Source organism: Paenibacillus agricola (genome assembly GCF_011440305.1).
In the GTDB taxonomy this organism is placed as follows: domain Bacteria; phylum Bacillota; class Bacilli; order Paenibacillales; family NBRC-103111; genus Paenibacillus_S; species Paenibacillus_S agricola.
Window position 1 is genome coordinate 470,770 of the sequence record NZ_JAAOIW010000002.1, and the last position, 230,686, is coordinate 701,455.

215 protein-coding genes, 4 pseudogenes and 2 riboswitches (2 of these 221 running past the window's edge) are annotated in these 230,686 nt (G+C 44.6%); of the genes and pseudogenes, 46 read left to right on the forward strand and 173 right to left on the reverse strand.

Translation table 11 applies throughout. The annotated features are described in order from the left end of the window. The 9 genes from G9U52_RS06605 to G9U52_RS06645 form a co-directional block, all read right to left on the reverse strand. Positions 1–404 carry the 5' portion of a GntR family transcriptional regulator gene (locus G9U52_RS06605; RefSeq protein ID WP_243767173.1) on the reverse strand. Its footprint begins 310 nt before the window's first position, so 404 of the gene's 714 nt are visible here — the first part of the coding sequence; it begins with the start codon at positions 402–404; its stop codon lies beyond the left edge, outside the window. A 163-nt stretch (positions 405–567) separates the two neighbouring features. Next, positions 568–873, reverse strand: coding sequence for a hypothetical protein (locus tag G9U52_RS06610; RefSeq protein WP_166147517.1), 306 nt, complete (start codon positions 871–873; stop codon positions 568–570). A 42-nt stretch (positions 874–915) separates the two neighbouring features. After that, the gene (locus tag G9U52_RS06615; protein ID WP_166147518.1) at positions 916–1,389 is read right to left on the reverse strand and encodes a RidA family protein; all 474 of its coding nucleotides are present in this window, start codon (positions 1,387–1,389) and stop codon (positions 916–918) included. A 38-nt stretch (positions 1,390–1,427) separates the two neighbouring features. Beyond that, the gene (locus G9U52_RS06620; protein WP_166147519.1) at positions 1,428–1,712 is read right to left on the reverse strand and encodes a 2Fe-2S iron-sulfur cluster-binding protein; all 285 of its coding nucleotides are present in this window, start codon (positions 1,710–1,712) and stop codon (positions 1,428–1,430) included. 112 nt (positions 1,713–1,824) lie between these two features. Further along, positions 1,825–2,298 (reverse strand): GlcG/HbpS family heme-binding protein, encoded by a 474-nt coding sequence (locus G9U52_RS06625; protein ID WP_166147520.1) that lies wholly within the window; start codon positions 2,296–2,298, stop codon positions 1,825–1,827. A 34-nt stretch (positions 2,299–2,332) separates the two neighbouring features. Beyond that, positions 2,333–3,811 carry an aldehyde dehydrogenase family protein gene (locus G9U52_RS06630; protein WP_166147522.1) on the reverse strand — a complete coding sequence of 493 codons (1,479 nt, stop codon included), beginning with the start codon at positions 3,809–3,811 and terminating at the stop codon, positions 2,333–2,335. 1 nt (position 3,812) lies between these two features. Then, on the reverse strand, positions 3,813–4,523 hold the full coding sequence (locus G9U52_RS06635) for an iron-containing redox enzyme family protein (protein WP_166147525.1): 711 nt from the start codon (positions 4,521–4,523) through the stop codon (positions 3,813–3,815). A 100-nt stretch (positions 4,524–4,623) separates the two neighbouring features. Further along, a complete protein-coding gene (locus G9U52_RS06640) occupies positions 4,624–6,027 on the reverse strand; it encodes a hypothetical protein (protein WP_166147526.1) in 1,404 nt (467 codons plus the stop codon). Positions 6,028–6,030: 3 nt separating this feature from the next. Beyond that, a complete protein-coding gene (locus tag G9U52_RS06645) occupies positions 6,031–6,777 on the reverse strand; it encodes a creatininase family protein (RefSeq protein ID WP_166147527.1) in 747 nt (248 codons plus the stop codon). A 149-nt stretch (positions 6,778–6,926) separates the two neighbouring features. Here G9U52_RS06645 and yyaC point away from each other — a divergent pair, with 149 nt between their 5' ends. After that, on the forward strand, positions 6,927–7,514 hold the full coding sequence (gene yyaC, locus G9U52_RS06650) for a spore protease YyaC (protein WP_166147528.1): 588 nt from the start codon (positions 6,927–6,929) through the stop codon (positions 7,512–7,514). Between the two features lie 14 nt (positions 7,515–7,528). Here the strand turns inward: yyaC and G9U52_RS06655 are convergent, their stop codons facing one another. From G9U52_RS06655 to G9U52_RS06680, 6 genes are all read right to left on the reverse strand, one after another. Beyond that, entirely contained in the window at positions 7,529–8,989 is a 1,461-nt protein-coding gene (locus tag G9U52_RS06655; RefSeq protein ID WP_166147529.1) for a hypothetical protein, read from the reverse strand. A 451-nt stretch (positions 8,990–9,440) separates the two neighbouring features. Next, entirely contained in the window at positions 9,441–10,322 is an 882-nt protein-coding gene (locus G9U52_RS06660) for an ABC transporter permease (RefSeq protein WP_166147530.1), read from the reverse strand. Continuing rightward, positions 10,303–11,082: an ABC transporter ATP-binding protein gene (locus tag G9U52_RS06665; protein WP_166147531.1), complete on the reverse strand. Its 780-nt coding sequence runs from the start codon at positions 11,080–11,082 to the stop codon at positions 10,303–10,305. Before G9U52_RS06665 ends, G9U52_RS06660 begins: the two co-directional genes overlap by 20 nt. Positions 11,083–11,085: 3 nt before the next feature. Beyond that, on the reverse strand, positions 11,086–12,162 hold the full coding sequence (locus G9U52_RS06670; RefSeq protein ID WP_166147533.1) for an ABC transporter substrate-binding protein: 1,077 nt from the start codon (positions 12,160–12,162) through the stop codon (positions 11,086–11,088). A 25-nt stretch (positions 12,163–12,187) separates the two neighbouring features. Further along, positions 12,188–13,258 (reverse strand): Nif3-like dinuclear metal center hexameric protein, encoded by a 1,071-nt coding sequence (locus tag G9U52_RS06675; RefSeq protein ID WP_166147535.1) that lies wholly within the window; start codon positions 13,256–13,258, stop codon positions 12,188–12,190. 539 nt (positions 13,259–13,797) lie between these two features. Beyond that, the gene (locus tag G9U52_RS06680) at positions 13,798–17,049 is read right to left on the reverse strand and encodes a bifunctional diguanylate cyclase/phosphodiesterase (RefSeq protein ID WP_166147537.1); all 3,252 of its coding nucleotides are present in this window, start codon (positions 17,047–17,049) and stop codon (positions 13,798–13,800) included. Positions 17,050–17,208: 159 nt separating this feature from the next. Here G9U52_RS06680 and G9U52_RS06685 point away from each other — a divergent pair, with 159 nt between their 5' ends. After that, positions 17,209–17,862, forward strand: a complete 654-nt coding sequence (locus G9U52_RS06685; protein WP_166147540.1) for a response regulator — start codon at positions 17,209–17,211, stop codon at positions 17,860–17,862. Here the strand turns inward: G9U52_RS06685 and G9U52_RS06690 are convergent. The 5 genes from G9U52_RS06690 to G9U52_RS06710 all read right to left on the reverse strand — a co-directional run bounded on the left by G9U52_RS06690 (position 17,848) and on the right by G9U52_RS06710 (position 22,350). Beyond that, positions 17,848–18,009 carry an aspartyl-phosphate phosphatase Spo0E family protein gene (locus G9U52_RS06690; RefSeq protein ID WP_166147542.1) on the reverse strand — a complete coding sequence of 54 codons (162 nt, stop codon included), beginning with the start codon at positions 18,007–18,009 and terminating at the stop codon, positions 17,848–17,850. The genes G9U52_RS06685 and G9U52_RS06690 overlap by 15 nt on opposite strands. Beyond that, complete coding sequence (locus G9U52_RS06695) at positions 18,002–19,927, reverse strand: sensor histidine kinase (protein WP_166147545.1); 1,926 nt, start codon at positions 19,925–19,927, stop codon at positions 18,002–18,004. The genes G9U52_RS06690 and G9U52_RS06695 overlap by 8 nt, the downstream gene beginning before the upstream one ends. Before the next feature lie 250 nt (positions 19,928–20,177). Then, the gene (locus G9U52_RS06700) at positions 20,178–20,531 is read right to left on the reverse strand and encodes a Na-translocating system protein MpsC family protein (protein ID WP_166147547.1); all 354 of its coding nucleotides are present in this window, start codon (positions 20,529–20,531) and stop codon (positions 20,178–20,180) included. 25 nt (positions 20,532–20,556) lie between these two features. Next, a complete protein-coding gene (locus tag G9U52_RS06705; protein WP_166147549.1) occupies positions 20,557–20,823 on the reverse strand; it encodes a hypothetical protein in 267 nt (88 codons plus the stop codon). A gap of 183 nt (positions 20,824–21,006) precedes the next feature. Beyond that, entirely contained in the window at positions 21,007–22,350 is a 1,344-nt protein-coding gene (locus G9U52_RS06710) for a hypothetical protein (protein ID WP_166147551.1), read from the reverse strand. 133 nt (positions 22,351–22,483) lie between these two features. Between G9U52_RS06710 and G9U52_RS06715 the strand changes: the two genes are divergently transcribed. Both G9U52_RS06715 and G9U52_RS06720 read left to right on the forward strand, forming a co-directional pair. Then, positions 22,484–22,720, forward strand: coding sequence for a DUF6953 family protein (locus G9U52_RS06715; RefSeq protein WP_166147554.1), 237 nt, complete (start codon positions 22,484–22,486; stop codon positions 22,718–22,720). A 112-nt stretch (positions 22,721–22,832) separates the two neighbouring features. After that, positions 22,833–23,444 (forward strand): TVP38/TMEM64 family protein, encoded by a 612-nt coding sequence (locus G9U52_RS06720; RefSeq protein WP_166147556.1) that lies wholly within the window; start codon positions 22,833–22,835, stop codon positions 23,442–23,444. Positions 23,445–23,481: 37 nt separating this feature from the next. Here G9U52_RS06720 and G9U52_RS06725 read toward each other — a convergent pair whose 3' ends face one another. The 7 genes from G9U52_RS06725 to G9U52_RS06750 form a co-directional block, all read right to left on the reverse strand. Next, on the reverse strand, positions 23,482–24,903 hold the full coding sequence (locus G9U52_RS06725; RefSeq protein WP_207952823.1) for a tetratricopeptide repeat-containing glycosyltransferase family 2 protein: 1,422 nt from the start codon (positions 24,901–24,903) through the stop codon (positions 23,482–23,484). A 33-nt stretch (positions 24,904–24,936) separates the two neighbouring features. Then, complete coding sequence (locus G9U52_RS06730) at positions 24,937–27,504, reverse strand: Ig-like domain-containing protein (RefSeq protein WP_166147560.1); 2,568 nt, start codon at positions 27,502–27,504, stop codon at positions 24,937–24,939. A gap of 353 nt (positions 27,505–27,857) precedes the next feature. After that, positions 27,858–28,058 (reverse strand): hypothetical protein, encoded by a 201-nt coding sequence (locus G9U52_RS06735; RefSeq protein ID WP_166147562.1) that lies wholly within the window; start codon positions 28,056–28,058, stop codon positions 27,858–27,860. Positions 28,059–28,108: 50 nt separating this feature from the next. After that, positions 28,109–28,231, reverse strand: coding sequence for a hypothetical protein (locus G9U52_RS41590; RefSeq protein ID WP_375790231.1), 123 nt, complete (start codon positions 28,229–28,231; stop codon positions 28,109–28,111). A gap of 54 nt (positions 28,232–28,285) precedes the next feature. Continuing rightward, complete coding sequence (locus tag G9U52_RS41595) at positions 28,286–28,375, reverse strand: cellulose binding domain-containing protein (protein WP_166147564.1); 90 nt, start codon at positions 28,373–28,375, stop codon at positions 28,286–28,288. Between the two features lie 265 nt (positions 28,376–28,640). Continuing rightward, positions 28,641–29,693: an AI-2E family transporter gene (locus G9U52_RS06745; protein ID WP_166147566.1), complete on the reverse strand. Its 1,053-nt coding sequence runs from the start codon at positions 29,691–29,693 to the stop codon at positions 28,641–28,643. Positions 29,694–29,779: 86 nt separating this feature from the next. After that, the gene (locus tag G9U52_RS06750) at positions 29,780–30,235 is read right to left on the reverse strand and encodes a hypothetical protein (RefSeq protein WP_166147568.1); all 456 of its coding nucleotides are present in this window, start codon (positions 30,233–30,235) and stop codon (positions 29,780–29,782) included. A gap of 99 nt (positions 30,236–30,334) precedes the next feature. Here G9U52_RS06750 and G9U52_RS06755 point away from each other — a divergent pair, with 99 nt between their 5' ends. Continuing rightward, a complete protein-coding gene (locus tag G9U52_RS06755; RefSeq protein ID WP_166147570.1) occupies positions 30,335–31,297 on the forward strand; it encodes a hypothetical protein in 963 nt (320 codons plus the stop codon). Between the two features lie 8 nt (positions 31,298–31,305). Here G9U52_RS06755 and G9U52_RS06760 read toward each other — a convergent pair whose 3' ends face one another. From G9U52_RS06760 to G9U52_RS06770, 3 genes are all read right to left on the reverse strand, one after another. Beyond that, positions 31,306–32,256 carry a hypothetical protein gene (locus G9U52_RS06760; RefSeq protein WP_166147572.1) on the reverse strand — a complete coding sequence of 317 codons (951 nt, stop codon included), beginning with the start codon at positions 32,254–32,256 and terminating at the stop codon, positions 31,306–31,308. 125 nt (positions 32,257–32,381) lie between these two features. Next, positions 32,382–34,172 carry an ATP-binding protein gene (locus G9U52_RS06765; protein ID WP_166147574.1) on the reverse strand — a complete coding sequence of 597 codons (1,791 nt, stop codon included), beginning with the start codon at positions 34,170–34,172 and terminating at the stop codon, positions 32,382–32,384. 129 nt (positions 34,173–34,301) lie between these two features. Beyond that, entirely contained in the window at positions 34,302–34,448 is a 147-nt protein-coding gene (locus G9U52_RS06770) for a cupin domain-containing protein (protein ID WP_166147577.1), read from the reverse strand. Positions 34,449–34,589: 141 nt separating this feature from the next. Between G9U52_RS06770 and G9U52_RS06775 the strand changes: the two genes are divergently transcribed. Beyond that, positions 34,590–34,964, forward strand: coding sequence for a hypothetical protein (locus G9U52_RS06775; RefSeq protein ID WP_166147579.1), 375 nt, complete (start codon positions 34,590–34,592; stop codon positions 34,962–34,964). Positions 34,965–35,027: 63 nt separating this feature from the next. Here the strand turns inward: G9U52_RS06775 and G9U52_RS06780 are convergent, their stop codons facing one another. The 9 genes from G9U52_RS06780 to G9U52_RS06820 form a co-directional block, all read right to left on the reverse strand. After that, positions 35,028–35,996: an aldo/keto reductase gene (locus G9U52_RS06780; protein WP_166147581.1), complete on the reverse strand. Its 969-nt coding sequence runs from the start codon at positions 35,994–35,996 to the stop codon at positions 35,028–35,030. A gap of 23 nt (positions 35,997–36,019) precedes the next feature. Further along, the gene (gene dhaL / locus G9U52_RS06785; protein WP_166147583.1) at positions 36,020–36,688 is read right to left on the reverse strand and encodes a dihydroxyacetone kinase subunit DhaL; all 669 of its coding nucleotides are present in this window, start codon (positions 36,686–36,688) and stop codon (positions 36,020–36,022) included. A gap of 13 nt (positions 36,689–36,701) precedes the next feature. Further along, positions 36,702–37,697 (reverse strand): dihydroxyacetone kinase subunit DhaK, encoded by a 996-nt coding sequence (locus G9U52_RS06790; protein ID WP_166147585.1) that lies wholly within the window; start codon positions 37,695–37,697, stop codon positions 36,702–36,704. Positions 37,698–37,952: 255 nt separating this feature from the next. Further along, a complete protein-coding gene (locus G9U52_RS06795; RefSeq protein WP_166147588.1) occupies positions 37,953–40,277 on the reverse strand; it encodes a helix-turn-helix domain-containing protein in 2,325 nt (774 codons plus the stop codon). A gap of 145 nt (positions 40,278–40,422) precedes the next feature. Continuing rightward, on the reverse strand, positions 40,423–42,000 hold the full coding sequence (locus G9U52_RS06800) for a type 2 periplasmic-binding domain-containing protein (RefSeq protein WP_243767175.1): 1,578 nt from the start codon (positions 41,998–42,000) through the stop codon (positions 40,423–40,425). Between the two features lie 65 nt (positions 42,001–42,065). Further along, entirely contained in the window at positions 42,066–42,947 is an 882-nt protein-coding gene (locus tag G9U52_RS06805) for a carbohydrate ABC transporter permease (RefSeq protein ID WP_166147590.1), read from the reverse strand. 15 nt (positions 42,948–42,962) lie between these two features. Next, positions 42,963–43,916 carry an ABC transporter permease gene (locus tag G9U52_RS06810; protein WP_166147593.1) on the reverse strand — a complete coding sequence of 318 codons (954 nt, stop codon included), beginning with the start codon at positions 43,914–43,916 and terminating at the stop codon, positions 42,963–42,965. Between the two features lie 34 nt (positions 43,917–43,950). Continuing rightward, the gene (locus tag G9U52_RS06815) at positions 43,951–44,448 is read right to left on the reverse strand and encodes a heme-degrading domain-containing protein (RefSeq protein ID WP_311764820.1); all 498 of its coding nucleotides are present in this window, start codon (positions 44,446–44,448) and stop codon (positions 43,951–43,953) included. A gap of 137 nt (positions 44,449–44,585) precedes the next feature. Then, positions 44,586–45,437 carry a phytanoyl-CoA dioxygenase family protein gene (locus tag G9U52_RS06820; RefSeq protein WP_166147597.1) on the reverse strand — a complete coding sequence of 284 codons (852 nt, stop codon included), beginning with the start codon at positions 45,435–45,437 and terminating at the stop codon, positions 44,586–44,588. 647 nt (positions 45,438–46,084) lie between these two features. On the opposite strand from G9U52_RS06820, the gene G9U52_RS06825 reads away from it, so the two are divergent. Then, a complete protein-coding gene (locus G9U52_RS06825; RefSeq protein WP_166147599.1) occupies positions 46,085–46,243 on the forward strand; it encodes a helix-turn-helix domain-containing protein in 159 nt (52 codons plus the stop codon). A 240-nt stretch (positions 46,244–46,483) separates the two neighbouring features. Here the strand turns inward: G9U52_RS06825 and G9U52_RS06830 are convergent, their stop codons facing one another. Next, complete coding sequence (locus G9U52_RS06830) at positions 46,484–47,440, reverse strand: serine hydrolase domain-containing protein (RefSeq protein WP_207952851.1); 957 nt, start codon at positions 47,438–47,440, stop codon at positions 46,484–46,486. Continuing rightward, positions 47,409–47,957, reverse strand: coding sequence for a GNAT family N-acetyltransferase (locus G9U52_RS06835; protein ID WP_311764812.1), 549 nt, complete (start codon positions 47,955–47,957; stop codon positions 47,409–47,411). The genes G9U52_RS06830 and G9U52_RS06835 overlap by 32 nt, the downstream gene beginning before the upstream one ends. 198 nt (positions 47,958–48,155) lie before the next feature. On the opposite strand from G9U52_RS06835, the gene G9U52_RS06840 reads away from it, so the two are divergent. Together G9U52_RS06840 and G9U52_RS06845 are read left to right on the forward strand one after the other, a co-directional pair. Then, positions 48,156–48,539 carry a MerR family transcriptional regulator gene (locus G9U52_RS06840; protein WP_166148197.1) on the forward strand — a complete coding sequence of 128 codons (384 nt, stop codon included), beginning with the start codon at positions 48,156–48,158 and terminating at the stop codon, positions 48,537–48,539. Continuing rightward, positions 48,520–48,846 carry a thioredoxin family protein gene (locus G9U52_RS06845; RefSeq protein WP_166147605.1) on the forward strand — a complete coding sequence of 109 codons (327 nt, stop codon included), beginning with the start codon at positions 48,520–48,522 and terminating at the stop codon, positions 48,844–48,846. The genes G9U52_RS06840 and G9U52_RS06845 overlap by 20 nt, the downstream gene beginning before the upstream one ends. Here G9U52_RS06845 and G9U52_RS06850 read toward each other — a convergent pair. From G9U52_RS06850 to G9U52_RS06915, 14 genes and pseudogenes are all read right to left on the reverse strand, one after another. Next, positions 48,836–50,254, reverse strand: coding sequence for an MFS transporter (locus tag G9U52_RS06850; RefSeq protein WP_166147607.1), 1,419 nt, complete (start codon positions 50,252–50,254; stop codon positions 48,836–48,838). The two genes, G9U52_RS06845 and G9U52_RS06850, sit on opposite strands and share 11 nt — an antisense overlap. Positions 50,255–50,455: 201 nt before the next feature. Then, positions 50,456–52,483: a PAS domain S-box protein gene (locus tag G9U52_RS06855; protein WP_166147610.1), complete on the reverse strand. Its 2,028-nt coding sequence runs from the start codon at positions 52,481–52,483 to the stop codon at positions 50,456–50,458. 61 nt (positions 52,484–52,544) lie between these two features. After that, positions 52,545–53,174, reverse strand: coding sequence for a rhomboid family intramembrane serine protease (locus G9U52_RS06860; protein ID WP_166147612.1), 630 nt, complete (start codon positions 53,172–53,174; stop codon positions 52,545–52,547). Positions 53,175–53,213: 39 nt separating this feature from the next. Continuing rightward, complete coding sequence (locus tag G9U52_RS06865) at positions 53,214–54,092, reverse strand: radical SAM/SPASM domain-containing protein (RefSeq protein WP_166147614.1); 879 nt, start codon at positions 54,090–54,092, stop codon at positions 53,214–53,216. A gap of 163 nt (positions 54,093–54,255) precedes the next feature. Next, positions 54,256–56,112, reverse strand: a complete 1,857-nt coding sequence (locus tag G9U52_RS06870) for a SpoIIE family protein phosphatase (protein ID WP_166147616.1) — start codon at positions 56,110–56,112, stop codon at positions 54,256–54,258. Positions 56,113–56,462: 350 nt separating this feature from the next. Then, entirely contained in the window at positions 56,463–57,404 is a 942-nt protein-coding gene (locus G9U52_RS06875; protein ID WP_166147618.1) for an aldo/keto reductase, read from the reverse strand. Positions 57,405–57,442: 38 nt separating this feature from the next. Further along, the gene (gene ybaK / locus G9U52_RS06880) at positions 57,443–57,919 is read right to left on the reverse strand and encodes a Cys-tRNA(Pro) deacylase (RefSeq protein WP_166147620.1); all 477 of its coding nucleotides are present in this window, start codon (positions 57,917–57,919) and stop codon (positions 57,443–57,445) included. Continuing rightward, positions 57,886–58,086: a hypothetical protein gene (locus G9U52_RS06885; protein WP_166147622.1), complete on the reverse strand. Its 201-nt coding sequence runs from the start codon at positions 58,084–58,086 to the stop codon at positions 57,886–57,888. Before G9U52_RS06885 ends, ybaK begins: the two co-directional genes overlap by 34 nt. Positions 58,087–58,102: 16 nt before the next feature. Continuing rightward, entirely contained in the window at positions 58,103–63,037 is a 4,935-nt protein-coding gene (locus G9U52_RS06890; protein WP_166147625.1) for a DUF4132 domain-containing protein, read from the reverse strand. Between the two features lie 102 nt (positions 63,038–63,139). Continuing rightward, positions 63,140–63,553: a hypothetical protein gene (locus G9U52_RS06895; RefSeq protein WP_311764821.1), complete on the reverse strand. Its 414-nt coding sequence runs from the start codon at positions 63,551–63,553 to the stop codon at positions 63,140–63,142. A 385-nt stretch (positions 63,554–63,938) separates the two neighbouring features. Beyond that, positions 63,939–64,096: pseudogene (locus G9U52_RS41600) on the reverse strand (YHYH domain-containing protein); the annotation flags it as partial. A gap of 134 nt (positions 64,097–64,230) precedes the next feature. Then, positions 64,231–65,646, reverse strand: a complete 1,416-nt coding sequence (gene thrC / locus G9U52_RS06905; RefSeq protein WP_166147630.1) for a threonine synthase — start codon at positions 65,644–65,646, stop codon at positions 64,231–64,233. A gap of 174 nt (positions 65,647–65,820) precedes the next feature. Beyond that, positions 65,821–66,750: a type III secretion system chaperone family protein gene (locus G9U52_RS06910; RefSeq protein ID WP_166147632.1), complete on the reverse strand. Its 930-nt coding sequence runs from the start codon at positions 66,748–66,750 to the stop codon at positions 65,821–65,823. A 58-nt stretch (positions 66,751–66,808) separates the two neighbouring features. Continuing rightward, complete coding sequence (locus G9U52_RS06915; protein WP_166147634.1) at positions 66,809–70,003, reverse strand: hypothetical protein; 3,195 nt, start codon at positions 70,001–70,003, stop codon at positions 66,809–66,811. A 198-nt stretch (positions 70,004–70,201) separates the two neighbouring features. Here G9U52_RS06915 and G9U52_RS06920 point away from each other — a divergent pair, with 198 nt between their 5' ends. Both G9U52_RS06920 and G9U52_RS06925 read left to right on the forward strand, forming a co-directional pair. Continuing rightward, complete coding sequence (locus G9U52_RS06920) at positions 70,202–70,630, forward strand: very short patch repair endonuclease (RefSeq protein ID WP_166147636.1); 429 nt, start codon at positions 70,202–70,204, stop codon at positions 70,628–70,630. Between the two features lie 178 nt (positions 70,631–70,808). Further along, positions 70,809–70,955: riboswitch (cyclic di-AMP (ydaO/yuaA leader) on the forward strand. 128 nt (positions 70,956–71,083) lie between these two features. After that, positions 71,084–71,239, forward strand: a complete 156-nt coding sequence (locus G9U52_RS06925) for a hypothetical protein (protein WP_166147639.1) — start codon at positions 71,084–71,086, stop codon at positions 71,237–71,239. Between the two features lie 157 nt (positions 71,240–71,396). On the opposite strand, the gene G9U52_RS06930 is transcribed toward G9U52_RS06925, so the two are convergent. Next, the gene (locus G9U52_RS06930) at positions 71,397–71,612 is read right to left on the reverse strand and encodes a DUF3934 family protein (protein WP_166147641.1); all 216 of its coding nucleotides are present in this window, start codon (positions 71,610–71,612) and stop codon (positions 71,397–71,399) included. A 304-nt stretch (positions 71,613–71,916) separates the two neighbouring features. Here G9U52_RS06930 and G9U52_RS40810 point away from each other — a divergent pair, with 304 nt between their 5' ends. Beyond that, positions 71,917–72,051: a hypothetical protein gene (locus tag G9U52_RS40810; protein WP_279538558.1), complete on the forward strand. Its 135-nt coding sequence runs from the start codon at positions 71,917–71,919 to the stop codon at positions 72,049–72,051. A 56-nt stretch (positions 72,052–72,107) separates the two neighbouring features. After that, entirely contained in the window at positions 72,108–72,293 is a 186-nt protein-coding gene (locus G9U52_RS06935; RefSeq protein WP_166147643.1) for a YjzC family protein, read from the forward strand. 79 nt (positions 72,294–72,372) lie between these two features. Here the strand turns inward: G9U52_RS06935 and G9U52_RS06940 are convergent, their stop codons facing one another. Together G9U52_RS06940 and G9U52_RS06945 are read right to left on the reverse strand one after the other, a co-directional pair. Next, entirely contained in the window at positions 72,373–72,558 is a 186-nt protein-coding gene (locus G9U52_RS06940) for a hypothetical protein (protein ID WP_166147645.1), read from the reverse strand. 28 nt (positions 72,559–72,586) lie between these two features. Beyond that, positions 72,587–72,850 carry a hypothetical protein gene (locus G9U52_RS06945; RefSeq protein ID WP_166147647.1) on the reverse strand — a complete coding sequence of 88 codons (264 nt, stop codon included), beginning with the start codon at positions 72,848–72,850 and terminating at the stop codon, positions 72,587–72,589. 353 nt (positions 72,851–73,203) lie between these two features. Between G9U52_RS06945 and G9U52_RS06950 the strand changes: the two genes are divergently transcribed. Continuing rightward, on the forward strand, positions 73,204–73,503 hold the full coding sequence (locus G9U52_RS06950; protein WP_166147650.1) for a DUF5658 family protein: 300 nt from the start codon (positions 73,204–73,206) through the stop codon (positions 73,501–73,503). On the opposite strand, the gene G9U52_RS06955 is transcribed toward G9U52_RS06950, so the two are convergent. The 15 genes from G9U52_RS06955 to G9U52_RS07025 form a co-directional block, all read right to left on the reverse strand. Continuing rightward, a complete protein-coding gene (locus tag G9U52_RS06955; RefSeq protein ID WP_166147652.1) occupies positions 73,490–74,221 on the reverse strand; it encodes a prepilin peptidase in 732 nt (243 codons plus the stop codon). The two genes, G9U52_RS06950 and G9U52_RS06955, sit on opposite strands and share 14 nt — an antisense overlap. Positions 74,222–74,242: 21 nt before the next feature. After that, positions 74,243–76,132 (reverse strand): hypothetical protein, encoded by a 1,890-nt coding sequence (locus tag G9U52_RS06960; protein ID WP_166147654.1) that lies wholly within the window; start codon positions 76,130–76,132, stop codon positions 74,243–74,245. 38 nt (positions 76,133–76,170) lie between these two features. Next, the gene (locus G9U52_RS06965) at positions 76,171–76,884 is read right to left on the reverse strand and encodes a hypothetical protein (RefSeq protein WP_166147656.1); all 714 of its coding nucleotides are present in this window, start codon (positions 76,882–76,884) and stop codon (positions 76,171–76,173) included. A gap of 6 nt (positions 76,885–76,890) precedes the next feature. After that, positions 76,891–77,430, reverse strand: coding sequence for a type IV pilus modification PilV family protein (locus G9U52_RS06970; RefSeq protein WP_166147658.1), 540 nt, complete (start codon positions 77,428–77,430; stop codon positions 76,891–76,893). A gap of 20 nt (positions 77,431–77,450) precedes the next feature. Beyond that, positions 77,451–80,186 carry a vWA domain-containing protein gene (locus G9U52_RS06975; protein ID WP_166147660.1) on the reverse strand — a complete coding sequence of 912 codons (2,736 nt, stop codon included), beginning with the start codon at positions 80,184–80,186 and terminating at the stop codon, positions 77,451–77,453. A 10-nt stretch (positions 80,187–80,196) separates the two neighbouring features. Then, positions 80,197–81,543 (reverse strand): S-layer homology domain-containing protein, encoded by a 1,347-nt coding sequence (locus G9U52_RS06980; protein ID WP_166147663.1) that lies wholly within the window; start codon positions 81,541–81,543, stop codon positions 80,197–80,199. Next, positions 81,543–82,616: a type IV pilus twitching motility protein PilT gene (locus G9U52_RS06985; RefSeq protein ID WP_279538559.1), complete on the reverse strand. Its 1,074-nt coding sequence runs from the start codon at positions 82,614–82,616 to the stop codon at positions 81,543–81,545. Before G9U52_RS06985 ends, G9U52_RS06980 begins: the two co-directional genes overlap by 1 nt. A gap of 52 nt (positions 82,617–82,668) precedes the next feature. Beyond that, the gene (locus G9U52_RS06990) at positions 82,669–83,373 is read right to left on the reverse strand and encodes a hypothetical protein (RefSeq protein ID WP_166147665.1); all 705 of its coding nucleotides are present in this window, start codon (positions 83,371–83,373) and stop codon (positions 82,669–82,671) included. Between the two features lie 5 nt (positions 83,374–83,378). After that, positions 83,379–84,164 (reverse strand): PilN family protein, encoded by a 786-nt coding sequence (locus G9U52_RS06995; RefSeq protein WP_166147667.1) that lies wholly within the window; start codon positions 84,162–84,164, stop codon positions 83,379–83,381. Between the two features lie 4 nt (positions 84,165–84,168). Continuing rightward, entirely contained in the window at positions 84,169–85,128 is a 960-nt protein-coding gene (pilM, locus tag G9U52_RS07000) for a type IV pilus biogenesis protein PilM (RefSeq protein ID WP_166147670.1), read from the reverse strand. Positions 85,129–85,277: 149 nt separating this feature from the next. Beyond that, entirely contained in the window at positions 85,278–85,766 is a 489-nt protein-coding gene (locus G9U52_RS07005; RefSeq protein WP_243767177.1) for a prepilin-type N-terminal cleavage/methylation domain-containing protein, read from the reverse strand. Positions 85,767–85,825: 59 nt separating this feature from the next. After that, on the reverse strand, positions 85,826–87,037 hold the full coding sequence (locus tag G9U52_RS07010) for a type II secretion system F family protein (RefSeq protein WP_166147673.1): 1,212 nt from the start codon (positions 87,035–87,037) through the stop codon (positions 85,826–85,828). A 30-nt stretch (positions 87,038–87,067) separates the two neighbouring features. Further along, positions 87,068–88,735, reverse strand: a complete 1,668-nt coding sequence (locus tag G9U52_RS07015; protein ID WP_311764813.1) for a GspE/PulE family protein — start codon at positions 88,733–88,735, stop codon at positions 87,068–87,070. Positions 88,736–88,752: 17 nt separating this feature from the next. Then, entirely contained in the window at positions 88,753–89,691 is a 939-nt protein-coding gene (locus G9U52_RS07020) for a VanW family protein (protein ID WP_166147675.1), read from the reverse strand. 224 nt (positions 89,692–89,915) lie between these two features. Continuing rightward, positions 89,916–90,137, reverse strand: coding sequence for a helix-turn-helix transcriptional regulator (locus tag G9U52_RS07025; protein WP_311764822.1), 222 nt, complete (start codon positions 90,135–90,137; stop codon positions 89,916–89,918). 287 nt (positions 90,138–90,424) lie between these two features. Here G9U52_RS07025 and G9U52_RS07030 point away from each other — a divergent pair, with 287 nt between their 5' ends. After that, positions 90,425–91,213 carry a class I SAM-dependent methyltransferase gene (locus G9U52_RS07030; RefSeq protein WP_166147679.1) on the forward strand — a complete coding sequence of 263 codons (789 nt, stop codon included), beginning with the start codon at positions 90,425–90,427 and terminating at the stop codon, positions 91,211–91,213. 119 nt (positions 91,214–91,332) lie between these two features. Here the strand turns inward: G9U52_RS07030 and G9U52_RS07035 are convergent, their stop codons facing one another. Next, positions 91,333–92,379, reverse strand: a complete 1,047-nt coding sequence (locus tag G9U52_RS07035) for a rod shape-determining protein (protein WP_166147681.1) — start codon at positions 92,377–92,379, stop codon at positions 91,333–91,335. Positions 92,380–92,653: 274 nt separating this feature from the next. Between G9U52_RS07035 and G9U52_RS07040 the strand changes: the two genes are divergently transcribed. Beyond that, positions 92,654–94,600, forward strand: a complete 1,947-nt coding sequence (locus G9U52_RS07040; RefSeq protein ID WP_243767179.1) for a right-handed parallel beta-helix repeat-containing protein — start codon at positions 92,654–92,656, stop codon at positions 94,598–94,600. Positions 94,601–94,699: 99 nt separating this feature from the next. On the opposite strand, the gene G9U52_RS07045 is transcribed toward G9U52_RS07040, so the two are convergent. Both G9U52_RS07045 and G9U52_RS07050 read right to left on the reverse strand, forming a co-directional pair. Further along, a complete protein-coding gene (locus G9U52_RS07045; protein WP_166147685.1) occupies positions 94,700–95,008 on the reverse strand; it encodes a hypothetical protein in 309 nt (102 codons plus the stop codon). 43 nt (positions 95,009–95,051) lie between these two features. Then, positions 95,052–95,342 (reverse strand): hypothetical protein, encoded by a 291-nt coding sequence (locus G9U52_RS07050; protein ID WP_166147688.1) that lies wholly within the window; start codon positions 95,340–95,342, stop codon positions 95,052–95,054. Positions 95,343–95,660: 318 nt separating this feature from the next. Here G9U52_RS07050 and G9U52_RS07055 point away from each other — a divergent pair, with 318 nt between their 5' ends. Further along, positions 95,661–96,128, forward strand: coding sequence for a heme-degrading domain-containing protein (locus G9U52_RS07055; protein WP_207952825.1), 468 nt, complete (start codon positions 95,661–95,663; stop codon positions 96,126–96,128). A gap of 42 nt (positions 96,129–96,170) precedes the next feature. On the opposite strand, the gene G9U52_RS07060 is transcribed toward G9U52_RS07055, so the two are convergent. From G9U52_RS07060 to G9U52_RS07120, 13 genes are all read right to left on the reverse strand, one after another. Next, positions 96,171–97,283 (reverse strand): oligogalacturonate lyase family protein, encoded by a 1,113-nt coding sequence (locus G9U52_RS07060; protein ID WP_166147690.1) that lies wholly within the window; start codon positions 97,281–97,283, stop codon positions 96,171–96,173. A gap of 41 nt (positions 97,284–97,324) precedes the next feature. Further along, positions 97,325–99,262 carry a DUF8769 domain-containing protein gene (locus G9U52_RS07065; protein WP_166147692.1) on the reverse strand — a complete coding sequence of 646 codons (1,938 nt, stop codon included), beginning with the start codon at positions 99,260–99,262 and terminating at the stop codon, positions 97,325–97,327. 34 nt (positions 99,263–99,296) lie between these two features. Beyond that, complete coding sequence (locus G9U52_RS07070) at positions 99,297–100,859, reverse strand: extracellular solute-binding protein (RefSeq protein ID WP_166147694.1); 1,563 nt, start codon at positions 100,857–100,859, stop codon at positions 99,297–99,299. A gap of 38 nt (positions 100,860–100,897) precedes the next feature. Continuing rightward, positions 100,898–101,794 (reverse strand): carbohydrate ABC transporter permease, encoded by an 897-nt coding sequence (locus tag G9U52_RS07075; RefSeq protein ID WP_166147696.1) that lies wholly within the window; start codon positions 101,792–101,794, stop codon positions 100,898–100,900. 13 nt (positions 101,795–101,807) lie between these two features. Further along, positions 101,808–102,779 (reverse strand): ABC transporter permease, encoded by a 972-nt coding sequence (locus G9U52_RS07080; RefSeq protein WP_166147698.1) that lies wholly within the window; start codon positions 102,777–102,779, stop codon positions 101,808–101,810. Between the two features lie 95 nt (positions 102,780–102,874). After that, positions 102,875–105,043 carry a helix-turn-helix domain-containing protein gene (locus G9U52_RS07085; RefSeq protein WP_166147700.1) on the reverse strand — a complete coding sequence of 723 codons (2,169 nt, stop codon included), beginning with the start codon at positions 105,041–105,043 and terminating at the stop codon, positions 102,875–102,877. Between the two features lie 488 nt (positions 105,044–105,531). Beyond that, positions 105,532–106,641 carry a sensor histidine kinase gene (locus tag G9U52_RS07090; RefSeq protein ID WP_166147702.1) on the reverse strand — a complete coding sequence of 370 codons (1,110 nt, stop codon included), beginning with the start codon at positions 106,639–106,641 and terminating at the stop codon, positions 105,532–105,534. Continuing rightward, complete coding sequence (locus tag G9U52_RS07095) at positions 106,634–107,329, reverse strand: response regulator transcription factor (RefSeq protein ID WP_166147704.1); 696 nt, start codon at positions 107,327–107,329, stop codon at positions 106,634–106,636. The genes G9U52_RS07090 and G9U52_RS07095 overlap by 8 nt, the downstream gene beginning before the upstream one ends. Positions 107,330–107,349: 20 nt before the next feature. Then, entirely contained in the window at positions 107,350–107,874 is a 525-nt protein-coding gene (locus tag G9U52_RS07100; protein ID WP_243767180.1) for a VanZ family protein, read from the reverse strand. 37 nt (positions 107,875–107,911) lie between these two features. Continuing rightward, positions 107,912–108,772, reverse strand: a complete 861-nt coding sequence (locus G9U52_RS07105; protein ID WP_166147706.1) for a M15 family metallopeptidase — start codon at positions 108,770–108,772, stop codon at positions 107,912–107,914. A gap of 217 nt (positions 108,773–108,989) precedes the next feature. Further along, a complete protein-coding gene (locus G9U52_RS07110; RefSeq protein WP_166147708.1) occupies positions 108,990–110,867 on the reverse strand; it encodes an FAD-dependent oxidoreductase in 1,878 nt (625 codons plus the stop codon). Further along, positions 110,845–111,717 (reverse strand): hypothetical protein, encoded by an 873-nt coding sequence (locus G9U52_RS07115; protein ID WP_166147710.1) that lies wholly within the window; start codon positions 111,715–111,717, stop codon positions 110,845–110,847. Before G9U52_RS07115 ends, G9U52_RS07110 begins: the two co-directional genes overlap by 23 nt. 139 nt (positions 111,718–111,856) lie before the next feature. Then, positions 111,857–112,675 carry an AraC family transcriptional regulator gene (locus G9U52_RS07120; RefSeq protein ID WP_166147712.1) on the reverse strand — a complete coding sequence of 273 codons (819 nt, stop codon included), beginning with the start codon at positions 112,673–112,675 and terminating at the stop codon, positions 111,857–111,859. Between the two features lie 55 nt (positions 112,676–112,730). Between G9U52_RS07120 and G9U52_RS41605 the strand changes: the two are divergent. Next, positions 112,731–112,886, forward strand: a pseudogene (locus tag G9U52_RS41605) (hypothetical protein); the annotation flags it as partial. Here the strand turns inward: G9U52_RS41605 and G9U52_RS41310 are convergent. From G9U52_RS41310 to G9U52_RS07150, 6 genes are all read right to left on the reverse strand, one after another. Next, the gene (locus G9U52_RS41310) at positions 112,883–114,412 is read right to left on the reverse strand and encodes a L,D-transpeptidase (protein ID WP_166147714.1); all 1,530 of its coding nucleotides are present in this window, start codon (positions 114,410–114,412) and stop codon (positions 112,883–112,885) included. The pseudogene G9U52_RS41605 and the gene G9U52_RS41310 overlap by 4 nt on opposite strands. Before the next feature lie 350 nt (positions 114,413–114,762). Continuing rightward, positions 114,763–115,533 (reverse strand): nucleotidyltransferase domain-containing protein, encoded by a 771-nt coding sequence (locus G9U52_RS07130; protein ID WP_166148209.1) that lies wholly within the window; start codon positions 115,531–115,533, stop codon positions 114,763–114,765. Between the two features lie 114 nt (positions 115,534–115,647). Continuing rightward, positions 115,648–115,794, reverse strand: coding sequence for a DUF4177 domain-containing protein (locus G9U52_RS40815; protein WP_311764814.1), 147 nt, complete (start codon positions 115,792–115,794; stop codon positions 115,648–115,650). 99 nt (positions 115,795–115,893) lie between these two features. Continuing rightward, on the reverse strand, positions 115,894–117,177 hold the full coding sequence (locus G9U52_RS07140) for a DEAD/DEAH box helicase (RefSeq protein ID WP_166147718.1): 1,284 nt from the start codon (positions 117,175–117,177) through the stop codon (positions 115,894–115,896). 134 nt (positions 117,178–117,311) lie between these two features. Next, on the reverse strand, positions 117,312–118,043 hold the full coding sequence (locus G9U52_RS07145; protein WP_166147720.1) for an NAD-dependent protein deacylase: 732 nt from the start codon (positions 118,041–118,043) through the stop codon (positions 117,312–117,314). Positions 118,044–118,445: 402 nt separating this feature from the next. Continuing rightward, positions 118,446–119,729: a glycoside hydrolase family 18 protein gene (locus tag G9U52_RS07150; protein ID WP_166147722.1), complete on the reverse strand. Its 1,284-nt coding sequence runs from the start codon at positions 119,727–119,729 to the stop codon at positions 118,446–118,448. Positions 119,730–120,067: 338 nt separating this feature from the next. Between G9U52_RS07150 and G9U52_RS07155 the strand changes: the two genes are divergently transcribed. Continuing rightward, complete coding sequence (locus G9U52_RS07155; protein WP_166147724.1) at positions 120,068–120,424, forward strand: MmcQ/YjbR family DNA-binding protein; 357 nt, start codon at positions 120,068–120,070, stop codon at positions 120,422–120,424. Here G9U52_RS07155 and G9U52_RS41610 read toward each other — a convergent pair. Both G9U52_RS41610 and G9U52_RS07165 read right to left on the reverse strand, forming a co-directional pair. Then, positions 120,378–120,566, reverse strand: coding sequence for a DUF805 domain-containing protein (locus tag G9U52_RS41610; RefSeq protein WP_166147727.1), 189 nt, complete (start codon positions 120,564–120,566; stop codon positions 120,378–120,380). The two genes, G9U52_RS07155 and G9U52_RS41610, sit on opposite strands and share 47 nt — an antisense overlap. A gap of 303 nt (positions 120,567–120,869) precedes the next feature. Continuing rightward, a complete protein-coding gene (locus G9U52_RS07165) occupies positions 120,870–121,211 on the reverse strand; it encodes a winged helix-turn-helix transcriptional regulator (RefSeq protein ID WP_166147729.1) in 342 nt (113 codons plus the stop codon). A gap of 106 nt (positions 121,212–121,317) precedes the next feature. On the opposite strand from G9U52_RS07165, the gene G9U52_RS07170 reads away from it, so the two are divergent. Continuing rightward, positions 121,318–122,217 (forward strand): arginase family protein, encoded by a 900-nt coding sequence (locus tag G9U52_RS07170; protein WP_166147731.1) that lies wholly within the window; start codon positions 121,318–121,320, stop codon positions 122,215–122,217. Positions 122,218–122,476: 259 nt separating this feature from the next. Here G9U52_RS07170 and G9U52_RS07175 read toward each other — a convergent pair whose 3' ends face one another. From G9U52_RS07175 to G9U52_RS07215, 10 genes and pseudogenes are all read right to left on the reverse strand, one after another. Beyond that, complete coding sequence (locus G9U52_RS07175) at positions 122,477–122,905, reverse strand: PH domain-containing protein (protein ID WP_166147734.1); 429 nt, start codon at positions 122,903–122,905, stop codon at positions 122,477–122,479. Positions 122,906–123,099: 194 nt separating this feature from the next. Then, the gene (locus G9U52_RS39810) at positions 123,100–124,275 is read right to left on the reverse strand and encodes a hypothetical protein (protein ID WP_243767181.1); all 1,176 of its coding nucleotides are present in this window, start codon (positions 124,273–124,275) and stop codon (positions 123,100–123,102) included. Continuing rightward, positions 124,206–125,300: a hypothetical protein gene (locus tag G9U52_RS39815; protein WP_243767182.1), complete on the reverse strand. Its 1,095-nt coding sequence runs from the start codon at positions 125,298–125,300 to the stop codon at positions 124,206–124,208. Before G9U52_RS39815 ends, G9U52_RS39810 begins: the two co-directional genes overlap by 70 nt. A 56-nt stretch (positions 125,301–125,356) precedes the next feature. Next, positions 125,357–126,643, reverse strand: coding sequence for an ABC transporter substrate-binding protein (locus G9U52_RS07185; protein ID WP_166147736.1), 1,287 nt, complete (start codon positions 126,641–126,643; stop codon positions 125,357–125,359). Positions 126,644–126,684: 41 nt separating this feature from the next. Further along, a complete protein-coding gene (locus tag G9U52_RS07190; protein ID WP_166147738.1) occupies positions 126,685–127,845 on the reverse strand; it encodes an efflux RND transporter periplasmic adaptor subunit in 1,161 nt (386 codons plus the stop codon). A gap of 108 nt (positions 127,846–127,953) precedes the next feature. Continuing rightward, positions 127,954–128,784: a carbohydrate ABC transporter permease gene (locus tag G9U52_RS07195; protein WP_166148211.1), complete on the reverse strand. Its 831-nt coding sequence runs from the start codon at positions 128,782–128,784 to the stop codon at positions 127,954–127,956. A 59-nt stretch (positions 128,785–128,843) separates the two neighbouring features. Next, the gene (locus G9U52_RS07200) at positions 128,844–129,719 is read right to left on the reverse strand and encodes a carbohydrate ABC transporter permease (protein WP_166148214.1); all 876 of its coding nucleotides are present in this window, start codon (positions 129,717–129,719) and stop codon (positions 128,844–128,846) included. A gap of 245 nt (positions 129,720–129,964) precedes the next feature. Continuing rightward, positions 129,965–130,146, reverse strand: a pseudogene (locus tag G9U52_RS07205) (IS66 family transposase); the annotation flags it as partial. Positions 130,147–130,337: 191 nt separating this feature from the next. Continuing rightward, the gene (locus G9U52_RS07210) at positions 130,338–130,907 is read right to left on the reverse strand and encodes an SF0329 family protein (protein WP_166147740.1); all 570 of its coding nucleotides are present in this window, start codon (positions 130,905–130,907) and stop codon (positions 130,338–130,340) included. Positions 130,908–130,945: 38 nt separating this feature from the next. Next, positions 130,946–131,080, reverse strand: coding sequence for a DDE-type integrase/transposase/recombinase (locus G9U52_RS07215; RefSeq protein ID WP_375790237.1), 135 nt, complete (start codon positions 131,078–131,080; stop codon positions 130,946–130,948). Positions 131,081–131,180: 100 nt separating this feature from the next. Between G9U52_RS07215 and G9U52_RS07220 the strand changes: the two genes are divergently transcribed. Both G9U52_RS07220 and G9U52_RS07225 read left to right on the forward strand, forming a co-directional pair. Beyond that, complete coding sequence (locus G9U52_RS07220; protein WP_207952827.1) at positions 131,181–131,747, forward strand: TetR/AcrR family transcriptional regulator; 567 nt, start codon at positions 131,181–131,183, stop codon at positions 131,745–131,747. A gap of 488 nt (positions 131,748–132,235) precedes the next feature. Then, positions 132,236–133,162 (forward strand): NmrA family NAD(P)-binding protein, encoded by a 927-nt coding sequence (locus tag G9U52_RS07225; RefSeq protein ID WP_166147747.1) that lies wholly within the window; start codon positions 132,236–132,238, stop codon positions 133,160–133,162. A gap of 464 nt (positions 133,163–133,626) precedes the next feature. Here G9U52_RS07225 and G9U52_RS07230 read toward each other — a convergent pair whose 3' ends face one another. From G9U52_RS07230 to G9U52_RS07240, 3 genes are all read right to left on the reverse strand, one after another. Then, positions 133,627–135,480, reverse strand: a complete 1,854-nt coding sequence (locus G9U52_RS07230) for a GTP-binding protein (RefSeq protein ID WP_243767183.1) — start codon at positions 135,478–135,480, stop codon at positions 133,627–133,629. After that, the gene (gene cysD / locus G9U52_RS07235; RefSeq protein WP_166147749.1) at positions 135,368–136,291 is read right to left on the reverse strand and encodes a sulfate adenylyltransferase subunit CysD; all 924 of its coding nucleotides are present in this window, start codon (positions 136,289–136,291) and stop codon (positions 135,368–135,370) included. Before cysD ends, G9U52_RS07230 begins: the two co-directional genes overlap by 113 nt. A 615-nt stretch (positions 136,292–136,906) precedes the next feature. Then, complete coding sequence (locus tag G9U52_RS07240; RefSeq protein ID WP_166147751.1) at positions 136,907–138,223, reverse strand: hypothetical protein; 1,317 nt, start codon at positions 138,221–138,223, stop codon at positions 136,907–136,909. A 448-nt stretch (positions 138,224–138,671) separates the two neighbouring features. Between G9U52_RS07240 and G9U52_RS07245 the strand changes: the two genes are divergently transcribed. Further along, a complete protein-coding gene (locus G9U52_RS07245) occupies positions 138,672–139,529 on the forward strand; it encodes a hypothetical protein (protein ID WP_166147753.1) in 858 nt (285 codons plus the stop codon). Between the two features lie 261 nt (positions 139,530–139,790). Here G9U52_RS07245 and G9U52_RS41315 read toward each other — a convergent pair whose 3' ends face one another. The 4 genes from G9U52_RS41315 to G9U52_RS07265 all read right to left on the reverse strand — a co-directional run bounded on the left by G9U52_RS41315 (position 139,791) and on the right by G9U52_RS07265 (position 144,338). Then, positions 139,791–140,021: a hypothetical protein gene (locus G9U52_RS41315; protein WP_311764816.1), complete on the reverse strand. Its 231-nt coding sequence runs from the start codon at positions 140,019–140,021 to the stop codon at positions 139,791–139,793. Then, a complete protein-coding gene (locus tag G9U52_RS07255; protein ID WP_166147756.1) occupies positions 140,005–140,430 on the reverse strand; it encodes a DUF6508 domain-containing protein in 426 nt (141 codons plus the stop codon). The genes G9U52_RS41315 and G9U52_RS07255 overlap by 17 nt, the downstream gene beginning before the upstream one ends. Positions 140,431–140,464: 34 nt before the next feature. Continuing rightward, on the reverse strand, positions 140,465–141,100 hold the full coding sequence (locus G9U52_RS07260) for a hypothetical protein (protein WP_166147758.1): 636 nt from the start codon (positions 141,098–141,100) through the stop codon (positions 140,465–140,467). A gap of 271 nt (positions 141,101–141,371) precedes the next feature. Then, positions 141,372–144,338, reverse strand: a complete 2,967-nt coding sequence (locus G9U52_RS07265; RefSeq protein WP_166147761.1) for an EAL domain-containing protein — start codon at positions 144,336–144,338, stop codon at positions 141,372–141,374. 99 nt (positions 144,339–144,437) lie between these two features. After that, a riboswitch (cyclic di-GMP riboswitch) is annotated at positions 144,438–144,524 on the reverse strand. A gap of 671 nt (positions 144,525–145,195) precedes the next feature. On the opposite strand from G9U52_RS07265, the gene G9U52_RS07270 reads away from it, so the two are divergent. After that, positions 145,196–145,366, forward strand: a complete 171-nt coding sequence (locus G9U52_RS07270) for a hypothetical protein (protein WP_207952828.1) — start codon at positions 145,196–145,198, stop codon at positions 145,364–145,366. Between the two features lie 38 nt (positions 145,367–145,404). Here G9U52_RS07270 and G9U52_RS07275 read toward each other — a convergent pair whose 3' ends face one another. The 24 genes from G9U52_RS07275 to G9U52_RS07380 form a co-directional block, all read right to left on the reverse strand. Further along, entirely contained in the window at positions 145,405–147,048 is a 1,644-nt protein-coding gene (locus G9U52_RS07275) for a recombinase family protein (protein WP_166147765.1), read from the reverse strand. A gap of 81 nt (positions 147,049–147,129) precedes the next feature. Continuing rightward, complete coding sequence (locus G9U52_RS40820; RefSeq protein WP_279538564.1) at positions 147,130–147,258, reverse strand: SHOCT domain-containing protein; 129 nt, start codon at positions 147,256–147,258, stop codon at positions 147,130–147,132. 69 nt (positions 147,259–147,327) lie between these two features. After that, positions 147,328–148,479 carry an Ig-like domain-containing protein gene (locus G9U52_RS07280; RefSeq protein WP_166147767.1) on the reverse strand — a complete coding sequence of 384 codons (1,152 nt, stop codon included), beginning with the start codon at positions 148,477–148,479 and terminating at the stop codon, positions 147,328–147,330. 289 nt (positions 148,480–148,768) lie between these two features. Then, entirely contained in the window at positions 148,769–149,077 is a 309-nt protein-coding gene (locus tag G9U52_RS07285) for a phage head-tail connector protein (RefSeq protein ID WP_166147770.1), read from the reverse strand. Next, a complete protein-coding gene (locus tag G9U52_RS07290) occupies positions 149,074–149,256 on the reverse strand; it encodes a hypothetical protein (RefSeq protein WP_166147772.1) in 183 nt (60 codons plus the stop codon). The genes G9U52_RS07285 and G9U52_RS07290 overlap by 4 nt, the downstream gene beginning before the upstream one ends. Positions 149,257–149,327: 71 nt before the next feature. Beyond that, a complete protein-coding gene (locus tag G9U52_RS07295) occupies positions 149,328–150,158 on the reverse strand; it encodes a phage major capsid protein (protein WP_166147774.1) in 831 nt (276 codons plus the stop codon). Between the two features lie 20 nt (positions 150,159–150,178). Further along, positions 150,179–150,802, reverse strand: a complete 624-nt coding sequence (locus tag G9U52_RS07300; RefSeq protein ID WP_166147776.1) for a DUF4355 domain-containing protein — start codon at positions 150,800–150,802, stop codon at positions 150,179–150,181. 260 nt (positions 150,803–151,062) lie between these two features. Beyond that, complete coding sequence (locus G9U52_RS42175; RefSeq protein ID WP_512699205.1) at positions 151,063–151,416, reverse strand: cysteine-rich VLP protein; 354 nt, start codon at positions 151,414–151,416, stop codon at positions 151,063–151,065. Further along, positions 151,385–152,692, reverse strand: coding sequence for a phage portal protein (locus G9U52_RS07305; RefSeq protein WP_166147778.1), 1,308 nt, complete (start codon positions 152,690–152,692; stop codon positions 151,385–151,387). Before G9U52_RS07305 ends, G9U52_RS42175 begins: the two co-directional genes overlap by 32 nt. A gap of 67 nt (positions 152,693–152,759) precedes the next feature. Next, positions 152,760–153,866: a GIY-YIG nuclease family protein gene (locus G9U52_RS07310; RefSeq protein WP_166147780.1), complete on the reverse strand. Its 1,107-nt coding sequence runs from the start codon at positions 153,864–153,866 to the stop codon at positions 152,760–152,762. Between the two features lie 101 nt (positions 153,867–153,967). Continuing rightward, on the reverse strand, positions 153,968–155,566 hold the full coding sequence (terL, locus tag G9U52_RS07315) for a phage terminase large subunit (protein WP_243767184.1): 1,599 nt from the start codon (positions 155,564–155,566) through the stop codon (positions 153,968–153,970). 70 nt (positions 155,567–155,636) lie between these two features. Beyond that, a complete protein-coding gene (locus tag G9U52_RS07320) occupies positions 155,637–156,251 on the reverse strand; it encodes a hypothetical protein (protein ID WP_166147782.1) in 615 nt (204 codons plus the stop codon). 127 nt (positions 156,252–156,378) lie between these two features. Continuing rightward, positions 156,379–157,224 carry a tyrosine-type recombinase/integrase gene (locus G9U52_RS07325; RefSeq protein ID WP_166147784.1) on the reverse strand — a complete coding sequence of 282 codons (846 nt, stop codon included), beginning with the start codon at positions 157,222–157,224 and terminating at the stop codon, positions 156,379–156,381. 158 nt (positions 157,225–157,382) lie between these two features. Continuing rightward, the gene (locus tag G9U52_RS07330; RefSeq protein ID WP_166147787.1) at positions 157,383–158,117 is read right to left on the reverse strand and encodes a transposase; all 735 of its coding nucleotides are present in this window, start codon (positions 158,115–158,117) and stop codon (positions 157,383–157,385) included. A 57-nt stretch (positions 158,118–158,174) separates the two neighbouring features. Beyond that, positions 158,175–158,540, reverse strand: a complete 366-nt coding sequence (locus G9U52_RS07335) for a hypothetical protein (protein ID WP_166147789.1) — start codon at positions 158,538–158,540, stop codon at positions 158,175–158,177. 101 nt (positions 158,541–158,641) lie between these two features. Beyond that, complete coding sequence (locus G9U52_RS07340; RefSeq protein ID WP_243767185.1) at positions 158,642–159,910, reverse strand: site-specific DNA-methyltransferase; 1,269 nt, start codon at positions 159,908–159,910, stop codon at positions 158,642–158,644. Positions 159,911–160,718: 808 nt separating this feature from the next. Then, on the reverse strand, positions 160,719–162,521 hold the full coding sequence (locus G9U52_RS07345; RefSeq protein ID WP_166147793.1) for a hypothetical protein: 1,803 nt from the start codon (positions 162,519–162,521) through the stop codon (positions 160,719–160,721). A 15-nt stretch (positions 162,522–162,536) separates the two neighbouring features. Continuing rightward, complete coding sequence (locus G9U52_RS07350; RefSeq protein ID WP_166147795.1) at positions 162,537–162,728, reverse strand: DUF5659 domain-containing protein; 192 nt, start codon at positions 162,726–162,728, stop codon at positions 162,537–162,539. An 86-nt stretch (positions 162,729–162,814) separates the two neighbouring features. Then, the gene (locus tag G9U52_RS07355; protein WP_166147798.1) at positions 162,815–166,339 is read right to left on the reverse strand and encodes a hypothetical protein; all 3,525 of its coding nucleotides are present in this window, start codon (positions 166,337–166,339) and stop codon (positions 162,815–162,817) included. A gap of 759 nt (positions 166,340–167,098) precedes the next feature. Further along, a complete protein-coding gene (locus G9U52_RS07360; protein ID WP_166147800.1) occupies positions 167,099–167,320 on the reverse strand; it encodes a YdbC family protein in 222 nt (73 codons plus the stop codon). 115 nt (positions 167,321–167,435) lie between these two features. Beyond that, positions 167,436–170,486 (reverse strand): type I restriction endonuclease subunit R, encoded by a 3,051-nt coding sequence (locus G9U52_RS07365; RefSeq protein ID WP_243767186.1) that lies wholly within the window; start codon positions 170,484–170,486, stop codon positions 167,436–167,438. Then, positions 170,458–171,717, reverse strand: a complete 1,260-nt coding sequence (locus G9U52_RS07370; RefSeq protein ID WP_166147802.1) for a restriction endonuclease subunit S — start codon at positions 171,715–171,717, stop codon at positions 170,458–170,460. Before G9U52_RS07370 ends, G9U52_RS07365 begins: the two co-directional genes overlap by 29 nt. Then, positions 171,714–173,288 (reverse strand): type I restriction-modification system subunit M, encoded by a 1,575-nt coding sequence (locus G9U52_RS07375; RefSeq protein ID WP_166147805.1) that lies wholly within the window; start codon positions 173,286–173,288, stop codon positions 171,714–171,716. Before G9U52_RS07375 ends, G9U52_RS07370 begins: the two co-directional genes overlap by 4 nt. Positions 173,289–173,604: 316 nt before the next feature. Further along, positions 173,605–174,522, reverse strand: coding sequence for a hypothetical protein (locus tag G9U52_RS07380; RefSeq protein ID WP_166147807.1), 918 nt, complete (start codon positions 174,520–174,522; stop codon positions 173,605–173,607). Between the two features lie 215 nt (positions 174,523–174,737). Here G9U52_RS07380 and G9U52_RS39160 point away from each other — a divergent pair, with 215 nt between their 5' ends. Next, positions 174,738–174,896: a hypothetical protein gene (locus tag G9U52_RS39160; protein ID WP_207952829.1), complete on the forward strand. Its 159-nt coding sequence runs from the start codon at positions 174,738–174,740 to the stop codon at positions 174,894–174,896. Here the strand turns inward: G9U52_RS39160 and G9U52_RS07385 are convergent. The 8 genes from G9U52_RS07385 to G9U52_RS07420 all read right to left on the reverse strand — a co-directional run bounded on the left by G9U52_RS07385 (position 174,878) and on the right by G9U52_RS07420 (position 180,641). Beyond that, positions 174,878–175,600 carry a hypothetical protein gene (locus G9U52_RS07385; RefSeq protein ID WP_166147810.1) on the reverse strand — a complete coding sequence of 241 codons (723 nt, stop codon included), beginning with the start codon at positions 175,598–175,600 and terminating at the stop codon, positions 174,878–174,880. The two genes, G9U52_RS39160 and G9U52_RS07385, sit on opposite strands and share 19 nt — an antisense overlap. Before the next feature lie 285 nt (positions 175,601–175,885). Continuing rightward, positions 175,886–176,140, reverse strand: coding sequence for a hypothetical protein (locus G9U52_RS07390; RefSeq protein WP_166146751.1), 255 nt, complete (start codon positions 176,138–176,140; stop codon positions 175,886–175,888). Beyond that, positions 176,041–176,325, reverse strand: coding sequence for a type II toxin-antitoxin system PemK/MazF family toxin (locus tag G9U52_RS07395; RefSeq protein WP_311764817.1), 285 nt, complete (start codon positions 176,323–176,325; stop codon positions 176,041–176,043). Before G9U52_RS07395 ends, G9U52_RS07390 begins: the two co-directional genes overlap by 100 nt. Positions 176,326–176,338: 13 nt before the next feature. After that, the gene (locus G9U52_RS07400) at positions 176,339–176,497 is read right to left on the reverse strand and encodes a DUF2281 domain-containing protein (protein ID WP_166147814.1); all 159 of its coding nucleotides are present in this window, start codon (positions 176,495–176,497) and stop codon (positions 176,339–176,341) included. A gap of 62 nt (positions 176,498–176,559) precedes the next feature. Continuing rightward, positions 176,560–178,263, reverse strand: a complete 1,704-nt coding sequence (gene rlmD, locus G9U52_RS07405; protein WP_243767214.1) for a 23S rRNA (uracil(1939)-C(5))-methyltransferase RlmD — start codon at positions 178,261–178,263, stop codon at positions 176,560–176,562. A 135-nt stretch (positions 178,264–178,398) separates the two neighbouring features. Next, a complete protein-coding gene (locus G9U52_RS07410; RefSeq protein ID WP_166147816.1) occupies positions 178,399–179,307 on the reverse strand; it encodes a diacylglycerol kinase in 909 nt (302 codons plus the stop codon). 52 nt (positions 179,308–179,359) lie between these two features. Next, positions 179,360–180,127, reverse strand: coding sequence for a sirohydrochlorin chelatase (locus G9U52_RS07415; protein ID WP_166147818.1), 768 nt, complete (start codon positions 180,125–180,127; stop codon positions 179,360–179,362). 223 nt (positions 180,128–180,350) lie between these two features. Beyond that, a complete protein-coding gene (locus G9U52_RS07420; RefSeq protein ID WP_166147820.1) occupies positions 180,351–180,641 on the reverse strand; it encodes a YerC/YecD family TrpR-related protein in 291 nt (96 codons plus the stop codon). Positions 180,642–180,873: 232 nt separating this feature from the next. Between G9U52_RS07420 and G9U52_RS07425 the strand changes: the two genes are divergently transcribed. Then, positions 180,874–181,389, forward strand: a complete 516-nt coding sequence (locus G9U52_RS07425) for an aminotransferase (RefSeq protein WP_166147823.1) — start codon at positions 180,874–180,876, stop codon at positions 181,387–181,389. A 305-nt stretch (positions 181,390–181,694) separates the two neighbouring features. Here G9U52_RS07425 and G9U52_RS07430 read toward each other — a convergent pair whose 3' ends face one another. Beyond that, positions 181,695–182,426 carry a ThuA domain-containing protein gene (locus tag G9U52_RS07430; RefSeq protein ID WP_166147825.1) on the reverse strand — a complete coding sequence of 244 codons (732 nt, stop codon included), beginning with the start codon at positions 182,424–182,426 and terminating at the stop codon, positions 181,695–181,697. Between the two features lie 281 nt (positions 182,427–182,707). On the opposite strand from G9U52_RS07430, the gene G9U52_RS07435 reads away from it, so the two are divergent. Further along, the gene (locus tag G9U52_RS07435; protein ID WP_166147828.1) at positions 182,708–183,619 is read left to right on the forward strand and encodes an AraC family transcriptional regulator; all 912 of its coding nucleotides are present in this window, start codon (positions 182,708–182,710) and stop codon (positions 183,617–183,619) included. Positions 183,620–183,834: 215 nt separating this feature from the next. Continuing rightward, positions 183,835–186,231, forward strand: coding sequence for a transglycosylase domain-containing protein (locus G9U52_RS07440; RefSeq protein WP_243767187.1), 2,397 nt, complete (start codon positions 183,835–183,837; stop codon positions 186,229–186,231). 144 nt (positions 186,232–186,375) lie between these two features. Here the strand turns inward: G9U52_RS07440 and G9U52_RS07445 are convergent, their stop codons facing one another. From G9U52_RS07445 to G9U52_RS07470, 6 genes are all read right to left on the reverse strand, one after another. Continuing rightward, on the reverse strand, positions 186,376–186,822 hold the full coding sequence (locus G9U52_RS07445; RefSeq protein ID WP_243767188.1) for a MarR family winged helix-turn-helix transcriptional regulator: 447 nt from the start codon (positions 186,820–186,822) through the stop codon (positions 186,376–186,378). Between the two features lie 168 nt (positions 186,823–186,990). Next, positions 186,991–188,721, reverse strand: coding sequence for a hypothetical protein (locus G9U52_RS07450; RefSeq protein ID WP_166147830.1), 1,731 nt, complete (start codon positions 188,719–188,721; stop codon positions 186,991–186,993). 64 nt (positions 188,722–188,785) lie between these two features. After that, complete coding sequence (locus G9U52_RS07455; RefSeq protein WP_166147832.1) at positions 188,786–190,507, reverse strand: DHA2 family efflux MFS transporter permease subunit; 1,722 nt, start codon at positions 190,505–190,507, stop codon at positions 188,786–188,788. 12 nt (positions 190,508–190,519) lie between these two features. Further along, complete coding sequence (locus G9U52_RS07460; protein ID WP_166147834.1) at positions 190,520–191,845, reverse strand: efflux RND transporter periplasmic adaptor subunit; 1,326 nt, start codon at positions 191,843–191,845, stop codon at positions 190,520–190,522. Positions 191,846–191,870: 25 nt separating this feature from the next. Then, complete coding sequence (locus G9U52_RS07465) at positions 191,871–192,530, reverse strand: HlyD family secretion protein (protein WP_166147836.1); 660 nt, start codon at positions 192,528–192,530, stop codon at positions 191,871–191,873. A gap of 81 nt (positions 192,531–192,611) precedes the next feature. Further along, the gene (locus tag G9U52_RS07470) at positions 192,612–193,043 is read right to left on the reverse strand and encodes a MarR family winged helix-turn-helix transcriptional regulator (RefSeq protein WP_243767215.1); all 432 of its coding nucleotides are present in this window, start codon (positions 193,041–193,043) and stop codon (positions 192,612–192,614) included. Between the two features lie 363 nt (positions 193,044–193,406). Here G9U52_RS07470 and G9U52_RS07475 point away from each other — a divergent pair, with 363 nt between their 5' ends. Together G9U52_RS07475 and G9U52_RS07480 are read left to right on the forward strand one after the other, a co-directional pair. Next, positions 193,407–194,447, forward strand: a complete 1,041-nt coding sequence (locus G9U52_RS07475) for a hypothetical protein (protein ID WP_166147841.1) — start codon at positions 193,407–193,409, stop codon at positions 194,445–194,447. Positions 194,448–194,689: 242 nt separating this feature from the next. After that, complete coding sequence (locus G9U52_RS07480) at positions 194,690–195,268, forward strand: DoxX family membrane protein (RefSeq protein WP_166147843.1); 579 nt, start codon at positions 194,690–194,692, stop codon at positions 195,266–195,268. 116 nt (positions 195,269–195,384) lie between these two features. On the opposite strand, the gene G9U52_RS07485 is transcribed toward G9U52_RS07480, so the two are convergent. Next, positions 195,385–196,248 (reverse strand): sugar phosphate isomerase/epimerase family protein, encoded by an 864-nt coding sequence (locus G9U52_RS07485; protein WP_166147846.1) that lies wholly within the window; start codon positions 196,246–196,248, stop codon positions 195,385–195,387. A gap of 284 nt (positions 196,249–196,532) precedes the next feature. On the opposite strand from G9U52_RS07485, the gene G9U52_RS07490 reads away from it, so the two are divergent. Next, complete coding sequence (locus G9U52_RS07490; protein WP_166147848.1) at positions 196,533–199,016, forward strand: PBP1A family penicillin-binding protein; 2,484 nt, start codon at positions 196,533–196,535, stop codon at positions 199,014–199,016. Between the two features lie 125 nt (positions 199,017–199,141). On the opposite strand, the gene G9U52_RS07495 is transcribed toward G9U52_RS07490, so the two are convergent. The 7 genes from G9U52_RS07495 to G9U52_RS07525 form a co-directional block, all read right to left on the reverse strand. Then, on the reverse strand, positions 199,142–200,188 hold the full coding sequence (locus tag G9U52_RS07495; protein ID WP_166147851.1) for a siderophore ABC transporter substrate-binding protein: 1,047 nt from the start codon (positions 200,186–200,188) through the stop codon (positions 199,142–199,144). A gap of 18 nt (positions 200,189–200,206) precedes the next feature. Continuing rightward, positions 200,207–200,965 carry an iron ABC transporter ATP-binding protein gene (locus tag G9U52_RS07500; protein WP_166147853.1) on the reverse strand — a complete coding sequence of 253 codons (759 nt, stop codon included), beginning with the start codon at positions 200,963–200,965 and terminating at the stop codon, positions 200,207–200,209. Beyond that, positions 200,959–201,909, reverse strand: coding sequence for an iron chelate uptake ABC transporter family permease subunit (locus tag G9U52_RS07505; protein ID WP_166147855.1), 951 nt, complete (start codon positions 201,907–201,909; stop codon positions 200,959–200,961). The genes G9U52_RS07500 and G9U52_RS07505 overlap by 7 nt, the downstream gene beginning before the upstream one ends. Then, positions 201,902–202,852 (reverse strand): ABC transporter permease, encoded by a 951-nt coding sequence (locus tag G9U52_RS07510; RefSeq protein WP_166147858.1) that lies wholly within the window; start codon positions 202,850–202,852, stop codon positions 201,902–201,904. Before G9U52_RS07510 ends, G9U52_RS07505 begins: the two co-directional genes overlap by 8 nt. Next, positions 202,849–203,415 (reverse strand): nitroreductase family protein, encoded by a 567-nt coding sequence (locus G9U52_RS07515; protein WP_166147860.1) that lies wholly within the window; start codon positions 203,413–203,415, stop codon positions 202,849–202,851. Before G9U52_RS07515 ends, G9U52_RS07510 begins: the two co-directional genes overlap by 4 nt. A gap of 172 nt (positions 203,416–203,587) precedes the next feature. Next, the gene (locus tag G9U52_RS07520; RefSeq protein ID WP_166147862.1) at positions 203,588–205,156 is read right to left on the reverse strand and encodes an AraC family transcriptional regulator; all 1,569 of its coding nucleotides are present in this window, start codon (positions 205,154–205,156) and stop codon (positions 203,588–203,590) included. Positions 205,157–205,392: 236 nt separating this feature from the next. Beyond that, on the reverse strand, positions 205,393–206,202 hold the full coding sequence (locus tag G9U52_RS07525) for a phytanoyl-CoA dioxygenase family protein (RefSeq protein ID WP_166147865.1): 810 nt from the start codon (positions 206,200–206,202) through the stop codon (positions 205,393–205,395). 247 nt (positions 206,203–206,449) lie between these two features. Here G9U52_RS07525 and G9U52_RS07530 point away from each other — a divergent pair, with 247 nt between their 5' ends. After that, a complete protein-coding gene (locus G9U52_RS07530; protein WP_166147867.1) occupies positions 206,450–207,271 on the forward strand; it encodes a helix-turn-helix domain-containing protein in 822 nt (273 codons plus the stop codon). A 125-nt stretch (positions 207,272–207,396) separates the two neighbouring features. Here G9U52_RS07530 and G9U52_RS07535 read toward each other — a convergent pair whose 3' ends face one another. After that, positions 207,397–209,550, reverse strand: a complete 2,154-nt coding sequence (locus tag G9U52_RS07535; protein WP_166147869.1) for a hypothetical protein — start codon at positions 209,548–209,550, stop codon at positions 207,397–207,399. Positions 209,551–210,013: 463 nt separating this feature from the next. Here G9U52_RS07535 and G9U52_RS07540 point away from each other — a divergent pair, with 463 nt between their 5' ends. Further along, a complete protein-coding gene (locus tag G9U52_RS07540) occupies positions 210,014–211,180 on the forward strand; it encodes an epoxide hydrolase family protein (protein ID WP_166147872.1) in 1,167 nt (388 codons plus the stop codon). A 114-nt stretch (positions 211,181–211,294) separates the two neighbouring features. Here G9U52_RS07540 and G9U52_RS41320 read toward each other — a convergent pair whose 3' ends face one another. Beyond that, on the reverse strand, positions 211,295–211,522 hold the full coding sequence (locus tag G9U52_RS41320) for a hypothetical protein (RefSeq protein WP_311764825.1): 228 nt from the start codon (positions 211,520–211,522) through the stop codon (positions 211,295–211,297). On the opposite strand from G9U52_RS41320, the gene G9U52_RS07545 reads away from it, so the two are divergent. Both G9U52_RS07545 and G9U52_RS07550 read left to right on the forward strand, forming a co-directional pair. Then, positions 211,424–212,377, forward strand: coding sequence for a winged helix DNA-binding domain-containing protein (locus G9U52_RS07545; RefSeq protein ID WP_311764824.1), 954 nt, complete (start codon positions 211,424–211,426; stop codon positions 212,375–212,377). The two genes, G9U52_RS41320 and G9U52_RS07545, sit on opposite strands and share 99 nt — an antisense overlap. A 131-nt stretch (positions 212,378–212,508) precedes the next feature. Continuing rightward, complete coding sequence (locus tag G9U52_RS07550) at positions 212,509–213,471, forward strand: helix-turn-helix transcriptional regulator (RefSeq protein ID WP_166147875.1); 963 nt, start codon at positions 212,509–212,511, stop codon at positions 213,469–213,471. Here G9U52_RS07550 and G9U52_RS07555 read toward each other — a convergent pair. After that, positions 213,463–213,636: an ATP-binding protein gene (locus G9U52_RS07555; protein WP_166148234.1), complete on the reverse strand. Its 174-nt coding sequence runs from the start codon at positions 213,634–213,636 to the stop codon at positions 213,463–213,465. The two genes, G9U52_RS07550 and G9U52_RS07555, sit on opposite strands and share 9 nt — an antisense overlap. A gap of 21 nt (positions 213,637–213,657) precedes the next feature. Between G9U52_RS07555 and G9U52_RS41615 the strand changes: the two are divergent. Beyond that, positions 213,658–213,762: pseudogene (locus G9U52_RS41615) on the forward strand (GNAT family N-acetyltransferase); the annotation flags it as partial. 230 nt (positions 213,763–213,992) lie between these two features. Here the strand turns inward: G9U52_RS41615 and G9U52_RS07560 are convergent. After that, on the reverse strand, positions 213,993–214,292 hold the full coding sequence (locus G9U52_RS07560) for a putative quinol monooxygenase (RefSeq protein WP_166147877.1): 300 nt from the start codon (positions 214,290–214,292) through the stop codon (positions 213,993–213,995). Between the two features lie 97 nt (positions 214,293–214,389). Then, positions 214,390–215,400 carry an NADP-dependent oxidoreductase gene (locus tag G9U52_RS07565; protein ID WP_166147879.1) on the reverse strand — a complete coding sequence of 337 codons (1,011 nt, stop codon included), beginning with the start codon at positions 215,398–215,400 and terminating at the stop codon, positions 214,390–214,392. 119 nt (positions 215,401–215,519) lie between these two features. Here G9U52_RS07565 and G9U52_RS07570 point away from each other — a divergent pair, with 119 nt between their 5' ends. Continuing rightward, positions 215,520–216,089: a TetR/AcrR family transcriptional regulator gene (locus G9U52_RS07570; RefSeq protein ID WP_166147881.1), complete on the forward strand. Its 570-nt coding sequence runs from the start codon at positions 215,520–215,522 to the stop codon at positions 216,087–216,089. Between the two features lie 408 nt (positions 216,090–216,497). Here the strand turns inward: G9U52_RS07570 and G9U52_RS07575 are convergent, their stop codons facing one another. Continuing rightward, entirely contained in the window at positions 216,498–216,896 is a 399-nt protein-coding gene (locus G9U52_RS07575) for a GNAT family N-acetyltransferase (protein ID WP_166147883.1), read from the reverse strand. Between the two features lie 108 nt (positions 216,897–217,004). Further along, the gene (locus G9U52_RS07580; RefSeq protein WP_311764818.1) at positions 217,005–217,496 is read right to left on the reverse strand and encodes an NUDIX hydrolase; all 492 of its coding nucleotides are present in this window, start codon (positions 217,494–217,496) and stop codon (positions 217,005–217,007) included. A 450-nt stretch (positions 217,497–217,946) separates the two neighbouring features. On the opposite strand from G9U52_RS07580, the gene G9U52_RS07585 reads away from it, so the two are divergent. The 4 genes from G9U52_RS07585 to G9U52_RS07600 are packed head-to-tail and all read left to right on the forward strand — an operon-like array spanning position 217,947 to position 222,052. Continuing rightward, entirely contained in the window at positions 217,947–219,551 is a 1,605-nt protein-coding gene (locus G9U52_RS07585) for a spore germination protein (protein ID WP_166147885.1), read from the forward strand. After that, the gene (locus G9U52_RS07590; RefSeq protein ID WP_166147888.1) at positions 219,548–220,723 is read left to right on the forward strand and encodes a Ger(x)C family spore germination protein; all 1,176 of its coding nucleotides are present in this window, start codon (positions 219,548–219,550) and stop codon (positions 220,721–220,723) included. The genes G9U52_RS07585 and G9U52_RS07590 overlap by 4 nt, the downstream gene beginning before the upstream one ends. Next, positions 220,723–220,947, forward strand: a complete 225-nt coding sequence (locus G9U52_RS07595; RefSeq protein WP_166147890.1) for a hypothetical protein — start codon at positions 220,723–220,725, stop codon at positions 220,945–220,947. The genes G9U52_RS07590 and G9U52_RS07595 overlap by 1 nt, the downstream gene beginning before the upstream one ends. 16 nt (positions 220,948–220,963) lie before the next feature. Continuing rightward, positions 220,964–222,052: a GerAB/ArcD/ProY family transporter gene (locus G9U52_RS07600; RefSeq protein WP_166147893.1), complete on the forward strand. Its 1,089-nt coding sequence runs from the start codon at positions 220,964–220,966 to the stop codon at positions 222,050–222,052. A gap of 30 nt (positions 222,053–222,082) precedes the next feature. On the opposite strand, the gene G9U52_RS07605 is transcribed toward G9U52_RS07600, so the two are convergent. Further along, entirely contained in the window at positions 222,083–222,460 is a 378-nt protein-coding gene (locus tag G9U52_RS07605; protein ID WP_166147895.1) for a MerR family transcriptional regulator, read from the reverse strand. A gap of 197 nt (positions 222,461–222,657) precedes the next feature. On the opposite strand from G9U52_RS07605, the gene G9U52_RS07610 reads away from it, so the two are divergent. The 3 genes from G9U52_RS07610 to G9U52_RS39165 all read left to right on the forward strand — a co-directional run bounded on the left by G9U52_RS07610 (position 222,658) and on the right by G9U52_RS39165 (position 224,763). Next, on the forward strand, positions 222,658–223,497 hold the full coding sequence (locus tag G9U52_RS07610) for an SDR family oxidoreductase (protein ID WP_166147897.1): 840 nt from the start codon (positions 222,658–222,660) through the stop codon (positions 223,495–223,497). Positions 223,498–223,643: 146 nt separating this feature from the next. Next, complete coding sequence (locus G9U52_RS07615; RefSeq protein WP_166147899.1) at positions 223,644–224,588, forward strand: alpha/beta hydrolase; 945 nt, start codon at positions 223,644–223,646, stop codon at positions 224,586–224,588. Continuing rightward, positions 224,572–224,763 (forward strand): hypothetical protein, encoded by a 192-nt coding sequence (locus G9U52_RS39165; protein WP_207952832.1) that lies wholly within the window; start codon positions 224,572–224,574, stop codon positions 224,761–224,763. The genes G9U52_RS07615 and G9U52_RS39165 overlap by 17 nt, the downstream gene beginning before the upstream one ends. A gap of 193 nt (positions 224,764–224,956) precedes the next feature. Here the strand turns inward: G9U52_RS39165 and G9U52_RS07620 are convergent, their stop codons facing one another. From G9U52_RS07620 to G9U52_RS07630, 3 genes are all read right to left on the reverse strand, one after another. Further along, positions 224,957–226,027: a YheC/YheD family endospore coat-associated protein gene (locus tag G9U52_RS07620; RefSeq protein WP_243767217.1), complete on the reverse strand. Its 1,071-nt coding sequence runs from the start codon at positions 226,025–226,027 to the stop codon at positions 224,957–224,959. A gap of 606 nt (positions 226,028–226,633) precedes the next feature. After that, positions 226,634–227,422, reverse strand: coding sequence for a MeeY/MeeF family manganese export membrane protein (locus tag G9U52_RS07625; protein ID WP_166147904.1), 789 nt, complete (start codon positions 227,420–227,422; stop codon positions 226,634–226,636). A gap of 525 nt (positions 227,423–227,947) precedes the next feature. Further along, positions 227,948–228,805: an AraC family transcriptional regulator gene (locus G9U52_RS07630; protein WP_166147906.1), complete on the reverse strand. Its 858-nt coding sequence runs from the start codon at positions 228,803–228,805 to the stop codon at positions 227,948–227,950. 209 nt (positions 228,806–229,014) lie between these two features. Here G9U52_RS07630 and G9U52_RS07635 point away from each other — a divergent pair, with 209 nt between their 5' ends. Both G9U52_RS07635 and G9U52_RS07640 read left to right on the forward strand, forming a co-directional pair. Continuing rightward, positions 229,015–229,305, forward strand: a complete 291-nt coding sequence (locus tag G9U52_RS07635; RefSeq protein WP_166147908.1) for a hypothetical protein — start codon at positions 229,015–229,017, stop codon at positions 229,303–229,305. Further along, positions 229,298–230,086 carry a phytanoyl-CoA dioxygenase family protein gene (locus G9U52_RS07640; RefSeq protein WP_166147911.1) on the forward strand — a complete coding sequence of 263 codons (789 nt, stop codon included), beginning with the start codon at positions 229,298–229,300 and terminating at the stop codon, positions 230,084–230,086. The genes G9U52_RS07635 and G9U52_RS07640 overlap by 8 nt, the downstream gene beginning before the upstream one ends. A gap of 100 nt (positions 230,087–230,186) precedes the next feature. On the opposite strand, the gene G9U52_RS07645 is transcribed toward G9U52_RS07640, so the two are convergent. Beyond that, a protein-coding gene (locus tag G9U52_RS07645) for a squalene/phytoene synthase family protein (protein WP_166147913.1) crosses the window boundary here: on the reverse strand, positions 230,187–230,686 show its 3' portion. Its footprint extends 319 nt past the window's final position; the window shows 500 of its 819 coding nt (coding positions 320–819); its start codon lies off the right edge, out of view; the stop codon is at positions 230,187–230,189.

Here is a 230,686-nt window from a genome sequence, read left to right on the forward strand (position 1 = left end):
ATTTCTTCGACGATCCTTTTTAACTCCTCGCGATGGGAGGGCTCCGCCTTTTGTGCCGCAAGCTTCATCGCCAGGCTTTCCAATGCAGCAAGAATCGTGAATATTTCGATAATCTCCTCAGGCGAGAGCTTGGAGACGACAACACCTTTGCGCGGCAAGGTTTTGACAAAGCCTTGGGATTCCAGCCGGAACAAGGCTTCACGAATCGGTGTGCGGCTTACGTTTAGTTGATCCGCCAGCTCCCGTTCAATAATTCGCTCCCCTGATTTATACATTCCTTGGACAATCGCTTGCTTGACGTATTGATAAACCTTGTCGCGAATAGGGCTTAATTCTTCATCTTTCCATTTGACGGGCATTTCCTGGGTGTCTAGTGCCTGTGGTGTGCCTGGTATGTCTGGCATCTGGTATACCTCCGACTGATGTTTTCCTTAAGTTTAATCGATTTGCAGATTTATTTCCAACATTCCATTTATTTGAGCCCACTTGCAAAGCAGGCACAGTAAAAAAGCAATCCAGGTCAGGACTGTAAAACGCCCATACCTAGATTGCTTTCCATTTCCTTAATCATTGGAATTGAACCTTTACAATTTTACTTTCCTCATCCAAATCCAGCTCATAAATTTCCTTCTCGATCTCGGCAGTCGTCTCAAATTTAGGAAATACCTTAATGGGAATACTATTATCCGTAAATACCTCAGATACACCTTGGATCAGAATTCTGGTCTCAAGACTTTTAATTCGGCATATGGAGAAGGTCGTTTTTTTCTTTCCGAAAAAATAGTATTCATAATCGGCGATCTTCTCCAAATCAGGGTTGTCGGTTACAGTCCGGTAGCGTTCTGTAGTAGATACCAATATATATTCACTCATTGTCATTACCTCCACCTATGAAATTAGCTCGTCGCATTATTGTCATTCATAACGAACGATCAGCTCTATCTCGACGGCTGCACCGCCCGGCAATGAAGCGACACCTATTGCAGACCGCGCATGCACACCTGCTTCACCAAACACCTCGACCAATAAGTCAGAAGCTCCGTTCAACACATAAGGAAGCTCGTAGAAATCGGGGGCCGCGTTAATAAAACCCTCAAGCTTTACAATGCTGACGACATGATCCAAGTTACCCAACGCTGAACGTAGTGTACTCAGTTGATTGATGATACACTGGCGCGCTGCTTGATATCCTTCTTCTTTGGTTAGCTCCGAGCCGATCTTGCCTTTATATTTCAGTACACCCTTTTCCTTAGGTGTGACTCCGCTTAAGTAGATAAGCGGAGAAACCATCGTAAAGGGAACGTAATTACCACTTGGTTTAGGTGGAAGCTCTAATTGAATATTTAATTCAGCAAGCCTGGCTTCAGCTTGTCCTTTATTCTGCGGCAAGTTTCAATCCCTCCAATCTCTTTGAGAAAATGGCTTCATCATTCCTGGCGAAGCTCAATATCCTCCTGGATATACAATTGGCAGCAAAGGCGGAAGCCTTCATCCAGCTTGTCATTCAGTATTTTCTTTTCCTTCCAGTTGGGCTCAGCAAGCCCTCCTCCACCGGATAAAACTTTAACGGTACATTTGGTGCACTTGCCCATTCCGCAGCCGTATTTGAGATAGGGAAATTTTTTGATTCCTGCTAGAACAACTAGATTACTGTTCACAGCTATTTCCTGCTGGTAGAGCTCACCGTTATGATGCAATTTCACAATGGGCATTGGTACACCTCCATCTGCAGCGGGATCCACCCTGATTCCAAGTCCATAGCGATGGCCGCTTATCACGCTTCATCGCTATTCCATACGAAGACGATTGTTTCATAATTACAGCTTACTTCTTAATGTCAGCTACGGTAATAACCTCATATTCGGTGCCTAGGTAAACCTGCAAGGCTTTAAGCGCAGCCACACCAACCGCGGTGTCTTGCTCGCCATTGCCACCACTAACCCCAATTCCGCCGATAACCTCGCCATTGACAACTATTGGGAAGCCGCCTACGAATATAGCAAACTTGCCGGGAAGCATGGCATGTATGCCGAAGGCCTCCCCCGTTGTTGACGCCGGACCGCCAGGCTGGTTGAACAAATGGGTCGAACGTTTGTGGCCGCTGGCCGTAAACGCTTTGGCTATAGCAATTTCAGGACCGGTAATGCGTCCGCCATTCATCCGCTCCAGCGCAATCACATAGCCACCGTCATCAACGATACAGATGGCTTCGAGCGCTTTTGCTTCTACCGCTGCCTGCTTCGCCGCTTCTATCATGACTTTCGCTTCTTCCAATTCCAGCTTCAATACTGATTTCATCTGAGACCTCCCTATCGTTACATCGCCTCTAGCCTTATTCGATGCTTTGAACGCCGTGATAGACTGTTTTTTCCTGTGTGTAAAAATCGACGGCTGTACGGCCTGACTCACGGTAGGTAGCTGTACTGGACATCTTGACCCCACCGAACGGTGCATTATAGGCAACACCTGTCGTTGGACGGTTTACTTTTACGATTCCGGCTTGAATATGCTGAATAAAATATTGGGCACGATTCGGATCAGATGTACAAATTGCCGCCGATAACCCATATTCAATATCATTGGCAATCTCGATTGCCTCTTTGAAGGAGCTGACACGAATAATGGAAATGACCGGTCCGAATATTTCCTCCTGGGCAATTCTCATTTTAGGTGTGACATTCGTGAAGATCGCCGGCCTTACAAAGTATCCATTCGCATACTCGCCATCGGCCAGATGCTCGCCTCCGAATGCTAGAGTAGCTCCTTCCGCTTGGCCAATCGCGACATAATCCAATACATTGCTTAATTGGCTTTGGTTAGCCAAAGGACCAATCTCGATGCCTTTATATAACCCGTTGCCTATAGTGAGTGCCTCAGTTTTAGCTATTAATTGTTGAACAAATAGGTCATGTACTTCATCCATCACAATAACCCTAGAGGTGCCTGTGCATGCCTGGCCGGTCAATTCGAAGCCCGCTTTGATCGCTAACTCGACCGCTAGGTCAATATCCGCATCCTCCAGCACGACTAGCGGATTCTTGCCACCCAGCTCCAGCTGGACACGAGTCGATAAACGAACCGCTTTATTGATGGTCTCGCCTGCACCCGTCGAGCCGGTAAAGGTTACCGCTTTGACTGCGGGATGGGTCACTAGGGGCGTACCCGTTCGGGACGCTGACCCGGTTACAAAATTGATTACACCTGCGGGAAGCCCTGCAAGGTGAAGCACTTCAACCAAGCGCAAAGCAATAAGCGGAGTATCCGATGCGGGCTTGAACACTACGGTATTGCCCGTTACAAGTGCAGGAGCGATCTTCCGTACGGGAATGGAGATAGGGAAGTTCCAAGGTGTAATGACAGTAACTACACCTAAAGGTTCTTTTCTCGTATATACAAAGGTCGTTGGATCATCGGAAGGAAGCGTGCTGCCAGAAACATTCAAGCCTTCGGAAGCGTAATAACGCAACGTTTGGGCGGAACGCTTGACCTCCATCCGGCTACTGGCAAGCGTCTTGCCTTCTTCTCGGGTCAATTCCTCGGCGTACTGCTCAAGCCCCGCCTCCAGCAAATCTGCCGCCTTGTACAAAATCTCAGCGCGTTTGCTCGGAGCCGTGTTGCGCCAGGCTGCGAATGCGCGCTCGGCCGACTCCATCGCTAACAGAACGTCCGCCTCAACCGAGGCTTGAAACCGCCCGACGATATCGGTTACTTGGGCGGGATTCGTGCTATCGAAGGTGTTTCCGCTTGAGGATGCCACCCATTCTCCATTGATTAAGTTATTGAAGGTTTGTACTGCTGTGACGGTCACCATGTTACACCAAACCAAATTCGCGGGATAGGGCAGCGATGTACATCCTGCGCATCTTTGTAGCTTCTTCTACGATTTCAATACAGCGTTGCTGCTCTTCTGCAGTTTTGGCATATTCGAGCACGATTTGGTAGCCACGCTCGCCATGAATTTCATCAGATACGATATGAAGATCGAAGAATTCCACTTCTTCATCGGTAAAGCCATATTTTTCGCGAAGTGTTGGGGTTTGTCGACGGTATATAGCAGGAACCTGTGATTCCAATCCGACCACCAGCGCCGCGGTAGCATATAAGAAATTTTCCTTAAACGCCATCCGGTAGCACCAGGATTGCAAGCCAATCGTTTCTGGCAGAATGTGAGCCATCGACTCAACGCGTTCCCTTGTAGTTCCGCAAGCTTCACCGAAACGGATTAACAAATCCGTGTGGCGATCGCCTCCGAGCTCTTCCTCCCACATGTTTTGCAATAAAAAGTCTCTCGCATCTTGATGTGGGCAGTTAGCAAATATATAAGCCAAATATTCGGCAAAAGGACCTACGTAAGCATAATGTTGTTCAACCCATCCGGCAAAGTGCTCTTTCTTTAACTCGCCATTCGCCCACTTGATGGTGAAAGGAGCCTTAGCAACAGCATTACCTTCGATGGCTTGCTCTAAAGCAAGGCGGAATTCCTCTTTGTTCATTAAGCGGGACTTCGTTACGGTTTGTGTCATAGTAATTCTCCTCTCAATTTGAAAATCATAGTTTTGATATTTTGGTATATTGTATACCAAAAGTATTATGGGTTTATTATCACCCGAGTGGGCTTATCTGTCAACCTACTTTTTTTAAAATAATCAGAAGCGCCATCGCCATTAGCAAATAGGCGCCGGTAAACGGAAGGTTCCAATTCGATACTTTATACGAGCTTTCACCTGTGAGGCTTGCCATCATCCCTGCTGTTGCATTATAAGGCCCCATCAAAAAAGCGGTTGCCGCCCCTGTGAGCATTGCAATTGCTGTCAGCTCCGTTGATATTCCCAAAGCTTGGGGATTCAGTGATTCTGCTGCCAAAGCCAGACCGACCGCTGGATGCAAACCAATAAAAGCAAGGCCCAGCGGGATTAACGGGATGAATAAAAGGAATACATCCGCCCCCACGACATCTTTTATAGCCATGATCCACATATTAATGCTATGCCCTGCCCCTGTCGCTTGAATGGACGCAATCAGGAAGCCTGCACTCAAAAACACGAAAAACTGTTCCTTCATATTCAATAGATGCTTGGACAGCAATGCTGTTCCTTCCTTTATATAGGCTCTGCCTTTGCCTAACAGCAAAGACCACGCATAACCAAATGGAAGTACGGCTAACGTCACTAGCAGCAGGAAGCTAAAGCTCGTATAGGTTTCCAACACAAGTATTAAGCCATTGAATATCAGAATGGCGATAACAATATGCAAGGGATTATGGGCATTCATCTGCCCTTGCTGTGTCAAGCCAGCTTGCACTGCCTGTTCCCTTGCAGCCGCTGTTTCATCAAGAGCCAATTGTCCAATATGCCTCTCCCTGCGGTTTGCAATCCGTTTGCCCATAAACCAATCCAGCACTAGCCCAAGCAAGCTGAAAGGGATCATAATCGGCAAGATGGCACTCCAACGAACACCCGTCATCTCAACAATAATGCCTACTATCGGTGCAACGGGTGTCCAAACAATAGGCATACTGTAGCCATGAGTCACTGCCCGGCTAATAAACCGCTCTTTTTGTTCAATCGGATACCATTCGAGTGAAGGGCGAATCGTATGATACACCATCGGTAGCGTCGCCAGGTTCATAAAGGAGCTCAAGATATACGATAATAAAGAGGTTACCGCATAAAGCAATCCTGAATGCTTAACCTTACTTTGAATTAATCGCTGAACCCTGAGCGCGTAGCGGCCAAGCTCAATAGGTAAGGCAATAAGTGGGATGAGGGCGAAAAGACTCAAAATATTCAGCATATTGCCAAACGCAAGTATATAGCTGCTCCAAGGCGCTCCATGCAGGGCAAAAAGAACGATGCCAATTAGTAAAAATAAAGCACCTAACCCTCGAACAAACCGTTTAACCGAGCTGAAGACAACGATAACAATGAGCAGACTGATTGTAGACAGTACCCATCTCAGGAGATCACTTGGGTATAAGATAGAGGTTAAATAAGCTACAATCGCTATGGCAAACAACAAAGACTTCATGGCTTAGAGCATCTCTTGAACAGCCTTGGTTAAACGTTCCAGAGCCGTTTCAACAATTTCCTCGCCAATCTCCCGGGTGGCTTTAGTTGCATCACCAATACATCCATTACGAGTCATTTCCTCGTAATAGTAGAAGCCTTGCAGCGCTTGGCCGGGACGCAGGCTTTTCCATTTGCCCTCTGTCATGTCCCCCTTTTCCAGCTGGTCGGGGCGAACTAACTGCGGAGCCAGGTAAAGGGCTTCAGAAACCTCGCGGTCACAGCTGTGGCCATAGAGCTTGGATACTAAGCGCTTATCCATAACATCCTTGGCTGAGGCTGTAGTTTTGGCATAATAAATAGCGGTATTCAGCTCCCTTGTCAGCATATCTATCGCAACTCCAAGTGTAGCCTGATTGCCTCCATGAGCATTGAGTATAAGGAATTTCTCGATCCCATGATGCTGCAGCGATTTGATCATATCGCGAAGAATCGCGATAAGTGTTGTCGGCTCCAATGATATGGTCCCCGGGAAATTCATATGGTGTGGCGATACCCCCATATTAATGGTAGGTGTAACCAGCGCCTCTGGATATAATCGTTCGGCAAGTCGATTGCTCATCTCTTCAGCTAGAACCGCATCGCAGCTTTCAACCATATGGGGACCGTGCTGCTCATGGGCGCCAAGTGGTATAATAGCGATTCTGACAGTTTTGAGGGCTTGTTTAACTTCAGACCATGTCATTTGTGTTAGCAGGTAGGCCATAGACATGACTTTAACCTCCATTCATTTTATGTTATATTGTACATTGTATACCAAAATTCCTAAAGCTTCTTTGATCTTTTGTTATTTTTTGCATTATGCTTTATCATTTAGAAGAAGATACTTGTTCGACAATATACGAAAGAAGGGATATTCTTATGCTTCATCACATTCATTATCTGGACAAGAAATCAGCAGCTTTTTTATCTGAAGCACTGGTTAAACACTTTTCTCATCAGCCAGCTTATACGGAAATCGTTGTTGTCTGCATCGGCACCAACCGTTATCCTGGAGATTCACTCGGCCCCATGGTCGGCAGCCGCTTGTTCGAACGGCTCGAAGGAAGCCGTTATGTACATATTTACGGTACACTGGATAAGCCGGTGCATGCGCTAAATATGCAAAGAACCTTGGCCTACATAGCTAACCGGCATCGCCGGGCTTACATCATAGCGGTAGACGCTTGCCTTGGGCAATTTTATAAAATTGGTACACTTCAGCTAGTCGATGAACCGTTACAACCCGGAGCCAGCTTGAGCAAAGAGTTATCCTCTATAGGCCATATTCATATTAAAGGCATTATTAACAATCATGGTCCTTTGAATCATAAGGTGCTTGAGCATACCAGCCTCACCTTTGTTAATGAAATGGCAGCAGTCATCAGCCGCATTATCGTTAAATCCAGCCAAGAAATCATTCCTCGGCTATTATCGATAAAGCACGCCGAGTCCCATGTATCCAGCTAATTACCAAAGGCTAGTTACCAAACCATAATGGCAATGACCGTGGACACAGAAAGTCCAACGATAACAGGCAGGAAGTTTTTCCTGGCGAGGTCAATCGCCGATACACCTGCAAAGCCTGCGACCGCAACCAGCGAAGACCAAGCAATTAACGTTCCTCCACCCGACCATACCGAGCCCATTTGGCCAATTGCTGCTAATACGGAAGCGTCCATGCCAACTGTTGGTGCCAATGCACCCGATAAAGATCCAGTCAACGGCAAACCGGAAAATCCTGATCCTTCCAAGCCCGCAATAATACCAATTGCCAATATACCAAAGGCTGTTATAAAGCTATTTGAAGGAATCGCATATTGAATGGACATGACCAGATCATACAGGAATGCAGGTGGAGCCACGCCTTCGCCCAGTGATAGGATGCTCTTCGAAAAATCGGCATTGCCCAGAAAGAAGAACCCCGCAATTGGAATAACTGGCCCCATCGCTTTAAAGGCAAATACAAAGCCTTCAATAAGATGCTCGCTGATGCTATCCAACGCTTTGACCTTCGAGAACACGGTACAGGCAAGTATTAAAAGAATAACAGCAACTCCGCCGATGAAAGCCGCTCCATCTCCACCCTCGAAGCCTCCCATGCTTGTACCACCAAACTTACTTGCAGCCATTACCACAATAACGCCCAGCATCGACAACGGAACAAGCACAGCGAAAAATTTCGACCATTTATGCACTGTAGGATCAACCGTTTCGATCGCTGCGGCAGCCTCCAAATATTCGACGGTCATCTGCGTTTTTATGGTAGGAGCCTGAGGCTGACTGATATCAGGCGTGTGAACGAATTTATTAATCGCTTTGCGGTGCATCAGATACGCTCCGCTTAACGATACCGCACCCGTGATTAGCGATAGGATCATTGCTTTATCGGCTACTGCTCCTGTCGAGATGCCTGCGCCTTTGGCGCTTAGCATAGGTGCAACCTGCATGACATAGTCTGAGGATAACGCCATGCCTTGTCCAGCTAGAGCAATGGCCATTGCCGCTCCCATCGCTGGAAGCCCTACACGGATTGCCGCTGGAATCAAAAGCGCTCCAATTAAAGGCACAGCAGGGGTTGGCCAGAAAAATAACGAGATTACATAAGTAACGAACGCAAGCACAAAAAACGCAATGTGGCCGTTCACCATGAGCTTCTGAATCGGTTGGACCATTCGTCTATCCGCACCGATATCACGTAAAGATGCCAATAAGGCAACCATAAACGTAATAATCAGGAAAATAGTGAAGAGCTCCTTCGCTGCCGTCAGGTTTGCATTGTAAACGGCTTGGAACCCGCTGACCACACTTCCTTTGTAGATCCATCCGATAAGGAAGGTTCCAATTAAGGTCGGAATGATTACTCCTCGTTTAAATAACATTACCAATATTACACCAACTGTTACTAAAGCATACAAGACATGCGAGATTGTAATCATTGACATCCCTCAATTCATCTATTATTTGCCTTCGAAATGAATTGTAGCACATATTATTCAAATACAATAGTGCTTTTTGGCATTTGGTATACAATTATTTTCTGATTAATCAAAAAATACTGCATAACCTCGCTTTTCACATGAATTATACGTTATATAATATAACATATAGGTACATAAATAAGCCTTTACGAAGGAAATACAGGTATTTCCAATTGCCTGTTCCGGTCACAGTTACTTATACATGTAGCTTTCTTCCTAACATTCTATTGTAAGCGATTCCAAAACTATAATAACACATTTCTACATAAATTATAAGGTTTATTGTATACAATAATAAACAATATTTTATTACTATCTTTATTATCGAAGCTTTTCATAAAACAAGACCACCATCCCTCCTTCTCTTAGGAATAGCAGTCTTGTTCTAGTTTGATTATCCTGCATTTTAAACATACTAATTGTCCATATGATATTTCCGCATCGCGAAGCGCCCAATTACGTTTACCAACCCATACAGAATGACCGATAAGATCGCCAACATAGCGATACTGACCATTACCATATTCATTTGGAATACTTGACCGCCATAGATGATCAAATAACCAAGACCAGCCTTCGAGGAAAGAAACTCACCCATAATAACACCCACAAGCGTCAAACCTACATTAACTTTTAGCGTAGCGATTATGTTCGGTATACTTGCAGGCAGCAGCACCATACGCAGCATCTGCCAATGGGTCGCACCGAAGGACTCCATCAGCTTAAGCTTGGTTTTGCTGATTTCCTTAAATCCGCTCTCTATCATAATGATCGTCACGATGATCGAGATAGCAATCGCCATCCCGTAAACGGAATAGGTATCCCCGAGCCAAATATAAAATATCGGACCTAGCGCAACCTTGGGTAGTGCATTCAATACTACAATATACGGCTCCAGCACCTTGGAGGCAAAGGTAGACCACCAGAAAACAATCGCGATCGCAATCCCCAATACCATCGAAACGACAATGCCAATCACCGTTTCAAGGCTGGTTGTCCAAGTATGCTTAAACAAATTCCCTTTCCAAGCCAGCTCTTGAAAGGAGGTAATTAATTGGGACGGTCTGCTGGTCAGCATAGAATCTACCCATTTCCATTGTGCCGCCAGCTCCCAAAGCGTAATAAAAGCAGCAAACACCAGCAGCTGTGCCAAACGCACCGTCCACAGCTTGCGCTTCTGGGTTTTCAGGTATTGCTTATATAACGGCGACTTTTGGCTATTCAAGTCCATTGAGGGAGCTTGTTCGATCCCAGATTCGTTAACAGCAGATGGCTTACTAACCGGTAACGACGACATGTCCCTCCAGCTCCTTCCATATCACATTAAAGTATTCCTTATATCGGGCGGCTTCCCGTTTTTTCCAAGGGGTGTTATCAGGACCCTCGCCTAGCTGGATCGAATAAACGGTCGATATTGTACTGGGCCGCTTAGACATCACCATAACCCGGTCTGCCATACTGATTGCCTCCGAAATATCGTGGGTGACCAGAATGGCCGTCTTGCCTTGGTCTTTAATAATGCCATATATCTCATCAGCCAGGGTTAAGCGGGTCTGATAATCAAGTGCCGAGAAGGGCTCGTCTAGCAATAAAATGTCCGGCTCGGTCACAAGTGTGCGAATTAACGCCACCCTTTGGCGCATGCCACCGGAAAGCTGCGAGGGGCTATGGTGGGCAAAGCCCGCCAGCCCGTATCGCTCCATCAAGTCCAATGCTTTGCGTCCAGCCTGCTTCAGGTCCATCTTGCGAATTTCCGCACCAACCAGCAGGTTACTCAGGATATTTCGCCATTCGAACAAATGGTCATGCTGCAGCATATACCCCACCTTGGGGGAGGTACCGGATACCTCCAGCCCATCAATCAGTACCTTCCCCTTGGTTGGCTTTACCATGCCGGAAACCAGGGAGAGCAGCGTGCTTTTACCACAGCCGCTCGGCCCCACGATCGAAATAAATTCGCCTTGCTCAATGGAGGCATCAATGCCTCTTAAAGCTTCTGTCTCCTGTTTAAGGGTGAAATAGCTTAAGCCAATGCCGTTTAGCTCAATTTGCGCCATCGCTTATTTCCCCTTTCCGATATTTTTGACGAAGCTCATATCTACAACAGCTCCCATATCGGGCAGCTTCTGCTCCGGCTTCAGCACAGCATTCTCAATGAGCATTTTTTGCAGGATCTCGAATTGCTCAGCGGTTATTTCAGGAACAGCCGGCCATGTGTCCTGCTTCTTATAACGGTCAATGGATTGAATGATGATATCCTTCGGCGTTCCTTCGAAGAAAGGAGTCAGCGCTTCTGCTATTTCGTCTGGAGAGGCCGTGTTCAGCCATTTGGTCCCTTTGGCAACAGCGTTAACGAATTTTTGGATCGTCTCAGGATTACTTTTAATATAATCAGCTGTCGCCACGTAGGAGGTTTCAGGAAACGTGCCAAAGGCCTGTCCCAATGCCGCAACATAATAAGCTTTTCCTTCCTTTTCCAAAGAAGAAGCGATCGGCTCGAAAACCTGGATAAAGTCGCCTTTGCCGCTTGTGAATGCGCCCGCCATTGCCGGGGAGGCAATATTCGTAACCACATCAGCCTTCACCTTTTCCCGTTGCAGCATGGAGCTCATCACCATTTGCGGAGCACTGCCCGGCCGCCAGCCCACAATCGATTTTCCCTCTAGGTCACTCCATTTAAAATTGTCCAGCTTTGTACGAGACAGCAGGAATGAACCATCCTTCACCGTCAGCTGATGAAATATTTTTAACGTTTTGTCGCCTTTTTGATTATAAATATAAATAGCTGTTTCCGGTCCAACCAACGAAATATCAGCAACCCCTGCAATCAACGCGGCCGCTCCTTTATCCGAGCCCTGTGCCGTATTCATATCTACGTTAAGCCCTTCTTCTTTAAAAAAGCCTTTGTGCATCGCCACATAATGCGGAGCATAAAAAATCGAACGAATAACCTCGGAAAATTTAACCGTTTTTAGTTCCTCTGGTTTCTTCACCTCTGTTTTTACTTCTACCTTCGTTCCCGCAGCTTCGCTTGGCTTGGCAGCCGTTTCAGTTACAGGTGCAGTACCACAGGCTGCAGTAATCGTCATCAACACAGCGGTAAGCAGCAAACTCGCCCATCTTGTCCTCTTCACCATCTTTTCTTCCTCCCTTTTATACAACCTAGTGTATTTGAACGGCTCGGGGCTGCCCAGGAACTAAATGCGTTTCAGCCATTTCTCTGCCGTATTCAACCATTTTGTGGTGTCCCACATCCTTAAGCGATACTGCGGTTATCCGTTCTCTGAGCAGAAAAATCTCAATACCTGGAAGCAAGAGCTCCAATGCATAGGCAAGCGGGAGGCCATTTTCCAATATCTCTACAGAATGCGGATTGCCTACAATAAAATTAAGCCCTTTCTCTCTAGCATACAGAACGAAGGGGTGGTCCTCTCTTACTCTGCTAATACTGACAATAATCGTGTCCGTTTCGGGATACATCTGCAAAGCCAGCTTTAGGTGCTCCAGCGAAAATCCGGTATGCGGAAAAAAATGAAGAATATGCTTAACCGGACTATCCGGTGTTCCGCTGAATAGCTTAGCCGGGTTAGCCCATGTTGCCTCCTCCAGCGTAGCTTCGCCACGAATCGCCCGTTCTGCCTCCAGCATGTTGTAGTCGATATCCCGCCCCATCAACCCTTCTAATCTAGCCAAAATATCTCCTGCCGTTTTCACCTCCTCCAACGCAATTCCTTGATGGAGCACATTGCCAGGAATTCCGCAAAAAGCTATATTTGTATTCAGTTTATGATGGCCATGCAAAAGTGTGAGACCAGGATGCAAGCCATGAAAAGCCTCATGCATTTCAATAAGCGCCAGCCCATACAAGGGTAGATAATCGGCAAAAGGAACCCCTCCCGAGCTGGCTGCATCCGCTACTGGATGGTGGACAATAAGCAGGTCAAGCTTCATTGCAGAGGCCAGCTCTATGACCGATTCGGTTAAAGTCATCCCTACACCGATCCGTGCTACCCGCTTATGCTTGTCCCCAAAAATCAGCCCCGGAATTTCCATTACGCTTTTGCCGGGAATATTCGAGGTTTTCATCACGACATAAGGATTCGTTCCGGCCGTGACCTCGTTCCAATCCATCACCATTCTACCTTTGGAAATCTTATTAAGCGCTTCGACTACATCGCCTGCTTCTACATGCTTTACTTCTTGTCCCGTTCCTCTAGCTTTAGCTGCTTTCATATGAATCTTCCTCCCTCTTTTACCCACCCCACCCTCCCTAATAGGAGGGCTACAAAGGGCTTTGCCCTCTGCACTCCCCAAGAGCTTATGCGGACTGCTGTGTGTTCGGGGCGCTTACGTCCCTTCGGGACACGCTTGGGTTGGGCTCCAGCTCCGATAAATAGTGCCAAGCCTTAACCAGATCCAAAATTAAATATAAAAAACCGCTATTATGAGCATATTGGGACTGGGATCCCGGATATGTCACAATAGCGGCTGTAAAGCTCTCCGTGGGGAGTTCCTTATGACCTGCTATATGTATGGTTGTTGTTTGAACGTTACAATGGAATCTAATCTCTTCTTGTGCAAAAGGATTGGACACCTTAATAGGCTCAAAACATCATATTAGATACATGTGTGATAGAAAGGATTCTACAAACACATCATCCTTGTTAGGTAATATAACACAATAAAATGGATAAAGCAATAAAAAAATGGAAAATCTTAAGCGCTTCGTGATTTTAAGTTAGGTATATGTCATATTAAATGACTAAACAGGCTCAGGCCATCCTGCAAAATAGCTTTACCACTTCTTCCTCCGGCAATGGCTTGCTGTAAAGAAAACCTTGAATTTCTTCGCATTTATGCATTCTTAAATATTCCAATTGCCCTTCATTCTCAACACCCTCTGCGATCACATTTAAATGTAATGCGTGGCTAAGCGTTATAATAGTTTGTACGATAGCTTGATCATCAATGTCCTCTAGAATGTCTCTAACAAAAGATTGGTCGATTTTTATCGTATCAATCGGCAATTTCTTAATATAGTTTAACGAAGAATATCCGACGCCAAAATCATCTAGCGAAATACGGATCCCCATAGATCGGAGTTGATTAAGAATGTGCATTGCGGTCTCTGGATTATCCATAACCGTGCTCTCCGTCAGTTCGAGATTCAAATATTTCGGCGGCAAGGAGGTCTCCCATAGTACTCGCGAAATGAAATGAAGCAGGTTGGGTTGCCGGAATTGAAGCATGGAGAGATTGATAGAAACCCGCATTGGAGCAAACCCTTGATCGAACCACGACTTCGCCTGTTCACAAGCCCGTCTGAGTACCCATTGATCCAATAAAGTGATAAGTCCTGATTCCTCTGCCAAAGGGATAAATTGGGATGGTGGGATATTTCCCCATTCCGGGTGGTTCCAGCGCGCCAAGGCCTCCACCCCTATCAGCTCCCCCTTGACGGCATTATATTGTGGCTGATAATGAACGGTCAATTCCTCATTGTGGATCGCTCTCCTTAAACTGGTTTCTAGCGAGAAGGAATGCAACGCAACTGACTGCTTCTCCTGTTCGCGAACATAGACTTGGTAATTATCCTTTCCCTTTTCTTTCGCTTTGTATAAGGCCTGATCAGCATAACGAATCAACAGCTCTCCACTATCCCCATCTGTTGGATAATGGCTTATGCCGATGCTAACTGTGATATACAGCTCGTGCATCTCTATGAAAAAAGGAGAGGTTAATGCAAGAATGATTTTTTCTGCGACCCGTGTACTTTCCCTTGGACTGCTCAGGTCGGGGATCAATACTATAAATTCATCTCCTCCAAGCCTAGCGATTGTATCACGGGATCTTAAGCAATTCTTTAGCCGCTGCGCGACACTTTTAAGAAGCATATCTCCAACTGAATGCCCAAACGTGTCATTCACTCTCTTGAACCGATCGAGATCTAGAAATAAAATACCAACCGTGTTATGGTTTTGGACGGCGCTCTTGATTGTTTGTTCTATACGCTCATTCAGAAGAAGGCGGTTAGGCAGGCCAGTAACCGTATCGTGATGCGCTTGGTGTTGAATGCGCGCCTCTAGTTCCTTCTGTATAGTGACATCCTTAAACAACGCAATATAAATAGGTGGACTATCCCCTGTCTCCTTCACCTCCGAAATGGTGATTGATTCCAGAAATACCTCTTCATCCTTTCTTTTATTCCAGATTTCACCCTGCCATCTCCCCTTGTTCCTGATAACCGTCCACATCTTGTTATAAAATTCTGCATCATGACGCCCGGAGCTTAACAGCCTCGGTGTCGCACCAATGATGTCTTGCTCTCTATAACCCGTAATAGCAGTAAAGGCAGGGTTAACATATTGGATTACCTGCTTGCTGTCAGTAACCATGATACCCTCGGTAATATTTTCGAATACTTTAGAGGCCAACCTATCTTTATTCTCCACCATCTTTATATCATGAAGACTACGGGCAATCATCGAGAAATACAGAACCTCGTTATTCTCATCCCTATGGGCAACAATGACCTGGTGGACGGGGACCTCTTCACCTGAAGCACCGATCCATGCAGTTTCGCCGCTCCACAAGCCATTGAGCGCAGCTATCTGCATACCTTCCTTCAGAACGGCCGATTGTGCCCCTGAAGCGTATATCCTTTCAATATTGTCTTTGTAAACTCCATTAATTCCAGATACGCCCAAAAATTCTCTAGCTGTTTTATTGAAGTATGAAGCTTCACCTGCAACTGTAGAAGTCGCTACAAAATCAGAGGTTGCCTCTAATATTGAGATCAGCTGCTCTTGGGAACGTTCGAATTCTTTTCGATCCGACACGTCTCTGAAAACAAGGACTGTTCCCACCACAGCACCAGAATCTTCAATGATTGGAGCAATACTGTAATCAACTGGGATAGCAGCACTCTTTGAGCCACTGCTTGCCCGGATGACTTCCCCCAATAAAATTCCGCTGGATCGTTTGAAAAGAATACAGCTATATACCGGATGAACCTGATGATTGATCACAAACACATCTTCGATCGGTTGAAATATAGCCCCTTCATCCGAACATTGAAAAAATCGGATCGCAGTCGGATTCATATATGAAATACGACCGCTTTCATCCGTTATAATGATCGCATCATATATGCTATCTAGCGTCGTATATAAGCGATCTCGAATATTGCGAGTCTCCCGTTCGGAGTTCTCTAGCAGCTTATAAGGAAGATGAACTTGATCCCAAAAAATGGCCCTAAAAATGAAACCATAAGCGGTCAGTTTACACAAACTCCCGAAAATAAGCTGGACATCTGTTAAGGCTTGATTCATGGACATGGTCACTTCACCCATCATACATATGGCTAAAGCCCAAAAAAACAGGAAGGTCCGATAATGAATGTTACCGATATGACGAATCAGTGCTGTTATCGCACTGATTCCGTACAACCCGATAATGAGGCATTCAGCGGATATCTTAAACGTCGTGAAGCCTTGTATTTCTTTGAAGGTAATTGGCAGCCAAGATTCACTCCCCAGAATCACCCAATACGTAATAGTGGTAAAAGCTAATCCCGCTACAAGCGCGGCATATCGATTCCATCGATAGGTACGGTTACTAGGCTTCCGCGCGATCATCGTAATGCTTAAGAATGAGGCAGCTCCGACAAGACGAGCAGCAATCCAGAACAAGTTTGATTGATACGGATCATTAATGGAAAGGAAGGCAGGCATCCCTTCGTATGATAGCATATGTCCTAAATCCAGCATCCCGATGCTTAAAAATAAGGAAGAAAATACAATAACGTTTTTTTCCTTCCCTCTCGTATATGAAAACCAGCCAATGGCAAAAATCATCCACGAGAAGAGAATAGACAATAGCTCCAATACTAAATGAAAGGTTAGATTAAGCTCTTTCGTTATTTGCTTGTCCGGAAGCAGGAAGGGAAGTAATAGCAATACAATTAATCCCATGATATGTAGAATAAAATTACGACGTGATATGGGCAGATGTAATGGTGGCATAGGTTCCCTCTAATCCGTAGTAGAATTGATAATCCACAATTAATAAGAAATTAATGATAGGGAGAATCCCTATTTATCATAATCATGTCATTTCTTGTTACTTTATATATAATAATTACGTATAATATAAATAAATATCATACAGGAAGGAGGAATAGGATGTCGATCAAGGTACTATTGGTGGATGATCATGCCGTGCTTTTATCGGGGCTAACCATGTTAATAAACTCGCAGGCGGACATGATGGTAATAGGAACTGCTTCCAATGCAATAGAGGCCTATGAAGCCGTTATGAGATTACAACCCGATGTTGTTATGATGGATATCAGTATGGCCGGAGAAAACGGGTTGTCTGCCACATATCGAATCAAGCAAGCTCTTCCCCAAGTAGAAATCCTCATTCTGACCATGTTCGACGACCATGATCTGCTCTTTAACGCATTGAAGGCAGGGGCAACAGGGTATATGCTAAAGACTGCCCAGGAATTGGATGTCACGAACGCTATTCGCACGGTATATCGCGGTGAAGTGTATTTATATCAGAATGCAGCCAAAGAACTTATCGCTGAATTTCTGGATAAAGTTAATAAAGGAACGCACCTCTTTGAGGTTTCTTCACTTACTCCAAGAGAAAACGATATCATTTCCCGGATTGCCAAAGGATACTCCAACAAAGAAATCGGTGAGACACTTTATTTGTCTGTGAAAACCGTGGAAGCGCATAAATCCAAAATTATGGAAAAACTGCAGCTCCGGACAAGGCAGAAATTGGTTAGCTACGCATTTAAGCACGGACTGCTACATTTTGATTAATTGATACCTGATGATATAAATATCTAATTCACTACTGATCTGCACGACCTTTTGATCCAGTAAATTATAACCCGCTTTTTCAACTGCATAGATAAGTTCAGTTTTCTTGATTCGAATTTCCTCCATAAGGAACTCTTCCTCATTCATCGTTGCTCATCCTTCTTTCTTCTATTCTTATGTCTAGTGAATTCGGATGTATAGGCACATCAGCCACTAACTCAGTTCCCCTGTTCTGGCTGGTATTAACATGGAAATGCCCGCCCAAAGTATTCACCCTCTCTTCCATATGACGCAATCCCATTCCCGCTCCGATTTGCTCTTTATGTATCCCCTTTCCGTTATCCCGAATTCTGAGCTGAATATCACTCTCTTCCCGAATCAGGGTAACTTCAATCTCGCTTGCCTCTGCATGCTTAATAGCATTATTCAAGCCTTCCTGAACGATTCGGTAAAGATGGATGTCAATATTCGAATCGTTCCCTTTTACCACAGGTTGGTTGTTAAAAGTGATACTTATTTGGGGATAGGCGATTTGATATGAATGCACCAAGCTCTTGATGGTTGCAGACAATCCGAGATGATCCAGCAATTGAGGTCTTAGGCGAAGAGAATATGTCCGAATTTCTTTAATGGCATGATCCAACTGTTCTAGCATGCTTTGAATTAATTTCATATAATGCTCATCGGCGATTGTACCGCTTAATGTATGAAGGCTAATCGATACATAATACAAAGATTGACCCACTCCATCGTGAAGCTCCTGAGCCAAAGCCGTTCTTTCTTTTTCTTGAGCCTCTAGAGTCTTTTGGATGATTACTTTGGATAACCTAGCCTCTTCCTCCATCCTAATAACAGATAAATCCTTCGCAACTAACGAATAAAACTGTACATGACCCGATGTGTCCTTATGGGCAAGAATCGTTTGGAAAACAGACAGAGACTTCCCATTCCTCAGTTTAAAAGCAGTTCCGCCTTTCCAACACCCCTGTTTGGAGGCTATATAGAACGCTTCGTGCCGGATCAACTTGCCCTCCCATTGTGGATAAAGATCGGTTACAGATATTTGAACCCAATCCTGTTCTTCATCATAACCCATCATTACTTTCATGGAATGGTTAAGGTATATCATCTTTCCGTCAACATCCGTTATAACGATTAAATCTTCCGTCTCTTCCAATATCGAGATTAAACGTTTATTCATCTCCATAGTCTGTTTGTTGGCCGTGATGTCTTTAGCAATAATCATCTTAGCAGGTTTATCGTGATAGCTCACAGTTATGTGATGTAACTCCATATCCATATTCCTGCCCTTACGGCTTACCATAACCATTTCCATATAGGCGCTTTGACCTTTAGCGGCTAAAATTTCTTCCTTGTATTGTGGATGAATGAACTCATCAATTGAGCTGGCAACCACGTCTATCCCTTCTTCCAAGTCCAGCATCCCATGTGCAGCATTGTTCAAATAAACAATTCTCTTGTCTTGATGCACAATGACCATGTTAGGAGAGTAATCCAATAAAAGCTTATAGTTCTCCGTACTATTTTTCAAACCCTGTTCAAGCCTTTTTTCCTTTGAGATATCAAAAGCGATACCAAGATGTCCGGTAATTTCTCGCCGTACGTTACGGATAGGAGTTACAATAAGAGTGACTGGGAAATGGCTGCCGTTCTTTCGAATATATGTCCATTCTTTTTTCTCGGCTTTGCCTTTCTTGGATGATTCGACGAACACATCAAAACCTTCTACCATCTTGCCTAATTCGGCAGTTAACTCCTTACTGCGTTTAATCACTTCGACAGGGTCATGAAAGATGAATGGAGTTTCCTTAGCGATGACTTCTTCCGCTTTGTAACCCAGTAAATATTCCGCACCACTATTAAAAAACGTAATCGTTCCTTTAAGATCCGTCGCAATAATCGACAATTCAGAGGTAGCATGAAGAAGGGCTTTCAAACGATTTTCAAATGGAAGCGATTTCTTCAATAAAATATAGAGAAGTGCTGCGGCCCAGCCGGTCACGATTACAAGGGCAGCTGTTAGAACATATACAAGAAATTGCAATATAAACCCCATCCCTTATTTAAAATTTCTAAGAAGGTGGTCGAACAGACTATTCATCTACTTTCCTATTATTATCGAAATAAACAAAGATTGGAATCGGGGATTTCCCTATAATTTCGAATGATACTCTCCGTGCAGACAAATTACAGTGACTTCCATCACATCGGACCATAAGCATGCATAAAAAAAGGATCTCCACTAACTAGATCCATTTATGCTAGCAAATTCCATTTATACTAGGAATATCTAATTACTCTATTGCATCCTCGAAAACGATCACTGTACCCGAATACTCGGTTTGGGGATCATAATCTTTTAATACCAGCTTCACTTTCAAGCCCAGCGTTTCCTCCAGCTGTTCCTTCAGCATCCTTTTGTTGGCCTCCATTAGTAGTGCATCCACGCTTGCAGTCAGGCTTCGATTATTTTCATCAAGAATTTTTAGGGCAGGTATTCGTTTGTGAGTCGCAAAAATAAATACTTTATCTCCAGATATTTCGATCTTTTGCGACCTAATCCCCATTCCAAAAATCTCCTGGTTGATCGTATTATAAATCTTTATAACCTCCTGCTTCAAAACTCCAAGCGGAACTTGCTTTTTCATAGAGGCCTCACTCCTTCGGGACAGTTCAGTGATCACTTTCACTTTCATCTCTAGCATTTTCGTTGTTGACTCTAACAGGCCTCGAAACCCAATTGTCACGATTCATTCTGCCAATCCGGTCTACCCGGCTATCCACAACCTCGCCGACGTTTTCAGTTGGACTTTGCTCCTCCTGGTGGGGCAGTTGCTTATTTGTTGAGCGAGTGACTTCTCTAGGATTGATCGTTCCCTTAAGAGGTCCCCCCTTACCACCATTATGTTTGCCTTTATTCCATACTCTTCCCTTGCTCATTTCATCACTCCATCAGTATCAATATTTGAATAGTTGTCCTATCGGTCCGTTAAGTATAACATGGTTACTTCCATTTTGGATTGCCGCCTACAATAAAACAAGCCCAATCCCTCCAAGAGGGCCAACTTATTTTATCCATCCGTATAGCAGTTATGTATTCACCAAATTGTAGGAGCATAAATGTTAATGGATAATGGTAATAATCACAATGCCAAGGGTAGCAACCACCAGAAGATGCAAGCCATTCGTGCGCAGCCCAACCTGCAAGCCGGATAGCCCGGTAAGGCGACTGACCATTAAATTTAATGGATTGACGGGGCTTAGCACGGATGAAATCGACCAAGAGAGCATAAGCAGCATCGCCAGAATCTGATTGGAGGTGCCCAAATCTTCAGCATTCATTTGTGTGACCAACGCCGTAACGATCACCATCGGGTGGATGCCTATAAAAGTAATCGCGACGATCGTAACTACCACCGACACAGCAAACAGCAAAAAGGATTGCTGTGCCAAGGAGTTGAGCATCCATTGGATGCCGTCACCAAAGCTAGTCCCCTGCATGGCGCTTCCTAACAATCCTGCGCTAGAATACAGCACAATTTCGTTGTTCATAAAGGGCACCGAGTGGTTGCGAAAATCGTCCCAATGCGGCAGGAGCCGACTCCAGCTGTTCGTTAGCAGCCCCCACAGCAGTGGAAATGCAAGAGCAACCAAGCTCACGATCACAAGCATGGACCAATGAGTCCATGCTTCCAGCAGGAAGGTGCTGCTCATAAGGGCTACAATAATCAAGCCTAGCTGGAACAGCTTTTTGCGGTTCGCCTGTAGGGCTTCAGCCGAAAACGAGGTGTTCAAATCCCCTCCCATGTCCAAGGGATGACGGCGGGAGGAAATCGCAAACATCACATTGCCTACCAGCACAAAAAGCAAAGCCAATCCAATGCCATAAGCCATATAGGTATTTACGGGAATTTGCAAGTAATAGAGCACCAGCCCAACCGCCGCATAATAAGGTGACCATAACATCGTTGTCGAGAAGCCTACCAGGTAGCATTTGGCCAGCAGCACCGGGGGAAGCTTAAGGTCCTTGAGGAGCTCGTCCACAATACGCACCGCGCCCAGGTTCAGGATCGGGCCCAGTATAAATAAAACGCTGGTAATGCCTGTAAACAGCTTACGGGGATGGTGCCTATAGCTTTGCAATAATATATGAATGGCGCTAAAATATCCCCCCAGCTTCAACGGCAGGGCTAGCAATGGTACTAGAATGACGAGCGTCAACAGCGGCAAATTCATCGAAATTCCCTTGCTGATCCCTTGCAGCCCTGCACCTTTTCCGAATTCCAGAGCAATTCCTATAAGGAGCATACTAACACCAAACCAACGTGCTGTCGGATTAGCTTTAGACGCGCTTCCGGCAAAAGCGATCAAGGTCATGACGACTACAATAGGCCCAAGCCATTCCACCTGCACAAAATATTGGATAAGAAATAACCCGCACATCCCCAAGATGAAATAACTTCGCACCAGCCAATTCTCCTTTAGTCCAAGTTAATAAAGAATAGAATAGCATAGCACTAGGTATAAGTCATGGTAATTATGTTATATTGGTAAAGTAATATTGATAAGCAATCAACTTACCAACTAAGGAGAGATACAGATGGAATTTACAGCAGAAGATGTTGCAGAGTGGATGATCAAGGAAGTTCGATTTGCCGGAATTTTATATCAAGCTGACGCCGTGGCGCATATTAAAACCAGCTTTGGCGAATCTTTTATTTATATCAATGAAAATGGTAATCCTTCGATATCTAAAGAGGTCAAAAAAATATTCAAAAAACTGCACAAGGGCAGAGTTGCCTGGGACAGGGACGGCTTTTTCTGGGGTTGGACATAAGCAATTCCAGGTTCACTAAAAACACGTACGGCCATGCAGCGGAAGCTGTTTTGTGCAACCCTACGGGGAGCGCCAGCGAGGAAAGGCCTAGGGTTGGCTTAAGGAGAAATTTATGAACAAATGGCAGACAGGCATTCTCTATGTAGCCTTCATCATCATTTTTTATGTATATAAAGACCAGATTCTGTATGGGATCCAGCAAGGCAACACTCCACTCTATCTTATATTTCTGATAGCCATGGGTTTTATCCTGGTTCCTGTTATCCCTTATAAGGTTGTCATTGGTTTATTAGGATTCATATATGGGCCACTCCTGGGTGCTCTGATTAGCTGGTCTGCTGCTTCGGTAGCATCCATTATCATTTTCTTGCTGGCAAGGTATTTGTTCCAAAAGCAGGCCAGAGTCTTTTTGATGAAATTTGACCGGTTGGAGCGGCTGCACGAGAAGCTGGAACGCCACCCCTTTATGACGATTTTATTCGCACGGCTGATGCCTTTGATTCCGCAAGCTATCGTCAATATATACCCTGCCATCCTCTCCATACGGCTGCTCCCTTTTGCCACGGCATCAGCAATCGGGAAAATCCCCGCAATGCTTTTGTTTGCCTTCATTGGAAGTAGCTTAACATCGGATACGCAAAGCCTATACATCTCAATTGCGGTATACGCCGTTTTTTTGTTAATCACCTATCTGGTTTACCGCGTGTGGAATGCAAAAAAATGACAGTAGGCTAACCGCCAGCTGTCATTTTTTTGGGCTGCTAGTATTCCAATTGCTGCAATCTTCGGCGTACAAAATCCAGGTTCGGAAACCGCTCCAATACCTGCCGGAAGATCGCTTTAGCCTCCGCCTTTTTCCCGGAAATCAGCGCTAGGTCAGCTAAGGCTATATCCGTTTTCCATAATGGGATTTGCGTATCTGCTGGCGTTGAGCTGCGGTAGCTTTGGAAATGCCCTTTCACACTGCGCAAGCCTGCTTCTGCGCTTTGAAGTAAATCAACAGCTTGCCTCATCTGGATTTGTGCCAGATAGTAGATCGCATCCGGGAAATCAGGAGCTATAGCTAGCGCCCTCCTGCAAGCTTGCTCGCCCTGAACCCATTCTTTGCGTGTCATATATATTTTCACTAGATACATCTGAATATCCATCGTACGGCCAAACCTCGGAATATCCGCGGCTTTTTTCTCCGCCAGCAGCAAAGCTTCAACTGCCTCATCCAAATTCCCAAGCACCATACTCTCCCTGCCGTAATAAAGCAGCCAGCCGGGATTGTCCGGCTCATCCTCAACCATGCGGGCAAGCAGCTTTATATTGCGCTCCAGCTTGTTTTCATTCTTTACGATGGTAGGCTCGTAGCCATCATGCAGCAGCCGGATCCGCACCGATTGGCGATACGAATCGCCTTCAAATAACCCTTGGCCCTCCTGCACAATCTGCTCATGGATACGACCTTGATAGCTTAGGCCACGCTTCGTTGGAAACATCCTGGTTTGTGTAAACTCATCCGAGATGGTTCCGCTCATCTCATTGACCTGCCAGATCAATAGCACAGGAGGTACAGGCAGGTCATCGAACACGCCTGCTACTTGCCGAACCGCTTGTTGATCCTCAGGAAATAAATACTCATCGGCATCGACCCACAGCACCCAGTCGCTCTCGATATGCTCAAGTCCGTAATTGCGTTTTTCGGCAAAATCCTCATGCCACTCTACATCAACAAGCTTCACCTGCGGAAATTTCCTCGTGATTTGCACAGTCCGATCCGTCGATTGGGAGTCGATGACCACAATCTCATCAACCGCACCGATCAATGCAGCCAAACAACGCTCCAGCGACCGCTCGTTATTGTACACGAGGACCGCCGCCGCGACAGTTACCTTTTTAACGGCAAGCAAATCGTTAATGGAGGCCCTCTCCGGTCCATCCGGCACCTCGCGCACAGCTTGATGCACGGCATGCACCCAGCCTGATTGTGGATCCAGCAGCCAAGCCCGGTCAAACACTCTTCGCGCAGCTTTGCCGAAGCCTTGGTGCATTAGAGCCTCGCCCAGATACACCCATACCTGGGCGATTAGCCGATTGCGCTGCAGGATGGCAACCGACAGCGTTTCTGCTTCTTTATAGCGCTGAGTCTTTAAGGCCTCTATGATGAGTTCAAGCTCATTCGTTTGCAAGGGTTTCACCTATTTCGCAGGGATCATTGATCATCGAGTTAGTCAGGGAGTGCTTATCATCAACTCAAAGGTAGTCTGTGCACTGCCGCCATAGCTGTCTGTAGCTGTAATCGTCACGGTAGCTATTCCATATCCGTTCGGAGTAATCGAAAGGATATTTCCGCTTACATTAACATCTGCCAGATCGCTGTTACTGAAGCTTGAAGTATAAGTAATGACATCGTCGCTATCGGCATCCGTAAAGCTGCCCGCCAAGCTAATCTCAGCAGTCCCAACACTCTGACTTATAGTTGTCATCGGCAATGAACCCGTTACATATACGGGAAGATTGTTAGACACAATGATATCAAAAGGCTTACTTGTTACACTAGCACCAAAGGTATCCGTAACTGTTAATGTAACTACATTCGTCCCTCTTGGAAGACCAGCAATATATGCCGTGCCCCCGCTGGACAAAGATGTCCTAACTGTTAAAGCACCTACTAAATCCGTGGTTGCCGAATAAGTAAGTGAATCACTCTCTTCATCCTTAAAATAGGATACCGACATTGAAGCTTCCTGGTTATGCATAATATTCATTGAAGAGATAGTACCAATAATAGTCGGTGGTTTATTATAAGTGAGATCGAAGCTTTTGGTCGCAGAGCCACCATGACCATCCTCTGCTTTTACAGTAACGACAGTTTTACCATACACATCCCCATTAGGAGTAATAGTCAACGAATTTCCCGAGACGGTCGTAGCTGCCAAGGATTCATTACTGCTTGCTGCAGTGAATGTAAGAGTATCACTATCCGCATCCGAAAAGGCTGTTGCCAAGTTGTCAATCATAATCGCAGGATACGGAGGCCCGCTGACACCTGTATGATCAATCGTTATCGCATCCAGCCCCGAGGTGTATTGGGGCTGAGCATTGCTTACCACTACATCGAAGCTCATATTCGTTTGTGCACCAACCGAATCCGTAGCTGTTATGGTGATCGTCGACGTTCCCTTTGACTGTTGAGTCACTTTCAGGAGCTGTCCACTAATCACTACTACTGTAGCCACACTAGCCATACTGCTAGAAGCCCCCGTATAGGTTATAGAATCATTATCCGGGTCGATGAAATAAGGGTTCACAGATGATGCAAGATCAAACGTTAGTGCCGGCTGGCCCATGCTCGTAGCTTGATTCGCTATAGTCGCAGCCACGACAGGCGCACTATTAGCCACCTCAACATTAAAGCTCATTTCTGCGTAAGCATTGCTGGAATCGGTAGCCTTTATGGTAACTGTAGCTGTGCCTTTGGATAAGGGAGAAATCACCAAATTGCCACTTGGCATAGATAAGGTCACGATACCAGGCGAGCTTAACGAAGCCATGTAGCTTAAGCTTGGATCTTCCACATCTATGAAATAAGATTTAATATTCGATATAGTGACGGCTCCGTTAGTAAGGCTAGTGCTTTTGTCCGTGATTGTTGAGACGACGGTTGGCGCATGGTTACCATAGGTAGCAGCGGACACTGTTACATTAAAGCTGCCTATCACACTCCCGCCATAGCTATCATTAGCTGTAGCAGATACCGTAGCTGTTCCAACAGCCGCTCCAAAAATTTTCAAATGGTCACTCGTTTGTTGGACATCAATTAGATTTCCTGCTTGTGTTACCTGTACTTGATTAAATTGAAGCGCATCCCCATCAGGGTCAGAAAATATACTTTTCAAATCTAGCAATTGGCCATCGTTAAAGTAGGTATTTTGGGTGACTGCTAGGTTGGAGCCCGTAAATATAGGAGAGCGATTCCCGACAATCACATCAAAACGATTGCTCGCCTTACCACCACGCCCATCTTTAACCGACATATCCATAGTTAAAGCGCCATGCTCAAGCCCATTAAAGGTAAGTTGGTTGTTGGCTAGGCTTGCTGTTGCATAAGCGGCAGCACTCAAACTAAATGTATCAATCGTAAGGGGATCATCATCACCGAATAATTCACTGGGGCTTAATGTTAAGGGACTATTCTTGTAAATGGTTACCGTGGTGTCTTTGGATTGAGGCGCGCTATTAGGAGCAGTCATCTTCTGAGGTGCAATAAAATTGAGGGTATCATTCAACATTTCCTTGGTAAATGGACGGCTGCCTATAAAGGTAACAATTTCGCTGATATCAATATTACCGTTGTTATCCTTGTCCAAGCTATCTGGGATAACTAGGACATCAAAAGCATCCACCACGGTTCCCCCATTGGCTGCTGTTCCCGTAACCGTAACCGTTGCTGTTCCTAGCCTGTCATTGGTAAAGGTAAGCATATTTTGGTTAATAGTTGTCGCATATCCTGTAGAGCCTACATTCAGTGGGTTGCTGACTGTAGCTGAATAACTGCCAATTCCGTCAAAATATGCATTCAAATCTACTGTTAATGGTGTTCCAACAACGGTGCGGTAATCAGGCAGTGGTTGGCTAACGAGTGGAGCTTTATAAGAAACGGTCGTAACCGCTTGGACGTAGGCATGATCGAAAGAAGCCATATACAATGCTGGGCTTAGAACTAGCGATGCAGCCAGCACTTTGGCCATTTGCCCCGTGGATGCCCTCTGCGACCTCATTTTCCTTTTTGTTCTCAATGTAACTACCCCTCCTTATTTATACAATTTCCGAGAGTACTCCAGTTCTTTAAATTTATCACAGCTTTTGCCAAAAATATATGTTAGATTTCATAAATTCACCAATATCCAGCTAATTTAGCTAATTTTCAGCAATTTTTTATCTCAACAGAATTGAGGCGTTTTTTATGGAAACCGATATGTCGGGATCATGCAAGACGAGATCGACCATTCACTGGATGCGTTTAGTTATAAACAAAAAGGAGCTGCGATCGCAGCCCCTTTCATTCCGAAGGTATGATTAGTCTAGTAGTTCACCACTCGAACGGCACAGGTTCTTCATAATAGTGGTGCATGGAAAGCTGTGATCTAATTCATGGCTTATACTCGTTAATACCTACTACTTTGCACATGTAAGTGTTTTTGGCCATTTTCTTAACGATCTGCCAGAAAATATCCTTTTGTCCTTCAGCTTGTCCCTTGGCTTTGAAAATATCTCCATTCGCCATTTCTCTGGTCGTTTTTAATTTGTGTGTAACTACATCACCCATATCATAGGCTTGCTCCATGTCCATGTTCTATCTCTCCTCAAGTGAAACTTGCTGCTCCTGACCAAATTGGCCGATCAAGGCTCTAAACCCCAGATAAGCTGTCCGCTCTGTTCTCCAGCCAAAATCTGTGCTGCCTTACTGCCGAACGAAAGCTCCGCGTAATGGTCAGCACCACTTGCCGGTATATCCATCTTCACCAGCTTCGCCTATATGTTGCCGCAATCGACCTGAGCCCGATCACAATAGCAGGTTTACGGTTGGCTTCCATCAGCCGTGTAATAAAATCGGATCGTGAGCTTGCTCATATTAACGGGAGCCTCACCTTTATTCTTGATATTCATGAGCCCAGTACAATAGGTGCCGGCACAGTGGGCACCGACACAAACAGAGGCACGACCGGCTGCGGGTCTGGCGCGGTATTGGAAGGCGCGGTCGGCCAGCCTCCACTTGGCTGACAGCAGTGTCTCCGCCGAGCATCGCAGGCCTTCACGTTGGCTTCATTGTAACAGGCGCAGCACCGCTAAAGTGCGATAACCGTAAAGTTAAGGCTGGCTAGCAAGACACAATCGTCTGGGTTATAATAGCAACCACCTTCGTGCATCTAGGTTAATCCTTTAACTCCTCAATATGCTCCTTCTCAGCTAATCGTCTCTGTCCAGCAGTCATATAGTCCACATCAAGAATATCCAACATAAACACAAAAACCGGAACCCCAATGATTAATCCCCAAATCCCGAAATAATGCTCGGAAAAGATTAGAATGACAAATGTATAAAACATCGGAAGCTTCGTTTTCGAGGACATCAGCCTCGGGTTAAGGAAATAGCTCTCAAATGCATGAATAATCATAATCATAATAAATAAGTACACAAGCATAATAAAGCCGCCATGCTGCAAAGCGAGAATGCCGAGCGGAATCAACGAGATAATAACACCAGCAACAGGGATTAGGCTTAGCAGGAACACTACAATGGATAGAGCCACCAAATAGTGAAAGCCTAGAATCCACAGCCCGATTGTCGTTAAAATCGTATTAAATATCGCGATAAGGATTTGGGCTTCAATCACTTTACCGAAGGATACAATAAATTTCCGGCTAAAATATTCAACTTCCGTATAAAGCCACGCGATTTTGCTATCCCGGAACTTGTCCGTAAAGCTTTTAATGCGTTTCTTTTCAAGCAAGAAAAATAAGCTTAGGAGCACGGAAAGAAAGAAGGTTTTGCCCCAATCTCCAACTTTGAATACATATCCCAGCCCTTGCTTTGAATACGATTGCAAATCGAGACCGACCAAGGTGTTCATCAGGTACTCGGAAATCCAATCATCAGCAGGCTTGTTATAGCGATGAATCAGCATATCTGATATGGCTTTAGACTGGGCTATGATTTTGGGCAGTACATTAGAAACCCCAGCAACCAATAGCACAATGAGCACAACATAGATAGCCACAACGACCACTTTATCGTTAATTCGAATGAAACGGCTTAGCTTGAAAGAAATATATACCTGTAGGCTGTTAATGATATAAGCCAATAAAAAAGTCAGTAATATTAAATTCAGCATGCCCCCCAGACTAATTAATAATAGAGATATCAATATGAGAATCGCGAATCTTTTGACGGTTACATTCATAAAAAGGTTTTTGAGAAACTCCATTGCCAGAAACACTCTCCTCGAACGATTCATAGATGATAAACCATGACTTTCGTATCATAAAAGTCTACCATGTTTACGACGCTAACTCAATGTTCTTCACCCGATTTCGGGGGGATCGTAGTTAAATCTATAAAATTGTAAGCATATAGGATATTCAGCTTCTCCATATCATGGGTGCTTAAGTTATTCGCGCGAAGCTTGTCGTCAAGTGTCGACTCATTATCTCCGAATAAATAGGCTAAATCGCTGAGAATAAATTGGCTCTGCTGCTTAGTGAGCTGAGCTTTTATGGGAAAAATGGACTGGATATACTGATGCCTTGCTACAACAATTTTGTTTATATACAGGCGGTTAATCGCCAATAAGGTGAATGAGGAAACCAGCATAATAATGGCTGCAAGGATCAAAGAGAGCCAGAAGGTAAGCAAAAGACAGCCTGCTGTAATAAACAGCATAGATGTGATTACGGCGAATAGTGTCGAATGTTTCATAAATCGGAGACGTTTTTCCCGAATCGCTTTTAAAGTGATATGCTCAGGCATTATGCATTCCTCCTATCGCTTAACCATCCGCTAGGATACAGTTTGGGGCGTGCTTCCAAGTTCTGCTATACTGTAAGAATTATAGGGGGGATTATGCAGATGGGCTTGCCGATTACAAAAGTAAACCTATTCCTGCTAGCAGGGGTGGCGACTGCGCCATTATTTATGGAAAATGTCCGGCTGGCGCTGGTAGCCCGGCTGGAGCAAGCTGGCTGCAAGGTAAACTCCGAGCTGCTATTTCCTTATGGCGACTGGAGCCGCAAGCTGCTCCCGCAGCTGCTTGAGCTGCGCCATGACCTTGGCGCAGCACGCACCCGCCCGCTCCGCTCGATCGGCGGCACGAGGGTAGCCGCTGCCGTAGCGGCGCGTGTAGCGGCAGGCGTGAGTGAAACGACGGGCGCGGGCTGTTCGGCGTGTGTAGCTGCGGGCGAGAGTGAAACGACGAGCACGGGCGGCGCGAAGCACGGCGGTAAAAGCGCGGTGTCGGGCAGGAGCAGCGGCGAGGCAGCGTACAGGGCGGAGGGCGGCGATAGCGTGGACGGCGCGACGCTGAGCGGCAGCTGCTCCCGAGCAGGCGAGCCAGCCAACGACGCGGCGAGCGGAGCCCGCAGCCTGACGCTGCTGCTCGGGCACAGCGGCGGCGGCGTGGCGGCCGTCCACGCTGCCGGCATCCTCGCAGCGGAGCCGGCTTTGCCGTGCGGCGCGGCGCGGCCACTGCGCGTGGTGCAAATTGGCTCGCCCAAGTGCCCCATTCCCGCTTGGCTGCAAGACTCACTGCTATATGCCTCAGCCATTAATGCCCAAGGGCGACCTAGCGATCCTGTGACCTTGCTGGGAAGCTGGCGTGTCTGGCAGCGTAGCCGAGTAGGCCTGCCTATGTGGCGCTCCTTGGCTCCCACCTCTCCCTTGACCAATATCCGCCTGCGGCTCTTGGGCGGCCATCCTGACTATTTCAGGGAGAGCAGTCCTTTTATTAACCAGCAGGGCCTGTCTAACCTCGAAATCACGGTTCAATCTGTGATGGACTGGCTCAATTCAACATTTGAACAAAAGAAATTGTAAGATCCGATTTATAGCAGCCGATCCAAGCCTATCGCACTAATCATCATTCTTTGTTTGCGGTTACCCAACAATTTTTGTGGCCAATCTACAAAACCTCCGTCACCAATGTACAGCTCCTGCCCGTTAATATGTACGACAATGGTAAACTGCAGGCCTTTATAATAGAGATTATCGGTTTTCGAAAAATTCTCAGTAATGCTAATGTCGGGAAACCTTTTCTCAAGGTCGTCAAGGATTCTTTCAAAAAAGCCCGTACCATCTGGATATCCGCCGCGCCGGCTTAATTGCACATCAATATCTGCATGAAATACAGCTTTGAAAATCATTTGGTAAAGCGCTATATGCTCTTGCAAGACAGCTTTTTCGAATAAATAAGAGCCTTGATCCTTACCAGAGGCTACCAGGCAAAACACGTGAAAATGCGGCAGCAGCCCAGGTTTATTCAATGGTTGTGTCCTGACATGCCTGTGGGTGGTGCTGAATCTCACAAAATCCAGATCATTCGTCGTCTTGTTCGATTTCAATAAATCACAAATATAAAGCGCCAGCAGATTGGTCGCATCGGCCACGACCTCAGTTCCACGCAATGCGGAAATAATTTTGTTCTGGTCAGCCGTTGCGACAATCGAACAAGAGCCCAGAGGTGCAATTGGGGATAATAAAATAGGTTGATAAGCTGCGGATTGCGCAATTTGCAATACCGCTATTTCCAGCTGCTTAAGTGCAATTGGATCGACCTTGGCAGGATGCACAAAGCGATTTTCCACATATTTTCGCAGCAGGTCCGCATAAGAAGCTTCCTTCGTCTGAAGCCTGAATAGCTCAAGCAGGAAGGTGTTGATATCCGATACGGATAGCTCTTTATTCCATATTTCCAATAAATCAGGATTGCCTGATTGCTCCAAAACCCTTTGTATGGCCTTGTTTTGATTGGGGTTGTGGTTCTGATTATGACCCATCGGAAAGCTCCTTTCTACTTATCATTCATTAGTATAGGCAAAAAAAGTCTGTGTTCCCACATAAAGCGGGCGGAACAGACTTGCTTTGCTCATACATTGTATAGATATGCGTTAGCTATTTTATCTTAGTCATCAATACGCAAATCGGCTCTGTTTGAGCTAAGAGGCAGCATGACATTGAACGTTGTACCTTGTCCATATATCGAATCAAATGTGACTCTGCCGCCATGCGCCTCCACAATTTTTTTGACAATTGTCAGCCCTAAACCGGAGCCGCCAATCTTGCGCCTGTCCGAATTATCCACTCGATAAAAGGGCTGGAAAATATTAGATTTGGCTTCATCGGGAATACCAAGCCCGTAATCGATAAACTTGACACACACATTCTCTTCAGTGCGTGATACCTCTACAACAACCCTGTCTGCTCCAGGCGAATATTTGACAGCGTTGCTGAGCAAATTCAAGTAGACTTGCTTCAGCTTATCCTTGTCTGCCAGCACAGGCAATGCGTCAGCGGGTACTTGCAAATGCAAACGATGCAGATGCTCATCCTGCTGCCATTCCTGAATAATCTCCTCAGTAACGGATCGAAGCTCCAGCAGTTCAAAATGGTATTCCTGCCTGCCCGCTTCCATACGCTGAATATCGAGAAAATCATCAATAAGATGGCTTAACCGCAAGGATTCGTTATAAACCGTTTGCAAATATTTTTTCTGCTTCTCCTCTGGAAGATGGCGATGCAGCAGAATTTCAATAAAGCCTTGGACCGATGAAAGCGGCGTCCGAAGCTCGTGCGAAACTACAGAAATAAATTCGTTTTTGATCTCGTCTGCCTTTTCTTCTTCACTCCTGTTGCGGAATACTAGCAAGAACTCGTTATGCGCTTGCCCGGTAGATATCGTGTCCAAACGCATCTCAATAAACTGCTTGCCATGCTCAAGCGGAATGGAGAACCGTGTCCGGTATGAGGACTGCCTCCCAGCAAGCACTTCTTCGGCATGCTCACGCAGCCTCAAATTAGCTGGCTGTATAAGCCGCTGCCAAGAATTCAGCCAGACCGTAATATTATCCCAATGTGCGCAGCCAAGTCCAAGCTGCTTCACCTGCTCGTTGGAGTAACGGATATGCCCTTTGTTATCGCAAAGTATGACGCCGTCTGAACTGAATTGTAAAATCCTCTCGATCATGCCGTGCTGCGATTCGATCTTGGCCAGCATTACCTCCAACTCGTCCTGCTGGGCAATTATCTCTTCGTTCTGCACTTCAAGCTGCTCGTTTTGCATCCTCATTTGCTGGATGTATTGTTCATTTTCTCTAATTAGCACGGCAGAACGCTGCAGTATCTGTAAAAGATAGCAAACACTTACACCACCGATCACACTAATCAAGGAGTAGGAAACCACACTGCTCCAAAATATCGGATTGCCCCTAAAAGCAGCACACACTAGGAGTGATGTACAAATAATGTTCCATACTGTCGAAACCATCCAGACCCGCCATATCCCGCCAAGCCGTGTTATGGCCGCTGTTCCCAGCGTAAAAATCACAATACTGCTAGCGGCAATAAACGCCGCTTCATTCATGCCATGCAGCAGAAAACGTGCCAATGCGATCAAGACGCCAGCCATTAAAGCCGGGAGCGGACCGCTGAATACAGCAATCATAATGATCGGCAAATTCCGCAGATCCAGCCGTGCATTCGATGTAATATCCACGGAGAAATACATCAGAATGACACCAAGAAATGCAGCACTCAAAGAAGCCTTAAGCTGCTCTTTCCGGCTAAGATCCATTCTGAAAGGCCCTTTTACAAGTAAACTGACTATAAAAAAATAGGATACCATAATGGCGGCATTTATTATCAAGTCTTTTATAATGAGAATCCCAACCTTCGTCGCGACAATGGATGAAATCATTATATAACGTTATCTCCATGTTGAATACAGTCGAAGATGAGAATATTTGGAATTAATTTGTTAATTGGGTACTTGTTAGGAATAAGTTCTAGGAGCCGATCAAGCAATGGGACAGCTGGCTTCTTATCCTTAATCCAACCATTCATCATGCGGATCAAACGCCGGGATCGGGATATTCAGGATTTTCATTTTGCCTACAGCCCTATGACGGCAGCCAGGCTTAATTAACACAGAAGCTCCCACCTCCACCGGGTGCAGCCTGCCGTCAAGCTCCATGAACGCCTCCCCTCAGGATGCCAAGACTAATATCGATTAATCCACTGGCCAAAATCGGTCTATTTCAAGACAATTTCAAATATATTCAAAAGTAGCGCCACATACAGTCACAACTAATGGGGGAATGGAGGTAGTGCGCAGATGCCTTACAAATTCGACAAAAACGATAAGTCCTTTAGTAAATATTCGCTGCTGCCGATTGGTGGCTTGCTCTTGCCGATTACCCTGCACAGTATACATCTAATGCTGCCCCTTCTTATGGCCGGCAGCGCTAGCCTTAGCAGCAGCCATAGCCATATGGGCCATCAGGATCCTAATATGACGCTGGCCGTAACACCTTTAGCAGCGGCTCCATGGCTGCAGCCTGCCATCAACCTAATCACGGTCATCTCTGCTATCTTTACTCTCTGGTACTTAATTCATTTATGGACACATAAAGCTGGCAGCCGGAGGTGGGCATGGATCTATAGTGGCCTATCCATCGTTTGCTTTGGGGCGATGCTGTTGTTGCTTTAATCATAGGTAAAGACAAACAAAAAGCACCCTCCAGATGGAAGGTGCTCTTCAACTCGGTGCATCCTATACTTCCTCGCTCCGGTCCGTTGCTGGTGGAGGTGTGATTGACATTGCGGAAATTTCTTGGCGCCGCTGCGGGTTCATGTCAACATCAAGTGCCGCTAACAGCGGCTGCAGCTGCTCCATGTTACGCGCTCCAATAATCGGAGCTGTCACCGCAGGGTTAGCCATAACCCAAGCTACAGCCAACGATGCCGGATGCTCGCCCTGCTCGGCAGCATAGTGGATGAAGCGCTCAGCTGCGTCCGAATAAAGCTGCTCCGCATAGCGATCTTGCGTGCCTTGGTGGTCAATGAAGCGGCCTACGGTCGGTTTGACGCTTTTATGGTATTTACCCGACAGCAAACCGGCTGCCAGCGGGCTGTAGGTGATCACGCCGATTTGTTCGGACTGTGCCAAAGGCAGAATCTCCACTTCGGATTGGCGCTTAACCAGGTTGTACATCGGCTGGATACATTCAAAGCGTGCCAGCGATTCCTTGCTGGAGATGCCCAGTGCTTTGGCAATTTGCCACGCCGCCCAGTTGCTTACAGCAGGATAAAGGATTTTCCCTTGCTTTTGCAAATCATCTAGGCCACGCAAGGTTTCTTCAATGGCCGTCGTCGAATCAAAATGATGCACGAAATAGACATCGATGCGGTCGGTGTTCAGCCGCTTCAAGCTGCCTTCCACGGAAAGCATCATATGTCGGCGCGACATCCCTCTGGAATTCACACCTTTGCCCGTTGGCAAACAAAATTTGGAGGTGATCACAACGTCATTGCGGCAATCGGCGATACATTTTCCCAAAATTTCTTCCGAGCGTCCCCCTGCATACACATCCGCTGAATCAAAAAAATTGATCCCTACCTCACGAGCTTGGTTAAACATAGCAAGAGAGGTTTCCTCGTCAGCAATGCTGCCGAACGGCATAGCCCCAAAGCAAAGGCTGGATACCTGTATCCCTGTTTTCCCTAAAGTCCGATATTCCATGTTATTTCCCCCATCATCCACATTTATTTGGTATTAGCATTCATAGCAGCTACAGTCGATCCATTTTTCAAAAATTCATAGCTGGCAGACAAAATAATAAAAGCAGACGTAGCTCCCGGATCCTGATGGCCTAAAGCGCGGTCGCCCAATTTACTTGAGCGTCCTTTTTTAGACATCAGATTTTTGGTCGATTCCATCCCTTGTTCAGCCGCTTGTACGGCTTCGCCCAAGCAAGCAATCAGCTCCTGATCCTCTTGGTAAGCCTTCTGCAAGCTTTCGATGGCAGGAATCCAGGTGTCCAGCATTGTTTTGTCGCCAAGCTGTGCTTTGCCCCGCTCTTGAATGCCTTTGACCATAGCCGCCCAAAATTCGACCATAGCCTGCTTGCTTATGACCGATTTGCCTTGCAGCACAGTCGCTCCCCGCAGGAATGCCGTGGCATACAACGGCCCCACGGATGAGCCCACCGCATTGAGGAAGCACATCGCTACCTCTTTGCACAACAGCCCACAGTCCTCCGCTTCAAAAGCATTCACTTTATCGGCAATCGCCTCCCAGCCAAGCGACATCGTAACACCATGATCCCCATCGCCTAATGCCCGATCCAGCTCGGACAAGTAATCCTTTTGCTCCTCGATGCGGCTTTGCACATGTAACAGCATATTTTTAAAATCCTGAATAGATACCTCCATGTCTTTTCCCTCCTTACATTTGGACAAACATCGCGCAGTCGGCTGGAGCATCGATCAGCTCAGCTAGCTCATCGTCGAGCTTCATAATAGAAACCGAGCAGCCACCCATTTCCAATGAAGTCACATATTCGCCAACAAAAGATCTATGGACGATGACTCCTTTTTGCGCAAGCATATGGGCAATGCTTCTGTACATGATAAATAGCTGCATTTGTGGCGTTGAGCCTAGTCCATTCACCAGCACAGCAACACGTTCGCCCGCTTGCAAAGGCATGTCTTCGACAATGCGGTCGAACAGGATTTGTGCGACTTCATCGGCAGTCCCAATCGGACCGCGCATAACACCAGGCTCGCCGTGGATGCCCAGCCCGATTTCCATTTCATCGTCACCCAGCGTGAAGCTTGGCTCGCCGGTTTGCGGCAAGTAACAAGGCGATAGGCCTACGCCCATCGTTCGCACGTTGTCATTCGCTTTTGCCGTCAGCCTGACTACCTCGTCAAGATCCAGCCCTTTATTTGCAGCTGCTCCTGCCGCCTTATACACCATGAAGCATCCGGCGATACCCCGGCGCTCCTCTGCAAGCTCAGCCGAAGCTACATCATCTGTAACCCGGATGGTTTCCACACGAATGTTCTCAAAGCCGGCTAGCTCCATAGCCATATCAAAGTTCATACAGTCGCCTGCATAGTTGCCATATACATAAATAACGCCTGCTCCACCGTCTACAGCCTTCGTGACTTCCAGGATCGGATCGGGTGGCGGCGACGCGAATACGTTGCCTACAGCAACGCCATCAGCGAAGCCGGTTCCAAGCAGACCGAGCGAAGCTGGCTCATGGCCAGACCCGCCGCCAATTACGACCCCCACTTTACCTGGACGAGCCGAGGCTACACTCACGATTGAGCGTTTATTTTGCGGTAAAATTTTCACATATTGCGGATATGCCGCAGCGTATCCTTCCATCATTTCATCTACAACTGAATTAGGTGCATTGATTAGCTTCTTCATGTATAAATCGTAGCCTCCCGTTGATTTCTTTAAGATCTCTACCGTTTTATTATAGAGTCACTGGTTTACAGCATAAAACTGACAATTCATATGAATGGGATCAGGACAATATCTGTCAAACAAGCTGTGGTGCAAAAGCCAACGCCAGCGCGGTGCAGTGGCTTTAAGCCTGATGATTAAAGCCGTAAAAACATTTATTGTCCATTCGGAAACTTGGAGATTTGGCAATTCAGGAATTCGAAGGTTCGGTAACCTTCAACGATTCGAGAGCCGGTATTGCTTCGGCGACATTCCCACATAACGCTGGAACGCACGGTTGAGGTTACGCTCCGAATAACCAACCACCTCGGCTATCTCCATCACACTGAGGTCGGTATCCTGCAGCGATTGCTTCGCTTTCTCGACCTTGTATTCGGTCAAATATTCGATAAAAGCGACCCCAACCTCCTTCTTGAACATCCGGCTCAAATAAGATGGGCTCATCCCGATCATATCTGCGGACTCAATCAAGGAATGGCTCGCGCCCGGATTCTCACGGATATGTTTGCATACCTTCTGGATCGCAATTTTCACGCTTTGCTTGCGGAAGTCCTCGGTAATTTGCTGGTATAAAGGGAATATGATTTCAATATACCATTCATAGATTTCACGGGCGGTTTGCCGCGCTTTAAGCTGGTCGAACCAATTGCCCTCCAACGAATCAATAACGCCTGGCCCCTGCTCCTCCAACGATTGAATAATTGAGGACAGAAGCACATGGTAGCATTGATAGATCGTGTTGTAGGAGCCGGAGTCCCGCAAGGTTTTGGCGAATTGGTTCAACCCCTTCTCGGCATAAAGCAGCTCGCCTCTGGAAAGCGCATCGACAATAACTTTCTCCTGCTCCCGCGGGTAGAAGAATAAGGATTGCTTCTCCGAAGGCTCCAGCTCATCGAAAAGTAACGTAGCTTGCGTATCATTAAGCATCCGGTATTGCAACGCCGCTTCAGCTTCCCGATAGCAGTCAGGCAGCCGCTTGATTTCTTTGTAAATGCCGCCAATTCCATTAGATACGGAGAATGACAAATATTTTTTGAGTGCGTCCTTGATCTCTTCAGCAAAGCTACGGGTCAGCTCAAGAATCTGTTCCCGCGGCACCTGTTCCGTAAAATGCAAAATGGTAATGCTTTCCCGTTCATTATTTTCGATCACATAGCCATCCAGAGCCGATTTTGCCAGCAGCTCCTTAATCACATTCATAATAGCGAATAACACAATCGCCCCTTCATTGGGCAGAAATCGTTTTTCTTTAAACAGGTTTTCGACAATCGTGATCAGCACAATAAAAGAGCCCGTCATCGGCAGCTCATATTCGGCACACTCATTCCTAAGCGATTCGCCGCTCCCTGCGAAGCCCTTCAGCAGCTTTTTCAAGAGCTGATCCCGTAAATTGGGCTGCGTCTTTTGCATATAGGTTTCCAAAGCAAGCGCTTGCTGGTTTAAATGCCCGAGACAGGACTTCAGAAATTCAATCTCATTGCCCTGCTGTTTAATTGAGCGGCCGCCTTGCAAATTTTCACCGTATTTGATCAGATTTTCGATCGGGTTGTACATCATTTTGGAAGCAAAAAACGTCAGCAGCAGGCTAACCAGCAAAAATACAGCGACCGAAAATACAGTCAGCCAACCGATCCAGCTAACCTGCTGGAGCAGATCCTTCTCAGGCAGCAAAGAAATATACGTCCGGCCCAGCAGGGAGCGCTGGAACACAGCCATATAGGTGTCCCCATTCGCAGCCTTAATTTCGAATTGCCCGGTGCTTTCCTCACTACTCAGAATAGCGGACAAGCCCGTCGTATCCCCCGCCAAGGGTCCCCAATTCGCGTTGCCTGAGGAATTCAAAATGATTTTATTATTCGAATCCAATATGAGGATCGATTGGTTTTTCGAATAGGTTGAAAACGTAACCAGATTTCTGCGGAGCACCTCTTCTTTAACTTGGACAAGAAGGACGCCTTGAGCCTGCTCTGAAGGCATGACGGGAAGCCTCCTGATATAAGAAATATATCCATTCGCAGCGGAATCGGTTAAATAGACCCATGCTGCGGGAACCTTCAAATTTAGGGCGGTTTCCACATCCTTACGGTTCATGCTCGTTCCAAAAACGACATAGCCATAATTGTGGGAAACCATAACATCCGATAGCTTTTCATAAAAAATAAGATCGTCGATAAGATTATTGGAATTTTTGTAGGTCTGAAGGATATCCTGGATAAGCATATGCTGCAAAAAATCGGTTTTAAACCCGGGCCTGCCGATATTTTCCTTCATTAAGGTGTGATTCGATACATTCAAGGAGCCCATTTCAATATTGGCCAGCACATTTTCCATCCGGTCCTTGGCTACGGTCAACGAAATCTTATTATCCTCACTAAACTGGTCGGCCAGCTTTGTAATCGAAAAGTGATAGTAAGCGCTTCCAGCAAGGATGATTGGAATGGAAACCGTCAAGCAGCCAAACCAAATCAACCGTTTCAAGTAATTCGTTCGCGGCAATAGCGAGAAAAACGTTCTTCGAATGTATTCCAGACCTCTTCTCATTAGTGCTTCCACTCCCGACCATAGTAGTCATTTTCTCTTAAGTATATCAAAGCTGGGTCGATTAAGACATGACACACTACAAACAGCAATATTGTGGCCGCCGGAAGTCATCCTTCCGGCAACCACAATAGAGGGTCTTGCTTTATTATTTGCCCGTAAATACTTTGTAGGCATCTGCGAATTCCTTGAACGCCTTTTTCATTTCCGGCAATTCTCTAAGCTTAGCTGTGTATGCTTTAAATTCCTCCATCGAAATTTGCCCAACAATCGCTTTGGCTTCCATCGTTTTCCATTCGCTCTCATATTTCGGCCAGGTAAGCAGCCACGTAGCAGAAATGATGCCTTTGAACGGATCAACCTTACCGACTTCGTCAAACTTTTCTACTTCTTTAATCTTGGCATCATTGAATGCTTTCGAGCCCGATGCGCTAATGACCTTGCCCCATTGGGAATAAGCCAGGACACCTGCTCCTTTACTCGTTACATTGACTTCCTTGACGCCTTGCTCTGTCAACGATTTCGTTCCGTCAACCACCTTGTAATGTACGCCCTCGATGCCATAATAAGCAAAGTCGGTCATCTCTTGGGAAGCGGTTTTCTCCAAATAAGCTAGCAACTGCTTTACACGTGCTTCCGGCACTTTTTTGGAAATATAATAACCGCCTGAAACGCCTGTTTGCAGCTCCAGTGCGTAGTCACCCTTTGGCCCCTTCAACATAAGGTTAAGGATTTTGGCGTCAGGCTGTGTTTTCCTGTTCTCTTTCTCCCACTCATCATCCCACCAGATGCTGTTCGTGTAAGAAGCCGCTCTACCGGTTCTGAACAATTCCTCATTCTGGGTCCGCTTCATAACTGAGAATTCCTTAGGCAATCCACCATCCGCATACATTTGGCGGAAATAAGCAATCATGTCATCCCATTGCGGCGTTAGACGGGTTTCGATCATACCTCCCTCTTCATTTAGGGTAGGGTTAAAGGCACCAAAGCCGGCTGCAAACAATGCCGTACCATCATCTACAACCACACCTTGTCCAATAATGCCTAATGTATCCTTCTTGCCGTTGCCGTCAAGGTCGGCATCGGTAATTTTCTTCAATGCAGCCGCGTATTCATCTAAGGTTGTTGGAACCGGAATATTCAGCTTATCCAGCCAATCCTTACGGATTTTGAGTCCCAAATCAACACGGGAGCGAGAGCGCGGAAGCGCATACACTTTACCGTCAACGGATAAATATTTGAGCGCATCCTTGGCTAAATTGTTTTTAATATTCGGGAAGTCTTTATAGTCGCCCAGGAAAGGACCGAGATCCCAGAATGCACCGTTCTTGGCTGCGTTGATCAAAGATGGCCTGTTGGCATTGGGTGAAGAGAGAATTTCGGGAAGGTCGCCCGAAGCCAGCACCAAATCCATTTTTGTATCGATATCGCCTGACGGCACCCATTCCATTTCCAGCTTGGAATTGGTCCTCTTTTGCCATTCCGTCCAGTATGCATTGTTCATGTCTGGCGCATCATTATAGAGCCCGGCGAATATTTTAACCGTTAGCGGCTTTTCCGCCTCTGCCTTTGGTGCTGCTGCCTTAGGATCTGCTGTAGCGCCCGCCTTCGGGTCTGCTGCAGGTGTTTTCGCCCCAGTGCTAGTGTCTGTACAAGCGGCAAGCATGGATACGGCAAGCAAACATGAAAGGCTTACTGACATCCGTTTCATTCGTAAAGGTTTCATTTGTTTATCCTCCTCTTTCATCTCGGTATTACGTAATTATAGTGGCCTAGCCGGTCAGAAGGAAATTAACCTTTAACCGAGCCCAGCATGACACCCTTGGCAAAATGCTTTTGTAAAAATGGGTAAACGAGAAGGATCGGGGCCATAGCCAGCATAATGGAGGCCATACGAATGGTTTCCTGTGGTACTGCGCGAGAATCGCCGCCCGCTCCTGACTGCCCAACCCCATTGGAATCGGAGTCAATAACCAAGGTTTTGATCAGGACCTGCAAGGTCCATTTCTTCGAGTCCGATAAATAAATCAACGCGTTGAAATACGTGTTCCAATAAGATACGGCGAAAAATAAGGTGAAGGCTGCAATCGCCGGCATGGATAAAGGGATAACAATCCTTAGAAACACACCAATATCGGAGCACCCATCAATCTTCGCGGAATCCTCCAGCTCCGATGGTAGCGATTCAAAAAAGCTTTTGATTACGATTAAGCTCCAAGCGTTGGTAAGGCTCGGCCAGATTAGGCTCCAAAGCGAGTTAATTAGGCCCAATTCCTTGATCAGAATATAGCCAGGGACAATCCCTGCATTAAATACGAGTGTGAAAATAACGGCACTCAGCATGATATTCCGACCTGGCATTAATTTCTTTGTAAGCGTATACGCGAGGGTAAAAGAAACGAGAATATTCAACAGTGTGCCAATAAGTGTAATGAATACCGTATTTTTCAAAGAATTGAGGAAGCTATTGGTCGACAATAAGTATTTATAAGCAGCCAACGACCATTGATCCGGGAAAAAATAAAATTTAAGCGGTACATAAATCTCGGGATCGGTGAAGGAAACACTAAATACGTAGATAAATGGAAATATACAAACGATGGATATTAACGCCAGCAAAGAGTAGTTAACCCAATCAAAGCCGGTCATTTTCTTGGTTGCTACAAAACTCATAAGTCCGTCTCCTTTCTAATAAATCCCTTCCTGACCCATTTTCTTGACCGTATAGTTAGATGTCAATACGAGGATCAGACCTACAACACCTTTGAACATCCCGACCGTAACCCCTACACTAACTTGGCCTTTAAGAATACCATGCGTGTATGCATACGTGTCAAACACCTCGGCAACCGATATAACCAGTGGGTTCATCATCAGCAAAACCTGCTCGAAACCAACGTCAGCCATATGGCCCAGCCTCAAAATAAGTAGAATGACAATAGTCGGACGAATCGCTGGTAATGTAATATGCCAGATTTGCCGAAACCGGCTTGCTCCATCCACAACAGCTGCTTCATAGCGCTGCGGGTCCACGCCAGCCATGGCTGCCAGGAAAATAATCGTGCCCCAGCCTGCTTCTTTCCACATATTTTGCAGGGTAATTAGACCCCAGAAATAATTAGGCTCGGATAAAAAGGTCATTTGCTCAAGACCTGCGTCACTAAGCAGCTTATTGACGATTCCAACATCTGAGGAGAGGATAAAGAAGGTCATACTGACGACAACGACCCAGGATAGAAAGTGGGGTAAATAAACGATGGATTGATTCAGCTTTTTAAATACTTCATGCCTGACTTCATTTAACATTAAGGAGAGAAAAATAGGGACTGGAAACATCAGGACGAGCCCAAACAGATTAATGGCAAACGTATTTCTGAGCATAATGTAGAAATTGCGGTCGCCGAACAATTCTTTGAAATGCTTCAGCCCCACCCATTGGCTGCCGGCGAACCCGGTATACGGGTTATATTCCAGGAATGCGAGGATTAAGCCCCACATCGGAACAAATTTAAATAGCAAGAAAAACAGGATGCCTGGGATGGCTAGGACGTACATGTACCGGTATTGCACAATATTGTTCCACAGCCGGGAACGTTTTACAGCTTTGTTGTTCGGCTTGGTCAATACGTTCGATCGCTGCATAAGTTCACCTCTATTTTGCTGTATTCATGGAATGCTAGACAGTATTTGCATAAGGGACTTTTACGAATTCCTTAAGCACCGATACCACCAATCCATGGTCTTCCTCTTGCGGCAAGCCGGAAACCGTGACTGTGCCTACGACACCAACGCCTTGGATACTAATAGGGAAAGATCCGCCAACTGCCGAGTACTCATTGGGGTCCAAATTCCCCCATTCCAGCATCGTAGTCTTCTTGGATTTCAATAAAAGGCTCATATAATAAGAGCTGCGGCCAAATTGGTTAACTACTCTGCTCTTGCGTTTGACCCATTGCGCGTTATTCAATGTTTTGCCTTCCATAGCTGCATGGAATAATGTCTGCCCGTTTCGCTGGATTTCAACCAAAATCGATTTATCCTCCGAGGCGGCTTTGTTCACGATTCTACAGCCGATTTCAAATGCCATTTGATTCGTAAAGGTCGTGAATTGCAGATCTTTCTCTTCCTGTAATAGCTGATCCATCAAGGAGCTGTAATCCTTCAACATGAACACATCCAATCGATGATTTGAAGCAAACGGCCGTGCCGCCTTTAACCCGCTTAGCTAAACTCTTCCAACCTGGCCAAAGACGGCTGCCTATTTGCGTGAAGCTGATCCTGCCCGTATTCTACGAAAGTTAGACCAATCTTCTACGAGTCTATAGTAGCGGCACCCTTAGATTGTTCTGGAGCATGCTCCCTTAGCCATACACGAAGCGGTACATCGGCATCTGTAGGGGTGTAGTAGCCATTCGCGTTAACGCAATCGCCAAGAAGCTGGCGTTGGATCGGCGTGCATTGATCCCACAGGTCTTGCACCGTCATATCATCCTTGGTCTTGATCCAGCGGTAGCCATAGCCGTAGAAAAGTACTTTACGTGTAACTTCCGACCAGTTCGTGCTGGCCGCATGCCACAACCTACGGTCAAAGAATACCGCTGTACCTGGCTTCACGCATACTGGAATGGCTCCTGGAATTTGGCCCACGGTCGGGATATCGATATCATCCGTCAAGTGGCTGTTAGGCACGATGTAAAAGTTACCCCGGTCCGGCTCGGAGATATCCGAGAGGAAGTAAGCCACTTTCAAGGAAAGGCGTGGACGCGGGCTGGATTCGATTTCTTGGTTAACCCGGCCGCTATCTTGGTGCCATGGGAACGGTTTGTCAATATTTTTGGGCTGCCCCGTTGGCGGTGTTACGATCAAATGGCAATGATATAAGTAAATGTTCCATCCGAGGATTCCCCATACTTTAGGTAGAACCTTTTCGTAATCAACCAGCTTTAAAAATTCAGGGTGGTCAGGTATAAAATTCGGATGGAACAGCGCCTTCGTTGGGTCATGGCCTTTACTTACACCATCTTCATAAATGCCATCAACGATTTCAGTAAGCCTGGCAACATGTTCTTCCGAAAGGACGTTCTCCAAAATCAAGTAACCTGTTTCGTCAAAAGTGCGGCGTTCTTCGTCTGTAAGTCCGTATTGCAAGACTGATTTGTCCATGAATCGTAGCCTCCATAATATGGTTTAGATTGCTGCCCCTCAGCATCAACCGTCCATGCTTGGTTAAGCGGTGCTTGCTGGGCTAACACGATTATAGGGCCAGTTCTTTACAGCATGATACTGACAATCGATATTAAAAGGCCGGGGACAATTTCTGTCTGAATGATTGATGGAGGTCAAATGGTTGTGAAGTGGCGCTGCAAGCGGGTTTATGCGAAGGGAAAAGTAGCCAATAACAATTATTGTCTAATGCAGGACAGATTTTGTTCATGAGAAAATGTGTTTTGAGGGGGGTATTGGGAGAAAGCAAAGAGCCCCGGATGGAATTGTGAGGCTCTTTGTAAGTGGGTTTGAGGTAGAGAAGTCAGACAATCAAGGAATCCTCCTTTGGGATACATATTTCTAGACCTCACGATGCGAGGGATACCACCCCTCAATATAGGGACAGTAATCCTCTGATTTCCGCAAATATGCGAAAGTCTACTCCAAAAGGCCCCACGGTAGCTGATATTTCAGGCCTATCATAGGAAGAAGTAGCCAACTTAAAGCGGACACATTAATAATGTGAAGAAGGCTGTACGAGAGATTTTCTCTTGTACAGCCTTTTTAACTGATGCTGCTTGCGATATCAATCTAAGGTGGTTATTTTGAGCAATTTACGAAAATTAATCGGAGAACGAATCCGGATAACAAGAAAACAAAGAGGACTCACCCAAGAGGAGCTCGGAGAACGGGCGCAGTTGAAGTATTCCTACATTGGGGCAGCTGAAAGAGGGACTCGCAATTTCTTGAGAACCGAACGATAGATGAAATCAAGCTTATACATAAAATTACACGGGATATTTTTCTTGCCAAATTGTAAACCCCTGCCTTCCCGAAATCCCTTTCACACACCAAAAAAACAGCCCCATGCGATCCTTCCGCATAGAGGCTGTTTTGCATAACCAACTTTCATAAAACAAACAAAGCTAAAGTGCAGCTACAGATTAATCGCGAGCACGGAATATCTCCGCGGTCGCTTCTTTCCAATCACCCTAATACTGCCTTTACCCCATACCAACCAACAAATGCTCCCAAACCAAATCCAGAACACCCTGCATATTATTCACTGTAGCCGTAATCACAACAACCGCCCCTTGCTCCGGCAAAACCATACAAAACTGCCCAAAGGCTCCCCTTGCCGTATAGGCACCGAAGCGACACAGGTAAAACTGGTAGCCATAGCCCTGCTGCTTGTCGATCCCGCTCTCCTGCGCGGTTGAAATATGGGAGCGGGTTGCTTCCTTTACCCATTCTCGGGAAAGAAGCTGCTTCTCGTTCCATTCCCCTTGCTGCAAATACAGCTGGCCGAACTTCGCCAGGTCCTCGGTGCGTAAACTTAAACCCCACCCGCCAGCGCTTCTGCCTTGCGGGCAAGCCTCCCACACAGCGCCGACTATGCCCAAAGGCTCGAAAAGCCGGGGCTGCAAATAATCCAGCAGCGATTGCCCTGTTACTTGGTGCAGGATCGCAGACAGCATATAGCTGGCTCCGCTATTATAGAGAAAGCGTGTACCGGGCGGCTCCACAATGGGGGTTTCCAAGAAGCCGCGAACCCAATTGCTTTCTGCTTGTACTCTCTTTATCCCTGATGGATCTTCGGCATGCCCGGTAGCCATCGTCAGCAGATGCTTCACTTTGAGAGCGCCCATATTTTGCTCAATCTGCGGTGTCACTTCATTAGGGAAGAAGGGGAGCACCCGATCCTCGATCGACAAAAGTCCTTCGGCTACAGCTAAACCAATGGCTGTCGAAGTAAAGCTTTTACTTATGGAGTATAAAGCATGCTGGCTCTCCGGTCCATAAGAGGGCCACCATTGCTCTGACAGCAGATGACCATTCCTTAGCAGCATAAAGCTATGCAGCTCCAACTGCTGTTCCTCTACAGCTTTCACAAAGCTCGCTATACTCGAAGAGGAAACGCCCTGATCCTCAGGCTTGCATCGAGGTAACGCTTGTTCCATTGCCACTATAATCACTCCATTCCGAAGCTAAAATTCCCATAAAATAAGTATCATAATACCGTCCGTCACTATAAGCATGATCTCTTAATTGCCCTTCTATGATAAATCCAAGCTTTTGGTATAATCGAATGGCTTGCTGGTTGATCCCTCTTGTTGTCAAATATATTTTATGGAGACGAAGCTGCTGGAAACCGATATCGATCATCTTCCGCATAGCTATACTCCCATAGCCGCGTCCACGGCTTTCGGGGGCAAGCAGAATACCTATGCTGGCTCTACCATGCTCAAATTCTATATTTTGCAGAAAGATCCAGCCTACCAACTGATGGTCTTCATTTTCAATGCCTAAAACCAAGTCTTTATTTTTCTGTTTCTTCTCGACATGCTGCACTGTTTGCTCGTAAGTCACCGGCGTCCTGCCTACCAGTGCTATGGAATCAGCATCGTTCAACCAGCCGTGGAGCGCTTTCACATCCTCTGTTTCAAATGCACGGAGTTTGACATTACTACTATCCACTCTCATCCCCCTTTTAATGAACCCCATCTCTACATACGAGGCCATACTTGTACTTTCGCGATCCCTCTACGGAATCCTGCTAACGCTTGAGCCTAACAGGGCAGTAAGCCACAGGGCAGAAGACAGCTATTGACCTTGACATTAGTGTCATGGTTTATAATAGGGATATCCCAAGTGGAAGGAGGTTGACCGGATGAAATTGGCGAGCTTTCGAGCCGAACCGGGGTAAGTACACGCTCACTTCGCTATTATGAGCAGCAAGGCATGCTTACACCGATGCGCCTAGAGAACGGATATCGGGAATATTCGTCATTTACGGAAGATCAGGTGAGGACGATCCAGTTGTATTTGAATCTCGGACTATCGACGGAGCAGATCGCTGGCTTTTTGCATTGTGTTTTAAAAAACAAAGAAGCGTTTTGTGAAGAGGTTTTACCGGTTTACCAGCAGAAGCTCGCGGAGATAGATACACAAATCCATTTGCTTCAAACAATCAGGCAAAATTTGACGGATCGAATTGAATCGATTTTAAGCGAACAATCATCGGATGGAGGAAATCATAATGAGCGTACTGACAGTTAACGAAAGCACCTTTCTTTCGGAGGTCGGCAAAAAACGCGTGACCCTTGTTGAATTTGGTGCATCCTGGTGTCCACCTTGCAAAGTATTGCTGCCCATTCTGGACGAATTGGGGGATCAATATCCAGACACTGTGGGCATTCTAACGGTGGACTGCGACAAATCACCGGACATTGCAGCCCAATACGGGATCATGTCCATGCCCACCGTTATTTTATTTCATAACGCGGAACCGGTTGAAAAGCTTATCGGCCTTCGCTCCAAGACAGTGTATGAAGCCCTAATTGCCAAACACATCGTTAAATTTTGACTGCTGAACGCAGCAATGCTGCTTCTTGTCGGCCGATTTTCAAATACACCCAGCCGATATTCAGTACAGCAAGCACAGCCAGAGAAAAATAGACCGTTCCGAAGGTCGTAGGCACACTAACGGCGGTGAAATTAACGGAGCCCCAGTTAAACTCGACCACCTTACTCATCACCGCGCCGCTGATGGCTCCAGACATAAAGATAATGAGATTATAAATGCCCATCCCGATACCCGTCTGCTCCTTGGGCAATGCCGAGGAGACCTCTTTGGCCAGGGACGATTGCATGAAGGTGAGCGCACTGTTCAGGAAAATAAGCGATAAGCCGATGACCCAGGGCAGTAGCCCTGACACGGCTGACAAACATAATAAGCCGATAGTAAGCATCGAAAAAGCAACATACAAGGTGAAACGAGTGCCGCGCCGATCTACCAGCTTACCGCCCAGCCGGCCCATGAACACAGCTATGATCGCTGCCGGGAACATGACGAAGCCAATCGATTGTGCATTCATATGATGAATACTACTCAGCAGCATAGGTACGGTAAGGAAAATCCCAAATACCGTAAACATACCAACAAATGCCACAATGAGGCCATTCGTAAATCCGGAAATACGGAACAGGGATAAACGAATAAAGGGATTCGACACACTATTAACACGTACAACAAACAGCACTAGCATGATGATCCCCGTCAGCAGCCACCAAACATTGGATTGGGTAACCGAAAGCATAAAAGCTGTTACACTTATACCCAATGCGCCTGCACCGATCAAATCGATTTTTTCACCTTGTCTGAGAACCTCATGAGGAAGTGATTTGCGGATAAAAGGAAGGGCGATCGGGGCAGCCACCGAAAGCAGGAACAGGCCTGTCCAGTGAAAATGACCCGCAATAAACCCTCCGACAATCGGTCCGATACCTGATGAGAATGCGATCGTTGAGGCGATGACCCCCATAACAGCTCCACGCTTTTCAGGTGGATAGAATCGAATCGGAATGAGCATGACCAAAGCCGGAACACAGGAAGCGCCTGCTGCCTGAATAAAGCGGGCCATCAGGACAACCGGATAGCTCGTGGAGAAAAAGCCGAGAACTGATCCAGCAGCAAAAAGCAGGAGCCCGATCGTGATCAATCTTTTCATGGGATACTTATCGGCCAGCTTGCCAAACAATAAGGAGCCTAACGCGTACAAAACGGAATAACCCGTCACAATCCAGCTCACAGAGGACGGCTTGAGTTGGTAATCCGCTGCGATATTCGGAAGCGCCACATTAAACATCGTCGCATTCATAACGGAGAAAAATAGCACAAAGCAAAGCGCTTGAATTAATCTTGAGCTGGGAAGAGCGGCAGGTTGGCTTGCTCCTTTCGCCGGGTTACTGCTAATGGGATCCTTTGCTTGCATGGTTCCTACACCTTCCAATTCTGTATATGTATATTGTAACGCACTTAAAAAATAGAACTAACAAAGATGCCAGTTACTACTTACTTCAGTATAGCTAATAAATATATGTTTGTACACCAAAAGCTTCCAGTTTCCACTTGAGTAGTGGTTCTGAAAGCTTCAGCCTTACTATGCGGTTAAGAGCCTCGAGCCGTTGGCGATTCATTGGTTATCCACTATGCTCGTTTGCAAGGTAAAGTGAAAGGCAGAGCCCTTACCTTCGGTGCTCTCCACCCCAATGCTTCCATCCATCAGCTCGACCAGCTTTTTGCAAATAGCCAGCCCTAGACCTGTTCCCCCATATTTGCGGTTGATCGCCGGATGCAGCTGAGAGAATGATTGGAAAAGCAGATTTTGTTTATCTGCGGCGATGCCAATGCCCGTATCCTTCACGATGAATTGCAGGGTGTGCTTGGAAGCATCATCGCCCGGAACGACCTCTACCGATACGGTAATACGGCCCCACTCGGTAAACTTCACGGCGTTGCCGACCAGGTTCACCAGCACCTGCCGCAGCCTCACCGAATCTCCTATAATAATCGGAGGAACGTCTGGCTCCATTAGACAGATGAGCTCGATTTTTTTCTCGCGTGCCCTTGCCATAAATAAATCCCTTACGCCCTCCAATACTTCTTTTATGTCGATAGGCTCCTGGTTCAGCACCATTTTGCCAGCCTCGATTTTACTGAAATCGAGAATTTCGTTAAGGATATATAACAGCGCATCACTGCTCTTGAGGATGATGTCGATATATCCCTGCTGCTCATCATCCAGCTCTGTGTCTGCGAGCAGACCGGTCATCCCCATGATGCCATTCATCGGTGTACGTAACTCATGGCTCATAATCGACAGAAACTCGGATTTGGCACGGTCTGCCCGTTCCGCAGATTCCTTGGCCTCGATGATCTCTTTCTCGCTCGTCATATCACTGAAAACAACGACGACCCCTTTAGGCTCCCCATTATCAAATAACGGGGTCACCTGGTACTCGACAAGAAAGCTTGAGCCGTCCTTCCTCCAGAACACCGCCTCGGTCTCACGATGCGACTGGTTATTGCTAATGGCCTGGAAAATCGGGGAGCCCTCCGACACATACGGGCTGCCATCCGATTCCGTCTGCTGGATCGTGCTCAGGTAAGAGAGATCAACTTTCTCGCCTGGACTTAAACCGAACATGGCCAAGCCCGCCGGATTAATAAAGGTAAGGTTTCCTTGAGGGTCCAAGCCAAAAATACCCTCGGATACCGAATTTAGGATCAACGCATGCTCGTAGCTAAGCTTTTCAATTTGCTCGGTTCGGCGCTTGCGATCGGTAATATCGCTAGAGATGCCAAACACGCCTACGACTTGATCATTAACAATAATCGGAATATTGCTTACACTAATCTCGACCGTGTGCCCGTCTCTATGGAGAATCGCAATTTCATAATTTTGCGGCTTGCCTTGGGTAGCTAGCGTGAAGTGGTGCAACGTCTTGGCGAGATCCTTCTCTTGTACAATCGGTCCAAAATACATGCCAATCAGCTCTTCGAGCGTATAACCCGACAAGGCCTCCAGATTGGCGTTAGCTGTTAAATAATCGCCTGCCAGATTCATCGAGTATACGGCGGCTGGATTATATTCGAACAGCGATTTATAGCGCTGCTCACTTTCTTGGAGCCTAAGTTCCGCTTGGTTCCGGGCTGTAATATCAGAATAAAAGACCCCCGCTGTTGAGCTATATGTAACCAAGTCCTGTGTTTTCAAGCCCTTCAGCATGCGCATATCCTGTTCGGTAGGCACGGCTTCCCCTATGATCGGCGACCGAGCAGGAGCAGTTGCCTGAGCAATCAAAAGCCGCGGCTTCCCGACCTGCACTTCATCAAAAACGCAGGAGACAACCAAAGAAATCAAAACGGTTTGGCCGTTCCTATGGATACAGCTGGTTTCCAGCTGCTGGCTGCCGGAGGGAGATTGGAGCAGGGCGTCCGCCACTTCTTTATATCTGGATAAGCCGCTTGCTCCTGACAAGCCTCCATTCGCATCGGAGCGTGCCAGCCATTCGCTTTCCGAATATCCAAGCAGCTGGCAGAAGGCTGGATTTGCCTTTAGCAGACTGCCATTTTCCGCCGAGAAAATCGCGATTCCCGTTGTACTGATTTTATAAATATGTTCGAAGAGCTGGCCGTTGTCTGATGTGAGGTTATGCAAGCTACAATCCTCCTTCGAATCTCTTGATTAACTTTTAGTGTACCCTGCACATGAGGAAATCCTAAGCTTCATCGATAGGTCTGCGATGCCTTCTTTTAATGGATAGGACAATCAGAGCCAGAACTACGAACCCACCAATAAATCCGCCCAAATGCGCGTAAATATCAATATTCGGAACGATTAAGGAATTGGCAAACCCTACTGCGATCAGGATCACCACCATCTTTTTCGTTTGGCTGTCAATAATATCCTTGCGAAATAGTGCCAAATATAAAAAAGCGGCATAAATCCCGTAGATCGCACCTGAGGCGCCCACCGAAATAAAGTAATCCATGTGCAGCCACATACTGCATATATTGCCCGCAATGCCACTCGCGATATAAGTCAGCAGGTATCTCCATTTGCCTAACATTCGTTCAAGCGGAGGTGCAAATACATACAGAGCAAAACAGTTAAATAAGAGATGGGCAAACCCGTTATGCAAAAATATCGCAGTGACATAACGCCACGGCTCTGCGGTCAGCCCAGGCAAATCAAATAAGGCCCCAAATAGATAAAAGGTTTCGTCCTTGGAATGGGATAATTCATACCACTCCATCAGGCCCCACAGTAGTAAATTGATGCAGATGATTACAGCAGTAACTGGATACCAGCTAAAATATTGCTTTAAGCTTTCTCTACGGGAAAACATGTAGTTCCCTCCTTGTCAAATGGGCTTGCCTTTTTAAATTTATACGCTGAATCGTTGCCGATAGCCGCATTTTCTGCATAGCTCCTCAACGACCTCCCGCCTGGAGAATCCATCGAACAGCTTGTTGGCACGTTCACCTTCTACGATATCGGAGAAAGGAGTCTTATGAATATTACCCAGATTGATGACGCCTTCCCCATCCAAGCAACAGGGAACTACGGTACCGTCCACGAGAATCGCCGCCTGGTTCCTGAGCGCGTGGCAAAAGCCCTTGCCTTCATCTTCGGCTTCCTTCAAATCCGGCCATTGAAATTCATGGTCCTGGTTCAAATAAACCCGGTTGGCAATCTTCAGCCCACTGCCTCGGACGAATTTCTCTTCAATTTTATAATCGAGCTGGAACTCCCGTTCAATGATTTCCAGCACCTCACGGTTCCGGCTTCTTTCGATATTTGTCGTGTTGTCCGTATCCAAATTCCATAAGCGCAATGAAAAAAGCATAGGCGTCGTCGCAACGGCTTCCTTCACAAAATCAAGGATATTGGTGATATAGGCTTCCTTATTCGTGGATCCTTCATGCCCATCAAAGCTGTGTAAGGAAAAATTCATTTGGCGTAGAGCCGGCTTATTTATAATTTTATGCTTGTTTTTCACGATTAAGGTTCCGTTGGTTGTAATATTGACCTTAAAGCCTCTTTCATGGCTTAAATCCAGCAATTCATCAATCTTGGGATGGAGCAAGGGCTCGCCCTTTACATGGAAATAAATATAATTGGAATGCGGCTTAATTTCGTCCAAGGTTTTGGTGAAATCATCTATTTTAATAAAATTCGATTGGCGCTTTGTTTGCGGGCAAAAGGTACAGGCCAGGTTACATACACTTGTAATTTCAATATAGGTTTTTTTGAACGTTTTCAATCATTGTCCACTCCATTTCTATAAGCAGGCTTTCGATGCACATCAACCTTTTCATCTCTTCCAAGGCATGCAAAAAGCCTGCAATGAGTCATAAGTATGCTCATGCAGACTTTAAATCGTTACTATAAATATAGCATAGTATCCGGTCAGAATATAGCCGAGTTTAGGTAGCGCGAAACGATAACACAGTGATATCATCGCGTTGCCGCTCATCACCCATATAGGCTTCCAGCTCTCGCAGGAACGAAGCCTTCTGCTCCGCCATAGATAAATCGCCATAACGGACAATCATTTCTGCAAACCGTTTTTTGCCGAATGAGTAATCGCGCTCTCCGCCGTTCTGGTCGAAGAATCCGTCTGTAGTCATGTAATAACGCGCCTCGCCAATAGGCATTGTATGGTTCGTATAACCATAACCAGACGGTGTATTACGGTAACCAACGCTTTTACGGTCTCCCTTCCAGGTTTGGAGGCCGTCATCATCTACTCTATGCAGGGAGCAGGAGGCACCGGCAAAAATAACATGGTCCGTTTCTATCGAGCATATGCCGATATCCAAGCCATCATCCGTTGTTCCTTCACTCTCGTCTTCCTGGCCTAGGGTTTCCTTCAGGATGCTGTTCAAGCGTCCGAGAATCGCTGCCGGATCCTCCAGCTCGCCGCTATCGGCTATCCGGTTTAAAGCGGATACAGCCAGCAAGGTCATAAAGGCACCTGGCACACCATGACCGGTACAGTCACCAACAGCAACCAGCGTTTTATCTCCGAGCTGCTTCGACCAGTAAAAGTCGCCGCCCACTACATCCCTTGGCCGCCAAATGACGAAATACTCGTTGAATAACACTTCGAGCTGATGCGTCTTGGGCAGCACGGATTCCTGCAAAAGCTTGGCGTAATTGATGCTATCCAGCATCTCCTGATTGCGCTCGAACAGCTCCTTCGTCCGCTCCTGAACCTGCTTGTCCAATTCTTGGTTCAATATAATAGCACGTTTGTAGGGGTTAGCCAGCTTGCGTGAAATGTAGTAGAAAAAGAAAACAATCGAGACCATGGACACGGCTACGGCCAGTACCGTATTCCATTTAATCGTGCGGAGGAAAGCTACCGTTTCCTTGCGCTCAACCTCGACTAGCAAATGTAAATCCGTGGATTTGAGCGGATAGCTGATTAAATCCATTCGCTCTCCCGATTCATCCTCATATTCAAAAATATGCGTACTTTTATCGAACTGCTTTAATACGTCCAGCCGTGTGGAATCCGTCATCACATCACTTATATTTTTACCATTATGTCCATAGGAGTCTGACAAATAAATGGTGCCCTTGCTATCGATCAGCCATAGATTAATGCCCTTGCCATCTTTGTAGGAAGCGAAATTATCCGATAACTCATGCAGGTTAATACCTACACCGACTACAGCAAGGGGCCTGTCCACTGGACCTGCCAACACATTTACGAAGGCAAAGGTATCCTTCAGCTCATTATTGTAATCGAAATTGACCGCCGCTTCCTTTCTGGAGGCAATCGAATCAAAAAACCAGCTGTCGTCTTGGTCCTTCTCACTCAAGGTATCGATAATTTTACCGGTTTCATCCCAATACCGCCGCGTTTTGGAGCTTGCTATAAAGGTCGTGCTGTAGCCAAGCTTTTGGTGCAGATAGGCGGTTTTCTGGTGGATCAAAGCTTCAAACGCCAGATCAGTCTCTCCACCTTCGAGCCACTTCAACAGTGTGGAGTCATTAGCTAACACCAAGGAGGTTTCGATTTCTTTGTCAATCCGTGCATCCACTTTGGCCGAGATCGATTCGGCAATCGTCACCAAGTCGCGACCCTTCAATTTTTTGACGACCTCATTTTCCGTAAAAAAGTAAACAAAGGTTCCAATCAATACAATGGAAAACACGATTAAAACACTGGCAAAAATCATAACCTTCGTAACACCGGAATCAAATGTAGGCTTGCTTTTCAAGTCTGAGGCGCTTGGTTGGGGGTTGGTGGAGGAAGCAGGCTTAATAGACATGATTAACACTCCTATACAAAAGCTTTCGACAAGTATTCGACATATTAATCTTTCATACCTGCCAGCCTCTGAAAAAAGCACGATGCCAAAGAAGCCAAAACCATATGGCAGCGTTTTGGTTCCCATTGTGACCAGGCCGGCTTCCCCAGCGACTCCAATTTTCAAAAAAATAGATCGGGTCATCTGATGACTATATACATAAGAGGAGCACCCGAGTAATTGGCGGCAATCCTACTTGCACCTATAGCCCCTCCCAAGCAGTCGGTGAGGAGCTGTAGGCGCCAAATGCATTACAGAGCTTTCCATCGGCTCTAGCTCTAGCTGCGGCCATTATGCTGTAGCTGCGGTCATTAATTGCCCGTCACACTATCAATGCCTGCGAAGATCGCTTTCAATCGCTGGATATCCGCCTCCGGCAGGGGCGGCCTGTTAGCCGACTCGATGTTATCGGCAAGATGCTGTAAATTACCGGTTCCCATTAGCACGGAGTGGACGCCGGGCTCGTACCTGCAGAAACGGTAAGCGGCATCCATAATGCTTTTCGCCCCATGCTCGTGAACCAAAAAGTCCAGGCCGTTCTCCCTGTCTATTTTATTCTCATCCAAAAGCCCTTTGGCGAAAAGGTCGGCAACAAGCTCGGCTAAAGCATCCGGGCGCGATAAAGCCCGCCTCACAGCAAACATATCAAGAATGCCGATGTCCTTCGCTAGGGTAGTGGTAAATATTTTGTCCCGTGCACTCTGGTTTAACAGGTTAAAGCCGATCATCATAACATCCCAGCAATCATCCAGCACCGCTTGTTCCGCCATCAAATGGCTGGGATCGGTGCCAAAAGCCTCGGTAATGCCTAAAAAGCGGATCTTGCCCTTTTCCCGCATTTTGATCATTTCGGGAACCAAATACTCGGCGGCATAAGCATAATCCTTGAGATGCACACCATGTAAATGATAAATATCGATATAGTCCGTTTGGAGATTGGCCAAGCTGGCGTCTACACTTTTTTCGAAATCCTCCGGTTTTTTGAGTAGTTTATCCTTTTGCAACGAATACTTCGTGGAAATGATAACCTCTTTCCTATTCAAGCCTTGCAGGCCGGCGCCCACTATGTTTTCCGTACCGTACGCTTCCGCAGTATCAATCAGGTTAATGCCCAGCTCTACGGCTTTTCCGACGATTTCCGAAGCCTGTTCTTCGCTTTTTACCGTTTGCATCCCAAGCCTGCTACTCCCGCCAGCACCCAGACTGATTACGCTTACATTTAACCCTGTTCTGCCTAATTTTACATAATCCATTAGAAACACTCCTCCTCTTATTTTCTTCAATTGTATTTTTATTTGCTCGTTATGTCCACAACATTTGCCTCGGACGCGGTAATTAGATGCTCGCCCTCTAAAAATATTTGCAAGCCACGCTTTCCCGCACTGATGCTAACAGGAGCAGCATCCGTTACGGTTTGATCCAAGAAAAAAGGATATTTCTTCTTCATCCCAAGTGGTGAAACGCCGCCACGAATATAACCAGTTAAGCCCTGGATGTCTTTTACCGCTACCATCTCCACCTTCTTGTTACCGCTCAGCGAGGCCAGACTTTTCAAATTCAGCTCCTGGTCACCCGGGATACAAGCGACAACAACGCCGGATTTATCTCCTTTTAATACAAGCGTTTTAAAAATTTGATTGGGCTGAAGCCCAACCTTCTCGGCAACGGTATAGGCATCCAGCTGGCTTTCCTCCCATTCGTATTCATGCAAAGTGTAGGGTATGTGAAGTATATCTAATAGGCGGCAAGCATTCGTTTTGGCAGCCATCGTTCTTGCGTCTCCCCTCTATAAAGTCCATCAGCAAGTCTATCCAGCTCAAGTGTAACAAAAAAGGCAGCGGCAAGCACGTTCCTGCTTGCCACTGCCCTGCTGCCAGTAATACCTCCGATGGGCTTCGGAGGCTTGTCGTCGGAGGCTTGCCGTACTTCATGCATCCGCCTAAAGCTAAGTCTAAGCCTTCAGCTGTGATAAAATTTGCGGATCTTTAATTTTTGTATCCTGGGCCAGCAGTACAATCTTGGACAAAATCTCTGCGCTTTTGGGATCCTCATCCATAAACGGCAGGAACAGCTTGCCCCTATGCTGCGAATGCACCGGGATAATCGCCAGTGCGCCTTTGGCCTGCTTATGCACGATGCCGCTGCCGAGATGGACGCTGTATTCACCCAGCGTGCCAGTAATCCGCGCATGGTTGCCTTCCAGTACCACATTGTCGACCTTCAGCAAGCGCAGCGACTCACGCACGATGACGGAGCGGATGCCAATCGTGGTCAAGCTCGCCTCAGGATCGACGCCGCCCACATGCGCCACACTGACGACCAGATCAACATCCCGCATCACCTCCGAGAAAATCATCGGCGGTACCTGGTCGAAGCTTAAGCTCTTGTACGTTTTTCTATCGAAGAAACGAACCGTTTCCAGGGTTGGACTCTCCACATCGGAGGGGGAGAACCAGTCGGCCAAGGCGTAGATGCTGGCGATCACATTTTCTTTGTAATACACCTTCTGTAGGCCTTCCTCATAGCTCACGGTCCACATCCGGCTCTTAAGCAGCGCAACGGTTTTGCGTGGCTGTACCTGATGCCCCGCATAGCGACGGGATAACGTGCCACTTGCCAGCTCATCCTCATTAGGCATATACAATTCCCGGTAAATTTGCTTAAATGGCTGCTTTAGCTGGCGGTCGAATACATCCTTTTGATACAGGCTCCACAAGCCGCTTTCGAAAAAATGCAGCGGATGCGCAATGATTAATGAATCATCGCCATTAATCGGATATTTCTCGCCATCAACCCCTACCAGCTCATTATCCTTAAAGTAACCTAAATGCCCATCCACTTTGAATACAAGCGCACCTACCAGAGGAGAAATGACCGGATTGTCCATCAACAGACTGATTTCATGTAAGGCGAAAATGCTTCCCGCCTCCATCGAACGCTCCAGCTCTGCCTTCGCTCTCTTGTACTGCTCCGTGAGCTCCGATTTCGTCTCCTTAAGCGCCGTGATATAGTCATGCTTCTTGTAGCTGGCTGGTATTGTTTTTAGCTCCTTGCCTTTGCGCGTCAAACGGATGTCCGACTTTCCATTATCTGCAATGATCAGCTGCGCGGTCAGGTCTTCGAGCTCCTTCGGCTCAAAATAATGCAGCAGGTCATCCAGCTTCCTGCCCTCCATATCCCAAGTCATCCGAATCACATCGGCATAGCCGCCATTTCGTGCAAGATTGTCCAAAGCAATACTCGCCGCTTGGGCTTCACTGACCCTTCTCTGCGCACCGAATGCTTTGCTTTCCTTCAAAAATTGATGAATATATTCATAACGCTCCCGAAGGTCGCGGTCACGGTTTTTGCCCAGAGGAATTAAGCTATAGCTAAGCAGATTGTCCTTGTTCCGCTTATCCTCGACGGCTTGCTTCACCTCTTTGAGGTTCAGCTTGCCCAGCACGGCATCTGCGAAAATTTGCGAGCGCCTATGGTTCGACCCGCCCGATATATATTTGGCGCACTGGTACAGCATTTGGAATCTCTGCTCGCCCAGCTCTTGATAAGCCTCCTGGAACCAGTCGATATCGAAGGCACCATCCGTGAAATCCCTAGGGGAAATCGGCGAATAATGCGCCACGATCGTTTCCTTCTCCGCTGAGAAGGATTCATTGATGTGCGCGTGGAAATACCAAGCAGCACTCCGCAGGCCGCTCCAGCCCAAATAATCGGATATAATCTCGACCCACTGCGGCGCATACATCGCGGCTTCCAGCAGCCTTTGCTCGGAAATTTTCCTATTCTCTAGCAGCTGCTTCAGCAGCTCCTTATCTTCCCCTGCCTTCGGCTGGCAAACTTTCAGCAGATGGCTGAAGGTTTCCTTCTTGCCCGTCCCATATATATATCCACGCACAAAGGTTTCCTTATCGAGCCTGGATAAAACCTCTACAAAATAGTCCATACCCTCGATAACCCTAATACTGTTGGCAAGCTCTGTCACCTCTGTAGGCAAATCGCCCCGGCCCAGCTCAATTTCCAAAATACGCTCGACCACCTGCTTATGAAAAGGCACCATGGAGGGATGCTTCTCCAGAAACTTATATCTGGTTTCGGTGAGGCTTCGAATATGATAGTCACTCCGCTGCCTGATTAGCAGCTCTTTGAAGAGTGTATCGTCATCGATGAGCGATAGGTCGTACGCACGGGCAAATTCCTCCAGGGCCAACCGGTTATAGTCATAGTTGTGGATGTGGTACAGGTAATAATGCCAGCGAAAAAAAGCGAGAAAGGACTCATCATTATGGATGTAATTATGCTGCCAACCGCGCCAAATGGATACGTAAAAATTAAGCAGATTTACTTCCTCTTCTTCCTTCAAGCGATCCGCTGGAAAAGCTCCCACAATCAGGCTCACTACGCGATCGGCAATCGCGAACTTTTCGGGAATCGGCTGGTCTGCCAGAAAAGCCGTTATTAGCTTCTTGGACTGTTCCGCATAAGGGTTAATTTTCAAGTAAGAAGTCATGTCCTTGAGCGTTTCCATCGGATAGAGCTGCTCCAGAAACTCCTTCCTCCAGCCCTCGGCAGGTCCATAATGCTTGGCTTTGTATTCGCTCAGGCTGCCCGAATAATAGAAGTAGATATCCTCCGCTTTGCGGTAAAATTCAAGCTGCAGCAGCTCCGCTGTCCCAAATCCGCTTGCTTGTAAATAGCCCTTCCAAACATCGGAAAGCGGGAATCGGTCGATTTGTTTGGATGGATCATCCTCAGGGTATCTCCACTTCAATGTGCTCAAATTGCCACCCAGCAGCACCGTTTGCTTCGCAAGCGCATAATCCTCAAACTCATACTCCACATTGCGATGCTCATGGATCAAGTCACTCAAGCCTTTAAAGAAATCATTGATTTGCTGCTGGGATAGGCTGAACAGCCCTTTCACTTCAGCTAAAGCCGAGAGGGGAAGCTGCTCTACCATAGTCAATGCCTCTATTGTGCTGGTAGGGTCAAACAATCCGAAGCCATTGGCTGCTGTATAGGAATCGGCTTGCTCCAGCTTATTCAACAAGAGCCGTTCCTTATCCGTTGGTGCTTTGATTAGGGCAGCCTTCTCCTTCAAGCGGTTGAATAGCTCCGCACGTTCGGGCTGTGCCTTGAGCTCCGTCAGCATCTCAAGTGCAGCTAGCCGCTGCAGCTCATCGCGGCTCTGTATCAGCAGCTCTACCACGTTCTCCAGCTTAGCCGCTGGCTGCTTCAGCAGGATTTCGATCGCGCTCTGTCGAAGCGCCCCTGTCTTGAGCTTCAGCACGCCTGACATCGTCTCGATTTCATCTCTGTTTAAATCGAGCTTGGCGGCTTGCTTGAGCGCGGTTTGGCGATTGCTCATGCTTTTATCAGCCAGGCTTGCCATAATGAAGGTCCGCTGCGCGAGATTAGTGGGCTCGCTCATGAATTTATCCAGCAGCTCCCCTCTAAGATCAGGGGTAATTTTATCCTTAAAGCCAATTAATTCCTCAATCCATTCCGGGTCCATATCATAAGCGGTCAAATAGATCATCTTGTTGACAATCGAATCGACGGTAAGCGTGACGGCCATCCACTCGAACACTCTGGAGTTCAATGTGAGTTCTTTCTGGGGCATGGCATGGAACATCGCCGCAAACTGCTCGAACTGCTGCCTTCTGATTGCTTTATCCTCCAATAGCGGGATACGATCCACACGAATCTTGCGGACGTTACCGCCTTCTTCGGATACCCAAGTGTAGTCATGCTGATAAGAATAGTTGTAGACAACCCAGTATTGCAGCTCATGGTCCCCTACCCCCAGCCATTCGCGGGCAATATCAAACTTCAACGGTTTATTCTGGCTCTGCGCCAATACATATTGGGCAACCACCTTTCGGTAGGTTTCCTTATCGTTCATCAGATAACGGATCTTACCCTCCAGGTCCATTTCCTCAATGACGGCAGTAGCCCAAAGACTCATATAAATTTCATTCACATTGTTGCTTTGCAGCCAATCCTCGCGCAGCTGCTTGTCGCCCAAACTAAGCCTCGCGTATTCGATACATTGCTTCGCCACACGGGCATCGGCCGCCTCAATTCCTAGTCCCGTCCATACATCCAGCGCTCGAACGACAGAGCTGTAGCGGATCAATTTATGCTCATTGATCACATTAAGCATATAAAGCATCGCTGCCAAGGTGCCTTCATCCATTTTCTCGACGATACTTTGCCTTAAGCCCTCTTGCAGCCTCGCAGCAACCAATAGCTCGCCTATCATCTTGTAAACCTCTTCATTATGGCTTAAAAATGCACCCGAGATCATAGGAGCAGACAATAGCGCCGTATTATTATCGCCGTAAATAATAGTCTTCAGGGCCTGGAGCACGGCTTCATTATTGTGGTCGATTTCATAAGCAATAACATCGCTGATGGCCATATCCTGAATCCAGTACATATCCTCCGAGAAATAACCCGGAGTGGTCAAATAATCAATCGCCCTAAAGTCGAAGCTTTGCAAATGCAGCATGGACGTACATTTTACAATGACACGTTCCACATGCGCCTTTAAATCCTGGGTGCGAAATGGTTTTCTGGCGTAGCCGCGGCTGTAAGGATATTCGGTTATATGCTCGATTAAATAGGCGAATATGGGAGCCAAGTAAGGCTCCAGCAGCTTCTCCATAACGACCTGAAGCGGATCGAACAGCTGATGACCTGCATTTTGGGATAATAACGTATGTAAAATTCCGCCTATCTCTTTAACGACCTCATTGTTGGTATAGCTCATTTTAGCATTCTTAAGTACCAACGCCGCCAATTGACGATGCGCTTCACTGATATCGTACTCTTTTGCTTGCTCCTCCAGAGTTGTAAAATACGCTTGCTGCTCGTCCCTTTTCATCCATTCATCTCCCTATTACTTTATCTTTCCGGCCATCCCCATGGATCCACTACCTGAATGCTTCGCCTAGCTTAAACTCCCTGACTACCCTGATCCCCCTTTCTACCATAATCTCCCGGCCAGCATTGTGAACCGGATCAAAGCAATGTCATCTCTTTCTTGCACAACCAACGGCGCATCCAGCTGCTCAATTTCCACATCATTAATAAACACCTTGTACAACCCATCCTCAAAGGCAACAATTGCTGCATCCAACGCCTCCTCCAAATCAGCTTTTTGTTCATTATAGATAGCTCCAAAGCCAACCTTACCCGTACTGCCCTGAACATCGATTTCACCTTGGGTCAAAAAAGAAACAAACGTCACACCGGTTTCGCGCGCATTATATTGTGATACATGGTTCGTGACCACATCGATCAGTAAAGAACGCAAGCTCTTGGGGGCTTTACTTAACTGCCATTCTTTCTTGTTCAGCACTTTATTTTTTTGGCTCAAGCTTTTTACCGTTATGTACACAATCAATCCTAACTACCTCCTATATCGGCTTTTTCACAGCTTTTTGCACGACAAATAGGCGCAGCGCTACTGCTGCGAGCCTCTACAATCGCAGACTGGTCACCTCTTATCCCAATGACACTTAGCTTACGATACTTCAAAATAGGATACTTAAACTTTAAAAATGAAGCTTTAAAATTGCCGCACTCCTTTATGTCATTAACCATTTTTCCTCATTTAGAAACATTTACCAACCAGAGCTCATCGAAAAAAAAGTAATATCCTTGTATTCAATCACCGGATATTTCGACGTCGAATTGGCTACCTGCTGTCCGTTTACGTATATGGCAGGCGGAAGATTCCCCTTGACTGTACCAGCAGGAATTGTTTCTTTGTGCGGTGTGTAGGCTGGAGCTGGAGGTTTGGCCGCCTTGGTGCTAGTACCGTCGCTGGAGCTGGAGGAGCCTCCTCCACCATTATTTGATAGTGGTACTCACCATATTTTAGCCCCCACTTTTCACAGTTCGTTCTACAAGTGTGGCCCCCACTGGCATCCGTTCGTCCGGCATTTTCTAAAGGCTTGCTTGGATGGAAAGCGGATTACTATGAAAAAGCAAAAAAGGCGAGCCAAGCGAAACGGTTGAAAGACCCTTCTGCTTGGCTCGCCTTATATACGCAACTCTCTTGACACCAATCTATTAATTCTCGACAACATCAGTAGCACGGCTATAGAAAGCTTCCAGCTGCTTGACGATCTCTTCCTTGCTGTTGTCCACAATTGTCTGGTACTGCGGCATCACCAGCAGCTGCTGAATCTCGGCAGGCAGCACCTGCTCGATATTACATAGCTTGATCGCTTCGTCGAATTTCGCAGGATGTGCCGTCGCAAAGGATACACAAACCTCGTTATCGCCACTATAGGTTTCGTAAGCAGCAATGCCGCATGCTGTATGGGGATCAAGCAAATATTCATGGTTTGCCTTATATTTGCTGATCACCTGCAAGCATTCAGCGTTTTTGACTCCATAAGCGGCAAACTCTGCATGTACCTGCTGCATAGCCTCCGCACCGATGACGATTTGCCCTTCGTCTTGGAACTTTTTCATATAGGCAGAAACTTTCTCCGCATCCTCGCCGACCAAATAGTACAAATACCGTTCGAAATTGCTGGCAATTTGAATATCCATAGAAGGGCTGTAGGTGCTTAAGAAATCACCTGGTTTGTATTCACCGGTTTGGATAAAACGTTCCAGAATATTGTTTTCATTCGTTGCAATAATAAGCTTGTTTACGGGAAGCCCCATTCTTTTCGCCAGGTAGCCCGAGAATACATTGCCAAAATTGCCTGATGGAATACTGAAATTGATTGATGCATCTTTATTCGTTTTCACCACTTGCAGGTAAGCGTAGAAATAATAAACGGTTTGCGCCAAAATACGCACAAAATTGATCGAATTGATCGCACGCAGATGGTGCTCGCCTTTAAAGCCAAGGTCACCAAACAGCTCCTTAATGATGCGCTGGCAATCGTCAAAGTTTCCTTTGACCGACAAATTCAACACATTGGCATCATTAACCGTAGTCATTTGCAGCTCCTGCACCTTGCTGACCTTCTGATGGGGATGCAGCACACAAATGCGGATGCCTTCCTTCCCACGAACGCCTTGAATCGCCGCGGCTCCCGTATCACCGGAGGTAGCCCCTAGAATATGAATAATCTCGCCTTGCTTCTTCGATATATAGGAATATAGCTCGCCCATAAATTGAAGGGCAACGTCTTTGAAAGCAAAGGTTGGACCGTGAAATAGCTCCAGCACATAAAGCTTGTCTGTAATGGGCTTCACTGGCGTTATGGCCGGATCGCGGAAAGTCGAGTAGCTCTTGGCTACCATTTCCTTCAGATCCTCCAGAGGGATTTCATCGTTCACATAATACAAAAAAATTTCCAGGAACAGCTCCTGATAGCTAAGGTTCTCCCACTCTACCAAGGTAGCAGGCGAAATAACCGGTATTTCAGCAGGAATCATTAGCCCGCCATCATCAGCAAGACCCATTAGCACAGTTTCAATAAATCCTCTTGGTTCCACATTGCCTCTTGTGCTTATATACTTCATGTTCATATCCTCCATTAATTCCTTAATTCATCACCTCTATTCTACCTCTATTCGCAGTGATAACCAAGTCATAAATTGAAATTTGTGCTCTACCATCTGTTCTGACAGAAAAAGCCTCTATCCCTTAAGACAGGACAGAGGCTCATACGCTAGTTGTAGTACCACGACCACAGCCTATTGCATGCCATCTGCGATAGCGTCAAAGTACTGGTCCATAATCACCACATTCGTTGTGAACAGCTGCCCGAACAGATCCGTTGTCAGCCGGTCATTCTCAACATCAATGCTTGTACGGTAACGCAGCTCCCCATCAGCCGTGTCCATCTCGAAGCTGCCAACCGCCAAATCGTAGTTTTCCTCGATCAGGAATACAGCCATCTTCGTCCGCTGCTCTTCAGGTACCATCTCTGGATAGATCGAATACACGATGCATAATTGCTTCTCTTCATCAGTACGAACCAGGACTATCCAGCTCCCTCGCTCTCCGGTAAATGATAAACGCAGGATCGTTTCCTCGATCCACTCATATTTCATTTCCATCCTGTTTAGATGTGCTTCCACAATCCCGTTCATTGTGGAGCTGGATTCAGCGGCTTTCGATTGCGAAGTAATTGGCTTCGCCCATATCGTGCGGTATCCTCTTTTCAATGAACCACCATCAAGCGCTTCAGGCAATACCACTTGCTGTTTCACTTCTGTAACGAGCCAGCTTTCACTTAACCGAAGGGCATTCCCTTCTGCCGAGTCCTGCAGTATGGCCTGCAAAACTTGCTCAACCTCAGTGCCATTGTGTAAGGCAGCTTTCAAGAGGCTATGCCTTAACACGGCTCGAAGCTCGATAGATCGGTCTTCCTCGAAAATCATATCGGCATCGCTACTTCTTGCTGCAGCGAGCAAACCCATCCATTCATCTGATATCATTTGTTGATATACGTTCCGTTGCACCTCGAGGGTGAGCATGCATATCGTGGTCTCATCTGCCACAGTCAGGCTAAGCCGTTTGGCAGTGGCCTTAAGCGTGTCACCTGTTAATGTAATGAGCACTAGTTCGTGGTCCATATCCAGCTGTGACTGAGCGTCAGCGCCTTTCTCCTTATCTGTCATGGGTTACCCTCCTTTATCTGCAGATCTTCAAGAATGGACACAGCTTCACTATTTATCATTATGGAGTTACTGGAACTACAGGAGTTACTGACGCTGTCAAACCCACAGGAGCCGATGTACTCGCTGGAGCTACTTGGGCTCCTGTACTCCCTGGAGCTACTTGAGCTCCTGTACTCCCTGGAGCTACTTGAGGTCCTGTACTCGCTGGAGCTACTTGAGGTCCTGTACTCGCTGGAGCTACTTGAGTAGTACTTGCTGGAGCAGAAACCGGACTATCTGCTCCTCCTCCTTCAAAACCAAATCCCTCATATTTTAGATCCTTCTTCTTAGACAATTCTATTTTGCCAAGTCGCTTGGATTTCTCTACTGCTACTTTAACAATCTCTGCATCTACTTCCAGAGACTTCACTTGGCTAGCTTGTATTCCTATTTGCCAATCACTTAGCGTTCCAGACTCATCGTATTCTCGTTTGAAACTCACAGCCAGCTTCAGTGCATTTGCCAGAGCAATTTTGTTAGCTTGTTCAATGGCAGATGCACCCTCCTCTTCTCCGGGAAGCCAGCTTCGCATGGTATCATTAATGGTATCGTCGCCCTGAATTTTCTCTGCAAAGCTAGTTCCAATACTATCGAAGTAATTACCTGTGAAAAGTGCATCAGTACCCGTATCCAGCACAGCTCCGCCTGCTCGTGCTCCTCTGTCTGGCTCCGTAGCTATAGCCTTCTTGATCAGTCCGGCAATATTCTTGCCCCCGCCTACAGCGGCAGTTACGATCTTGGCCGCCCATGTGGTGAAATCTCCGGTTTCCTCTCCGAATTGTGACGGGATGCTTGCCGAGAGATCCAAGGAAAGTTCCCTAAGTTTACTAGGTACACGAGGTGTAGTAGGTGTTGCGGGTATAGCAGCAGTTCGAGTCACAGAGCCTTCCACGCCAAAGGCAACCTTGTCTTTACCAAATCCGATTTCAACCTCTGTCTCTGCTTCAATCGTATTGAGAACTTCGCCTTTGCCAATACTGGCAGCTCGAGCGGCTGCCGAAAGCAAATTTCCTGCACTGTCCTTGCCCTTCGTATCGATAAGCTTTTTAGAGTACTTGCTGAGTCGTTTATATGCAAGCTCGCCAGAAAAACTCGCTACGCCTACGTTGGCTTCCATGGCAAGCTTAGTCAGCAAGCCAACATTAACCTCGGCATCATCATCCATACTCTGCTCCTCGATCATCATTGCCCATTTCTCAGCTTCGTTCAGCTTCTTTTCTGTTCCCTCTCCTGCTTCGTCAGTTTTCCCGCCTTGACCCCAGAAGTGGCCAGCCGCTCTTTCAGATACGTTGTTCCGCATTTCTCTATAAAGACCATAGGATAGTAAATTCATCACACTGCTCGTATCCTTACCCTTCGCTTCGAGAAAAATGCCGAACCGAAAGTTAGCATCGAAGCCAAAGGTTGTGAACCCGCCTCCAAACGTAAGCTGCGTGTTGACAGTTAAATCCTCCGCTTCTCTCTCCGCCTCGCCTCCAAAGCCAAATAGGAAATAACCCGTGCCCCCACCTACAGCAGATGCCACTGGAATTTTCAATTCAATATCCATTGAGGTTGAATCACCCGCATTGGGTGTAGAAATATCAATTAACTTGCCCACACTAGTTAATCCGGTGGTCAAATCGCCCGCTACGATGGATTTCTGTATCACGGTCTTAGCAACAGCTTTTGTTTTTTCATCATCTGTGATAGCCGCGGTGACCTCTCCCGCTCTAATCGGAGCACTAGCAGCAGCAGTCGCCGTTTGCTTCGTACCCTTGGTAAGCTTTCTCGCATCAAGCACGGCTAGATCTTTGTTATTTTTAAGCAATATTTCAGCATGCGTCGTGGCTGCCGCCATACCCGCGGCTCGAATTTTGTCAGCCGCATTTCTGTCCTTCCTCGCAACATCATAAGCTGAGCTTTTTCCCACTCTTTTCAATTCTTTTATCGTATCATCCTTAGGAATAATACCCTCAAGAATTAAATCAGCCTCAGCCTTCATTACATCGTCCACCAGAATCTTGGATTCCTTATGGGCTATGGTTTTAGCTACCATTTTCGTATACTCGGCCTTCATTGGTTTACTAGCAGCATCAGGAAGCGGTGTTCCGGAAACCTCGGCATCAATCTGCGAGTTCACCTTAGTTCGCGCGCTTTTCTTAAGTCCCTCGCGATAAACGTTTAGCTCCTTCGATCTTCTAAAGGCTCTTCGACCTACGCCTAATTTAGATAAAACAGCCTTTTTCATAGGATCAAACAATACGTTTTTATAGATCGCTCCCATATCATAAAGATCCGTAGTAACTGCAGCAGTACCAATACCAACGGTTTCGGTACCGACAACTTTTTGGTCAACAAGTATACCCTCTAAGGCATTCCGTTTTGCCAATTCATCCGTTCCGACTGTCCCTACGTCTATCCGATCGAAACCACCGGCTGCTCCAGCAGTAGAAGTAAATTTCGTGACAATAGCTGTTTTAGAATCTTTGATAGCCTCTGCAATCAATGCCTTTGAAAGAGCATTCAGCTTTTTCTGCGCTTCCGAAGCAGCTTTTTTCTTCTGTTTATCGAATGCATCATCATTTAGGCTAGGTGTGACCACATCGTAGGCTTTATTCGCCTCTGCTGTCATCCCATTAGTATCGCCAAATTGGGCAAGAGCGACTTCTTCGGCATACGATTTTAATTTGGTAATCATAATCGCATCTGCACCCTGCACAGCATATTTCTTGGCATCTTCTTGCTGTGGCGTTACAGGCGTAGAACCAATAATCCCTAAACTTACAGTAATTTCCTCGATCACCTTTGCTTTAACATTCGCACGAATGTCAGCAGCCTTCGAATCCGACGTTAAGTATGTATCAAGGTTATTCTTCACTTTGCCTCTCATATCGGTAACAGAAGCAGTTATCATAGGTACTACCTTCGCATCGCGCTCTGTATTCATATCCGTTCTACGTTGCTCCGCAGGTGTTGGTGCAGGTGCTGAACCAGCGGAGGCAGATGCAGTTGCACCTCCGGCTCTCTGCACGACGGAATTTCCATTATCCATCCTTTGTACCATACCTTGAACAGCCCTATTCCCAAGGGTACGTTGTAGTTGCATCATTCTTGCAGGGGTTAACTGGCGGGCATCCATAACAGTTGTTGATTCCGTTTCAGCTGTATTTGATCTCGATTGAGTGGAAGTTTGGTTATTCGTCGACCGATGTTCCGATGCATGTTCGCTCACAAGGAAGCCCCCTTATACCTGCTATGTCACGAGTTGTACACTTTCCAATAACTTTATTGTAACACCTCAATAACCTCATCGTATACAAATAGTAATCGTTATAAAAGAGAAATTCGCACCTTTTCAAGGATCCATGCGAGTTCATGATAAGGGTAAAGAAAGAAAGGGTATAATAAATACAAGGGGAGGGTGACAGCGATGGCAGACAACGTTTCCAAAGAAAAGCGCAGCAAAATTATGAAGTCCATACGCTCCCAAACCCAGTTGGAAAACAGCGTAAGCAAGGAGCTTTGGAGGCGCGGGCTGCGTTTTCGCAAAAACGTAAAAAACCTGATGGGCACACCGGATATAGCGATCAGCAAATACAAGGTTGTCATCTTTATTGATTCTTGCTTCTGGCATTATTGTCCCAGACACGGGCATTTCCCCAAAAGCAATGAAGATTACTGGGCGCAAAAAATATACCGTAATTCCAAAAGGGATTATTTTGTCACCAGCACTTATATCTCCCACGGCTGGCATATCTTGCGGATCTGGGAGCACCAGCTTAAAGAGGATTTTGAGAAATGCATCCATTATATTCTGCAATTCGTCGAGCTCGCCAAACAGGCTAATAATAAAAAATAGAACACCGTTCGCCTGAGAGGCTTTCTTGAAAGCATCACGACACAATACTGTCATTACTAAAGTCTTTTTTTTGTATAATGACTACTATCGTTCACGTTTATGTAAATTATTTACATTGCATGAAATTTACATAAGGAGTAGAATTAAGTTATTAGAACGCTTGACCAACTTCATAATTTGATCATCATCGCTGAATTTTCTTTTTGAAAACCGGGGGAACCAAGTTACTTGGGGTGAATCGATGTGTATGTAGATGCACATTGTAGGGCTACTTCTCACAGTCCGAATCCGTCAGCTAACCTCGTAAGCGACAGTGGGAAGGATAGCTGTGTTGATAAAACACAAGGTCTAGCCTTGTGTTTTTTTGTTTTCTAAATTAGAAAACTATCTTCATCACATATGCCGAAGGTTTTTCCCACACCACAACTAATACCAGAGCAGGAGGCGTTAATTATGGTTCAGAAAGAAAAACTATTTTGCTTATTTGAAGGGTTAAACGAACGTGACCAAAAGGCTGCTTATGAATTCATTCAATCGCTGGCACATCATTCCGCTGAAGGTCAAAAAATCGAGCTTTATGGCAAAAATTATTTTGTCGTTCACGATTGATCAAGCCATCATTTCTATTATTGAGGAATTAAAAGTTACTCAGGGATGGGGTTGTGTCCCCAAACAATCGATCCCAAATAATATGCAAAAGAACCTTCTTACCCACTATTAATGTGGGGCGAAGGTTCTTTTATTTGCATGCCACCCGTATCAGTCTTTACGTGATATCTTTACTTTTGGCTCGTGTAGATACAATCGCAGCTGTTTTAGCTGTGCTAAAAGGCTTGTTGTTATTGTTAGTTTCCAGCCCTTTGCTGGCCGCCAGGTTTTTACCGAAGGTTTTTTTGGCAGCCTTCTTTTTCTCACTGCTTTTCCACCTTGTCCAGCCCTTACTATCCGTTCCCCTACCTGTTCCACCCTTACCCTTAGCCATGTTATCACTCCGATAGTATCGTATATGGTGTTGCCTATATTGCAGCTCCGCTATAAGTTTTGCACACTTACTTAGCAACTTCCCATTCATTATATCACATTGAGCCCGATTTAGATGTTCCATATTGCCGCTTCGCAGGATTCTAATATTTTATAAAAACATACCATAATATCCAAATTTAAGCAAACATATGTTCTCGTTCATGAGAGGCTTATCAAATGTCTGTTCCAACATAATTGCATACCTTTTGCGATTTTGGAGAAACTATCCTAGTAAATATTACAACCCACGAGGAGTGACCCAGATGAACAATGATATGGACAAGAAGAATGAAAGCTTCAAGAAGCAAAGCGAAGATGCCGAGATAAGCAAAAGCAGCAGTAGCACTAACGATAAAACAGATAAAAGGCTGCATCAGCCAAACCGTCCTTCGACCTAAACTCAGACAAATTCAGGAAACCAATTCTATGTTAAAAGGAGTGGAGCCTAACGATTATGGGAGAAAAAACGGAATTCCGACCTGGTGAGGAAGCACCCAATACAGCCTACTATATCGAAATTGGCGAAAATGACTATATTATGGGCATCAATAACCCCCAAAAAATTAGCTTAAAAGAAGGAGAACTTTTTCCAAATACGTCCAACCACAATCGCAAATGGACGAAAATGGAGAGCAATTAGCAGAGGCATTTAACAAAATCATAAAAGATGCAAAAAAGCACCCCGTCCCACTTTAATTAGTGGTTCCGGAGGTGCTTTTTTAATGGACGTGTACATTCATATTCATTTTAATCGCTGCGATTTTCCGCTTCTGCTCTTGAATGGTTTTTCCATATTGGTGCAGCTGTGCAAAATAACGTTCATATTCAGCTTCAGCCTCTATAAGCGCAGCTTCGGCCTCGGCTAACCTTAAGCCTAATTCTTCCCGTGCTTCGTCATCCTCCAATACCTTACCTCCAAAGGAAAAGCGTCTTCTAATATTCCTTGATAACTCTGCCTTGTTCATCCACAACGAACTTGGCTCTTCTGTGGGTGGTTTCTTTAGACATTTGCACCGCTCTTATTAAAGGATCGGATTTATCAATTTCTGTTTGCCAGCCCTCCGTATTGACCAATTGAAAAATTTCATCCAAATCCATGTCCTTATATTTATGAAACCCACTTAGACCTGCCCATTTTTTCAACAATACCTTAACTCGTTCATCGAGCTTTGCGATTACTTCGTCATTCTTGCTCATTTAAGTTTATCTCTCCTGTACATTCAGTTTTTGCGACAAAATCGTTGCTTACTGTTATTATCATACCAATATCAGCCACATTAGTATATCAAGGAGTTTAAGCGTCTATGTGCTTACCGCTTCATGAGTCGTTGTAGAGTCACAGTCGTCAAGCACTGGTTTCGGCATAGAGCCGGAAAAACTACCGTAAATTGTGCTGAAACTCCACCAAAATCGACTCCTTTTCAGGTTTAAAGAATTAGCAGGAGTTTTTCTATTAACTTTTAATTTTGAAAATAATAGGCATATTTATAATCCGGCACGCATATATCATATAATAGGACAACCATTGGTAAAATCGAGGTGAAGCAGTTATGCAGCTATTTTGTGTGCTATTCATTGTAGTCGTCAATAGTTTAGACGCTTTTCTAACCGCATATGGGACGCATTATGGAATCATCGGTGAAGCTAACCCGCTGATGAATTGGCTGTTGCAGCAAAGTGAGACCGCTTTCCTCCTTTTTAAGCTGTCGCTTCCGCTTGTGCTGCTGTTTCTTCTGCCATGGCTTGTTTCCAAGGCTATCCAACGTTTGTTGGTTGTGACCTGTGCGATTTATTGCTGCGTTTTATCGTTGCATGGAATTTGGCTTTTCGAGCATTTTAAATGGATATAAAAGAAAATAAACCCCAATACCAAACCAATATTTGATTTCCAAATAATAAAACAACAAAACCGGCGATTGCAATAAAAGGACCAAAAGGAATAAATGTCTTTTTATTAATGATGCCTAAACCTACGAGAATTAATCCGAAAATGCAGCCTAATAGCGCAGAAAATGCCAATGCGAGTACAACCAACTTCAAGCCCAGCACCAATCCGAGCAAGGCCATTAGCTTAATATCCCCGCCCCCCATTGCCGGCTTGCCCATACACAAGCTTATATAAGAAACGGCAAATAGGATACCACCACCGACTAGAAAGCCTGCCGCGTATTCCCAGTAGGGAAGGTCATGAATCCATAGCCGCAGCGGTACATAGAGCGCGATCGCCGGAAAAATGATTTTGTTAGGCAGCAGCCGATATTTCAGATCACTCACGGATAAAATGACGAGAATAGCAATCAGGGGATAAGCGATCCACAGCTCGCGAAGATCAGCGGTCCAGTATGTAGCGGCTGCAAAGCTACTACCCGTAGCTAATTGCCCTCCTATATAAAAAGGAGAAATCTGCGTTTTGCAATACTGGCAATAGCTCCCTACTGGAAGTGCCAGCGATTGCTTAAGTGGCAACCGAATGCCAATCATATGTAACCATGGCCCCAGAGAGCAGCCAACTATAAACATCATCAGAGCAGCAGCAATCGTGAAGTACTCCGTCGTCCATCCGTTCAATAGTACCGCCTCCCTATCCTTTTATGGCTTTTTGCCATAGGTAATGCTTTTCACATATACATCCAGCTTATCCATTGTCGGAATGCGGATCGGGGGGGCTGTGTCCAAGTCGCTGTAGGATTGTAAAATATCCTCATACAACGTTTCGTTATATAGCACCTTCAGCAAAGACTTATCGGCGCTAAGGCTGGTTTGATCCGGGGTAAACTTAAACGTATCCCCATTCGCGTAGGCAACGTCCTGAACATTCCCCTCTACTCGACCCACTGCATTTAACGTGATGTTATGGCCATGAATCCCCCCATAAATTTTGATCCGGGAAAGTACGCCGTACACATTCATATCTTTTTGGGAATATAAAAAGGCATGAACCTCCTGCTCCTCGGTATTCAGGTTATTATTAGAGAAGTCAATGTTGCCTGAGGCTACGACGATTAGCGGCTTTTTCAAATCGGCATTAATGGAGCTCATCCCTTTCAAATCGACTTTTCCATTGACGTAGATCGTGCCATCGACATTGATGTCACCCAATATTTGAAGATCCCCGTTTACATACATACTACCCGTGCCTTTCATCGCAAAACCGCTGTTCAAGGCCACATTGCCTTCGACAGATATTTGCTGTCCCGCGTCGATATTCATCGTTCCTGACAAGTCAGCCGCCACCAGACCAGGATTAGTGTAGCTTTCCAACGCGAGCGGATCCTGAGCACGCGTTGTTACATATAGGGAGCCGCCCTTCAGGGTTACCGTCGTAGCCGACCTGACTGCCAGTACTCCGCCGATAACCGCCAAATCTCCAACCGTCTCCAAATCGCCGGAAATGGTCGCCCATTGGTCCGTTATTTTACTGGGCCCGGCGAGCTTCCCACCGTTAAGCGTTCCTATGCCCAGCTCGGGACCTACCAGACCTGCCGAAGAAATTGTCGTATAGTGGCTGTTACCAGCTATCAAGCTCATTCGTTCTGATTGCTTTATGAAATAGGAGGCGATATTGATATTTTCCACATTGGCCATGCCGGTATCCATGCCTTTATCCTCGAATGGAAAGTACGACTTAAAAAAATATTCTGGCTTCCAATCTGGGCTGTGGCTGGAGGTAAGCCGATTCGTATAGCCCCCGCCCGCTTTAATAAAGCCTTTGATCGCTGGCAAATTTGTCTCCTTGGGATGGGGATCTTTGGCGCCAGGTCTGCCAACAAACTGTGCCTCATTGGAATAGATGAATTCACCTTTTGCCAGCACATCCCCCACAATATAAGGAAAACCATTCAAGACTACGTTGCCCTCAGCTGAAACCGGATAACGAAAAACCGGATGGATCGTGCTGACATACAGCTCCATCTGCTTCTTAACCACATGGTAGGGGCTCTTACCGGGAATTGTCCCGGTCGACGTAATGACGATTTTCTCAATATAGGGATGCTCTGGATTGGTCGGGGGCAGCTTGGCTAAGGCAGCAGCGTTATCGCTCCATTCCTCCACCGAAATCGTATAGCTCCCTTTAAGCGCAGGAATATTTTTTGTATAGGCGCTTTCGCTTAAGCGATCCTTTAAATTGGCCAATGCATGGTTGGCGGCATCTATCTTGTCACGCGTGCTGGATGCCCCCGATTCGCCTAATAAGCCGGATAAGCTCGATGAACCGGAAAATATCGAGTCTTCATTAGCCTGGTCCACAGCCGCTTGGATAAGGACGCGTACTTCATCCAAGCCTTTCTGGGCGAGCAGCTCTGCCTGGATGGATGCCTCACTGGCAGCTACCTGCCGATTGGAATTAAGCAGGACATTCATAATGACCAGCCCAAGGAGGGTCATCACCACAACGGTAGCCATCGCCAGAATGAGCGCTGCTCCTTGCTCAGACTGGAGCCTGTCTTTTGCTTTTATAGCTATAGGCTTGGCTGACAAGCATGTATCCCCCTTTCCCTTTAACCATGTGAGTGCCGCTAATAGGAGCGAAATAACGGAATTTTCGTATGGATCTCGTAGCCTGGGTTGTGTAATAGACTTGCTGTTTGCGCCGAATTATTCATAGGGCTATCCACTAAGCTCTCCATAGGACCTACTAGTTTTTTGTAAACCAGACGCACCTCAACCCACTGATGATGGTGAGGATCTACGGTAAATGCTTGCGTCGTGTCGGAGTAAGTTGCATCAAACGTAAACGGATTGACCAAGTCCAAGCGCTTCATTAGCTTTTCTTCACCATCCAACAGCTCATACACGCCAATGCCATAACGATTCGTGGCAGCAATTGGCTCCATTCGCATTCGGTAGCTGTTTATATACGCCTCGTTATCGAAACCGCCGCTTGCGGTTAACGCCCTTTTCACAAAAGTGATTTCATTCGTCGTAGCCCCTTTTGACACATAGACAGCATCCTTCAGCTCGGAAATCACCTGGCTAATAATTGCGTCTCCTTGGCTGCGTATTTGGCTTTCCGCCATAATTCGCTTATACATCGAAAGCCCCATAAATAGAAACGAGTAGAGGATGGTGGTCACCATCGTAAAAATAACCAATGCCGTCAAAACCTCGACTACCGCCATACCTTTTTCGTCAAGCACCCTACCTTTTCCGCTTAAAGCTGCACTGTTTTCGTTGCTAATTACGCTTAGATGCTTCGATTCCATGAATCCATCCTTCAATTGATTGTCCATTGTGGGTCACCTCGATCTAACTAAATAAGTATCAACCGTCGTTGATTTTGTTGGATGCGGGGTGGAGTCCGCGCTATTGTCCCAATACACTGTAATGGACATGTCTAGCAAATAATTATCCGGTGATGATGAGTTCATCAGTGTTGCAAGCTGCTCGCTCCTTACGCCCGGATCCTTGCGTATCGCAAGAATAAAGCGATATTTGCTTCCATTAATAGAATCCTCTTCGAGCAATTCCCCCATATCTGACAGCTTCGAATCTTGATTAAATGTGTTAAGGCCAGGCTCCAGGGCCTTGATAAAATGCTTGTAAGCCTCCTCGGGCTTCAGCTTCTCTTTGATTTCCGCGGCCTTCAAGCGGGCCAGGTTAGCAGCAATCACCCGTCGGCTCTCATCGGCCGATTTATTCAAGCCCGCGATAAAGTAACCCATCATCGTTACACTAATAATCGAAATTATCGTTACGGCTGCCAAAATTTCGATCAATGAAATACCTTGCTGATCCTCTAGCCAAGCCCGTAAGCGCAGCTTTTGCCTATAGCCCATGGCGCTTAACCCCCAGCCCTTCAATAGCGTTTCTGCCTGTAGTCGATATTCACATTTACTTGGGGAATTACCGATTTATTCATTAGGTTATCGACACCTAAGCTATCCACTAACCGTAGGAAGATTCGGTTCTGCCCCTCTTTGTCCACCCTGAATGTGAGGGAGCCCAATGGTTTAAAATCTATGGCTGCGGGACGTCCCGGACCCATAGGCAAGATCGCGTAGCCCATGCTTTTCACGATCACGGCATGACCCGTAAAGATCTCGCCGTTCAGCCTCGTAAAACGTGCTTCCGGTACCACAATTGGACTAATGTCTGCTGCTGTGACGGCAACGGGCACATTTGAAAACATGGTGGAATAGTCACCATCTGATGTCAGCCAGCCTCCTGTTGGCCCCGGGTTAACTAGAACAAATTGCTCTGCTTGCTGAACTAGCCCTTTGACATTGGTTGATGTAATGATCATCTGGTGCCATCCTGCCCGCTCCTCCTCCTTGGTAATAATATCGCTAAGCTTAAACTCATAGATAACCGTATGATCATCCGTCTGCTCATCCGTCTGCTTGGGTTGCGGCTTGAATTGCTTGTTGCCGATTTTGATAATCGTTTCAAAGACATAGCTTTCGGGATCACTAACCGTAATTGTAAAGCTCCGCTCGTTGTCAGCTTCAAATTCCTTCCACGTATTGTCGCCCTCATCGATCACAGGCCGCGTCGTATCCTCCGGCAGCTCTGTGACGAGCTTCACGGTCTCGAAGCGTACATGATCTTTTACTTCAATAGCATATTTGCCAGCAACAATATCGGTTTCAGTAGCAGTGAATGTAGGTCGATCCATTACTTTGCCATTAATTGAGCTGCCTTCCTTCAAAAGCTTCGCTGTTTCTACACGGCTATGCTCATCATATATGTGGTCTACAGTGTATTGATACGTCTGTAATTCCCTCGTAAACTCGGCTGTCACGGTTGGCAGCTCAGGCGGCAATACATCCAGAGCCACCGTAGTCGAAGACGAGGGGCCGCCCAGCAGATCGTTCGCGTTGCTGGTAATCGCTGCCGTTGCCGCTCGAGCCTCTATTTTCAAGTCGAGTCCAGACTCCGTAATTACGGTGGCAGGTGTAATAGGCGTCCAATCTTGCAGTAACGTATTTTCCTTACTCGTAACCTGAAGCTGATAAGTAAGATAGTCCGTGGTGAAATCCGTATTTTTATATATTGTGGAGGGGGGCAGCTGCGCTTTGGAGCCTGTTGCGGTTACCTTCGCAGGGCCTTGATGCCAATCCGTATCCGTAATGGGATTGCCATGGGCATCAAATACTATAGAACCATTGGTTACCGAAAATGCGGTAGGTGCCGTCGGGAGCAAATTCCAATCGGACGCCCCCTTCTGGCCGGACTTGGCTGTGTAGTCAACATGCACCCGTGTATGCGCATCATCGCTAAGTGTTATTTCTGATACACGATATTCCGGGTTGCTCCACATGCCAGGAACCGTCCATTGGGGATCCTCTTCGTTGCCGAGTCGGAAGCGGGTTACATTACCATGCCGGTCTCCTTGATACGTATTTCCGTACATATCCGTAGCCCTTGCTTTATCGAGTACATGAATAGTCATATTGAGCGGAATGGGACTAATCATGGTATCCGTGCTGCACGGAATTTTATAATGAAGAGCAGATGGCACCATATTGTATAAGCCAGGTTGGTCTTGTTTAATGTTGACTGTAACCGTCCTATTGGCAATCGTATAAGGATATTGGATGTCGGACGTTGGAATAACGAGGGTATTGATTCCATTTACTTGCTCCATGTAAGCTCCGGGGGTCGAATTGTCTGCAAGCACAAATCCGTTAGGAAGCGGTTGGCGGATAGCTATGGTTTTGATCGTTCCTTGCTTACTGATTTCTTGCTTAATATTGGCAAAAACCTGGTTCAATTCGGTTGTATTGCTCGCCTTATAATCTTTGGCACCTGTTTTGCTGGCGATGCTTGCCAATAATTGGTGGTCGACGTCGCTCCCGCCAATAGCACCGAGCGCAACCGTATATACAGGCACCTTCATAGCCGCTAATTCATTGGCAACCGTTAATGCCATACTCCTTGCTTTTTGCTCATTTTTTATACTTCCTGACCTGCTATCTTCGTAATAATGCGTTGTATAACCATCGGTTACCAATACGATATAGGGATGGTTTACTCCTGTGAGCATAGGGATTGCCTTTCTTAATGCATGCTCGATATTGGTACCTCCGCTAGGAGATAATGAATTGATTTGTGCCTTAAGTGCATTGTAATTATTGGTTCTATCGGCAAGCACGGAGGCCACATCATTGAATTGGACGATGCCGATTTTATCATTTAATTGGGTCCCGCTAATCTGGTCGACCAGGTCTTTTGATGCGGTTTTCTCAATAGTAATCCGCGACTGCTTATTACTTCCATCCGTGTTGTTCATACTGCTCGATTTGTCCAAAAGCATCACCATATTAATCGGGTCTCGTGCTGTCGATTCCGTATAGCTGCCGCTTGGGGTCAGTACATACTTGAGCTGGATCGATTCACCCACATCTACCTCCAACGGGTCAGACGGGCTAGAAGGCATAGACGAGCCGGACGAGCCAACTGCCGATACAGCCAGACAGCTCGCGCCCGATGCTCCAGCCGCTTGAACTCCGGCAACCTCAGTAAACCCTGTAACTCCAGCAAGTGAAAAAGCTAACGTTCCCGCAAGCAGCAAGCCCCACAATTTTCCCATGTTGATCCTCCTATTTCAATCTAAGAAATAATGAAAGCACCTTACTGGCTTCAGCTCGGGTGAGCGAATCATCAGGGCGGAATTTACCTTCAGCGTCGCCATTAAAAATGCCTTCAGCGGCCAATAGCGCAACCCTCTCTGTATCCGCTTGGCTGATGTTTTGCAGGTCAGGCCAAGTATTCGCCAGCGGAGCTGCTTGTTTATATGCCACTTTCATGGTTTGCAGGGCACTGGCAAGTAAACGTGCTGTTTCAAGCCTTGAGATCGGGGCATCGAGAGCAATTGGGGAATCGGGCATGATCAGCTCTGACTCCACCGCAATATCTACCTCATGCTGCGCCCAATGCCTTGGTTGGCCCGTATCCCCTGTCGCCGCTCCAGTGACATGGATTAAGTCCAAATCTAATGCCCGCACAAGCATCGTGGTAAACTCTGCTTGCGTCAGTATCCCGTTCGGACGAATCGTCTGGTCCTCGTAGCCCTCAATAATCGATTTCTTCATTAAATCGATGATGAACGCCTGGGCCCAATGTGAGGCTATATCCGTAGGAAGATCTGGCTCCAGCTCAAGATCAGGTGAGGATTGCCACCACGTGGGCTGTTTATCCAGAACCTGTGCGGGAATGTCGAGCAAGGGCTTGACCTTATCCGCGACATTCGATATGGCGATTGAGCCCTCCCTCGGGAGAATCCCATAAACATCGATCGAACCATCCTTTGGGATCGGTGACACACGAGCCGCTTTGGCTTCGCTGTCTGTCGGCAGATTTGCCCACGGGTAACGTTGCACATCGTCAATGCTTCGAAGCTCGCTCTGCGATTGCGCTTTAAAATAGCCTTGAAGCGCACGTTCGTAGCCTTCTGTGACACGGATGACTTTGCCTTCGGCATTCAATTCCAAGAGATCCCACTCGGTGAGCAGGTCATCCTCCACTCTTGCAGCCACACCTCGCCATACCTGCAGCTGATAGGCGATATCCCCATCAAAGCTTTCCGGGTTGACGCCTACAACGACCGTGTAGGGCTTTTTATTAATAACCTTTCCCGCTATCCAGCCCTCAGTTAGAAAGCTCATATTCAAATAAACCGGCTTTCTTTCGTCATCTGCCAGCCTGATGATCTGCGCGAAGCTTTGCTGGGACTCAGTAAACTCAGCAATTTCAGCAGATTCAGCAAATACGCGATGGGTTGACCAACCTGTTGCCGAAAATACAAGCACGAGTATAAGCAAAAGTCCCATTATAAAAGCAGCCATGCGAAAAACACGGAAAGCACGCACCACATGCAAATCCTGTGAAATTTGTAAATATTGAAAGTCGCTGTATGGTTGAAAATCACGTGAGTTTTGTGAACTCATTATACATCCTCCCCAACGCTCATCTCGTACATCTTTAACGCATCCTTGTGAACCCGGCCGGAGGCAATTAATTGCTTAATGCTGGCGACCATCGATTGCATTCCCTGCTGCCGGTTCATTTGCATGATGGACTTGATCTGGTAAATCTTTTCCTGGCGGATTAAATTGGCTACAGCCGCATTATTAATAAGTACCTCCAAAGCCACTGCTCTTCCCGCTCCATCTATTGTGGGGATTAGCCGTTGTGCCAATACGCCGATTAACACCGATGCCAATTGCACGCGAATTTGTGCCTGCTGGTCCGTCGGAAATACATCAATAATCCGGTCAATCGTTTGTGGTGCATCAGGCGTATGCAAGGTACCTAATACAAGATGCCCTGTCTCCGCAGCTGTAATCGCTGTGCGAATCGTCTCGAGATCCCTCATCTCCCCAACAAGGATGACATCGGGATCCTGGCGAAGCGCTGCACGCAGGCCGCTAGTAAAGGACTCGGTATCCGTGCCGATTTCACGCTGAACGACAAGGCTTTGCTTGCAGGGATGAATATATTCGATCGGGTCCTCAAGTGTAATAATATGCCGTCGCTGCTGTTCGTTAATATCGTTAATAATCGCGGCCAAGGTGGTCGACTTCCCGCTTCCTGTCGCGCCTGTCACGAGGACAAGCCCACGTTGTTTAGTGGCAAAATCCCGGACAACCTCGGGTAGCTTTAAGCCTTCTAATGAGGGAATCTTCGTCATTAGTAGCCGAAACACCATATTAATGACCCGACGCTGCCTAAATACATTTACTCTAAAGCGGCATAATTGAGCAATTTCATATGACAAATCGACTTCTCCGTCTTCTGCGAGCTTATGAAGCTGCGCTTCGGACAATATCGATTGCGCCATACGCTCCGTATCGTCCATTGTTAGGATGGGGGTGTTAAGCTTCTGCAGCGTCCCGTGGAGGCGTAGAAGCGGCTCTGTTCCAACGTTGATATGCAAATCGGAGGCATTCGCCTCATAGGCAGCGCGGAGCAAATCGTCGATCGATATAGGCTGATTCCTTACCGTTTCCATGGTGGTCATTATAAGCATCTCCTTTATGGTCTAACATAAGTAATCGCCCATCTGCGCTGAGTTAATTAAAAGGATTGGTCCGTCCGCTCGAATTTGTATAGTCTATGTCATTCGGCTTTTTCAGCAGGGCTTGCAGTGCTGGAGAATAATAGGCAGCCAGAGTGAGATTGCAAATGATCAATTGTCCGGGTGCATTTATTTGAACAAGTGGACCTTGCTTGAGATGAAAAGACATTTTATCCACCTGGATTAATCGATCCAAGGATTCCATTTCGGCAAATAATTGGTAAATTTGATTGTAGGTGCCAATAAAGCTCGTCTCTATCTGAATGGGAGTCACGTTCAAATGGGGCTTTTCGTTGGTTTTGTCCTCTGCGGACTTGTCTTTTACTGCTGCTTTTGTTTTCTGTATGCTTGTATCAACAAGACCTGTAGTACCGACCTCGATATTATATTGCTTGAGCTGTGTACCGCTCACGACCTCCAGCCTTCGTAAATCACGAACAATCGTCTCCATGAATGGCTGCTCAGGAATCTGGCGGCGAACTACCTCTAGTTTGACTCGATCCGAGTCGGGAGTTTCAGCAACCTTGCCCATTTGGGATTGCAAGGCAGCAGCTAGTTTCTGTTTATTGGCCAAACTCCGCTCTGTTTCCAACGTTCGAAGGCCTATCGGCTGTATCAGGTATGCATACCCAGCCACAAGCAGCAGCACAAAAACTACAATCACATAACAAAGCATTTTTTTATGTCGAATAACTCCCATCCTACTCAACCCCTTTTGCCGTCACTGGTATACTTCAATTCAAAAGTCGTTTGATAAATAGGAAGCTTACGGCTTTGCCCACCCTCTTGCGTAGAATTCTGCTGTATAGGCTGACCTTCTACGGGCTGGATCTCCGGATGCTGCTCTTGCGTAGGCTGGCCTTCCGGCAACTGCTCTTGTGCGAATGAACCTTGCAATTGCTGCTCCTGTGGCTGTAATACATGGCCGATGCTTGTTCCATTTGCATTAGCTACATCTGCACTAGCTACAGCTGTATTCCCCAGTGTATTGGTTACATTATTGATCGCGCCCATTCGGATCAGCTTAAAATGCTCTGCGGCCTGAACGGATTGCGAGAAGCTGACCACATCCTCCGACGTCGCAAAATTAAGCGTCAGCTTCAGCAGCTCCTGCCCGTTCATCTCCAATTGAATAACGTTTGCGTGCAGCGGAAGCAATTTATTCAATTGCTGCAGCAGCGCTGTTGCGACTGGCTTCTGCTGCTTTAACAGCTTTGGCTGGCTTAGCAGATCACCCAGCTGCCCGCCAGAGTTATTTTCCTGGAGCTTCTTTTCCAGGGCTGATACCAGCTGCGTAACCTCCGCCAATTGCTTCTGGGCACTTGCCAGCTTGCTTTGCTCCTCATACCATAACCACCCAAAAGCACCCGTTGCCCCCATTGCTGCCAGAATGAGCAGAATCGGCACAATAACCGAGCTGTAGCCCGGCTCACGCTTTTGCATTAAATTAATATCTAATGAAATCCAGTTTATATTGTACTCCAGCTTCACCTCGCTAAGCCCCCTTCAATGCTAATCCTATCGGTATCGCGTAAGCTTGGACGGCATCGATTTGTTCTTGGAGTAATCCTTCAAGCGAAATCGTATGAACCTGTCCATCAAAAACCTCCCGAAGCCGTCTAGGCAGCTCTGCCAGCTGGTCTTCAGCTCCTAACAAATAAAGCGCCTGAATGTCCTCCTGCTTGGTGGATATGGAGTAGCTAAAGTAGTACATAATCCGGCTTAGCTCGGTTGTCACGGTTTTGGCGTAGGAGGCTCCAGCACCTACATCTGCCACGGAATGCAGAAACACCGGGATTCCTTCAACAAAAATACTAAATTCCAGCCTTGCCGACTCCGCATTAATCATAATGAAGCATTCGGGCAGCTGCGTTTTGCTGCGTTCCGAATATTGAAGCAGCAGGCGGAAGGAGGCCAGCGATTCCAGCTCAACGGACAACGGCTTAAGCCCCGCTTCCCTTACAACACGTACATAGCTTTCTACCACTTGGGCTGGACTGACGAAAATCAATACCTCCTCCTGCTTTGGCTTGGTTTTACGGCCCACCTTCTCCTCAGGATTGGCAATCGCTGCGCTGCCTAAGCGCACATAATCGAACACGGGATCTTTAAAAGGCATCTGGCTTCCACTATTCAGCTCCACATCAATCATATTGCGCAGCTCCTTATCGTTCATGACGGGAAATATCGATTTGCGCAGGATCGTGCTTGAGGTAGGAACGGAAAGGTAAATACCCGCTCCACGAATCCCTAGCATTTGGGCTATATGGCGGATTGCCTCGGAAACTGCCTCTTCGTTTACAATTTTCCCATTCTGGATCACGCCAGGAGCGAGCGGCTCCGAGTGGCATCGCTTCATGGATAGGCTTCTGGAGCCAGGATGGATCACAACGATGCGGATTTCATCACTTAGAATTTGCAGACCGCAGCTTATCTTTTGGCGTAGACCTAACATATGGATGCACCTCTTTCCTTTGAGTTGGCTATGGCTGGGGTCGTGGCATAGGGACCAAAAGCGGAATGCCCAACCATCGCCTGAAATTACCTACAGAAACCATGGGTATGATGCCTGATGGTTCATTTGTAATGTGTGAACGATGCGTATTAAGGTGTTTCCGGTTCAGCATCTTCCGTTCCTTGAGTCAAGTGCTCTTCACTTTTATCTTTAAAATATAAAAGAGCTCCCGTACCACTTGGTGCCAAAGTAGCCGAATAGCTATAATTCCCCGTAATTCCTATAAGCTTAACGGTAACATATGAGGTTTCATCGCCATATGTACTGCCTTTAACATCCGGGTCGGATGGAATTTTCTCCAAGTACCCTTCAGTTACTAAGTCTTTCAGCTTGTACACTTTTTCCACCGTTGGGCTGTCATTGATTGCCTTAAACCGCGCAGCATTTATGGCAGTAATCCCATTGGCGTTATGCGCCTTTTTCTTAGTGCCGCTTATAACGCTGCCGATGGCCGGTATAGCAATTGCCGAAATGATCGCAAGGATCACAATAACCGCCAAAAGCTCAATTAAGGTGAGGCCTTTTTCATTTCCTGTTATTTTTCCTAATAGGTTGATTCTCTTTTTCATAAGCTCCATGGTTGACAGCACTCCTGTTTCATATTTTTTTGATCAGCTTGCAGGTCTTCACTTTTTTCTTACTTTAAATAATTCTGGTACATCGCAAACATCGGCGATATGACCGCAGCGACGATACCCCCAACAACGATGGAGATAAGCAGCAGCAGCACCGGCTCGACAACCGCCTTAAGCCGATCCACACTATGATTAACATCCGCTTCGAAAAAATCCGCCACCTTCGCCAGCATTTTATCCAGCTGCCCCGTTTCCTCACCCACCATAATCATTTGGATCACCATCGCCGGGAACAGCTTACTGGCCGCAAATGGGGTAGATAGCAGCTCCCCCTGCTGCAAGCTATGGCGTGATTCCTGCAGCACCTTCGCCAGCACGCGGTTGCCGACGACTCGCCCTGTAATATCTAGGGACTGGACAATCGCTACACCACTCACATAAAGCGATGACATGGTGCGGGCCATTCTTGCAATTGCTGCTTTTTTGAATACCACACCGAATATAGGTAATTTAAATTTGAGCAAATCCCCATAATATTTGCCTTGTTCAGTACTTAGCGCCACCTTTCCCATTAGTAGGAAGCCGGCCATTGCAATGCCGATCATCCACCAGCTATTCACCACAAAATCACTAGCGCCTAGAATTAGCCTTGTTATCCAAGGCAGCTGTTCGCCCTGATCATTAAACAAGCTTACAAAGGTCGGGACAATCTGGATCAAAAGGAAAATAACGACGCCGATGGCAACAATAATCAACAGGATCGGGTACGTCATTGCAGACCTTACCTTCTGCACGGTTTCATTCTCCTTCTCATAGCTTTCCGCCATACGGTCAAGCACATCATCGAGATGCCCTCCTGTTTCTCCCGATGCCACCATATTAATAAACATCTCGGGAAAAACTCGCGGATGCTCACCCATTGCCTTTGACAACGGATTACCTGCAAGGACTTGCTCCAGCACCTGAACCAGGCTGAGCTTCAGCTTCTTCGCTTTCGTTTGCTCAACCATAATCTCAAGTGATCGGTCAATCTGGATACCGGCTCGTATCAGCGTGGCAAGCTGCCGGCAAAAAATCACAAAATGCTCCAGCTTGACTGCTTTGCCAAGCTCCAGCTCAGTGCTCCAGATAGAGCCTGCTTTTTCCTGTATGCTGCGTATGGCATAGCCTTTGGCCTTGAGATCATGGATTGCCGCTTGCTTGCTTAAGGAGCGATGGAATCCACACATGCGTTTACCGCTGTCAGTTACAGCCTCGTAGTAATAATTGGGCACAGCTACACCCCCCTTTCTAATTTGCCGCCTTTATTCATCCGAGACAGCCTTGATGACCTCCTCCACTGTCGTTAGCCCTTGCTGCGCCTTACGCAGGCCGTCAACCAGCAGGGTTTCGTAGCCGGTCTCCCGCAAATGCTGCTCCATCTCCTCCAATGGGCGGTGCTGGATAATAAGCCTGCGCAGCTGCTCGTCAACTACAAGTACCTCCTGAATCGCGATCCGCCCGCTGTAGCCGGTATGGTTGCAGGCACCGCAGCCCTTGCCTTTGGTGACGAACAGCGGTCCCTCCGAGGAATCGAGCAGCCCGTTTTCTTCGAATAGCCGAAACTCGTCCTCTCTCGCCGGCAAGAACTGCGCGCAGGATGCGCATACTTTGCGGACAAGCCGCTGGGCCACTACGCAGGATAAAGCTGGGGCAATCAAATACCGGTCGATGCCCATATCATTCAGACGATGAATGGCGCTAAGCGCATTGTTCGTATGTATCGTGCTGAGCACCAGATGGCCGGTTAAGGAGGCGCGGACGACGATTTCAGCGGTCTCGGTGTCCCGCACCTCGCCTACCATGACGATATTGGGATCCTGGCGAAGGATGGAACGAAGCCCCACCGCAAACGTCAAGCCAATTTGCGGATTCACATGGACCTGTGTAATCCCTTGCAGATTGTATTCCACCGGATCCTCGATCGTTACAATCTTCACGTCCGGGCGATTAAGCTGCCCTAGTGCGGAGTAAAGCGTCGAGGTTTTGCCGCTTCCCGTCGGTCCGCTGATCAGGAGCAGGCCATACGGCTTTTGGATCATCCGTTCAAAATTGCGGTCATTGCTTTCACTGAAATGAAGCTCATTAATTTTTTTTATGCCTGCTGACTGGTCGAGTATCCGCAATACGATGCTTTCGCCAAAAACCGTTGGCAAGGTCGATACGCGAATATCGATGGTAGCCTTCTCGATTTTCATATGGATGCGTCCATCCTGAGGCAGCCGTTTCTCGGCTATATTCAGCTTGGCCATAATTTTCAATCGAGCCGTAAGCACGTTCTGCATCGACTTCGGCATCTGCTTCTCCGTCTGCAGCATACCGTCCAAGCGGTATCGCACAAGCACCTGCTTCTCCTGTGGATCGATATGGATATCACTAGCCTTTTGCAGCACGGCAGATTGAATAATTTGATGGACCATGCGAATAATCGGTGCCGATTGCTCGTCCTGCTCCTCATCGAGGTTGCTTTCTGGCGAGAAATCGGCTTCCTCCAGCAGCCCACCCATCGAATCCTCAAGGCGGTAATGCTGGCGAATCGCTTCCTCTATTTCCGATTTGGCGGCAATCAGCGGTTGGATCATCGACCCCGTCAGCAACCGTACCTCCTCGATCGCTTCGTAATTAAGCGGGTCGGCGATTGCCACTTTGATTTTGCCGCCTTGGCGCTGAATCGGAATGAGGCAATACTTCCGTGCGACCGCCTCAGTGATGCTCAGCACAACGCTGCGGTCAATCTCGGTTTCATACAATTGAACGGAAGGCAGCCCTAGCTGCACCTCCAGAATCTCCACCATCTGCCGTTCCGTAATCGCGCCAATTTCCACCAGTGTCTCGTTTATGCTTTTTTTCGTCAGCTGTTGCCTTTTGACCGCTTCATCCAGCTGCTGCTGTGTAACCTTCCCGCTTCTCATATAAAGTTCAGCATTTCGCACGATAAAGTTTCTCCTTTTCAATCCATTTTGAGTCTCGCAGGGTAAGCAGCCGCCAGCTCATCCGGCATTGCCCCATGCCCAATAATAGTAGGTGAGGGCAAATAAAAATCTTTAGTTAACAGCTTCTCTCCCACCACCACCTCGATAAGCTGCCCGGCTTGCCCTGCCTGTTGGGTGACCTCGCCCGCAAGCGCCAGCGAACGATCCAAAATATGCACGCTCTCAGGCTTGTAATAAGTTTGCTTTACCGAGATTTGCACAGCCTTCCATCCTGCTGAAGATAAAGCAAAAAGAGTAATATGGGGCACATCATCCGTATACGTAACCGTAACCTTGGCACTGATTGGCTTCGGGTTATATAAGGACAAATCATTACGTCCAGGACGGACGAACACATCAAACCCGGGCGAGGCATATTCCGGTAGCTGCTGGTGCAGGTGGCGCGCCCCAGCTTGCAAGCCAGACTTGATGGCAGCCTCGTATAGAAGCGAAGCCAGATAGGAATAAGTCGCTTCTGTCGGCTTCTCGCTTAGCTGTGGTTCAACAGCCGCAAACCACTCACTATATACAAATTGCTTTTGCGGCTTTAGCTCTAGCTGGTTCAGCTTGTTAAAAAAAGCCTTCTGCCCCTCATCCACCTTTACAGCACCTGCCACCTCGACAATAGGGAGCGAATCATCCACTTTTTCACTAGTTACATTTTGTATCACAAAACTCATCAAAGTTTCAAGTTTGCTGGCTGCTTCCATCACAGTCGTATTTGCCTCTGCCGAGAGCGTACCCGCTTCCCAAATCCCCCCTTTGCATAAGACAGTTCCCATGCCAGTAATGACCACTATGGCTCCCAGGCATACCATAATTTTTTGTCCCTTTAGCCCCAATTTAATTCCTATTTTTCTTGGCCTGGCTGATTTACCCCATCTTCCCGATCTTGTCGATTTTCGTGATGCCCTCAACTTTTTCACTCACCTCCCAACTCGCCGATACAATTCGTATCTTTGATATCATTAAACCACAAATCTTGTTGCAGGAATATTACCCGCAGGGAGTACAGCCTAAAGATTAATACCTCGGTATTAGAAAGCACCAACACATAAAAAACACTTCATCCCAACAAAACCAAATGGAAGTTTACCTTCCAGGCTTTTGCTAGAATGAAGCGCTACTTACACATTCAACATTACACATTCAAAACCTTCAAAATCAGCGATGCCTTCGAATTCACCTGTAGCTTCAGGTTGATTTTGGCAATATGCACCTTCACCGTATTTCGACTGATACCTAGCAGCAAAGCAATTTGCCTGTGGTCAAAGTCCTTCACCCAATAAAATAAAATCTCTTTTTCCCTCGCGGTTAAATGGTAATTCTCGGTTGTTTCTTTAATCCGGTTTTCCATCATCACATCATTCAACGGACAGCCTACATCCTTTCGCTTTATAGTTACTATGTATTATAAGGGCTTGTCCCTGAGAACTTTGTCATATTCTCGTGTCGTCTGTAATTTTTTCGGTAAGCTATAGCAAATTGCATTTACATTGACTTCTTATGAAGCGTGAGATGAATGATGCGCAAAATTTTAGTCACAATTCATTGAGCTATCTGGAAGTAGAGTTAAAAACGTTGACAAATAACTTATAAATGGTAATATATACCTTCTGCCGATAACAAATGAATCTGGGAGGTATGTGTGTGCAAGAAGAACTGGCAATTGCGAACAAGGTTGCGTGGGAAACGAAAGCGTATCAGGCTTGGGTTCAAGAGTATGGAACACCAGATGAACTTGCGGTAAAACTGAAGCTGGAACACAAGCATCTTCTGCGTTATTGGCTAAAGTACATTGGTGATCCAGCAGGCAAGCGGGTTCTTAATCTCCTTGGCTCGCACGGTCGAAAGGCAATTTCGTTAGCATTGCTAAGTGCTGATGTTACCGTGGTGGACATATCTGAAGAAAATCGGTTGTACGCGATGCAGACTGCAGCTGCCGCAGGTGTGGAACTCGACTACATCTGTTCTGACGCTTTGCATATCCCGAACGAAGAGACACTAGGCGAATTTGACATCGTGTTGATGGAGTTTGGAATTTTGCATTATTTTACAGACCTCAGCTCTATTTTCTCTGTGGTTCATCGCAGACTAGGGAAAAGGGGTCGATTTATCTTGACTGACTTTCATCCTTTCGCACGTGCATGGATGAACACATACCATTTAAAACAGCCAACTGGCAATTACTTTGACGATAGTATTAAGGAAGGAGAAGTGGCTTTTGCTAAGTTGTTACCTGAGGAGGATCGCTCTGATTTGGGTAAGGTGTTAGTGCGAGGTTGGACAGTCGGTGAGATTATTACCGCAGTAGGGACAGCGGGGTTATTTATACGGATATTTGAAGAAATACCAAGCCCCACAGATCCGAGTTTTCCAGAGTTTTACACTCTAATTGCCGATAAAATGGATATGGAATTATCCCCATTATATCCCTGACTCTGGCAGTGCCCATTGCTAAGAGAACGATACGAAAAAACCTCCAATGCCACTAAAAAAGTGGGATCTGGAGGTTTTTGACTTCTGGATAAATCTGGATACAGCTTGCCCAATACTGCTTATTGATTGGCCGCAGCTTCCAGAGCTTCATTGGAGGACGTGTAATTCCCTATGGATTCAGCTTTGAAGCTGAGCATTCTGCCTGCCCCTTGTGCGATACATTCCATAGGAAACTCCGCCAAATGCACAGGAACCCCTATTTCTTGCTGCAGCCTCTGGTCCAGCCCCTGTAGCAGCGCACCGCCTCCGCATAGCAGGATACCCCGCTCCATTAAATCGCCAGCCAGCTCAGGTGGGCATTGCTCCATCGTCTGCCGGATGCTTTCTACAATCGACATCGAAAAATGGTCAAAAATCTCGTAAATCTCCTTTGAAGTAATGGACATCGTTATCGGCAGGCCTGCTACTAAATCATTACCTCTGATGTCCATCCGTATATCCGCTTCCGGCATTACTGCCGAAGCTATAGTTTTTTTGATTTCCTCAGCTGTTCGCTCGCCTATGATGACATTGTATGTTTTTTTCACATATTCGATAATATCCCGGTCAATTGACATGCCGCCAAGCCGTATGTTTTGGCTTACCACGATTCCACCAAGGGAAATTAAAGCCACTTGGCTCGTCCCCCCACCGATGTCAACTACCATATTGCCAATCGGATCACTGATGGGAAGTCCCGCTCCTATAGCCGCAGCTAAAGGCTCCTCAATGGTAACCGACCTCTTCGAGCCTTTATGTACCACCATATTTTCGACAGCACGTTTCTGCACCTCGGTAATTCCACAACGTACGGAAATATACACTTGGGAGCCACGAAACCAGTTATATCTTCCTTGCACTTTGCTTATAAAATGCTTGAGCATCGCAGCGGCCATATCAAAGTTAGCAACAACTCCCTCCTTCAATGGATGGATGACCTCCAAATTAGCGGGGGTTCTTCCGATCATTGCATAAGCTTCTTCACCAAAGGCTTCAATCTGTCCCGTATCCTTGCGGATAGCTACGACAGACGGCTCCCGCAAAACAATTCCATTGCCTTGCTGATAAATTAAGGTATTGCAGGTTCCCAAATCAACGCCAAACATTTGTTCAAACCTTTTAAACATAAGCACACTCCTTCTCGCTGTTCAATAGACTATGTGCCATGATAGCGGTTATATAGCAGCCTTCATACTGTTCGCGCAGAGCCGCTCTACTTTGGGGGTATCCATATAAATGATAGCCATAGCAAAATTTTCCTAGCCCCTTGCAATTGCCGTTTCAAGGTATAAAAGACTGAATGTTTAAATAATGTGCTTTAGATCAGTTCCCAATCTAATAGATTTCCATAACATATATAGTAGTATGATAGGTCACTCATACGTAAAGGAGGAAATAACGATGGAAAGTTCTGATAATTTGGAGACTGATCGGGATCGCCGCCCTCCCGGGCCTACTGGGCCCATGGGACCGAAGGGTGCCACTGGCGCAACGGGACCTCAAGGACCTCAGGGGCTTCAAGGGCTTAAAGGTGCCACTGGCAGCACTGGAACCGCGGGCGCAGCAGGAGTTAAAGGCGACAAGGGCGACCCTGGTCCACAGGGGCCCGCAGGCTCTGGGACGGGCTCTGGCTCACAAGGACCCGCGGGACCTACTGGCGCCAAAGGTGCCACTGGAGCCACTGGAGCTACTGGAGCTACTGGAGCTACTGGAGCCATGGGCATTCAAGGGATTCAAGGGATCAAAGGAACTACCGGCAGTACGGGAAGTACGGGAAGCGCGGGCGCAGCAGGACTTCCAGGAGCTAAGGGAGACAAAGGCGACAAGGGCGACCCTGGTCCACAGGGGCCTCAGGGTGTCCAAGGGTCACAAGGACCCGCAGGCTCTGGGACAGGCTCGGGCTCGCAAGGCCCAGCAGGCCCTACGGGGGCAAGAGGCGCTACCGGTGCAACAGGTTCGCCGGGAGTCAAAGGCGACCCCGGAAGCGCGGGTGCTCCAGGGGCTACCGGCGCTCAGGGACCTGCAGGGCCTGAAGGGTCTCCAGGAACACCAGGCAGCGGAGCCAGCTCCCTTCCTTATCGCAGCCTCAAAGAATGGGCCAAGGGGGATGGCGTTACCAATGATACAGCTGCCTTTGCATCGGCAATGGCCGCCCTGCCGAATGGCGGAACGTTAATTATCCCAATCGGGACGTATAAAGTAACCAATGTGATCATTGCGAAAAGCAACCTGACCATACAAGCAGAAAAAGGCGCTGTTATTACAAGCAACACGGTTCCGGCTACACATGATATTCCAATTCTTAGAATAACAGGAACCAATACAATCGTCCGTGATTTGACCGTCACTTACACAGGACCGGCGACTCTGGCAGCTGGAGGAAAAGCAAGGAATGGTATCGAGGTTCGTGGTACGAATATCCTTGTAGAAAACTGTGAGGTGCAACGTGTCACATGGGCAGGGATTGCAATCGGAGGCGCAGATACGAGCAATGTGATGATTCTTAACTGCTACAGCTATCGTAACGGCCACTCTGGGGTTTGTTGTGGAAATACGGCAGGTGAAACGTCGGGGTCAATATCAGGTTATCCAACTGATGTTACGGTTATAGGTGGAGATTTTAACGATAATGGAAACCCTAGCTTTAACGCTGCTGACGGCTATGGCGTATCGATGGATTGTATCTCAGGCAAGGTTATTGGAGCTACCGCTAATCGTAATTGGGGCAGGGGAATTGATACTCATTATGCGGTTAAGAGTATTCAGTTTTCTGATAACTATTGTGAGAATAATGGAGTGGTTACAGATGGAAGTAAAGACACGGTGGGGATTCAAATCGTTCGTGCTGCCGCCAATACCATTGTAACCGGAAACACCGTAAAAGATATGCCTCGAAATGAATGTATCGGCATTATGGTCGGTGGTACAGCAAGCTATCCTTTGGGCATACAAAACGTTGTTATCAGTAACAATATTGTGGACAACGTGCTTAATGCAGGCATTTTTCTGCGTGGCTATAAAACGGATAACGCTATTATATCTAATAACATCCTAAAAAATACACTGGGATTGTTCGTGCAGCCTTCTCCTCCCATGGATGCAAACAGCCATGTTAAAAACCTGCTTATACAGGGGAATATTGTTGCCAATACTAACAACAATGCTTATATGACAATAACAGACCAAAAGAATGGCGACTTCATTTCGGTTACCGGGAATGCCGCTAACACCTTCCAGCTTACCTTTACAGCCGGCAATACAGGCAAGTATAAGGTGAACGGAAACAGATTTACATCTGCGTTATCTATTACAGCCCCAGGCAGTTCAGGTGACACATCCAACAATTAATGCCAATAGAAGACGGTCACCCTTGCCCGCGGCTAACCGATAACTTCGGTTAGCCGTTTTTCTTTTGCCTCCAAGCCAGCAGACTTTAGGTGCAATAGGCTATTTCAGCATCTCGGTTTTAAAGACGTTATCCAGCTTGCCGTCCAGTCTTTTTTTCAAAGGGATTTTAATATCTCTGCCCAGCTCTTTAAAAAACACATCTACATCACAATTCACATTTTTAAGCGTGACCTTGATTGAGCCCTTTGCAACAATTTCTTGGTTATCTTCTATGGGTACTACAACATCAACCGCGTATTTCTTAGTTAATGTATTAATATATCTAGCAAATATCTCCAACAATTCATCGTTCGTAAAATTTTCAATTGCTACTTTTCCTTTAACCGTAAAATTTAAGCTAACTAGCACTTTTATTTTCCCCTTTTCATTGTACGTATTTTTGGGCTGGCTTCTAATTGATAAACTCAAATACTAAATATAATTGATTCGAATGATAAATGTTAACTTTGCTTTCTCTTTCTTCAAAGCTTGTCACACAATTCTGAAGCATGAATGATAATGTGCCTTCCCCTTTATTTACAACAATGTTTAGACTGTCATACGGCGTCATTTCAAATTCGATGGAACGACAGTCATATTCAATGGTTTCTTCGACATGAGCATAATTAGTAATTCTTAATTTACTCGTGCTTTCTTTATTTGTGTCACAAAATAAAAATAAATTAGCAAGCAGCCTAGACATAGGATCAAGCTCCCATTCAATTTTAAAACACTCATTACTAATATCATACCAATATTCTCTCAAATAGTATATCAGTGTGTCGAAAAGTGTAAAAAAAAGTCTGAGCCTGCAGGCTTTCTTTCAGTAAAACGAAGCTTTTTTTATTCATTCTGCTTAGTATTTCTACTTTTATACCTGTAAGCAACCAAAATAAACCGTAGGGGATTTTTCCTGCCAGCGGTTTGTTTGAGAACCTTTTATTTAAAACGTTTTTCAGCTATGCTAGTGTTAACAAGGTATGATAATAAGATCAATTATATACGAAAGGAAGCGATTCATATGGAGGATTATAGCCAATTATTAAAAATCCTGCTTGAGGAAGAGGAGGAACTACAGTTTACACAATTTACTAATGACATGTCCTTTGATATTGGATGCAAAATCGTAGAAACTGCCAAGCAAAACCATAAATCCATCACAGTAGACATCATAAGAAATGGACACCAGCTCTTCCATGCTGCACTTGCAGGACAATCCGTAGACAATGATGATTGGGTTAACCGGAAAAGCAGAGTGGCCCTGCGTTTTGGGCATAGCTCGCACTATATGGCATGCTTATTGAAATCCAACTCGAAAACGCTCGAGCAAAGATACCTGCTTGACCCAACACAATATGTCGCAACCGGCGGTGCCTTTCCTATTTTCATCAAAAACGTCGGGATCGTCGGAACGATTACCGTGTCCGGCATGACATCAGAGGAGGACCATAATCTGGTGACCTCTACGATTAGGCAATTTCTAAAATAAACAAAGGACGCTTATCGCCGCTAAGGTAAGCGTCCCTATTATTCACAAATCGACTTTATAAATACAAGGAATTCCTTCCATATCCGATGTAAAAATGATAAACGAGCCGTCCGGTGAAAAAGCGGGGTGGGGATGCGCGTCCTGTGTGTTCCCATAGCTTTTCCAGCTCGTATGATGGCAGCATAGCTTTTCTTCCCGCCGATTCTGAACGTCAATCAAATAAATATAAGGCTGTTCGGGCAGCTGCCCGTCGCCCACGATTTGAGAGTTGTCATAATTGGAAATAAAATGGCAAAGCATTGAGCTCTCCATCCATTCCTCCTCTTCCATCGTAACAGGATCCATAAAACGGATGCTTTCATGGGACTTGAAGTCTTGGTGGCGATATACAAATGCAAATTTGGAGCCGTCAGCAAGCCAGTATTCATGCGTAATTAATTCCTCATGTGTCTGCGATTTGGCGCAGCGCAAATTCGTACCATCCGCTTGAATTAACCACAGCCTCGCATCAATCTTATCTCCTGGCCCCTCGTGGCAAAATAAAAGGGTCGATGGATCATGGGGACGAATTTGCGGGTGCCCCAGCCAACAGTTTAACTCCTCATGGACAATTCGGCTAGTTTGCTGCTCCATATCCACATAAACAATTCTGCAATGCGGTTGTTTCGCCCACTGCAAATCAAAGGACGACCAGTCTCCTTTGCTGGCAACAAGGTCACAGTCGTTCATTTCGACCAGAAGCAAATAGCGGCCATCGGAGCTTATTCCGGGGCTCCCCGTTTGGGTCCAGCCCGCTTCGGTTTCGTAAAAAACCTGCTCCCCGAGCGTACCCATATCCATACGGATTAATTGGTGGTTCCGGCAATATATAAGATAACGATCATCGCTGGTAAGGCTGCAGCTAAAGTCGTGGATACCGGGTTCATCTGTTAATTGCAGAGCCGTTCCGTCCCCTAACTCCATGCGGTACAGTTGGCGATGTCCATTTCTTTCGCTCGCGTAGATAAGATAGCGGTGATCATTCGTAATCATTTTATAGTAAAAATACGGATGATGATTAACTTGCTCGGGCGCCGTAAGCCGAGTTAGCGTGCGCCCTGTATAGGCATCCGTAAACACATGAAAATCATTATTTATGATGTCACCTTTCGCCACGATACAACCTCCTAATGGGTATGGTTATGGACCATGCTGTGCTATACGCTGCTACTCCCTGCTCGTAGCATTTCCTGCTTCTTTACAGGCTTTACTGGCAGGCTTAGCCATAGTAACGCTCCATCGGCTGTATGGAGCCTGGCAGTTACTTCAACTCCAGCTACTTCAGCATCAATGCTTCCAGAAGCATCGCCAGCCCTGTCATCAATTTCAGATTCAGGTCCATGGTTTGTATAGCCTGCTGTCGCATCCACCCTTACGTTTGCCCCCTCACCTAAGCGGAAAGCAAACATAAGCAAGGCCTGCTGTATCTGGGTGAAGTCGAACTGCTTCCGCTCCCCAGTATAAATCACATAATCAATTGACAGCTTACCGTCTACACGTACAAGCTCCCATCGCGGCTTCTCCCCATCAAATGCAGCGAATAAGGCCGCCACATTCATCGTCTGCTGCTCAATACGCACAATTATCGATTCTGCCTCCGGCGTGAATGCTTCAACCGCTACCTGCTCCAAGCTTCCGCCAATTTCAAATCGGAGCCGTAAATCGGACGCTTCAATCGTCCCGTTGATGGGATCAAGACCGATGTGGGTATCCCCGCCATCCGTGCAGAAGCCAACCCCGAACAAAACATCGCCCTGTTCCTGCACACTGGAAAACACGGCCGAGGAGTAATCATAACCATCACGCAAAAACCGCAGGTGGATATAGCTAAAGCTATCCCCATTCCTTACAAAACCTAATAGATTACGGCGCTGATTCCACATTACATCCTTGCTGAATGTGCCTACACTTATAGCCTCATTCATGTAAGTGGTAGCCGTATTATAAACTACGCCAGCTTCATCCTTATGGATGTCCTGACGAAGGGTAGCGGCTTCCGTATGCTGAAACGCCGGCAAATAAGCTTGCGGACAATGGATTTCAACCCCATACCAATCCAGATTGTAGCTGATATCCGTATTAGGCTTTAAGGTAAGTGTTCCTCCACTCGCCATTTGCAGGAATGACAGCACCCCGTCGGTCAGGATTGTACTATAGCTTCGGCTATGTGGTCCCGACCATTGACGGCTAGGTGCGTGGAAGTGCTCAGCTACCATCCGCCATGCTACATCAAGCATCTCTGCGCTCAAAAGCTTGGCTTCCTCGTTGGAGGTCGCCGTATGGATGCTCGCTAATTCCTGAATCGCGATGATCGTATAGGTCGGGCTGTTATATTCCTGAAACGTACCCAATTCCTTTGTATAATCACTAAATTTCCTTAACCGCTCCAGCCCGTAGTCCACATATGGCTGATGGCCGTATACCTCTCCGGCAATCAGGGTAACGAACGCTCCCATTATCGCAATATTCGTATAGCCAGGCCCAACATTGCGCTTCATGATCGCCTCGCAAGCGCAGAACACCGCATGCTTGATCTGCTCCCTTAAGGAGGGGCTCAGCAGGTCGGAGTGCCGCTGCTCAGCCAACACCAGCCGCTTCCCGCAGAAGTCAGCCCAATTCCAATCGGGCGGCGCCATCATTTCAAGCGGCTCCTCCAGAAACCACGACCAGATGCCGAATGTAGCATGCTCCGGGTCCTGGTCCTGCAAGCTGATCACCCTGCTTATGATTTCACAGGCACGCTCCACATTGGCGGGCAGCCTGCTATCAAGCAGCCCCAGAGCATAAATAAATGCAGCTAATGTCGAATGTGTATACTCCACATTTTTCAGAGTTGTGTGGTAGCCGGGCGTACTGAACGGCCTGCGCACCATCTGCACTTCAGGATTATAGTCAGCATGCCAAACATCCAATTGCCGCAAGAGCTGCTGTTGCTGCATCTGTCCCTGCTCCTGCTTCCGATTCTGCTCCCTCTGCTCCCTCCCCTGCTCCTGTCCCTGCTCCTGTCCCTGCTCCTGTCCCTGTCCCTGTTCCCCCTGCTGTTGCTGCACCTGTCCTTGCCCTTGCTGCTGCTCCTGTTTAGGCTCCAGCTTCATAGCCCCACACACTCCTTATATGGATTCATATTGCTTACTTCCCTTTTACATTTTTCTCATACCATTGCTGTGCCAGCTTATCGGCATTATCGCCGCCAAGGCGTTTCCATTCCTTGCGCAGCTGCTCAATGCCCCATTGTGCCTGATACTGGTTGCCGCCGGTAATGACTTTTGTTTCAATTTCCTCCGCTAATGGCGTAAAAGCTGTTGCCGTTTCGCTGAGCTCCGGGAATGTAGGGTTGAAAGGAATATCGCGCCTGAACTTGTTTTTCATCGCGACCTTCAGCGATTCTCCCTGCACCTTGGCGTATTCCTGCGAGATCGGATCTTGTGCGGCCATTATAACAAAGTCCTCAGGCTTCGGGCTGTACTGGTCCAATACGGCATATTCGGGAGCGTATTGCAGCTCTTTTTTATTTTTCTCAGCATCAATGGCTTGTGGGACTCCATCAACCAGTTTGTAGTGAACTCCCTCTTGCCCGAATCTGACATCAAACCAGTTTTTATCAACCAGCCAATCCAGCAGCTTGACGGCCGCTTCGGGATCCTTCATATTTTTGTTAAACACGATTAGCCGATTCGCAGGCGGCTCCTGGAACAGCCCGAATTTGCCGTATTTCGTGGACACCGGCTCCAAAGGCACTAGCTTGGCATCTGGCACGTTTTGCTTGAGCTCACGGTACTCCGCACCAATATTCCAGCTTGCAAAATAGACACCTGCTTTTCCTGTAACGAGTAGCTGTCTTTCCTTCTGGAAGTTCTTATCGGTAATGTATTCTTTATCAACCAACGCTTCGTCAAACATAATCTTCAATTGCGCCAAAACATCGGTATAACGATCTGTGAAGTTGCCTTTGACCATCTTGTCATTTTCCAAATACCAGAGGCCGCTGTGCGCAGCGAATAATGCCTGCATAATGCCGGTGTAATTAAAATTGAAGGCCGCGCCAAGCGTATCGTTCTTGCCATTGCCATCCGGGTCCTTATCCTTAAAGGCGCGCATCACCGTCATTAGCTCATCCATCGTCGTAGGTGTTTTTAAACCAAGCTTGTCGAGCCAATCCTGGCGAATCCACATCCCATGGTTAGCAATTGCATCAATCCCACGTGCGCTTGTAGCCATATAGGTTTTCCCATCAAACATCGTGTACGGCTTCAATTCTGGGTGCGCTTTCAAATAGTTTTTATAGGAGGTACTGTATTTCTCAATATAGTCGTCGATTGGCTGAATCGCTCCTTGGTCCTTTAGCGTCGACATATAATCGCGACCAAACTCCCACAGTATATCTGGCGCTTCTCCGGCTGCAATTAAGGTGTTCATCTTTTGCGTGGATTGCGTCCGCACGATTGGCACCCATTGGACCGTAACTCCTGATTTTTCGTTGATATATTTCGTGACGCGGTTGCTTTCGTAGGTTCCTTCATCGCTGGCTACCTGACCTCGATCAAGGATGGTCATGCTGACCTCCAGCTTTTTCTTGGCATCCGCCGTCGTATCCGTCTTATTGCCATCAGCCCCATCCGTGCTGCAGGCAGCGATCGGCAGAACCGCTAAAATCCCTGCGAGCATAAGCGCCATATGTGTGCGTTTAAACATATTTCATTTCGCCTCCATTAATAAATAGTTGAGTAATGCTAGCCTTTAATCGAACCGATCAATACCCCTTTAACAAAATACTTTTGCAAAAACGGATAAATGCACAGTATTGGTGCAACGGAAATGATGATAGCTGCCGCACGGATGCCCTCAGGGGTGACCAAATTTTGCATCGTTGCCCCTTCGCCGCCACTTACCGCATTGGCATTAAGTAGGCTTTGGCTGGTCGTATCAATCATTTGCAGCAGCTTGACCATCAGCGACTGCTTACCAGAGCTCGTAATAAACATCAGCACGTTCATGTACGAATTCCACCAGTTTACTGCATAGAATAACGTCAGTGCTGCAATAATCGGCATCGATAACGGAATAATGATTTTCCAAATAATGAATAAATCATTGGCTCCATCAATGGCGGCCGACTCCTCCAGCTCCGCAGGCAAATTCTCAAAAAACGTTTTCATCACGAAGAAATTATACGTGCTTAACAGTCCCGGCAGCCATAAAGCCCAGTAGGTGTTCATAATTCCTAACGTTTTTATCAAAATATAGTTTGGGATCAGTCCTCCGCCAAACAGCATCGTGAAAGTAATCATCATCAGAATCACATGCCGCCCCTTTAGCCGTTTACGGCTGAGTGGATAAGCGGCAATAATCGTCGCCATAATATTGAACAGTGTGCCTACTATCGTAATGACCACCGTGTTTTGCATCGCTTTGAAAAGCTGCCCATCCGCGATCAAATTAGAAAAAGAGTTAAAGCTGATATCCTTCGGCCATAAAAAAACCTCCCCAGACATCACGGCCCGTGATCCGCTCATCGATGTAGCCAGCACGTGAATAAACGGAAATAACGTCATCACGGCTAACACAGCCATAAGCGTATACAACGCGCCATAAACTACTCTTATTGATAACGACTGTCTGCTCGACATCGTATTTCCCTCCTTACCATAGCCCGTTCTCACCCATGGCTTTAATCAATTTATTGACGCTCACAATCAGAATAAGCCCGATAATCGATTGAAACAGCCCCAAGGCTGTCGTGTAGCTGTACTGCATGCCCACTAATCCCGCATTGTACACGTACGTGCTAATCACGTTGGAAACCTCATATACTGCTTTATTTTGCAAAATAAAAATATGCTCAAACCCGACATCCATCATCTGCCCCACCCGCAGGATCAGCAGGATCGCAATCGTACTTCGGATGCCCGGAATGGTGACATGCCAGATACGCCGTAGCTTGCTGGCTCCATCGATTTTGGCGGCTTCGTATAGCTGCGGGTCAATACCCGCCATGGCGGCAAGGTACAGAATCGTGCCCCAGCCGGCATTTTGCCAAATTCCGGACAGGATGAACATAATCGGCCACCAAAAATTGCTGGCCATAAAGTAAATCGGCTCCATCCCAAACGCCTTAACCAGCACCATATTGACGATACCTGTTGAAGGGGATAGCAGCGCAATCACGATCCCGCCCAGCACAACCCAGGATATAAAATGTGGGATGTACAGCAGGTTCTGGATTGTACGCTTATACCATTCCACACGGACCTCGTTTAAGATAATCGCCAGCACAATGGGAACCGGAAAAGCAAACACAATGCTGTACACATTTAACAACAGCGTGTTTTTTAATACATTAAAAAAATCCGGACTCGTGAACAACCGCTCGAAATGCTTAAGTCCCACCCATTGGCTTCCCCAAATACCATCAGCAAACCGATAATTTTTGAAAGCAATAATCTCACCAAACATAGGTGCGTACTTAAAGGTGAAATAATATGCCAATATCGGGAGCAGCAGCAGGTATAAATATTTATCCCGCTTGAGGTACTTCCATGCCTTGACCCGTCTCGGTTGAGCCGATTGATGTAGACCGGTCTCTGCCGACGCTCCGCCGATTTGTGATTTCATTAATGCACCTCCCTTCTGTCTTATAGGATTACCCCCTCATCCTAACGGCTGTTACAGGATTTGGAAATGTCCATTTTTTATCCTCTGCACCATTTTTATGGTTTCCCCCTGAATTCTCCCGGTGTTTGCCCTGTATACTTCTTGAAAATTCGTATATAGCTGTGTGTGCTGTTATATCCGACGCTTTCTGCGATTGTGTTTATTTTCCGCTTCGGATCCATCAATAGCTCCTTGGATTTTTCCATGCGAATTTGTATCAAGCAATCTATAAAATTCGTCTCCGTCGTTTCCTTAAACAGCTTGCTCAGATAGGGGACGCTTAAGCCAAACTCTGATGCCAACAAATTCAACGACAAATCACTGTCCATGTAATGCAGCTCCAAATATTCCTGCACCTGCTTGATTGTATCGTTACTGCCTTTGATTAAACGCTTCTCCTCTGTGCGGACAATGAGCTGGTTCAGGAAGGCGGAGATATAGCTTTTGATCTCATCCACATTCGCGCAAGCATCAATACGGTTATATATATTTTCCTTCGGGTCAAGAAACTCCTTAATTTCCATGCCTTTATCCGAAATGACCTTGATCGATTTCATAATTAATTGAATACAGATCTGTTTAATGGTTTCCGGAGGAACATTAGTTGACCTGATTTCGTCAAACATTTTTTCCAGCTGCATACCCAGCTTCACCTTATCCGTGTCCTGAATCAAACCGACAACAGCCTCGCTCATCCCTGAAATCCGGTAAAATTTATCATTATGGTTATTGCCAGCAATATCCTCGATCGATACTACGATGTTATCGCCCATAATCAGCTTATATTTTAAAGCATTCAACGATTCCTGATACGAGGCCTGAATCCCCTCCAGCTGCAAATGCGGCCGGCCCATACCGATCGTAACGGTTTGCTTGAAATGCCCGGCGACGTAATTTTTGACCAAATCCGCAACCTGTAATGCTTGAAGCTGGTTCCCCTGGGCATCCTCCGCCTCAAAGCTCATAATGACGGCCACTCTGCCATCCGTTAGTTCAACGGTTACACCTTTGCAAACACCATCCACCAATTCCTCGGCTACATTGCTTATCGCATAGGTAAATAAATACACATCGCGGGGCGTGGCAATATCCTGGATACGATCCAGCTCAATAACCAGCACAACGTATTGAACCGGGTACAAGCTAATTCCAAGCGTGTCAAAATAAGGCTGCATCCGGCTATAGTTCGTCTTGTCGCCCATCAGCAGGCTCATAATCAAGCGCCATTTCAATGCTGGCAAACTCTCATGCATTTGCTTTTGCAGAGATTCATTATCCGAAATAATTTGCTTAAAAAACTTTTCCATATACGTCAGATCGCCGTGATGCCCCAGCTTTTTCTCGGTAAACGAGCGGAAAAACAGTTCCAATGGACGAAACGTATAATTGCTAACAGCAAACACAATAACGATCGCCAATACGAACATCCCTATAGCGACTGTCAGCAGTAAATTGCGGGTAATTTCAAGCGGACGGTTCATCTCCGGATTCGGGATAATGCTCACATATTTCCAACCATTGTACCTCGATGTCAAATAAAAGGTTGTGTAGCTGCCGCTGTTTGTTTGGTGGGCCGCATAGCCGCTGCCGGCCAGTTGGCCCAGCGCCGGGGCTGATTCCATACTGCTTATGTGCTGGAATAGCTGTGCTTTATTTTGCGAGGAAATGATCATGCCCTGCTCGTTGATAACCAACGTATTGCCGACCCTTTGCTTATCCACGTCCTGAATCAGATTGGAAATCGTGCTTTCTTCGATATTGACGATAATCGCGCCTTTGCGGAACTGCTGCATCCCGATCAGCGGATACGAACGGATCAGGGTAATCACATTTTTATCCAGCTGCAGCCCTGAGTTGATCTCTACGATTTTGCGCGTATCCAGCCATTGCTGGTACCCCTTCATCGAAGTAAAAGCATCCTTCCAGCTCATATCGTAAAAATTCGCTTCATCCGAAAAGCTGGTACCTGTCAGCAGACTTTTGCTTTCCAGAGAATACAAATAAAAGGAGGAAATATTATTGTTGGCGAAAATCAACGTCTTGAAGCGATCATTCAATACCCGAAAATGATTAAACCGCAGCTCATCATTCATGTAGCGGCCATTCAGAAAAAAACCAACCTCCGGCTCCTGAATAAAATTAATCGTATTTGTGTCAATTTCGCGCAGCATCATTTCGATTTTTTGCTGGGTCAAATTCAAGAGCGCAATATTCGTATTCCTCAACTGCTCCTCCAGACTGCCTTTGGAGCTCAAATATGATAGCCAAACTGTGGATGATATGATTAATAAGAAAAAAATTCCATAAATCAACTTAAACCTGGAGGAAATACTTCCCTTAAAAAAACGCATAAATTCAACTCTCTTTCCTTTTTGTGTAAATGATAACGCATTCATATAAATCGCGCAATTTGTTAAAAAAAAACCTTGAAAGGCATGAAGCCCGTCAAGGTTAGATTAGGGTATGCAAAATATTGTTATCATCGTCATAATACTAGGTTCCGTCCGTCATGAGTGAAACCATTCCACGATTACATCATTTCTCTAATTTGCCAATAATTGCTGATTCTAAGGCTTCATAGTAGTTCAGACGAGCAATGCTTTCTGAACACGCCAATAGCAAACGGAAACCATTCATACATTTAGAATAGGGGAGACGTTAAAAGAATAAGTAGGGTAAATATAAAATTTTCATAAAATGATCGGCACAGCAGTTAACCTAGTCCTTCGGATGCATTTTTTTGCGGGAAACGGACTTCAAAAATCGTACGAATTAAACTGCTTTCGACCGAAATGGTACCTTGATGCTGTTCTACAATGTTCTTCGCAATGGATAAGCCAAGCCCGGAGCTCCCCTCACGATGGGCGCGCGCTTGATCGCCGGTAAAAAACATATCGAAGATATGCGGTAACTCCTCCGGTGGGATACAATCTCCATAATTAACGACTTGAATCACCACATTTTCTGCATCAAGATGGCAATTAATGTCTATAAGCTGACCCTCTTTTCCGTAGCGAACGGCATTCGTCAGCAGATTTTCAAATACGCGTGCCAGTAGTTCTCCGTCACCCCATATTGTCAAATTCGGAGTCACATTCAATCGAGTGGATAGGTTGTTTTTCTCGAAAATAGGGTATAATTCCTCGTTTAATTGAATGAGAAGCTCGCTTAAATCGATTGGTTTTTTTTCAAAGGTAAGCTTCCCATAGTTCATTCGAGTGATTTCGAATAGTTCGTCAATGAGCTTTTCTAAACGTTGGGATTTGGTATAAGCAATGCTCGTATAATGCCTGACTTGTTCTGCAGTCAGTTGGTCGTCCTGAAGAACAAAATCCAAATAACCTAAAACGGAAGTCAGCGGCGTACGTAAATCATGAGCCAAATTCAAGACCAGTTGTTCCTTGCTGGTTTCTGCAAAGTCCCCTCTCTCCAATGCTTTCTGCAATTTTTCACTTGCCAGATTGATGTCTTTCGCAATATCCCCGAATTCATCTTGGGATGGAATATTTATACGACTGGTGAAGTCGCCATTTGCTAGCTGATTAATTCCGCTGGATATTTCATTAAAATAAGCCGCATATCGTTTGGTGAAGAGAAAGAAAAACAAAATCGAGAGAGGAATGAAAATAAGTAAAAAGAAGTTAATATCCCCAATTTCTCTTATGAAAAAACGAATTTTAGTCAATGGATTTTCCAACCTGGTCGTATGATAGTAGAGTTGGAGAGCCCTATAGAGCATGTAGGTAATGGTGGCGGAAAAAAGCATACTTAAACCAAAGAGCTGGATCATTTTAAATCGAAAGCTTCGGATCATTTTAGCCATTGAATGTATAACCCACCCCCCAAACTGTTTTAATCAGTTTGTTTTTATGAATGTCTTCTCCAAGCTTCTTCCGCAAGGTACGAATATGTACCATGACCGTATTGCTGCCTTCATAGTAGGCATCGCCCCACACCTGCTGAAAGATGTTTTCCGCACTATAGACTTTCTTTGGATAACTGGCTAGCAGATACAAAATATCAAACTCTTTTGGAGTTAGTTCAATAGGCTTGCCGTAAAGGAATACGGTGCGTTCTTCGGGATTGATGACCAGCCCGCCTGCCTCCAAAGCAGGTTTGCCCGCTTGCGTTGATTGATTAAACTGCATGGAACGCCTCAACTGGGCATTCACACGGGCAACCAATTCCATCGGGTTGAACGGTTTGGTCACATAATCATCTGCTCCTCTTATTAGTCCTGCAATCTTATCGAGGTCGGTCGCTTTGGCGCTTAAAAAAATGATAGGAAAGTGATGCTGCTCTCGAATTTGCCTTGTTACTTCATAACCATCCAGCTTAGGCATCATAATATCTAAAATCGCCAAATCAAGGGAATGCGTCAGAACAGCAGAAATAGCTTCCTGCCCATCAAATACTTTTATGCAGCGGTAACCCTCTTTTTCTAAATGCAATTCAATGAGGTCGGCAATCGCTGCCTCATCATCAGCTATCAGAATTGTGATCGACTTCATTCTTTCCACCCCTGCCTGAATCACATAGACCCTTCTCTCGCTTGGATAACACTTGATGTACTAGCCATAAGGTTAGCACATAATCGGCAAGCAATGAAGCCGATCAAGCCCCCAGTGGAATTTAGTATGAGGTCGTCGACGTCAAAACTTCCAATAGAGAATATGGCCTGAGCACTTTCCAAGATCAGACTTAAACCTAAAGAACGTATGAAGGCGCCTATAAATGATATCCTTTTCTTGTTTGACATTAAACCAAGAAAAATACCGAACGGCATGAATATTGCAATATTCCCAATCAGGTTAATTAGATCATGATTCGATAAAACATGAATCGTTCTGTAGATTTCTTTAAAGGGTGTCAGATTACCTTCTTGTAATCGCCTTCTGATATATTCAGGGCTCCCCAAACTCCTCTTAAGCTGCTGCCAGAGAAATGTAATATCGATCGAGCCGAACTTAAATAGAATAATTTTGAATAATGCGTACACATACAAGGCAAACAGTACCTGGATTTTAATATCATGCAACATTCTTTTTGATTTCATTCCCCACCCTCACCTTCTTGAGACTCATGAGACCTGATCAGGAAAATACGGTCACAATGACACCGTCCATATTGTTGCCTGAAATCTCATAGCGACCATTCTCCGGCACAGGGATGGTTGTGTTTTTGGAGACAGGATAGTAAGAAATTTCATAGGTTTGATGATCTATAGTAGTCGTAATGGTCTTCTGTTCTTTCAAGAAATCTAAATATTGCTCCAAGACAAAATTCTTTTCCTGGATAATTGCGCTGTGGGGCAAACCAACATAGCGAAAATGCCAAGGCTCATACTGAATACCTGTGATTGCCGTTTTGTCCTTCGGATAACGTAAAATAAAACCGTATCTCCCTGCGTTTTTTTTCAACCACTTTCCTTCAGGCGCTTGATTCATCTCCGCTTGCGTAGATCCAATATCAAGCGATAAGCCTAAGTTATGTTCGCTATAGCCTGCGGGCAACGCATATTCAGCACCCATTTGTTGATAGAGCTGATTTTGTTGTTTGTCGTCCCGATAACCGCTGCTGATTAAAAATTGGCTAATCCCTTCATTTTCTGCGGCTCCAATCATTGTTGAAAATTTTTGCACCAAGCTTGGCGACAAACGAATCGTGTTATCCAGTAAACCGAATCCCTTCACCAGCTCCTTATGCTGAAACAGATTGGCCGCTTCGGACTCTTTACCTCCTGGTGGTACAGGATGATCCTTATTGACCAACAATAAATTGCCTTTGTAAATCTGATCTTTTGTTACTTTTAGCGTAAGCTCGTTCCTTTGAGGGATCCCCTCTTGAGCTTGATTGTCTACCGGTGGTTTCTCGGTAAAGACTTTCAATGGGTTTTGAGCAACTCCATAGCCAAGCAGTACAAGTATAACAAGCGAAAAAAACCACTTCTTCATCCTTAGTCTCCTCCTAACCCTTCATACACTTTAGGATAAGAAAAACTATTTAAAAAGAAATGAGGTTAAAGATAAAGTTTTTCTTAAACTTTACATCAAAAAAGCCTCCTGTGAGCTCGATTGAACTCACAAAAGGCTTCCCGATTCCACTTTCATTTCATATCCCGCAAAATTTAACCCTTCAGTCGCGCAATCCCACAAGCCATGCCCACAAGGCCTACACGCTAACTGCTGCGCCCCAGCGCTGCAAGGTTTCATCAATCATTTTGCTAATTTTGGCATTCATATCAAATTTGATATCGGTGCTGCCTTTGAAGGTGACAGCAAGCTTCAAGCCGCTGCGCCCCAGCAAATGGCGGTAGCCTTCACTAATCTCCTCGCGGCATTCGGGATGGCTTTCGCCGATCCTTGCCAATGCTATAATCGTGAACGATACATATTGGAAATAAAGCTCGTTGGCATCCGCCAAAAACTCTTTATTTTCGTCCTCATACGTCCATTTTCCTGGCTCTTCCTTCAAAATCGATACCAATTCCGGAATAATTTCCTTATCCCCTAATAAGCCGAGCAGGAAAATCGCGGCATAACCCCGCACCTGGTTGTACTTGCGGCTTGTTTTCGGTACAAACGGATCCTTCTCCCGTACCGTCTCTCTTAGTACCGGAGCCGCCTTGGCGTTACCTAACATCGCAAGCGCAAAAGCGCTGTGCTTCCGTAGATGCTCCTGCTCCGTTTGGAGAGCCCATTGCTCAAGCTGCGGAGCCATGCTGCTTTTTAGACGGAAGGCTGACCATATCGCAAGGCCAGGCTTGATGCCGGACAATCCCGTCTTGATCTCTTCAGGATTCGTCAGCCAGCTTACGATTGGATTCGTTTCGTCAGCATGGGACAAGGTTTCCTTGAACCGAACCTCATCCTTCTCGGATAAGCAGCCGGTTTCCCGCAGCAAGGCGGTCAGCTCGGTATAAGGGACATCCTTGAGTGGCAGCTGCAAATGCACGGAAAGATAGGCGGCATAGGCAGCGGCTTCTCCGCATTTTTGCATGTCGCGCTTCATCCGTACGCAAGCGGCCATATCGTGGTCAACAGCCAAGCAACGCCCTGCTACGAGCAGGCCGTCAAAGCCTACAGGAATTAACGCGCCGAGCGGAACTGGAACTGTAAAGTTGAAGCCCCACATGCTGGAGGCGACAGTCCAGCGCTGCTGGAACTCGCTCTCAAATGCTAGGTCCTTGCTATGGTTATCCGCATTAGAGTAGGCGAAAAAAGCTGGCTCTTTCGAATATTGCTCATTCAGGAAGCCCTCTAATGTTACGTTGTCTTCACCTAATATAAATCGCCCTTCCCTAATCCCAAGCAAAGGGGCAATCCGCAGCATCCGGTTCTGATCCTCATACACCGGCCTTAGATGCGTGCGCAAGGTCGCAGAGGAAACAATCGCTTCAGACACACTAACGGCATCGCGCGGGTCGACATAGCCTGAATCGGTATAGCGGTAGGCTACTCTGCCTTGCTCCAGATGTACATACACATTCGAATACGGCTGTGCCTGCCCGTCAAAATCCCGTCCGCCGCGCAGCTCGCAGCCGGCCATTACGCATACATCCGCATCTCCAGTGCCATCAATGACGATAGCGCTCTCTGCTGTAAATCTGCCTTCCGGCGAAAACCATTCGATGCCGCGCACTTTTTTTCCTTCAAGCAGCACACCGGTTACCGTACTGTCAAAGTGAAGCGTTGCTCCTGCCTTTAAGGCTTCTTGCTCAAACACATATTTTTTTGTATCGCCATTAACGCCCTTGGAGGCTGTATAAATATGCTGCTTCTCCAGCTCCAGCGATTGGTCATCGATCGATTCGCATAATCCGCCCTTGCTGCCGAAATAATAGCCCAAAACCGAACCAACCGTGCCGGTTCCGCCCATGCTGGTCAGGCGCTCGATGCCCAGCACGCGCAAGCCCTTTTGCGCTGCGGCAACAACAGATACAGCACCCGCGGTGCCTAATCCAACCACAATTACATCAAATTGCTGGTCGGCCTGCCCGCTAAACGGCTTACGGACAGCCTGCCCCTTATAGAGTCTTGATATATCCATCTTCGATGACCTCCTTCGACTGTTGAGCCTGGTAGCCTTGGTTAAATGCCTGTAACGGATGGAGGCTGCCCTCGGACGGAAGCCAAGACCAGTTAGCCGCAAGCTCCTGCGGCCCTTGCGGAACATCCAGCCCAAACGCGCTGGAGGTAGCCGCAAGCGTCCATGAAGCAAGGCTGTCCGGGCGTGTACGCCAATATTCCTGCAGGCTATGCCGTGCTGCCGGCCAATCGGCTTCCGCATCGACGGTAAAAGTCAGGACGCGCTCGGATGGAAAACGGCCCTGTACGATTTGAGCCCGGTCGCCTGGCGGCTGAACAATCGGCATCGCCGCCTGCTCAGGCTGGTCTGTAGATAAATGGGCACTTATTCGCTTGGCGCCAATCGGTGAATATAGATGATCCGGCTGCGAAAACCGCCGGCTGGTCGTATCGATAATCCGGTCTACGCGAATCGTTTGAAAACCGGAGACATTGTAAAGCATCACCTCGAAGCCTTCGCCTAATGGGCGCACTTCTACGATCTCGGTTAAAAAAAGCACCTGCAAGCCTACATCTTGAATACGCTTGCATAAAACCGCATGAGCCCCTGGCAAATGAATCGGCCCGCCTCCCTGCTTCATCAAGCTGCGCTGCACAAGCTCTTCATGCAACGATTGTTCAAACGGGCTAAGCTGAATTTCAGCAAGCTTGCTATCAGCAGAGCCTGGATTAAAGGTTTCGATAAACTCTTGGCCTACACCTGCCGACCTTTCCACTACAAGCACCGGCTGCTCAGCAGCAAATGCTGCCCCCAAACCGGCAAAGGTTGCCCCGCAAACGAGCAGCGGATAATGCGTTGTTACAGCTGTCATTACGTCATCCCTCTCTTTTTCACATTCAATTTAACCGCATAAATCATTTAGCATGGATAATTAATCAACTAATATCTTCATTATACGACCATATGAAAAAGAGTAAATGGAGGAATATATGGAATCCATGGATTATTGTTTACGAATTCCGATACTCACTTGGCGACATCCCGATCTCTTGGCTGAACTTGCGGGCGAAATATAGCGGATCGGTATAGCCCACCTCTCGAGCGATTTCTGACACGGGCGCTTTGCTTGCAGTAAGCAGCTGCTTGGCACGGTCTATCCTCAGCTTCGTAATATATTGGACAACCGAATAACCGCTATACCGTTTAAACAAAACCGAATAATAGCTCGACGATACCGCAATCATTTGTGCCAATCCATCGCGCTCCAGCTTCTCATGGAAGTTTTGTTTAATATGCTCCATCGAAGCGGCAATGAGCCTGGCATTCTCATCCTGCTGAATTTGCCCATACCAATCAGACAGCTTCTGAAAAATATTGAGCAGCATGACCCTTGCTTTCCATTCGAAGCCCGCATTTTTATTGGTCCAGCAATGAAGCAGGCTTTCCATAAGGACGGGCAGCTCCTTCTGCTCCTTGCCAATAGACATCATCGGGGCAAACGGCCAGGCAACCGCATTGGCCTCAAGCGGCATTCCCGCCTGCACAGGAACTACATAGGGCTGGTAATGCACAGCAATATAACATAAAGTATCATCCGGATCCGAACGCAAATGAAATTGTTGGCCAACGCAAAAATGGAACACATCATCCCGCTTAAGCGGATAAGTTTGGCCCAGTATCTCCAAGGAGCCTTGCCCTCCAAGTATGTAGCAAAAATTATTCATGCTTGCCGCTTTACGGACAAAATGCTTGCCATTTGACCAAAACCGCTGGTCCCGGCGCAGTACATCTAATATATTCGGGAACAACCGGTCAAAATAGTCGTGCATACCCTCACCCCATCGGAATCCTAATTCGTTGATATATTTATTATATCCTAACTAGGGACTCAGCGCGGATTCATCAGGCTTTGACAGCAGCTCTGCGACGGCGCTGGAGCAAACGATCAAAATGGCCGTTATCGTAGTTACTACCATCCCTGTATTGATGGTTATCAGGATAGAAAAAGCAAAAAGGAGAGCTGCGCCCTCCTTTTGCTAACCTAACCAATGAAATACCTTACCTTTCGCCGATTCATTCGGGGTTACAATTCCCGCAGGCAACATCCCAGCTTGGGGACTCCCATCAGGAAGAACCACCGTTGCCGGCCCATCCCCAGAGGTGTTCTTCAGCTCCGTATGAAGGCTCGCCCGGATCGAAACATTCGTACCCTTAGGAATGTACGGATACAAGTCCTCGATATCTGCATTCGTCAGTCGGATGCAGCCCAAAGATAAATTGCCCCCGATTGAATCAGCATCATGAGTTCCATGTATAGCGATTGCGCCCATGCCGAGGGCAAAGCTGCCATATACATTCGGTTGCTTGCCTTTAGGCTCCTTCACTCTTTCTGCAACAGTAAAGCTCCCCTCCGGTGTGGAATTGTTAGCTCCCAGCCCGACTGTTTTCTCCATCAGCAAGGTTGAGCCGGACAGCAGCTGAAGCGAATGCTCGCTTTTTCCGACCACGATTCGAAAGCGCTCAAAGCCCGCCCTCTGCGAATGAGGCAGCTCTGCGAGATTAGCGTAAAACATATCGCTAATCTGCTTGGCCAATGGATCGAACACCCATCCGCCATCGCCGTTGTAGGCTTTGGTGATTTGGTTGGAGCCCGACCGCATTTCATTGGGGATAAAGCTTAAATAGTTGTTCGGGTAATCCGCTGCCAGCTTATCCAGGGTTTCTGGCGGAACGCCGTTATCGGAGATATAGGCCTCCAGCGCCGTACGCACAAGATTGGCCCCCACCTCCGTTAGCGTGGTTAGCCTTCCATAATCCGCATTAATAAAGCGAATTTTCACGGTTTGGTCATGGGAAGCATTGTATTGCGCCACGACAAATGCCTTCGCTTTTTGCGTTTCGTCCGTCAAAGCAACTGCTTGCTTTTCTGGGTTTTTACCACTATAGGCGACTCCGTAAAGCCATATATTTTGCCCATGGTTGGCTTTAGCCAATTCTAGCGCTTTGTTATACAAATCATGCTCAATTTCCTTTTGGGGCTTGCCATAGTTCATGTACATGATGAAAGGCATATCTACGGTTTCATATGTAATTTCTTTGCCTATCCCCCAAAAGCTAAAGGTGGAAACCGTTGTGGAGATTGCGTCCTTTGCAAAAAACAGCCCCCAAAGAACAACGTTCAGCAGCAGGAGCAGCAGCAAGATATTTTTCCAAAATCGGGGTAAACCACCGCTTTCTTTATAGCTAATAGGTGGCTCATAGGCCGCAACCGGAAGCGAAAGGGGCTCTTCCTTTTCCAGCCTACGAATAGCGTTTCCAGAGGAAAAATAATAAGGGGATGGGTAACTCCTCCTGCATGCGTTGTAATGGAAAACCGCTTTATCAACCGCGCCCTGCTTCTCAAACTTTTGACCCAGCCTATAATGCGCTTCTGGGGAATGCGGATCCAAATACTGGATCACCTTCTCATAATACAGCGGGTCACTGCGGCTTATATATAAATTTTTAGTAAGATGCACCATCTCCCCATCCAAATGATTTTTAAAACGGCTTCGGGTTTGATCCACGCGAAAACCTCCATTTCTGCAAACCAGCTTTTGCAAAAAGAACGCGAGTAATGGTTTCTGGTTACCTTTTGATGGCTAATCCTGGATATACCCATTCAATTTTTGTGATACAATTCGTATCATTATATGCACACTCTTTCTATAGAAACACCTCCCGCTTCATCTAATTCAACCAAACCACATTTTACTTTTGCAAAAAACCTTTCCTATCAGCATTTATGCATGCAAATTTCTAGTTGTATAAAAATATTACGATACATTATGTATCTAGTCAATATGTTTATTGTACATATGAAAAAACCTCCACCCTATGGGAAGAGGTTAGCATAAATGGACAATCTCGCCTGCCATTAGTCCCAAATCCTTAAGTACTTCCTGTACAATTCATCCAAAATTTCCGTGGGGTCGTTCTGTTCCCCTTGAAATGAATTCGCATATTCTGTCATTCGAAACGTCTCTAGCTGAATAAACTCATTGATGACATCAATACGTGGCTCTAAATCCATCTCATCGCCGAACATTTTTTTGTCGAGCAATAGGTCCATCTTTTTTTTAAGCTCAGGCTTACCAGCAAGCAGGTCCTCGACCAATTCCTGAAATAAAATCGGTGGGTTTGTGTTGTACTTTTCAATCCACAAGCATGCTAATATCGGCCGCAGCACGTAGAAATACTTTTTGATGTTCACATGCTCACCTTGCAAATATTTGCGAAAGTTTCCTTTTGCCATACTAAGATAATGGTGCATAGAAGCCTTCGGGGAAAACACCTGCTCCTTGACCGCCCTCATTTCTTCCCTGAAGCCATAGCTTTCCTGATAAATAATGCTGGATTCCAGCCACTCCAATAATGGTGGATTCGATTTTCTGAACAGCTTTAGTGCCTTCCTGATATCCCAGCCGTTCATGTCGAGCAGGTCATTGATCGGCACCTCGACCACATCCCTTTTTTCATCAATCGACAAGTACCAATCACGCTGCCTAATGTAAACGAAGCGCACATCATAATCGCTATCCTTGGACGGAAATCCCCAAGCGCGGCTCCCGGACTCCACAGCAAATAGCACCTTGATTTGATGCCCCTGCTCAATCTCTTTCAATTTTTCCAAAATCGTATCTTGCATCGCTTCATGTATCGTTTCCTTCATAGCCTACATCCTTTTCCCGTCAAATGACCCAATGCCTTTTTTTTCGGCAATCGTAATGGTCGCTTCTACAGTCAGCGATATTTATATATGTTATTTCCTTCTTTTAAATACGCTAATCACTTCCTTGGAGGAGCCTTGCTGCTGGTTCGTATCAAAGCAAGAGACTAATTCCCAGCCTTGGTAGCCCATCGCATTAAGCTCGCTATCAAATTCAGTTAAACCCAGCTTTCCCCCCACACGCCTGGTCTCCCCCAAGCTTTTTTTTGCTGCCTGCCACATCTAAAAATCAAAAAAGCCTCCTTATTGTACAAGGAGGCTTCTGTTATTTCCAACAGGTTATCTGGTTGTTTTATTTCTTTTCTTAAACCACTCGGACTTCGGCTTAAGCATCGGATTTTTTTCCTTCGGCTTGGCGGGCTTGGTGGCTGCCGGTCTGGAAGCCTGTTTCGCTGGTGCTGGTGCCTTTGCAGGCGGAGTTTTTATCAGCATCGGATAAGGATGGTCTTCCACTTGAGGGATCGTCTTCCCGATTAATTTCTCAATATCCTTAAGAAATGGGAGTTCTTCCACTTCGCAAAAGGAGATCGCGATTCCGCTTAAGCCCGCTCTGCCCGTACGACCGATGCGATGCACGTAGGTTTCGGGAATATTAGGCAGGTTAAAGTTGATCACATGGGAAAGCTCATCAATATCAATGCCTCTTGCCGCAATATCCGTCGCTACAAGCACCCGTGTTGTGCCATTTTTGAAATTGCTTAGTGCATTCTGGCGGGCATTTTGCGATTTATTGCCGTGAATCGCTTGTGCTGAAACCTTCACTCTGGTTAGCTCGCGCACAACGCGGTCAGCCCCATGCTTCGTACGGGTAAACACCAGTGCCGAAACGATCGACTTATCTTTTAAAAGATGGTTAAGCTGATTTTGCTTGTTTTCCTTATCCACCAAATAAAGCTCTTGCGTGATCCGATCCACCGTAGATGACACCGGAGTAATCTCTACCTTCACTGGATTGACCAGCAGCTCTTTAACCATTTTGGAAATTTCCGGCGGCATCGTTGCCGAGAAGAAAAGCGTTTGCCTTTTGACAGGCATTTTGGCAATAATTTTCTTAACATCATGAATAAAGCCCATATCGAGCATTCTATCGGCTTCATCAAGCACCAGAATTTTGATATATTGCAAATCGACGTACTTCTGGTTCATCAAATCTAGCAGCCTGCCGGGCGTGGCAATCACAATATCCGCTCCCTGCTGCAACGAACGCTCCTGCGCTTTTTGCGAAACGCCACCCACAATAGCCGAACAACGGATATCGGTGAATTGGCTATAGGCATGAATATTGTCTGCAATCTGCAGCGCAAGCTCCCGGGTTGGTGTCAGGATCAAGGAACGAATACGACGATGCGCCGTAGGCTTACTTGGCGACTCGCTTAATAATTGGATAATCGGCACAGCAAATGCGGCCGTCTTGCCTGTCCCCGTTTGGGCACAGCCTAATAAATCTCTGCCAGCTAATACAGCAGGGATCGCTTGCTCCTGTATAGGAGTTGGTGCTGTATAATTCTCTTTACTTAAAGCTTTCAAAATCGACGGTACAATTTTCAAATCATCAAATGTCATGTTGTCTCCTTAATTATGAACCTTATATGTTATTAATCCTTTAACTTGTTGCATCTCTTGTAGTATCCATACAAAATGTTCATTTATGTCGTAACACATAATGATAACATAGTTGAGGGTAAAAAAGAAGAGCTTCATTCTGTAACTAATGCACCCAGCACTTTGGCAATGCTCTCTGGAATGATATAGTTGGCTAATCCGTCCATTGGCGTAGCGCTTTTATTAATCAAAATAAATTGGCTTCCTTTATATAAACGAATCAATCCAGCGGCTGGCTGTACCGTAAGCGATGTGCCTGCAACGATTAACACCTCTGCTTGTTGGATATAGCTTGCCGCGCGTTCCAGCAGGTCCATATCCAAGCTCTCTTGGTACAAAACCACATCGGGCTTAATGATCTCGCCACACCGCTCACAGAGAGGAACCGGTCCTGGCGCTTCAATGATCGACGCCAACGGATATGCCGCCTGGCAGCCCATGCAACGGTTTCTGTGGACGGAGCCATGTAGCTCAAGTACGTTGGCACTGCCCGCAAGCTGATGGAGTCCATCAATATTTTGCGTAATGATCGCCTGAAGCTGCCCTCGCTGCTCAAGCTTTGTTAAAGCTTCATGCGCCGGGTTGGGCCTTGCGTCTGGATAAACCATTTTCGATTTATAAAAGCTATAAAATGCTTCTGTCCGTTCCATGAAAAAATCACGGCTTAGCATCTGCTCCGGTGTATAGCTCTCGTCAGTTCCTTCATTATATAATCCATCAGCCGAGCGAAAATCAGGAATGCCGCTTTCTGTGGAAGTACCTGCCCCTCCGAAGAAAACGATATTACGGCTTTCGTTCACTATCTGCTTGATTTCATTAAAATTCATGCTCAGACCTTCTTTCCATTCAAAATCTGAAGCGCCCGGCTATATTTATCAATTCTTTCATAATCCTTTACAGTGGGGTTAGGGATTCTGTCCAAGTTCATATTATCGGCGATATCGAGAGTTTTTACTTTTAAGGGAAGGCCCCCTTTATCCGTTTGCCCATCATGCAGCTTTGCCGCTAAAATAATGGCTGTTGTCCGTAAATTCCCTTTTAAATTCCTTCAAATTCTTACCTACCATTATACCATAATGGGTACCTTCCTTGACTTGCTCGGAGTAACAATGCAAAAAACCGCCAGATTGGCGGCTTGCGCGAATGAAACGTGGTTTTCAGTAGCTTATAGATTGAGCTTGCTGTGGGACTCTTGGAGGAAATCACGCCCAACAAGATAACGGGGATTGTTACTTTTTGACGACATTAAAGTTATCCTCGATGAGCAGCCAGTTCTGGGGAAAGCTTAACCCGAGCTTCCAATAGCTGATACCCCGAAGGTTTAATTCCTTTAATAAATCAAACTTTGCTTGAATGGACCTCGCATCCTCAAACCAAACGATGTGGGTTTTGCCGCTATCGTCCCAATATGTGAAATGCGGAGCCTGTGCCACGTAATCGTACTGAATTGCAACCTGTTGCTTTCTAGCTAAATCGATAGCCTGTTGTGGACTTAACGCTTTGGCATAGGTACCCCCAGCCACGTAGGGCAGAGTCCAATCGTATCCATAGAGGTTTTGTCCCATCATAATCTTGGAAGCAGGTATTTCCGTGAGCGCATATTCCAATACTTGCCGAACCGGACCGATGGGGGAAACGGGCATGGCCGGACCACCGCTGTACCCCCATTCGTAAGTCATAATCACCACAAAATCGGCAATTTCTCCATGTGCACGGTAGTCATGAGCCGTGTACCATGCGCCAGTTTGTGCTGCGCTGGTCTTGGGAGCGAGTGCCGTTGACATCAAGAACCCCTCTTGATGAATGACATCTGCTGCTTTACGTAAGAATCGATTATAGGCCTCCCTGTCCTGTGGACGCAAATGCTCGATATCAAAGTGAATATCCTTGAAATCAAGCCGCTTGGCTGTTTGTACGATCTCATTCAATAAGGTATCCTGCAGTTGTTCGTCGTTGAGTAGAGCAGCTCCAAGCTCTGCACTAAATTGTTCTTCCAGATTGGTCACGACCATCATGAGGGTCACGTTATTACTTCCCGCTATCGTCTGGAGGTCACCCAGAGGAGGAGCCTTCAAGGTGCCGTCGCGTTGGATACGGAAGCTAAAAGGAGCAAGATAGGTAAGATGAGGGGCTGCTTCCTGGGCTGCTCGAACCAGTGGGGGCGCAACTGTTTCACCACGGGGCTCGATGTAAGCATTAATCTCGGCATTCCTGGTCGGCCTCGGTGGAATATATAACCTCAGACCTACGCTTACAGGTTGGTTGATAGCTAATCCGTTTACCTCTGCCAGTACCTGTGGAGTCACCTTGAATTTACGGGCAATGGTATACAGGCTATCGCCTTTCTCAACCCAATAATATTGACCAATAATCGGAATCACTAATGCCTGTCCTACGACTAACGAATTTTCCACTGAAAGCTCATTTGCCTCTGTTATGATTTGAATACTTACACCATAAGCTTTTGAAAGCTGATAGAGCGTCTGACCTGGCTGCACAACATGGATCTGCATGGCGGCCCTCCCTTAAACTTTCCTTATTAAACATATATGCTTCATTATCAAATAGATGTTTGTCTATATAAATACTTCGCGGACCAACTGATAAATGGTCACCTCGGACATGATATCCAAAGCGACCTTATTTTACAGAAATCCGCAAATCATGTATGTCTAATCCACGACCAAAATAGGTCATCATGTTGGAGTCTGACTTTACCAACAAAATCCGATAAGGATGGTTAATTTTAAGAACGCCATTGTTGATGGATAGCACTTTCCTCAATAAAATGGTAGAATAGTCCAATCGTTATGAAGGTCAACCCAAGAAAAAAACCAAGGAGACATCGCTTATGGATCTACTTTCATTATGCAAATACTGCCTGAATAAACAAGGAAGCCGGGAGGATTACCCTTTTGGTGACGATGTGCTTGTAATAAAAGTCGCTTCAAAAATGTTCGCATTAATCCCTCAGGATGAGCATCAACTAACCATTAGCCTGAAATGCGACCCTTTTATTGCGGAAAGCTTGCGAGAACAACATGCTTCGATAACGCCGGGATATCATTTAAACAAAAGCCACTGGAATACCATCCTGATCGATGGCTCTATACCAGAACAGGAACTATTCAAAATGATTGACCATTCTTACGAGCTGGTTTTTAAAGGTTTGAAGAAAACAGAAAAAGACGCCATCGTTCAACAATAAAGCGTTGATCCCGGCGTCTTATATATACAAAGTTAAAATTCCCCACGATATAATCCAATAATGTTATTCCAATAATAATTAAAATATGGATAAGAGAAAACAGCCAATATTCCTTACGCCTAGTTCTTCCTCGGAATACCAAATATTTTTTTATTACGTTTACATATGATTCCCTTTAAAATCCCCTCGTAGTTAGTTCGATTATCATACCAATATTCACCAAAGTAGTATATTAGTCGAAATATGCTGCGGTTTCTCTAATCTGAACCACCCAGAAGCTCGCGGTTCTCATTTGATGTAGACGGACGAGAGCATGAGGATTATACATTGCGTTAGAAGTGGTTTAGGCGTTTCAACGGTACCTTGGATGCACAACAATAAATGGATTTCTCCAGCCATCAGCAGTATGGTCTCTCTAATACTGAGAGCAATTAGAAAACTGGATTTAATTATTTTGGTTCTTTAAGCCCCACTCACACAACTCTTCCAAACCCGGTAATAATGTTTCCGCTTTATCTGTGAGACTGTACTCGACTTTAGGGGGAACTTGAGGATACTCTTTACGTTTCACCATACCATCTGCTTCCAATTCTTTAAGTTGTGAGCTCAATGTTTTATAAGTAATAGCTCCTATCTGTCTTTTCAGCTCATTAAAACGAACCGGTTGGTTTTCTGCTAGGAGATAAATAATAACCATTTTCCATTTTCCACCAATAACTGACAATGTATAACCAAAAGGTGTATCTTGAATATTTTTAATTTTACCTTTATATTCAGCCATACTCATATTTACACTATCCTTTCTGGTAGTACCTATCAAATAAGTGCGTACTATTTTTTTATTTGCGTTCATCATATACTAACCTTACTTTGTAAGTAAAGGAGAGAAAAAAATGACTAAAACAACAATACGTCTTTTAATGCCACAATGGCAAGGGGGAAACAACCCTAACTACTCTTTTGGAGCCGAACTGCTTGCTTGGCTAGCACCGGACAATGATCAACCCCTTATTAATGTTCCAGTTCAAGCTTATGATGGAACTCCTCTTGAAAACGAGAACGGTATGAATGGGAGAAAACAGCTACTTGAACAATTAAAGTCTGCCCATCATATCATTGATGCTCATAAGCCAGATCGCATTGTCATGTTTGGTGGTGACTGCTTAGTCGAACAAGCCCCATTTGCCTATTTAAACGAACGATACGGTGGCGAATTAGGCTTAATTTGGATCGATGCTCACGTTGATTTAGTTAGATATGTTGGATATGATAACGGACATACATTACCTCTCGGGAATCTTTTGGGAGAAGGAGATGAGGAGTTCGCAAAACTTGTGAAAACCCCTCTAAAACCTGAAAATGTCTTTATCGCGGGATTAGAAGCTCTTACAGAACAATCAGAAGCGTCTCAAAGACTAGGTATAGCTCCTATAGAATCAGAAACAGAAATGATTCAAAGGCTAGGTATTAGAACTGCTGGAACTAAAGAGTTACTGAACAGTACTGAATCTATAAAAGAGTGGATTAAAGAAAGTGGAATTAAGCACCTAGCAATTCATCTTGATTTAGATGTGCTTGACCCAAAGGCATTTCGTTCTTTATTATTCGCCAACCCTGATGTACCAATAAATTATTCCCCTGAGGGAACCATGCAAATACCTCAACTACTTAATTTGATTAAAGAACTATCTGAAGAAACAGATGTAGTTGGATTAGGTATAACGGAGCATTTGCCATGGGATTCTATTAAATTGAAGAATCTGCTTGGAGAAATACCTATTTTAAATAAGTAAAGTCATAAACGAAATTATCATAAATCATAGAACAATGATCTGCTTAATCATAAAAATACACTCACGTACTTTGTGTTTGCGAGGGTGTATTTTTATGTGGCAGCAAGTGCAAAGTAAGCTGGGGCTGGAGCTTGAAGAAAAAGGCGAGGCGTTTCCCAAGCCATATTCACCTCCCGCCTTTCAATATAAAAAAGCCTATGCAGCAGAGGCATAGACGGGTTATCATTTTACATTTAACTTGAGAGCAGTATTCTAAATGTCAAGCATTTAAACGTTTACGATTTTGGTGTGCGAGCGTAAGCAATGCTACATAAATAGGTTGAAGATTAAATTTTTTCCCAAACTCGAACTTATAAGAAGCTACTTGAATATTTGTGGTCCTATAGTAGGGGGAGGTAATGTACTGAATAGTTAATTCACTGTCATCAAAACCTGTTCCACCCGTCTCCATAGTTATCTCATAGATTGAATCCAAGTGAATAGAAGCAACTCTCGTTTTTTTACCAGTGACACCTTGATGGTCAATGAATATCAACCTCTCATCCGTAACCATAAAAGTATCTCGGATAAGCTTAAACCCCATCTGTATTTTCTCTTCTGGCATGAGATAACTTCCGTATTGATTTGAAAGCTCTTGAACGGATACTTCAGAATAGTTACCAAACAAACCACTTAATAATCCAGCCATCTTTACACCTCCTAATTTTTTCCTAGCCATTATATTCATTCGACATAAAGCCACATATTTCCTCTCTATAAAATAAATGGATCCATTTCATAACTCCCCTTTCTTACATAAAAAAAACGCTTCACGGAAACGATAAAATGGGATTCCTTAAAGGAATCCCAAATCGTAGTATCCACTCTACATTAGTTTTTCATCTATTCGTCCGTTGTTGTAAACCACTCTATATTTTTTGTCGCTAACAGTTTTTTCTGCCCTTGGAAGGAGTCATAGATGCTGAGCTTGTACGTCTTTAAGGTGTCTAAATGGAAAATCAAATCCAGATCACGTTCGGTAATCCGAAATTTTTCTTTTTTGCCGAGTCTTATTTTATCATCGTTTACAGCCGGATCAGAAGACACTGCTCCCGCAGGTGTACCGGATTCAACACTAGTGCTATCAAAATCCTTGAAATCAAATTCCTTCGTAAACGACTTATTACCAAGCTCATCTTCGAATGCGATTACAAGCTTGCGCCCCTCAGTATTGGCTTCCATCCGCAAATTATTGACTAGCTCATAATCAAAAGTCAGCCTTAATTCATTACGATCTAACCATGTATTAATGCTGCCTATGGTTAACATGTAAGGAGCTAGATCGACTTTGACGAAGTCCTCTTTGGCAGTGAAGTTCTCATTAGGCAGCCAGAATGCAGCTGCATTGACATATGCATCCGGTATGGCATCCTTCTCCGTATATTTATCCTCAGTAATAGCCTCGCCAATCATCACATGCATATTCGTTGTCGGAAATGCCTTGGGTAATGTGGCTGAGAGGAATAGCAGTGCGCTTCCGCCTGGACCTACCTTATTCTTGATCTCGGAGATTACCGCAGGATAGACCGAGCCATCTACTGTTTTAAACTGGGCAATAAGCTTGGATACATCCGTGAGGCGTTTCTCAAGATTGGTAGCCTCCATTTGTACAGTAAAAATATCGCCAGTATCACCGGAATAGGTGTTTACATTCAACACTTTGTAGCTGGCGCTGCGTCCGACACTTGTTTTGTTGTAAGCTTCTCCTACATTTAAATAAGGCATGTTCAACAGCTCAGAACGATGGGTAAACTCCAAAAGCTCTTCTTTCTCTGTTTCTCCTGTTTTTTCTTCTAATACAAGCTTGATCGTCGAAAATGGATACGTATAAGGCAGCTTACCGATGAATTGAAAATTAGCTCTTGCTCCTTCGGGAAGTCCGATCATTTGATCCGTCTTAATTAACTTAGCATCCACTTTGACGTTGTCATCAAGCAGGTAATATCCCGTCAGGTCAGGAATGGGAAACCTTTGTTTAGTAAGGTCAGGTTCGCCGTCAAAATATCCTGGTCCTCCCATGGAAGCCTTTGGAATGAATTCAGCTTGGATGTATAGGTACCCGCTTTATTCGAGAAATTGTATTCGGTTCCTGTATCTACACGATCCGGTTCAGATACAACGGGCAGCTGAAAGTAAGCGATTGGAAGATTCAGATTTAAATCAGCTGCGTTCTGGATAATGACAAGCTGCCAGCCTTCTGTGCTAACTGAGATTGGTACGGAGCCCGTCAGCTCGATTTCTTTGTTTGCCTGTGGATTTATCGCCAAATCCTTCAAACTCTTGGCATCTAGGGGGTACATATAGCCTTCCCCTGTTCGCAGCAGAAACTGGTATGTGGGGACAACCGCTGTGCGATTTCCGACGTTTTCCATATTCAATACAACGGTTGGCGAGTAATTTTTCTCATTTTTGGTCATGAATACTTTCTTGATTGAGCTTTTCATCTGTGTTCCTGCCATATGGATTGTATGGGACTCAGTTACAGGGGTTATGATGGAATAATCCTCAGGTACAGCAACCTCTCCAAGCTTGTGTTCAAAATTAGGTTGGCTGAAATCCCATTTGATCACCTCAAATACAAGATCCTTCAGCTCCGTCGTTTCATTAACCGTTGCATAAAAGCTGATATCCTGCACGGACTGCGGCGTAATTCGGTTTTTGTCCTTATCCTGCGGCAGCACCTTCACAGAAATTTGATTGCCTGACTGTGTGCGCATACGAACCCAATAATCAATAAATAACAGGTCGCTGTTCGTTACATTGTGAACGCCCAGAGTAAAAGCTACCGTCTTACCGCTTTGCTCTGTGAGCATGGTGACATTTTTCAATTCGAAAAAACTTCCCTCTTGGATCTCAACCTGCCCTAGCGCTGGGGCAGATCCTGTAGTGAGGGTTCCTGCTGGATTACTTGGTGGAGATGTAGTACCGCTGCTACCGCTACTACTATTGCTGCCGCTCTCTGCAGCAATAGCTGGAAGAGCAGTACCGAAGGTTAAGACTGCTGCCAGCAGCAGGACGACGGTCGATTGTTTGTTTATGCTCATGTTGAGTTTTGTCCTCCTAAGTATATTCGCAGGAAAATGGCTTACCATCATATTTCCTACTCGTTTAAAAAGGTTGTCGCCTTGTTCTGGATCAGCTTGGCTACTTCCTCCGCAGACTTTTGTTCGCTAAAGAATGATCTCGAATCATCTCCTATAATTGAAATCACTTTACTGTCCACCTCCGCATAGTTATCAGCTGTACTAATGAGTTGTTTGAACTGAGTAAATTCTTCGTCCGACACCTTGGGTGCTTTCCCGTCTGGAAGCTTGTACGTTCCATTTTTAACTTGTTCCTGAATGTCGTTCAACTGCTTCTCATTCACAGATTTAAGCAGTGAAAACCCTTGTCTCTCTTGCAGGGATTGCCCTTCTTCGGATAACACGAAGGCAATAAACTTCCAAGCCTCCTCTTTAACCGAAGATTTGGCTTGAATGGCGAACTGGGAAGCGGTGACAATCCTCGTTCCACCTGTTTGTTCTGGTTTTTGCAGCAGCTTCGGATTGGAGAAGAATAGATGCAGACCATTGATAAAGTCTGCCGGCGATTGCAAAACGGTAGAATAGAACATTTGCTTGCCTACATCCGCCGGTTCCGATGTCATGACTTTATTATCGTACATTTTTTTAATTTGTTGCATCATCTCCAAGAATAATGGAGAGTCGAACTTTGCCTTTTTCGCTGTATGATCAACGAACTCTGCGTATTTATCCACAATCATTTCTTGAAGGAGGAGTTCCGGCGGGTCATTCGCTAAAGCGTAGCGGCGTTCCTTGCCGCTCTCACCCAGTTTCTTCGAAATCTCTTCGAACTCCTTCCAGGTCCAATTCTTATCGTCCACATTCGTGTTCTTAAGAATGTCCCCATCGCCTACGAACGCCCGCAGGAAGAACCCGAAAGGCATGGTATACATACCTCCATTCAACTTCAATTCATCCAAAATGTTCATTTGCAAATCGCTTTTATTCAGTGTTTTGTCTTGCTTCATAGACTCATCCATGTTCAGGAGAAGCTTTTTGCTCACATAATCGTCGATAGGCAAGCTGCTTATTTCAAAGATATCCGGACCTTTCCCTGATAGCAGCGCTGTATTCGTCGTTTTTTGGTATTGTTCATAATCTTCTGTGACCTGAATTTGCAGATCGATGTCCGGATACTTTTCTTCAAACTTTTTCGCTATCGTTTGATAAAATGCGTTCGGTCGTTGCATAGACAAAGTAACGACTCTTTGCCCCTCTTTGGTTACCGGTTTCTCCGTACTTGCCAATTCCTCGCTACCTCCAGAATTGCATGCAGTCATCATTGTCATTAAAATACCAATAAATATAAATAGCCACTTTTTCATTGAATAAGTTCCTCCTATAATTTTATCATTTACAAGCTTAACTATTGCAGACGAACACGGTTTCCGTCTTGTAATGGCTCACTGCTCTCCAGAATAATCATGTCGACCTCATAGATACTATCCGTTTGGATCATTGTTTCTTTGCCATTCGCTTCACTGGACTGAATTCGGACTTTACGAGCAACAAAGATATTGCCTAATGCCCCCCTCTGCTCGTCAATTTTATAAACAAACATGCCTTCACGATCCTGATGAATCGCCTCATTGGATATAACTAGTCCCTCTTGGTGTGAGCGTTTCTCGAATTTGATCTCTGCCTTCTCACCCCCTTTCAGCTCGGAATCATTGACACTAACGCGAAGAGCCTTCTGCGGAATCGTTGGGGTAAGCCTTGCTTCCTCTCCAGATACGCTCTCGGTGCGCGGTTCTGCATTCGCCACTTCATCAATCGTGCCATCGATCATACGGGCCTGTTGTTCTTGGACAGTATGTACTTCGACCTCTATCTTCTCTCCGATTGAAATCCCTAAGCTGGACAACAGAGTTGAATCGGCAGAAATATCGAATCGATAACCTAGGCTGCTGTTCGCAATAAGAATATCTGGTTCTCCTGCTGATGTTACCCCTTCAAGGGCATTCAATTTCGTTATAATACCATCGAATGGAGCGATCATTTCCTGTTGGTTTGTCAGACGGTCTCTCAACTCGTTAACCTTACGTTCCTGCATGCCTAGATCAAGTTTTTGCGTTTCTATATCGCGTCTTGCATTCCGAATTTTGAGTTCATCTCCTTCCATGGACGACTGGATGAACTGATCTTGCATATTCTGCAGCCCGATTTTCTGCTTGTCCAAGTTGGTGATTTCATCTTCCATTTCTCGTTCAACAGATTTGCTGTCATAAATGATTAGCTGCTGCCCCTTCTTCACACGATCTCCTTCTTTCACGAGAATCTTTTGGACCTTCAAGCCAGCAGGGTTCGCTAATCTCGCTTCGGCGACCGGTTGCAGCATACCGCTACCTTCGATCGTAAATAAAAGACTTCCATTAGCCGGCTTTTCCGTTCTCACTTTCGGTAATGCCAGCGACTGCAGCGTGTTGCTGAACAACGTAAAAAATAGTAACAATCCCATAAAAACAATGAACACGACTAGAATGGTTCGTTTGCGCCTACGATCAGATGGCTCGTTTTCTAACTCCATATCCCGTCTTTCTCCTCCTAAGAACCTTCCATTGGAAAGTTTACTTCTTAAGCATTGTCTGAGTTTTGTTTAAGCAAATTTGTATCGCAAGCATCAGCTTCGCAAGAACTACCCCTTGATGCCAGACAATTGAATGCCCTCAATGAAATGCGTTTCCGCATACAGAAACAACAGCACCATCGGAGCCATGTAGAGCATGGATGCAGCGAAGGCAATCCCCATTTCACCATTGATCCTGGATAAATAAACGGATAGTGGCTGCTGGAACGGATCGTCCAGAAAAATAAGCGGCTGCTCCACCATGTTCCAATAATCGACGAACAAGAGAATAACAAGTGCAGCCAGGCCCGGTTTGATCATCGGAATCATAATCTTGCAGAAAATTCGCAAATGCCCAGCTCCATCCATCTTGGCCGCTTCGATGTAGGCATATGGAATATCCAGCATGAACTGCCTGAGCATAAACACGCCGAAAGCTGCGAAAATCCCAGGTAATATAATCGCATTCGTACTATTCAGCAGCCCAAGCTTATCCGCCATTATGTAATTCGGCACTAGTGTCACTTGAAATGGCATGAGCATGGTCAAGACATAGACAAGAAACAACGGGTCCCGGCCACGAAATTGCAGCTTGGAGAACGCGTACGCAGCAAGTGCTGCTACGAGGGTTTGTCCTGCGATGACCGGCACTACCATAAACACCGAATTCCAGAACATCGCCAGATATCTGGGGCTGCCCACCAACACCTTGCCATACTGCTCCAAGGTCACTTGATCCGGCAGCAATTTTAAATTCACATAAAGATTGGTTCTCCCAGCAGCCGCTTTGTTCATTTGCCCTATGGGTCCATAATTGATGCCAATTTCTTGTTCGGTCATGAGCGAATTTGTGAAAGTGATCACAATCGGGAATAATAACATGACAGCAATAGCGCCCATGACGACCGTTAACGCACTTTTTCGCAATACTTTGGCAACTAGCACAGCCTTCCGTCCCCCTATTCCATGAACTGCCGATACCGCCGTTCAAGCGCAAACAATCCCATGACGATCAGAAGAATACAGCCCACCATCAAGGTCGCCGCGGCAGTCAGCTTCTGAATATTGAGCGACGTGAACATATTGTTCATATAGTGTTGCATCATGTATATACTGTCATGCGGATAATCGCCTGCGATCAAATACGTTTCCCGAAATACTTTAAACGAATTAATGATCGACATGATGACTACAAAGAACATGGTGGATGTTAGATAGACAATTGTAATACTGCTAAACTGCCGCAAACGCCCTGCTCCTTCAATTTGGGCGGTTTCATAATAATCCCTCGGGATTTGCTGCAGCCCGGCCAAGAATAAAATCACGTTATAGCCGATGTTCTTCCATAAATAAACGACAATGATTACATTTCGGGCCGCATCGGTCTTCATCCAATCCACACGTTCGAATCCGTTGCCGCTCAACCAGGCGTTCAAAGAGCCGTTCCAATCGAACAGCATTTGCCAGATCAGAATAATCGAGGCGACTGGTACGACAAGCGGCAGCACATAGGCAGTTCGCAGCCATTTTCGCAGATATATATTTGTATTCAACAGCATCGCCAAGCCTAAGGACAGCGCAAGTATAAGCGGAACACTAACCACGCTAAAATAAAACGTATTCGATGAAGCCTTTCGGAAGGAACCACTCGCAAGCAGCTCGCGGTAATTATCCAATCCCACGAACTGGCTATCTACCGTACTGTCCATAAAAGAATAGAACACGCCAATGGCAAACGGAATCAGGTAGAACAGCGCAAATCCGACACCGCTCGGTACGAGAAATATCCATGCAGCCGCTGAATCCTTGCGAATCCATTTCTTTAATTTTTTCATGAAACCATGCCAAAAACCCCACTTCTTCATTCCCAGCTTCCTCCTTCCATTCATACATTTAGAATAGGGGAGACTGTTAAAAGAATAAGTAGGATAAATATAAAATTTTCATAAAATGATCGGCACAGCAATTAATCTAGTTCTTTGGATGATTTTTTTTGCGGGAAACGGACTTCAAAAAGCATTCGAATTTAACGTAAGCGTAAAATAGCCCCCACCTTGTGCAATCGCAAAAGGACGGGGACTTAAGTATTTTTCTTATAGAATACACGGCAAGTTAGAGGGAAGGTTTGTTTTTCAAAGAAATAGGTCAAATTGACAAACCGATTCAATCCATTCTCTTTGGTGGTTTCGATCATGCTGTAGATCATGCGCTGGCCTTTGCGCCGTGCGGTGTGTTAGAAAACATCCAGTTCTTTCGACCAATAGGCGTGCGAACAATTCGGGCAGATTCGGGTTGAAGTTTGTGGAGCCTCGATGCTGGCCGGAATTACCCGAACAACAAGGCTGCGAGATCCGCTTCTTTTGCTTTTGCTGCGCCAGTGAAGGTAACAGGCAGCCATTTCGTTGCATCAGCTGAGGGTTTCGTCCATCCGATCTAATTGAAGTTATTTATTTTCATAACGTACTAAGCCGTAGTTCATAAAAATACTGCACAATTGGATGCTTTAACTTCATCTTCTCGGTCATGTTTACAATTCGCTTTTTCCCAACTCGTCTGTCCACCAAAGCTAGAATATTCAATAAGATATCATTGCTCTCTATGCTTTCCTCTATAGAAATGGATAAAAACTTATTAGCTACAACGATAAAATTTGATTTACTTAATGTTGACTGTGCTGACAAAAGCTCCTTTGCATATTCTGATATTTTTCTACTTCTTGCAATTACTTTTAGACGATCCTCCGGAACTATCCCCTTGGCCTCTTTTCTGACCGCTTCAATTTCTTCATTATTGATAGGAATTTGGATATCTGAATCATTCTTAATTTCCAGCTCCGTCTGATACCATCTGATTAAGGTAGTTATATCACTCATATTGAGTATGTTCTTTTTATCTACTGCAATATAACAATGTCCTGCTTTATCAGGTAAATAACGGTAGCTAGTTGCACGGTATTCGACCCTTCCATATAACGCAGGGCAGAGAAAACTCTCCAGTTGTTGCTTCAATTTGCTCCAGGCCATGTAATCCTCCTATGTTCTAGGTTGAGATTTCTTATTTATTAATTTTGTATTGCGGGTGGATAGGCTGGATGTTTATCCAGGGTGATTACACGTAGGATTTGATTATGCAGAGAGGATAAAGCCTTAGTAAAGAAGCGTTTAGCTGCCTGCATATCCCGATTTTCAGATAACATGAAATCAATGATTGCCACGAGTCATTTGTAGGCTTCATCCCATGACTTCATTTAATTGATGTTATCATGAATCAGAGCTTTGCACCACAACCCGACGCAAATGAGCACTAGAGGCACAACAAAAGAAGTTATTTTGTCCACAGCTATAAATTTATTTATGAAACACGGATTCGATCAAGTAACGCTTAATCAGATTTGTAAAGAGATTAATGGGACAAAAACCGCGTTTTACTACTATTTCAAATCCAAGGATGAGTTAATATCTGAATTCTTTTTGGTTGACAATCTGATATCCAATGATGATATTCTGGACATTCTGTCTGACAGTGATTATGCCAATCAGGCCATGAAAGCAATGGAGATTTATGTTAAACACATTGTTCATTCGGGAGTCGAACTGACCAAGGAATTTTACAGGGTCCACTTTCGAAACCAAATTGCGTTCGATAAAGGTAAATCATCGTTGTTGGGCAGCATTATTCCAACTCTGATTCAACGAGCCAAAGACGCGGGTCAAGTGAAAAACCCGGCGAGTGCTGAAGATTTGCATGATTCGATGTGTTATATAGCCAATGGCGTATGTATTCATTGGGCAATCGCTAACGGTGGTTTCGATGTTCTGGAAGAAAGCAGGAAGCGGTTTGAAAATTTGCTAGTAGTGAATTGAGAATCGTTTTCATGGCAATTGGCTAGTATTCTACTCCAGTTGTTTTTGGTGGAGCCCCTTTGCCGCTTCCGTATTATTTCTCCGCATGATAAATAAGCCGTTCCACGACTCCCATCACCGGTTATTTGCAATCTCGCTTCTCTCCCCCTTCTAATCATCCAAAATAAACATCAAGCGATAAATAAACAAAATTTCCGCAAAACCAGAGCACGACCGCTTCAAACCCATCTCAAGAACAAAACCTGTCGCTTTCCCACGCTTTCCCGGTAGCTTGGTGACTTAGGGTTACTCGGCTGCTGTAAGGGTGATTTTCATCCTTGCAGCGCGGATTTGCGGTTATCCTTTGGCACCATTATGAAGTCTAAACCTTTATATTACATAACATTACTTCGGTAATGTTTATTATTACTTATGTATTGACCTTGATTGTCTTAAGTGATATATTTAGCATGCGATCGCAAACAATAAGTCATTCAGGAGGTTTAGATATGTCCATAGAAACCAAAGAGTCCAAAGCGAAACCAATCATCTTGGTTGTCGGAGGAACTGGAACCCAAGGGGGTAACGTTGCACGTGAATTATTGGCGCATGGCCATCGTGTTCGCATTCTTACTCGCCATCCTGATTTGGAAGCCGCACAGCTTTTAGTCAAAGCGGGTGCCGAGGCCGTTTACGGCGATATGAGTATGCCCGAAACTTTGAGTGCCGCTCTAGCCGGCGTCACAGCCATGTTTTCGGTACAATATACAGACCCGAATGACTCGTCGGTGGAACCGCAAAATGCTTATAACCTGTTACAGGCTTCCATTAAAGCGGGAGTACGCCAAGTGGTCCATACCTCTTCCATGGGCTCCGACAGGTTTCCACGCTGGAATAAACATGCATCTATCGTCAGCTATTGGGATCATAAATGGGAGATTGTGGATAATATCCGGAACGCCGGATTCGATTCATGGACCATCCTGCACCCTACCTGGTTTATGGAAAATTTCACCGAAACCTCGGCACAATTTATGAATCCCGAGCTTGAGAAAGGCATCATCTTCAGTGCTTTACAGCCGGATACACGCGTAGATATGATCTGTGGTGCGAATATCGCCTCCTTTGCAAGGGCGGCATTTGAACAACCTGAGCTTTTTCATAAACAAGATATTACTTTTGCGGGGGAATCGCTCACCATGGGAGAGGCAGCCGCGATCCTGACCGAAGTAACGGGCAAAAAAGTTACTTCCGTGTCATTGAGCAATGAAGCTGCCGTAGCAAGGGGACTCCATCTTGGTGTAGTGAATTCTCATGACTGGATGAATGATGTAGGATCTATAGTGGATTATGAGGCTTTAGCGCGGTTCGGGATACCTACGACATCCTTTAAACATTGGGTCGATAAACACAAGGATGAGATCAAGATCGACTAATGTAACCTTAGGGGGAGGGAATGCCCCTCTGTCAAACCAATTAATTTGTTGATCAAATTAACAGCAGAAAGGGCAGGCGAATGATTACATTCAACCTGCCGTTTCCTTATCCTATGTATGACTTCGATTCCCGTCTCTTCTTCGCAAAATAAACGAGAAAACAAAAAATAAAAACCCATTTAATATCGCAGCTATTGCAACTTGGTTTAAATGATATGACGTTTGAATCAGCGCACTGACTAGAACTACGATCTCTTTTTTTTAAAAAGTGAAGAAATTCGGTTATTCCGTACGCTCTAACGATCGCCGCGGACACAAGAAAAGTATCCCTACATCACTATTCACGATGATGTAGGGATACTATTTTTCAAGGACTATTTCGTTGAATCGATTTTTTTAAGCATGTGTACGGGAGACTTTCACTTCTTGCTCGATTGCGCTACCAAACAAGGGTTATGTTGGGATTAGAAATTAAGGAATTGCCCACGACTACTCTCATTGATTAAATATCTGATAATTCGTTTCACTACATAATTTGCAGCTTCTTCGATTGAAAGCTTGCTTGTATCGATTTCGATTTCCGGGTTCCCAGGTGTATCATTTGTACTCGAACTGCCTGCAAGCGGTCCACTTACATAAACTTCAATATATTCTTTGCCAATGATGTCTCGCGCGGTTTCTCGGTCGTTTTCGATCGGGGAATCATTCGATACCAATGCAATAAGTCCCGCATCGTTCATCAATTTTGCAACTTCTGCTAATCGCTGCAAAGATTCTCCCTGGCCATTCCCCAGTAACATGGTATGGTGGCCTGTCGATACCAAACGTTTTTCGACTTCCTTCGCAAGCGTTGATTTATCCGAAACCGTACCGGTGAACCAGAGGGTTAGAGGATTTTGACCTTTTTGCTGAGCACGAACATCTCTGGTGATTTCCGTATCTAGCCCTACCAAACTGTCGGATCCTTGAAGGGCTTCGTCAATGACTCCGCAAGCGGATGTCATATTGGTTACACGATCGATCAGAATAAATCCACCAATGCTTTTATTTTGATCAAAGGAATCAAAAACGATACTGTCCGATAATGAAAATTCACATTTTGCCAATTCATTTTTAACAATGTGATCGGCTGGAACCGTATTTCCAGTATTGATATCGATTTTATTGTTAATTGCCGTCACGGTACCGGGCAGTACTTTCGTTCCTACTTTGACCAAATAATTTTTACCGGGAGTCAGTACGGAATCATCCATCCAAAGAATCGTAGCGCTAAAACTATCAGCTTCTTGGATTTGATCGTCTTTCGTAAATACACAGCCCCGTGAAACGTCGACTTCGCGATCCAATTGAATGGTTACGGGTTGTCCGGCATGTGCTGAATTCCGATCTTGGTCTGTCACTAAGATACGTTTGACTTTCGCTTTTTCACGACTAGGTAGCGTCGTCAGCTCATCGCCGACCGCGATTGTCCCAGCCTCAATCTGGCCTTGGAAACCGCGGAACGTATGGTCCGGTCGAGATACACGCTGAATTGGCATCATAAAATGCTTCGTATCGTTGGCATCAAGAACATCCACATTTTCTAAATATGACAACAAAGGAAGACCCGCATACCAAGGAGTATGTTGTGACTTTTTGGTAATGTTATCCCCTTCTGTGGCAGAAACAGGGATAACCTGTATGCTTTGAAAATGAAATTCAGCGGTCGTTCGGGAGAAATCTTCTTTTAAATCATCAAATATCTTTTGATCAAAATGAACTAAATCCATTTTGTTTACAGCTAATACAAGATGTTTAATCCCCATGAGTGCGCAAATTCGGGTATGGCGTTTGGTTTGGGTAATGACCCCTTTGGTTGCGTCAACAAGAATGATTGCAAGATCCGCAAAGGATGCGCCTACTGCCATGTTACGTGTATATTCTTCATGTCCCGGCGTGTCCGCTACAATGAATGAACGGTGATCCGTCGTAAAATATCGATATGCCACATCAATCGTAATCCCTTGTTCACGTTCGGCCAGTAACCCATCAAGTAGCAAGGAATAGTCAATTTTTCCGCCACGGCTGCCAAGTCGGCTATCCAGCTCTAATGCTCTTTCTTGGTCGGCGAACAAAAGCTTTGCCTCATAAAGCATATGTCCAATTAAGGTGGATTTGCCGTCGTCTACACTTCCGCATGTAATAAATTTAAGCAGACTTTTCATTTTAGAAATAGCCCTCCCGTTTACGTCTTTCCATACTTCCAGCCGCTTCTTGGTCAATAACCCGAGTTGTCCGTTCGGATGAAACCGCACCAAGCGTTTCTTCGATAATGGCATCTAGCGTATCCGCCTCCGACTCGCCACCGCCAGTAAGAGGATAGCAGCCTAATGTGCGAAACCGCATCTTCTTCATTTCAACTTTTTCATGGGGTTCGAGTTTCAACCGATCATCATCCACCATGACCATATGTCCATCGCGATTGACGACGGGTCTTTCTTTTGCAAAATAGAGAGGCACAATATCAATGTTTTCTCTTCGAATGTATTGCCAGATATCTTTTTCTGTCCAATTGGATATTGGGAAGACGCGAATGCTTTCGCCTTTATTAATTCTTGTGTTGAAAAGCTTCCACATTTCCGGCCGTTGGTTTTTCGGATCCCACGCGTGATTCTTATTCCGGAATGAAAAAATCCGCTCTTTCGCACGCGACTTTTCCTCGTCACGTCTTCCACCGCCAAACGCAGCCGTAAATCCGTATTTCTCCAATCCCTGTTTCAATGCTTGGGTTTTCATAATATCCGTATACGCGGCACCATGATCAATCGGGTTGATCCCTTGTTTAATACCTTCTTCATTCGAGTGAACAATCATTTCGATCCCCAATTCATTAGCTTTGCGATCACGGAATTCGATCATTTCTTTAAATTTCCACGTTGTATCAATATGCATGAAAGGAAATGGCGGTTTCTCAGGATAAAAAGCTTTCAGCGCCAAATGCAGCATTACGGAACTATCCTTCCCGATCGAATACAGCATCACGGGATTTTCACATTCCGCCGCTACTTCTCGTATAATATAAATCGCTTCAGCCTCGAGTTGATCCAGATGTGTCATTTCATGTATGGAATCAAGCTTCGGTTTTTGCATGGAAAGGTGCCTCCTTTTAATTCTTACTAAATCTATCGTATTTCTTTATATTCTATCAGATTCTAGCTTTTATGCAAAGTGGTAAAAAGTAAAGTTTTTATATTTAAATTTTCCCACAATAAATATTGGGGACGCAACATTTTGCGTCCCCAATCACTCCACAACCCTTTTTACTCAATCCCCTTATAAATCCATAGAATTTACAAGTTCAATATGCACCCGACAACGATGAACATCTATGGGCATGTTTTATCAAAGGCGGATAAAGAAGCTGCCAATAAGTTCGATCTGATCATTCCATTTAAAAATCGCAAAGAAGCATAAGAACCCGAACGATTGCTGTACCAATCGTTCGGGTTCTTATGCTTAAGGACTATAACAGTTCATTCAAAATGTGCCCTGTTTTATGCTTATTTCTGATGATTTCGGATGAATTATGCCGGTTAGTGTTACATTTTCACACCAACTCTACACCAATGGCTAAAAAATCAATACTATATCACTAATTTAAACCAGCTGTTTCATTGGAAAAACCCTGTATTAATAAGGCTTTTAGGCAAATATTTCATTTCGTACAAGCAACGCAACACACTCCACTTGTGTTGAGACGTAATATTAATCCGTTATTTCCTTATATAAATAGTGATCACTTACTAAATGAAACAATCCTGCGCTACCTTGATTTAATTTGTCGCTTTTTATGAATTTTGATAGTCTATCCAATCCAATTATCTGAACATCCTTACTTTCATGGTTTGGCTTAAAAGTATTTTCCGAAAAACTAGTATCATCTATTCTCAAAATAAAAGAAAGTTCATTTCGAAGACCAACTAAATCAACAACAGTTCCTAAAAATTCGAAAAAGACACCCTTTTCATCCCCTTCTTTATTTATCATTTTTATTAACGATTTAATACTTTTATGATTTAGTATATTTTCAACGGGTACTCCCTTTTCATTATGTTCATACTCTTCTTCACCAAATGCTTCTTCAATAAGTTCTCGAAACAATACTTTCCTAACAGAAAAATTATTTCTTAAGATTTCATCGTCATCACTATTTTCAAAAATTTCAAACCCACCTGAAGGAATGAATTGATAATATCCTGGTTTAGAAGCAACTTTTACAGATCGTTTGATCACTAAAACCTTGTATTGATTATCTTCATGATTACGAAAAACAACAAAAATTTGAACACCTAATAAAGAACTTCTTGTTGTCCCAGTTGTAAGAACATCTTTTTGTGATAAATTATGATGTATAGCCTTTCTTAGTTGCATATGGCCTATTAAGGTATCTGCAGACATTTGATTAATATTATTCAAACCTTTATTATATGTTTGAAATAATTCATATTCAAGTATATGACTTGAATAAACATTTTGCTCATATGTACCCGTTTTTGCTTTAAACCTTAGCATATCACCATTATTGTCTAATTCTATTCTATCCAACATAAATCCTTTGAGGGTAGGCCTCATGATATTATCGCCAACTAAATATTTGTATTCTTTTTGGATAGATGAATTTATTTTATAATCCTCAACATATGTAACCAATTCATTTTGATCATAAATATCATCGAATGGATAAGAAGCTTTATTAGCCGACTTAAAACAAACAACAGGATATTCTGTTTCAAAGGCTTTTGTAAACGGATATTCATTGTAAATTTTCTTCAAAACTATATTCTGCCAATCGATGAATTCCTTACTTTCTAAAGTAGCATAATATTTTTTAATAGTATTAGCTTTATTTTTCTGAATACGTTTTGGTATTATACCTAAAATTGATTTTAATACATTCACTTTTTTCATAGTATATTTATCTATTAACTCATTTACGGCAAAGATAATTACTATTAACGTTACTATTTTGCCTACTATCGGAATATTGAGAATATATTCATTAACATTTTCAAGAATACCCACTAACACACCATCCCACTATCTATATTAGAATCGATCATTGCCAATAATTCAGCTCTTTTTCAGTAGCTGTCCTTCCTTTTTCTAAAATGAAAACCTTCATTATGAAATCATCCACCTATCGAAACTTGTAATATCGCTAACAAAAACCAACCTCCAATCGACTCAGTAATGCAAAAATTTATCTTTTGCCATTTATGAGTCTGCCCTGTCATATTTTGTTGTTCCTTTAGACTTATTCCACAAATCAACTGGAAATTCCTTTTTTCGACAGGTTGTTTCCATCAATATAACCACCAACCCGACACCAGTCTGTCAGCGAGTGTATGTTTGCACAAGAGTTTGTTTAAATATTCCTTTTATGTGTAATATTTGAATAGTATCAGTATTTGGAAACCTTTTTATGATTCATGCGTCTAATACGACACAACACTTGAAGGAGCGGAAAACCTTGAAAATTACTTGCTACTATAGCGATCACTCTGATATGGGCTATATTTTATTGAAGCCAAGATTAGAAGATCAAGTCGATGAGTTTGAGTCGAGTAAGAACGAAATCACCCATCATTTGCAGCCAGAACAGATCACAATCCCCTATGTTACAGATGAAGTTGTATCCCCATACCTTGATCTTATGACCATAGCCGCGAACACATTTGAAGAGGATTATGAAGTAGGCTACGACACTGAATATGGCAATGATATGGACGATGAAGGGTATATTAGTGGTATCGAATTAACACTCTATCATGATCGATTCATTGATCTTGTCAAAAATCAGGTATTCAAGGTAATCCGAACAGAATGGAGAAATAGGGAGTTTCATTTGATTACATTCGATTATGCTGATGAGGTATTTAAACCGGAGAATGTCATTTATAAATTGACAGATGAGGAAGATGCTTTTGTTATTGTTCAGCTTATAGAGCCAAAGACGCTTGGATATCAGTATACGGATGAAAACGATCAGAAACGTGCAGTCGCTTTGTTTAGAGGATTAATTTCAGCAAGAGATGATATTTATCCATTAGAATATTTATTGAAACCACAATTTCTCTTACGCAAAGATGAAGGATACCTCCAAATTGAAAAGAGGCTATGGTGTTCCCCTAGTGACAAACATATATGGAATGCCATATCTTTAGAACACCGCAATAGCTTATTAAATAGCATTAATTGTGATCAATGCTCAGCAAACTTTGATATGCTGGACTGTACATTTGATATGAAATCAACTAATAGTTTTATTGCGAGACTGTATTGCAAAAGATGTAAACATCGTTTTGTAAAAGTCGTTGAATGGGATTAAATTTTTCACAGACAAGCGTATATTTTGATGAATAAGCCTCCCGATTGTGAGAGATTGAAGAAATTGACCAGATACTCTATTCAAGTTAACTAGTGCTTGTCTATATTTTTCGATTCTATTATAATCCTCTTTAGTCGGATTCGGAATTCTATCCAAGTTCATGTTATCCGTAATATCAAGCGTTTTTACTTTCGCTGCAAGTGGATGCATTCTAATCCTATCAATAACTTGTTCGTAGGACTCTTGATTTCTTCGGGTTAATCAGTCAATGGCTTGAATAATATGTTCAGGGAAACCCTCATCTCGCAGCTCATTGAAGGTATGCGATGTGTCCTCAATCAAATCATGCAATACAGCCACAATTCTTTCATCTTCTGTGGTTGCTGCTTGCATGACTCTCATTGGATGGAGAATATAGGGTCGTCCACCCTTGTCGGTTTGTCCATCATGCATTTTTGCAGCTATGATAATGGCCTTATTTAATAAATTCATTCTGAGCTCCTCCTGTTTCCTGAGTATCCACTAGTACCTTTAATCTTTTCAATAATGCTAATATGACTCCCTTATCAATCATTGATGCATACATTCCAGCGTTGAATCGGTCTGCTCGAATAATCGTCGTAAACAGTTTTCTAACTGTATTCAAATCAGCATTGTAAATGAGAGCGGTATTCTGAAAATGTTCCTTAGACTCAGATTGCCATGTCCCCCAATTGAATTTGATGATCATATTCGATTGGTATAATTTCGTTACAAATTCGCTAGCGGCATCATCGTAAGTAAATGGATCTAAGGAAAACTGGCCAGAAGATACCGTATATTTTTTATTGGTCGATTCAAAGTATGGGATATACATAAACAGTACTGCTAGCTGAGAGTCATCATATAGATCTTGATTCATAACGTTCCCTCCATACTTCTTTTAATTTGTTTGATTAATTGCAAAAAGATGTGCCCTCTTGCCAATAAAACACGATCTGTTCATCTAACTTGGTAGGAGTTATTTCAATGCAATCACCTTCTTGTAAAGTAAAAATTTGATATGGCATATTTAAAAGCTTACAAACAATCTTTTGACTATCAGGATTATATCGCTCTACTCTGCACCATACTTCCTCTGTTTGCTTGTTATCTCCAATTAAATACACTTTTACATCATCGGGAAAATCGTCTGCTCGAATCAAGTCAAATTCATCCCTATTCCTAAAATCTAATATAAATTCATCTTGATCATAATAACGATCTGTAATCTCACGAGCTCGTTCGATATCTTGGTTGTTTATATGATGGGATAAGAACGAAAATTCGCAATCACTGATATAACCTGACCGCAATATTAATAAGCTATCGAAATTCTTTAATAAAATAGGTTGAATAATACTATGCTTCATTAGCGCATAACACGTAAATACAAAGCTGAATCCACATTCATGATCGATATAGCCTCTAAGTATGATTGCATCGGATTTGGGTATTTCATAACTCTTCTGAACAAAATCAAACACTTTCTTATCCCAAGTTACAATGAATTGTCTATCCAAATTGCGAAAGGATACTTCAGATATTTTCATATAAACCACATCTCCTCAAGTTCATATTCTATATATTACCATACGCAAGAGGTGTAAGGTTGTCAGGAAACATATGTTTGCATACAAAAAGCGTTGGTGGATGTACATATCCTTCCAACGCCTGTATTTATTGATCTAACTGAGCTTCGTAAACATCCTCCCGATATATCCTTACCACGCACTCCACATGTGTGGAGACGGTAAAAGGGATATAATAATTTGCTGCTGATATTATACTAAGTAAATTAAAACGGCTATCCTGTCATCTTTATTATTTTTGTAATTTCTTTTTCTGCTCTTTAATTACATTTACTGGGTCCCCAATGAATATTTGTGTATGGGATGGAACTCCTTCACGAATTTTGATAGCTAGTAAATTTAAATTTTTGACCAATTCTAACTGTTCATTTTCTTCAATTTGAAATTGAATGCCGTATTCATAAACATCGCCAGCCTCAATTTCGTTAATCCAGGCAATATTCCCGTGAAGCTCATAGGCTTGATTTAATATTTCCGTCTTAAATTTCAAAATAATGTCATCATTAACAGGTAATTTGACTCCCATTAAAAACTTCAATCCACCTGGACCTATATTAGTTATAAACACTTCTGTACTGCCCAGATCAACCTTCCTTCCCTTAAACATGGAAATGGTCATTCCTGCCACCAATGGATTTTTAAGATCAACCCGAAAGTATCCTCTGCGGTTTGCAATCAATTTCTCTTGTTTTGTCTTCAATGATTGAGTTAATAATTGTTTATTCTTCAATAAATGCACAAATTCTTCTGCATCAATAGGACGGCTGAAATAGTACCCTTGAATCTCGTTGCATTTTTGTTCCTTTAAAAAGGTATATTGTTCAGCATTCTCTACACCTTCAGCAACAACGTTCATTTGCAGCGCTTTGGCTAAATTCAGGATACATTCAATAATGCTTTTATTAACCGGATCATTTAGAATCTCCTCAACAAATGATTTATCAATTTTAATCGCATCCAGAGATAAACTTTTAAGTAAGTATAAAGAAGAATAACCAGTACCGAAATCATCAAGTGAAACTTTTATTTTCCGTTTCTTTAACTCAACCAGCAGTTGGGTCACTTCTTTTTCATTACTAATGAAGGAACTCTCTGTAATCTCAATTTCTAACCGATCCGGCGATATTCCTGACTCTTCAACGATTTCATCGATAACTTGTAATATATTTTGTTTCAATAACTGTTGTACTGAAAAATTGACCGAGACTGTGATTGGAGGGAGTCCCATGTCTTGCCACTCTTTATTTTGTCTACAGGCTTCACGCAATACCCATTCGCCGATGGGAACAATGAGTCCTGTTTCCTCTGCAATTGGAATAAACTCTGTTGGAGAAACAAGTCCCCAGTCAGGATGATTCCACCTAATTAAGGCTTCTGCCCCAAGAATTTGTGTAGTTTCGGCATCTACACGAGGCATATATTGTAGGAATAGCTCCTTTTTCTCTAATGCTTTTCGAAGATCGTTGCCTAAAGTAAATTGCTTAAACGATTGAACGTTTAAAGAAGAGGAATAACATTGAGCTTGGTCTCTTCCCTGCGATTTAGAAAAATAAAGAGCTGTATCCGCATTTTTGAGTAAACTCTCTACAGTCAAACCATCGAAAGGTGAAAGGCTGATACCAACACTCGCCGTTATATGTAACTCGTAACCTTCAATAATAAATTGTTCTTTGGTTATTTGTATAATTTTATCCGAAAGAAACATTACTTCACTATGACTCTCCACTTCGGATAGGACAATACAAAATTCGTCACCACCAAGGCGATAAACTATTTGACCATCATCCAAACAGTTCTGCAACTTATTTGCAAATTGCTTTAGCAAAGCATCACCAATAGAATGTCCAAGAGTATCGTTAACTGACTTAAAACGATCCAAGTCAAGTAACAGCACTGCTAGTTTCTTATTATAAAATTGAGCCACTATTAATTGTTTGTCCAGTTGTTCCTCAAACATCCTTCGATTTGGAAGATCGGTTAAATAATCATGGTAGGCTAAGTATTGATTAAGTTCTTCCGTTTTCCTCCGATCTGTAATATCCAAAACAGTACCTACAGTCGCTATTTTTCCCTCATGAAGTACTTTCGTATAATGAACCTCCACTATAATAATAGTACCATCTTGTTTTATCGCCCTGTGACTGAGGTTCTGAATGGATTGTCCTTCAGTTAGAGCTGAAATCCGACTAGCAATGGCGACTCTATCATTGACATCTATTGTCTGCCCTACATCTAGACCTATTAAGGAGTTATAACCTAACATTCTGTCTAATTCCGGATTCGTATATACAAATAGTCCATCTTGGGCAATAAATACGCCGACTATGGACTGTTCTACAATACTACGATATTTAGTTTCCGCTTCTAGAAGAGATCGCTCCATAGCTTTTTTTTCTGTAATATTTTTAGCTATCCCATAAATGCCTACAAGTTCTTTATTTATGATGATAGGAATATTCGTAACAATAAATTCTATAATTTCTCCATTTTTATGAATACCTTTCGTGTCATAATTTTGTGGTAAGAGTGTTCTTACTGTATCCATAAAGTATTTTTGTGTATTTTGCAAAGATTCTGGTTCTACAAGACGCTCGAAATTCACATTTAATAGCTCATCTTTTGAATACCCAAAATTCTCTTCAAGTGCTGAATTACATGATAAAAAATTCCCTCGAAGATCAAAGGAGAAAACAGCATCCGGATTATTATCAAATAATGACTTATAATATTGTTCTTCCTCATTTAAACGTAACCGAAGTTTTTTATTCTCCGTTATATCCTGGATTGTACCTATTGCACCATACCACTCGTTAAACTCATTGGAGAAAAATTCAGTGCTCTCGACAACATATCGTACTTCCCCATTCGGACGGACTATTCGATATTCAATTTCATATGGTGTTTTAGCCTCAGCAGATAACGAAAATGTTTCAAATACTCGTTCTCGATCATCAGGATGCATAAAATCAAAAATTTCTTCCAGCTTTACCGTTAGATCATTATCGAAACCGTATATAATAAACATTTGTTTAGACCATGAAACCTTGTCAAGCAATTGGTCATACTCCCAATACCCCACGTTGGCTATTTTTTGAGCTAACTCAAAGCTCTTACTTTTTCTTTTAAGTATTTCAATTAATTCTTCTTTGTTATTGGTTGTTAAAACTTCGTCTTTTTTTATATTATATTTCTTTTCCATTTTCCATTTTCACTTCCTTTTTCTATGATGCCATTTTACATAAGTTTGTTATTATAGAAAAGCAAAAGACACTACCCTTAGATAGTGTCCGCTCTACTTAAGGGTAACCCGGCTATCATTGCAATTTCTGCAGAAGACCCGTGGCTTTGCGCCCCTATCTTTCGATTAGGTTTGCTATTATCCTATTTTTTTGATTTATTCAATAAAAAAGTGTTATGGTACGATTTGTCAAAATCAAGGTCCTATAGATACATATAACACGAAAATAAGTTCATCATTAAATTGTTCCAGCTAATCCCGCCGCGTATCTTACTTGACGATGTGCTATAACTACTTTTTTCCCTATCAATCCTTGGTTTCTGATTTACCTTAACAGGTATCCCTAAGAGGTCAACCATAAGCATGATATTGGCTAGTGTACTTGTTACAGAATCTACAAGATACTTTAGCACTTAAACCAAATATACTGTTAATGATATACTGAATACTCCTTAGGATTTACAATTTAGTGGAACCACTATTTAATACATCTATTTTTGAATAGCTCAAATTACTTCTAAAGACCCAGCCTATATAAAGAATAGTAATATTGTACCACAGTTATGTAATATTTCGCAGTATATATTGAAAATTAGGGGGAATTGTAGAAAAAATAAATCACTAACCAACTTGCCATCCCCTCCCATCAAAATTAACATACGCACACTCAAACATCGGGAGGGGATGGTACTATGGAAGATTGGCTGAAATGGCTAGTGAAAGGTTTACACAAGAGGTTTGATGAACTATCACTAACTGTCGAGTGACAGGAACATATCGCTCTATTGATCGAGAAATCATCAATAATACTATCGGATTTGAAAAATCAGGTGGAATCGGCTCTTGGTGTTTTATTAGAATGGGAAGGTACTGTTCAATATCAGCATTCGGCTGAAAAGGAATGGCTTTATTTGCGTGGAATCAAGGATGGCATGGGGATGGTCAAGGAAATTAACCGCTATCTAAAAGAAAATCGTCTGGAGTTTTAACGATCAAACAGCATGGACTTCCCATGCCATCTGTCTTATCATCTATTCATGTTACAGGCTGGAGCCAACCCTTTGAGTTCTTCAATCTCCAGCCCGCTTTTCAAGGTAAATAAATAACGCGTTGGTGAGAGAATGGTTATCTTCTCTACCAACGCGTTAAATAGTTCATCGTCAAAATGTTCAAGTAAATCCTGCCGCGCATTCATTACCTGTATAATTTCGTTTACTCGACTCTTGATTTGAGCTTTTTGATCCATATCTTTCTCAAGCAATATTTTCTTCTGCCGGAGCTTATCCAACTCGGAGGTGATTCTGGCGTTTTCCTCATTATATACAGTCTCGTCTATATTATCCCGAAGCTTCAGGTTAACCAATCCCTTGAGATCCGTTTTTAGCTGTTCGATGCTTTGCTCTACTTTTATCAGCGATTCATGCCCTTCTCGCTTGGAAAGTATCGCTTCAATATTAGCATTCAATGTTCGTATAAATCCATCCTTGTTTTCATGCATCCGATTGAATATTCGTACAAAAGCATCCTGCAACACATATTCATCCACTGCTTTTGCATCGCAAGCATCTTTGCCTTCATTGACATAGGTTCGGCATTGCCATACGACTTTCTTGGAAATATTATTGCTGTTCCATGTTCGCCTTTTAAAATTTGCATCACAGCAGCCGCAAAATACTTTACCGCTAAACGCATACTTGCTGGAGTATTTCTTTCGATCACCCATGATATTACCCTTGAGGAGTGCGCGGCGAACTTTTTCCTTCTGTACAGCCTCGAACATTTCCTTGGAAATTATCGGATCATGATTGTCCTCGATCAAGTATTGCTGTTCTTGACCATGGTTCTTGACCCGCTTATGACTTAGAAAATCGACTGTGACTGTCTTTTGCTGGAGTAAGGCTCCATAGTATTTCTCGTTCGTCAGAATAATAGTAATGGAGGAATCCCACCACTTATCGCTTCCAGTTACCGTTTTGATTTTATCTCGCATCAATCCTGTCGCAATCGCCTGATAACTTTTACCCTCCAGATACTCCTCATAAATCCGGCGTACTAATTCAGCTTCCTTTTCGTTAATAATCAGTTCGCCTTCCTTATCCTTATCGTAGCCAAGAAATCGCGTGGTATTACAATGCACCTTTCCGTTTGCAAATCCTTTTTGAATGCCCCATTTGGAGTTCTCCGATATATTCCTGCTTTCATCTTGGGCAATCGAGCTGAAGATGGTTAGAAATACTTCCCCAGAGGATTCCAGCGTGTTAATATTTTCCTTTTCGAATAATACGGCAATCCCAAGACTCTTTAGTTCCCTTACATATTTTAACAAGTCCATCGTGTTCCGAGAAAACCTCGATATCGATTTTGTTAGAATCAAATCGATGTTACCAGCTCTCGCCTCTTCAATCATCCGTTTGAATTGTACTCGATCTTTGGTGTTCGTGCCGGATATACCTTCGTCAGCAAAAATTTCTACCAAATCCCAATTTGAATTGCCTTTAATATGTTGTGTATAGTGCCGGACTTGATTTTCGTAGCTTTCACGTTGTTCCTCAGAATCCGTACTGACCCGACAATAAGCTGCTACTCTTTTCTTTGCTGTTTGTGCGATCCCATCGACTAATTCCAATGATTTAATCGGTACAACAACAACCTTCTTCAATACTTTACCCATACTATTCCCCCTCAGATATATTCCTTTTACTGTCACATGTTACGATTACTTCTGCACATCATCAAGTCATTTCTGCCCATTTTACGGGCTTTTGAAGGACTTTTTATTCAACAAATCAATCTCGGCAAACTCTTCATCGGTGATTAAATTTTGTGATTTCAGTTGCTTTAATAGGCTCACGCTGAGCATGTAATCAATTGATTTCTTCATATGTATAGGCTCCTTTTAATTGAAATAAAAAATGGCCTACCCGAGTGGGCAAGCCGATATGTAAGAATGTTAAAATAGACTTTTGAGCTGAATCGTCTTTTCTAATGTGATCGTAGGATCGCTCGTAAGCACGGCAGTCAATACGATGTATTTGTTGATATATCCACTACTGCTGCCACCCTTCATCGTTGCACTGTTTCCTGTACTGGCTGTGATACTTCCCATAATCGGGGTCGAGTTATCTTGGTTTCGCAAACTCCACTGTACAGACTGATCGAACACTTCAGTTCCATTATCATAAATGTGGCTAGTGTAAGATGTACTTTGTCCAATTTTAATAGTTGGATTGCCTGTTAAGGATATGGTGTATGTATGAGTCATCGTTTCAACAGTTTTAATCTCAATAGCACCCTGAACATTGGGATGATAGGTTAGCTTCGCGGTAATTGTGGCTTCTCCAACTTCAATCCCCATCACCTTACCTTGGTTATCTATGCTAACCATATTTGGATCGCTTGATGAAAATGTAATGGATGGATTTGATATAGGATCACCATCATCCGTAACTGTACAGTTCAATTGTAAAATATCATGAATCATTACATTGGCTGACGATCCATTATCTATAGTCAATGCGTATGTATGAGAGATTTCATATTTCCATCGGTCTGCCATGTTATTTTCCACATCATCATATGGAGTAGAAATACTGCCCAACGAGCAGCTTAGTTTGATGATTCCATTAACGGTTCGATCAATGCCTTCCACTTTAAATGGCTGGTGTGTATTATAGAAACGTTGGCTAAGTGTAATAGCTCTTGTATCCGCGTTGTCTTGGAGATATACATGGATGGTTCCTTCCGGCATCGATATCATTATGCCAGCGTCAACAGAAAAGCTTTTTCCCTCTACAATGGCATCAAACCATTTCACATTGCCATTCCAGTTAACGGCGATGGTGTAATTACACTTTCGAATCCTGCTGCGATACGATTGTCCATTATGGTCAATTTCGCTTGTTATCAAATATCGCGCATTACGGTAATCAATAAAATCGCCAGTTTGTATTGGAGTTGCTGCGCGGATTATCTTTTCATCTGCTGCTGAAATCTTATCGACCGCATCCCGAATGAGAGCAGTCTGCTGCACACCGTTTATATGTATAAGTTCACCTTTCTCCCGAAGGAAGAAGTCCATCATCGGTTCTATACTTCTCGTCATTGTCATCCCCTCCTATACAAATCCGGCTTACAGCGATATAGATATAGTTCCATATGGTCGCTCCATTCTTTCAAATCCAATATGATGTAAACTTGATGATCAATCCGTATATATCGGCATAGTTCCAGCTCGGAGTGTTTATCGCAAAAGGCTCGATGCGTAACTTCCAGCGAAATATCGTCCTCAAATGTATAGTTTTTTATGTATGGCTGAACATCTCCACAAATCGTTTTTATAGTCGTCAAATTTACAGATTCTAAAATCTCCAGTTTCGTATCATTGAACATGACTAATACCCCACCTTAATTTTTGGCAATGGGAGAGCAAATCGAATGCTCTGCGGAATACCCGATTCATAAGTAGCACTTCTTTCTCCTTCACGTTTCTGAGCTATTCCCTCGGAATCTTTATTTTTGTAAAGGTACATGGCATAATCGACAACCACATCATCATATATCGTGGGTAGAATATCTAGGTTACAATAGCCAAGGATAATGTTATTGGCTTTCTTCAAATAGTGAGTGAGGATATCAACCCTGGAAATATCAATCGACTCGATTCCCAATAGTTGCTTCAACAATTCCAATTGCTCGTTCATTTTGCTTGCTCCTTTTCAGGACTTTTCACGTTTTTAGTGATGACTGTTTGAGGCGACTCTATTACTTCAGCTTTTTCTAATACCACTATTTCATAATTAGCGTTCTTCTCTAGTCGTTTAATTAATTCCTCATCTGTTACGTCCCATTGAATTCCAGTTTCTCTGTTCTTGAACCACATATATTCCACCTCCATTAAATTGAGAAAGGGCATCCAGTTAAGGATACCCACTTGTTCTATGTATTTTTTAATTAAGATTTATTGGCAGTCAATACAGCAATGGCTTCTGGCTTGATACACTTAGCTCCGAAAACTTGAAGTCCTTTGATCGCATCAGAAAATTGCTTCTCTGGACGGTAAGCTTCAACCGAATCTACTTGACCAGCAAAAGAGATTGCACTCTTATGTCCAGCAATAATTTTATATTTTACACCTGCTGTATTCGGTACATTGTTCGATTTATACACTGACATATTATCAATACTGCCGACAAATCCTGTACGCATCACATTTGCATCCTTCGTATAACGAGGATCTTTGATAAGTAAGCCATAAAAATAAGCAGGAACAACAACAAAGCGATCCCCTTCCGGCACATCGTTTTCATCCAAAATAACACCCAAATCCACAAGCAAATCATAGGCTGTTGCTGAAGTCGGAACGATAGGCGTTGTATCATTTCCGATTGTATTTCCTGCTTTTACTTCGGTATAAAATCCTGCGATGTACTGATCCACCACATTCGCCAAACCATAAGATGCTTCCACAATACCTCCACTTAGCAAATCCACATTGGCTTGAGCTGCATCGACATCATCCACGGTAAAGTTATAAAATTTTGCTTGGTCGATGGTTAGCGTCTTTTGTGCAGAATCCAACTCCTGCGGATTGCCAATTCCAGTTGCTTTATCATACGTACCAATAGTTACTGCTCCAATCGAATTAATTTTAACCGTTGAGCCTTGACCAGCGATCAAACCTTCGTAATCGGTATTCACAATATTTCCATAGACCAAATTCTTCTTAAAGCTCTCATTTAAACGTGCGCTCCATATTGTTGGAATAAAATTTGTTACTGCCATGATTATTCACCTTGTCCTTTTCATTTTTTATTGTTGTTTTGTAATACTAGTTTGACTTGATCCCAATTCTTGTTGATTTCATCGGAGGACATTCCCTTGATAGCATCAAGTGTGAAAGTTTTACCTGTTGAATCAGCAGGAGGTGTATATCCATCACCTTTAAGCCTTTGTTCAACTTGTTGCTGAACCGCCAATTGAAGTGACTGTTCAAACGCAGTCAGATTAGCTGTCGTTGTCGATTCGTCTGCACCTATAAAAAAATCCACTAATTGTAGTGGAAGTTTCTTTTCAGATGCAGTTTTAATCGCTTGACTGGTTAGTCGTTCACGCTGCTTCTCTAGTTTCATATTCTCCACTTCGGCACGAAGCTTCTCCATCTCGATTTCTTTTTCATCTTTGGCTGGGAAGCGTTTCTTAATCTCAGCATCCAACAATCCTTCAAGTTGATTCGCTTTCCACGTTTCCAGCGACTTGGTTGTTCGTTTATCTACTGTGCTATCGAACCAACTCTTGGCTTCCTTATCGGATTGAATGAATTGCTCGATACCTTCAACGTTGATGGGATTCAAACCCTGAAGATACGCCTTCACTTCATCTGTTGTGCCATTTGCTTCGATAAATTGTTTCACTTGTTCCAAATCCATATTCATCTTCTCCTTTTTTGTTACCCTCTCGACTCCTAGAAACCGAAAACGTAATTCTTTTGATGTAGTAGTTTAGTGTCATGCTCAGGACAATGATGTTGTGCTTTAGAAATCGCAAAAACGAGGAAAAGGTACAAACATACCAACTCCTCATTTTACCTAAATTTTTGCCTTGATTTATATGGTTTTTGGATACCCCTAAAGAACAACATCAAGCTTGTTTTTGTCGTATCTCCCGCATCCATAATTTTGATTTGTCATTACGGATTCTTTTTCTTACATTTCTCACAATAATGCTGCCTATTTGAATTCGCCTCAAATGTAGTCCCACATTTCTTACAATTAACCTTTGGCTTCGCTATCTGTCTATCAACATGCATATTCCGTTCTAACTTATAATCACGTTCCAATTTCTCATCTGTTGGTAGCACTCCATTTTCAAAATATCGACAGCTAGGAATAAGGTTGTCCTGATCAAAAAATGTACATGAACCATCCTTCCAGCAACAATAATTCGAGATCCCATGCCTCTCTCCCAGATAAGAGGCACAGTTATGTTTGACGAGTTGTTTGATCTTGTTTTTATTCTGCATGTGTAGACTCTCCAGTTCCATCAGCTAATCGTTGTTGTTCTGCATGGAATTTGTTTAGCTCAAGCTTCGGATTCTCCACAAAGGGAAGCAGAGTAAGTAACGTTTCCTTCGAGCAGACATCTTGTAACTTTACGATAACATCAGCCAATCCCACCAAATCCGTTGGAAGATTTCTCGTGAATTTAACAGCGATATCTCGATAATCATATTGGATGCCTTCTTTCTTCTGTAGATAGGTAAAAAAGTTTCGAAGCCTGTTCTTAATCACTTTCTCCATCATGGCCTCACGAATGGCTACTCTATTTTCTAGATTAAGCAGCTTATTCCTTAATGCTAACGAAGACGTATTACTTGCCCAATTCTCATTAAAATTCACCTGATCCATCATGTCATAAATTTTATGTTCGAGATTATCCAGTTCATTTTTAACAAACGAATCATTGATCTCCTTTATCAGCCATGTTACTTTACCACCAACAGGAACCTGGATGATGCCCATCTTCTTCATATTCAGTAAATCTTCTTCTTCTAACTTGGCGTTCTCAATAACCAGATAAGAATTACGATGATCAGCGATTTCATTTACCAAATCCGAATTAAGCGCATTATAGGCATCAAACAAAGAAATCACATCTTGGAAGCCGCATTTCCGCTCAGTATTCGCTGGGCAAGAAATGACAGGTACTCTTCCAAAGATGTGATTGTGTTTGCCGATATATTGGAGTTTTGGTGATTTACTCTGCTTACTTAGACTATTTTTCTTATCGCCTATCAATTCATAGTGTAGGATTTCGTTATCCGTATATACATCCAAGTAAACTTTATCATCGAATCGGTGGGTAAACTTGTGAATAGCCAGCAGTACATTACGATCTGCTGTTCCATCCTCCAACACATAAGCGTTAAGTGGAGTTAATACTGTTGAAGCGAACTGTCCATCACTATCCAGATAATTCAGTTCATAACTTTCACCATATATTTCACTCTGCTTCCGAAGATTAATATTGTGTTCCTTTTCCCAATGGCTCATGTTCAGATCGAGCTTATGTACGACTTCATCATTATCTGATTTGGAAACGTAATTCACTGGCTTCCCTAGTATGTACCCCACTTCATTGTCAACGAATTTCCTTGGATAATTGAAAATCAGCTTTCGGTTGCTTCGGCTTTCTTGCATAGCATAGTCTTTTAGAATGGTGTGATCTCCATTGTAATAGTTGGAGTATGTTTGCTTGGTTAAAGCTATTTGATTCAATTCAGATAGACACTGTATAATTAGTGATTCATTTACTTGCATTGCTTCGCTTCCTTTCATAAGTAAAAAACCCACACCAATTTTGTGAAGGCATGTTTGTAAACTGAGATCATTTTAAAGCAATATTCCATTCAGGCTTATATTCCTTTATTAGTTGTACTTCCATATCTGATATAAACAATTCATCTTCATATTCTGCAATCCATAACTCAATGTTATCACTGAATTGGTTAATGATACTATTGATGTGACAATTGGTAGCTTGTCCGTCTAAATAACAATTTTTAGGACTTATATTTCCGTATCCAGTATTAATTCTTTTGTAAAAACTATCTTTGCAGCGACCTATATACATTATCGTTCCATTCACTGTATATGAGTATAATCCCTTTTTATTCAAAACAGATTTATCAGTAATTTTAAACTTGCAGTACTTTTCATCCCCATATTTATTTAGAAGAAGTTTATAAAAGCTATCCCCCTCATTTTTTAAATAAAACAAAAAATCTCCAATACCATATTTCAAGAAATTCGGATATTTATTCATTACATAAGTTGAGAATTTTAAATATCTTGGTTTCTCCAATGTTTCCAGTACTGATTTGTTTTTCAGGGACGAGAATAAATCCTCTTTATTCAAATACTCATATTGAATATGCACTTTTTTAAAGGCAGCATTTATTATGTAATTATCAGCAGTATGAATGATTTGACGAACGGCTGTTTCATGAATTTCATTATTTACTTTTATAGTCCTATGATTGCCAGTAAAAGTGTTCATATTATTCGGGTAATTTTCTTTAACAAAATCTGCTTTTGAATAAAAACTAGTATACCATTCAAATAATTCGCGATATTTAATCTGTTGATCACTTTCATTCAAAGCGTATACAATATCATCCATATTTAACAAGTGCTCCGGATATTCTTTCATAAAAGAAAATTCTCCAACTCTCGTTAATCTTCTAAATTTGTCTCTACAAGCCCTTAAATAATTATATGAACTAGCTGGGTGATCCCCATTGCACCATTGGCTGATTCTCGCTGATTGCACTGACTTTGTACATAGCTTATCTGCTAGTCGTTGGATATCAGATTGTCGCAGCTGAGCTTCTCGATTCTTATTGTTCTTAATGACTACCTCATCGTATGTCATAATTAATGCTGCCAGCCAAACCGCACCATGCACATCACTTACTTTTACAAGTGTATTCACAGAATCACTCCTTCATTAAGGGATTATAGCACAAGTACTCCTCTAGTAAATCAAGACTGTGATTGTTGTGTTATGTTCATATTTGTGATTGGACATTGTGTTTAAAACAACAAGTTCCGATCATAAAACTTAAGACTTTTAACGGATTGGATTAATTGTACGGCACCATATAAGCTGTCTGGAGCATCGTCATATTTACAGTTTCGATTGTAATCCTTCATTTGGTTGTTATAGCGAATATTATCTACATTAAACAAGATATGTCCCTTTTTGACATCAGGCTCTAAACTAATAATCCGCTCATGCTTCTGTCCTCGACTATTCACACTTTCAACAGGAGTAAACTTTTTCGCCTTCCAGAGTTCCTCTTCAAACTTCTGCTTCATGTAACTTTGTGCTTGAATCGTCTCAAATCCAATCTTATCGACAGGAAAGAGGAGCAACTTTTCAACAGCCACTTGGAACAAATCATCTGGCAGCAGTTTATACACGTTACCGTCAATCACATACAACTGTTTAGTCTTACGATGCTGACCTAAAATAGTAATCGCTGAATAATCGTTCTTCTTTCCAGCTTTGATCGCAGGATCAATATACATGGCAATCTCCATCTCTTCAAACTCTGGCAATCGATCCCAATACATGATGTTCTGAAATATGTAATCGTCCGTTGAGCGTGGATCATTCTGAAGCTCCTTCTGAAAACTATTAATTCCCATAGCTTGACGTTTACAAATTAAATAATAGTACTCAAGATACTCCGGCCAAAGTATCTCAGTACCTTCCAACATCTCATATTTATGGGCATTAAAAAAAGACAGGGCTGTGTTAATCCTATCCTCGTCTTGAAGGTTGTTATATTGGATTTCCCATTCTGCCCATAAATCATCTCGATCCGAAAATTGGACAACTGCTGCTTTGCGGATGCTTCTGACTCCTGGTATCTTACCCTTGAGCAAATCAGCCATGATATCTTCTTCATTTAATATTGTGCCGCAGATGAGAATATTAGTGTCTCGCGTTCCGATTGGCAAAACCACATCAGTGAATGTACTTTTAATCTGATCACGTTTGGTTTCCGATTTAGCAGTATCATCCTTGAGCAAGTCATCGAGTAAAACCAAAGTTGGACGATAATGCTTGTAATGGATACCTCGTAAGGAACCGTCTACTCCACGAATCATAATACAGGAATCTAAGCCACTTTTACTCCTTAGCCATATTTCATTATTGTTCCAACGGCTACCTTTGCGGATTCCGAAATCTTCAATCAGCATCGTATTCGTTTCAAGTTCATCTTTGATCATATCCAAGAAGGGGAGGGCAATAATTTCTGTTGCCGATATTATGAGTGTAAACTGCGATTTATCATAGAGAGTCGCATACAGTGGAAATAAAAAAGAACTGATCGTTGACTTTCCGTGTTCCCGTGGGAGTCCGAAAGCCGTTATCAGTCCAGTATTGGAGAGCATATGTTTTAATTCAGCAAATAGTTGACGATGAAATTGGCCGAATTGGCGGTCGAAATATTTCGGGAAGTAGCAGAGAGCAAAATACTCGATATCCATTTCGGCTATAAGTTTTCGTAATTCCGAGAAAGTGAATGCTTCGATTAGTTGCTTCATTTTTTGCGGTTTGAAATGCTTCTCCATGTATTGCTTGAGTAATTCGGTTTGGCGTTGTTGTTCTTGGTTTATCATATTATTAATAATGCATTTACTCCCTTCAACTTTCACCTGAGTTATAGTTAAAAATAAAGTCTACGTTGAATCACCATCCCCCACTATCTTCCATGCCATCATATGTATAATTATAAAATTGTATGTTTCTTTCAACAATAAACCAAATAAGATCAAAATTTCTGTTTTTATAATTTTGCTTAACCTTCTGCAAAATATCAGTTGAATAACTAAGAATCTTTGCACTTAATTGGCTAATGTCATTGTATTGTAATTCCTTATCATCTTCATAGACAATCTTTAAATCTGATAGTGTTCTAAACCCCGATGCAATCCCCTCGATTTTCTTTTGTATTATATTATTCATCGTATTTTCAATTTGTTCCAAGTCTGAAGAGATAATATAATCAGTAATATCCTCTTTTCGAGGGTATCCCGGAACTATGCCAGATGCATATATGTATGCATTTTCAAATCGATCTTTATAAAATCTAGACAATTCATTGTGAATACTGTGATTGCAACCATGTTTAAATTCTTGAAACTGATTTTCAATCCATTCTTTTTCTTCCAAATAACTTGATGAGAAACCATCAATTAGTTCTGTGTTTTTTTCTTTACATTCCTTAAAAAAATCCTTATCATTATCTTTTTCCTTACCTTCACCCTTTATAGTAATTTTCAAACTTGGAAATAAGTTTTCCAATTTCTATTCCTCCTTTAGTATATTTCACTGTAAAATCACTACAAAAATTTGTATATCCCCTACTGGCGGCTTGATTTTCCAATATAGAAGTACCCCTCCCCCATCAAGCACAAAAAGAGCGGTATCTCTACCACTCAATATTCGCCAATGCTTCAGCCATATCCTTTTCAGTTGTCAAAGTGTAGATATTAGTCGTTGAAACATGATCATGCCCAAGTATTTGCTGAATAGTCGTCAACGGTGTATTCTTCACTAGCCTATACCCCAGCGTATGCCTGAGCATATGAGGAGTCACCTTCACATTTACTCGATTACCATACTTTTTTAAGATCAGGTTGACCGCATTTCGCTCAAATGCGCCGCGCTGTCCGATAAAAAGATACTCTGACTCGCTTTCTAGCCTAACCTCTAAGTATCGAGTGAGTGCTTTACGTACATCTTTATTAATAGGAAGCGTTCGTTGGGCATTCCCTTTACCGAGTATCCGTAATAACCCTTTGCGTTCGCTCAATTCTATATCCTTCAGCCGGATACCGACTAATTCGCTTACTCTGATGCCTGTTCCTATCAACAACTCTATCATACAAATATGCATCCTGTTACCATGTCGGTGAATCTCGTTGCGTAGCTTCCACAAATCCGTATCCTCTAGCCCTTTATATTGCCGAACATCCTTATTCCTGACCGCTTCAACATGTATCTCTTCCTTTATATAACCCTGTTTGAGCATCCAGCGGCAGAATACGTTCATACTGGCTATCTTTCGGTTTATAGTCAGTATCGCTTGATCGCTTCGTTGAAGGATTTTCTTGTACTCTACCCCATCCAATTCGATCAGTTTATCCAACCCATACTCCGTCTTACTTCGATACCAAGCCATGAATGCTAACGTGTCTCTCAAGTAGCAGGATATCGTGTTCTCACTCCGATCCTTACTGCGTAAATGTGCCTCAAACCCCTGTAAATACGGCATTATGCCCCCACCTTTCGCTTGTTTGTCACATCATACCGTTGGTGGGGGAGAAAGTAAACTCATTGCATAACATTTCTTATGCACTCAAAATGGGCTATTTTAGGGCAATTATTGGGCTGAAACTGGCGTTTATCTATCGAATTACTGACGACATAACCTTATGCATCCGACTCTTCGAAGCCTTCCTCAGTGTGACTGAATTCTTCGATAGCTTCATACTCGGCATCAATTACATCAGCTTCTATCATATCAAGGAAGAGTTGCTTCCGTTCGAGCTCAGCAGCTTTTGTATCGATGATAACCTCGCGGCGGTCATTCCATTCATTCGGAGCACGGTTCTTCAAATAGAATATCATCGCTGTCGGATTAGGAGGCTGATGGCGTTTCACCTTCTCAATTCGAGTCTTCTTTTTTCCATTTTTATCCTCTTCAACCACTGTCCGAATTTCCTCGTATTCATAACCAGTTGCAGCCTTCAAAAGTGATTTTTCCACCGTAGATATTATAACAGCCTTGCTCCATTTAACTAATTCAGCAAGCATCGGATGCTTATCAATATACTCATACCAAGTAGCAGGAGCTATACCGAGATTTTTAACAATTACACCACTGTCCACACCTTCTTGGAACCACTGTTGAATTTCAGCCAAACGTGGATATACATGCGTTTCCCATTTGGTCGGTCGTTCTAACGCTTCAGCAAATTTCGGATGCTTCCGTCTATAATCCCCAAGTGTCCAAATGTGAATATTAAGTCGTTTGGCAATCTCATCGTCCGTTAATCCTTCACGCACCCATACAGGGATATCTCTGAGCCGAGGGACAACGAATTGATCATATTTGGTTAGTATTTTTGGTTTGTTCTTCTTCGGTTTATCATCGTTCTTACTCATACATTACTTCGCCTCCAAACAAAAAAAGAGCCATAGTTGGCTCATGAACTCATAAACTCATACCCCTTCAATGTAAAAATATACTCTTTCATCTTCATTTGTTATCCTTAACCATTTTCTTTCCTCATTTAAATCAATCACTTGATAATTAATGTGTGCACTATAATGCAATCTTAATTCATTAAATATATCTTGGTCATTTACAAAAGAAATAATTTTCAGTTCACCTTGTTCATGCAAATATGTACTTTTCTCAAATCGTATGTCTTGATTCGCGATACACTTTATTAATTCGCCATTAAAATCAATAAGCACTAAATTTGCTTTCATTTTATTTTCATCTGATATTCCACATAGTTGCATGAAGCTTTTTAATTTTTGTTCATTTAACTTGATCTCTTCATATTCTAATTGGTTTGCCATTTTATCCACCCCTTTTCTTGTATTATTCTACAAAATGGAATACATTTCCTTCCTAGAATTTTAAATGGGTATCTCTTGTCTTCCTCATTCAACCATTTGGTTTAGTCAGCACATATTCCCTCTGACCTTGCCGACTGAACAACGACCTCTTGATAACTATATCGCTTACCATCTCGAATCAAATATACCTTACTGTCACTACCAATACGTTCAATATACCGATTCACAATCACATCTGCATATTTTTCATCCAGCTCCATCGTATAGCAAATTCGATCTGTATCCTCGCAAGCGATTAGCGTACTTCCTGAACCACCAAATGAGTCGAGAACAATATCGCCTAACTTGCTGGAGTTTTTAATTGGATAGGTGATCAGTGGAATTGGTTTCATGGTCGGATGATACTCATTCCTAAATGGCCGATCAAACTCCCATACAGTAGTCTGCTTTCTATCACTATTCCAGTAATGAGCAGCACCTTGTCGCCAGCCATATAATATTGGTTCATGAATCCAGTGATACGAATGCCTAGACATGACTAAAACTTGCTTTTTCCAGATACAACACTGAGATAATTTGAATCCAGCTTCAATAAACGCCTTCCGAAAATTCAAACCTTCACTATCCGCATGAAAAACATATATACTCGCTCCGTCATCAGCGACTTCATACATTCTAGTATATGCAGCCAACAGAAACTCATAAAATTGCTCATCGTCCATCTTATCATTTTGAATTGTTAAAGCATCTTTCGTCTTCCCGACATATGCCACGTTATATGGTGGATCGGTAACAATTAACCTGGCTTTCTTCCCATCCATCAACGTTGCCATATCCTGCTCACTCGTGCTGTCTCCGCATACTAACCTGTGCTTACCCAACAACCATATATCACCTTTCTGAGTAATTGGATTCTCCGGCAACGCCTCATCAACATCGAATTCATCCTCATCCGGCTCATCGTCCTTATGTAACTCATCAAACAACTTCTCAGCTTCAGAGAAATCGAATCCAGTCAGCTCAATATTGTAATCGTCCGTTTTCAACTCCTCCAATAATCCAGCCAATGCATCAAAATCCCATTCACCTGTAATCTTATTGAGCGCAATGTTCAATGCTTTCTCTTTCGTCTTATCAATATCGATTATCACGCAATCTACTTCTTCGTATCCGATAGCCTTCAATACTTTTGCTCTCTGATGACCTCCAACAATTGTATAATCACTATTACATATAATTGGCTCAACATACCCAAACTCGTTGATACTATTCTTAATTTTCTCAAACTCTGGATCGCCAGCCTTCAAATCCTTCCTCGGATTATATTCAGCATGAACCAGTTGATCAATTTTCAATTTTATAAATTCCAATGTATATTCCCCTTTTCTGTATAAAGCAAAAAGAACCCTAACCATTAGCCAGAGTTCCTGTAGTATTGCTATTCTATTTAAAATTTAGGCATTTTGAACCGCCAATTAACTTGCTCATATTGCATCCGAAAAGCCCAATACTTTAAGTCGTTGTACCATTGCATTTATTCTCAACTCCCATAATTATATTGGCTGCTGATTACCCTTTTTCTGAATTACGAAAAAAAGAACCACACGAATATATGGCTCCGATCAATTACAATTATTAATTGGCATCATATAAATAAACAAATTTTATTCATCGCACAATCGCCTATCTACGGGCTGACAAGCCCGATCATATTAACTCATACAATAATGATTATTGCTTTGAATCCGATTTAGACAGGACATCCAGTTTATCAAACATTCGTTCAATTGATTTTTGAACATTATCCAATCTACCCAGATATAAACAACCCGTTGAATATTTTGCATCATAATAGCATCCTTTTATTTACAAATTACAATCCCTATGATATATTTATTTCTGTTGGGAAGCACCCACAAAGAAGAGCCTTAGGAAAGCATCCTGAGGCTCTTTATCGTTTAATATCGATAGTTCACATGGATAATCATAAAAAATCCAAGTGCCTGCTGCAGAAACGAAGATACTGTTTCTTTGCCCGCCCCACCAATCCAAGGAAGGTCACCTTGGAGTTGGCGTATACGGTGTTGTGTTTAAGCTTTCAATCTATTAAATCAATCACCACATGAATTATATCTATATAAGTTATATAGTAATATTTCGTGTGGTATTCAAACTCAATTATGAGATTATCAAAACCCTCTTTCGTTGACCAAAGTTCGTACTATAGGCCACTTCAATATTTCGTTTATTTATTATCTTATCATTTTTAATCTTGTCCCATAGCCTGTAAAAATTTCTATGGTCATATAAACCTTGGCATAATGCTTTTATCTCATATTCACCACAATTCAATCCAGCTATTTTCTCAAGAATTAAGCTCGCAGCAGATTTATTGAGGCGCTTGTCCTTGTTATAACCTTTCTGCTCTCTTTTCTTTCTCTTCTTCTCCCGTACTGACTCAAATTTGCAATCCCCCTCAATGACACCATTAAGCTGCTTTAGAATCATTTTATGCACTCTATCATTATTATTAAAAATATAAACATCTGCTTTTTTATCAGCATTTTGTTTTCCTCTTCCAATTCTCTTTAAACCTTGGTAGATATTACTGACAATATCGGTTATTCGAAGTTTTTCAAGATCTTCATTTTTAGTGAAACCCATTCCCTTATTTATTTTTTGTATGAACAAATCATCATTTGTTAATTGTTCGCTTGTATAAAACATGTACATAAAAGCGTAGTAAGCAAAGCTTATATTGGGTGTATGAACAATGAAGCATTTATTGTAATCCTCCCAATCATTTTTACCTCTCATTGCTTGAAAATTAGACATACTGATATCCAGTTTCCCCAATTCTTTTGGATGGTCTTTTTCAAGTGCATCTATATCTTCATCGCAACCAATGAGAAATATTTTATCTCCCTCAGATGTATTTTCGTTAATCAGCTTCATCACATCTTTATAAAAGTAATCATTACTATGCTTCGCATAACCTGTACTATTTTGCTTAATAAAATTGATTGTCCAGTTAGCATGATCAAATATTCGTTCGGAGTTAACCACTTCAAAAATATTGGAAGTCTCATACATATGATGAAATTTTGCAGATGCATCAAGTAAGATATTATTGTCCAGAAGGAAATAACCAATTTTATCATTGTAAGTGTGCAATGTCTTATTACAGGCGATTACTTTAGGATTATTATAATATCTTTTCAACATCTCCAATTTCCCAATGACGTGTACGTTACCAGTCGTAATCCCGAACCTATTTTTCAAATGTCTTAAATAGTTTTTTGTGAATCTAGCCTCTTTAATTAGCGATATTAACTCGTTAATACGACTCTCTACATCTTTATCTTCAAACAAGAAAAATTTCATCTCATTTTCAATGTATTTATTTTTCTCCACTTCAATATCCGCGATAATATTTTTATACATACTTCCTAAATCCAATTGTGTAACTGTATCAAATATTTTAAATTTTACAGATATTTCATTGAGTATTTTCTCCATCGTATAGATTGAATCAGAGTTCAAAATTTCCATCGAGAGCAAATTTAATTCTTCATCAATAATCAGGTTGGTTCTTCCTTCAGTATACTTCTTCCGTTTTTCACGATCCTTGCATAATTGTATATACTTAGAATGTGTGATAACAACAACGCTATGATCTCGTATTTCATCCTCATTTATTTTCTTATTCTCGGAATGAATAGCCAATGCATCTGTAACACCTTTAGCGATTCTGTTCACTTCAGTAATGAATTTACAAACAACCAGAGATCTGGTAAATGGACGGTGTACTTTCATTGATTCCAGCGTTTGAATTAATGTTACCGTCTTTCCTATATTTGCTTCAAATGGAAACACTTTAATTTTTCGATTTCCCGTTTCCTCGAAGTAGTCTGGTGCAAGTTGTTTGGCAAGGAGAGCCAATTGTAATTTTCTATTTTGCTCATATGTTTCGATCCCCAATTGTTTTGACTCCTCCTAACCGATTACTTTATCTTTAAAATTAGTGTAAGCTTCCATTGCTCGTCTCAACTGTAGAGTGTCCTTGAAGATGAATATTTTACGGTTGGCATCCTTCAAATCCATTTTTTCATCAAGCTTATGAAACCGATTAAACATCAACCACCCAGCCATTCGAGATTGAGTAATTACAATTGTATGATTTTCCATGTGTGACCTCCAATATTAAAAGTTATCAGAATGCGAAATATACAACCCTCCGCATTCCGTTCCACTGCCTGACAAGGCCAATCCAATTAAAATTTAATATCAACTAGACACTTTAATGAAGCTTTACCTGTCTTCAATATTTTCTTAATGGTTATTTCCTTGCCCATATAGTTTTCCAACATGGTGTCGCCTTCTTTTCGCACTATGCTGAGTCCTTCCGCGACTCCTAGCCAACCACGGTCATCAAAAATCGTGTATGTTTGCCCCAGTATGATTTTCGCAACTTCATCGGGATTCCATGGTTTCTTATCACTGCTAAGCAATGTAACTTCGTAATCGATCAGGTTTTTCAATATGGCTTCCGATTTCTTGAGATACTTTTCAGGAATGCTCATATCTTTGCCTTCCGGAAATTCGAGAACATAGGCTTCATGCTTTGTTACACTAGTGTAATATTCTCCTAGCCATTCGAAAGTGTTATTATCAGCAATTTCCGTCAAATGGATATATACTTTATCCCGATCTTCATAGTTCAGTTGGATATTTTGCAATATGCCTTCACTGGCTACAACCCAACAGAAGGAGTAATTCGTATTGTCATTTTTAGCTTTGGAATCCACGTAGGTCATTCTGACGGTAGCAGTAGCGAGTAGAGAAGGACAACTACAGATTCCTTCTGTTTGCTCTTTCGCTTCCTTAAACAACTCTGCGAATTTCTCGTCCATTTCTTTCCTTAATCGCTTATGCCTTTCATCCGAGGAGTATCTATTAAGGCTCAGCTTTTGCTTCGTTAGAATTCTATTCTTTTGCAGGAAAGTAGAGTATGTCTCCTGTAAGGCGGCAATAGTTTGATCGATAATAGTCGTATCCAGGTTGGGATTTTGATAGTACTGATAAATATTTTGGAATTTATGCCTTTGGATCTTACTATCCGTTTTTTCAATCATGACTCTATTTACATACGCCTTGAACTTCTCCATCACAATAGAAAAATCGTCCAGAGCAGAAGTATGTTTCTTATCCTTGTTGTACTCAACACCATCTTTAAATTTCATGAACTGCGGTTTCCATTTTCCAAATTGATACTCAATCACATCAGGGATGACTACTTTATCGAACAGACCAGATTTAGATGCATCAATACAGAGTGCCTGTAAATGCTTCATGATCGCAATCGGCAGTTTATATTTCATTAAATTCCGTTCTGCATTGGCTATATTTTCGATGGTCGTATTCATATCCGTTATTTTGCCTGTTTTATCTTCGGAACGAATAATAAAGTCGATTACGTTTTGCTTCGTCCATTTCTCTGCTTCGGCTGTAGCTTTATCGGCACCATTGACTTGAACAGCAGAGTCAACAATATAATCGTGAAGGGTAACTTTGGATTGAAAGGGAAATCGTCCTTCGAAATGCTTCTGGATATTCATATTCAATTCTTCGAGCAGATTCTTTCCGTGCTTCTCACTTTTTTCGTTATTCAATACAAAATTATATTGTTCAAGATACTCGATTCTGGTATCTGCAAAATTCCTCTCCGTTGAAAGTACAAGCAATTCATCGCCATCTCTATCTGCACCCCCGAGACGATCTGGCTCCGTTCCAAGAGGGAGCTGTACAATATTATCCATATGACGAATGAATTTAGAATCTTTGCCACTGTAATCTATGAAATTAGTTCTAGTAATCTCGCTGAATGACATAATCGGATTTCTAGCGAATAATTTCTCCCCCATATTCTTTCCACCACTGTAACATTGCTTTGAATCAAGAAACCCTTTGCCTTTATAATCCCAAGTACCTTTATCCTCTGCCGCGGCGTAAGATAAGAATGCTAAGATATCCTGAGTTACATACATATATTTGGCTTCCAAGTAAAACTTCCCTAAGCACATTTCATCTATTTTGTGATCAATGACATCCTTAATGGTTTGCATCACCTTGTGTTCAAAGACCATTTTTTTATTGAGGTGAATCGCTTTAATAGCATCACTACAATTTTTCCCGATCCCATTATCCGAATTTTCTTTATAGACCAAGTTCAGAAATGCTTCGAGATACTGGATATCATCCCAATCAATTTCCTCCTTACGATAGATGCTTAACGTTCGGTGGATCATATCACCAAGGGTATTGGACAAACAAAAAACATCACATGGATGTAGATCGAGAGCCAACAATAATTGATACGATGATTTCCGGTATTCTTCATGGATAGGTTTAGCGATATTTGAAATGCCAATAGCATCGTAACCATATTCAATTAGCTTGGATTTGTAGTCGGCAATAGAAGAGAATAACCATTGTTTATCTTCCGAACCATCTGACTTCAGCCCCACAACTTTTAACTTAGCTTTAAAGGTGGACTCCGTGGTTAAAATATCAATCTTGTCCGTATCATGCCATGCTCCAAATATATCTTTAATTCTTCTAATTTTATGCTTACTGAAATAACCTCGAAAATCCACACATGGAAAGAAGCCCTTTATGGCTGGTAATCGTAATTGATATCCAGTTATAGGAAAACCAGTTTGTAAGAATGCTTCCATACTCTGACCAAGTTCTTTGGAAACTAAGCCCATACCATCGAAAACGTTCTCCATAACTGGATAAGCTTTCACTTGAGTAAGCTGTAATCCAGTTGACCATTCGGTAATCGGTATATCTCTTCTCTCATATTGCTCCGTTTGGTCGATAGTCCATACTGGAACATGAGTACCATCTTTCTTGATTATCTCCCAAGTTGGTTCGATGAGTGCTTTTAAAATTACTCGTCTTCCGTCTTTCTCCCAGAGACTGACTGTTTTGTATTTCTCTCTGTCTTCAGGTGCAATCTTAAGCTCAAGCTTTCGTTCTTTGACTTTCTCTAAAATTTTCTGGCGTTCCTTATTAAATTCTTTTTCTGATTGTAGATACTGTTGGAGATCAGCATATACGGATTCTTCATCTGGAGTACGAGTATATGGCTGAATCATCTCCACATCTTCAATGACAGGTATCTCTTTATCAGGAATAAAACAAATCGTTAGTTTCTCCATATCAACAGAAAAGAGGTAAACATCTGTTGTCGTTAGCGCATTACGTGTCAGATTTTTAGATACTGTACATTTTGTTGGCTCCGTGCCAAGGGAAACATGTTGTTTCAATTCATCGTAATATTTATCGAGAACGAATATTTGACGGCATTCTTTGTTTTGGCTTCCTGATAGAACATTATCCAGGAATACAAACTTATGAGTGCTAATGAGTTTCCCTGATTCAGAATAATACTTGGCGTTATAACCTTCTTTCAGCAGCTTTGCTAATTTTCCATTCGTCTCATTGGATCTGCCTCGACCAGTTTCAATCGTCATAATGGGAAGGACGTTCTTCTTTATTTTTATTGAAGCTCCACTTTTCGATTTCGTAAGCGAGCCATCTTCATTTTTCTTATACTCGATGGCTGACTCATATTGACGTTTCATGATTTTCTCGTTCAGAATGTAATACATAAGAGTTTCCGTTGCCAACATTGCAGCTTCTAGATTATATTCTAGTGAAAGTATTCCTTCCTGCTCTTTAAGATCATCGAGATCGTATTGCCATAAGTGATACTGACGTTTAGTGATCAATTTGTTATGACCTCCATTTTTAAATGTAAAAAAAGAATAATTCACTATATAATTTCATTTGTTCATTTAAAGGAAAATATCTGCTCCGTTAACGTCCATCGTTGCAAAAACCTTATAGAACAAGGGTTTTTCGCTAATTCACACTGGCTGTCTACCAATTTTATTAAATAAAAAATATAAAACTTGCTGATTACTGCTTGTGTTTTAACGTGAATCGTGATAAATTTAGAAAGTAAAAAATAATAGATTAGCATATTTTCCTTTAGTGCATGCGATTTTCCGTTTTTCAGTAGGATCATAGTTAAAAATGGGTGCATAAAAATACCTCCTCAAACTGAAATAGAACATAAACTTATACCAATTATTAGGTATATTAATTTAATATTATCACACTGAGACCCTCAAATGATAGAGGTTTTTTTGAGTTTATAGATCATCCGAAAATATACATAGGGAAGAACCGAAGGCGATGTGCTCTCGGTTCTTTCCTCATTCTATTAGGTTTAAAATTATATTTTTTGCTTTTATGATTCTTGGATCGCGGCAGAGGCTGAAACTATTTTCGATTGCTTCAATGAATTTATTGCCTTGCATTTCGGACATTGGTCATTGTTATGTTTATAATTGTATCTTGCGCCATGCTTGATAGCCTCTGCTATCGCCATGAACATTACGTCATACTCTTTAGTTTTATATTCACATTTATCACAGTTGACATATGCCTTCAAACCGATTTCCTCCGATTTACATGTTGCTGCCCTACAACTCCAACCCATTCAACATATCCCTCAACGCAACAATCTCTTCCTTCGATAACGTAACACCTTTGCCCATCTTATCATGCTCAGACGACCATTCGCGGATATCATATTTCGGATCGCGGTCATTCCAGCTGATGAGATTGAGTTCCTTGCTCCAGCCTTTTGCACCTTCGGATAGGATTCCGATATTTTTGGTAATTTCGAATTTAAGTTCTGCCATTGTTTAACCCCTCATTTTACTATTTGTTTCATACTTTGTGCAGTCAGTATTCCCCAAATAACTAGTTCCCTTTAAAGTACTCCCTTAACCCACTTGCCCATCTTCGAATAATTCTTTAAGCATCCATTGGCCATCCCTTATACTTATCTTTCGCCTCATCCACTAAGGCATTCGTCAAAAACTTCAACGTTTCTCCGGTTACTTTTTCACGATTTAATACTCTGATTACAGCAAGTTTGACTTTTGCTAAAATATCAGTTCGATGAGACTCCGTCCATCCTGCCTTGAATTCTTTCTTCATTTCTTTAAGGACTTTATGCACTAAATCAGCTATGAATTTATTTGTAAACGATTGTTCTTCTAAACTGGCAATAATCTCATAGAATGAAATTTCTTCTTCAGATAAACCTAAATCTTTACGCTTTTGCACTTCTTTTAATATTTCATTACGCATCTCAACCATTAATCGAACAACATCAGCAGCCGTAATAACTCGATCATGGTAATCCCTTATTGTTTTCTCTAATAGTTCACTCATTTGTTGTGATTGCTTTTTGTTTTTAGGGAATGTTAACTTTACTTGATTCTCTAAAAGCTGCTTAAACAATTTCAACCTTAAATCCACATGTGGTTTATCCTTAACATCAAGAATAAATTCTTCGTCCAAAATAGAGATGTCAGGTTTTTCGATCCCCGCAATAGAAAAAATATCTATAGTCCCCTTAACTTCTAAACTTGTATCTACTAATTTTGTGAGTTTCCGTTCAAGTTCTTGTTCAGATTCAAAATCTTTCATACCGACTTTACGAATTTGTGTTTTTACGACTTCATAAAGAAGAACTTCATCTACAACAGGTCGTACTTCCATCTGATTTGATACTAACTTATATGCTTTAGAAAGTATTAATTGCGCCTCTAGATAATCTTTTTCGATATCTGAACCTAAAAATAAAGCAACCAAATTTGCAAGTAAATCCTCCTGTTCAACTTTTCCAAGTGAACGCCAACTCTTGCTACGAAACTGCTCCGGTATTAAAGCTCTAATACCTTCAAGCGATTGCAAAAACAAAATCAAAGCTTCACTCACGTCCAACTGAGTGCCTTTAGGGACGGAGCCAAGATTCGTATATTGTTTAGTTGCCTCTTTCAATTGTTCAGCAATACCGATAAAATCAACAATTTGCCCTCCCTCTTTTTCAGGGAAAACACGGTTAACACGTGCAATCGCTTGAATGAGGGTATGCCCTTTCATAGGCTTATCTACATACAAAAAGGTCATTGGGGGAAAGTCTGATCCCGTTAAAAACATATCTACAACAAGACATATCTTTAATGGATCCTCCCCATCTGCTAATCGTTCTTTAAGCAATTTCTTTTCTGCATCATTTTTAATGTGAGAATACTTACTACCTTCCTGTACATCTTTCCATTCAATGGGATCAGTTGTTCTTCCTGTCATGATTATTTCCATCGATGGACAGTTAGGTATTTTTTTCAATTCGTTATATAATGCTACACAAATTTCACGGCTCATCGAAACAATTAGTCCTTTTGCAAAAGGTTGCTCTATTATTGATTCATTAAAATGTGTAACAATTTCTTCTGCAAGTTTATGTAGACGCTTTGGTGTACCGACAACTTTCTTCAATGCGGCATATTCACGCTTATATTTCTCTAACGCATCATCACTTGAACCTTGTTCTACAATTTCAGCAAAATCAGTATCAATATTAACGTTGGTTAAATCCAATGGAATCAACTTGGGATCATACATTAGTTTAACCGTAGCACCATCTTCAACAGACTGTACCATATCATACGTATGAATAATTGGTCCGAATTGCTCTGTAGTATCTCGCCCCATCATAGTAATAGGTGTACCCGTAAACGCAACATGCGAAGCATTGGGAAGTGCATGTCGTAAATTACTGGCAAATCCTTTTGCTCCATACTGGGTACGATGTGCTTCATCTGCTATAACGATAATATTACCACGGTTCGATAATACTGGATGTTCTTCTTCAGTATCTTTTATACGGAACTTTTCGATAGTGGAGAGTATAATTTGCCCACCTTCATTTTGGAGCAAAGTCCGTAAATCATCAGCATTTCCTGCCTGTTCAACATTTCCTATGAACGAGTAGGCTGATGTGAATGTTTTATACAGTTGTTCATCCAAATCTGTTCTATCTACTTGTAAAACGATAGTTGGATTTTCTAAATCCTTTGATTTCCTTAATAGGTTTGCTAAAAATAACATTGTAAATGACTTTCCTGAACCTGTGCTATGAAAAATGGTTCCAATTTTGTGATCTCCATCAATTCCAACTGCACGAAGAGCTTCTTGATAAGCAATATTCGCTCCAAAAAATTGATGATATTTGGCCCCAATTTTTGACGATTTTTCCTTATCCTTCTTAAAGAAAATAAACCGTTGTATGTATTTTAAAAGGCATTCTTTATTCATTAATCCTTCTATAAGTGTTTTCATTGAATGAACGGGATTGTTTTCAATATGATGTCCATCCTTTGATTTCCACTCTGCAAAGTATTCCATTTTTGCAAATGGCATACCATGCATAGTACGAACACCATCCGCAATAACTACAAAGGCGTTGTAATTGAACAATTGAGGAATATCCTTAACATAGTGTTGTAATTGCAAATGTGCGCCGTGCACTGATGGATCCTCTCGATAAGGACTCTTTAATTCAAACACAACAAGTGGTAAACCATTTACAAATATATTGACATCAGGACGACGAGAAAAGTGTCCATCAATCGCAAGCTGGTTCATAACCACGAAATCATTGTTTGTTGGGGTGTCCCAATCAATAGGAAGGACATCGATAAGCTTTGTTTCACCGACTTCATCATAAGAAAACGTCATCCCTTTTACTAACCTATCGTGAAACCGCTCATTTCTTTTCTCTACAGAAAGACCATCGACTGTTGTAAATAAAGAAACTAATCGAGGAAGCTCACTACTTGGAATTGAAGGATATTTATGATGAAGAAACGCCTTTAAGCGTTCCTCCATCACTACATCTCTCAAACTCTCTCGAGCCATCCACTCATACGCTGGTATGTAGGTATAGCCTTGTAACTTCAAACGTTCTATCGTTGTTTCCTCAAAATCAGATTCGTACAATCGATTCTTTGTCAACTGCAAGCACCTCTTTTATCATGTTGGCTGCTTCTTTCACTTCAATTTCACCCGATAGTAGGCGTGGTAAGAGATAATTCCTGGTGTCAATTAATTGATTTATAATTCCCGAGTTTATCTTGTACAATTTATCCCATTTTTTTACTCTTTCCTCAAATAAATCAATAATATTAGGATTAGGTATGGTAACTTTCAGATTCTCTAATTCTAATTTATTTATAGAATTGAAAATTGTACCTGATCCATGAGAATCTTCTGATTTAAATATGTTTTTTAATGTATATAGTAAAAATGAATAATTATTATCTTTTGGCCTAATAGCTGCCAGTCCACGTCCTATAACCATTTCACTTGGAGCAATATTAATTCTTCCCACAGGTGCTCTCACACTCGTTAAAATATCATTTTCGTTTGCTACACGCAATATTTTTGAACTGTACACTGTATGTTGTGGGAACCGTTCTTCAAAACCTGTAACTCCTTGATGGAATGGCAATCCTTCATAATCAACATTATAAAACTCGGATTTGGGTGATTGTCCCATAATAATTAATGCTATATCTTTAAGAGATTGAACTTTCCATCCATTCGGAATATCTCCAAGTTCGCTTTCTTCAAATTCACTATCTTTAAAGGGACCAAAATCAACAAACCAATGTTTATAAAGTGTTTGGGCCATTTGTTCTAAAGTCCGATTAATATTTCTATTCAATTCTATTTTTGCATCTACTTTTTTTAAGATTGATGCAATTGCAATTTGAGTTGTAAAAGCAGGCAAACTAATTTCAAACTCTTCAATCACTCCCTTGGTTAAAGCCTTCCTAGTTCCACCATGAACTAAATTTAATAATCTCTCTTTATTCTTTCTTTCATTAAGTGCATACATTACATATTCAGGGGAGTTTGTGGTATTTACTCTAATAATACAAACATGCTGATTGACTCGAGCAGGGAGTAATTCATTTGGTACAATACAGCACCTTCCCACAGAATCACCGGTAATATTCAATAAAATATCTAGCTGTTCAATAGTTACATTTCTAAGAAGTTGTCCTTCTTTATAATCCAAATAAACTAACCCATCTGTTTCGAATTTATAATCATATATATTTTGACTCCTGATTAAAGTGATACCTTCTTGAATATAAACAGCTTCACCGCCTCTCGGAGTCGATCCACTTCCTATTTTGAGAGTAATATTTTTTAGTTTTTCCATCTTAAAACTTGTCAAACTAATCCCTCCAAGTCTTTTAAAATACCTTTTTGGAGGTGATTACTTTCTTCAAATTGCTGCTTCAATTGCTCTATTAACTCTGCCATCTTGTCCTCAAATGGCACACTATCTTCTTCTTCTAACTCCGTTCCAACATATATACCTGGTGTTACCTTGTAATCTTGATCTTTTACTTGTTCGATTGTTGCAATTTTACAGAACCCTGCAATATCTTCATACATACCTGCTTCATTCCGAAATTGGTGATATTTACTAGCAATTTCACTAATCTCACTTTCAGTTAACGTTTTTTGGCGACGAGAAACCATCCCACCCATCTTACGTGCATCAATAAATAGAATTTCTTGTTTGCGATTGCGGTATGATCCTTTTCCATCTCGATTTTTACTTAAGAAAAACAAGCAACATGGAATCCCTGTTGTGAAAAATAACCTTTCAGGTAACTGAACAATACAATCAACATAACCTTTCTCTATTAAAGCTTGTCGAATTTCCTTTTCACCTGTTGTATTTGTTGTCATAGCACCGTTTGCCATAACAAATCCAGCCGTTCCAGTTTGATTTAGATGGTATAAGAAATGCTGCATCCATGCATAATTCGCATTAGAGTTTGTTACTTTAATACCTTCAACACCTAATTGATTAAAACGCGGATCATTATTAGCAATACGATCAGCCCCCCAATCTTTCATATTGAAAGGTGGATTAGCGATTACGTAATCAGCTTTTAAATCACTGAACTGAGGTTCTAATAATGAATCACCTAGCTTAATATTCGCATTAATACCATGTAATAACACATTCATCTTACCTAATCTAACAGTCGTTTCCTTAATTTCTTGACCATAAAAGGAAAGGTTTCTATTGTGACTGGAATAGTCATCTGATTGAATGAACATACCACCTGATCCACAAGTTGGATCAAAAACTGTACCTACCCTTGGAGCCAACATTGCTACTAATAAACTTACAATAGCAGATGGTGTGAAGAATTCCCCACCGCGAGCACCTTCACTAGATGCAAAGTTACCAATAAAATATTCGTAGACACGCCCAAGTACATCGACACTTGATTCACTATTTACGCTAAATACATCTTTAGAGAAAATGGTAATGAGTGCAGCTATATTTTCAACTGGCAGTGACGTTGCTTGTTGAAAAATTCTTGGAAGTGTACCTTCAAGTTCTTTGTTTGTTTCCTCTATTAACTTCATTGCATTATCAATAAGTTCTTTAATATTCGGTTGGTTGGCGTGTTTCCTAATGTAATCCCAATGAGTTTCTTTTGGAATCATAAATACGTTATCTTCACGATATAACTCTTCCATACTTAAGAACATTTCTTTCATCGTTTCATCTTCAGCAGCATAATACTCACTTTCTGGATCGTTTATCATTTCCGTAATCTTTGCTTTGCGCTTATCATATCGTAATGATAAATAACGCATAAAAATAAGGGGTAATACGTAGTGCTTATAGTCAGCCGGAGCAATTGGTCCCCGTAATTGATTAGCCGCATCAAATAATTCATTTTGAAAATCAATATCCGCCTTTAGTATTTGGCTCATTCCATTGTCTCCTTCTACATTCTTAAATAATTTTGTTATCCCAAAGTTGTTGTTTATAACCTATTCTTGCAGCTATTTCATTTAGCTAAAAGCATTGTACGTTGTGGTTCTTCATTATAACCTATCACTTCTGAAAATAGTCCTTTAGTCTTATTCCACAATCCAACTGGAAATTCCTTTATTCGACAGATTATTCCCAACATTATACACCCGGCAACGACACAAATCATTCAGCGAGTATATGTTCGCATGAAAAAACCTCCCCCAACGGAAGTTGGAGGTTTCGAGAATGAATTTTCAGGAAGGCTACTTGGTTCTAAGTAATATTAAAATTGAGTGAAAGTTGAACATTTTTTTCCTGCTTTATTTCATTTATTCTCTTTACTATTTCTTTCCGAGGCTCTTTGTTACTTTTTAGCATTGATTCAATTATTGCCACTGACTTCAAAACGGTGTCAATACTTATATTGGGTATCTCTTTATTATCTTTAAGATAACCGTTAAGATATTCTGCAGATGGATTTTTTAATCCCCTCCTTTCACAAACTAACCAACATACGCTTTCTGCCTCAAATTCACGCTCGTTTTTATCAAGATGACGTCTATCTCCCCACCATTTAGGATTTGGAGTACCCAGATGACCACAATAAACATGAGCTAATTCGTGTAGAATTGTTGCAAATCTTGTTTCCTGTGGATGAGTTCTATTCACAACCATCTCATATAAAATTTTCACCCATATTTCCTTCTTGCTTCGAAGTATTTTCCCTTCTCTTTGGCTACTGCTGATTTGAATAAAACCTGCACTGGATGTGCCATGATCAACCTCACTATATAAAATTCCATCACTTTTGAGATTATTTATTAGCCGATTAAAAACAACATTTGCAACTTGACCTTTGACTTTAAATGGATTAATTAGCTCTTCAGGGAAAGGGGCTTTACCGAATGTGTCCGATAATTCAAAAACGAATGAAACAGGTCCAAAAAGTCGTAAGATTACAAGTGGTCTTGCACCGGGGTTGATATTTCGATTAAATTTTTTTTCCCATTCAGCTGCCGTTGCAACGTATTGACTGCCAGGTTTTTGAATATGTATCAACATTGCATTATATGGAGCAATATGAGGGAATTTTTTCACAAATTCGAATAACTCTTTTAGTTCATTACTCTTTCGATATGTACCAATTTCTAGAAAAAGCTTATCTAACTCTGGAATACTCTTATTTTTCATTTGGTCACCTTTCCATAAAACATAAGTAGATGGAAATGCAATTTATACAATAAAAGTTTTATTGCTACTTCTTTAATATGGCAGTCGAACACAATTGCAATGTTTCAAAATTAGTCCTTTAAACTTATTCCACAATCCAACTGTAAATTCCTTTATTCGACAGATTATTTCCAATAGGATCATATTGAATAAACACACTTGATACAGCCCCAACTTTGTCCGATGATGGCTGGGAGACCCGTTCACCCCAAGCCGCAGGTATGAACGAGAACTGGAGGCTCGCCGGAGACTTCGGTACAGTCGACAGTATCGTACTTGCCAAAAATGGTGGGCTGGAACTTATGAATTGTGATGATTATTTCAAATTAACATAGCCAAAGTGATATTGGCTGTTATTAATAACTTGTTGCAAATCCATTCCTGATGAAGTAATTTGGAAAAGTTGAGCCTTAAGAGTAGATTCAGGTTGTAAATTTTCAATTTTAATCCAAATACGTGCTGTTTCACCATGCCATGCTGCAGGGTAGTCGTCGTTTGATAAACTCTTAGGCTCTGTGAACGACTTAATTTCCAAAACATTGGCTTTATATGCAATGTCATTGTTACCGCCAGCAGTTCTTCCGATAGCAAAGATAATAGTCACTTTTTCGCCGCGGTTAATTGCTTTGTTATACGCCGCTACACGTTTTGGTGACATACCGTAATAGAGAGCTTGCGTTGAAAACCATGTAAATCCTCTCACGGCTTGGTCTGCGATGTATAGCTGCATGGTTTCGTGACCGTTATATTCGTTGCCTTGATTATCACGCGAGGTTGCGAGTTTCATAAAGATGAAACTCTCATCAGAAAGATTTACTTCGTCTGAATCACGGTCAGATAACATCTGCCTTACGGATTCGATGTTTAAATATTTCCTTTTTAGTTCCATATAGAGTTCCTCGTCTTTGGCAATCATGTACATCTCCAGCATATCATTAAGTGCAACGGTTTTCGTCAGCCCTCGTTGCAAAACAAATTCATCGAACATCTGCTGGACTGTTTCGTGGGCGTTTATGGTCATGTAATTTTTTCGTGGCATAATATTTTCCTCTTTTCATCATAAATTGTACTACCGTTCCGGTAGAACATTTTTATTGTACTACCTTCCCGATAGAATATCAAGAGAGAAAGTAAAAAATGGTGGTTTTTATTCAGACAACAGAAAGATAGAAAATGGATATAGAGTAAATTCATATAAATTTATTGCCATAAACGTTAAAAAAGCCACATCTGATTAGACGTGGCAGTTTACGCTTATTTAATTATAACGAAATGCAGCCTTTTCGCGTATAGGGGGTGCAACCGCAAACAAACGGCTATTAAGTTAGTCATCGTTGTGCAGATACCAGCCGTGTTCACGATGTCTTGTTTCTGCGTTCGGATGCTCCTTTTCGTATTTTTCATTCGACCGTCTAACCATTTCGTCGTTTAATCTTTCCATTTCATAGGTTCTGTCGCCGCCACCATCTTTCAGCAATACTAACCTTCTTGTTTCATACTCATCTGCAAGTTCTTCATCCGACGCTGTGTCAAGCAAGTTTTCGAAACTGCTTTTGAAGAGTTTACCAAATAGTCCCATAATATTCTCCTCCATACAGATTTTTTTGAGGTGATTGTGGCGACAATTAAATCATGATGCGACACGTTATAGCTTGAATTGGACAAGACGAGGATAGGACACTTTTTTGTTGCCGACAAATCGCTGTATGGAAACGGAATGAGCAAAATATCTCCTTGCCTACACATCGTTCCATACCTCGTCATCAACTGGATTATTTCAAAAGTCCATACTCGTCATGCTTGCTTGTTCGAGATTCTTTAATGTTTCGCGTTCGCGTTTCATGTTCAAGTATCCAATGAAGTCAAGCACTTCTAAAGCGTCTTGCGCGGCTATATAGTCGATCATGCGCTTCAGTTCTTCACGGTTCACGCTCATGAATAACACCGCCTTTTCATCATTATTTCCATTATACCACAGGAGAAACAGAATCTTATCATTTAACCCTCCCGATATATCCTTACCACGCACTCCACATGCACCGTATGCGGGAACATATCAACAGGCTGCACCTGGGCCGTACGATATCCGCCATCCTCCAGGACGCGAAGGTCGCGGGCGAGTGTCGACGGGTTGCACGATACGTAGACCACGCGCGCGGGGCGCATCTCCAGGATGGTCGCCAGCAGCGCGGCATCGCAACCTTTGCGCGGCGGGTCCACCACGATGACGTCGGGGGCGATGCCCCGGCGACGCCATTCGGGGATGACCACCTCGGCTGCGCCGGTCGCGAACTGAACGTTGCTGATGCCGTTCAGCAACGCATTGCGCCGAGCATCGTCGATGGCTTCCTCGACGATCTCGACGCCGTACACTTGGCGCGCACGCTGCGCCAAGAAGAGCGAAATCGTGCCGATGCCACAGTAGGCATCGATCACAATCTCTTCGCCGCTAAGCTCGGCGAATTCCAGTGCCTTCCCGTACAGAACCTCAGTTTGTATGGGGTTCACTTGAAAGAACGAGCGCGCTGAAATGGCGAAGCGAATGTCTCCGATCGTATCGTAGATGACATCGTCACCCCAGAGCACTTTCGTTTTATCGCCAAAGATAACATTGGTGCGCTCGGTGTTGATATTTTGGCAGATGCTTTTGATGCCGGGAATAGCAGCGCGCAGTAGGCCTACGAGCTCATCCGAATGCGGAATATCTATTCCATTAGTTATCAAGACCACCATAATATCGCCTGTATTGAAGCCATAACGTGCTACAACATGGCGCAGCAAGCCACGATGGGTTTCCTCATGATAAGCGCGAATGCCCAGCTCGCGGGCGATTTGCTTAACTTTAGACACGACGAGGTCATTGTTTTCCTGCTGGATGAGACAAGCCTCCATATCGATGATCCGGTGGCTGCCTTGTGCGTAAAAACCACCAACCAGACCTCCCTCCATAACTTCGCCATTATCCAAAACCGAATGGACAGACGCTAGTCCGATGGGCACTTGGGCTTTATTGCGATAACGCCATGGGTCACTCATTCCTAGTGTCTCATGGACGATGATGCCCTCGTATCCGCTCTCGCCGCCAGCCTCTGCACTCGCTCGACTAGGACTAAGCTCTTCATCCATGCTTCTCTCGACACTCAGCTTACTGTTCAAGCTGCCCGCTACCTTTAGCTTGCCAATCCGCTCCAGGTTGTCCACTACAAGCTGTCGCTTAAAGCGAAGCTGCGCCTCGTAGCTTAAGTGCTGGAGCTGGCAGCCGCCACACTGCTCGTAGATGGGACAGGGTGCCGCGGTGCGGTCGGGACTCGGCTTAACAATACGCAGCAGCTTGGCGTAGCCGTATTGTTTTTTTAGCTTCATGACCTTTACAAGCGCGCGTTCACCAGGAAGCGCACCCTGAACAAAAAGGGTAAAGCCATTTACGCGGCCTACCCCTTCGCCCTCATGGCCGATTCCGATAATGTCGGCCTCATACTCTTCGTTCCTCACTACTGGCAAAGCCGAAGTATCCAAGCCCTGCACCGAGCTTATTTTTGATCCACGTCCGGCACCTACATGCTTGGTCGAGTTCGAATTTGCTCCATTTGTGCCCGAGCCACGGTTCAGCTCTGCATTCTTCGTTGAGTTCGAAGCTAATCCGTTACCCCTCCCTGCATTTGAGCCCTTACCTTTACCGCCTCTAAAACCGCCACTCTTCATTCCCATATTACGTTCCACTCCAAACTATTTTTCCTAAACTTTTAATATCGTAAAAAGGTTAATCGCTTCATTTATTCATTTTTCATTCAATCATTCATTCAATCATTCAATCATTCATGCTATCGTTCAGCAAGCCTACTTATAAACCGACTGCCCGCTTTGATCTATGAATATTTGCACATGGCAAGGTAAATTTGTAAAGGTGCAAGGCAAGGTACCACCAAATTCGCCATCCAGATTGATCTGGACATAGTCGGGGGAGGTAACGTGGATCGTTTTCGTTTGAAAATAGATAATGTTCGGATCGCCCAGATGCTCGCCGCGCAGTGCCAGTGAGACAACGCGGATGAACTCGGCCAGGTTGCATTTTTTGAGGATCAGCACGTCGAATAATCCATCGTTCAAGGAGGCATCCGGTGCAAGCTTCTCGAAGCCTCCGACCGAGTTACTATTGGAGATTAGAAAAAGCATAACCTCTTCGTGGAACTCCCTGTCATCCGCACGGATGTGGAGCTCGATGGGCCGCAAACGGGGCAGCTTTTCCAAACCCTTCATATAATAGGCCATCTGGCCGATCATGGTTTTGAGCTTGCTGGGCACCTCATAGGTCAGCTCAGTCATAGAGCCACCGCCGGCGATGTTGATGAAGTAGCGCTGGTCCATTTTGCCTACATCTATATAACGGGCGTGCTGCTGCAGGATAACGTCAACCGCACCCTCCCAGCTGCGTGGAATATTAAGTGCCCGTGCAAAATCATTCGTGGTCCCCAGTGGAATAATACCCAGCTGTGGTCGGTAATCTTTCTCGGCGACGCCGTTAATGACCTCGTAGATCGTGCCGTCACCGCCTGCCGCGATAATAATGTCGAAGCCCCGTTCGACGGCTTCTGCTGCAGCCAGAGTAGCATCGCCTTCGCCAATCGTAGCATGCGTCGAAGTTTCAATGCCGCCGCGTTCGAGGTGCTGCAAGATTTCGGGCAGCCGTTTTTTCATTTCCTCCCTGCCGGAGGTTGGATTATAAATCAGTCTTGCACGTTTGGCCATTTCTTAATCACCCGTCCGCTCATTATTACCTAATTAATTGACATGCCGACGATCATACCCGCTCCCAAAAAATAGCCGTTTGCCGTTCTAGCCACCGTGCTACCAGCGGATGAGGAAGCAAGGAGCTCCCGTTATATTTATAAGTATAGCCCTGAAGCCGCTCTGGAATCACTTCATTGGTGAAATAGCCCTCACTAAGAAATACCGGTACGACCAGCACCATGTGGTTCGGTTTTAGCTTAAGCCAGTGGTTCATCTTTCGATCGATCTGGTCGGGCAGCAGCATCGCTACGTCTACCTCGTCAAAGTCTCCATACTCTTTTAACCGCGAAGCCAACCTCTCTAAACCTCTGCGCCACAGAATATGAAAGTTTCGTTCTACGCTCCCATGCCCGACCAACAGCACGATTTCTTCGGCTGGCTTTAAAGATAGCGGCTTCATTTTTTCATACAAAATTTGTGCTATTATAGGATCATCATCGATAGGATTTGTGAAGTGGAGCTTTGCCTGTATCGCAAAAGGTGTCATATCTGTGGGAAGAACCGGTTCGGGCTTCACGCCAAGCGCGTAGCTAATCTCATCAATGTGGGTACTGCCAGAAGATATAAATAAAGGAACGGCGATAATATCCGTAACACCAAGTGACTCTAAATGGGTAATCCCGTCTTGAATAAGCCTGCCTTCTACAATTTCCAGAAAGGAAGCATATACCGGTATTCCGTCAGGGATCTGCATAGCGTTAACAGCCTCGTCCACCAGATGGACCCATTTCTCATTTCGAGAGCCGTGGCTTATGACCAATACACCATATTTGAGCACGTTTATCCCCTCTTCCGAACGAAAAAAGAAGCGCTTCGCTGCCCTTCCTTTTGTTGCTTAACCTGTATCTTCCATTATAACACAAATCCACATTTCCCAAATACTCAATCATGTCTATAATTGGAAACCTTGTTTCCTGCCTTACCTCAACAAAAAAAGGAGTCTGCCTCCGCAGCCCCTTGCATCTGGTAAAACGGTTCCACTCAGGTGATCAGGTAGTTGCTTAACGGCCAATCCGCTCCAGAGCCAGCTTGTATCCGTCATTACCATAATTCAAGCATCGTTTCACACGGGAAATCGTCGCTGTGCTGGCTCCGGTTTCCGCTTCGATCTGGTTATATGTGTTCCCTTTGCGAAGCATTCTAGCTACTTCAAGCCGCTGGGATAAGGAATGGATTTCGTTCACCGTGCATAAATCATCGAAAAAAACATAACATTCTTCAACATCTTTTAATGTGAGAATCGATTCGAATAGCTGATCGATTGCTTTGTCATTTAGCTTTTTCAATTGCATATACGTTCAACCCCTTGATGGTCTGTTAAAAATCCATATACAAAGCTATTCGACACCTTTAGCGGAATTCCTTCCTTTAGGTTAGCAATGCGTTACTATTTTTATGCGGTGATGGGTTAAAATCTTGGAAAACACCAAAAACCGTGACAAGTGACTAGGTCCATCCATTCGCCTACCACATAGACTGAATAAAGATAAATGTCTATATCCCAAAAAAAGGAATGAGTATTCTATGAGCATACAAAGGCCAACGATAGGCAACCGAGGCGGAATGCACACTCGCAGTTACGTCGCGCAAGAGCCTCCCTCCTTTTCCGTAGGAACACAGCTCCCCGGTTCCTATCCTGGAATAGGAAGTAACGCCTATGCACCACCCTATGTAGCCAATTACGCCACACCGGTTGTACAACCCGCGCCTGCGAGCAGCTCAGGTCCCCTCAACAAGCTTGCAGCCTTCTTTAGCGGAGCTTCCGGCAGTGAAGGCGGCAGTACGATTAACATCGCACAAATTAAACAGGCGATCGACCGTATGGGTGGCATAGACGGCATCATGGAAACAATGGGCAAGGTCCAGAAGATGGTGCAAAGCGTGCAGCAGATGGCTCCACTCGTCAAGGTGCTGATGGGCTCCTTCGGCAAAAAGAAAAAAAGCCGCGCCGACGGAGCGGCTCCCCGCCGCAGGCGCCGCAAAAGCTCAAGCGCCAAGGGCATAGGCAAGACTCGCGGTAAACGCCGCGGGGCACGCTAGCTTGGCCGTTGGGCTGGCTTCGCGCTGGAGATAGTGAAACTCTGCTTAAAAAGTATAGTAGTGGAATAGCTCCAGCTAAATCACTTCCTTTTAGAGTTTTGAGCCTAGTAGGCTCATATTAACGGTAGTTTTTCCAGCTCGTTTATCTTTTCGCTCCATATTTTTGCTTTTAGACACCTTTATGCTCATTCATCCGATCAAACTTGTAACTCCATCAAGCGATGCTTTCAGCGTTGGATCTATTGGGCCGCAATACCGTTAATAAACAAAAAAAACGGCATTTCTGCCGTTTTTTTTGTTTCTCTCTATTCCTTAGCCTTAATCGGCTCCAAAGGCTCGCTATTCCCGTACTGCGGATAATCACGGGTTGTCGGCGCAGCCCACTTCACGCCGTTTGCGATAACGCGGCGCACTTGTTCGTTATAATAGGTTGGATACGATTCATGGCCTGGGCGGAAGTAGAAAATTTTGCCCTGTCCACGGTGGAAGGTGCAGCCGCTGCGGAAGACTTCGCCGCCCTCGAACCAGCTGACCAAAACAACCTCATCCGGAGCCGGGATATCGAAGTGCTCGCCGTACATTTCTTCGGACTCCAACTCAATATAAGGGCCGATGCCTTCAACGATAGGATGCCCTGGGGAAACGACCCAGAGGCGTTCCTTCTCGCCTGCTTCCCTCCATTTGAGGTCGCAGGAGGTACCCATTAATTTTTTGAAAATTTTCGAAAAATGCCCCGAATGCAGCACAATAAGCCCCATCCCATGCAAAACGCGATTATGTACACGCTGTACGATTTCATCCTGCACATCGCCATGTGCTTTATGTCCCCACCAGATCAGCACATCCGTGCTATTCAAGCGCTCCTCGGTCAAGCCATGCTCATGCTCATCCAGCGTAGCATAGGAAACCTCAACCTCTGTTCCCAAGCCCTCCCCAATCACTTGATGGATACCATTCGGGTACACAGCCCGGATTCTCTCGCTTTCTTGCTCATGGCGAAATTCATTCCATACCGTTACACGCAGCTTTTGACTCATTAGGATAGCCTCCAATTAGATTCATTTAGATTCATTTGTATGATTTATATTATATAAGATTATACCCATTGAAGGATATGCTCAAAACTGGTTGATCTCTATTCAAAAGCGCCATGCCTGACCAAATCATGCTATACTAATCATTGAATTTGCGCAAAACGACTATACATAAATGTCTTTGCAAAAAATTCCCAAAAGATAGAAGCGTCCAACGCATGCTATTCCAGGCCGTGCGTTGTTTAACGCGGTTCATTTTAACCATTTGGAGGTAGAGCTTTAGTATGTCCACTATGCTTGAACAAGAAGCGTCGATCCACAATGAGCTTGTCGATTACCAGAATGCCTTACTACGGCTAAAAATATGGCAAATTAGCAGAAGCTACCCCCTACCGCAAGAGGGGCATCCCCCTTTATTCCGTTGGCATTACCATAAGGAGGTGGAGTTCGTAGCCATTATGGAAGGCTCGCTCAGCCTGCAAACCAAGCACGGAACGCGTATTCTGCAAAGTGGTGAGGTGTATGTAGTGGGTTCCTCACAGCTCCATCGCACTAAAAAAGAAAGCGCTGAACCGCTCAACTACATCGTCTGCCAATTTGATTTGGCGCAGCATTTTGATGAGAGCACGATGCCTTATTTACATTATTTCAGCGAGGTTCAAAGGCCGCTAGGGCTGCTGAACTCTATGTTCAGCCAATACCCTGAGGTGCAAGCCCAAGCCTATGCGTTAATTATGGACATCTTTGCCGAATCGCAAACGAACCAAAAAGGCTGTGAGCTTGCGATCAGCGCTTCCATCCGCCGATTACTGCTGCTTCTGCTGCGCAATGATACAGAAGGCATCCTGCATGGAGCTGAGCGGGATGAGCTGACGAGACTACAGCCGGTGCTGGATTATGTGGAGCAGCATCTGGAAGAGAAAATCGCAATCGGACAAGCGTGCGCCGTGCTGAATTTAAGCTACCACTATTTTATTAAATATTTCAAAAAAGTGATGGGCATGTCCTTCATCGATTACGTGAATTACAAACGCATCAAAAAAGCCGAGCGGCTGCTGCTTACGCAACCACTTAGCATCGCCGAGGTGGGTGAGGCTGTAGGTATCCCGAATATGGCGCAATTTTATAAGCTATTCAAACGGCATAACCATTGCTCGCCCAAGGAGTTCAAGCTACGCATGAAGATAGAACTGTGAATGTTTGACGTTATATCCTCGGTGGTAAATATGAAATAGAACGAACCATGGAGGACTCACATATGCATCCAATACCAACTAAAACTAACACACCATCTACCGTAAAAGCTTCCCGTATAGGAACTGTTTTAAAAATTACTATGTTATCCTTATTTGCGTTTGCTCTTATCTGGGTGCTTTTGCTTCTCAGCTTTGGCTGGGTCTGGAGCTCTTATATGACCATATATCGCGGAATCGATATTTCTTTGCTGAGCAAGGAGCCTCCGCGTGCTACGGTTTTTTATGATGCCAATGGCGAGGTCATCACAGAGCTAACCAACTCACGGATGGAATATATGCCTTTAGATCGTTTTTCCAAAATCGTACAAGAAGCTGTAGTTTCTGTAGAGGATGCACGTTTTTATGAGCATAAAGGTGTTGATTATCAAGGAATCGCACGTGCTTTTTACCAGAATTGGAAATCCGGTAACACGGTACAAGGCGGTAGTACGATTACGCAGCAGCTTGCCAAAACCTTTTTATTTTCCTCCGAACGAACCTATTCCCGCAAAATCAATGAGGCCATCGCCTCTATTAAAATCGAAAAGGTCTATAGCAAGGATCAAATTATGGAGCTGTATTTAAACCATATTTATTTTGGAGAAGGCTCATGGGGCCTGGAGCGTGCTGCCCAGTCTTATTTTGGCAAGCCTGCACTGGATTTAACCTTATCCGAGGCTGCACTGTTGGCGGGCATTCCCAAATCACCTATCAACTACTCACCTGTCAAAAAGCCTGAGCAAGCCAAGGAACGGCGCAATCTTGTACTAAACCTGATGGCAGAGCAAGGGAAAATCACTGAAGCTGAGCGGGATGCCGCCAAAAATGAGGAGATTCAGCTAGTGGCCCAAGCAGAACCGAAGGTAGCCATGCACCCCTCCTTTATCAACCATGTAATAAGCGAAGCGATCGATAAGTACAAGCTGACCGAGGAGCAAATCCTGTCATCCGGCTACCAGATTTATACGACCATGGCACCCCAAGTGCAAGTAGCGGCGGAGGAGGTTTATAGCGACGATTCGTTTTTTCCTGAGGATGCGGGCGGTCTGCAAAGCGGGATAGTATTAATGGAGCCTCAAAGCGGGGCCTTGCTGGGCATCGTGGGCTCACGTACCCCGCAACAGGAATTCCGAGCATTTAACTATGCGACCCAAAATCAGCGGCAGCCAGGCTCGGCCCTCAAGCCCATCATTGTGTTTGCACCTGCATTAAGTGCCGGCTTCGGGACCAGGGATCAAATCCATGATGTAGAAACCGATTTTGGTGGAGCCTACAAACCCGCGAATTATGGAAACCAGCTTCACGGCTGGGTTACCCTAGAGGAAGCCTTAGTGCAATCCTATAATATTCCGGCAGTCGCTCTGTTAAAGGAAATTGGCATCGACAAAGGAATGGAAATAGCTTCACTGGCAGGATTGCCCTTAGAGGATACAGATCGAACCTTAGGCATTGCCTTGGGCGGCATGACCAAGGGCACTTCCCCACTTGTGATGGCTCAGGCTTATACGATGTTTGCCAATAACGGGAGTGTGGCTAAAGCTTACGCGATCACCAAGATAGTTGACCAGCATGGGCAGCTGGTTGGCGAAGAAGCCCGCCCTGTGTTGGAGCCTGTTTTGGAGCCGAATGTCGCTTATACCATGACCACCATGCTTCGAAAAGTAGTCAATCAAGGCACAGGACAAAGTGCACGGATGGATCGGCCTGTAGCCGGAAAAACCGGAACAACCCAGCTGCCCGACATTCCGGAATTCAAAAATAAATACGGTAAACAAATCGATGGCTCCAAGGATGCCTGGTTTGTTGGCTACACCCCTGAGATCGTGGCCGCCGTATGGCTGGGCTATGAAAAAACGAACAAAGACCACTACCTGACTACTACCGGCGGTAAATATCCCGCAATTTTATTTAATGAAGTGCTGACTCGTGCTTTGCAGGGTGTGCCCGTTGTTGATTTTGCCAGACCCGAGGCGTTTGCTGCTGTTGTGGGTGGCAAAAAGAAGATCAACGAGAATAAAGCCATAACGCTTGCCGAAGCGAAGAAGAAGCTGGCAGAGGAGCAGGAAGCGTTGGCGCTTGAGGAGGCCGCAGCAGCTGAGGCTCTTGCTGCCGCGAGCGCGCAGGTCACTAGTGCTGGTGGCGGCGCTGGCGCGGCAGGTGCTGGGAGCACCGTCGCTGCTGACGCGAATAGCGGCGGCGCAGCCGCGGCCACAGGCGCAAGCGGCGGGACGCCTGGAGCAGCGAACGGAGCCGGGGCGAACGGCGGAACGGCGGCTACCGGGGCTACAGGCGCTGGTGCTCCTGCCCCAGCTGACAAAGGCACAGCCGCTACCGCTCCTGCGGACAAAGGCGCTGGTGCTCCTGCCCCAGCTGACAAGGGCACAGCCGCTACCGCTCCTGCGGACAAAGGCGCTGGTGCTCCTGCCCCAGCTGACAAGGGCACAGCTGCTACCGTTGCACCTGCGGATAAGGGCAATGCGGCACCACCAGAAGGGGTACCCCCAACCGCAAGCAATTTGGTAGGCAGCGCCCCAACAAGCGGAGCTACAAACGGTTCTGGGGGCACTCCGTAATCCAGAGCGCTGTGAACGTAAAAAGAGCACCAGCTTTGGCAGCCCAGTGCTCTCATCCATGTAAGCAAACGTCAAATAGCCCTCCACCTTATGGAAGACCTTGTCAATAAATTGCCTTTCAGAAAAATTTGAACTTTGGGACCGCTAAAACACTTCTACGGAGCCCACTCCCTTCTTTTCCATTTGTGTATTCAACAAATCTAGTGAAGTGATAATACCATCCAATTCCTCAGATCCAAGATCGCTAAGCACGGTTTGAAAAAAATTTTCATGAAAGTAATCGAGTTTATTGCGGATTTCATCTATCTTCCCGGTTTTCTGTATCCATACAATCCGACGATCCGACTCATCCCTGACTCTCTGAATCCAGCCGTCCCGCTCCAAACGGTCAATAATACTGGAGACTGTACTATAGGAAAGCTTCACAGCTTCAGATATATGGCCAATCGTCTTTGGCTCTTTATAAACTTGCGCAATAACCATACCTTGAGGCTTCGTCAGATCCATTTCCTTCATGAAACCTTCGAGTGTAGTATTATATAATCGGGAAAGCTTGTGAATGGTTTTAGAGATATTCATTGCTTGATTCATGGACAATCTCCCCTGTCTTAAGCGATTACATAAAACCAATATTGTCTAAACTATATCATATTAATTGTACAGAGCAAAGAAAGGAAGGCCGTGCCTAACATCTCCTATGTTAGGCACGGCCTTTTTTTTGAAAAACCTTAGATAGAATCTGCTGATGTATTTCCCTTATTATTGCTCAAGAACCGACAGCAAGCGCTTGGCTTCTCCTAGCGGTGTGGTTACCGTCTCGAATATTTTCACCTTCAAGGGCGATTCCATCAAATCACTGACCACATTATCAAAATACATCATTTGGTTACCGTTGATCAAGCGGTTCGGACCTGTTAGCTCGAAGGTCTTGTAGCCGATCCGCTCCCCTGCTGGGTTCTCCAATTCAATAAGCAGCTTCGGATTGGATGCTTCTGTCACCACGTTATCTGTAGTGCTGATATCCATAACCGATTTCATTCGGTACGTATAATTGTTGATTTTAGTGGTTGCATTTTGCGAAAGAACCATCGATAAGCCCCATGAGTTCAATTTCAGCTTATAGGGATAAAAGTCCAGATCGGTCGCATTTGGCGTTGCCTTCTGGATAGCTACAGGCAGCTTGCCTATCGGCGTTTGAAAGCCGGACTCACCTTGCTTCTCTAGCAGCCTGAATGTAAACTGATCAGCAGATTCGGTAAGTGGCATCGTAAAAGCATACGTTGCCGCAACGCCCATACCGGGCAGCACTTCTTTGACCGAGCTTTCAAGCTGACTGCCTGAGTATACGACTCCTGTATGGTTCATCAAGTCGGCTCCAATTGCAGGAATGGGCAGCGGACTATCACTGAAATTCGTAAATTTCACATTAGCGACTACCGTCTTGAAGCTCTGCCCTTCATTCTCGAACCAATCCGCGTTAGAAAGTGAGACGGAAAGCTGTGGATTTATGGCTTTGCTCATCGGATCAATAGCTATTCGAGAACCAAGCTGGTAAGCGGGCAAGCTTAGTTCTGTCACTTCCTGAGCAGGCACCCTAAAGCCAACGCCTCCTACAGAATAGGTCTGGGCAGTAGTCTGGCCCAGCTTCACGAAGCTTTCGGTAGTTAATACATAGAAGGCTTCTGGATTCACTCCAGCATCCATGGGAATGGAATAATAGACATAATGGCTTTCACCCGGAATTACAACCAACGGCGTTTCATCCATTCGTTTGCCAAGAAATGATTGACCATCAGCTTTCCCGCTTAATGAGAATCCAGGTACAGTTTCCGTGTGGCTACCCGGGTTCTCAACCTTTAATTGGACGATATAAGTCGGAGCCTGCCCATCAAATTGTGTGTAAAGGCTGGCAGCTGAGTAGACCAATGAAGAAGAAACGCCTGGCAGCCTGAATGGATCTCCCCAGTTCAACAAGGCAGTATCGGCGATTCTGGAATCATTGCCCTTCCAGACCATCGAGCCAATGCCGATATCCGCAAGCACGGTTTCTTGCTTCGGATACACACTCATATCGAAATCGACCAAGATCAGGTCTGTGAGGTTAATTTCTACAGTCGAATCAACCTCTGCCATATAGCTGAACTCTTCATTCGTATGCGGAGCTATAGACTTAATATTGGCTGCGCTTGGCTGCAGCAAATACAAGGTGCCGTCCGAGCCTTTGGCACGAAGCTCAAAGTCTGGAGTCCGTACTGCAGCCCCCGAACGGTTATTCAACTTAATAACCACTCCCATTTTCCAGCCGTTCTCCGTCTTCTCCAGCAGGACGCTTTTCACCTGCGTCTGGATGGAACCGTTGATCGCATAGGCTGGTGCTTCAACAGCAGTTGGAGCTGTGGTTCCATCAGCAGCGAATGCCGAGGGTATGGAGAATGCAACAGTCGATGTAAGCATGATCGCCAATAGGGTTTGTTTCTTATATAGTTTCATGAATGAATCCTCCTGTAATCGTAAGACCGTATGTTGGTACGTTTTCGGTAATCATCTATTGAACCTAAGCTTTCAATATGCCGGGTATTGCCCCTGCGGATCCTTTGCCAGGCTTCGAGGGCTTTTCCGGTTCTGTTGGGTGCTCTTGCCCCATAGGTTCTTTGGGCTCAACCAGTGTTTGTTCAAGCTCCTTCGGATCTGTTTCATCGGGAGTCGAAGATTTAGGCGCTTCCGCTGGTGCCGAAGCAACTTTTCGCTTGCTTCTTAGAAAGAAGACAACCGGTATACAGAGAAATGCGGGAATCGCAGATATAAAGAAGGTGTCCCCAATTGACCGAACCATAGCTTCCAGCTGCATGATGCCAGCCAGGGTACTAGCCGCTGTCGCGCTTGCTGTGCTCGTGTCCACACCCCACTGATAGATCACTCCGGTCAACCCCGAAACGACGTTGCTCGCTGCCAGTGAATCGACAGTTACGCTTTCTGAAATATGTTGGTAATGGACAATCTGACGATTGCTCATAAGGGCAGCAAAAATAGCGATACTCATCGATCCGGCTACTTGTCGAACTACGTTGGATAACGGAGATGCATTATTGATTTGATGCTGCGGAATAGCGTTCATGCCGGCAGTGGTCAGTGGCATCATACAGAGCCCTATTCCAATGGCTCGAATGGTCAGCAGGACATTCAGCCAATGATGAGGGGTATCCGAAGCCAGCGTATGAAGATCAAATGTAGTAATTCCAATTATAGACAGACCTAAGACTCCAATAGGAACAACGCCAAATTTTTCCGACAGCTTACCACTAATCGGCATCATTAAGGCCATCGCAATCGACTGCGGCATCATAAGAAGCCCAGTCTGCATCGCTGACATGGATTGTACATTTTGCAGGAAGAGCGGTACGAGGAAGGTACCACCCATCATACCCATCATGACAAGGCTGCCGGCAATTACACTCATCGTAAATTTAGCATTTTTAAAAATCCTGAGGTCTAACAAAGGATGCTTACTACCAAGCTCGACCCAAATAAACAGTAGCAGGCTGAAAAACGAGACAAACAGCAAGCTGACGATGAATAACGAGGTCCATCCTTCAGTATTCCCCTTACTTAAAGCGAGCAGCACTGATCCAAAAAACAATATCGAAAGCGCAGCGCCTGCGGTATCAAATTTAATTACTTTATTTTTCACAGAATCCTTTAGAAGAATCCTGCCCATAATGAAAGCGAACAGTCCAATCGGGATATTTATTAAAAATAACCAACGCCAGCTGTAATACTGAATCATATAACCGCCGAAGGTCGGTCCAAGTGCTGGTGCCACCATAGCAGCAACGCCCCATAATCCGATAGCCGTGCCCACTTTTTCACGCGGGAAGGACGTATAAATAATAGCCATGCCGACGGGCATAATAAATCCACCAGCTAACCCTTGAATAATTCGGAACAAGATCAAGGTAACGTCGCTCCATGCCATCCCGCATAAGACCGAACCAATGGTAAACCCTGCAACCGAATAAATAAACACATTTTTATTGCCAAATCTTTCCCCTAAAAAACCACTCATCGGGATTACTACTGCAGAGGCCAGCATATAACCCGTAAGCACCCATTGGATGGTGGCTACATCGGAACCAAACACGGCAACGAATTTCGGCAAGGCAACATTCATTAAGCTGCTGTTCAAGACAGAAACAAATGTGCCGAGCACAATGGCGATCAGCCCTAGCCACATGCCTGCATCGCCCTCGGATTTCGTTTTTAACGTTGCGTCGGCCATTTTCTGCACCACCTATTCCACTTTCAGTTTTGCGCCATCAACGATTTTGTCGTTCGGATTCACGACAATTTGCTGTCCTGCTTGTAGATTTGATCCGGCCTCTACATAAACCCATTCCTGATTTTTATCGGAGGTCTTGACTTCAGCCATACGAGCTGTACCGCTCTCGACCTTGACCACATAATCTTTGCCGTCTTTCTTAATAAGCGCCGATTTCGGCACCTCCAGCCGGCTTTGTTCGGTATCCTTCATATGGACCTCGGCAATCGCACCGGCAAACAACAATCCATCTTTATTGTCGACTGTTACTTTGACCGGGAAGGTATTGCTGTTGGCGTTGGATACCGGACTGACAAAGGTGATCGTTCCAGGAAAGCTTTGATCGGGTACATTCGCCGCCTTCACGTCGACTGCTGTGCCTGCTTTGACCTTGCCAATCTGTGTATCGGTTACGCTGAGCTCTACCTGCACCTGGTTCATATCGACAACCGAGAACAAGGCAACACCCGGCTGTGCCATTTCTCCTGGCTGTATACTGCGTTTAATTACAGTTCCGTTCGATGGGGCTGTGATTGTTGCATTATTGACTGAATTGTTAGCTAGCTCAACCACTGAGTTCAATCGGTCTACATCAGCCTGTAAGGCTGTAATCGTATTGGGTGTGGCACCTGCTTGGGCCAGCTCGAGCTTGGCTCGTGCCGCATCGACCTGTGCAGCAGCAGCCTGGCTTGCAGCTTGCGCCTGTTCATACCCAGTCCTGGCTTTTTCGTACTCCAGCCCGCCACGATCCAGATCTTCCTTAGTCACACTCGATGAACTGTCAAACTGGTTGCGCAGGCGGTTATAAGTGTTGGTTGCAAATTCAAAGCCCGCTTTCCCCTGTTCTACAGTAGCTTCCGTCTGGGCTTGCGCGGCCTCGGCAGCACGCACCGCGCTCTCCGCCGCGCGTATTTCCTGCGATCTAGCACCTGCCTTTGTATCTGCCAGCTTCGCATTTGACGCAATAACGCCGGATTCCGCTTGTTTGAGCTGCTGGATCAAATCGTCGGTCTCCAGTTGGACAAGTACATCTCCTTTATTCACGTGGGCGCCTTCCTCCACATTGACAGCGGAAACCTTGCCTGACATTTTACTGACAATCTTCACTTCTTGGTTAGGATTAATTTTACCGCTCCAGCCGGCATCCGTAACTTGGCCAAGCTTGATAACCTTAACGGGCACATCAGCTGTGGCACTATTGGCCTGATTACCTGCACCTGCATCACTGCACCCTGAGAGCGCTCCGATTAATGCAAGCGATAGAACCACAGAAAACCCCATAGATGGTCTTATTTTCATTGTTTTTGCTCCCCTTATCATTACCTTAGTTGTCTTTGACTTGAATATTGATGGACGTGCTCATTCCCGGCGATAGATCGAACCCTTGTTGGTCATCAATGCTTATTTTTACCGCAATACGCTGTGTGACTTTCGTGAAATTACCGCTTGTATTAGACGCTGGAAGCAGAGAAAAGCTCGATGCTGTTGCCTTGCTGATCTCTTTTACCGTCCCTGTCAGTGTTAATCCAGCAAAGGTATCCACCTTGATCTCCACCTTCTGGCCGATCTTAATACGATGAATTTCGGTTTCCTCAATATTAGCTGAAACATACAAACGGCTTTGGTCCACGATCATGGCAACTGTCTGCCCAAGCGAAGCAACCTCACCAGGTTTGATTAACGTTTTGATCACAGTGCCCTCAATGGGGGATCTCAATGTTGCTTGATCAAGCATGCTGATACTTAAATTATTGCTATCCTGTTGCCCCAATATTTGGTCAGCCATAACGTGGTCTCCTTCATTAATCTGCATCGAGACCACTTTTCCTGTAACTCGAGGTATTACCTTGTAAATATCGCCAGCAAGCCTTGAATCTTCAGTAGATACATATTTTTGGGCATCATTCCAGAACTTCCACCCGATTCCGCTGCCGCTGATGACCATAACCACCAAAATCACAATCAACACTACTTTTCGCTTCATGCTTCTCCCCACTTCTCTTTCCATTTCTGAATTGTCTGAGCTTTATATATTTCGTATGCGAAATATCAAATTAACAAATATTTAACAGCTTTCAACTTCCAAATTCCTTAAAATCCGAGTGTGCAGCTTATCCATTGCTTGTAGTTCCTCATCAGGTACTCCTTGGATCATTTTCTGAAATAGCCCATTCTTCATTGACTTAATCGCTATGACTACCTGCTCACCCTGTTCACTTATTTTCAAGTTCACACTTCGGCGATCTACTTCATCACGGTATCGGAGTATAAGTCCCTTTTCCTCCAGCTTATCGCACAGAAGCGTAAGACCTCCAGCCGTCATATGTAATAGCTCCGCCAAATCGCTAACCCTTTGGCTTTCTCTATGAAGCTTTTGCAGCATGTTGGCCTGTGATAAGGTAAGGTTTAGCGGGCTGACCGCATTCCACTCGGCAATAAATTTTTTATGAATTAGCCGATACAGATGCTCCATTTTCTCCATATCGTAGTAGGTCATCAAGTCCCCTTCCACTCCTTTTAGTCAATAAAAAAATTGTTTTGACGCTAATCATTTCTGCATATAATATTTCGTATACGAATTAATATAACAGATAAGCCTAACCTTGAGAAATCCCGAAAATGGTCAAATTCTAGCATTTTCAAGCCATAATGGGGCTGATCATCCCCTTTTCTCCCCTTTGCTCAACCCCATAAAATAATACCATCTCTCACGCAGGGCTAAGATCTGTGTTCAAAAATTGTACATGTATTGGAGCTTAATCCATATTTACAAGGCATAAAAGACTGTGATATATTTCGTATGCGAAATGTATACTATTAAATATTTTCTATACGAAATAAGAAAAGGTGGAGATTGTTTATGAAAATCAAAAAACCATGGATGGCTGCTATTCTTTCTATGGCATTATTATTTAACGGAGCCGCTGCCTTAACCCCAACAACCTTCGCAGATGATGAGGATTTACCCATCTTTACAAAGGTGAAAGCACCGTTTGACGGACAACGATTTATGACGGATTGGTTAGGAAGGATCATCATACATACAGCTGCGATTGCGGATAAAGATTACATTGACATTCAAGATGCCTTACAGGCAGGGCAAACCTTAACTCAAGCATCGGGTCTTAATGGTGCCTTCTTGGATGGACAGCTACAAGGAATCCTTGCAGCTGATTTAAATTTATATTTACAAAACTATACAGCTACCCCTGAGTATCTTGCTAATTTGAAGGCTGATCTGAATAACGCTATCCAAAAAGCTATTTCCACACCCGGTTATATAACTCCCGGCACAAAGGGACAATTTAACTATAAGGCGCTTATCGATTTTCATATTAATCAATTGAAGATAAACGCTGCTTATCTTTCAGAAGAAGATTACATAGATATCAATGATCGTTTACTTCAAGGTAGTACGCTTGCACAAGCCGCTTCATTAAATGAAAATGAACTATTGGAAGCTTTACTTCGCCCGATTCTACAGGAAATTGACATTGCTGTGAAACAAGGGCAGCTTGCATCAATTGACGGCTCCAAATTTAAAGATCAAGCAAGAGTTACCATCTTCTCTGCTATTTCAACGCCTGGGAGTTTTGACATAACCAAAGCCGTCACCAAGACATTTTTGCAAACACGGTTAAATTCCATCCTCACCGATGCTTATCTCGTTACAAATAATGAAGATTTAGAATTTATGGACATGAAGAGTTCCTATAAAAATGGCGCCAGCCTAACTCAAATTACAGGTATTCCCGCCATGGAATTAACAACAAAGATAATGGAATTATGGAAATATGACTGGAAAGCTGCTACAAGCAGTTGGACAGCGGAAGAGCTGTCAGCCTTTGAGCAACAAGCCTCTCAAGCCATTCAAACAGCTATAACAGCAGCTAGCAAATAGTCAAAGCGAAAGCAATTGTGCCGGTGTGGCCCTATCCTTTCTGGCAGCAAGGCATCATGCGCAAAAAAGAGCACCCGCAATGGGTGCTCTTTTTTGCCTTACCTAATTACCCGAGCATTACAAAGCTTATGAGATGTGATACATATCACAGCATTTTCCATCCAAATGCCTTACAATTATCTTATCTTATACAGGCATTGTAGATTAAGTATGTGCCTATAATAAAAAGGAGGTCCTTGAGTATGCCAAACACATCATCCAAACACGAGATTATTATTCCTGAGAACCCGGTATCCAATTTTTTGTTCAATAATACAAGAGCCGCGACGATTTGGTTAATTATTCGCCTTTATGTGGGTTATGCTTGGATTACATCAGGCTGGAAAAAGATAACAAGCGAGGCGTGGACAGGAGACCAAGCTGGAACTGCGTTGCAGGGCTTTGTGAAAGGAGCCTTGGCAAAAGCCGAAGCAGGTAAGGATGTTACCGGCTGGTATGCCGACTTTTTGGGAAATATAGTGCTTCCCAACGCAAAGGTATTTGGATACATGGTAGCTTTTGGCGAGTTGCTTGTTGGGCTAGGATTGATTTTGGGGCTTTTAACAGGGATTGCTGCCTTTTTTGGGGGGATCATGAACGCCAGCTTTTTATTCGCCGGAACCTTGAGTACCAATCCGATTCTGTTCATTCTCGCAACATGGCTGGTGCTCGCTTGGAAAAATGCAGGCTGGTATGGCTTGGATCGTTGGGCGCTGCCTTTTCTTGGTACACCGTGGGGACGCAAGCCATCAAGCGATAGCTCGAAGACAACCCCTCTCTAAACACAAATCATGTAGTTGGGAACCTGATTCGGACCCCCTACATTATAGCCAACAGAAAGAGCTTCCCTCTATGGTTCAAGGGAAGCTCTTTCTTATTGTCAGCCGCGACCACGGAACTATACCTCGCTCCAGATCCTTAGCGCATTATCCATCCCGGACTTGGCCCCGACCAAGCAATCCTCCATGCCTTCGAATTCTATACTAACATAACCATTATAGCCTGAATGCTTGATCACCCTCAGCACTTCCCACACATCGATATCCCCATGGCCAAATATGGCTCCACGCAAATAGTTTCCTGAAGCGGTACGGAACCAGCCCTCACCCGGATTCCGATAGGAGGGGCGCAAATAAAAATCTTTAAGGTGCACCATCGAGGCGTAAGCGATGCTTTTTTTCACGGCGGCCACGGAGTCTTCATCAGCACACATAAAGTTGCCAATATCAACAGTCGTTTTAAAATTGTCACGATCAACCGCATGAACCAGTGCGAGCACCCGTTCACTGTCCTGAATATGATAACCATGATTTTCTACACTGGTCGTAATCCCATACTGCGTGGCATAATCAGCCACTCTTGTACAAGCCTGGGCTAGCTTGGGCAGATCTGCCTGAAAGCTCCGCACCGTTGCTTCGGGAATCGCACGCTTCCCCACATCATGCCTCACCAGTTTGACACCAAGCTTATGGGCGACATCAATCTCTTGGATCACACGGGCAATCTCCCGCTCATACGACTCTTCACTGTCTGTTATAAAATCAGCGCCAAACGTGTAGCTCGACAGGTCTAGCCCGGTATCGGCCGCTTTTTGGCGGATGGCCTCCACCAGGCTTGGATCTTCATGCAAATCATAACCAATCGGCACGATTTCCACATGCTCTGCCCCCTGGTCGGCCGCCCACTGGATAATATCAATGACCGTCATTTGCTTAGTTTGAAGCTGTTTTGCCAAGCTATACGTACTTAATCCTATTTTCAAAATATTGCCCTCCTCCGTAATGTAGACTATACTTTTAGATTATAGCTGGATTAAAGCCCAACTGTCTGCAGGATGTGTTCGCTTTCATTTTTATGATTAGGTGCATTTTATCATATTCCTGCCAGGAATCAATACCTGTTGCAGCCATTTGTGCATTTTAATTCCGATTATAGCAGCCTGCATCGGCGACACCTTATTCTCCCCATACTCCCTAAGCTTGCCCGATGTTTGGTCTTCTCCCGTTCGTGGTAATGATAATAAGGTATACGCAGGAGGACTGTCTGATGAACCCCATACATATAACCAAACAACAAGCAGATAAGGCTTCGAATAAACTTGTTGTTACAGCACGAATATTTCTGATGTCCTTTGTCAGCATCGCCCTCATTGCCGGCTTAATAGCCCTTAGCATCGGTTTGGTTTGGAATTCGTATCTGAGCATATACCGAGGTGTCGATATCTCATCTTTAGGGAAAGAGCCGCCCCAGTCCACTGTTTTTTACGATAGCCAAGGGGAAATCATAACCGAGCTTACCAATGCACGAATGGAATATATGCCTTTAGCGCAATTTTCTCCGACGGTTCTGGAAGCGATTGTTGCTGTAGAGGATGCCCGATTTTATGAGCATCAGGGTGTCGATTTATACGGGATTGCCCGCGCCTTTTACCATAATTGGAAGTCCGGTGATACCGTGCAGGGTGGCAGTACCATCACGCAGCAGCTTGCCAAAACGATGCTTTTTTCATCCGAGCAAACCTATTCTCGAAAAATCAATGAAGCTGTCGCTTCGATTAAAATAGAAAAGACGTATACCAAGGACCAAATTATGGAGTTGTATTTAAACTATATCTATTTTGGTGAAGGCGCTTGGGGGCTTGAGCGCGCGGCTAAGTCGTATTTTGGCAAGACGGCGTTAGAGCTGGATTTATCTGAAGCTGCCCTGCTGGCAGGAATCCCCAAGTCACCAACCAACTATTCACCTGTCAAAAAACCCGAGCAAGCCAAGGAGCGGCGCAATCTGGTTCTGAGCCTGATGGCTGAGCAGGGGAAAATTACAGCCGCAGAGCGGGATGCCGCCATCAGCACGGAATTGAAGCTAACCGAACAATCTCCTTTAAAAATAGCGAAAAACCCGTCCTACATCGACTATGTGATGCAAGAGGCGATCCAAAAGTACAAGCTGACTGAGCAGCAAATTTTATCCTCCGGTTACCAAGTTTATACGACCATGGTACCCAAGGTGCAACAGGCCGCGGAAGAGGTGTATGGCGACTCCTCATTGTTTCCTGAGGATGCAGGCGGCTTACAAAGCGGAGTTGTCTTGATGCAGCCTCAAACGGGTGCATTGATGGGGATTGTTGGCTCGCGAAGCCCACAGCAGGATTTCCGTGCCTTTAATTATGCGACACAAATTAAGCGCCAGCCTGGCTCGACCCTTAAGCCGATTATTGTGTATGCGCCAGCGCTTAGTGAGGGCTTTGGAACCAGAGACCGGATTCATGATGTGGAAACCGACTTCGGTGGAGCCTATAAGCCCGCGAATTATGGGAATAAGCTGCATGGCTGGGTCACGGTGGAGGAAGCTCTGGTACAATCCTATAATATTCCTGCGGTCGCCTTGCTGAAGGAAATCGGCATCGACAAAGGCATCGAATTTGCCAGCAAGGCTGGCTTGCCCCTAGAGCCGGAGGATCGCACCTTAGGCATTGCCTTAGGCGGGATGAGCACAGGCACATCTCCCCTTGCTATGGCGCAAGCGTATACGATGTTCGCGAACAATGGCAATATGGCAAAAGCTTATGCGATCACCAAAATCGTCGACAGGCATGGACGGCTCGTAGGCGAGTCCCAGCCTGTCCTTGAGCCCATGCTCGACCCGAACGTCGCGTTCACAATGACCAAGATGCTGGAAAAGGTGGTCAACGAAGGAACCGGGCAAAGTGCACAGATGGATCGGCCTGCCGCCGGAAAAACAGGCACAACCCAGCTTCCCGACATCCCGGAATTCAAGGATGCGGACGGTAACCAAATCGATGGCTCCAAGGATGCCTGGTTTGTTGGCTATACTCCTGAGATCGTCGCCGCCATCTGGCTGGGCTATGACAAAACGAACAAAGACCACTATCTTACCACGACTGGTGGCAAGTACCCTGCGGCATTGTTCAAGGAAGTCGTCACTCGAGCCCTGCTTGATGAGCCCATCGTCGATTTCGCTAAACCGGAGGCCTATGCAGCCGTAGTTGGCGGAGGCAAAAAGATCAACGGTGAGCAGGAAGCCATTATGCTCGCTGCCGCCGCCAAGAAAAAAGCCCAGGCCGAGAAGCAAGCCGAACTGGCTAAAGCAGTAGCAGCATCGAGCAAGTCCGATGCTAAAGCGGACGCTACTAAAGCCAACGCGAAGGACACAAAAGATACCAAAGCGAGTTCTAAGGACAGTTCTAAGGATAGCTCTAAAGATAGCTCTAAAGATAGCTCTAAGGACAGCAATAAAGGCAGCTCCAAGGATGCTGCTAAGTCTACTACTGCTGCTGACAAAGCCAGCGATTCCAAAAAAACGGATTCCAGCAAGCAAACCGCCAGCACAAGCAAAGCATCTGAACCGAGCAAGACTCAAGCATCGACCAAACCTGCCTCCTCAAGCACCAGCAAAAAGGATAATGACAACAAGGACACCAAAAACCAAACTGCCATAAAACCAGCGATAAAGCCTGTTTCCAAAACGACCAACACAGCTAACGATAGCAAAAAAAGTACAAGTACAAAGTAAACCAATGATAAAGATTAATGCTTTGACATCATACAAACAGCCCCCCAGCAAAGTGTTGGGGGGCTGTGAGTCCATCTATTTAAGAATTCATGGAGCTTAAGCTGCTTTACTGACTCGTGACAATCCTATTTCAAGCCCTTATCCACTTCGTCCACCATACCAGCAACGGAGATCAAGCCGCCGCCGGACACATACCAGTAGTTAGGATCAAGATACACAATCGAGCCATTCTTAAATGCGTTTGTTTTCATAACCAACTCATTCTCGATGACTTGTTTAGCGGTTGTTTTGCTTTCGCCGACAGCTGTTTCACGGTCAACTACGAATAGAATGTCCGGATTTTTCTCAACAATATATTCGAAGGAAATCGTTTGGCCATGCGTCGATACTTCAATATTTTTCTCGGAAGGAACCACGCCTAACACATCATGGATAAAACCGAAACGTGAGCCTGGACCATAGGCACTAGCTTTGCCGCCGGTTACCAGCGTAATAAGACCCTTTTTGTTGCTTGCAGCTGCTTTGGCATTTACCTTTTTGACGTTTTCTGTAATTTTAGCAAGCTCAGCATCTGCTGCTGCTTCTTTACCATAAATCTTGGCAATGACTTTTACGTTTTCTGCAAAGGATTCCATGTATCTTTTGTTATCAACACCAACAAAGACGGTCGGTGCAATTTTGCTTAGCTCTGCATAGTGGGCTTGCTGTCTGCCCGAAATTAGAATTAATTCTGGTTTCATCGCACTAATTTTTTCGAAATCAGGCTCTTGCAGGGTTCCGATATTTTTGTATTTCGCATCTTTATATTTAGCTAAGTAGGTAGGAACACTGGACTGTGCTACGCCTGTAACTTCAATACCCAATTTGTCCAACGTGTCCAAAGCGCCGAAATCGAATACGACAAGGTTCTTGGCATTTGATTTCACTTTGGTTTCTCCCAATTGGTGCTTGATCGTAATTTCAGTCGGAGCAGCAGGTGTTGCTGGAGCTGGCGTGGATGCCGCAGGAGCTGATGCAGCTGGTGCTGGTGCACTTGCAGCCGGAGTTTTGGCAGTTTCAACAGGAGCGGTCGAACCGCAGGCAGCAGCAACAATAGCAAGAGTTAACATAATTACAAGCATGAATATTTTTTTCACTTTGTTCACCTCTAGAGTTTTTTTTATTGGACTCATTCACGAGCGGTACGCCCTTTATGAGAAATAAACACAAATTTTATTACCGTTAATCGTTTCGATCTGGATGTCCATATCATAAACTTCCTTCAATACCGCCGAATTGATGATCTCATCGGTCGTGCCTTCCTTGACCACTTTGCCATCCTTGAGGGCTACAATGTAGTCGGAATAACAGGAGGCAAAATTAATATCATGCAGCACCAGAACAATTGTTTTACCCAGCTCATGCACCATCTTCTGTAGCACCTTCATTATTTGTACCGAATGCTTCATATCGAGATTGTTCAGCGGCTCATCCAATAAAATATATTCGGTATTCTGCGCGACCACCATCGCTATGTAAGCCCGCTGCCGCTGGCCACCGCTGAGCTGGTCCAAATATTTATCCTGCATATCCTGCAGGTCCATGTAGTGGATCGCCTCATCGACGAACTTCCAGTCCTCAGGGGTCAGCCTCCCTTGCGAGTACGGAAAACGCCCGAAGCTGACTAGCTCCTTGATCGTCAAACGGATATTAATATGATTGGATTGCTTCAGGATCGAGATTTTTTTGGCCAAGTCATTGCTTTTGGATTTCCCAATTTCTGTGCCTTCAATAAATACCTCTCCACTATCCTTCGTAATCAATCGGCTAACGATCGACAGCAAGGTGCTTTTCCCCGCTCCGTTGGGGCCGATGAATGAGGTAATTTTACCTTTGGTAATGGAAACTGATACATCATCGACGACATTTTTGTTACCGTATCGTTTGGATACCCGCTTTACTTCTACCACGACTTATTCTCCTTTAACAGCAGATAAATAAAGTAAATGCCGCCGACAAGATTGATAACGACACTTACGGTCGTTGTGAAGGTAAACACACGCTCAACGATCAGCTGGCCTCCAACCAAAGCGACAATACTGATCAGGATGGAGCCGGGAATCAGCACTTTATGCCGATACGTACCGAACATTTGATGCGCAACATTAGCCACCAGCAAACCAAGAAAGGTGATGGGACCGACTAGCGCTGTCGATATGGAGATCAGAATCGCTACAAGAATCAGCAATCTTTTCACTACATAATCATAATTGACACCTAGGTTAACCGCATGCTCCTTGCCCAGCGACAAGACATCCAAATACTTGGCGAATTTCCAGAAGTACACGGCCACGCCCAATACAATGATGAAGGAAAGCAGCAGCAGGTCGGAGCCTACCCGATTAAAGCTGGCAAACATTTTATCCTGGACATGCAAAAATTCGTTCGGATCGATCATTACCTGCATAAACGACGAGAAGCTTCCGAACAAGGTGCCCATGATGATGCCGACCAACAGCAGAAAGTAAATGTTCTGCCCTTCTCTGCGGAAAATAATGCGGTACAAGACACTTGAGAACAACACCATCAAGCCTACAGAAAGCCCAAAATGGACATGCTTGCTCATCATCGACAAGGTCGCCGAACCCAGGAAGTATACAATAAAGGTTTGAAACAGCATATAAAGCGAATCCAGCCCCAATATACTGGGAGTCAAAATGCGGTTGTTCGTAATCGTCTGGAATACCATGGTGGAAAAGGCAATGGCCGCAGCCGTCAGCACGATAGCCAGGATTTTGATACCACGCCTTGGCAGGATGTAGCTCCAATTGCCTCCTGACTGAATAACCATAAACGTAGCGATAAGTGACAGGGCGACTATGGCCAAAATCGTGATTTTGACTCTATTATGCATAAGCCTTTCTCCTCATGAGCATGTAAAGAAAAATCCCGCTCCCTATTACACCCACCGTAAGGCCAATCGAAATCTCATAGGGATAAATGATAACTCTCCCCAGAATGTCACAGAACAACACGAAAGCGGCTCCCAATAAGGCCGTGTGGCTTAAGCTTTTTTTGAGGTTATCGCCTTGGTACATCGTGACAATATTCGGAATGATCAGTCCTAGAAACGGAATCATACCCACAGTAAGAATAACGACCGAGGTGACTAAAGCTACGATCACAAGCCCGATATTGACAACCTGCTTGTAGTTCAACCCCAGGTTGACCGAGAACTCCTCGCCCATCCCTGCAACGGTGAAGCGATTCGCGAACAAATAGGCAATAATAACAAGCGGGACGCTGATATACAAAAGCTCATAACGACCCCTCATAATCATCGAGAAATCACCATGCAGCCATGCCGAAATGCTTTGGATCAGATCATGCTTGTAGGCGAAAAATGTTGTTGACGAGCTGACGATTTGTCCAAACATCAACCCCACCAAAGGGATAAAAATAACATCCTTATACTTCACCTTGTCTAATATTTTCATAAAAATAAAAGTTCCCAGCAAGGCAAAAGCACAGGAAACGAGCATCATTTGCATCGGACTGGCGGTGGTAAACAGCATCATGGACACCAGAATGCCGAATCTGGCGGAGTCCTCGGTTCCCGCCGTTGTCGGCGAAACGAATTTATTACGCGTGAGCTGCTGCATAATAAGGCCGATCACACTCATGCTGACTCCGGCTATCAGCAAGCTAATTAAACGTGGGAACCTGCTAATGAACAGGATTTCCACCTGGTCCTTGGTCAATGAGAATATGTCCAAGGGACTGATATCCTTTACACCTATGAATACGGAGCAAAAGGATAAAATCACAATAGCAATCAACAAATATCTTTTTTTCATGTGGATTCAATAATCGTAATTAATTCAGCCGCCGGAATTCTTGGCTGTGCTGCCGGAATCTGCTCCGGATAGCCGACATGAAGGCTTCCTATCGCCCGCTCGCCTGGCTGAATGCCCAGTGCTGTACGGAAGGCATTATCGGACAAAAGCGGATAGCTTTCCCAGACGAGGCCTATACCCTGCTCCCAAGCCAACAGGCTGAAATTGTGGATCAGGCAGCTGGTTGAAGCATAATCCTCCTCACGAACGGTAATCGCAGGACTTTCCTTCATCAGGACAACAACAAACATCGGGACAGCCATAAACTTATCGTGAAATTTCTGCCCTAATTCTTTGGATTTCTCAGGATCTCTCTCTCTTTTCCCCACGGCCGTACGACTGATCTCGGCAATCCGCTTGCGACCTTCTCCATGGACAATCACGAAGCGCCAAGGCTGTGTCATCTTATGGTTGGGCACCCATACCGCTGTATCCAGGAGCTCAGTTACAAGCTCGATAGGCACTTCACGATCCTGGAATCGGTGAACCGACCGTCTTTCCTTTAGAAGCTGAGTTAATTGCATCCTTTTTCCCCCAAGCCTAGTAAAAATAATAATGTGATAGTAATAATCATTCTCACTACGATATATTAAAGGAACCACCCTCGGCTGAGAATGGACTTTTCTTTATTTCGCTTGGACATTTCTATAATCGTCAAGTTCTTATTGAAGCTTTTATGGATTAAATGTGAATGAGTCAGTCGGCACTAACAAGTAGTTGTGTGACCATCTGCTCGACCAGGCTTTCGTTGACAACGGCATTGTAAAGCGGGGAATCATAGTTGCGAATAAATAGGCAGCGTTTCTTGAGACGGCTTGGTTTCAGGATGCGCCACTGCTGCTCAAGCTCCGAGCAATAAGCTTCTGTAGTCGCGGAATGGACAAGAAACAGCACATTCTCACAATCAAGCTCCGCTACTTCCTGTAAGGTATCCACTTTCATCATACTAATCTGCTTAGCCGGAGAAGGCGGGATGACCTGTAAATCGTCGTAAAAAATATCCCGCAGCTTGCGCCGTTTCATCCCGAATATATAGAAGCTGTTTTTCATAGCGTGCACGACCAGAAAAGGCTCATCGCCAAGCAAATTTTTAACATGGCGCCTTGCGTTCTCCACCTTCATATCATAATAGGAGAGCCAGCGCTCCGCTACAGAGGATAAGCCCAACAGCTCACCAATATCGATCAGGCGTTCTTTCCAGGAATATTCCTTCCAGCGCAGCACCGTGACCGGAGCTATTTGGGACAGCGCTTGATACAGCTCCTCGGATACCGGTCCGATCAGGATCATATCCGGCTCCGCACTGGCAAGCTTTTCAAGCACATACGCTGGATGGTCCTGCCACCCCCGGTCAAAGGATAAGTAAGGTGTAATCCCAAGAACAAAGAGGTCACCTGCAAAGACCTCGTTCAAATTGGCAACTTTCCTTTTGGCGCAGGCTGTATATTCGGTCGGTGTCATCCCCATATGCTTCTTGAAAAGCCGGCTGAAATAATATTCATCACCATAACCAACAGAATGGGCCACCTCTACAATCGACCCTGGCGCATTCGCCAATAAATGGAGCGAGGCATCCAAGCGGAGCTTGGTCATATATTTGTGTGGGCTTAGCCCTGTTTGCTCTTTAAATGCGGTATAAAACCGGCTGGAGCTGGAGCCTGATGATTTGGCAAGCTCTTCAATATCCATCGGAAGATGAGATTGATCCTGCATAAACTGGCGGGCTTGTTCCACAAAAACAATAAGGTCGGCCTCCGTCTCCTTAGGCTTTTGCACGGATTCGATGAAGCTTGCGGTGAGGGCATACAAATGCGATTGAAGCTGGTAAACCAATGCCGTATTCAAGGGCTGCCCCTCGTCCATAAAATCGAGAATCCAGCTACGTAATTGCGGCATACGGTAGGGATGAAAGCCGGACTGGTCAAATAATTGGTCAAGCAGCGCACACGGCTTTTCCTTAGAGGGCGGCATCTGCAGGGCTTCCTGCATGAATCGAATCCATATAATCGTAACAGCTTGGTTCGCCGTATTCGTTAATCGGCACTGGCAATGGGCAGGCACCATAAACAGCTCACCGCTTAACGCATTGCCTTCGGAATGCTTATAGGAGGTACTTAGGGCCACTGATACCTTGTTCTGCATGACAAAAGCAAAGCTGTATTCGTTGTCTGTGTCAATATTCAGCTGTCCGCCTTTAGCTATCTTGATCTCTCGGGTATTCATATAAGTTAAGGGTAATTGACGAATTCGTTCCGTCTGAGGCATGTTAGACCCTCCTTTGTAGGGATAGAACCGGGCAATCCAGCGATAGCCTAGTCACCCATTAGTGGTTCGCCAGCAGCCACTTCAAGGACAATTTAATGATAATGGTTATCATTTATATTTTATCTGTTTTCGGTTGATGATACAAGTTCTGAGGGATGGAAAAGCTAGTGAAAACAGGCAAAAAAAAGCACCAACCCTTCAAGGGGCTGATGCTCATTCATAATCTGGAATCTGGATTAATGCGGGTAGGCGATATCATGCTCGATGCCGCATGGGCCTCCGTCAGGATTGGCTTGTAGATCCACCGGAGTTCCGTCCATTCGGAACAAAGGCCGGTAATGGCTGCTAATATGCGTAGCGGATTCATTGGCATAATGGGAAATGAACGCCCTACGGAAGCGATCCTTCGTTTTATTGCGGTACGATCCATGGATCAAATTACCGTTAAAGAACAGCACATCGCCTCGATCCATCACGGCCGGAACCGCCTTTTGATCCTTCGGTGGCTTTACATAATGCGTCGTAAACGATTCATTCGCATCCGATACGTCGGGACAAACGGTTTCGTATTGATTCGTTTTAGGTACGACGAGCAGCCCGCCGTTTTCCTCATTGGCCGGATCAATCGCAGTCCAAGCCGCAATACAGTTTCCAGGCTCAACTTTGAGGTAAAAATTATCCTGATGCAAGGCTTGCCCGCGGGAGCCTGGAGGCTTGTAATAAAACATGCTTTGTGCAGCAAGCGGCTCCTCCTCGAATAAGTCTGCCAGTAGTTCCATGACAGGCTGGTGCAGCATATACCTTTTGGCTGTTTCATTAAAGCGGTGCGGGTGCATCACACGAGGATACTGCTGTAAAGGGTCGGATGCTTCGGCTTGCAGAACAGGCTCAAAATGGCCGGGAATGCTCTGATGGCTAATTTCCTCAAAGGTGCGGTCGATCTCGGCCAAATCCTCCTCGGAAAACAACCCTTTTACAAGTAAATAACCCTCTGTTTCAAAATGCTGCTTTTGTTCCTTGGTCAGCTTGCGCAGCTCATAGGACATGCTTGTTCCTCCTCATCTGTAAAAACCTTCATCACTGGCTTGAACTCATATTTAAACTTAATCTCATATAAGTATCATAGATCGATTTCCACAAAATCAGAAGTAACAATGATGCTAATTAATCCTACAATCCTGCTATACCCCTAGAACATATTGCAAGGTTGGGGTAAGCTAGTAGTAAAGAAAACCCTTTGGTAGCCTACGTATCCACAGAGCTATACACTAAATAGGAGAGGAGCAATAGGTCATGCAATTCAGCCGTAGCAATTACAGCCATAACTCGAATTCTGAGGAAGCGGTTGTTCGTACCGTAATTGCCGGCCATTTTAACGAGCCGGACAGCTACGTCACCAAGAGGCCGCAGGGCCGAAACGACTGGCTTCTTACGTTTACGCTCGGCGGAGAAGGTTATTGGCTGGCAGGTGGCAAAGAGCAGCTATGCCACACCGGCGATCTGACGCTGCTCAAACCGGGGGCTCCCCACCAATATGGAACCAGCAAGGGACAAACCTGGCATTTTGTTTGGGTCCATTTCCCCGTAAAGCTGGCAGAAAGCAATCTGCTTCCAGAAGACGAGGAAGAGCTCTCCGTGCAGCATATCGATAATGAATTTACCCGCGAACGGATTCACAATGCGTTCATTCGTATTCTTACCGACTCCAGAGAGCGCGGGGAATATGGATATGAGCTGTGCAGCAGCGCCTTGCGGGAAATTCTGCTGCTGCTCGCGCAAAAGAAAAACCGCGCTATCGACTCCCGAGTCGAAGAGACGCTCCATCTACTTTCACAGCATATGAGGGAGCAGCTTAAGATCGACGATATTGCGAGGAAGGTCGGGCTTTCTCCATCGCGGCTGTCCCATCTGTTCAAAAGCGTCACCGGCCAATCGATTGTCGATACTTTGAATCAAATGAGGATCCAGCAGGCGGCGCTATTGCTGGAGCATACCGATCGAAGTGCATCCGAAGTAAGCCATGACGTGGGCTTCCAGAATTACAACCATTTCATGAACCAATTCCGCAAATGGTACGGCGTCAATCCGAGCACGTTCAGGCGAAAAGCTCTTTGAATTCACTTCTGTGCTAGCCAAACCAAAAAAGGATTAAAGCCTACTCGGTAATTCCCGAATATTCTTTAATCCTTAGCTTTCATCCATTCATTCCTGCATCATTCACTCTCTTGAATCATGCCTACTCATTCAAACTGCCGCGCCAGCTCTACATCGGAGCGTACATCCTCGGCATAATACGTATAGCCGAAGGTACGTTTTACACGCGCCATGAAATAGGGCTTGTTGTGCTGGCTCCAGAAAAAGCCAAGCCGCTCCCAATGTCCGCAGGCTTCTTCAAGCAGGACGACCGCCTGCTCTTTGTGCGCCTTGTCGCCGTTATGCCGGTAACGGCTCAGCTCCAGCGCTGCACTAAATTTGCAGCGGTAATAGTGTCCCATAGCCGCGTAGGCTTTCAAGTCAAGCCAAGTACATTCAGCATGGCTGCCTTTGCATTCGCCTAAGTCTGTGCCTAACTGCACGGCCAGACGCTCCGTAGCCTGTGCGGATTCATCCAGTATCCGCACAATATCGACAGGCGTTTCCCGCCGGTCTTGCCTGTTGGGCTGCTCCCCGGATTTCTCATCAAGCTGCTCCTTGGCTGGCCTGTTGCTCGCGCCCACACCATTACCCTGCTCCAGTCGACCTTCCGATTCGGCACGGGCAAATTCGTTAATGCCCATAACCCCTACACCCGGCATCGGAACCCCATCGACAAAATCAAGGATCGTTTTAAATCCGCTCACCTGGGACAGGCAGCTTTCGGCATGCCATTGGAAGTCGTAATCGATCCAGAAGAGCCGGTTAACGGCTGGAATAATTCGTGAAGCGACACGCAACCCCTGCAAAAATGTCGGAGCATGCTGAGGTCCATATTGCGCTTCCAGTAAATAGGTCCAGGTCTTATCATCCGTGTCGGGATCATAAGCAAGCCGACCCCATAGCTGGAATTGTAGCAGATGGCGTTCAAAGTCATATTTCCAGGTTTTATGCCCGTGGTCAATGTGCTGAAAATCCCGCCCCCAGAGATAACCATCGGAGCCCCAATAAAACCCCTTAATATAAGGCTTAACCATACCTTTTACGTAAGCCCGCACATAGTCCGGGTCGCCCCAGCGATGGGTGAAAACATCATCATTACGCACGGTATATAGGATTTGTGTCGTAGTTAGATCAATCCCATCCCAAGCATCCCACAGCTTCTCAAACTGGGGCTCTGGATGGGAATAGCAATGCGCATTAGAATACTTCCAGCTGATATAAAACTGCTTGGGATCAAATAAAGGCTGGACCAGCTCCTTAATTTCCTTGCCTGCACTTTGCATATTCGTCCGGTGGATGAACGGAATCGTCCTGCCGGATTGCTTGATCGCCTCCACGTACGTTTCGACGATCCATTGCTCACGCTCGTAGCCGCTGCCGTCCATCCATTCGCTTGCCGAGGTGCCCAGTCCCTTAAGCTCGGGATAAGTAAGCAGCACCTGCAGCACCATCTCACGGATATAATCGCGGATGACCTCAGACTGGCCACGGAAACGGTTAAGCGGCAGGCCGACACGATGAATCAATTCATCGTACATATCGCCATAATCGCCAACGTTCTCCGGCAGCCCCAAGCCCTTCGCTACCTCGGGCGTCAGCCTGATGTTCCAGGTGAACAAATAAATATCGATGCCGCGGCTGGTGGCGTGACGGAACAGCTCACGGAAAAAACGTATGTTGCGGTCAATCTGTACATCACTGTAAGGGTTGGCTGCCCTGAATTTGGAGGATACCACCATCAGATGAAAAGGATGCTCCGACCACAAGCTCAAACAATTGTAACGGTTCAGCGCCAGCATATCGATATAAGCACGCCAAAACTCGATATCCATACAGGTAGCTGTATTAAGCACAAAAGGGTCCCCATCATCAAAGGGAACATACGGAAGGTTATATTTGATGCCGCGTACGCCAAGCGCTGGCTGCCGACTGATTTCCTCACCTTGCTGCAAATCCTCGCCCCGTCCAAGCCGTTCCGCCCACTCCATGCAGCCATACATGACGCCGCGGGAGTCTGAGCCCTCGATATGGATCCGGTTTCCACTTTTATAAATACGGAAGGCTTCATTCTCATAGAGGGAAGGTTGATTCCTTAATGTAGGCATTTTCTTAATAATAATACCATTTTCCGGCAGCAAGACCGTACCATGCCCCTCAAATTGCTCAATGAAATAGATGCCTTTCAATTGCAGGGCTTTTTTGACCTGGTCGACTCCATAATGAATCATAGCATCGCGATGATCGTAGATCAGCTTCATGGGTTGTCCTCCTTAGAGTTTTCGTAGAAAACTTACTTCGTAAGCGCTACTGAGTATTGCTCTAGCAAAATTTACTTCGTAAGCGTTGGCATGCCCCATATTATCATGAATGCACACGGCAATGAATAGACACTTCTTGCTCCCTAGCCAACCTAGCAGGCTTCCTCCTTTTTTCTCAAAAAAAGCTCCTTTAGTTGCTCAACTATAAGTATTTAAGCCGAAAAGTGGACGGAAACAGCCCATAAATCGCCTTATACATCCCTATGACAGAAATTGACCTTTGCCCATAAAACCATATCAGATGTAAGAAATCGATAATATTTCTGATTTTTCAATCCATCGATCCCCAAATTAATTTTTATCGTGCATTGCACCCTGACATCATGCTGTCAGGGTCCATGCTTTAATATAAGAAGTGTAAGGAAGAAAAAAATGTTCACCCAAATTCGAGGAGGAAATCCTAATGAAAACTTCTACTCCAGCTTCAAAGGCAGCAGACACTGAAATCCTACCTTTTCGCATCGCAATTCCGCAAGCAGACTTGGATGACCTGCAATACCGCTTGTCCCGTACCCGCTGGCCTGATGTGCTGCCTGGCGCTGGCTGGAAATACGGCGTGTCGCTTACATATGTGAAGGAACTGGCAACTTATTGGCAAAACGAATATGACTGGCGTAAATACGAAACACGTCTGAATGAATTCCCCCAGTTCACGACAACAATAGATGGAGCCCATGTGCATTTCCTGCATGTCCGTTCTCCCGAGCCTGATGCACTTCCTCTAATTCTCACACACGGTTGGCCGAGCTCGATTGTGGAGTTCTTGGACCTGATCGGTCCGCTTACTGATCCTCGGGCACATGGTGGCGATCCAGCCAACGCCTTCCATCTCGTCATCCCTTCCGTGCCCGGCTTCGGCTTTTCAGGCTCGACCCTAGAGGCTGGCTGGAATATTACTCGCATTGCTAAAGCCTGGGCAGAATTGATGAAGCGTCTAGGCTACGAAAAGTACGGTGCTCATGGCAGCGACTGCGGCGCGCTTGTTTCCCGCGAAATGGGCATTCAGAAACCTGACGGTCTGCTCGGCATCCACGTGCTTCAATTGTTCTCCTTCCCTTCTGGCGATCCAGCAGAGATGGCAGATCTGTCCGCAGATGATATGGGACGCCTTCAATTTCTAGCGGATTTTCATGAGCGGGCGGGCTTCAATGCAATTCAGCAAACCCGACCGCAGACATTGACCTATGGGCTCACCGACTCTCCGGCAGGCCAGCTCGCTTGGATTGCAGAGCTGTTTAATGGCTTTGGTGATCATGTGGACTTCGTGAATCGCGACGCTTTTCTGACGAATGTTATGCTGTATTGGCTGACCAATACTGCCGAATCCTCCACTCGCTTGTATTACGAAAATGCGCATAATAGCGAACAGACAGAGCAAGGTCCGAATACGACTCCGACGGGTGTGGCTGTGTTCGGTTATGACTTCAAATCCATGAAGCGCTTCGCAGAACGTGATAATACCAGCATTGTACAGTGGTCAGAATTTGAACGTGGCACCCATTTCGCCGCCATGGACGCGCCGGATCTTCTGGTCCCAGACCTTCAAACGTTCTTCCGTCGCTTCAGATAAGAGTAGACAACTGTAAGAATCCAAAAGGAGGCTTCAATAATGAGCGTGAGCGTAACCAAGACGACCCCCATTAAAGGCATGGCATGCGGAGGTGAACAGGTACCAGTGCTAGGACTACGCGCCTTGAACCGCGCCCTGCTTGCGAGGCAAATGCTGCTGAGTCGCGTAAAGCTGCCAGCACTGGATGCCATCGAGTGGTTGGTCGGTTTGCAAGCTCAAGCTCCAAATGCTCCTTACTTCGATCTGTGGACACGGATCGAAGGATTCCGACAAGAAGAGCTGTCTAAGCTCATCCAAGACAGAAAGGCCGTGCGCATCGCACTGATGCGCTCGACCCTTCACTTGGTGTCCGCCCGAGATTGCCTAAATCTCCGCGCTTGTTTACAAGCTGTCCATGACCGCAGCTTGAACGGCGCATTCGGCAAACGCCTCGCAGGCTTAGACACTAAGTCGCTGGCAACAGCAGGCCGCGCGCTGGTCGAAGCTAAGCCTCTTACGTTCAGTGAACTCGGCAAGCGGTTAAACGAACAATGGCCCGATCGTGACCCAGCTGCTCTCGCGGCTGCTGTCAGGACCTGGGTACCGCTCGTCCAATTGCCCCCCCGCGGTCTCTGGGGGAGAGCGGCCAAGCCATACATACTTCTCTGGAAGCATGGCTCGGGCACCCCCATTTCCGCTGAGCCGGCAACAGAGGCGATGATTCTGCGCTATCTGGCCACATACGGCCCGGCTACCATTAAGGACATACAGGTGTGGTCGGGACTTACCCGATTACGTGAGGTGATGGAGAGGCTTCGTCAGCAGTTGGTCATCTTCCGCGATGAGCAAGGCAACGAGTTATTCGACTTACCCGACGCTCCACGGCCTGATGCAGATACCCAGTCCCCGCCGCGATTCCTCGGCGAGTTTGATAACATGCTCTTGTCTTATGCAGATCGTAAGCGCATCATTGACGAGGTTTACCTTAAGCGGGTAATCACCGAGAACGGCATTATCCGATCTACGATACTCATTGACGGCTTCGTCTGCGGAACATGGAGGATCAAGCGAGATCAAGGGACAGCTACATTAATCATCGAGCCTTTTAAGCGACTTTCCAAACAAGAACAAAGTGCTCTAGCTGAGGAGGGAGCTCGTTTGCTAATTTTTGCAGCTGATGATCATTCCCATGACATCCAGTTCGCCCCTCTGGAGTAACGAACCAGTGAGTGATCGGGATAGGTAAGACGTTTTTTTGCCAAATTCGTTAACAAGAAGGTCATAGCGCATTAAGTGTAGAAAAGATATCTAAAAGGTGACGATTGATTTACGTTTAGGAGGAACTTCAAGTGAAGCTGGATCGATTGCTTGCTATTACAATGACGTTACTAAATCAAACCCGAGTCAATGCGAGTGAGCTAGCTGAGCGATTCGAGGTCTCTCTGCGAACTATCTATAGAGATATGGATTCAATTAATCAAGCCGGAATTCCTATTGTTTCATTTGCGGGTTCGGATGGAGGTTATGAGATTGTGCCTGGCTACCGGTTGGACAAACAAATCCTATCCCTTGAAGACTTTTCCTCTATATGTTCAGCTTTACGCGGAGCCCGTTCTGCAACGGACAATTCGGATATCGACGGCCTATTGGATAGAATAGGCGCTTTGATGCCGAATAAGTCAAACTTTACAGATACCTATAAAGTAGATCTAGACTTCACCCCGACGCCTAACGATAAGGAAAAAATCGCCACACTCCACCTAGCTATTAAAGAGTTACATTTAGTTCGGTTCGACTATCTGGATAATAAGGGTACGGAAACTGACCGAACGATCGAACCTATGGGGCTCTTTCTGAAAGGATATATCTGGTATATATACGGTTATTGCCTCACCCGATCTGATATTAGGGTATTTAGACTTACCCGCATCAATCAACCCCTGAGTTTGCCGAAGAAGTTCGTCCGTCGTAACTATACATTGCAGGATGTCGAGCAGCAGTTCATGAACCAAGCTAACTTCGTTAAAGTGAGCGCAGTTCTGCACTTCAGCCCAGCTGTCAAAACCAGGGTGAGAGATGAGTTCGGGTTTGACAAAATAATAGTGAACCCGGATGGCTCCTTATTGGTCAACGCACATTATTCTTCGACGGAACGTGCCATCCAGAATATTCTCAGCTATAGTAACAACGTTACGATTATCGAGCCTCCCGAATTAATCGCAGAGATACAAAGGCATGTGGCGAATATGTTGCTGCATTATAAGGTTAACGAAAAAGAAGGCATACGGGAACATACTCGTTATTTATGTTAACAAAGGCAACTTAATTTCAAACACCGTATGTCGTTCGCTGCTAGAGACAGTGATCAAGCCCTCATGTGCATCGATGATGCTTTTTACTATAGCAAGACCAAGTCCGGAACCTCCGGTTTGCTCCGAGCGCGACTTTTCTGCCCGGTAGAATATGTTGAGGATTATTGTAAATCAATAGATTGTCATAGGATTATGCTTCTAAGTAATTCAACCCGTGAAAGAGCACATCAGTTCTTCGAAAGGGAAGGATATAACGGATCAATAAGTAAGGGATTCAAAAAATATTTTTAAATGCTTGCTCAACTATCGGGCACGATAATTCAATGCCAGAAGGGCTGCCGCGTGGTTGCCGCGTGGTAGCCCTTCGCTCAGCTAACGGGCAGTTATGCTCAGTGATCTGAGCTGATACTTTAGATCAATATAAGCAGAAGGATCCGCCGCGGCGGATCCATTTAACTCATGCTGCAAGAGTAGCCCTGTTCTGTAAGAGAAAGGGGAATCCCCGGTCTACTCGACCTCTTTTACTCCATAAACGAGCGCTCGTTTGAGATATCATATTTTTGAATGTCCATTCTCATCCTGTTTCCCCACTTCATTAAAAACGGCGCCGATTCATGTCTTTCAACATGAGCGGTCAGCGATTCTTGATCTTCCCACCGCTGAACAGTCAGCATGCGTCCGGCGCGTGCATCCTCCAAAGTAAAGGCATAAAAGCGGCATCCAGTTTCAGTTCGCGTGCTGGAAACGACGTTCTGAACGTCTGCAGTGAACTCATTTACGTCAGACGGATTTAGATTTACGTAACCCATGAGTAGAATCATTGATGTTCATCCTTTTTTTCTTGAATTAAGCATGCAAAATTTCTTCAAAGCTAATCGCGATTTACACGGAGCGCGAAAATCATTCGAGCTATCGTCCTTACTCCACCGTGAGTAAGATCTTGCCTTGAATGTGCCCACCGGCGGCTCGTTCATGCGCCTTGCGAGCAACGGCAAGTGGAAACATGCTGTCGATGGCGACGCGAACCGTCCCGGCATCGAGCAAGCACCCTAATTCCGCCAGCTGTGGGCCGTTTGAGCGCACTTGGGTCATTGATACCGTGACGCCCAGCTTTGCGGCCTCCTCGGCGTCGGAGAAGCCTAAGAACACTGGGAACAAAGCGCCGCCACGCTTGAGCGTACGCAAGAAACGACCGGTGGTGGGACCGCCGAGGGTATCGAGGACGAGATCAACGTCATGAGCGATGTCCTCGGGAGGGCTCTTGGTGTAGTCGATGAATTCGTCGGCACCGAGCTCGCGCAGGAACGACTCATGCTTGCCCGATGCCACTGCGATGACGTGCGCACCCTTCCATTTAGCCAGTTGCACCGCTAAGTGCCCCACGCCGCCCGCGGCACCATTGACGAGTACTGTCTTGCCGCTCAGCGGCACCGGGCGATGCAACTCCGGTTGAAGCGGATTCGCTTCACTGTGCCCCAGCTCGATCAGGAACTGCCACGCGGTTAGGCCTGCCATCGGCGCCCCTGCGGCGTGCATATGATCGATGCCTGCCGGCTTGAGTGCAAGGTCCGACGCTGGCGCGGCGACGTACTCTGCATAAGCAGCGCTCTCCCCAAAGCTAGGAAAGCGAACCATGCCGAAAACTTCATCGCCGACGGAGAAGCTCTGCACATCCGTGGCTACCGCCTCGACGACGCCCGACACGTCCGACCCCAGAATGACGGGAAAGGGCACCGGCGGCCGCCACTCAGGAGGAAGATCCTTATACCCCTCGCGCAGGTACCAGTCGGGGGGATTGATGCCAACCGCGTGAACGCGGACAAGCACCTCACCTGGCTTCAGTTCGGGAATCGGCGCCTCCTCGTAACGCAGTACCTCAGGACCGCCGAATTCATGCAGACGAATTGCTTTCATTGTATTTATAGACATCTTACTTTCTCCTTTCATGCAGATGAGTTATACTTACCAGAGCGGTGCTCCGCTTAATCGGATCACCGTTCCGTTTATGATTATACGGAGCAACGCTCCGCTTGTCAAGGAGGTCTCTTATGAGAGCTGATGCTATGAAAAACTATGAACACATACTCGCAGTCGCGAACGTCGTTATAACCGAGCATGGCGTCGATGCATCACTGCGCGAGATCGCTCGCAGAGCTGGTGTCGGACTAGGCACGCTTTATCGTCATTTCCCGACGAGAGAGGCGCTGCTCGAAGCTTTGCTCCGCGCAAGCTTCGACGAGTTTACGACAAAGGCACGTATGCTCGAAACTGCAAGTTCACCCGAAGATGCGCTCGTGTCGTGGTTACGCGAAATCGTTGAATTCACGAGCAACTATCAAGGTGTTGTGGACTTGATGATGGCAGCCAAAGAGGACCCGGAGTCCGCGCTCCACGCTTCTTGCATGACGATGCGCACAGCAGGCACGCAGCTTCTCGCTCGTGCCCAGGCAGAAGGTTTGGCGCGTACCGACATGGATGGTGATGATCTGTTCTCGTTAGCTGCTGCGCTTGCGTGGCTCAGCAACCAACCGTCGTCCGCGCCAAGGGCTGACTATCTCTTCAATATTATTGCGAGCGCGATCCTGACGAATCGAGCGAGCAGCGATTTCGGGGTTTAAATTAATTCGCACTGCTCTAATAGGGGACTGTGGCACAGCACAAAATATTGACCTAACGGGCACGTTAGTTGAAGGTCTGTGCTTACGAAAACCGGATTCCCTTTGTATAGTAAAGGGAATCCGGTTTTTTCATGCAAGAATTGCTTAGCTTATAGTTTTTTGTTTCGTGAGGTGTGATTATTGGTGGTGGGGAATGGGATTCAATAATTATATGACCAGTTTCTTGTCATCCGACACGACGATACAACTTCCCCTCTGTTTGCTAACTTTTTTTAATAACCAACGGATCGTAGGGATTGTCATTCGACGGGTAGGATGGGTTTCGGTGACAAATAGAGCTTTACATGAATCCTATTCAGTGTACCTGGAAAAAGAAGCATTCCCGTTTTTTTGCTTACAGCTTTCCCCTTAAGTACCCGCGACACTCCATAGTCCTCCAGAACAAGGTATGAACCCACTCTCCGTATAGAATGAAGTATGCTTTGAATCATAAGTTAAAGTTACAATCTCTAACCCGACACGCTCCGCCTCCTCAAGTAATTTCCTTACTACGGCTTGACCGATTCCTTTCTTCTGAAATTGCGGATGTACAATTATGTCTTCCATGTAGCCATGTTGCAATCCCATCCCAGCAATGTAGCCGAATGCTATAAGCTCATTCTTTGCATCTCGGCATCCAGCCCAAAAGTTGCAACGCTTGAATAAAATTGGGTAATCAGAATGTCGACCTTCCCAACCCACCAGCTCTCTTAGAGTTGGTACTTCAAGGGGGGCTATTGGAAGGTTAATACATATCTCATGCTTCAATTGTGACTATCCCCTTTCTTTATCGTCTTTGATCAAATTAGTAACCAAAGGACCAGCGGAACCATTCAACGAATTTTATAAAGAAACAATCTATCCTTATAGTTCACTTTATTTCAAATTTTTTAAGTAAAATAAAATACCCGCTCGGTCTACATCAGAAAATTGTAGAGGATCGTCTTTCATTAATCGTCTTAATTCGACTACTGTAACCCATCTTGGATTCTTAGTTTCATCACCTGAATTCAATAATTCCCCTTGTGCTTTGCATCGGAAGTACACACCAACCGAATCAAAGGGACCTTTAATGGTCTGATATGCCCCAAATGGTTTTATACATTCCACTTCAAAGTTCGGATCGATACCTACTGTATCAATTCTTGTATCTTCACCTTCAATTTCTACTACATCCAATCCTGTCTCTTCCTTTACTTCCCTAATAAGTGCCTTTACTAATGATTCATATTGATCGATTCTCCCACCTGGAAGTTCAATCCGTTGAGGTGCTTCTGGTTTATTACGTGTCTGAATTACGATTTCCATTGTTCCATTTAGTGTTCGTTCAATTATTGCACGAGAATTAACTAAAAATATTGATTTCACAGCACCCTTCTTTTATTTGGATTAAGTTTAGTATTCGGCATTAAACAAACAACGCCTCTCTTTTTTGGTAAATAACCCCTGTTCTGTTACGACCAAATATCTGCTTTCGTTGCCTTCTGATGTTTGAACAATCAGTGCCTGTTAGTGTAACGAAGGGAAAGACCGCCAAACGGCAGTCCCTTTTGTACTAAATTAAGTTCCTATTCGTCTTATTTTACATAAAATTCCAAATATTCAGGCTACCTCTCAGAGGAGATCAACTTTTTGGTATACGGAGTGCTGTCAGGTCTGGTAAATTAACTATAAAAATACAATACATGTAATTCTTGTAATAAGCAGGTTACATAGTGGAGATACTCTCACTGTGAGCTGCTTTTCTTGTGTGGGCTCTTTTATGAAATTTATGGCGGCACCTTAAAATTGCAGCTATGACGAGAGGATCTACATATCATGTCGTTATTTCAATGGCTTATTAACAAGCATAATAGAAGGGGAAAACAGCAGCAACACAAGGAAGTTGTTCCCAATAATCAAGGATTAACAGACTCCGACGTTGCCATTATAAATGCTGGACAACTAGAGAAACGACTGGACTACATTCGTCAACAATTGACCAACTGTTCTGATGTGATTTATCATACCTTCATTGCAGGTCCTGCGCAAAAGTGCGCGCTGATCTATTTAAGAGGCATGGTTGACCAAAAAACGATTCAAGAAGATGTCCTGAGTGACATCTTATCCCTCGATTCGCAGGACGCAAACCAATTTCGCAAGCAAATTTTCGATCTTAAGCAGCTATCTGTTAGTAACCTTATAGAGATAATCACCCTGAAAGAGGGGATCTCGGCGATTCTAAAAGGACAAGTATTACTACTTGTTGAGGGCGAACTGAGAATGATCGGGTTCCCGTTCACTTCTTACCAAATGAGATCAATCGAAGATGCGCCGAATGAAGCCGTTTTAAGGGGACCGCGTGAATCCTTTATAGAAAGCCTCGAAGTCAATTTGACTTTGATCCGAAGACGACTGAAAACTCCTGATTTCAAGACAGAATCGATGCTGATAGGAGCAAAGACGCAAACCGAAGTGGTAGTTGCCTATATTCAGGGCATATGTAAGCAAGAGCTTGTGAACGAAGTGAATAAGCGATTATCGCAAATTGAAATCGACAGCGTACTTGGAAGCAGTTATTTGGAAGATTTTATTGAGGATTCTCCCTTCTCACCTTTTCCACAATTACAGTATACCGAGCGTCCGGATACGGTTACGGCTTCCCTATTGGAGGGAAGGGTAGCCATTATGGTGGATGGCACGCCGATCGTTCTGCTTGCACCGACCACTATGTTTATGCTGATGCAGTCTGCGGAGGATTATTATCAGCGATACATCGCAGCTACGTGGATTCGCTGGCTTCGTTATATCTTTCTAATAATTTCTCTGTTATTGCCCTCTGTTTATATCGCTGTTACCACATTCCATCCAGAGATGATCCCTGCAAGACTGCTTATCACTGTAACGTCATCTCGGGAAGTGGTGCCCTTCCCTGCTCTAATAGAGGCCTTCATGATGGAAATTTGCTTCGAAGCGTTACGGGAGGCAGCGGTAAGAATCCCCAAAGCGATCGGTCAATCCATATCCATTATTGGAGCACTCATTATCGGTACGGCAGCAGTTCAGGCAGGGGTTGTATCGGCAGCGATGGTTATTATTGTTTCGTTAACAGGCATTGCCTCCTTTATTATTCCACACTTCGATCTCGGCCTGGCTTTTCGGTTGTTACGGTTTCCAATCATGCTTTTGGCCGGGATTTTTGGGTTATTCGGAATATCCTGTGGGATGCTTATTATCTATCTCCATCTAGTCAATTTACGTTCTTTCGGAACGCCTTATCTATCGCCCATCGTACCTTTGGTAATAAGTGATCTTAAGGATTCCTTAATTAGGGCACCCTGGTGGTTAATGAAGAAACGCCCATCTTTATCTGGAGCAAACCGGTCCAGACAGCGAGCGGATTCCCGTAAATGGGCGCACGAACAGGAGGAGAATGGGGATTGAAATATGTTTTTGGTTTGCTGACTCTGCTTTTACTTACAGGCTGCTGGTCCTCCGTTGAGTTGAATGATCGCGCTTTTGTAAGAATGATAGTCGTTGATAAAACTAAATCAGGCATTGAGTTATCCTTGGACTTATCGTTACCGAATCGGTTAATTCCCGGATCGGCGGGAGGGTCAGGGGAGCAAACCGGTAAACCCTACACATACGTTTCCAATAGTGGGAGTGATATTGGAGAGGCTTACCGTAAAATTCAATCGGATTTGTCGCGGGAAATCAGCTTCGGGCAAACACGTGTGGTTATATTCGGCAGAGAATTGGCCGAAGAAGGAATCGAGCCCATTCTAGATTTTTTCGCTCGTGAACCGAGGATGCACTCGAACGCTTACCTGTTTGTAACACCCGGAAGAGCCAAGGAAATCGAATCGATTACAGCAATAGTAGAAAGATTTCCCACCGATATCTTAGTAGCATACTCCAATTCACATGTAACCGTAGATACAACGTTAAAAGATTTTCTTGTGGTAAATTACAGTGGGGGAGATGTAATTATACCTATGCTCAAATTTGAAAAGAAAAGAATTGAAAGCGAAAAGGAAAAGGAACAAACCTCGATGGGAACCAATGGAGCGGCTATTTTTAGGGAAGCGAAAATGGTAGGGACGTTAAATGTGAAAGAAATGCGGGGGGCATTATGGATCCTTGGAAAATTTAAGGATGGGGAAATGTCAGTACCCTCACCGACCGATGGTAAGTATGTAAGCTTTATGGTCCAAAGGTCGACTACTCATACAACCCCAAAAATCAGAGAAGATCAAATAGAAATACAAATTCAGTGTAAAGCAGAAGCTGAAGTTCTTTCATCGAGCTCAAATATCAATTTATTGGATACAAAACAATTAAAGAAACTCGAACAAAGTCTTAATATGGAAGTAAAGAAGCGAATGGAAAGTGCGATCGCCAAGGTTAAAGAAGCAAATTCGGATCCCTTCATATTTGGAAATTACATAGATTGGCATTACCCCAAGAAGTGGAAGAGCATCAAGCCTGATTGGCGTTATTACTACAGTAACAACCTCAAAGAAGAGATACAAGCGAACATCACGATCAAGAGGTTGGGAACATTGCAGCATACGTTGCGGGTAACAACAGGTTCACAAGCGGAGGATGAGTAATGATCATCATTGTGCTCCTATACGGCTGTATTATTTGTTACGAATGGCGCTATTTGAAATTAAGAAACCGCAAAAGACTCACTTTTCAATACGTGCTTGGTACCGCAATTTTGCTATTTGTCTGCATGGAAGCCTTATATGTTTTCAGAGAACAATGGACAATAGCTGAGACCATTCAAACGATATTTGATCCCATTGATAAAACCATTCGAGGGAAGAAATGAAAGGAAAGATACCACAATGGAGCGAGTATCCCAATCACAAATTTTCATGCTGTTTTCCCATTTTCTTTTTACAACCACACTTGGTTTCTTCACGAGTACCCTTGTCAGGAATGCCAGTTATACGACCTGGTTATCCTTGCTATTGGGCGCTGCCGGGGGGCTTGTGATTACGTATTTATCCTTTAGGCTGGCCATCAGAAGACCGACTCAATTTATTGGGAATTATGGCAAGGATATTTTGGGGAAATGGCTGCACTATCCTCTGATCTTTACGATGTTTTTTTCTTTCTTGTTTTCTGCAGCCACTGTTTTAAGACAATTGCAGGAATTTATAATCGAAGTTTATTTGCCCACTACACCGGGATGGGCTGTTTCGGTCTTGTTCGGAATTTGTCTTGCTTATGCTGTTCGTTCTGGAGTTGAAACGATTTTTCTCAGTTCCCAGGGAATCTTTTACTTAAGTGCAGCTGGTGCACTGATTGTTCCTTTTTTTGTGTTCCAGGAACTCAATTTTCCTAGGGCGATAGCGATGTTAAACCATTATGATTTGAAGGGGATTTGGAGCGGTACTTATATTACAACAGCTCTATATTCAGAAATGGCGTTCATCCCCTTTTTATTTCCGTATTTCATGAATCATAAAAAAACGATGAAGTCGTTGGGATGGGCATCAGTTACATCGGTATTTATTATTTTAACCAACCTGATTCCGGCTATTTTGGTCTTCGGCCCTGACTTAACTGCTAACCTGCCTTACCCTCAGCTTGAACTGATACGGAATATCCGAGCCGGATCTACTTTTGAGAATTTGGATCCTGTACTTATTGCGATCTGGGTATCCAGTTTGTTTATCAAAGTTTGTTTGTTTATCTATGTAGCTGTTAGCGGTTTAACGCATACCTTCTCATTAAAGGATCACAAGCCGTTCTCCTTCTCGATGACGGCTATAGTGATTGGCTTATCCTTGTATATGGTCAGGTCATCTTCGGAATTCGAAGAATTATTTAGTCACGGAGAAATAACCTTTCTACTCATTACTGGAATGATTCCAATTATCTATTTGTTGGTCGATCTGATCCGATCTTCTCGTGCGAAGCAGGGGTAGCTCGTAGAGCATTTAACATAATTGAAAAAGCTATGGCAGCTTTTCAAATTTATTTTCTTGGGCATCGATTAACGCCAACTTGTAATTGATCTTTTCCAGTGTTTTTATTAGAAGTGGTATTTGTTCCTCTACTTTGCTTTTCTGGTGTACCAGCATCTTTTTCCTTTGTTGCAATGTACTATTCCCATTCTTATAAAGCTCCACATATTGTTTTATTTCTGCCAGAGGTAAACCTGTTGAACGCAGGGCTTGTACCGTCTCAACACAATCGATGTAGTGTTCACTAAACATGCGCGCCCCATTCGCATCTCGGTCAACAATTGGCAACACGCCTTCTTTCTCATAAAAACGTAGTGTATACGGAGTTATGCCCGTTTTTTCCGAAATTTCCTTAACAGTATAAGCCATAAGATATCATTCACCGCCTGTTTAGGGTTAGAGTTACTCTAATCTATTTTACAATCCGAACTTACGTCCAGTCAAATAAATCCTTTACCAATAAGGAGTAGCTATATGGAATTGACTTAGAGCCACCTCAACCCAGTAAGCTAAAGATAGAAACAACAAAAAATTATTATTAAGGAGATCGTTCAAAGACAAAAACGGTGTTGATAACTGGATGTTCGACCGGATTGGGAAATACGACAGCTAGGAAGTTTGCATATGAGGGATGGAATGTGGTTGCGACGATGCGCAAACCGGATCAGCGCTTGGCAGCGGAAAATCCCGAACGGATTTTCGTAACCGAGCTCGATGTTACAAAGCCCGCCAGCATTGAGGCGGCGATTGCGGCAGGGATCGCCAGGTTCGGCCAGATAGACGCCGTTGTGAACAACGCTGGAGTCAGCATCCTCTCGATTTTTGAAGCAACACCTATGAATGTTATCCGCGGGATTTTTGAGACCAATGTCTTCGGTGTCATGAATGTCATTCAGGCAATTACGCCATATTTTCGTGAACAAAGCGGCGGAACCATTGTGAATATCACTTCGAACATGGGCTTTGCTTCAAACCCACTTCTGGCGGTCTATATCGCGACCAAGCATGCAATCGAAGGGCTGTCGGAATCGCTATCGTACGAGCTTGAATCGCAAAATATCTCCATCAAACTTGTGGAACCAGGGGCCATGCTAACTACGAGCTTCTCGTCGAACACCATGTCCGCAACCCAAGACATGCCTATTCCACAATCGTACAAGCCTTATTTTGATCACATGATGCAATCGATGATGAACTATCCATTTGATAATGCGGATGAGAACCAGGTTGCGGATCAGGTTTACGCTGCTGCCTGCGATGAGTCTGACCGACTGCGCTTTCTTGCAGGTCCGGACGTGGAAGAAACGGCTAAACTGAGATGGACCCAGTCGGAAGAAAAGTACATGACTACCATGCGGAACCTGATGGGGCAAACAGCATGGCTAAATATGCATGGAAAGGATTAAAACATAAACATTGCCAATTATTTCAAACTTGCCATCAAAGTGAATACAGAGGACAAGGCACGAATAGATTACTTGTGACTTAAACCAAACCGTTAGTAGACATTGAAAAGCAATATATAACACTGTTAACGAAGGATGGTTGGATTATGGAGAAAAAATTGAACCCGGAACTTAAACAAATGTTTTCAGTTCTACCAGAAGTAATTTATACCCAAGAGAATTTAGCTGCCAAAAGGAAAGAGATGAACGAGATGCTTGCTGGTATGGTTGCATCGCTGCCCATTAATGATGCAGTTCTAACATCAGAGAGATACGTTCCAGGAGCAGAAGGGGATCCAGATGTCCGGATCAAAATTTATGAACCAAGAGTGAAGGAAGAAACCCTTCCAGGTGTTCTATATATTCATGGTGGTGGCTATATCCTTGGTTCTGCTGATATGATGGACCCTGCCTTGCAACAACTAGTAACAGAACTCAATTGCGTGATCGTTTCCGTGGATTATCGACTGGCTCCAGAACATCCTTTTCCGGCTCCACTCGAAGATTGTTATGCTGCACTCAAATGGTTCTCTGAAAATGCTGAAGAACTGGGGGGTGATTCATCTAGAATCGCAGTAGTTGGTCCCAGTGCCGGCGGTGGATTAACGGCTGCCGTCTCCCTTTTGGCCAGAGATCGAAAGGGTCCTTCTATAATATTCCAAATGCCTCTCTACCCAATGATTGATGATCGGAACATTACCAAGTCCAGTAATGAAATCACAGATGAAAGAGTATGGAATCAAGCAAAAAACCAATTGGGATGGGAAATGTATTTAGGGGAAAACGGTGAAGTATCCCAATATGCTGCTCCAGCTCGTGCAACCGATTTGTCAGGACTTCCACCCACATACACATGTGTTGGTGACTTAGATCCATTTCGTGATGAAACAATCGATTATGTATTAAGGCTAACGCAGGCCGGTGTGCCAACAGAGTTTCATTTATACCCCGGATGTTTTCACGGCTTTGAGGAATACTTTCCTACTGCTGAAATCAGCCAGAGAATTGTAAAGGAATATAATACGGCTTTAAAGCGTGCCTTACACAAATGATCGGTTGCTGACGCGGGGCTGCGGCGCCTCGCTGGGGGCGCCGCAGGGTACATCCAGAAGCAAAACGATCAGTGGCCGCCTGCAGGATCATACGACGTGGGTTAAGGTCAGCACTTTATCTTATCCAGCTAGAAATAGAAGGGAACTGTACTCGCCCACCCCGCAGCATACCTAAGCAAGTGCCGTGCCAGTAGATAGGAACAATTCATATGTTGTGACTAAACTACTCCTAAGAATGTTGACATAGCTACATAATGGCAGCTTCACCGGTTGCATCCAAGCATTCTGGCCTTCGCAAGCATTTCCCCCCGACATCGCCTTAACCACGGATTTTTTCGAATTTCACCACTTGGGAATTTGCGCTATTTCTATGAATTAGGACGAGGCCTTAGTGATTTTTTGGGCTTCATCAATGAGCTGGCATACTGAAGTGGGTTCAGGTAGGTTTTATAAAATGTAGCATGCATGCCCGCTTTTTTAAAGGAAATCCGCTGGTCTCTACCATTCATTTCAATGAATTTGATAGCCCCATCCGGGTCTACCCCCATGTCCAACCCTATATCGGCAAGATGTGGTAGATGCTTCCCTAAATAGTTAGCGATCTCTAATGACACTCGATGGACTTCATTTTTTACGGTTTCAACTGGAAGCCCCCCAGACTGGAAAAGCTCTTCGTATCTTCTGACTTTCCCACCCTTGGCTACATTGGTGACATGGCGCCCTACCGCTGCCACCTTACCTACTATCCCTGTTACCTGCCATGTACCTGTCCTCCCTCGCTGTACCGAAACTCGAAGATCGTAGGGCCTGCCTTTATAGGTCGATAACTGGATGGTTTCCTGGATATGATAAATCCGAGTGCCCACATACCGTTCAATGAACTTGACTGTTTGTCTAAATGTATTTTTCGTTGGCTTACCTTTTTTCTGAAAAATGTACCAATTACCCTTAGATATTTTTGAGATTTTAATAATGCCGTCACCTACGCTCCCGCTTGAAGGTTTTATAAAAAGCCCAGAGTATGCCCCCATGGCTTTCACTAAATTGGACTTTGAATAGTGTACCGTCTTAGGGAGATAAGTACGAAGCGAAGGATTTCGATATAACAGCCTATAAATTCGGTATTTGTCGAAACGATTGGTCCGGTTAAAGATCGTGCTCGTCTTCGCGAGTTGCTCTAACCTTTTCTTCCCCTGTGAGGTCAATGTCATGGCTCGATTATGAATCACTTTGGGGATTTTATGCCTCACTTTCTGAAAACGACCTGCCGAGTATGTGTATCCTGACGCTATTCTTTTTCCCGTATGGTTTAAGGACATATAAAGAGGCTTTAAACCTAATTGGTTGGTAGCTTTATTATATAGTCCGATATGCTCATAATCCGATCTTTTGCGGGTGATCCCCGCATACGTTTTGTTATCAAGCAGAATACCGACCATTTGTTTCACCCGAACAACCTCCAATATGAAAGGATATGATCTACATTTCATATTTTATTCAGATTTACTTTTTTAGACCATGGTGTTTGTCTGTGATATGGGAAAAAACCGCGAAAACAGCAAAGGACTATATGCCTTGAGGTCTATCTGCTCCAAGTTTCGTTGAAGCAATTCAGTGTGGCTTGTTGTATGGTTCACCGTAATGGTCTAAACACAAAGTATCATTTAACCAAAAGATTTACATATCCATATAAAGAAGAAACCACTCCTCAAAATGGAGTGGTTTCTTTGGGTAGAACTTCTTTTATTGAACTAAAGTGTCCCGTTAACATTCCTGTAGAGTGTTAAATTACCGCTTTGCAAAAAAACGAGCGCCTCGGTACGATGGGAGTACCCAACGGGTCATAGCCCTTAAAATCCCATGGGTGACAGTTTGGAGATTCCCCTCATCCAAAGATGCGGAAACGCCATTTAAATAGCGCCCAAAGTGGAGTATTTATTAACCGATACGGCATGACTACGAGAAATTTGATCGAAAAAATAGTGAAATGGGACTATGCACATTCGGAGCAAAGTTCTCATGAGCCACCATAAAATCCATTCCACTTAAGCCGATTTCATCGCCTGTTTTTCCTTCTCCTTGCTGCCAGAAAGGAACCAACCGATTACGGCGATGAGGAGAAGCACCACGTAGAATGTTAGTTTCCAGCCTGCCGATTCCGCGAAGTCATGCGGGATGACGTGCAGCGATGGATGTGCAAGTGTATGAACCGCTAGCTTAACGCCGACCCAACCGACGATAAAGAAAGCGGCGACTTCCAGAGCAGGTCTGCTCTCCAACAGCTTCACGAACATATTCGCTGCAAAGCGCATGATGACAAGGCCGATAAATCCACCTAGGAAAATAACGATAAAGTGACCGCCATCTATACCCCCAATTTGTGGCAAGCTAGTTGCCGGCAATGCGACGGCCAGCGCGACAGCTGCCAGAATCGAGTCGATCGCGAAAGCGATATCCGCCACTTCAACCTTGAAAACGGTTAGCCAGAATCCGCTTTTCTTTGGTTCCTTCCCCGAACTCTTGACTGCGGAATCTTCGCCTTTCTTCACGATGACCTTACGGAATATGTGGTTGAGCGCAATAAACAGAAGATAGAGCGCCCCGATGGCTTGGACCTGCCAGACATTCACCAAAAACGAAATCGCGAACAACGAAACAAAGCGGAAAACAAACGCGCCTGCCAAACCATAGAACAAAGCCTTCTTACGCTCTGCTTCAGGCAAATGCTTGACCATAATCGCCATTACAAGCGCGTTGTCGGCCGCGAGCAGACCCTCCAGCGCAATCAATACAAAAAGCACCCATCCATATTCTAATAACAATCCGAAGTCCATTCAATATCCCCCTAATTAAAATGATAGATTTACCGTCTAGTGCCCCCTCCAAAAGCTAGCCCTTTTAGGCAAAGGTCTCGCTAACAGTGCCTCTATCGGCAATACCTATAAAGCCCAAGAACGTCCGTTCTCGTGATGACGACTTTAATGTGGCAGCTACTCCCCTTTTGTGGTTGGGGTAACTATTCAATTGCGATAATGCGTCTTGAGTAAAGCGTCTATTAAAATGTGATACGGAAGCTAGCAACATTGGTTTCATGATTCATAGATATATTTCAGGCATTGCAACAACCCAGCGAAAACTAATATTTCCAATATAAGGATTTAAAAGCAAATAATCCTAATATCTCTTTGATGTAAAGGAGAAATTGGGATTTAATTTGGTTATTAAAATAGAATACCTTCTCCTCGCTTTCCTGGATCACTGCCATAAGCCTGACCGTATGGAACCGGACTAAGAGCAAGGCAGACGAGCTCGTTGTGAAGGGTCTATCTGAGTATCCGAGGTCACCAGACAACTAGAAGCTACACTTCCTCTTCCTTTGGTACATATGTTTTTCCAGAAGCTTTCCGGTATTCCGTAGGGGACATGCCTGCCTGTTTTTTAAAGATACGCGAAAAATAATACAGCTCCATCCCAATGCCGTCGGCGATCGCTGAAATCGACTGCTCGGTCGTGGTAAGCAAACGGCGCGCTTTATCTAATCTTTTTTTGTTAATGTAGGCAATGGGTGAGAGGCCCATCATCGATTTAAAATAATGCATAAAATAATTCGGATGGAAATGTACCAGCCTCGCCAGCTCATCTACCGACATTTGCTCAGATAAGTGACCCTCGATGTAGGATAAAACGCTATTAATTTTCGAGGTGCTCGTGGTAGCCGCCAAGTGCAGCTGCTCCGAGGACTGCTCGATATATTCGGATATAATCTCCAATAAAATCGACTTGATCCGCAAGGGAGCGGTCACACTATTGCTCCTGTTTAATTCGATTAGTTGCTGAAACCTCTGCTCCAACTGCGCCTCATCCTGGACCTGAATCCAATGCGGCTGCTCCAGCATTTGAAACAGGTTAATATCCCCTACTGTGGCCGAGAAGTGGCACCAGTATTTGCCAAGCGGATTCTCATCATCCCGGGCATAGGAAAGCTTCATACCTGCCGGAAGCAGGTACAATTGGCCCGGCTGCGGATAATAATCCTTGCCGCGAATATGGATCCACCCGCTCCCCTCGCGTATGTAATACAGCCGGTTTACATCGGGCATCACATGTGTTTCCCGCCAGCTCGGCCCAACCTTCGTATAATGCGCCATCTGCATCATGATCTGTGTACTATCTAAATAGCTGCGGATTAATTGTAGCTGTAGCTTATCTTGATCCATAATGCCCCCCACTGGATGAATAACTCCTTAGTATTGTGCAAACCTATGCTACTATCATACATCCACTTCCCTGCCGCTGCATACTACAATACAGATATCAACAAAACATAGCTCGGCAAACGCTTACGAAGTAAGTTTTGCTAAAGCAAAACTCAGCAAATGCTTGCGAAGTAAGTTTTGCTAAAGCAAAACTCTAAGGAGGACTACTCATGAGCTCGACCCGCCAAAAAATTCTGATTTTGCATTCCAGCGATCCCGATCTTGAATCCCGCACAGTTGCTTGGGCGCTGTATGACAGTACCATTCCTAAAGGACAGTTGCAGATGAACACAGGCGATTCCAATGAGCCGTTATATGGCTCGGTGCTGGACGCCATGCGTGATGGCTGGAATTTGATCCAGCTTCCGTCCATGCCAGTGTTCCGCAGTGGCTTCGAGCATGACCAAGGGCATCTGCCTTACGAATATGTATTGGAAAGAAAGGTGACAATCGATGAGTAGCATAGAGAAGAAGCATCTGCTTACCGCTAAGCAAATGGCTGAATTCGCAGTCAACGGCTTTATCCGACTGGATGAAATCGTTCCGCAGGAATTGAATGAAGCCGCATACAAGGAACAGCGTGAATTTCAAGGCAATGGCTCTACCTATTGGAATGAATCCCAGGTAATCCAGGATATATTCGAGCTGCCGCAGGTAAAGGGTGCTATCCAGAGCTTCGTTGGCCAATATCCGGTTTATGATCATTCCTTCATGCATATCGTTCGTGCCAAGCATCTTAAGGGGCAAGGCTACCATGCTGACTCCGTGATTGATACACGCCCATTCGGCTACGATATCCAGGCGTTTTACTTCTCCCATGATGCTCCGGATGAGATGGGGCCCACCTTGGTGCTTCCAGGCTCGCATCTTCGCAAAGTAAGTAACGGCAGCATTGGCCGCTACAAAAACATCGTCGGCCAGCAACGCATGGTATCCAAAGCCGGCACAATTGGCTTCCTCCACCATGGTATCTGGCATTGTGCACAGCCGAACCATACGGACGAAACCCGCTATGTGTTCAAGCTGCGGCTTCGCCCCGGCCAGGAGCAGCGCAGCCTGTTTAACACCGATGGTTATAACAGCGAGGAGGTACGCGACGTATTCAAGAAAGCCTACCATCCTTGGTGCGGTGATGAGGCTCGTGTCAACCAAATCCAAACCGCCAAATTTTGGCGTTACTTATGTGGCGATGACAAGGTGGATACTTCGTTTGAAGGCGCATTGACCCGTATGGGACAATAGCGGTACAAAAAGGCTGGGGCTCAAGTCGAATGACTTAAGCTCCAGCCTCTTTTCTTAATAAAGCATATCAAATAACTTTCTTATTGGTAGGATATAATAGCTACTCTTCACTTGCCCGCTTCACGATTTCGATAACCGCGGCACGGTTAAGCTTTTCTTCACCAGCCTCTAAGGCAGCAAGTGTCCCATGGGCAAGCGCCAATGGTAATTTGCAGAAATCAAAAACGGGACCCGGGGTAAGATTAGCGACATAGCGATCCGCCAAAGCCAGGTTACCACGCGTGTAGGCAAACATTTCCTCCGTTCCCCAGTTATCGGGAAAGTAGTCCACGCCCCGTTCCATATCCTCTTTGCGGTTACGAAGAATATTAACGGCCTGTAAGCCACGCCCAAAAGCCACCGCTTCGTTATAGTCCGATTTCGTCCCGTCATGCCACTGCCATAGCTCCGACAGCAAGACGCCAACCGCCCCCGCTACGCTATAGGTATAGCCGTCGAGATCCTCCTTGGTATGGATCTGCCAGTCCTTTTCCACCCATTCGCCCATTTCCTTGGCCATCGTTGATGTTGAATCCCGAACCACATGGCTGGCCGATACTG

What these genes read in the sequence shown, in the direction of transcription:
- G9U52_RS06610 (WP_166147517.1), bottom strand. Translation starts at nt 873, where the DNA reads ATGAGTGAATATATATTGGTATCTACTACAGAACGCTACCGGACTGTA.
- G9U52_RS06620 (WP_166147519.1), bottom strand. Translation starts at nt 1,712, where the DNA reads ATGCCCATTGTGAAATTGCATCATAACGGTGAGCTCTACCAGCAGGAA.
- G9U52_RS06625 (WP_166147520.1), bottom strand. Translation starts at nt 2,298, where the DNA reads ATGAAATCAGTATTGAAGCTGGAATTGGAAGAAGCGAAAGTCATGATA.
- G9U52_RS06630 (WP_166147522.1), bottom strand. Translation starts at nt 3,811, where the DNA reads ATGGTGACCGTCACAGCAGTACAAACCTTCAATAACTTAATCAATGGA.
- G9U52_RS06635 (WP_166147525.1), bottom strand. Translation starts at nt 4,523, where the DNA reads ATGACACAAACCGTAACGAAGTCCCGCTTAATGAACAAAGAGGAATTC.
- G9U52_RS06640 (WP_166147526.1), bottom strand. Translation starts at nt 6,027, where the DNA reads ATGAAGTCTTTGTTGTTTGCCATAGCGATTGTAGCTTATTTAACCTCT.
- G9U52_RS06645 (WP_166147527.1), bottom strand. Translation starts at nt 6,777, where the DNA reads ATGTCTATGGCCTACCTGCTAACACAAATGACATGGTCTGAAGTTAAA.
- yyaC (WP_166147528.1), top strand. Translation starts at nt 6,927, where the DNA reads ATGCTTCATCACATTCATTATCTGGACAAGAAATCAGCAGCTTTTTTA.
- G9U52_RS06655 (WP_166147529.1), bottom strand. Translation starts at nt 8,989, where the DNA reads ATGTCAATGATTACAATCTCGCATGTCTTGTATGCTTTAGTAACAGTT.
- G9U52_RS06660 (WP_166147530.1), bottom strand. Translation starts at nt 10,322, where the DNA reads ATGTCGTCGTTACCGGTTAGTAAGCCATCTGCTGTTAACGAATCTGGG.
- G9U52_RS06665 (WP_166147531.1), bottom strand. Translation starts at nt 11,082, where the DNA reads ATGGCGCAAATTGAGCTAAACGGCATTGGCTTAAGCTATTTCACCCTT.
- G9U52_RS06670 (WP_166147533.1), bottom strand. Translation starts at nt 12,162, where the DNA reads ATGGTGAAGAGGACAAGATGGGCGAGTTTGCTGCTTACCGCTGTGTTG.
- G9U52_RS06675 (WP_166147535.1), bottom strand. Translation starts at nt 13,258, where the DNA reads ATGAAAGCAGCTAAAGCTAGAGGAACGGGACAAGAAGTAAAGCATGTA.
- G9U52_RS06680 (WP_166147537.1), bottom strand. Translation starts at nt 17,049, where the DNA reads ATGCCACCATTACATCTGCCCATATCACGTCGTAATTTTATTCTACAT.
- G9U52_RS06685 (WP_166147540.1), top strand. Translation starts at nt 17,209, where the DNA reads ATGTCGATCAAGGTACTATTGGTGGATGATCATGCCGTGCTTTTATCG.
- G9U52_RS06690 (WP_166147542.1), bottom strand. Translation starts at nt 18,009, where the DNA reads ATGAATGAGGAAGAGTTCCTTATGGAGGAAATTCGAATCAAGAAAACT.
- G9U52_RS06700 (WP_166147547.1), bottom strand. Translation starts at nt 20,531, where the DNA reads ATGAAAAAGCAAGTTCCGCTTGGAGTTTTGAAGCAGGAGGTTATAAAG.
- G9U52_RS06705 (WP_166147549.1), bottom strand. Translation starts at nt 20,823, where the DNA reads ATGAGCAAGGGAAGAGTATGGAATAAAGGCAAACATAATGGTGGTAAG.
- G9U52_RS06715 (WP_166147554.1), top strand. Translation starts at nt 22,484, where the DNA reads ATGGAATTTACAGCAGAAGATGTTGCAGAGTGGATGATCAAGGAAGTT.
- G9U52_RS06720 (WP_166147556.1), top strand. Translation starts at nt 22,833, where the DNA reads ATGAACAAATGGCAGACAGGCATTCTCTATGTAGCCTTCATCATCATT.
- G9U52_RS06735 (WP_166147562.1), bottom strand. Translation starts at nt 28,058, where the DNA reads ATGGACATGGAGCAAGCCTATGATATGGGTGATGTAGTTACACACAAA.
- G9U52_RS41595 (WP_166147564.1), bottom strand. Translation starts at nt 28,375, where the DNA reads ATGAATATCAAGAATAAAGGTGAGGCTCCCGTTAATATGAGCAAGCTC.
- G9U52_RS06745 (WP_166147566.1), bottom strand. Translation starts at nt 29,693, where the DNA reads ATGGAGTTTCTCAAAAACCTTTTTATGAATGTAACCGTCAAAAGATTC.
- G9U52_RS06750 (WP_166147568.1), bottom strand. Translation starts at nt 30,235, where the DNA reads ATGCCTGAGCATATCACTTTAAAAGCGATTCGGGAAAAACGTCTCCGA.
- G9U52_RS06755 (WP_166147570.1), top strand. Translation starts at nt 30,335, where the DNA reads ATGGGCTTGCCGATTACAAAAGTAAACCTATTCCTGCTAGCAGGGGTG.
- G9U52_RS06760 (WP_166147572.1), bottom strand. Translation starts at nt 32,256, where the DNA reads ATGGGTCATAATCAGAACCACAACCCCAATCAAAACAAGGCCATACAA.
- G9U52_RS06765 (WP_166147574.1), bottom strand. Translation starts at nt 34,172, where the DNA reads ATGATTTCATCCATTGTCGCGACGAAGGTTGGGATTCTCATTATAAAA.
- G9U52_RS06770 (WP_166147577.1), bottom strand. Translation starts at nt 34,448, where the DNA reads ATGGAGCTTGACGGCAGGCTGCACCCGGTGGAGGTGGGAGCTTCTGTG.
- G9U52_RS06775 (WP_166147579.1), top strand. Translation starts at nt 34,590, where the DNA reads ATGCCTTACAAATTCGACAAAAACGATAAGTCCTTTAGTAAATATTCG.
- G9U52_RS06780 (WP_166147581.1), bottom strand. Translation starts at nt 35,996, where the DNA reads ATGGAATATCGGACTTTAGGGAAAACAGGGATACAGGTATCCAGCCTT.
- dhaL (WP_166147583.1), bottom strand. Translation starts at nt 36,688, where the DNA reads ATGGAGGTATCTATTCAGGATTTTAAAAATATGCTGTTACATGTGCAA.
- G9U52_RS06790 (WP_166147585.1), bottom strand. Translation starts at nt 37,697, where the DNA reads ATGAAGAAGCTAATCAATGCACCTAATTCAGTTGTAGATGAAATGATG.
- G9U52_RS06795 (WP_166147588.1), bottom strand. Translation starts at nt 40,277, where the DNA reads ATGAGAAGAGGTCTGGAATACATTCGAAGAACGTTTTTCTCGCTATTG.
- G9U52_RS06800 (WP_243767175.1), bottom strand. Translation starts at nt 42,000, where the DNA reads ATGAAACCTTTACGAATGAAACGGATGTCAGTAAGCCTTTCATGTTTG.
- G9U52_RS06805 (WP_166147590.1), bottom strand. Translation starts at nt 42,947, where the DNA reads ATGAGTTTTGTAGCAACCAAGAAAATGACCGGCTTTGATTGGGTTAAC.
- G9U52_RS06810 (WP_166147593.1), bottom strand. Translation starts at nt 43,916, where the DNA reads ATGCAGCGATCGAACGTATTGACCAAGCCGAACAACAAAGCTGTAAAA.
- G9U52_RS06820 (WP_166147597.1), bottom strand. Translation starts at nt 45,437, where the DNA reads ATGGACAAATCAGTCTTGCAATACGGACTTACAGACGAAGAACGCCGC.
- G9U52_RS06830 (WP_207952851.1), bottom strand. Translation starts at nt 47,440, where the DNA reads ATGGAACAAGCGTTACCTCGATGCAAGCCTGAGGATCAGGGCGTTTCC.
- G9U52_RS06845 (WP_166147605.1), top strand. Translation starts at nt 48,520, where the DNA reads ATGAGCGTACTGACAGTTAACGAAAGCACCTTTCTTTCGGAGGTCGGC.
- G9U52_RS06850 (WP_166147607.1), bottom strand. Translation starts at nt 50,254, where the DNA reads ATGCAAGCAAAGGATCCCATTAGCAGTAACCCGGCGAAAGGAGCAAGC.
- G9U52_RS06860 (WP_166147612.1), bottom strand. Translation starts at nt 53,174, where the DNA reads ATGTTTTCCCGTAGAGAAAGCTTAAAGCAATATTTTAGCTGGTATCCA.
- G9U52_RS06870 (WP_166147616.1), bottom strand. Translation starts at nt 56,112, where the DNA reads ATGTCTATTAAGCCTGCTTCCTCCACCAACCCCCAACCAAGCGCCTCA.
- G9U52_RS06875 (WP_166147618.1), bottom strand. Translation starts at nt 57,404, where the DNA reads ATGGATTATGTAAAATTAGGCAGAACAGGGTTAAATGTAAGCGTAATC.
- ybaK (WP_166147620.1), bottom strand. Translation starts at nt 57,919, where the DNA reads ATGGCTGCCAAAACGAATGCTTGCCGCCTATTAGATATACTTCACATA.
- G9U52_RS06885 (WP_166147622.1), bottom strand. Translation starts at nt 58,086, where the DNA reads ATGCATGAAGTACGGCAAGCCTCCGACGACAAGCCTCCGAAGCCCATC.
- G9U52_RS06890 (WP_166147625.1), bottom strand. Translation starts at nt 63,037, where the DNA reads ATGAAAAGGGACGAGCAGCAAGCGTATTTTACAACTCTGGAGGAGCAA.
- thrC (WP_166147630.1), bottom strand. Translation starts at nt 65,646, where the DNA reads ATGAAGTATATAAGCACAAGAGGCAATGTGGAACCAAGAGGATTTATT.
- G9U52_RS06910 (WP_166147632.1), bottom strand. Translation starts at nt 66,750, where the DNA reads ATGACAGATAAGGAGAAAGGCGCTGACGCTCAGTCACAGCTGGATATG.
- G9U52_RS06920 (WP_166147636.1), top strand. Translation starts at nt 70,202, where the DNA reads ATGGCAGACAACGTTTCCAAAGAAAAGCGCAGCAAAATTATGAAGTCC.
- G9U52_RS06925 (WP_166147639.1), top strand. Translation starts at nt 71,084, where the DNA reads ATGGTTCAGAAAGAAAAACTATTTTGCTTATTTGAAGGGTTAAACGAA.
- G9U52_RS06930 (WP_166147641.1), bottom strand. Translation starts at nt 71,612, where the DNA reads ATGGCTAAGGGTAAGGGTGGAACAGGTAGGGGAACGGATAGTAAGGGC.
- G9U52_RS40810 (WP_279538558.1), top strand. Translation starts at nt 71,917, where the DNA reads ATGAACAATGATATGGACAAGAAGAATGAAAGCTTCAAGAAGCAAAGC.
- G9U52_RS06935 (WP_166147643.1), top strand. Translation starts at nt 72,108, where the DNA reads ATGGGAGAAAAAACGGAATTCCGACCTGGTGAGGAAGCACCCAATACA.
- G9U52_RS06945 (WP_166147647.1), bottom strand. Translation starts at nt 72,850, where the DNA reads ATGAGCAAGAATGACGAAGTAATCGCAAAGCTCGATGAACGAGTTAAG.
- G9U52_RS06950 (WP_166147650.1), top strand. Translation starts at nt 73,204, where the DNA reads ATGCAGCTATTTTGTGTGCTATTCATTGTAGTCGTCAATAGTTTAGAC.
- G9U52_RS06965 (WP_166147656.1), bottom strand. Translation starts at nt 76,884, where the DNA reads ATGGACAATCAATTGAAGGATGGATTCATGGAATCGAAGCATCTAAGC.
- G9U52_RS06970 (WP_166147658.1), bottom strand. Translation starts at nt 77,430, where the DNA reads ATGGGCTATAGGCAAAAGCTGCGCTTACGGGCTTGGCTAGAGGATCAG.
- G9U52_RS06975 (WP_166147660.1), bottom strand. Translation starts at nt 80,186, where the DNA reads ATGGGAAAATTGTGGGGCTTGCTGCTTGCGGGAACGTTAGCTTTTTCA.
- G9U52_RS06980 (WP_166147663.1), bottom strand. Translation starts at nt 81,543, where the DNA reads ATGAGTTCACAAAACTCACGTGATTTTCAACCATACAGCGACTTTCAA.
- G9U52_RS06985 (WP_279538559.1), bottom strand. Translation starts at nt 82,616, where the DNA reads ATGACCACCATGGAAACGGTAAGGAATCAGCCTATATCGATCGACGAT.
- G9U52_RS06990 (WP_166147665.1), bottom strand. Translation starts at nt 83,373, where the DNA reads ATGGGAGTTATTCGACATAAAAAAATGCTTTGTTATGTGATTGTAGTT.
- pilM (WP_166147670.1), bottom strand. Translation starts at nt 85,128, where the DNA reads ATGTTAGGTCTACGCCAAAAGATAAGCTGCGGTCTGCAAATTCTAAGT.
- G9U52_RS07005 (WP_243767177.1), bottom strand. Translation starts at nt 85,766, where the DNA reads ATGGAGCTTATGAAAAAGAGAATCAACCTATTAGGAAAAATAACAGGA.
- G9U52_RS07035 (WP_166147681.1), bottom strand. Translation starts at nt 92,379, where the DNA reads ATGTTTAAAAGGTTTGAACAAATGTTTGGCGTTGATTTGGGAACCTGC.
- G9U52_RS07040 (WP_243767179.1), top strand. Translation starts at nt 92,654, where the DNA reads ATGGAAAGTTCTGATAATTTGGAGACTGATCGGGATCGCCGCCCTCCC.
- G9U52_RS07050 (WP_166147688.1), bottom strand. Translation starts at nt 95,342, where the DNA reads ATGTCTAGGCTGCTTGCTAATTTATTTTTATTTTGTGACACAAATAAA.
- G9U52_RS07055 (WP_207952825.1), top strand. Translation starts at nt 95,661, where the DNA reads ATGGAGGATTATAGCCAATTATTAAAAATCCTGCTTGAGGAAGAGGAG.
- G9U52_RS07065 (WP_166147692.1), bottom strand. Translation starts at nt 99,262, where the DNA reads ATGAAGCTGGAGCCTAAACAGGAGCAGCAGCAAGGGCAAGGACAGGTG.
- G9U52_RS07070 (WP_166147694.1), bottom strand. Translation starts at nt 100,859, where the DNA reads ATGTTTAAACGCACACATATGGCGCTTATGCTCGCAGGGATTTTAGCG.
- G9U52_RS07075 (WP_166147696.1), bottom strand. Translation starts at nt 101,794, where the DNA reads ATGTCGAGCAGACAGTCGTTATCAATAAGAGTAGTTTATGGCGCGTTG.
- G9U52_RS07080 (WP_166147698.1), bottom strand. Translation starts at nt 102,779, where the DNA reads ATGAAATCACAAATCGGCGGAGCGTCGGCAGAGACCGGTCTACATCAA.
- G9U52_RS07090 (WP_166147702.1), bottom strand. Translation starts at nt 106,641, where the DNA reads ATGGCTAAAATGATCCGAAGCTTTCGATTTAAAATGATCCAGCTCTTT.
- G9U52_RS07095 (WP_166147704.1), bottom strand. Translation starts at nt 107,329, where the DNA reads ATGAAGTCGATCACAATTCTGATAGCTGATGATGAGGCAGCGATTGCC.
- G9U52_RS07100 (WP_243767180.1), bottom strand. Translation starts at nt 107,874, where the DNA reads ATGAAATCAAAAAGAATGTTGCATGATATTAAAATCCAGGTACTGTTT.
- G9U52_RS07105 (WP_166147706.1), bottom strand. Translation starts at nt 108,772, where the DNA reads ATGAAGAAGTGGTTTTTTTCGCTTGTTATACTTGTACTGCTTGGCTAT.
- G9U52_RS07110 (WP_166147708.1), bottom strand. Translation starts at nt 110,867, where the DNA reads ATGGATATATCAAGACTCTATAAGGGGCAGGCTGTCCGTAAGCCGTTT.
- G9U52_RS07115 (WP_166147710.1), bottom strand. Translation starts at nt 111,717, where the DNA reads ATGACAGCTGTAACAACGCATTATCCGCTGCTCGTTTGCGGGGCAACC.
- G9U52_RS07120 (WP_166147712.1), bottom strand. Translation starts at nt 112,675, where the DNA reads ATGCACGACTATTTTGACCGGTTGTTCCCGAATATATTAGATGTACTG.
- G9U52_RS07130 (WP_166148209.1), bottom strand. Translation starts at nt 115,533, where the DNA reads ATGCAAGATACGATTTTGGAAAAATTGAAAGAGATTGAGCAGGGGCAT.
- G9U52_RS07140 (WP_166147718.1), bottom strand. Translation starts at nt 117,177, where the DNA reads ATGACATTTGATGATTTGAAAATTGTACCGTCGATTTTGAAAGCTTTA.
- G9U52_RS07145 (WP_166147720.1), bottom strand. Translation starts at nt 118,043, where the DNA reads ATGAATTTTAATGAAATCAAGCAGATAGTGAACGAAAGCCGTAATATC.
- G9U52_RS07150 (WP_166147722.1), bottom strand. Translation starts at nt 119,729, where the DNA reads ATGCAGATCCATGTTGTGCAGCCAGGTCAGACGCTCTATCAGCTTTCA.
- G9U52_RS07155 (WP_166147724.1), top strand. Translation starts at nt 120,068, where the DNA reads ATGGATCTACTTTCATTATGCAAATACTGCCTGAATAAACAAGGAAGC.
- G9U52_RS07165 (WP_166147729.1), bottom strand. Translation starts at nt 121,211, where the DNA reads ATGAGTATGGCTGAATATAAAGGTAAAATTAAAAATATTCAAGATACA.
- G9U52_RS07170 (WP_166147731.1), top strand. Translation starts at nt 121,318, where the DNA reads ATGACTAAAACAACAATACGTCTTTTAATGCCACAATGGCAAGGGGGA.
- G9U52_RS07175 (WP_166147734.1), bottom strand. Translation starts at nt 122,905, where the DNA reads ATGGCTGGATTATTAAGTGGTTTGTTTGGTAACTATTCTGAAGTATCC.
- G9U52_RS39810 (WP_243767181.1), bottom strand. Translation starts at nt 124,275, where the DNA reads ATGGGAGGACCAGGATATTTTGACGGCGAACCTGACCTTACTAAACAA.
- G9U52_RS39815 (WP_243767182.1), bottom strand. Translation starts at nt 125,300, where the DNA reads ATGAGCATAAACAAACAATCGACCGTCGTCCTGCTGCTGGCAGCAGTC.
- G9U52_RS07185 (WP_166147736.1), bottom strand. Translation starts at nt 126,643, where the DNA reads ATGAAAAAGTGGCTATTTATATTTATTGGTATTTTAATGACAATGATG.
- G9U52_RS07190 (WP_166147738.1), bottom strand. Translation starts at nt 127,845, where the DNA reads ATGGAGTTAGAAAACGAGCCATCTGATCGTAGGCGCAAACGAACCATT.
- G9U52_RS07195 (WP_166148211.1), bottom strand. Translation starts at nt 128,784, where the DNA reads ATGGGCGCTATTGCTGTCATGTTATTATTCCCGATTGTGATCACTTTC.
- G9U52_RS07200 (WP_166148214.1), bottom strand. Translation starts at nt 129,719, where the DNA reads ATGAAAAAATTAAAGAAATGGATTCGCAAGGATTCAGCGGCTGCATGG.
- G9U52_RS07210 (WP_166147740.1), bottom strand. Translation starts at nt 130,907, where the DNA reads ATGGCCTGGAGCAAATTGAAGCAACAACTGGAGAGTTTTCTCTGCCCT.
- G9U52_RS07215 (WP_375790237.1), bottom strand. Translation starts at nt 131,080, where the DNA reads ATGTTATCTGAAAATCGGGATATGCAGGCAGCTAAACGCTTCTTTACT.
- G9U52_RS07220 (WP_207952827.1), top strand. Translation starts at nt 131,181, where the DNA reads ATGAGCACTAGAGGCACAACAAAAGAAGTTATTTTGTCCACAGCTATA.
- G9U52_RS07225 (WP_166147747.1), top strand. Translation starts at nt 132,236, where the DNA reads ATGTCCATAGAAACCAAAGAGTCCAAAGCGAAACCAATCATCTTGGTT.
- G9U52_RS07230 (WP_243767183.1), bottom strand. Translation starts at nt 135,480, where the DNA reads ATGCCATTATCGAAGAAACGCTTGGTGCGGTTTCATCCGAACGGACAA.
- cysD (WP_166147749.1), bottom strand. Translation starts at nt 136,291, where the DNA reads ATGCAAAAACCGAAGCTTGATTCCATACATGAAATGACACATCTGGAT.
- G9U52_RS41315 (WP_311764816.1), bottom strand. Translation starts at nt 140,021, where the DNA reads ATGAATTTATTAAATAAGGCCATTATCATAGCTGCAAAAATGCATGAT.
- G9U52_RS07255 (WP_166147756.1), bottom strand. Translation starts at nt 140,430, where the DNA reads ATGAATCAAGATCTATATGATGACTCTCAGCTAGCAGTACTGTTTATG.
- G9U52_RS07260 (WP_166147758.1), bottom strand. Translation starts at nt 141,100, where the DNA reads ATGAAAATATCTGAAGTATCCTTTCGCAATTTGGATAGACAATTCATT.
- G9U52_RS07265 (WP_166147761.1), bottom strand. Translation starts at nt 144,338, where the DNA reads ATGGAAAAGAAATATAATATAAAAAAAGACGAAGTTTTAACAACCAAT.
- G9U52_RS07275 (WP_166147765.1), bottom strand. Translation starts at nt 147,048, where the DNA reads ATGGGTAAAGTATTGAAGAAGGTTGTTGTTGTACCGATTAAATCATTG.
- G9U52_RS40820 (WP_279538564.1), bottom strand. Translation starts at nt 147,258, where the DNA reads ATGAAGAAATCAATTGATTACATGCTCAGCGTGAGCCTATTAAAGCAA.
- G9U52_RS07280 (WP_166147767.1), bottom strand. Translation starts at nt 148,479, where the DNA reads ATGACGAGAAGTATAGAACCGATGATGGACTTCTTCCTTCGGGAGAAA.
- G9U52_RS07285 (WP_166147770.1), bottom strand. Translation starts at nt 149,077, where the DNA reads ATGAACGAGCAATTGGAATTGTTGAAGCAACTATTGGGAATCGAGTCG.
- G9U52_RS07290 (WP_166147772.1), bottom strand. Translation starts at nt 149,256, where the DNA reads ATGTGGTTCAAGAACAGAGAAACTGGAATTCAATGGGACGTAACAGAT.
- G9U52_RS07295 (WP_166147774.1), bottom strand. Translation starts at nt 150,158, where the DNA reads ATGGCAGTAACAAATTTTATTCCAACAATATGGAGCGCACGTTTAAAT.
- G9U52_RS07300 (WP_166147776.1), bottom strand. Translation starts at nt 150,802, where the DNA reads ATGGATTTGGAACAAGTGAAACAATTTATCGAAGCAAATGGCACAACA.
- G9U52_RS42175 (WP_512699205.1), bottom strand. Translation starts at nt 151,416, where the DNA reads ATGGAACTGGAGAGTCTACACATGCAGAATAAAAACAAGATCAAACAA.
- G9U52_RS07305 (WP_166147778.1), bottom strand. Translation starts at nt 152,692, where the DNA reads ATGCAAGTAAATGAATCACTAATTATACAGTGTCTATCTGAATTGAAT.
- terL (WP_243767184.1), bottom strand. Translation starts at nt 155,566, where the DNA reads ATGATAAACCAAGAACAACAACGCCAAACCGAATTACTCAAGCAATAC.
- G9U52_RS07325 (WP_166147784.1), bottom strand. Translation starts at nt 157,224, where the DNA reads ATGCCGTATTTACAGGGGTTTGAGGCACATTTACGCAGTAAGGATCGG.
- G9U52_RS07330 (WP_166147787.1), bottom strand. Translation starts at nt 158,117, where the DNA reads ATGAGTAAGAACGATGATAAACCGAAGAAGAACAAACCAAAAATACTA.
- G9U52_RS07335 (WP_166147789.1), bottom strand. Translation starts at nt 158,540, where the DNA reads ATGGCAAACCAATTAGAATATGAAGAGATCAAGTTAAATGAACAAAAA.
- G9U52_RS07350 (WP_166147795.1), bottom strand. Translation starts at nt 162,728, where the DNA reads ATGGAAAATCATACAATTGTAATTACTCAATCTCGAATGGCTGGGTGG.
- G9U52_RS07360 (WP_166147800.1), bottom strand. Translation starts at nt 167,320, where the DNA reads ATGGCAGAACTTAAATTCGAAATTACCAAAAATATCGGAATCCTATCC.
- G9U52_RS07375 (WP_166147805.1), bottom strand. Translation starts at nt 173,288, where the DNA reads ATGAGCCAAATACTAAAGGCGGATATTGATTTTCAAAATGAATTATTT.
- G9U52_RS07380 (WP_166147807.1), bottom strand. Translation starts at nt 174,522, where the DNA reads ATGAAAAATAAGAGTATTCCAGAGTTAGATAAGCTTTTTCTAGAAATT.
- G9U52_RS07385 (WP_166147810.1), bottom strand. Translation starts at nt 175,600, where the DNA reads ATGCCACGAAAAAATTACATGACCATAAACGCCCACGAAACAGTCCAG.
- G9U52_RS07390 (WP_166146751.1), bottom strand. Translation starts at nt 176,140, where the DNA reads ATGGGACTATTTGGTAAACTCTTCAAAAGCAGTTTCGAAAACTTGCTT.
- G9U52_RS07395 (WP_311764817.1), bottom strand. Translation starts at nt 176,325, where the DNA reads ATGACGAGGTATGGAACGATGTGTAGGCAAGGAGATATTTTGCTCATT.
- G9U52_RS07400 (WP_166147814.1), bottom strand. Translation starts at nt 176,497, where the DNA reads ATGAGCGTGAACCGTGAAGAACTGAAGCGCATGATCGACTATATAGCC.
- rlmD (WP_243767214.1), bottom strand. Translation starts at nt 178,263, where the DNA reads ATGAAGAGTGGCGGTTTTAGAGGCGGTAAAGGTAAGGGCTCAAATGCA.
- G9U52_RS07410 (WP_166147816.1), bottom strand. Translation starts at nt 179,307, where the DNA reads ATGGCCAAACGTGCAAGACTGATTTATAATCCAACCTCCGGCAGGGAG.
- G9U52_RS07420 (WP_166147820.1), bottom strand. Translation starts at nt 180,641, where the DNA reads ATGCAATTGAAAAAGCTAAATGACAAAGCAATCGATCAGCTATTCGAA.
- G9U52_RS07425 (WP_166147823.1), top strand. Translation starts at nt 180,874, where the DNA reads ATGAGCATACAAAGGCCAACGATAGGCAACCGAGGCGGAATGCACACT.
- G9U52_RS07430 (WP_166147825.1), bottom strand. Translation starts at nt 182,426, where the DNA reads ATGAGTCAAAAGCTGCGTGTAACGGTATGGAATGAATTTCGCCATGAG.
- G9U52_RS07435 (WP_166147828.1), top strand. Translation starts at nt 182,708, where the DNA reads ATGTCCACTATGCTTGAACAAGAAGCGTCGATCCACAATGAGCTTGTC.
- G9U52_RS07440 (WP_243767187.1), top strand. Translation starts at nt 183,835, where the DNA reads ATGACCATATATCGCGGAATCGATATTTCTTTGCTGAGCAAGGAGCCT.
- G9U52_RS07445 (WP_243767188.1), bottom strand. Translation starts at nt 186,822, where the DNA reads ATGAATCAAGCAATGAATATCTCTAAAACCATTCACAAGCTTTCCCGA.
- G9U52_RS07450 (WP_166147830.1), bottom strand. Translation starts at nt 188,721, where the DNA reads ATGAAACTATATAAGAAACAAACCCTATTGGCGATCATGCTTACATCG.
- G9U52_RS07455 (WP_166147832.1), bottom strand. Translation starts at nt 190,507, where the DNA reads ATGGCCGACGCAACGTTAAAAACGAAATCCGAGGGCGATGCAGGCATG.
- G9U52_RS07460 (WP_166147834.1), bottom strand. Translation starts at nt 191,845, where the DNA reads ATGAAAATAAGACCATCTATGGGGTTTTCTGTGGTTCTATCGCTTGCA.
- G9U52_RS07465 (WP_166147836.1), bottom strand. Translation starts at nt 192,530, where the DNA reads ATGAAGCGAAAAGTAGTGTTGATTGTGATTTTGGTGGTTATGGTCATC.
- G9U52_RS07470 (WP_243767215.1), bottom strand. Translation starts at nt 193,043, where the DNA reads ATGACCTACTACGATATGGAGAAAATGGAGCATCTGTATCGGCTAATT.
- G9U52_RS07475 (WP_166147841.1), top strand. Translation starts at nt 193,407, where the DNA reads ATGAAAATCAAAAAACCATGGATGGCTGCTATTCTTTCTATGGCATTA.
- G9U52_RS07480 (WP_166147843.1), top strand. Translation starts at nt 194,690, where the DNA reads ATGCCAAACACATCATCCAAACACGAGATTATTATTCCTGAGAACCCG.
- G9U52_RS07490 (WP_166147848.1), top strand. Translation starts at nt 196,533, where the DNA reads ATGAACCCCATACATATAACCAAACAACAAGCAGATAAGGCTTCGAAT.
- G9U52_RS07495 (WP_166147851.1), bottom strand. Translation starts at nt 200,188, where the DNA reads ATGAGTCCAATAAAAAAAACTCTAGAGGTGAACAAAGTGAAAAAAATA.
- G9U52_RS07505 (WP_166147855.1), bottom strand. Translation starts at nt 201,909, where the DNA reads ATGCATAATAGAGTCAAAATCACGATTTTGGCCATAGTCGCCCTGTCA.
- G9U52_RS07510 (WP_166147858.1), bottom strand. Translation starts at nt 202,852, where the DNA reads ATGAAAAAAAGATATTTGTTGATTGCTATTGTGATTTTATCCTTTTGC.
- G9U52_RS07515 (WP_166147860.1), bottom strand. Translation starts at nt 203,415, where the DNA reads ATGCAATTAACTCAGCTTCTAAAGGAAAGACGGTCGGTTCACCGATTC.
- G9U52_RS07520 (WP_166147862.1), bottom strand. Translation starts at nt 205,156, where the DNA reads ATGCCTCAGACGGAACGAATTCGTCAATTACCCTTAACTTATATGAAT.
- G9U52_RS07525 (WP_166147865.1), bottom strand. Translation starts at nt 206,202, where the DNA reads ATGTCCTATGAGCTGCGCAAGCTGACCAAGGAACAAAAGCAGCATTTT.
- G9U52_RS07530 (WP_166147867.1), top strand. Translation starts at nt 206,450, where the DNA reads ATGCAATTCAGCCGTAGCAATTACAGCCATAACTCGAATTCTGAGGAA.
- G9U52_RS07535 (WP_166147869.1), bottom strand. Translation starts at nt 209,550, where the DNA reads ATGAAGCTGATCTACGATCATCGCGATGCTATGATTCATTATGGAGTC.
- G9U52_RS07540 (WP_166147872.1), top strand. Translation starts at nt 210,014, where the DNA reads ATGAAAACTTCTACTCCAGCTTCAAAGGCAGCAGACACTGAAATCCTA.
- G9U52_RS07560 (WP_166147877.1), bottom strand. Translation starts at nt 214,292, where the DNA reads ATGATTCTACTCATGGGTTACGTAAATCTAAATCCGTCTGACGTAAAT.
- G9U52_RS07565 (WP_166147879.1), bottom strand. Translation starts at nt 215,400, where the DNA reads ATGTCTATAAATACAATGAAAGCAATTCGTCTGCATGAATTCGGCGGT.
- G9U52_RS07570 (WP_166147881.1), top strand. Translation starts at nt 215,520, where the DNA reads ATGAGAGCTGATGCTATGAAAAACTATGAACACATACTCGCAGTCGCG.
- G9U52_RS07585 (WP_166147885.1), top strand. Translation starts at nt 217,947, where the DNA reads ATGTCGTTATTTCAATGGCTTATTAACAAGCATAATAGAAGGGGAAAA.
- G9U52_RS07595 (WP_166147890.1), top strand. Translation starts at nt 220,723, where the DNA reads ATGATCATCATTGTGCTCCTATACGGCTGTATTATTTGTTACGAATGG.
- G9U52_RS07600 (WP_166147893.1), top strand. Translation starts at nt 220,964, where the DNA reads ATGGAGCGAGTATCCCAATCACAAATTTTCATGCTGTTTTCCCATTTT.
- G9U52_RS07605 (WP_166147895.1), bottom strand. Translation starts at nt 222,460, where the DNA reads ATGGCTTATACTGTTAAGGAAATTTCGGAAAAAACGGGCATAACTCCG.
- G9U52_RS07615 (WP_166147899.1), top strand. Translation starts at nt 223,644, where the DNA reads ATGGAGAAAAAATTGAACCCGGAACTTAAACAAATGTTTTCAGTTCTA.
- G9U52_RS07620 (WP_243767217.1), bottom strand. Translation starts at nt 226,027, where the DNA reads ATGGTCGGTATTCTGCTTGATAACAAAACGTATGCGGGGATCACCCGC.
- G9U52_RS07625 (WP_166147904.1), bottom strand. Translation starts at nt 227,422, where the DNA reads ATGGACTTCGGATTGTTATTAGAATATGGATGGGTGCTTTTTGTATTG.
- G9U52_RS07630 (WP_166147906.1), bottom strand. Translation starts at nt 228,805, where the DNA reads ATGGATCAAGATAAGCTACAGCTACAATTAATCCGCAGCTATTTAGAT.
- G9U52_RS07635 (WP_166147908.1), top strand. Translation starts at nt 229,015, where the DNA reads ATGAGCTCGACCCGCCAAAAAATTCTGATTTTGCATTCCAGCGATCCC.
- G9U52_RS07640 (WP_166147911.1), top strand. Translation starts at nt 229,298, where the DNA reads ATGAGTAGCATAGAGAAGAAGCATCTGCTTACCGCTAAGCAAATGGCT.